This is a genomic window from Isoptericola sp. NPDC055063, assembly GCF_053608125.1.
Genome location: NZ_JBSGUW010000007.1, coordinates 1 through 229,664 on the forward strand (window position 1 = coordinate 1; position 229,664 = coordinate 229,664).

205 protein-coding genes, 4 tRNA genes, 1 pseudogene and 1 riboswitch (1 of these 211 running past the window's edge) are annotated in these 229,664 nt (G+C 73.9%); of the genes and pseudogenes, 60 read left to right on the forward strand and 150 right to left on the reverse strand.

Going from position 1 to position 229,664, the window contains the following annotated elements:
• The 3 genes from ACWF41_RS09815 to ACWF41_RS09825 all read left to right on the forward strand — a co-directional run.
• Window positions 1-766 (forward strand): HNH endonuclease signature motif containing protein (locus ACWF41_RS09815; protein WP_380323735.1); only part of this gene is annotated, 766 nt, incomplete at its 5' end.
• 203 nt (window positions 767-969) lie between these two features.
• Window positions 970-3,882 (forward strand): helix-turn-helix transcriptional regulator, encoded by a 2,913-nt coding sequence (locus ACWF41_RS09820; RefSeq protein WP_380323732.1) that lies wholly within the window; start codon window positions 970-972, stop codon window positions 3,880-3,882.
• Between the two features lie 57 nt (window positions 3,883-3,939).
• Window positions 3,940-4,230, forward strand: coding sequence for a hypothetical protein (locus ACWF41_RS09825; protein ID WP_380323729.1), 291 nt, complete (start codon window positions 3,940-3,942; stop codon window positions 4,228-4,230).
• Between the two features lie 70 nt (window positions 4,231-4,300).
• On the opposite strand, the gene ACWF41_RS09830 is transcribed toward ACWF41_RS09825, so the two are convergent.
• The gene (locus ACWF41_RS09830; protein WP_380323726.1) at window positions 4,301-4,783 is read right to left on the reverse strand and encodes a DUF456 domain-containing protein; all 483 of its coding nucleotides are present in this window, start codon (window positions 4,781-4,783) and stop codon (window positions 4,301-4,303) included.
• Between the two features lie 22 nt (window positions 4,784-4,805).
• Complete coding sequence (locus ACWF41_RS09835) at window positions 4,806-5,177, reverse strand: hypothetical protein (protein ID WP_380323723.1); 372 nt, start codon at window positions 5,175-5,177, stop codon at window positions 4,806-4,808.
• A 237-nt stretch (window positions 5,178-5,414) separates the two neighbouring features.
• Here ACWF41_RS09835 and ACWF41_RS09840 point away from each other — a divergent pair, with 237 nt between their 5' ends.
• Genes ACWF41_RS09840 through ACWF41_RS09860 form a run of 5 tightly spaced genes read left to right on the forward strand, consistent with a single transcriptional unit; the run spans window position 5,415 to window position 10,332 of the window.
• Complete coding sequence (locus ACWF41_RS09840; RefSeq protein ID WP_380346769.1) at window positions 5,415-5,543, forward strand: hypothetical protein; 129 nt, start codon at window positions 5,415-5,417, stop codon at window positions 5,541-5,543.
• Between the two features lie 52 nt (window positions 5,544-5,595).
• Entirely contained in the window at window positions 5,596-7,350 is a 1,755-nt protein-coding gene (locus ACWF41_RS09845) for a nitrite/sulfite reductase (RefSeq protein ID WP_380323720.1), read from the forward strand.
• On the forward strand, window positions 7,347-8,198 hold the full coding sequence (locus ACWF41_RS09850; RefSeq protein ID WP_380323717.1) for a phosphoadenylyl-sulfate reductase: 852 nt from the start codon (window positions 7,347-7,349) through the stop codon (window positions 8,196-8,198). Before ACWF41_RS09845 ends, ACWF41_RS09850 begins: the two co-directional genes overlap by 4 nt.
• Before the next feature lie 17 nt (window positions 8,199-8,215).
• A complete protein-coding gene (gene cobA / locus ACWF41_RS09855; RefSeq protein WP_380323714.1) occupies window positions 8,216-9,529 on the forward strand; it encodes a uroporphyrinogen-III C-methyltransferase in 1,314 nt (437 codons plus the stop codon).
• Between the two features lie 56 nt (window positions 9,530-9,585).
• A complete protein-coding gene (locus ACWF41_RS09860) occupies window positions 9,586-10,332 on the forward strand; it encodes a sirohydrochlorin chelatase (protein ID WP_380323711.1) in 747 nt (248 codons plus the stop codon).
• Here the strand turns inward: ACWF41_RS09860 and ACWF41_RS09865 are convergent.
• Window positions 10,298-10,984, reverse strand: coding sequence for a LuxR C-terminal-related transcriptional regulator (locus tag ACWF41_RS09865; protein WP_380323708.1), 687 nt, complete (start codon window positions 10,982-10,984; stop codon window positions 10,298-10,300). The two genes, ACWF41_RS09860 and ACWF41_RS09865, sit on opposite strands and share 35 nt — an antisense overlap.
• Window positions 10,981-12,264 (reverse strand): PspC domain-containing protein, encoded by a 1,284-nt coding sequence (locus ACWF41_RS09870; RefSeq protein WP_380323705.1) that lies wholly within the window; start codon window positions 12,262-12,264, stop codon window positions 10,981-10,983. The genes ACWF41_RS09865 and ACWF41_RS09870 overlap by 4 nt, the downstream gene beginning before the upstream one ends.
• 137 nt (window positions 12,265-12,401) lie before the next feature.
• On the opposite strand from ACWF41_RS09870, the gene ACWF41_RS09875 reads away from it, so the two are divergent.
• A complete protein-coding gene (locus ACWF41_RS09875; protein ID WP_452182449.1) occupies window positions 12,402-13,907 on the forward strand; it encodes a PspC domain-containing protein in 1,506 nt (501 codons plus the stop codon).
• Window positions 13,904-14,482, forward strand: a complete 579-nt coding sequence (locus ACWF41_RS09880; RefSeq protein WP_380323699.1) for a hypothetical protein — start codon at window positions 13,904-13,906, stop codon at window positions 14,480-14,482. Before ACWF41_RS09875 ends, ACWF41_RS09880 begins: the two co-directional genes overlap by 4 nt.
• Window positions 14,483-14,583: 101 nt before the next feature.
• Here ACWF41_RS09880 and ACWF41_RS09885 read toward each other — a convergent pair whose 3' ends face one another.
• Window positions 14,584-15,369, reverse strand: coding sequence for a hypothetical protein (locus ACWF41_RS09885; protein WP_380317534.1), 786 nt, complete (start codon window positions 15,367-15,369; stop codon window positions 14,584-14,586).
• A gap of 134 nt (window positions 15,370-15,503) precedes the next feature.
• Between ACWF41_RS09885 and ACWF41_RS09890 the strand changes: the two genes are divergently transcribed.
• Window positions 15,504-16,676 (forward strand): glycosyltransferase family 4 protein, encoded by a 1,173-nt coding sequence (locus ACWF41_RS09890; protein ID WP_380317537.1) that lies wholly within the window; start codon window positions 15,504-15,506, stop codon window positions 16,674-16,676.
• 127 nt (window positions 16,677-16,803) lie between these two features.
• On the forward strand, window positions 16,804-17,355 hold the full coding sequence (locus tag ACWF41_RS09895) for a hypothetical protein (protein WP_380317540.1): 552 nt from the start codon (window positions 16,804-16,806) through the stop codon (window positions 17,353-17,355).
• A 72-nt stretch (window positions 17,356-17,427) separates the two neighbouring features.
• Here ACWF41_RS09895 and guaA read toward each other — a convergent pair whose 3' ends face one another.
• From guaA to thiE, 4 genes are all read right to left on the reverse strand, one after another.
• Entirely contained in the window at window positions 17,428-19,008 is a 1,581-nt protein-coding gene (guaA, locus tag ACWF41_RS09900) for a glutamine-hydrolyzing GMP synthase (protein ID WP_380317543.1), read from the reverse strand.
• A gap of 49 nt (window positions 19,009-19,057) precedes the next feature.
• Complete coding sequence (locus ACWF41_RS09905) at window positions 19,058-19,732, reverse strand: OmpA family protein (RefSeq protein ID WP_380317546.1); 675 nt, start codon at window positions 19,730-19,732, stop codon at window positions 19,058-19,060.
• Window positions 19,729-20,397, reverse strand: a complete 669-nt coding sequence (locus ACWF41_RS09910) for a hypothetical protein (RefSeq protein ID WP_380317549.1) — start codon at window positions 20,395-20,397, stop codon at window positions 19,729-19,731. Before ACWF41_RS09910 ends, ACWF41_RS09905 begins: the two co-directional genes overlap by 4 nt.
• A 137-nt stretch (window positions 20,398-20,534) precedes the next feature.
• Window positions 20,535-21,182, reverse strand: coding sequence for a thiamine phosphate synthase (thiE, locus tag ACWF41_RS09915; RefSeq protein WP_380317626.1), 648 nt, complete (start codon window positions 21,180-21,182; stop codon window positions 20,535-20,537).
• 22 nt (window positions 21,183-21,204) lie between these two features.
• Window positions 21,205-21,307, forward strand: a riboswitch (TPP riboswitch).
• Between thiE and thiO the strand changes: the two genes are divergently transcribed.
• The 3 genes from thiO to ACWF41_RS09930 all read left to right on the forward strand — a co-directional run bounded on the left by thiO (window position 21,297) and on the right by ACWF41_RS09930 (window position 23,631).
• On the forward strand, window positions 21,297-22,532 hold the full coding sequence (thiO, locus tag ACWF41_RS09920) for a glycine oxidase ThiO (RefSeq protein WP_380317551.1): 1,236 nt from the start codon (window positions 21,297-21,299) through the stop codon (window positions 22,530-22,532). (Overlaps the previous riboswitch by 11 nt.)
• On the forward strand, window positions 22,529-22,774 hold the full coding sequence (thiS, locus tag ACWF41_RS09925) for a sulfur carrier protein ThiS (protein WP_380317554.1): 246 nt from the start codon (window positions 22,529-22,531) through the stop codon (window positions 22,772-22,774). Before thiO ends, thiS begins: the two co-directional genes overlap by 4 nt.
• 20 nt (window positions 22,775-22,794) lie before the next feature.
• Window positions 22,795-23,631 (forward strand): thiazole synthase, encoded by an 837-nt coding sequence (locus ACWF41_RS09930; RefSeq protein ID WP_380317557.1) that lies wholly within the window; start codon window positions 22,795-22,797, stop codon window positions 23,629-23,631.
• A gap of 124 nt (window positions 23,632-23,755) precedes the next feature.
• On the opposite strand, the gene ACWF41_RS09935 is transcribed toward ACWF41_RS09930, so the two are convergent.
• On the reverse strand, window positions 23,756-24,973 hold the full coding sequence (locus ACWF41_RS09935) for a ThiF family adenylyltransferase (RefSeq protein ID WP_380317560.1): 1,218 nt from the start codon (window positions 24,971-24,973) through the stop codon (window positions 23,756-23,758).
• Window positions 24,970-25,365, reverse strand: coding sequence for a DUF3817 domain-containing protein (locus ACWF41_RS09940; protein WP_380317563.1), 396 nt, complete (start codon window positions 25,363-25,365; stop codon window positions 24,970-24,972). Before ACWF41_RS09940 ends, ACWF41_RS09935 begins: the two co-directional genes overlap by 4 nt.
• Before the next feature lie 58 nt (window positions 25,366-25,423).
• Between ACWF41_RS09940 and ACWF41_RS09945 the strand changes: the two genes are divergently transcribed.
• Together ACWF41_RS09945 and ACWF41_RS09950 are read left to right on the forward strand one after the other, a co-directional pair.
• Entirely contained in the window at window positions 25,424-27,238 is a 1,815-nt protein-coding gene (locus tag ACWF41_RS09945) for an ABC transporter ATP-binding protein (RefSeq protein ID WP_380317629.1), read from the forward strand.
• Window positions 27,235-29,016 (forward strand): ABC transporter ATP-binding protein, encoded by a 1,782-nt coding sequence (locus ACWF41_RS09950; RefSeq protein ID WP_380317566.1) that lies wholly within the window; start codon window positions 27,235-27,237, stop codon window positions 29,014-29,016. Before ACWF41_RS09945 ends, ACWF41_RS09950 begins: the two co-directional genes overlap by 4 nt.
• A gap of 63 nt (window positions 29,017-29,079) precedes the next feature.
• Here ACWF41_RS09950 and ACWF41_RS09955 read toward each other — a convergent pair whose 3' ends face one another.
• A complete protein-coding gene (locus ACWF41_RS09955; protein WP_380317569.1) occupies window positions 29,080-29,691 on the reverse strand; it encodes a GyrI-like domain-containing protein in 612 nt (203 codons plus the stop codon).
• Between the two features lie 23 nt (window positions 29,692-29,714).
• The gene (locus tag ACWF41_RS09960) at window positions 29,715-30,614 is read right to left on the reverse strand and encodes an SURF1 family protein (RefSeq protein WP_380317572.1); all 900 of its coding nucleotides are present in this window, start codon (window positions 30,612-30,614) and stop codon (window positions 29,715-29,717) included.
• 170 nt (window positions 30,615-30,784) lie between these two features.
• Between ACWF41_RS09960 and ACWF41_RS09965 the strand changes: the two genes are divergently transcribed.
• The 3 genes from ACWF41_RS09965 to ACWF41_RS09975 are packed head-to-tail and all read left to right on the forward strand — an operon-like array spanning window position 30,785 to window position 36,686.
• Complete coding sequence (locus ACWF41_RS09965) at window positions 30,785-33,280, forward strand: phosphoketolase family protein (protein ID WP_380317575.1); 2,496 nt, start codon at window positions 30,785-30,787, stop codon at window positions 33,278-33,280.
• Entirely contained in the window at window positions 33,277-35,418 is a 2,142-nt protein-coding gene (gene pta, locus ACWF41_RS09970; protein ID WP_380317578.1) for a phosphate acetyltransferase, read from the forward strand. The genes ACWF41_RS09965 and pta overlap by 4 nt, the downstream gene beginning before the upstream one ends.
• Window positions 35,415-36,686, forward strand: coding sequence for an acetate/propionate family kinase (locus ACWF41_RS09975; protein ID WP_380317581.1), 1,272 nt, complete (start codon window positions 35,415-35,417; stop codon window positions 36,684-36,686). Before pta ends, ACWF41_RS09975 begins: the two co-directional genes overlap by 4 nt.
• 3 nt (window positions 36,687-36,689) lie before the next feature.
• On the opposite strand, the gene ACWF41_RS09980 is transcribed toward ACWF41_RS09975, so the two are convergent.
• Window positions 36,690-37,208 (reverse strand): gluconokinase, encoded by a 519-nt coding sequence (locus tag ACWF41_RS09980; RefSeq protein ID WP_380317584.1) that lies wholly within the window; start codon window positions 37,206-37,208, stop codon window positions 36,690-36,692.
• Between the two features lie 77 nt (window positions 37,209-37,285).
• Here ACWF41_RS09980 and ACWF41_RS09985 point away from each other — a divergent pair, with 77 nt between their 5' ends.
• Genes ACWF41_RS09985 through ACWF41_RS09995 form a run of 3 tightly spaced genes read left to right on the forward strand, consistent with a single transcriptional unit; the run spans window position 37,286 to window position 40,218 of the window.
• The gene (locus ACWF41_RS09985) at window positions 37,286-38,626 is read left to right on the forward strand and encodes a carboxylesterase family protein (RefSeq protein ID WP_380317587.1); all 1,341 of its coding nucleotides are present in this window, start codon (window positions 37,286-37,288) and stop codon (window positions 38,624-38,626) included.
• Window positions 38,623-39,561, forward strand: a complete 939-nt coding sequence (locus ACWF41_RS09990; protein ID WP_380317590.1) for a DUF4031 domain-containing protein — start codon at window positions 38,623-38,625, stop codon at window positions 39,559-39,561. Before ACWF41_RS09985 ends, ACWF41_RS09990 begins: the two co-directional genes overlap by 4 nt.
• 9 nt (window positions 39,562-39,570) lie before the next feature.
• Window positions 39,571-40,218, forward strand: coding sequence for a SanA/YdcF family protein (locus ACWF41_RS09995; RefSeq protein WP_380317593.1), 648 nt, complete (start codon window positions 39,571-39,573; stop codon window positions 40,216-40,218).
• On the opposite strand, the gene ACWF41_RS10000 is transcribed toward ACWF41_RS09995, so the two are convergent.
• The 3 genes from ACWF41_RS10000 to ACWF41_RS10010 all read right to left on the reverse strand — a co-directional run bounded on the left by ACWF41_RS10000 (window position 40,215) and on the right by ACWF41_RS10010 (window position 43,496).
• Window positions 40,215-41,837 carry a succinic semialdehyde dehydrogenase gene (locus tag ACWF41_RS10000; protein WP_380317596.1) on the reverse strand — a complete coding sequence of 541 codons (1,623 nt, stop codon included), beginning with the start codon at window positions 41,835-41,837 and terminating at the stop codon, window positions 40,215-40,217. The two genes, ACWF41_RS09995 and ACWF41_RS10000, sit on opposite strands and share 4 nt — an antisense overlap.
• Window positions 41,838-41,907: 70 nt before the next feature.
• A complete protein-coding gene (locus tag ACWF41_RS10005; protein WP_380317599.1) occupies window positions 41,908-42,375 on the reverse strand; it encodes a GNAT family acetyltransferase in 468 nt (155 codons plus the stop codon).
• Complete coding sequence (locus ACWF41_RS10010; RefSeq protein WP_380317602.1) at window positions 42,372-43,496, reverse strand: GuaB3 family IMP dehydrogenase-related protein; 1,125 nt, start codon at window positions 43,494-43,496, stop codon at window positions 42,372-42,374. Before ACWF41_RS10010 ends, ACWF41_RS10005 begins: the two co-directional genes overlap by 4 nt.
• A 54-nt stretch (window positions 43,497-43,550) precedes the next feature.
• On the opposite strand from ACWF41_RS10010, the gene ACWF41_RS10015 reads away from it, so the two are divergent.
• Window positions 43,551-44,318: an exonuclease domain-containing protein gene (locus tag ACWF41_RS10015; protein ID WP_380317605.1), complete on the forward strand. Its 768-nt coding sequence runs from the start codon at window positions 43,551-43,553 to the stop codon at window positions 44,316-44,318.
• A gap of 110 nt (window positions 44,319-44,428) precedes the next feature.
• Window positions 44,429-45,964, forward strand: a complete 1,536-nt coding sequence (locus ACWF41_RS10020; protein ID WP_380317608.1) for a helix-turn-helix domain-containing protein — start codon at window positions 44,429-44,431, stop codon at window positions 45,962-45,964.
• A gap of 70 nt (window positions 45,965-46,034) precedes the next feature.
• On the opposite strand, the gene ACWF41_RS10025 is transcribed toward ACWF41_RS10020, so the two are convergent.
• The gene (locus ACWF41_RS10025) at window positions 46,035-46,673 is read right to left on the reverse strand and encodes a Rid family hydrolase (RefSeq protein ID WP_380317611.1); all 639 of its coding nucleotides are present in this window, start codon (window positions 46,671-46,673) and stop codon (window positions 46,035-46,037) included.
• Window positions 46,674-46,915: 242 nt separating this feature from the next.
• Between ACWF41_RS10025 and ACWF41_RS10030 the strand changes: the two genes are divergently transcribed.
• Window positions 46,916-48,541, forward strand: coding sequence for a flavin monoamine oxidase family protein (locus tag ACWF41_RS10030; protein ID WP_380317614.1), 1,626 nt, complete (start codon window positions 46,916-46,918; stop codon window positions 48,539-48,541).
• 106 nt (window positions 48,542-48,647) lie between these two features.
• On the opposite strand, the gene guaB is transcribed toward ACWF41_RS10030, so the two are convergent.
• The gene (guaB, locus tag ACWF41_RS10035; protein WP_380317618.1) at window positions 48,648-50,165 is read right to left on the reverse strand and encodes an IMP dehydrogenase; all 1,518 of its coding nucleotides are present in this window, start codon (window positions 50,163-50,165) and stop codon (window positions 48,648-48,650) included.
• 97 nt (window positions 50,166-50,262) lie between these two features.
• A complete protein-coding gene (locus tag ACWF41_RS10040; protein WP_380317621.1) occupies window positions 50,263-51,387 on the reverse strand; it encodes a MerR family transcriptional regulator in 1,125 nt (374 codons plus the stop codon).
• Window positions 51,388-51,590: 203 nt separating this feature from the next.
• Here ACWF41_RS10040 and ACWF41_RS10045 point away from each other — a divergent pair, with 203 nt between their 5' ends.
• Entirely contained in the window at window positions 51,591-51,881 is a 291-nt protein-coding gene (locus ACWF41_RS10045) for a WhiB family transcriptional regulator (protein ID WP_380317624.1), read from the forward strand.
• Between the two features lie 57 nt (window positions 51,882-51,938).
• Here ACWF41_RS10045 and groES read toward each other — a convergent pair whose 3' ends face one another.
• Window positions 51,939-52,235 (reverse strand): co-chaperone GroES, encoded by a 297-nt coding sequence (gene groES / locus ACWF41_RS10050; protein ID WP_079572552.1) that lies wholly within the window; start codon window positions 52,233-52,235, stop codon window positions 51,939-51,941.
• A gap of 220 nt (window positions 52,236-52,455) precedes the next feature.
• Here groES and ACWF41_RS10055 point away from each other — a divergent pair, with 220 nt between their 5' ends.
• On the forward strand, window positions 52,456-53,679 hold the full coding sequence (locus ACWF41_RS10055; RefSeq protein WP_380319418.1) for a class I SAM-dependent methyltransferase: 1,224 nt from the start codon (window positions 52,456-52,458) through the stop codon (window positions 53,677-53,679).
• Window positions 53,680-53,748: 69 nt separating this feature from the next.
• Complete coding sequence (locus tag ACWF41_RS10060) at window positions 53,749-54,900, forward strand: glutamate--cysteine ligase (RefSeq protein WP_380319415.1); 1,152 nt, start codon at window positions 53,749-53,751, stop codon at window positions 54,898-54,900.
• A 63-nt stretch (window positions 54,901-54,963) separates the two neighbouring features.
• Here ACWF41_RS10060 and ACWF41_RS10065 read toward each other — a convergent pair whose 3' ends face one another.
• From ACWF41_RS10065 to tsaD, 3 genes are all read right to left on the reverse strand, one after another.
• The gene (locus tag ACWF41_RS10065) at window positions 54,964-55,623 is read right to left on the reverse strand and encodes a maleylpyruvate isomerase N-terminal domain-containing protein (protein WP_380319412.1); all 660 of its coding nucleotides are present in this window, start codon (window positions 55,621-55,623) and stop codon (window positions 54,964-54,966) included.
• A gap of 92 nt (window positions 55,624-55,715) precedes the next feature.
• Entirely contained in the window at window positions 55,716-56,669 is a 954-nt protein-coding gene (locus tag ACWF41_RS10070) for a class I SAM-dependent methyltransferase (RefSeq protein WP_380319409.1), read from the reverse strand.
• Between the two features lie 85 nt (window positions 56,670-56,754).
• A complete protein-coding gene (gene tsaD / locus ACWF41_RS10075) occupies window positions 56,755-57,816 on the reverse strand; it encodes a tRNA (adenosine(37)-N6)-threonylcarbamoyltransferase complex transferase subunit TsaD (protein ID WP_380319406.1) in 1,062 nt (353 codons plus the stop codon).
• Between the two features lie 99 nt (window positions 57,817-57,915).
• Here tsaD and ACWF41_RS10080 point away from each other — a divergent pair, with 99 nt between their 5' ends.
• Complete coding sequence (locus tag ACWF41_RS10080) at window positions 57,916-58,539, forward strand: malonic semialdehyde reductase (RefSeq protein ID WP_380319403.1); 624 nt, start codon at window positions 57,916-57,918, stop codon at window positions 58,537-58,539.
• Between the two features lie 81 nt (window positions 58,540-58,620).
• Here the strand turns inward: ACWF41_RS10080 and ACWF41_RS10085 are convergent, their stop codons facing one another.
• From ACWF41_RS10085 to ACWF41_RS10110, 6 genes are read right to left on the reverse strand one after another with little or no spacing between them, the layout of a single operon-like run.
• The gene (locus tag ACWF41_RS10085) at window positions 58,621-59,526 is read right to left on the reverse strand and encodes a sulfurtransferase (RefSeq protein ID WP_380319400.1); all 906 of its coding nucleotides are present in this window, start codon (window positions 59,524-59,526) and stop codon (window positions 58,621-58,623) included.
• On the reverse strand, window positions 59,523-60,044 hold the full coding sequence (gene rimI, locus ACWF41_RS10090; RefSeq protein ID WP_380319427.1) for a ribosomal protein S18-alanine N-acetyltransferase: 522 nt from the start codon (window positions 60,042-60,044) through the stop codon (window positions 59,523-59,525). Before rimI ends, ACWF41_RS10085 begins: the two co-directional genes overlap by 4 nt.
• Window positions 60,045-60,100: 56 nt before the next feature.
• Entirely contained in the window at window positions 60,101-60,835 is a 735-nt protein-coding gene (gene tsaB, locus ACWF41_RS10095) for a tRNA (adenosine(37)-N6)-threonylcarbamoyltransferase complex dimerization subunit type 1 TsaB (protein WP_380319397.1), read from the reverse strand.
• A gap of 54 nt (window positions 60,836-60,889) precedes the next feature.
• Window positions 60,890-61,441: a tRNA (adenosine(37)-N6)-threonylcarbamoyltransferase complex ATPase subunit type 1 TsaE gene (tsaE, locus tag ACWF41_RS10100; protein WP_380319394.1), complete on the reverse strand. Its 552-nt coding sequence runs from the start codon at window positions 61,439-61,441 to the stop codon at window positions 60,890-60,892.
• Complete coding sequence (gene alr, locus ACWF41_RS10105; protein ID WP_380319391.1) at window positions 61,438-62,748, reverse strand: alanine racemase; 1,311 nt, start codon at window positions 62,746-62,748, stop codon at window positions 61,438-61,440. The genes tsaE and alr overlap by 4 nt, the downstream gene beginning before the upstream one ends.
• Before the next feature lie 14 nt (window positions 62,749-62,762).
• Window positions 62,763-63,794 carry a pseudouridine synthase gene (locus tag ACWF41_RS10110; protein WP_380319388.1) on the reverse strand — a complete coding sequence of 344 codons (1,032 nt, stop codon included), beginning with the start codon at window positions 63,792-63,794 and terminating at the stop codon, window positions 62,763-62,765.
• Between the two features lie 33 nt (window positions 63,795-63,827).
• Between ACWF41_RS10110 and ACWF41_RS10115 the strand changes: the two genes are divergently transcribed.
• Entirely contained in the window at window positions 63,828-64,310 is a 483-nt protein-coding gene (locus ACWF41_RS10115) for a glutathione peroxidase (RefSeq protein ID WP_380319385.1), read from the forward strand.
• Here the strand turns inward: ACWF41_RS10115 and ACWF41_RS10120 are convergent.
• Window positions 64,307-64,873 (reverse strand): MarR family winged helix-turn-helix transcriptional regulator, encoded by a 567-nt coding sequence (locus tag ACWF41_RS10120; protein ID WP_380319382.1) that lies wholly within the window; start codon window positions 64,871-64,873, stop codon window positions 64,307-64,309. The two genes, ACWF41_RS10115 and ACWF41_RS10120, sit on opposite strands and share 4 nt — an antisense overlap.
• A 50-nt stretch (window positions 64,874-64,923) precedes the next feature.
• Here ACWF41_RS10120 and ACWF41_RS10125 point away from each other — a divergent pair, with 50 nt between their 5' ends.
• Window positions 64,924-65,649: an SDR family NAD(P)-dependent oxidoreductase gene (locus ACWF41_RS10125; RefSeq protein ID WP_380319379.1), complete on the forward strand. Its 726-nt coding sequence runs from the start codon at window positions 64,924-64,926 to the stop codon at window positions 65,647-65,649.
• Here ACWF41_RS10125 and ACWF41_RS10130 read toward each other — a convergent pair.
• A complete protein-coding gene (locus tag ACWF41_RS10130; RefSeq protein WP_380319376.1) occupies window positions 65,636-66,283 on the reverse strand; it encodes an acetyltransferase in 648 nt (215 codons plus the stop codon). The two genes, ACWF41_RS10125 and ACWF41_RS10130, sit on opposite strands and share 14 nt — an antisense overlap.
• Window positions 66,284-66,317: 34 nt before the next feature.
• Window positions 66,318-67,886 carry a bifunctional ADP-dependent NAD(P)H-hydrate dehydratase/NAD(P)H-hydrate epimerase gene (locus ACWF41_RS10135; RefSeq protein WP_380319373.1) on the reverse strand — a complete coding sequence of 523 codons (1,569 nt, stop codon included), beginning with the start codon at window positions 67,884-67,886 and terminating at the stop codon, window positions 66,318-66,320.
• Window positions 67,887-67,955: 69 nt separating this feature from the next.
• Between ACWF41_RS10135 and ACWF41_RS10140 the strand changes: the two genes are divergently transcribed.
• A complete protein-coding gene (locus ACWF41_RS10140; RefSeq protein WP_380319370.1) occupies window positions 67,956-69,011 on the forward strand; it encodes an LLM class F420-dependent oxidoreductase in 1,056 nt (351 codons plus the stop codon).
• Between the two features lie 3 nt (window positions 69,012-69,014).
• Window positions 69,015-69,848, forward strand: coding sequence for an alpha/beta fold hydrolase (locus ACWF41_RS10145; RefSeq protein WP_380319367.1), 834 nt, complete (start codon window positions 69,015-69,017; stop codon window positions 69,846-69,848).
• A 6-nt stretch (window positions 69,849-69,854) separates the two neighbouring features.
• Here the strand turns inward: ACWF41_RS10145 and ACWF41_RS10150 are convergent, their stop codons facing one another.
• Entirely contained in the window at window positions 69,855-70,205 is a 351-nt protein-coding gene (locus ACWF41_RS10150; RefSeq protein WP_380319364.1) for a holo-ACP synthase, read from the reverse strand.
• 40 nt (window positions 70,206-70,245) lie between these two features.
• A complete protein-coding gene (locus ACWF41_RS10155; RefSeq protein WP_380319361.1) occupies window positions 70,246-70,593 on the reverse strand; it encodes a nucleoside triphosphate pyrophosphohydrolase family protein in 348 nt (115 codons plus the stop codon).
• Window positions 70,594-70,742: 149 nt separating this feature from the next.
• On the opposite strand from ACWF41_RS10155, the gene coaA reads away from it, so the two are divergent.
• Window positions 70,743-71,702 (forward strand): type I pantothenate kinase, encoded by a 960-nt coding sequence (gene coaA, locus ACWF41_RS10160; protein ID WP_380319424.1) that lies wholly within the window; start codon window positions 70,743-70,745, stop codon window positions 71,700-71,702.
• A gap of 24 nt (window positions 71,703-71,726) precedes the next feature.
• Here coaA and ACWF41_RS10165 read toward each other — a convergent pair whose 3' ends face one another.
• The 5 genes from ACWF41_RS10165 to rplM all read right to left on the reverse strand — a co-directional run bounded on the left by ACWF41_RS10165 (window position 71,727) and on the right by rplM (window position 75,741).
• Window positions 71,727-72,407, reverse strand: coding sequence for a DedA family protein (locus ACWF41_RS10165; protein WP_380319358.1), 681 nt, complete (start codon window positions 72,405-72,407; stop codon window positions 71,727-71,729).
• Between the two features lie 143 nt (window positions 72,408-72,550).
• Window positions 72,551-73,252: a peptide deformylase gene (locus ACWF41_RS10170; protein ID WP_380319355.1), complete on the reverse strand. Its 702-nt coding sequence runs from the start codon at window positions 73,250-73,252 to the stop codon at window positions 72,551-72,553.
• Window positions 73,249-74,613: a phosphoglucosamine mutase gene (glmM, locus tag ACWF41_RS10175; protein ID WP_380319421.1), complete on the reverse strand. Its 1,365-nt coding sequence runs from the start codon at window positions 74,611-74,613 to the stop codon at window positions 73,249-73,251. Before glmM ends, ACWF41_RS10170 begins: the two co-directional genes overlap by 4 nt.
• A gap of 157 nt (window positions 74,614-74,770) precedes the next feature.
• Complete coding sequence (gene rpsI, locus ACWF41_RS10180) at window positions 74,771-75,259, reverse strand: 30S ribosomal protein S9 (protein WP_380319352.1); 489 nt, start codon at window positions 75,257-75,259, stop codon at window positions 74,771-74,773.
• 32 nt (window positions 75,260-75,291) lie between these two features.
• The gene (gene rplM, locus ACWF41_RS10185) at window positions 75,292-75,741 is read right to left on the reverse strand and encodes a 50S ribosomal protein L13 (RefSeq protein ID WP_380319349.1); all 450 of its coding nucleotides are present in this window, start codon (window positions 75,739-75,741) and stop codon (window positions 75,292-75,294) included.
• Window positions 75,742-75,998: 257 nt separating this feature from the next.
• Between rplM and ACWF41_RS10190 the strand changes: the two genes are divergently transcribed.
• The gene (locus ACWF41_RS10190) at window positions 75,999-76,412 is read left to right on the forward strand and encodes a DUF5709 domain-containing protein (protein WP_380319346.1); all 414 of its coding nucleotides are present in this window, start codon (window positions 75,999-76,001) and stop codon (window positions 76,410-76,412) included.
• Window positions 76,413-76,422: 10 nt separating this feature from the next.
• On the opposite strand, the gene truA is transcribed toward ACWF41_RS10190, so the two are convergent.
• On the reverse strand, window positions 76,423-77,352 hold the full coding sequence (truA, locus tag ACWF41_RS10195) for a tRNA pseudouridine(38-40) synthase TruA (RefSeq protein WP_380319343.1): 930 nt from the start codon (window positions 77,350-77,352) through the stop codon (window positions 76,423-76,425).
• A gap of 30 nt (window positions 77,353-77,382) precedes the next feature.
• Between truA and ACWF41_RS10200 the strand changes: the two genes are divergently transcribed.
• Window positions 77,383-78,195, forward strand: a complete 813-nt coding sequence (locus tag ACWF41_RS10200; protein WP_380319340.1) for an ROK family protein — start codon at window positions 77,383-77,385, stop codon at window positions 78,193-78,195.
• Between the two features lie 96 nt (window positions 78,196-78,291).
• On the opposite strand, the pseudogene ACWF41_RS10205 reads toward ACWF41_RS10200, so the two are convergent.
• From ACWF41_RS10205 to rplJ, 39 genes and pseudogenes are all read right to left on the reverse strand, one after another.
• Window positions 78,292-78,924: pseudogene (locus ACWF41_RS10205) on the reverse strand (alpha/beta fold hydrolase); the annotation flags it as partial.
• 106 nt (window positions 78,925-79,030) lie between these two features.
• Window positions 79,031-79,552 carry a 50S ribosomal protein L17 gene (gene rplQ / locus ACWF41_RS10210; RefSeq protein ID WP_380327141.1) on the reverse strand — a complete coding sequence of 174 codons (522 nt, stop codon included), beginning with the start codon at window positions 79,550-79,552 and terminating at the stop codon, window positions 79,031-79,033.
• Between the two features lie 76 nt (window positions 79,553-79,628).
• Window positions 79,629-80,645 (reverse strand): DNA-directed RNA polymerase subunit alpha, encoded by a 1,017-nt coding sequence (locus ACWF41_RS10215; RefSeq protein ID WP_380243303.1) that lies wholly within the window; start codon window positions 80,643-80,645, stop codon window positions 79,629-79,631.
• 162 nt (window positions 80,646-80,807) lie between these two features.
• The gene (gene rpsK / locus ACWF41_RS10220; protein WP_380321664.1) at window positions 80,808-81,212 is read right to left on the reverse strand and encodes a 30S ribosomal protein S11; all 405 of its coding nucleotides are present in this window, start codon (window positions 81,210-81,212) and stop codon (window positions 80,808-80,810) included.
• A gap of 74 nt (window positions 81,213-81,286) precedes the next feature.
• Window positions 81,287-81,661: a 30S ribosomal protein S13 gene (gene rpsM / locus ACWF41_RS10225; protein ID WP_380321661.1), complete on the reverse strand. Its 375-nt coding sequence runs from the start codon at window positions 81,659-81,661 to the stop codon at window positions 81,287-81,289.
• A gap of 189 nt (window positions 81,662-81,850) precedes the next feature.
• Window positions 81,851-81,964 carry a 50S ribosomal protein L36 gene (gene rpmJ, locus ACWF41_RS10230; protein WP_009740505.1) on the reverse strand — a complete coding sequence of 38 codons (114 nt, stop codon included), beginning with the start codon at window positions 81,962-81,964 and terminating at the stop codon, window positions 81,851-81,853.
• Between the two features lie 71 nt (window positions 81,965-82,035).
• Complete coding sequence (gene infA, locus ACWF41_RS10235; protein ID WP_012867920.1) at window positions 82,036-82,257, reverse strand: translation initiation factor IF-1; 222 nt, start codon at window positions 82,255-82,257, stop codon at window positions 82,036-82,038.
• Window positions 82,258-82,511: 254 nt separating this feature from the next.
• The gene (gene map / locus ACWF41_RS10240) at window positions 82,512-83,396 is read right to left on the reverse strand and encodes a type I methionyl aminopeptidase (RefSeq protein ID WP_380321658.1); all 885 of its coding nucleotides are present in this window, start codon (window positions 83,394-83,396) and stop codon (window positions 82,512-82,514) included.
• A 13-nt stretch (window positions 83,397-83,409) separates the two neighbouring features.
• Complete coding sequence (locus ACWF41_RS10245) at window positions 83,410-83,967, reverse strand: adenylate kinase (RefSeq protein ID WP_380321667.1); 558 nt, start codon at window positions 83,965-83,967, stop codon at window positions 83,410-83,412.
• A 101-nt stretch (window positions 83,968-84,068) separates the two neighbouring features.
• Window positions 84,069-85,367, reverse strand: coding sequence for a preprotein translocase subunit SecY (gene secY / locus ACWF41_RS10250; RefSeq protein WP_380321655.1), 1,299 nt, complete (start codon window positions 85,365-85,367; stop codon window positions 84,069-84,071).
• 303 nt (window positions 85,368-85,670) lie between these two features.
• A complete protein-coding gene (gene rplO / locus ACWF41_RS10255) occupies window positions 85,671-86,135 on the reverse strand; it encodes a 50S ribosomal protein L15 (RefSeq protein WP_380321652.1) in 465 nt (154 codons plus the stop codon).
• A gap of 2 nt (window positions 86,136-86,137) precedes the next feature.
• The gene (gene rpmD, locus ACWF41_RS10260; RefSeq protein WP_079573239.1) at window positions 86,138-86,320 is read right to left on the reverse strand and encodes a 50S ribosomal protein L30; all 183 of its coding nucleotides are present in this window, start codon (window positions 86,318-86,320) and stop codon (window positions 86,138-86,140) included.
• Entirely contained in the window at window positions 86,320-86,991 is a 672-nt protein-coding gene (gene rpsE / locus ACWF41_RS10265; protein WP_380321649.1) for a 30S ribosomal protein S5, read from the reverse strand. The genes rpmD and rpsE overlap by 1 nt, the downstream gene beginning before the upstream one ends.
• 43 nt (window positions 86,992-87,034) lie before the next feature.
• Entirely contained in the window at window positions 87,035-87,406 is a 372-nt protein-coding gene (gene rplR / locus ACWF41_RS10270) for a 50S ribosomal protein L18 (protein ID WP_380321646.1), read from the reverse strand.
• Complete coding sequence (gene rplF / locus ACWF41_RS10275; RefSeq protein WP_380321643.1) at window positions 87,406-87,942, reverse strand: 50S ribosomal protein L6; 537 nt, start codon at window positions 87,940-87,942, stop codon at window positions 87,406-87,408. The genes rplR and rplF overlap by 1 nt, the downstream gene beginning before the upstream one ends.
• A 19-nt stretch (window positions 87,943-87,961) precedes the next feature.
• Window positions 87,962-88,360, reverse strand: coding sequence for a 30S ribosomal protein S8 (gene rpsH, locus ACWF41_RS10280; RefSeq protein ID WP_380244185.1), 399 nt, complete (start codon window positions 88,358-88,360; stop codon window positions 87,962-87,964).
• A 73-nt stretch (window positions 88,361-88,433) separates the two neighbouring features.
• Window positions 88,434-88,619 carry a type Z 30S ribosomal protein S14 gene (locus tag ACWF41_RS10285; RefSeq protein WP_013837851.1) on the reverse strand — a complete coding sequence of 62 codons (186 nt, stop codon included), beginning with the start codon at window positions 88,617-88,619 and terminating at the stop codon, window positions 88,434-88,436.
• Between the two features lies 1 nt (window position 88,620).
• A complete protein-coding gene (gene rplE / locus ACWF41_RS10290) occupies window positions 88,621-89,193 on the reverse strand; it encodes a 50S ribosomal protein L5 (protein ID WP_380321640.1) in 573 nt (190 codons plus the stop codon).
• Window positions 89,193-89,534 (reverse strand): 50S ribosomal protein L24, encoded by a 342-nt coding sequence (gene rplX / locus ACWF41_RS10295; RefSeq protein ID WP_380321637.1) that lies wholly within the window; start codon window positions 89,532-89,534, stop codon window positions 89,193-89,195. The genes rplE and rplX overlap by 1 nt, the downstream gene beginning before the upstream one ends.
• 2 nt (window positions 89,535-89,536) lie before the next feature.
• Window positions 89,537-89,905, reverse strand: a complete 369-nt coding sequence (gene rplN / locus ACWF41_RS10300) for a 50S ribosomal protein L14 (RefSeq protein WP_380321634.1) — start codon at window positions 89,903-89,905, stop codon at window positions 89,537-89,539.
• 147 nt (window positions 89,906-90,052) lie between these two features.
• Complete coding sequence (rpsQ, locus tag ACWF41_RS10305) at window positions 90,053-90,343, reverse strand: 30S ribosomal protein S17 (protein WP_380321631.1); 291 nt, start codon at window positions 90,341-90,343, stop codon at window positions 90,053-90,055.
• A gap of 7 nt (window positions 90,344-90,350) precedes the next feature.
• Window positions 90,351-90,590 carry a 50S ribosomal protein L29 gene (gene rpmC, locus ACWF41_RS10310; RefSeq protein ID WP_380321628.1) on the reverse strand — a complete coding sequence of 80 codons (240 nt, stop codon included), beginning with the start codon at window positions 90,588-90,590 and terminating at the stop codon, window positions 90,351-90,353.
• A complete protein-coding gene (gene rplP / locus ACWF41_RS10315; protein WP_380244191.1) occupies window positions 90,590-91,009 on the reverse strand; it encodes a 50S ribosomal protein L16 in 420 nt (139 codons plus the stop codon). The genes rpmC and rplP overlap by 1 nt, the downstream gene beginning before the upstream one ends.
• 3 nt (window positions 91,010-91,012) lie before the next feature.
• Complete coding sequence (gene rpsC, locus ACWF41_RS10320) at window positions 91,013-91,846, reverse strand: 30S ribosomal protein S3 (RefSeq protein WP_380321625.1); 834 nt, start codon at window positions 91,844-91,846, stop codon at window positions 91,013-91,015.
• Window positions 91,846-92,214, reverse strand: a complete 369-nt coding sequence (gene rplV / locus ACWF41_RS10325) for a 50S ribosomal protein L22 (RefSeq protein ID WP_079572426.1) — start codon at window positions 92,212-92,214, stop codon at window positions 91,846-91,848. Before rplV ends, rpsC begins: the two co-directional genes overlap by 1 nt.
• Window positions 92,215-92,272: 58 nt before the next feature.
• Window positions 92,273-92,554, reverse strand: coding sequence for a 30S ribosomal protein S19 (rpsS, locus tag ACWF41_RS10330; RefSeq protein WP_075829208.1), 282 nt, complete (start codon window positions 92,552-92,554; stop codon window positions 92,273-92,275).
• 14 nt (window positions 92,555-92,568) lie between these two features.
• On the reverse strand, window positions 92,569-93,405 hold the full coding sequence (rplB, locus tag ACWF41_RS10335) for a 50S ribosomal protein L2 (protein WP_380321622.1): 837 nt from the start codon (window positions 93,403-93,405) through the stop codon (window positions 92,569-92,571).
• A 29-nt stretch (window positions 93,406-93,434) separates the two neighbouring features.
• Window positions 93,435-93,737 (reverse strand): 50S ribosomal protein L23, encoded by a 303-nt coding sequence (gene rplW, locus ACWF41_RS10340; RefSeq protein WP_079572420.1) that lies wholly within the window; start codon window positions 93,735-93,737, stop codon window positions 93,435-93,437.
• Entirely contained in the window at window positions 93,734-94,432 is a 699-nt protein-coding gene (rplD, locus tag ACWF41_RS10345) for a 50S ribosomal protein L4 (RefSeq protein ID WP_380321620.1), read from the reverse strand. The genes rplW and rplD overlap by 4 nt, the downstream gene beginning before the upstream one ends.
• A 5-nt stretch (window positions 94,433-94,437) precedes the next feature.
• Window positions 94,438-95,091 (reverse strand): 50S ribosomal protein L3, encoded by a 654-nt coding sequence (gene rplC / locus ACWF41_RS10350; RefSeq protein ID WP_380321618.1) that lies wholly within the window; start codon window positions 95,089-95,091, stop codon window positions 94,438-94,440.
• Between the two features lie 13 nt (window positions 95,092-95,104).
• Window positions 95,105-95,413, reverse strand: coding sequence for a 30S ribosomal protein S10 (gene rpsJ, locus ACWF41_RS10355; protein ID WP_013837837.1), 309 nt, complete (start codon window positions 95,411-95,413; stop codon window positions 95,105-95,107).
• Between the two features lie 502 nt (window positions 95,414-95,915).
• Window positions 95,916-97,112, reverse strand: a complete 1,197-nt coding sequence (gene tuf / locus ACWF41_RS10360) for an elongation factor Tu (protein WP_380321615.1) — start codon at window positions 97,110-97,112, stop codon at window positions 95,916-95,918.
• Between the two features lie 127 nt (window positions 97,113-97,239).
• Window positions 97,240-99,342, reverse strand: coding sequence for an elongation factor G (gene fusA, locus ACWF41_RS10365; protein ID WP_380321612.1), 2,103 nt, complete (start codon window positions 99,340-99,342; stop codon window positions 97,240-97,242).
• Window positions 99,343-99,455: 113 nt separating this feature from the next.
• Window positions 99,456-99,926 (reverse strand): 30S ribosomal protein S7, encoded by a 471-nt coding sequence (rpsG, locus tag ACWF41_RS10370; RefSeq protein ID WP_380321609.1) that lies wholly within the window; start codon window positions 99,924-99,926, stop codon window positions 99,456-99,458.
• Complete coding sequence (rpsL, locus tag ACWF41_RS10375) at window positions 99,926-100,300, reverse strand: 30S ribosomal protein S12 (protein ID WP_380321606.1); 375 nt, start codon at window positions 100,298-100,300, stop codon at window positions 99,926-99,928. Before rpsL ends, rpsG begins: the two co-directional genes overlap by 1 nt.
• Window positions 100,301-100,771: 471 nt before the next feature.
• On the reverse strand, window positions 100,772-104,653 hold the full coding sequence (locus tag ACWF41_RS10380; protein ID WP_380322277.1) for a DNA-directed RNA polymerase subunit beta': 3,882 nt from the start codon (window positions 104,651-104,653) through the stop codon (window positions 100,772-100,774).
• A gap of 57 nt (window positions 104,654-104,710) precedes the next feature.
• Entirely contained in the window at window positions 104,711-108,223 is a 3,513-nt protein-coding gene (gene rpoB, locus ACWF41_RS10385) for a DNA-directed RNA polymerase subunit beta (protein ID WP_380322280.1), read from the reverse strand.
• Window positions 108,224-108,760: 537 nt separating this feature from the next.
• Window positions 108,761-109,153: a 50S ribosomal protein L7/L12 gene (gene rplL / locus ACWF41_RS10390; RefSeq protein ID WP_380322283.1), complete on the reverse strand. Its 393-nt coding sequence runs from the start codon at window positions 109,151-109,153 to the stop codon at window positions 108,761-108,763.
• 122 nt (window positions 109,154-109,275) lie between these two features.
• On the reverse strand, window positions 109,276-109,806 hold the full coding sequence (rplJ, locus tag ACWF41_RS10395) for a 50S ribosomal protein L10 (RefSeq protein WP_380322286.1): 531 nt from the start codon (window positions 109,804-109,806) through the stop codon (window positions 109,276-109,278).
• A 590-nt stretch (window positions 109,807-110,396) separates the two neighbouring features.
• Between rplJ and ACWF41_RS10400 the strand changes: the two genes are divergently transcribed.
• Complete coding sequence (locus tag ACWF41_RS10400; protein WP_380322289.1) at window positions 110,397-111,728, forward strand: MFS transporter; 1,332 nt, start codon at window positions 110,397-110,399, stop codon at window positions 111,726-111,728.
• Here the strand turns inward: ACWF41_RS10400 and ACWF41_RS10405 are convergent.
• From ACWF41_RS10405 to ACWF41_RS10450, 10 genes are all read right to left on the reverse strand, one after another.
• Window positions 111,725-114,268: a CHAT domain-containing protein gene (locus tag ACWF41_RS10405; RefSeq protein WP_380322292.1), complete on the reverse strand. Its 2,544-nt coding sequence runs from the start codon at window positions 114,266-114,268 to the stop codon at window positions 111,725-111,727. The genes ACWF41_RS10400 and ACWF41_RS10405 overlap by 4 nt on opposite strands.
• A 16-nt stretch (window positions 114,269-114,284) precedes the next feature.
• Window positions 114,285-116,120 (reverse strand): S8 family peptidase, encoded by a 1,836-nt coding sequence (locus tag ACWF41_RS10410; protein WP_380322295.1) that lies wholly within the window; start codon window positions 116,118-116,120, stop codon window positions 114,285-114,287.
• A 67-nt stretch (window positions 116,121-116,187) separates the two neighbouring features.
• Window positions 116,188-116,709 carry a hypothetical protein gene (locus ACWF41_RS10415; RefSeq protein WP_380322304.1) on the reverse strand — a complete coding sequence of 174 codons (522 nt, stop codon included), beginning with the start codon at window positions 116,707-116,709 and terminating at the stop codon, window positions 116,188-116,190.
• The gene (locus ACWF41_RS10420; protein WP_380322298.1) at window positions 116,706-117,341 is read right to left on the reverse strand and encodes an RNA polymerase sigma factor; all 636 of its coding nucleotides are present in this window, start codon (window positions 117,339-117,341) and stop codon (window positions 116,706-116,708) included. The genes ACWF41_RS10415 and ACWF41_RS10420 overlap by 4 nt, the downstream gene beginning before the upstream one ends.
• A 223-nt stretch (window positions 117,342-117,564) precedes the next feature.
• Window positions 117,565-118,806 carry a glycosyl hydrolase family 18 protein gene (locus tag ACWF41_RS10425; protein WP_380346773.1) on the reverse strand — a complete coding sequence of 414 codons (1,242 nt, stop codon included), beginning with the start codon at window positions 118,804-118,806 and terminating at the stop codon, window positions 117,565-117,567.
• Between the two features lie 183 nt (window positions 118,807-118,989).
• On the reverse strand, window positions 118,990-119,700 hold the full coding sequence (gene rplA / locus ACWF41_RS10430; RefSeq protein WP_380323554.1) for a 50S ribosomal protein L1: 711 nt from the start codon (window positions 119,698-119,700) through the stop codon (window positions 118,990-118,992).
• A 140-nt stretch (window positions 119,701-119,840) separates the two neighbouring features.
• Window positions 119,841-120,272, reverse strand: coding sequence for a 50S ribosomal protein L11 (gene rplK, locus ACWF41_RS10435; protein ID WP_380323551.1), 432 nt, complete (start codon window positions 120,270-120,272; stop codon window positions 119,841-119,843).
• Between the two features lie 70 nt (window positions 120,273-120,342).
• Window positions 120,343-121,185 carry a transcription termination/antitermination protein NusG gene (nusG, locus tag ACWF41_RS10440; RefSeq protein ID WP_380323548.1) on the reverse strand — a complete coding sequence of 281 codons (843 nt, stop codon included), beginning with the start codon at window positions 121,183-121,185 and terminating at the stop codon, window positions 120,343-120,345.
• Between the two features lie 62 nt (window positions 121,186-121,247).
• Window positions 121,248-121,508 (reverse strand): preprotein translocase subunit SecE, encoded by a 261-nt coding sequence (gene secE / locus ACWF41_RS10445; protein WP_380323545.1) that lies wholly within the window; start codon window positions 121,506-121,508, stop codon window positions 121,248-121,250.
• Window positions 121,509-121,636: 128 nt separating this feature from the next.
• Window positions 121,637-121,712 (reverse strand) — tRNA-Trp (locus ACWF41_RS10450).
• Between the two features lie 255 nt (window positions 121,713-121,967).
• Here ACWF41_RS10450 and ACWF41_RS10455 point away from each other — a divergent pair.
• The 8 genes from ACWF41_RS10455 (at window position 121,968) to ACWF41_RS10490 (ending at window position 129,447) form a co-directional block, all read left to right on the forward strand.
• A complete protein-coding gene (locus tag ACWF41_RS10455) occupies window positions 121,968-122,927 on the forward strand; it encodes an ABC transporter ATP-binding protein (protein WP_380323542.1) in 960 nt (319 codons plus the stop codon).
• A complete protein-coding gene (locus ACWF41_RS10460) occupies window positions 122,924-123,790 on the forward strand; it encodes an ABC transporter permease (RefSeq protein ID WP_380323539.1) in 867 nt (288 codons plus the stop codon). The genes ACWF41_RS10455 and ACWF41_RS10460 overlap by 4 nt, the downstream gene beginning before the upstream one ends.
• Window positions 123,777-125,078 (forward strand): sensor histidine kinase, encoded by a 1,302-nt coding sequence (locus ACWF41_RS10465; protein WP_380323536.1) that lies wholly within the window; start codon window positions 123,777-123,779, stop codon window positions 125,076-125,078. Before ACWF41_RS10460 ends, ACWF41_RS10465 begins: the two co-directional genes overlap by 14 nt.
• Window positions 125,075-125,752 (forward strand): response regulator, encoded by a 678-nt coding sequence (locus ACWF41_RS10470; RefSeq protein WP_380323533.1) that lies wholly within the window; start codon window positions 125,075-125,077, stop codon window positions 125,750-125,752. The genes ACWF41_RS10465 and ACWF41_RS10470 overlap by 4 nt, the downstream gene beginning before the upstream one ends.
• A gap of 63 nt (window positions 125,753-125,815) precedes the next feature.
• On the forward strand, window positions 125,816-126,889 hold the full coding sequence (locus ACWF41_RS10475) for an adenosine deaminase (protein WP_380323530.1): 1,074 nt from the start codon (window positions 125,816-125,818) through the stop codon (window positions 126,887-126,889).
• A gap of 7 nt (window positions 126,890-126,896) precedes the next feature.
• A complete protein-coding gene (locus ACWF41_RS10480) occupies window positions 126,897-127,277 on the forward strand; it encodes a hypothetical protein (RefSeq protein ID WP_380323527.1) in 381 nt (126 codons plus the stop codon).
• On the forward strand, window positions 127,277-128,794 hold the full coding sequence (locus ACWF41_RS10485) for a sensor histidine kinase (RefSeq protein ID WP_380323524.1): 1,518 nt from the start codon (window positions 127,277-127,279) through the stop codon (window positions 128,792-128,794). Before ACWF41_RS10480 ends, ACWF41_RS10485 begins: the two co-directional genes overlap by 1 nt.
• Window positions 128,791-129,447, forward strand: a complete 657-nt coding sequence (locus tag ACWF41_RS10490; protein WP_380323521.1) for a response regulator transcription factor — start codon at window positions 128,791-128,793, stop codon at window positions 129,445-129,447. The genes ACWF41_RS10485 and ACWF41_RS10490 overlap by 4 nt, the downstream gene beginning before the upstream one ends.
• Before the next feature lie 97 nt (window positions 129,448-129,544).
• On the opposite strand, the gene ACWF41_RS10495 is transcribed toward ACWF41_RS10490, so the two are convergent.
• Both ACWF41_RS10495 and ACWF41_RS10500 read right to left on the reverse strand, forming a co-directional pair.
• The gene (locus tag ACWF41_RS10495; protein ID WP_380323518.1) at window positions 129,545-129,979 is read right to left on the reverse strand and encodes a hypothetical protein; all 435 of its coding nucleotides are present in this window, start codon (window positions 129,977-129,979) and stop codon (window positions 129,545-129,547) included.
• Window positions 129,980-130,102: 123 nt separating this feature from the next.
• On the reverse strand, window positions 130,103-131,467 hold the full coding sequence (locus ACWF41_RS10500) for a phosphotransferase family protein (RefSeq protein WP_380323515.1): 1,365 nt from the start codon (window positions 131,465-131,467) through the stop codon (window positions 130,103-130,105).
• Between the two features lie 144 nt (window positions 131,468-131,611).
• On the opposite strand from ACWF41_RS10500, the gene ACWF41_RS10505 reads away from it, so the two are divergent.
• The 4 genes from ACWF41_RS10505 to ACWF41_RS10520 all read left to right on the forward strand — a co-directional run bounded on the left by ACWF41_RS10505 (window position 131,612) and on the right by ACWF41_RS10520 (window position 135,255).
• Window positions 131,612-132,814, forward strand: coding sequence for a sensor histidine kinase (locus tag ACWF41_RS10505; RefSeq protein WP_380323512.1), 1,203 nt, complete (start codon window positions 131,612-131,614; stop codon window positions 132,812-132,814).
• Window positions 132,811-133,476, forward strand: coding sequence for a response regulator (locus ACWF41_RS10510; protein WP_380323509.1), 666 nt, complete (start codon window positions 132,811-132,813; stop codon window positions 133,474-133,476). Before ACWF41_RS10505 ends, ACWF41_RS10510 begins: the two co-directional genes overlap by 4 nt.
• Window positions 133,477-133,691: 215 nt before the next feature.
• A complete protein-coding gene (locus tag ACWF41_RS10515; protein WP_380323506.1) occupies window positions 133,692-133,973 on the forward strand; it encodes an SHOCT domain-containing protein in 282 nt (93 codons plus the stop codon).
• A gap of 244 nt (window positions 133,974-134,217) precedes the next feature.
• Window positions 134,218-135,255, forward strand: a complete 1,038-nt coding sequence (locus ACWF41_RS10520; RefSeq protein ID WP_380327185.1) for a L,D-transpeptidase family protein — start codon at window positions 134,218-134,220, stop codon at window positions 135,253-135,255.
• A gap of 72 nt (window positions 135,256-135,327) precedes the next feature.
• Here the strand turns inward: ACWF41_RS10520 and ACWF41_RS10525 are convergent, their stop codons facing one another.
• The 3 genes from ACWF41_RS10525 to ACWF41_RS10535 form a co-directional block, all read right to left on the reverse strand.
• A complete protein-coding gene (locus ACWF41_RS10525) occupies window positions 135,328-136,557 on the reverse strand; it encodes a UDP-N-acetylmuramate dehydrogenase (RefSeq protein WP_380324921.1) in 1,230 nt (409 codons plus the stop codon).
• A gap of 54 nt (window positions 136,558-136,611) precedes the next feature.
• The gene (locus tag ACWF41_RS10530) at window positions 136,612-138,231 is read right to left on the reverse strand and encodes an Ig-like domain-containing protein (RefSeq protein ID WP_380324924.1); all 1,620 of its coding nucleotides are present in this window, start codon (window positions 138,229-138,231) and stop codon (window positions 136,612-136,614) included.
• A gap of 117 nt (window positions 138,232-138,348) precedes the next feature.
• Entirely contained in the window at window positions 138,349-139,605 is a 1,257-nt protein-coding gene (locus ACWF41_RS10535) for an MFS transporter (RefSeq protein WP_380324927.1), read from the reverse strand.
• 97 nt (window positions 139,606-139,702) lie between these two features.
• Here ACWF41_RS10535 and ACWF41_RS10540 point away from each other — a divergent pair, with 97 nt between their 5' ends.
• Window positions 139,703-140,848 carry a LacI family DNA-binding transcriptional regulator gene (locus ACWF41_RS10540; protein WP_380324930.1) on the forward strand — a complete coding sequence of 382 codons (1,146 nt, stop codon included), beginning with the start codon at window positions 139,703-139,705 and terminating at the stop codon, window positions 140,846-140,848.
• 21 nt (window positions 140,849-140,869) lie between these two features.
• Here ACWF41_RS10540 and ACWF41_RS10545 read toward each other — a convergent pair whose 3' ends face one another.
• Genes ACWF41_RS10545 through ACWF41_RS10565 form a run of 5 tightly spaced genes read right to left on the reverse strand, consistent with a single transcriptional unit; the run spans window position 140,870 to window position 149,262 of the window.
• A complete protein-coding gene (locus tag ACWF41_RS10545) occupies window positions 140,870-141,517 on the reverse strand; it encodes a GNAT family N-acetyltransferase (RefSeq protein ID WP_380324933.1) in 648 nt (215 codons plus the stop codon).
• Window positions 141,514-143,718, reverse strand: a complete 2,205-nt coding sequence (locus ACWF41_RS10550; protein ID WP_380324936.1) for a penicillin acylase family protein — start codon at window positions 143,716-143,718, stop codon at window positions 141,514-141,516. The genes ACWF41_RS10545 and ACWF41_RS10550 overlap by 4 nt, the downstream gene beginning before the upstream one ends.
• On the reverse strand, window positions 143,715-146,267 hold the full coding sequence (locus ACWF41_RS10555; protein WP_452182491.1) for a GNAT family N-acetyltransferase: 2,553 nt from the start codon (window positions 146,265-146,267) through the stop codon (window positions 143,715-143,717). Before ACWF41_RS10555 ends, ACWF41_RS10550 begins: the two co-directional genes overlap by 4 nt.
• Window positions 146,264-147,682 (reverse strand): lysine N(6)-hydroxylase/L-ornithine N(5)-oxygenase family protein, encoded by a 1,419-nt coding sequence (locus ACWF41_RS10560; protein WP_380325830.1) that lies wholly within the window; start codon window positions 147,680-147,682, stop codon window positions 146,264-146,266. Before ACWF41_RS10560 ends, ACWF41_RS10555 begins: the two co-directional genes overlap by 4 nt.
• Window positions 147,679-149,262, reverse strand: a complete 1,584-nt coding sequence (locus ACWF41_RS10565; protein WP_380325828.1) for a pyridoxal phosphate-dependent decarboxylase family protein — start codon at window positions 149,260-149,262, stop codon at window positions 147,679-147,681. The genes ACWF41_RS10560 and ACWF41_RS10565 overlap by 4 nt, the downstream gene beginning before the upstream one ends.
• 196 nt (window positions 149,263-149,458) lie before the next feature.
• Between ACWF41_RS10565 and ACWF41_RS10570 the strand changes: the two genes are divergently transcribed.
• Together ACWF41_RS10570 and ACWF41_RS10575 are read left to right on the forward strand one after the other, a co-directional pair.
• Entirely contained in the window at window positions 149,459-151,537 is a 2,079-nt protein-coding gene (locus tag ACWF41_RS10570; RefSeq protein WP_380325825.1) for a HelD family protein, read from the forward strand.
• Window positions 151,538-151,703: 166 nt separating this feature from the next.
• Entirely contained in the window at window positions 151,704-153,023 is a 1,320-nt protein-coding gene (locus tag ACWF41_RS10575) for a C39 family peptidase (protein ID WP_380325822.1), read from the forward strand.
• A gap of 78 nt (window positions 153,024-153,101) precedes the next feature.
• On the opposite strand, the gene ACWF41_RS10580 is transcribed toward ACWF41_RS10575, so the two are convergent.
• The 7 genes from ACWF41_RS10580 to ACWF41_RS10610 form a co-directional block, all read right to left on the reverse strand.
• On the reverse strand, window positions 153,102-155,312 hold the full coding sequence (locus ACWF41_RS10580; RefSeq protein WP_380326835.1) for an N-acetylmuramoyl-L-alanine amidase: 2,211 nt from the start codon (window positions 155,310-155,312) through the stop codon (window positions 153,102-153,104).
• Window positions 155,313-155,475: 163 nt separating this feature from the next.
• Window positions 155,476-155,901 (reverse strand): MaoC family dehydratase, encoded by a 426-nt coding sequence (locus ACWF41_RS10585; RefSeq protein ID WP_380326838.1) that lies wholly within the window; start codon window positions 155,899-155,901, stop codon window positions 155,476-155,478.
• Complete coding sequence (locus tag ACWF41_RS10590) at window positions 155,901-156,365, reverse strand: FAS1-like dehydratase domain-containing protein (protein WP_380326841.1); 465 nt, start codon at window positions 156,363-156,365, stop codon at window positions 155,901-155,903. Before ACWF41_RS10590 ends, ACWF41_RS10585 begins: the two co-directional genes overlap by 1 nt.
• A gap of 29 nt (window positions 156,366-156,394) precedes the next feature.
• The gene (gene rpmG / locus ACWF41_RS10595) at window positions 156,395-156,565 is read right to left on the reverse strand and encodes a 50S ribosomal protein L33 (RefSeq protein ID WP_079572326.1); all 171 of its coding nucleotides are present in this window, start codon (window positions 156,563-156,565) and stop codon (window positions 156,395-156,397) included.
• A 90-nt stretch (window positions 156,566-156,655) separates the two neighbouring features.
• Window positions 156,656-156,729: transfer RNA gene (locus tag ACWF41_RS10600), tRNA-Met, on the reverse strand.
• 62 nt (window positions 156,730-156,791) lie between these two features.
• Window positions 156,792-156,864, reverse strand: a tRNA-Thr gene (locus ACWF41_RS10605).
• A 143-nt stretch (window positions 156,865-157,007) separates the two neighbouring features.
• Window positions 157,008-157,089 (reverse strand) — tRNA-Tyr (locus ACWF41_RS10610).
• A 114-nt stretch (window positions 157,090-157,203) separates the two neighbouring features.
• Between ACWF41_RS10610 and rarD the strand changes: the two genes are divergently transcribed.
• Window positions 157,204-158,133, forward strand: a complete 930-nt coding sequence (gene rarD, locus ACWF41_RS10615; RefSeq protein ID WP_380326490.1) for an EamA family transporter RarD — start codon at window positions 157,204-157,206, stop codon at window positions 158,131-158,133.
• Window positions 158,134-158,140: 7 nt separating this feature from the next.
• On the opposite strand, the gene ACWF41_RS10620 is transcribed toward rarD, so the two are convergent.
• Window positions 158,141-158,962 (reverse strand): hypothetical protein, encoded by an 822-nt coding sequence (locus tag ACWF41_RS10620; RefSeq protein WP_380326487.1) that lies wholly within the window; start codon window positions 158,960-158,962, stop codon window positions 158,141-158,143.
• 105 nt (window positions 158,963-159,067) lie between these two features.
• Here ACWF41_RS10620 and ACWF41_RS10625 point away from each other — a divergent pair, with 105 nt between their 5' ends.
• Entirely contained in the window at window positions 159,068-159,565 is a 498-nt protein-coding gene (locus ACWF41_RS10625; protein WP_380326484.1) for a YajQ family cyclic di-GMP-binding protein, read from the forward strand.
• A complete protein-coding gene (locus ACWF41_RS10630) occupies window positions 159,562-160,512 on the forward strand; it encodes an HAD family hydrolase (protein WP_380326481.1) in 951 nt (316 codons plus the stop codon). The genes ACWF41_RS10625 and ACWF41_RS10630 overlap by 4 nt, the downstream gene beginning before the upstream one ends.
• On the opposite strand, the gene ACWF41_RS10635 is transcribed toward ACWF41_RS10630, so the two are convergent.
• From ACWF41_RS10635 to ACWF41_RS10665, 7 genes are all read right to left on the reverse strand, one after another.
• A complete protein-coding gene (locus tag ACWF41_RS10635) occupies window positions 160,446-161,324 on the reverse strand; it encodes a potassium channel family protein (RefSeq protein WP_380326478.1) in 879 nt (292 codons plus the stop codon). The two genes, ACWF41_RS10630 and ACWF41_RS10635, sit on opposite strands and share 67 nt — an antisense overlap.
• Before the next feature lie 49 nt (window positions 161,325-161,373).
• Window positions 161,374-162,267: a zinc metalloprotease HtpX gene (gene htpX / locus ACWF41_RS10640; RefSeq protein ID WP_380326475.1), complete on the reverse strand. Its 894-nt coding sequence runs from the start codon at window positions 162,265-162,267 to the stop codon at window positions 161,374-161,376.
• Between the two features lie 144 nt (window positions 162,268-162,411).
• Entirely contained in the window at window positions 162,412-163,824 is a 1,413-nt protein-coding gene (locus ACWF41_RS10645) for an FAD-dependent oxidoreductase (RefSeq protein WP_380315432.1), read from the reverse strand.
• Between the two features lie 195 nt (window positions 163,825-164,019).
• On the reverse strand, window positions 164,020-164,601 hold the full coding sequence (locus ACWF41_RS10650) for a hypothetical protein (RefSeq protein WP_380315429.1): 582 nt from the start codon (window positions 164,599-164,601) through the stop codon (window positions 164,020-164,022).
• Window positions 164,602-164,719: 118 nt separating this feature from the next.
• Window positions 164,720-165,016 carry a WXG100 family type VII secretion target gene (locus tag ACWF41_RS10655; RefSeq protein ID WP_344246257.1) on the reverse strand — a complete coding sequence of 99 codons (297 nt, stop codon included), beginning with the start codon at window positions 165,014-165,016 and terminating at the stop codon, window positions 164,720-164,722.
• A gap of 283 nt (window positions 165,017-165,299) precedes the next feature.
• On the reverse strand, window positions 165,300-165,596 hold the full coding sequence (locus ACWF41_RS10660; protein WP_344246257.1) for a WXG100 family type VII secretion target: 297 nt from the start codon (window positions 165,594-165,596) through the stop codon (window positions 165,300-165,302).
• A gap of 274 nt (window positions 165,597-165,870) precedes the next feature.
• On the reverse strand, window positions 165,871-166,635 hold the full coding sequence (locus ACWF41_RS10665; RefSeq protein WP_380315426.1) for a hypothetical protein: 765 nt from the start codon (window positions 166,633-166,635) through the stop codon (window positions 165,871-165,873).
• Between the two features lie 113 nt (window positions 166,636-166,748).
• Here ACWF41_RS10665 and ACWF41_RS10670 point away from each other — a divergent pair, with 113 nt between their 5' ends.
• Window positions 166,749-167,366: a hypothetical protein gene (locus ACWF41_RS10670; RefSeq protein WP_380315423.1), complete on the forward strand. Its 618-nt coding sequence runs from the start codon at window positions 166,749-166,751 to the stop codon at window positions 167,364-167,366.
• Here ACWF41_RS10670 and ACWF41_RS10675 read toward each other — a convergent pair.
• The 19 genes from ACWF41_RS10675 to ACWF41_RS10765 all read right to left on the reverse strand — a co-directional run bounded on the left by ACWF41_RS10675 (window position 167,363) and on the right by ACWF41_RS10765 (window position 207,405).
• Window positions 167,363-168,019, reverse strand: coding sequence for a hypothetical protein (locus tag ACWF41_RS10675; RefSeq protein WP_380315420.1), 657 nt, complete (start codon window positions 168,017-168,019; stop codon window positions 167,363-167,365). The two genes, ACWF41_RS10670 and ACWF41_RS10675, sit on opposite strands and share 4 nt — an antisense overlap.
• The gene (locus ACWF41_RS10680) at window positions 168,016-168,627 is read right to left on the reverse strand and encodes a hypothetical protein (RefSeq protein ID WP_380315417.1); all 612 of its coding nucleotides are present in this window, start codon (window positions 168,625-168,627) and stop codon (window positions 168,016-168,018) included. The genes ACWF41_RS10675 and ACWF41_RS10680 overlap by 4 nt, the downstream gene beginning before the upstream one ends.
• 14 nt (window positions 168,628-168,641) lie before the next feature.
• Complete coding sequence (locus ACWF41_RS10685) at window positions 168,642-170,069, reverse strand: hypothetical protein (protein WP_380315414.1); 1,428 nt, start codon at window positions 170,067-170,069, stop codon at window positions 168,642-168,644.
• Window positions 170,062-170,391, reverse strand: coding sequence for a hypothetical protein (locus tag ACWF41_RS10690; protein WP_380315411.1), 330 nt, complete (start codon window positions 170,389-170,391; stop codon window positions 170,062-170,064). Before ACWF41_RS10690 ends, ACWF41_RS10685 begins: the two co-directional genes overlap by 8 nt.
• A 112-nt stretch (window positions 170,392-170,503) precedes the next feature.
• Window positions 170,504-174,976: an FtsK/SpoIIIE domain-containing protein gene (locus ACWF41_RS10695; protein ID WP_380315408.1), complete on the reverse strand. Its 4,473-nt coding sequence runs from the start codon at window positions 174,974-174,976 to the stop codon at window positions 170,504-170,506.
• Window positions 174,977-175,035: 59 nt separating this feature from the next.
• Window positions 175,036-175,299 carry a hypothetical protein gene (locus ACWF41_RS10700; protein ID WP_380315405.1) on the reverse strand — a complete coding sequence of 88 codons (264 nt, stop codon included), beginning with the start codon at window positions 175,297-175,299 and terminating at the stop codon, window positions 175,036-175,038.
• Entirely contained in the window at window positions 175,296-176,069 is a 774-nt protein-coding gene (locus ACWF41_RS10705; RefSeq protein ID WP_380315402.1) for a hypothetical protein, read from the reverse strand. Before ACWF41_RS10705 ends, ACWF41_RS10700 begins: the two co-directional genes overlap by 4 nt.
• Window positions 176,066-177,688 carry a serine/threonine-protein kinase gene (locus ACWF41_RS10710; protein WP_380315399.1) on the reverse strand — a complete coding sequence of 541 codons (1,623 nt, stop codon included), beginning with the start codon at window positions 177,686-177,688 and terminating at the stop codon, window positions 176,066-176,068. The genes ACWF41_RS10705 and ACWF41_RS10710 overlap by 4 nt, the downstream gene beginning before the upstream one ends.
• A complete protein-coding gene (locus tag ACWF41_RS10715; RefSeq protein ID WP_380315396.1) occupies window positions 177,689-179,530 on the reverse strand; it encodes an FHA domain-containing protein in 1,842 nt (613 codons plus the stop codon). It abuts the gene before it with no gap.
• Window positions 179,527-180,363, reverse strand: a complete 837-nt coding sequence (locus tag ACWF41_RS10720) for a PP2C family protein-serine/threonine phosphatase (RefSeq protein WP_380315393.1) — start codon at window positions 180,361-180,363, stop codon at window positions 179,527-179,529. Before ACWF41_RS10720 ends, ACWF41_RS10715 begins: the two co-directional genes overlap by 4 nt.
• Entirely contained in the window at window positions 180,360-181,904 is a 1,545-nt protein-coding gene (locus ACWF41_RS10725; protein WP_380315390.1) for an RDD family protein, read from the reverse strand. The genes ACWF41_RS10720 and ACWF41_RS10725 overlap by 4 nt, the downstream gene beginning before the upstream one ends.
• Entirely contained in the window at window positions 181,901-184,474 is a 2,574-nt protein-coding gene (locus tag ACWF41_RS10730) for a transglutaminase-like domain-containing protein (protein WP_380315387.1), read from the reverse strand. The genes ACWF41_RS10725 and ACWF41_RS10730 overlap by 4 nt, the downstream gene beginning before the upstream one ends.
• Window positions 184,467-185,816 carry a DUF58 domain-containing protein gene (locus ACWF41_RS10735; protein ID WP_380315384.1) on the reverse strand — a complete coding sequence of 450 codons (1,350 nt, stop codon included), beginning with the start codon at window positions 185,814-185,816 and terminating at the stop codon, window positions 184,467-184,469. The genes ACWF41_RS10730 and ACWF41_RS10735 overlap by 8 nt, the downstream gene beginning before the upstream one ends.
• 60 nt (window positions 185,817-185,876) lie before the next feature.
• Window positions 185,877-186,851, reverse strand: coding sequence for an AAA family ATPase (locus tag ACWF41_RS10740; protein ID WP_380315380.1), 975 nt, complete (start codon window positions 186,849-186,851; stop codon window positions 185,877-185,879).
• A gap of 72 nt (window positions 186,852-186,923) precedes the next feature.
• Window positions 186,924-193,004 carry an Ig-like domain-containing protein gene (locus ACWF41_RS10745; RefSeq protein WP_380315377.1) on the reverse strand — a complete coding sequence of 2,027 codons (6,081 nt, stop codon included), beginning with the start codon at window positions 193,002-193,004 and terminating at the stop codon, window positions 186,924-186,926.
• A 182-nt stretch (window positions 193,005-193,186) separates the two neighbouring features.
• Window positions 193,187-199,222, reverse strand: coding sequence for an Ig-like domain-containing protein (locus ACWF41_RS10750; protein ID WP_380315374.1), 6,036 nt, complete (start codon window positions 199,220-199,222; stop codon window positions 193,187-193,189).
• A gap of 179 nt (window positions 199,223-199,401) precedes the next feature.
• Window positions 199,402-205,392: an Ig-like domain-containing protein gene (locus ACWF41_RS10755; protein WP_380315371.1), complete on the reverse strand. Its 5,991-nt coding sequence runs from the start codon at window positions 205,390-205,392 to the stop codon at window positions 199,402-199,404.
• 166 nt (window positions 205,393-205,558) lie between these two features.
• The gene (locus ACWF41_RS10760) at window positions 205,559-206,788 is read right to left on the reverse strand and encodes a hypothetical protein (protein ID WP_380315368.1); all 1,230 of its coding nucleotides are present in this window, start codon (window positions 206,786-206,788) and stop codon (window positions 205,559-205,561) included.
• 197 nt (window positions 206,789-206,985) lie between these two features.
• Window positions 206,986-207,405, reverse strand: coding sequence for an HAD-IA family hydrolase (locus ACWF41_RS10765; RefSeq protein ID WP_380315365.1), 420 nt, complete (start codon window positions 207,403-207,405; stop codon window positions 206,986-206,988).
• A gap of 368 nt (window positions 207,406-207,773) precedes the next feature.
• Between ACWF41_RS10765 and ACWF41_RS10770 the strand changes: the two genes are divergently transcribed.
• Window positions 207,774-209,579 carry a serine/threonine-protein kinase gene (locus tag ACWF41_RS10770; RefSeq protein ID WP_380315362.1) on the forward strand — a complete coding sequence of 602 codons (1,806 nt, stop codon included), beginning with the start codon at window positions 207,774-207,776 and terminating at the stop codon, window positions 209,577-209,579.
• A gap of 60 nt (window positions 209,580-209,639) precedes the next feature.
• Here the strand turns inward: ACWF41_RS10770 and ACWF41_RS10775 are convergent, their stop codons facing one another.
• From ACWF41_RS10775 to ACWF41_RS10785, 3 genes are read right to left on the reverse strand one after another with little or no spacing between them, the layout of a single operon-like run.
• Entirely contained in the window at window positions 209,640-210,695 is a 1,056-nt protein-coding gene (locus ACWF41_RS10775) for an NAD(P)/FAD-dependent oxidoreductase (protein WP_380315359.1), read from the reverse strand.
• A gap of 18 nt (window positions 210,696-210,713) precedes the next feature.
• Window positions 210,714-211,250: an isoprenylcysteine carboxyl methyltransferase family protein gene (locus tag ACWF41_RS10780; protein ID WP_380315441.1), complete on the reverse strand. Its 537-nt coding sequence runs from the start codon at window positions 211,248-211,250 to the stop codon at window positions 210,714-210,716.
• Window positions 211,251-211,258: 8 nt separating this feature from the next.
• Window positions 211,259-212,335: a type III polyketide synthase gene (locus tag ACWF41_RS10785; RefSeq protein WP_380315356.1), complete on the reverse strand. Its 1,077-nt coding sequence runs from the start codon at window positions 212,333-212,335 to the stop codon at window positions 211,259-211,261.
• Window positions 212,336-212,422: 87 nt separating this feature from the next.
• Between ACWF41_RS10785 and ACWF41_RS10790 the strand changes: the two genes are divergently transcribed.
• A complete protein-coding gene (locus ACWF41_RS10790) occupies window positions 212,423-213,253 on the forward strand; it encodes a UbiA family prenyltransferase (RefSeq protein ID WP_380315353.1) in 831 nt (276 codons plus the stop codon).
• A 56-nt stretch (window positions 213,254-213,309) separates the two neighbouring features.
• Window positions 213,310-213,882 carry a prepilin peptidase gene (locus ACWF41_RS10795; protein WP_380315350.1) on the forward strand — a complete coding sequence of 191 codons (573 nt, stop codon included), beginning with the start codon at window positions 213,310-213,312 and terminating at the stop codon, window positions 213,880-213,882.
• Between the two features lie 87 nt (window positions 213,883-213,969).
• Here ACWF41_RS10795 and ACWF41_RS10800 read toward each other — a convergent pair whose 3' ends face one another.
• The 13 genes from ACWF41_RS10800 to ACWF41_RS10860 form a co-directional block, all read right to left on the reverse strand.
• A complete protein-coding gene (locus tag ACWF41_RS10800) occupies window positions 213,970-214,914 on the reverse strand; it encodes a polyprenyl synthetase family protein (RefSeq protein ID WP_380315438.1) in 945 nt (314 codons plus the stop codon).
• Window positions 214,915-215,093: 179 nt separating this feature from the next.
• The gene (locus ACWF41_RS10805; protein ID WP_380315347.1) at window positions 215,094-215,402 is read right to left on the reverse strand and encodes a hypothetical protein; all 309 of its coding nucleotides are present in this window, start codon (window positions 215,400-215,402) and stop codon (window positions 215,094-215,096) included.
• Window positions 215,403-215,549: 147 nt separating this feature from the next.
• Complete coding sequence (nuoN, locus tag ACWF41_RS10810) at window positions 215,550-217,310, reverse strand: NADH-quinone oxidoreductase subunit NuoN (protein WP_380315344.1); 1,761 nt, start codon at window positions 217,308-217,310, stop codon at window positions 215,550-215,552.
• The gene (locus ACWF41_RS10815; protein ID WP_380315435.1) at window positions 217,307-218,938 is read right to left on the reverse strand and encodes an NADH-quinone oxidoreductase subunit M; all 1,632 of its coding nucleotides are present in this window, start codon (window positions 218,936-218,938) and stop codon (window positions 217,307-217,309) included. Before ACWF41_RS10815 ends, nuoN begins: the two co-directional genes overlap by 4 nt.
• Window positions 218,939-218,963: 25 nt before the next feature.
• On the reverse strand, window positions 218,964-220,889 hold the full coding sequence (gene nuoL / locus ACWF41_RS10820) for an NADH-quinone oxidoreductase subunit L (protein WP_380315341.1): 1,926 nt from the start codon (window positions 220,887-220,889) through the stop codon (window positions 218,964-218,966).
• Between the two features lie 13 nt (window positions 220,890-220,902).
• Window positions 220,903-221,202 carry an NADH-quinone oxidoreductase subunit NuoK gene (nuoK, locus tag ACWF41_RS10825; RefSeq protein ID WP_380241969.1) on the reverse strand — a complete coding sequence of 100 codons (300 nt, stop codon included), beginning with the start codon at window positions 221,200-221,202 and terminating at the stop codon, window positions 220,903-220,905.
• Window positions 221,202-222,092, reverse strand: coding sequence for an NADH-quinone oxidoreductase subunit J (locus tag ACWF41_RS10830; RefSeq protein ID WP_380315338.1), 891 nt, complete (start codon window positions 222,090-222,092; stop codon window positions 221,202-221,204). The genes nuoK and ACWF41_RS10830 overlap by 1 nt, the downstream gene beginning before the upstream one ends.
• Entirely contained in the window at window positions 222,089-222,868 is a 780-nt protein-coding gene (gene nuoI, locus ACWF41_RS10835; protein ID WP_380315335.1) for an NADH-quinone oxidoreductase subunit NuoI, read from the reverse strand. The genes ACWF41_RS10830 and nuoI overlap by 4 nt, the downstream gene beginning before the upstream one ends.
• Window positions 222,865-224,214 carry an NADH-quinone oxidoreductase subunit NuoH gene (gene nuoH, locus ACWF41_RS10840; protein ID WP_380315332.1) on the reverse strand — a complete coding sequence of 450 codons (1,350 nt, stop codon included), beginning with the start codon at window positions 224,212-224,214 and terminating at the stop codon, window positions 222,865-222,867. The genes nuoI and nuoH overlap by 4 nt, the downstream gene beginning before the upstream one ends.
• A complete protein-coding gene (locus ACWF41_RS10845; protein WP_380315329.1) occupies window positions 224,211-226,868 on the reverse strand; it encodes an NADH-quinone oxidoreductase subunit G in 2,658 nt (885 codons plus the stop codon). The genes nuoH and ACWF41_RS10845 overlap by 4 nt, the downstream gene beginning before the upstream one ends.
• Window positions 226,868-228,202 carry an NADH-quinone oxidoreductase subunit NuoF gene (gene nuoF, locus ACWF41_RS10850; protein ID WP_380315326.1) on the reverse strand — a complete coding sequence of 445 codons (1,335 nt, stop codon included), beginning with the start codon at window positions 228,200-228,202 and terminating at the stop codon, window positions 226,868-226,870. The genes ACWF41_RS10845 and nuoF overlap by 1 nt, the downstream gene beginning before the upstream one ends.
• Window positions 228,195-229,127 (reverse strand): NADH-quinone oxidoreductase subunit NuoE, encoded by a 933-nt coding sequence (nuoE, locus tag ACWF41_RS10855; protein ID WP_380315323.1) that lies wholly within the window; start codon window positions 229,125-229,127, stop codon window positions 228,195-228,197. Before nuoE ends, nuoF begins: the two co-directional genes overlap by 8 nt.
• Window positions 229,124-229,664 carry the final stretch of an NADH-quinone oxidoreductase subunit D gene (locus ACWF41_RS10860; protein ID WP_380315321.1) on the reverse strand. It continues 803 nt past the right edge of the window, so the window shows 541 of its 1,344 coding nt (coding positions 804-1,344); its start codon lies off the right edge, out of view; it ends in the stop codon at window positions 229,124-229,126. Before ACWF41_RS10860 ends, nuoE begins: the two co-directional genes overlap by 4 nt.

Sequence of the window (229,664 nt, forward strand, 5' to 3'; positions counted from 1 at the left end):
CGACACCCTCACCGCGCTCCTGCTGGACGACGGCACCCTCGACCACACCACCGCGCCGGGCGGGACCCATGAGACGACCCATGACACAAGGCCAGGCGACGGCCGTCCGCACGACGACCCGAGCCCCGATCCCCCAGACGAAGCGCCCGACCTGAAAAGCACTCAGTCGGCGATCGCGGCCCTGGCGCGCTCCATCCGCCCCCAGGTCACCGTCACCGTCCCCGTCCTGACCCTCCTCGGCATCACCGACGCCCCGGCCACCATGAACGGGCACATCCCCATCGACCCCGACACCGCCCAACAGCTCACCGCCCTTGCCCCGTCGCTGCGGCGGATCCTCACCCACCCCGAGACCGGCACCGTCCTGTCCGCCGGCCGCGACACCTACACCACCCCCGCCGACCTCAAGAACCTCATCCGCCACCGCGACACCACCTGCCGCTTCCCCGGCTGCACCCACCCCGCCGTCGGCAGCGACCTCGACCACACCGTCCCGTGGGCCGCCGGCGGCACCACCAACGCCAACAACCTCGCCGCGCTCTGCCGCCGACACCACGTCCTGAAACATCAAACGACATGGCAGGTCAGACAGACCGATCCGACCAAGCCCGTCGACGAAAGAACACGCCCAGAACCCACCGATTGGGGCGGCACCCTCGAATGGACCTCCCCCACCGGCCGCCGCCACACCACCCATCCGGAACCCCTCGACACCACCCGACACCGCTCCCTGCCACACGGCCACCAGCTCGAACCACCGTTCTGAGCAACCGTGATGACACGCGCCGCGCGACGGACCACCGCCACAACACGGCGCCGAGCGACCCGTCGCCCGCCCTCCTCGCCATCGACCCGCTGTCACGACGCGGCGGGGGCAGGCACGGCGAGGCAGGCACAGCGACGCAGTACCGCGGGTGAATCGTCGGCCCGTCGCGGGTGGGCTGGCGGCAGCGGTGCGATAGTCGGCTCGTGGCGGACCCCGGGGTCGTGGGGAGGTCGGAGGTGCTCGCCGCCGTCGAGCACCTCCTCGACGCGGCGGACCGGGCACCGGCGGCGCTGGCGCTCAGCGGGCCTCCCGGTATCGGCAAGACGACGGTGTGGCTCGCGGCGCTGGACCGGGCACGCGAGCGGGACGTGCTCGTCCTCGCGGCCCGGCCGACCGCTGCCGAGGTGCAGCTGGAGCACGCCGGGCTCGCCGAGGTCCTGGCGCCCCTTTCGGGGACGGCGAGACGCCTCCCTCGGGCGCAGAGACGCGCGCTCGGGGCCGCGCTCGGGGCAGAGCGCTCCGGGCCCGACGGCGGGGCTCAGCTGGTCGCGGCGGCGACGCGGACCCTCCTTCAGGAGGCAGCGTCGCGCGGCCCGGTGCTGGTCGCGGTGGACGACCTCCAGTGGCTGGACCCGTCGAGCCGCCGGGCGCTCGCGTTCGCCTGCCGGCGGGTGTCCGGAAGGGTTGCGGTCCTGACCTGCGCGCGCACCGAGGACGGCCCCGCGCCGGGCAACCACGACCCCGCGCCCGGCGACAACGGCCCCGCCCCTGGTAGTGCCCCTGATGGTGCCCCCGACGGGCGACCGGAGACCGTCGTCGAGCTGGAGCCGTCCGACCCGCGCCGGTTGGTCCGCCTCCCCCTCGGCCCGCTTCCCGACGCCGACCTGCTGGCGGTCGTCCGCGGCGTCGAGGGAGACGCGTTCGCGCCGCTCGATGCTGCCCGCCTCGTCGCCTCCGCGGGCGGGAGCCCGCTGTTCGCGCTCCAGCTCGCCGAGCACCGGCGCTCGAACGGCGCCCCCGACGGGCTGCCGCCCACCCTTCGTGCGCTCGTCGGCGCACGCCTCGCGGACCTCGCCCCGGCGACCCGCGACGCGCTCCTGACCGCTGCCTGCCTGTCCGACCCGCACCTCGACCTCCTCGGCGAGGTGCACGGGGGCCTGACCGCGGTGTCCGCGGCGCTCGCCCCCGCCGAGGACGCCGGCGTGGTCAGGCTCGACGACGGCCACGCCCGCTTCACGCACCCGCTGTTCGCCGCCGGGGTGCTCGACGGCGCCCCGCCGAGCACCCGCCGCGCGCGGCACCGCAGTCTCGCCGAGGTGGTCGCGGGACCCGAGGCGCGTGCCCGGCACCTGGCGCACGCGTCGACCGGGCCCGACCCCGCCGCCGTCGCCGCCCTCGACGCGGCCGCCGCCGGCGCGCGACGACGAGGTGCGACCACGGTGGCGGTGGAGCTGGAGGAGCTCGCGCTGGCGCTGGGCGACCGGTCGCCCGACCGTCTCGTCCGCGCGGCCGCCGACCATCTGCGGGTCGACAGCTACGGTCGCGCGCTCGGCCTCGCGACCGAAGCACTGACGACCGAAGCACCGACGACCGAAGTCCCCGCGACCGAAGTCCCCGCGACCGCCGCCGCGGACGTCGCGCGAGCCCGCGCCCTCGGCGTCGTGGGCCAGGCTCGCTTCCGCCTCGGCGACCTGGCAGGGTCGATCGCCGCCCTCGAGGAGGCGGTGCCCCTGGCGGCGACGGACCCCGGCCTGCGGGCCTCGCTCGTGGGCGACCTCGCGACAGGCCTCCTCAACGCCGGCCAGGTGGAGCGCGCCCGCGAGCGGATGATCGCGGGCGCCCCGGCAGCCGGCCCCGCCCTGCCACACAGCCCCGGCCCGCCCCGCGGCCCGGCAGACGCGGAGCTGCTCGCGGCGCGCGTCGTCTTCGACCAGCTGTCCGGCCGCGGCCTCGACGAGGAGGCGGCCCGGCTCGCCCTCGACGCCGAGGACCCCGACCGTGCCGTGCCCGCGATCCGCTGGCCCAGCGTGAACGTCGCGTCCGCCCTGTACTTCGCGGGCCGGCCCGGCGCCGCGCTCCCGCTGCTGCTGGCGGCGGAGCGCCGCTGCGTCGAGCGCGGCCAGGAGGCCGACCTCTGGTACGTGCAGTTCTACGCCGCACGCGCCGCGGTGCTGGTGGGCGAGCTCGCGACGGCCGAAGGCGCCGTCCGACGGCTCGAGGACCGCGCCCGCGGCACCGACGGCCCCGTCCTCGCCCTCATGGCGGCGACCGCCCGAGCACACCTCCTCGCGTGGACGGGCGACACCGCGGGAGCGGAGCCGCGGGCGCGGGACGCCGTCGCGCAGTTCACGGCCTACGACGCCCCGCACGTCAGCGCCCTGCCGGCATCCACGCTCGCCTCGGTCCTCCTCGCCTCGGCCGACGCCGCCGCCGTCGTGACACTCCTGCGCCCGCTGGAGCGCACGGTCGTCGCCGCCGGCTACCGCCATCCGGGGTTCGCGGGCTTCGTGCCCGACCTGGTGGACGCGCTCGTCGCGACGGGGGACACCGCCGGGGCGAGCGAGGTGCTCGACGGCTACGAGGCGGCCGGCGCGCTCCCGGGCGGGGTGTGGCTGCAGGGCGTGCTGGCGCGGGGGCGCGCGGCCGTGGCGGCGGCGACCGGCGACGTCACGACGGCCCGGCGCCTCCTGGACGAAGCCCTCGACGACTTCGCCGCCCCGGACCTCGGTTACGAGCGCGGGCGCACCCGGCTCGCTCAGGCCCGGATCGAACGCCGGGCCCGCCGACGGGCGGCCGCGGCCGATGCCGCCCGGCGCGCCGTGACCGAGCTGGATGCGGTCGGTTGTGCGCTCTGGGCCGGCGTGGCCGCGGCGGAGCGCGACCGGCTGACCGGGCCCCGCGCCGGGTCGCCGCTCACGGCGATGGAGACGCGGGTCTGTGAGCTCGCGGCCACCGGCCGCACGAACCGTGAGGTGGCGGCCGCCCTGTCGATGAGCGCGAAGACCGTCGAGGCGCACCTGTCCCGGGCGTACGCGAAGCTCGCCATCCGCTCCCGCGCGGAGCTCGGGGCGCGGATGGCGCGGATGGCGCCGCCGGGAGGCAAGGGAGTCGCCTGATGCGCGCCCGCCGCCGAGGGCTGCACGCTCGGGTGGCGGGGGCGGAGGGAGGCGGCCATGTCCTGGACCATCGAGCTCTCCCCGCCCGACGACGCCCCTCCCTCTTCCCCCGCCCCGGCGAGCGCCCGGCCCCGAGCCCCGGGCGGCGTCACTGCGCTGGTCTGCGGGGCGCTGGTGTGCGGGGCCCTGGCAGGCGCGGCGGCACTCACCGTCGTCGACCATGCGGGGGCCGGAGCGTCGGGCGATGCGGCGACGCTCGAGAGCCACGATCCCGGACGGTCCGCCCCCGTCCCTGCGCAGCGGATCGGGCGTGGCGACTTCGGCACGCCGCCGGCGGCAGGTCGCTGAGCGGCCGGGTCGGGGCGGGTCGGGTCCAGGGCGGGCCAGGTCGGTTCAGACCAGGTTGGGTCAGGTCAGGTCAGGTCAGGACGAGCCCGACCACCCACACGACGGTGGCGACCAGGCCGCCCGCGAGCTGCACGCCGATGGTGATCAGGGTGGCCTTGAGCGCAGCGCGGGTGGCGGTCCAGGCGACGGCGGCGTCGCGCCGGCGGGCCAGCTCGACGAGGAAGACCGCGGCGGCGAAGAAGAGGAAGAGCCCGACCACGGGGACCACGAAGAACCCGACGACCCCCGCGAGCCCGGCGACGGCGAGCGTGCCCCACGGCACCTCCGCGCGGCGCATGTGGCGGCCGGCCAGCAGCCACTGCCCGGTCTCGGCGAGCAGGACCGCCACCGCGGCGACGGCGAAGCACACCCACGCCGTCGTGCCGCCCGTGACCCACGCCCACACGAGGATGCTCCCCAGCACGAGCACGTTGCCGGGGAGCACCTGGACGACGATGCCGACCAGGCCGACGGCGATCGCCAGCCCGACCAGCACCTCCCCCAGGACGCTCATCGCGGGGACACGAGGGCGGAGGTCACCAGAAGACGGCGACCAGGATGTTGACCAGCGTCAGTGCGCCGATCGAGTGCTTCAGCGCCGGGCTGACGGCACCCGTGCCGTTGTCGCCCTTGGCGCCCTGGCGCTTGGCGAGGAAGGCGAGCACGGCGATGATCAGCGCGATCACGAGCTTGACGCCGATCTTGGCCATGCTCGGGCCGCCGTCCGCCCAGAGGTCGCCCATCTCGGCGACACCGACCATGACGACGCCCGCGACGAGGGCCGTCGCGGCGCCGTGGAAGACCCCGCGGTAGAGGCCGGGGCTCTTCATCGACGCGATGTAGCCGCCGAGGACGATCGCCCAGCCCACGAAGTGGAGCGCGACAAAGACGTGGTAGAGAAACTCCATGCCGTCACCCTATCCGCGCGCGGACAGGGATCTGACGCCGGTGTCCGCAACCGGTCACATGTCACACCCGGGCACCGCCCGACGGCGCCTCGCGCGACCGTCCCGGAACGCCGTCCCACAATGTGGTCCCACGATGTGGAACAGCTCTCGCGCTCCCTGTCCCCGACCGGTTACCGTCGTCGCCATGACCACGGCCGCGCACCGCCTCCTCGTGACGACGCGTCACGAGATGCCGGCGTGCGTGCGTCGCAGCATGCGCAGCTGTCTGTGCTGCTGTCGCTGATCGCGCCCTACCTCAGCCCCGCCGCCACCCCGCGGCTCCTGAGCACCGGCGCGCGCCGTCGGTCCTCGGCCCACCCCTGCTGAGTCGCTCGTCGTCGCGCGTCCCCGCCCCCCGAGGACCGAGGAACTCCCCCAGATGACGACGCAGACCACCGCCCCCGCACCCTCCGCCACCAGCGAGAACGCCGCCACGCCCCGAGAGACCGCCGCCCGCGTGCGTCCGCCGCGCGCCACCCGCCCGAACGGGCAGTGGAAGGTGGACGGCACCGAGCCGCTCAACCACAACGAGGTGTTCAAGCAGGAGGCGGCGCCGCTCGGGGTCCGCGAGCGCATCGAGACGATCTACGCGCGCGACGGCTTCGACTCCATCGCCGACGACGACCTGCACGGTCGCTTCCGCTGGTGGGGCCTGTACACGCAGCGCAAGCCCGGGATCGACGGCGGCCGCACCGCCACGCTCGAGCCGCACGAGCTGGAGGACCGCTACTTCATGCTGCGCGTCCGGTCGGACGGGCAGCTGCTCGACCCGGCGGCGCTGCGGGTACTGGGGGGCATCTCCGCGGACTTCGGGCGGGGCTCGGCGGACATCACCGACCGGCAGAACATCCAGTACCACTGGATCGAGATCGAGAGCATGCCGGAGATCTGGCGCCGGTTGGACACGGTGGGCCTGGAGACGACGACGGCGTGCGGCGACTCTCCCCGCGGCTTCCTCGGCAGCCCGGTGGCGGGCGTCGCGGCGGACGAGATCATCGACCCGACCCCGGTGATCCACGAGATCAAGCGGCGCTACATCGGTGACCCGGAGCTGGCGAACCTGCCCCGCAAGTTCAAGACGGCGATCACCGGGCACCCGAGCCTCGACGTCGTGCACGAGATCAACGACATCTCGCTGGTCGGCGTGGTGCACCCCGAGCTCGGCCCGGGCTACGACCTGTGGGTGGGCGGGGCGCTGTCGACGACGCCGCGGCTCGGCGAGCGGCTCGGCGTCTTCGTCACGCAGGAGCAGGCTCCCGACGTCTGGCACGGCGTCATCCGCATCTTCCGCGACTACGGCTACCGGCGGCTGCGCAACAAGGCCCGCCTGAAGTTCCTGCTCGCGGACTGGGGCACCGCGAAGTTCCGCGAGGTGCTGGAGACCGAGTACCTCGGGTACGCGCTGCCCGACGGCCCGGCCCCCGCGCCGGCCACCCGCCCCGGCGACCACGTCGGCGTGCACGCGCAGAAGGACGGCCGGTTCTACGTGGGCGCGGCGCCCGTCGTCGGGCGGGTGGGCGGCAACACGCTCACCGGGCTCGCGGACCTGGTCGAGCGGGTCGGCGCGGACGGGGCGCGGCTCACCGCGCACCAGAAGGTCGTGATCCTCGGCGTCCCGGCCGACCGCGTGGACGAGCTCGTCGCGGGCCTGGAGCCGCTGGGCCTCACCGCCCGCCCGAGCCTCTTCCGCCGCTCGACGATCGCCTGCACGGGCATCGAGTTCTGCAAGCTCGCGATCGTCGACACCAAGGACACCGCGGCCCGCGTGATCGGCGAGCTGGAGGACCGGCTCGGCGACGTCACCGCCCGCCTCGAGCGGCCCATCGAGCTCAACGTCAACGGCTGCCCCAACTCGTGCGCCCGGATCCAGACCGCCGACATCGGGCTCAAGGGCCAGATCATCACCGTCGACGGCGAGCAGATGCCTGGCTTCCAGGTGCACCTGGGCGGCGGCCTCGTGGGCGCCGGCCGCGACGCCGGGGAGCTGGGCCGCACGGTGCGCGGCCTCAAGGTCCCGGCGGCGGAGGTCGGTGACTACGTGGAGCGCGTCGTGCGGCGGTACGACGCCGAGCACACCGGCGACGAGACGTTCGCGCAGTGGGCGCACCGGGCCGACGAGGAGGCCTTGCGGTGACCGCCGTCGAGGAGTCCGCCGCGGTGACGCTGCTCGCCTCGCCGGCGGGCGGCGGCCGCCTCGCCGAGGTCCGGGCCCGGGCCCGGGCGCGCGAGACGTCGCGGGAGGCCCGGCAGCACGCCCGCGCGGCGCGGCACCGCCGCTCCCCCGAGGAGCTGCGGCACGTCGTCGAGCGCGGGCGGGCCCAGCTCCACGCCGACGGCGACCGTCCCGAGGCGACGGCCGCGGAGGTCGTCGCGTGGGCGGTGCGGGAGTTCGGCCCGTACCTCGCCGTCGCCTCCTCGATGCAGGACCTCGTGCTGGCGCACCTGGTGTCCCGGCAGCTGCCGTTCGTCGACGTCCTGTTCGGCGACACCGGCTACCACTTCGCGGAGACGCTCGGCACGCGCGGCGCCGTCGAGATCGAGATGGACGTCGACGTCGTGGACGTGCGCCCCGAGCTCACCGTCGCGCAGCAGGACGCCGCGCACGGCCCTCGCCTGCACGACCGCGACCCCGAGGCCTGCTGCGCGATGCGCAAGGTCGCCCCCATGCGGCAGGCGCTGCAGGGCTACGAGGCATGGGCCACCGGCGTGCGTCGCGGCGAGACCGCGGCCCGCGCGAACGCGCCGCTCGTCGCCTGGGACGAGAAGAACGGCGTCGTGAAGATCAACCCCCTCGCGGCCTGGACCGACGAGGACGTCGAGGAGTACGCGCGGGAGCACGGCGTCGTCGTCAACCCCCTGCTCAGCGACGGCTACCCGTCGGTGGGCTGCGAGCCCTGCACCCAGCGCGTGGAGGCCGGGCAGGACGCCCGTGCCGGGCGCTGGGCCGGCCGCGACAAGACCGAGTGCGGGCTGCACGTATGAAGAGGAAGGTGGCCCCCGTGCACGACACGTACCCCCTGGGCCTGCGCGTCGCCGGCCGGCTCGTCATCGTGGTGGGCGGTGGACCCGTGGCCCTGCGCCGCGTGCGCGGCCTGCTCGCCGCGGGCGCCCGCGTGCGCGTGATCGCGCCCGATGTCGTCCCCGACCTGGCGGCGCTCGTCGCCGCGGGCGCGATCGAGCGGGTCACGCGCGGGTACTGCGACGGCGACCTCGACGGCGCGTGGCTCGTGCACACGGCCACCGGCGACCCCGAGGTCGACGCCCGCGTGGCCGGCGACGCCGAGCTGCTGCGCACCTTCTGCGTCACCGCCGGGGACGCCGGCCTCGGCAGCGCCTGGGTGCCTGCGGTGGCCCGCACTCCCGTCACCGACGCCGCCGGCCGGCCGGCGGGCGACCTCACCGTCGCCGTCACGGCGGCGCGCGACCCGCGGCGCGCCGTGCGGGTGCGCGACGCCGTCGTCGCCGGGCTCGACGACGGCAGCCTGCCCCTGCGCGCGGTGCGGCCCGCCGGCGACCCGGACCCCACCGACCCCGCCGCCGACGGCGCTCCCCCGCGGCGCGGGCGCGTCGCCCTCGTGGGCGGCGGGCCCGGCGCGGCCGGCCTGGTCACGGTACGCGGCCGTCGCCTGCTCGCGACCGCGGACGTCGTCGTCGTGGACCGCCTCGCCCCGCGGTCCCTCCTCGCCGGCCTGGGCGACGACGTCGAGGTGGTCGACGTTGGCAAGACGCCCGGCCACCACCCCGTGCCGCAGGAGGAGATCTCCGCCCTGCTGGTGCGCCACGCCCTGGCCGGACGGGACGTGGTGCGCCTCAAGGGCGGCGACCCGTACGTCTTCGGCCGCGGCGGCGAGGAGCTGGACGAGTGCCTCGCGGCGGGCGTCGAGGTGGAGGTCGTGCCCGGGGTCACCTCCGCGGTGTCCGTCCCCGCCGCCGCCGGCATCCCCGTCACCCACCGCGGCCTGGCGCGCGGGTTCAGCGTGCTCACCGGGCACGACGACGTCGGGCAGGTGCCCGGCGGCACCGACCACACCGTCGTGCTGCTCATGGGCGTCACCCGGCTCGCCGAGACCGCCCGCGCGCTCGTCGCGGCCGGACGGCCCGCGGCCACGCCGGTCGCCGTGGTGGAGGACGGGTTCGGCCCGCGCCAGCGGACCACGGTGGGCACGCTCGCGGACATCGCGGACCGGGCGCGCGCCGTCGGCGTGCAGGCGCCCGCGGTGACCGTCGTCGGCGACGTCGTGCGCCGCAGCCCCGCGTGGGCGGGGCCGACCTCGGCTCACGCCGGGGCCCGGCCCGCGGTGAGGTCGTCGTGACGGCGGTTCACGCGGACGAAACGGCGCCGGTCGGTGCCGGTCGTAGGGTCGCGCGCATGACCGCTCCCGCGCTCCTTGCCGTCTCGCACGGGACGGCGTCCGCCACCGGCGCGGGCGCCGTCGCGACCCTGGTCGACGCGGTCGCCGCGCGCGTGCCCGACGTCCCCGTGCACGCGGGCTTCGTCGACGTGCAGCAGCCGGACGTGCCCACCTGCCTCGCGGGGCTGCGGGAGCACCCGGCCGTCGCGTCCACGGTCGTCGTGCCGCTGCTCCTGTCCGCCGGGTACCACGTGCACGTGGACCTGCGCGAGGACGTCGACGCCGCCGTGGCGGGCGGCGGCGACGTGGCCCTCGGCGGCGCGCTCGGCCCGGACGACCGGCTCGTCGACGTGCTGGTGCGACGCCTGGACGAGGCCGGCCTGCGCCCCGACGACACGGTGGTGCTGGCCGCCGCCGGGTCCAGCGACCCGCGCGCCGTCGCCGACTGCGAGACCACCGCGGGCCGGCTCGCGGCGCGGGTCGGCAGGCCCGTCACCGTCGGGTACATCGCGAACGCGACCCCGCGGGTGCACGAGGTGGTCGCCGCCGCCCGGGCGGAGCGCCCGGGGCGCCGCGTCGTCGTCGCCACCTACCTGCTCGCGCCGGGGTTCTTCGCCGACCTCGCCGCACGGGCGGGCGGCGACGTCACGACCGCGCCGCTGCTGGTCGCGGGCGCCGAGGCGCCCGACGAGCTGGTCGAGGTCGTGGCCGAGCGCTACGGTGCCGTGGTCAGAGCAGGCGGCGCGCCGCGGCCCACCGCGTGAGCTCGTAGCGGCTGGACAGCTGCAGCTTGCGCAGCACGGCGGACACGTGGGTCTCGACCGTCTTGATGGAGATGAACAGCTCGCTCGCCACCTCGCGGTAGGAGTACCCGCGCGCGATGAGGCGCATGACCTCCTGCTCGCGCTTGGACAGCCGGTCCAGCTCGTCGTCGGCCACCGCGACGTCGCCCGCCGCCGTGCCGAACGCGTCGAGCACGAAGCCCGCCAGCCGCGGCGAGAACACCGCGTCGCCGCCCGCGACCCGCACCACCGCGCCGGACAGGTCGGACGCCGAGATGTTCTTCGTGACGTAGCCGCGCGCCCCGGCGCGGATGACGGCCACCACGTCCTCGGCCGCGTCGGACACGGACAGCGCGAGGAACTTCGTCCCGCCCAGCAGGTCGGCGCACCTCCGCACGACCTCGGCCCCGCCCCCGCCGTTGCCTCCCGGCAGGTGCACGTCGAGCAGCACCACCGGGGGCCGCAGCTCGTGCACGACGGCGACCGCCTGGTCGACGTCGGCCGCCTCGCCGACCACGTCCACGCGCCCGTCCAGGCTGGCGCGCACCCCCGTGCGGAACATGTGGTGGTCGTCGACGAGGACCACCGGCACGGGCCGGTTCGGCTGCTCGGGGGCGTCGGGCGTCGTGGTCACGTGCGTGCTCCTTCGTCGATGGGCCTGCTGCTGTCGTTCGTCGGGGACCTCGGCATCCGCAGCCGCACCTCGGTGCCCCAGCCCGGGCGGCTCGTCACGTCGGCGGTGCCGCCGCGCCGGTGCACGCGGCCCAGGATCGACTCGCGCACGCCGAACCGGTCGGGGGCGATGTCGTCCATCTCGAAGCCGTCGCCGCGGTCGCGGACGAACACCTCGACCGCCGCGTCGGTCACCTCGAGGTACACCGTCACGGGCGGGCGGCCGTGCGCGACGGCGTTGACCAGCGCCTCGCGGGACGCCTGCAGCAACGCCGACGTCTCCTCCGTGGGGACGCAGTCGCCCACCATCACGGACTCGATCTCGACGGCGCGGCCGTCCTCGACCTCGGCCACCAGCGCCCGCAGCTCGGCCGCGAGCGACGTGCCGGGGGCCGTGCGGTCGGTGTAGAGCCACTCGCGCAGCTCGCGCTCCTGGGCGCGGGCCATGCGCGCCACGGCCTCCGGGTCGTCCGCGCGCGAACGGATCAGCGCGAGCGTCTGCAGCACCGAGTCGTGCAGGTGGGCGGCGATGTCCGCGCGCTCCGCCTCCCGGGCGCGGGCCGCCCGCTCGTCGCCCAGCTCGCGCACCAGGCGCAGCCACCACGGCGCCAGCATCAGGGCCGCGCCCGCCAGCACCGCCAGCGACGCCGCACCCGCCTGGAGCAGCACCGGCACCGGGGCGTCCTGGCCGATGAGGAGCAGCACGCCGACCATGACGAGGACGACGCCGCCGACCAGGCGCAGCACGAGCGTCGAGCGGCTGGTGGCGCCGCCGTCGCCCGAGCGGCGACCGCGCTGCGCGGCGTCGAGCTGGCTCCACGCGAGCGCGAGGCCGCCGACGGCGACCAGCGCGGGCAGCACCCACGACGCCCCGACGTCCCAGCCCGCGCGGACCGCGACCAGGATGAACGCGCCCGCGATGAGGGCGGCGCCGATGAGGACGTCGCGCACGGGCAGCGCCGCCACCGGGCCCTGCAGCCGCAGCCGCGGCGCCAGGCGCTGCAGCGCCGTGGGGGCGGCCGCCGCGGCCGCCTGCCGCGGGTCGCCCGACGGGACCGTCACCCACCAGAACACGTACGCGACCGCGCCCGCCCCGCCCGCGAAGGCGAGGAGCACGAACGCGAGCCGCACCAGCAGGACCGACAGGCCCAGGTGCGCGGCGAGGCCCGCGGCGACACCACCGAGGATCCGGCCCTGCGGGGGCCGGCGCAGCGGGAGGCGCGGGGGTCGGGGGGTGCTCACGCTCCCGATCCTGGCACGTCGGGGGCGTCCCCGGCCGCGGGATCCCGAGGTTTCAGGGTGGCCGACCCCGGTGTTTCAGGGTCGCGTCAGGGCAGCACCCGATGCCGCGGCGCCGCCGCGCTCGTCAGGATGGAGCCATGAGCACCGACGACCTCCCCCAGCCGCCCGGGTCGCAGCCCGGCACCGGCGGCACCACCGCCGCGGGCGGCCCCGTGCCGCCCCGCCGCACCGGCGACGGCTTCTTCGACTCCATCCGCCGCCTCGGGATCACCCGGTCCGACAACCGGTGGGTCGGCGGCGTCGCGGGCGGGGTCGCCGAGCGGTTCGGGCTCGACCCCCTGCTGGTGCGCGGCCTGCTGATCCTCAGCTTCTTCCTCACCGGCGCCGGCATCGTCGTCTACGCGATCGCGTGGGCGCTGCTGCCGGAGCGCGACGGCCGCATCCACCTGCAGCAGGCGTTCCGCGGCGACTTCGACGTCGCCCTGCTCGGCGCCGTCGTCGCGCTGATCGTCGGGTTCGCGTTGGACGACGGCCTCGGCTGGTGGGGCTTCGGCGTCGAGTGGATCCGCGGCGTCCTGTGGGTGGCCGTCTGGGTCGGGATCGTCTGGCTGATCGTCAAGCTGGTCCGCGACCGCAAGCCGCGGTCCGGCGGCCCCACCGTGGCGCCCACCCCGCCGTACCCCGCCACGCCCTCCCCCGCCACGCCCTCCCCCGCCACGTCCTACCCCGGCACGCCGGGCTCCGCGCCCTCCCCCGGCAGCCCCGCCGGCCCCGCCGCGGACGTGCCCACGGACTCGTTCACGCCGGCGCCGCCCGCGCCGTACCTGGCCGCGCCCGCGGCGCCGCAACCGACCCCGCCGCCCACCGGCACCTGGTCCGCGGCGCCCGCCCCGGCGCCGCTCCCCGCCCCCGCCCCGCTCGCGCCCCCGGCTCCCCCGCGGCCGCCGCGTCCGCCGCGCCGCGGCCCCGGAGCGGGCGCCGTCGGCATCGTCGTCGGGATCGTCCTGCTGGTCGGCGCGCTCCTGCTCGTCGCCGACCGCGTGGGCGACCTCGGCGTCCCCCTGGGCGCCACGTGGCTGGGCACCTCGATCGTGGTCCTCGGTCTCGGCCTCGTCGTGACCGGGCTGCGCGGACGCCGCGGCGGCACGCTGACCTTCCTCGCGATCCTCGCCCTGATCGCCGGCGTCATCACCTGGCCGTTCGCCGGGGGCCGCGACTCCTGGGACTTCTGGGACGCCGGCCCGCAGGACAGCGGCGCCGTCGTCAGCGACGGCACCCTGACCCCCCGCACCGTGGCCGAGGCCGAGGAGGGCATGCACGTGCGCTTCGGCAGCGCGGTCGTCGACCTCACCGCGCTGGACCTCGGCGACGTCACCCCGGGCGACCCCGTCGTCGTACCGATCTCCATGACCGCGGGCAGCGCGCAGGTGCTGATCCCCGACGACCAGGCCGTCGCGGCCGACGTCGAGGTCATCGCCGGCAGCGCCACCTGGCGCGTCGACGGGCAGGACAACTCCGTGAACACGTACACCAACGGCCCGGCGCACTTCAGCAGCGACGAGGTCGCCGGCGCCGACGGCGCCCGCCTCCTGCTCGACGTCGACGTCCGCGCCGGCGACCTGACCATCGAGGAGTCCCGATGAGCGACGACAAGCCCACGACCCCCGTCCCCGAGCCTGAGGACCGCGGCGACGAGACGCAGGCCCTGCCCGCCACGGACGAGACGCAGGCCCTGCCCGCCACGGACGAGACGCAGGCCCTGCCCGCAGCGGACGAGACCCGCGCGCTGCCCGTGGCCGGCGACCAGGACCCGCTGTCGATCTTCGACCAGCCCGACCGGCCGACGTACGAGCAGCCCGCGTACGACCAGCCCGCCTACGGGCAACCTGTCTACGGGCAACCTGGCTACGCACAGCCTGCCCACGACGAGCCCGCCGCAGCTGCGGCCGCCCCGGAGCCTGTCGCGGGCACGGCGGCGTACGGGACGGCCACCTCCTCCGACGACCGCCACGTGCCGGCCCCGGGCCCGCGGGCCAGCACGATCGTGTGGGGGTTCCTCGTGGTGGCGTTCGGCGTCGGCCTGGTCGCCAACGGCGCGGGCATGCACATCGACGTCGAGCTGGCCGCCATCGTGCTGCTCGCCGCGGCGGGAGTGCTGCTCGTCATCGGCTCCGTGGTGAGCGCGGTGCGGCGCCGGCGTCGCACGACGGCCCGCTGACGCACGGTCGCGACACGCCCCGCACGACGACGCGGCGGTGACCCCTCAGGATCACCGCCGCGTCGTCGTGCTGATACCGGCTTGTCGGGTGCCGTCGCGCCTCAGGCGGACGGGGATCCGCTGCCGCTCGACGGCGGCGTGGCGGGCGGGTTCTCCGGCGGCGTCGACGGGGCTGCCGGCGGCGCCGACGGGGGCGTCGTCGACGGAGGCGTCGTCGAGGTCGGCGGCGGCGTCCCGCCGGCGGGCGCCTCGGGGGCGGTGCGCGTGCTCGGTCGCTCGGGCGGCGGCGCCGGGGCCTCGGTGCGCGCAGGTCTGGTGGGCTCGGGCGTGGTGGGTTCAGGCTTGCCGGGCGCCGGCCTCGCGGGCTCGGCGGGCTCCGCGCGGTGCGCGGCGTGCGACAGGTCGCCGCCCGAGCTGAGCGCCGGCGTGTCGACCACCACCTGGGGCCCGCCGGCGAGCTTGCGCAGCGCGCTCCCCAGCAGGATGAACACGATCCCGAGGCCGATGACGAGGGCGCAGACGCCGAACGCCACCACGGACGTGAACAGCGACGCCCGCAGGAAGGACGCGTCCATCACGCTCTCGCGGACGGGGTCGTCCTGGGGCAGCTCCGCGTACGTCTTGCCGCCGGCCATCTCGGTGGCGTGCATGTCGATGACGTCGGCCTGCGCGTACGCGGTCAACGGGCCGGCGACGTGCTGCCCCGCGAACGTGCCGTTCATGAAGGTGGAGTCGTCGGACACGGTGATCTGCTCGTCGGAGAGGGTCTGGGAGACGACCACCCACACCCCCAGGCCGAGCACGATCATGACGATGCCCGCGATGACGGTGATCATCCCGATCCCGCGGACGCCCTTGGTCGGATGAACGGTGACAGTGCTCGACATGTCGCACCTCTCCTCAGGTGTGTGCCGTGATGCATGCGCTGGAGGTACCGCTTCTCGCACGGTAGCGCCCTGGCACGCCATCGGCTCGGCGAACCCGCAGGTGACCGGGCCGTGCCCGATGGCAGGATGACCCGGTGCGCATCGTCCACGTCTCCGACTCCTACCTGCCGCTGCTGGGCGGCATCGAGACCCAGGTCGCCCGGCTGGCCCGCCGGCAGGCGGAGGCGGGGCACCAGGTCGAGGTGATCACGACGACCCCCGCGGCCCCCGGCGCCCACGGCGTCAGCACCGCGCCGGACGAGGACCGCGTCGTCGTCCACCGTGTCGCGGCGCGGGTGCCCGGCGGCTACCCCGTGCACCCGCGCGCCACGCGGCACGTCGTGTCGCGGCTGCGCGCGCTGGAGGCGGACGGCCGGCGGCCCGACGCCGTGCACCTGCACATGGGCGTGCTCGCCCCGACCGTGGAGCTGTCGCTGCGCGCCGTCACCCGCCTCGGCCTGCCCGCGCTGCTCACGGTGCACAGCGTGTGGGACGGCTGGGAGCGCGCGTTCGCCGGGTTCGACAGGCTGACCGGCTGGTCCGCGTGGCCGGTGCAGTGGTCCGCGGTGAGCGAGATGACCGCCGCCCCCCTGCGCCGCGTCGTCGGGCGCAGGCTCGGCCCGGACGCCGCCGCGGCGCGCGTGTCCGTGCTGGGCAACGGCATCGACGTCGACGCGTGGCGTCTGCCCCGCGTCGAGCGCGGCGAGCGGGCGGAGGGGCGCGAGGTGCACGTCGTCTCCGCCACGCGCTTCGCGCCGCGCAAGCGGGTGCTGCCCATGCTCGAGGCGATCGCCGCGGCCCACGACCGCGCTCCCGGACGGCTCGTCGCGACGATCGGCGGGGACGGCCCCCAGCTGGCGGAGGCGCGCCGGTGGGTGCGCGAGCGCGGGCTCGCGGACGTGGTGCGCCTGGTCGGCCGGCTCACGCCCACCGAGCTCAAGCGGCTGTACATCCGCGCCGACGTGTTCGTCGCCCCGGCCGTGCAGGACGCGTTCGGCATCGCCGCCCTGGAGGCGCAGGCCGCGGGCCTGGCCGTCGTGAGCCGGTCGCAGTCGGGCGTCGCGGAGCGCCTCGTCGACGGCCGCGACGCGCTCCTCGTGGACGACGACGCGGCCCTCGCCGACGCGCTCGTGCGCCTGGCCGACGAACCCGCCCTGCTCGACGCGATCATCGCGCACAACCGCACGGCCGAGCTCGCGACGTCGTGGCCGCGCGTGCTCGCCGACGTCGACGCCGCGTACCGTAAGGCCGCCGCGCTCGCGCGCTGACCCGGCTCCGCCGTCGGCCCAGGTCACCGCACGATCGGTGCCCCGGCGTATCACCCGCGGGCGCGGACGCCTCCATCACTCGCAGACCGGCGACAGAGGGGATCGCCGGCTGACGTGAGGAGCGACGATGACCATCACGACCCGCACCCGCACCCGCCGCGCCCGGCTCGCCGCCGTGGCCGGCGGCATCGCGGCGATCGCAGCCCTGGGCCTCACCGGCCCGGCCGCCACGGCGGCGCCCGACGACGGCGCCGCGCCCGTCCAGGTCCAGAAGGTGACCGGCGACAGGCCCGTCACCGTGCAGGACGTCGCCGCCACCGCGGCATCGGGCACGCTCTACTGCGCCGTCCTCGACGGCACGTTCGGCTGCAAGCCCTACGCCTACGGCAAGGGGCTCGTCGTGGCGCGGCTCTGGGACGGGGCGGGATACACCGGCCGCCAGGTCGTGATCTTCAACCCGAAGTACAAGGTGGGCTGTACGGCCAAGACCACGGACAACGAGGGCGGCTCCGTCCTCGGCGCGATGTCGAACAGGGTGACGTCGGTCAAGACCTACAACCACTGCGACATCAAGCTGTTCGACGGGGCGTCGAAGAACGGCGCCCACACCGGCTGGGTCGACCGCAGCAGCAAGCTCGGCTCGCTCAACAACCGGGCGAGCTCGTTCGCGATCTCCTGACCCGCTCCCGCGCCGCGACGCCCGGGACGACCGCGACCCCGCTCCCCTTCCGGGGGGCGGGGCCGCGGGTCGTCACTCCCACTCGATGGTGCCCGGCGGCTTGCTCGTCACGTCGAGCACCACGCGGTTGACCTCGCTCACCTCGTTGGTGATGCGGGTCGAGATGACGGACAGCACGTCGTAGGGCAGGCGCGTCCAGTCGGCCGTCATGGCGTCCTCCGACGACACCGGGCGCAGCACGATCGGGTGGCCGTAGGTGCGGCCGTCGCCCTGCACGCCGACGGAGCGGACGTCCGCCAGCAGCACCACGGGGCACTGCCAGATCTCGTCGTCCAGGCCGGCCCTGGTGAGCTCCTCGCGGGCGATGGCGTCCGCCTTGCGCAGGGTCTCCAGGCGCTCGGCCGTGACCTCGCCGACGATGCGGATGCCCAGGCCGGGGCCCGGGAACGGCTGGCGGGAGACGATCTCCTCCGGCACGCCGAGCTCGCGGCCCACCGCGCGGACCTCGTCCTTGAACAGCGTGCGCAGCGGCTCGACCAGCTCGAACTGCAGGTCGTCCGGCAGGCCGCCCACGTTGTGGTGGCTCTTGATGTTGGCCGCGCCCTCGCCACCGCCCGACTCCACGACGTCCGGGTACAGCGTGCCCTGCACGAGGAACTTGACCTCCTCGCCGTGGGCGCCTGCCTCGGCGACGATGTCGCGCTGCGCGTCCTCGAAGACGCGGATGAACTCGCGGCCGATGATCTTGCGCTTCGTCTCGGGGTCGCTCACGCCCGCGAGGGCGGACAGGAACCGCTCCTTCTCGTCGCGGATGATGAGCTTCACGCCCGTGGACGCGACGAAGTCGCGCTCGATCTGCTCGACCTCGCCCTCGCGCAGCAGGCCGTGGTCCACGTGCACGCAGGTGAGCTGGTCGCCGACGGCGCGCTGGACCAGCGCGGCCGCGACGGCGGAGTCCACGCCGCCCGACAGGGCGCAGATGACGCGCGCGTCGCCGACCTGCGCGCGGATCGCGGCGACCTGGTCGGCGATGACGTTGCCGGGCGTCCAGTCGGGCTTCAGGCCGGCGCCCTCGTAGAGGAACTTCTCCAGCACGGCCTGGCCGTGCGCGGAGTGCTTGACCTCGGGGTGCCACTGCACGCCGTACAGGCGGCGACCGGTGTCCTCGATCGCCGCGACGGGCGAGCCGGAGGAGGTCGCGAGGACGGTGAAGCCCTCGGGCGCCGCGTGCACGGAGTCGCCGTGGCTCATCCACGTGGTCTGGTGGTCGGGCGTGCCGGCCAGCAGCACGCCGGCCTCGCAGACCTCGACCTCGGTGCCGCCGTACTCGCGCTGCCCCGTCTGGGCGACGGTGCCGCCGAGAGCCTGCGCCATCGCCTGGAAGCCGTAGCAGATGCCGAGCACCGGCACGCCGGCCTCGAACAGCGCCGGGTCCACGAACGGCGCGCCGGCGGCGTACACCGACGAGGGTCCGCCCGAGAGGATGATCGCCGCCGGGTTCTTGGCGAGCATCTGCTCCGTGGTGAACGTGTGCGGCACGATCTCGGAGTACACGCTGGCCTCGCGCACGCGGCGCGCGATGAGCTGGGCGTACTGGGCGCCGAAGTCGACGACCAGGACCGGGCGGGGGGAGTCGGTGGCGGGAGACGTCACCGAGCCATCGTAGCCGTCGGACGCACCCCCTCCCGGCCCCTCGCGCCGGTCACGCGGTGGGGTAGGTCACCTCGACCCGGCGGTTCAGCGCGCGGCCGGCGGGGTTGTCGTCACCGCTCACCTCGTTGTCCGCGACCGGGTCCGCCTCGCCGTGGCCCTGCACCTTCAGCGTGAGGTCCGGACGCTCCGCCGCGAGCACGTCGGCGACGGCGTGCGCGCGCTTCGTCGACAGGCGCCGGTTGAACGCGTCCGAGCCCACGGAGTCCGTGTAGCCGTCCACGTGCACCGCCGCGTCCTGCGGGACGTCGTCGGCCAGCGCCGCGACGGCGGCCTCCGCCTCCGGCGTCAGCGTCGCCTTGCCGAAGTCGAACAGCAGGTCGGAGGTCAGCGTGACGACCGTGTCGTCCGCCTTCTCCTGCGTCTTCTCCAGCACGGTCGTGGAGTCGTCGGGCCGGAGGTCGAACGTCGAGTCCGGCGCTCGCAGGTCGAGCGTCGAGTCCGCGCGCATCGCGTCGGTGACCTCGGCAGCCTCGATCGCCGCGTCCTGCTCCGCGAGCGCCTCGTGCGCCGTCGTCATCAGCTCCGGGTCCGCCGACGGCGTGCCGGACGACGACGCCGACGACGATGGGCTCGCCTCCTCGGCGTCGGCCGATGGCGCGAAAGCCGTCACGAGCAGCGCCGCGAGCGCCGCGGCGGCGAGCGTCCGCGGACGGCGGGGTGTCACTGCGCGGCCCCGTCGCCGTAGGTGACCGTCGCGTCCGTGAACAGCGGCAGCCCCTCCGCGGGCAGCACGTCCACGGTCGCGGGCTCGCCGTCGGGAGCAGGCAGCACGGCGGACGCCTCGATCGTGCCGTGGTTGGGGAACTTGAACGTGATGTTCTCGAGCGGCGAGACCAGCATCGACTCCCTGCACCTGAGCTGGGCCAGCGACACCTGCGACGCGTCGTCGCTGTCCAGCTGCCAGGCCCCCTCGGTGCAGTAGGGCTTGTAGGCCTTGAGCGCCGCGCGGTCCGTCACGGTCGTCGCGGGCACGACGCCCATGTCGTAGTAGCTGGCGCCGGCGTCGGCGGGCGACTCGTCGTCGTCCCAGCGCAGCGCCCATCGCACGGTCATGTTCTCGGCGCCGACCTCCACGGAGCGGAGCGTCACCGTGAGCTCTCCGCCGTGGGCGTCACCGCCCCCGTGCGGCGTGGCGATCTTCTGCTCCGCCATCACCTGGTCGGCGACGGTGGCGGTGCCCGGGTCGGCGGCGGCCTGCTCCGCGGGGGCGGCCTCGCCCTTCGTACCGGCCCCGTCGTCGCCGGAGCTGCCGGTGCAGCCGGCGAGCAGGAGCGTGCCGGCGAGGGCGAGGGTCGCGGTGGTGCGGGCGCGTGCGGTCCGTGCGGACATGCGTCCTCCAGGGTCGGGGCGCACGGCCGGTCCCGGCCGTGGTGGGGGGCAGGTGCCCACTGTGGCACGCGTCGGCGGGGCCCGCCCGAGGCATCCATGGGGAGAACTCCCCAGGTCACAGACCTCGGGCGCCCGTGTCAGCCCAGCCGCTCGCGCAGCTCGCGGGCGGCCCGCTCGGGGTCGGGCGCCTGGGTGATCGCGCGCACGACGACGACGCGCGACGCGCCGGCGTCGAGCACGGCGTCCAGCCGCTCGGCGTCGACCCCGCCGATGGCGAACCACGGCGTCGCCGGGCGGGTCGCCGCGACCTCGCGCAGCAGGTCGAGGCCGACGGCCGCACGACCGGGCTTGGTGGGCGTGGCCCACAGCGGGCCCACGCAGAAGTAGTCGACGTCCGGGTCGGCCTCGGCCTCCGCGGCCTGGTCGGCGGAGTGCGTGGAACGGCCCAGGACCGGCTCCGCGCCGAGCAGCTCGCGCACGGCCGGCACGGGCAGGTCCCGCTGCCCCATGTGCACGACGGGAGCGCCGGTGAGCTGCGCGACGTCGGCCCGGTCGTTCACCGCCCAGAGCGCGCCGTGCTCCGCGGCGACGCGGGCCACGACCGCCTGGATCTCCAGCTCGCGCGCCACGTCGAGGGACTTGTCGCGCAGCTGCACGACGTCGACCCCGCCCGCGAGCGCCGCGTGCAGGAAGTCCTCCAGGTCGCCGCGGTCCTCGCGGGCGTCGGTGCACAGGTACAGGCGGGCGTCGGCGAGGCGGGCACGGGTCGTGGTCACGCCAGTCAGGGTAACCACGGCCCGGGTTACAGTGGCCGCGCACGGGAGCCCCGCTCGGGGCTGAGAGGGCGCAGGAGCCGACCGTCGAACCTGATCTGGGTCATGCCAGCGAAGGGAGCGCACATGCTTACGTCCACACCCACGTCCGCACCTGAGTCCGCCCGCGACGTCGTCGACCTCGTCGTGGTCGGAGGTGGCATCGTCGGCCTCGCCGTCGCGTGGCGCGCCGCCACGGCCGGGCTGTCCGTCACGGTCCTCGACCCGTCCCCCGGCGACGGCGCCACCCGCGCGGCCGCGGGGATGCTCGCGGCGGTCAGCGAGGCCGACTTCGGCGAGCGGGACCTCGCCCGCCTCAACCTCGCGTCCGCCGCCCGCTGGCCGTCGTACGCCGCCGACCTCGCCGCCGCGACCGGCCGCGACGTCCCCCTGCTGCGCGCCGGCTCGCTCGCCGTCGCGTACGACGCCGACGACGCCGCCCTGCTGCGCCGCGTGCTGGCGCTGCACCGGGAGTGGGGGCTCGCGTCCGCGGAGGTCCCGGTGGCCGACGCGCGGCGCCGGGAGCCGTACCTCGGGCCGCGGCTGGCCGGGGCCGCCGTCGTCGAGGGCGACCTCGCCGTCGACCCGCGCGGGGTGCACGCGGCGCTCGTCGACGTGCTGGGCGGCGCGGTCGTGCGGCGTGCGGCGGTGCGGCTGGAGCGCGACGGCGCGGGCCGGGTGGTCGCGGCGCACGACGACGCCGGCGCGCGCCACGCCGCGGGCGCCGTCGTGCTCGCGACCGGCGTCGTACCGCCGGTGGGGCTGCTCGACGGGGTGCCGGAGGCCAGGGTGCCGGTGCGGCCCGTCAAGGGGATCACCCTGCGGCTGGACGCCGGCCCCGAGCTCGCGCTGGAGCACGTGGTGCGCGGCACCGTGCAGGGGCGGCCGGTGTATCTCGTGCCGCGGGCGCCGGGCACCCGGTCGGGACCCGGCGGCGGGCCGGGGCACCGGGAGATCGTCGTGGGGGCCACCAGCGACGAGCGCCCGGACGACCGTCGGGCCGAGGCCGGGGGCGTGTTCGCCCTCCTGCGCGACGCGCGCGCCCTCGTGCCCGGCATCGACGAGGCGGCGCTCGTCGACGTCACGCCGCGCGCCCGCCCCGCCACCCCCGACAACCTGCCGCTCGTCGGGAGCACCGCCGCGCCCGGGCTGCTGGCCGCCGTCGGGCACGGGCGCAACGGCGTGCTGCTCGCGCCGCTCACGGCCGACGCGGTCGTGGCAGAGCTGACCGGCGGGGCGCCGCCCGACGACTCGCTCGCCGCGGCCGATCCGCGGCGCTTCGCGCCTGCCGCCCGCCCCGACCCTGAAGGAGCACACCCATGAGCCCGAGCACGAGCACCGCCACCGCCGTCGTGAACGGCGAGCCCTACCCCCTCGACGGGCCGCACGGCGACGGCGTCGAGGCGCTCGTCGCAGCCCTCGTCCCGGCGTTCGTCGCCGACGGTACGGCGCAGGGCATCGCCGTCGCCGTCAACGACGCCGTCGTCCCCCGCGGCCTGTGGGCGGGCACCCGCATCGCGCCCGGCGACCGGGTCGAGATCGTCACCGCCGTCCAGGGCGGCTGACCACGAAGCACGGAGGAACCATGACCAGCACCACGACCCTCACCGACCCGTCGGCCGACCCGCTCGCCGACCCGTTCGAGATCGCCGGCACCACGATCGGCTCGCGCCTCGTCATGGGCACGGGCGGCGCGTCGAACCTCATGACGCTCGAGGACGCGCTGGTCGCGTCGGGCACCGGCCTCACCACCGTGGCGATGCGCCGCGTCGCCGTGCGGCCCGGCGGGGCGGGCGCCGAGGACGGCGGCATCTGGGGACTCCTGGAGCGGCTCGGCATCCGCGCCCTGCCCAACACGGCCGGCTGCTTCTCCGCCCGGGAGGCCGTGCTCACCGCGCAGCTCGCCCGTGAGGCGTGCGGCACCGACTGGGTCAAGCTCGAGGTGATCGCCGACGACGTCACCCTGCTGCCCGACCCGATCGGCCTCGTCGAGGCGGCCGACGCGCTGGTGCGCGACGGGTTCGTCGTGCTGCCGTACACCAACGACGACCCGATCCTGGCGCGGCGGCTGGAGGACGTCGGGTGCGCCGCCGTCATGCCGCTCGGCGCGCCCATCGGCACCGGCCTGGGCGTGCTCAACCCGCGCAACATCGAGGCGATCGCGGCCGCCGCGCGGGTGCCGGTCATCCTCGACGCCGGGGTCGGCACGGCGTCCGACGCCGCGCTGGCGATGGAGCTCGGCTGCGCCGGTGTCCTCCTCGCCACGGCCGTCACGCGGGCCGCCGACCCGGTCCGCATGGCGCACGCCATGCGCCTCGCCGTGCAGGCCGGCCGGCTGGCCGCCGGCGCGGGGCGCATCCCGCGCCGCGAGGGCGCCCTGGCCAGCTCCTCCCCCGACGGGCGCCTCGACCTCGCCCTCTGACGGGGGCACCCGCCCGCTGAGGTAGTCCCAGATCTGCCGAGGTAGTTCCGTTCTTGCCGAGGTAGTGGACCAGACCACTACCTCGGCGGGAACGGGACTCGCGGGGTTTCGGACTACCTCGGCGTCAGACGGCGAGGAGGAGCGCCGGGGCGCCGCCCTCGACGGAGCGGGCGTCGACGCCGGCGGCGCGGGCGACGTCGGCCACGCGGGCCGAGCGCGCGCCGGCCGCGCAGACCAGCAGCACGGGGCGGTCGGCGGGCAGCGCTGCGACCGCCGCCGCGGCGTCGTCCCCTCCGCCCAGGAACGTGCCGCTCGGCGCCACGGTCGCGCCCGCGACCGGCAGCGCCTGGACCTCCCAGTCCTCGCGCACGTCCACGAGCGCGACGGGCGCGTCGCCCGCGAGCAGCGCGGCGGCGTCCTGCGCGCTCACGCTGGCGGGGCCCAGCCCCGCGACCGTGGCGCGGGCGTCGGCCGACCCGCCCGACGGCGCGGGCAGGCCGCAGAACGCGGCGTACGCGGCGTCGTCGGCGAGCAGGGCCGCGACGGGCTCGCGGGTCGGGTCCGGGCGGACGGCGAGCTGGCGCCACGTGAGGTCGAGGGCGTCGTAGACGGCGATGCGGCCGAGCAGCGTGGTGCCCGCGCCGGTGATCAGCTTGACGGCCTCGGTGGCCATGACCGAACCGACGGTGCCGCACAGCGCGCCCAGCACGCCGCCCGTCGCGCAGTCCGGCACGGTGCCGGGCGGCGGGGGGACGGGGAAGACGTCGCGGTAGGTGGCGCCGCGCTCGCGGGTACCGTCCTCGCGCACCGGCGCGCCCCAGAACACGGCCACCTGGCCGTCGAACTGGTGGATCGCGCCCCACACGACCGGCACGCCGAGGATCTCCGCGGCGTCGGACACGAGGTAGCGCGTCGGGAAGTTGTCGGCCCCGTCGAGCACGAGGTCGTACCCGCGCAGGATGTCGAGCACGTTCTCGGGGGTCAGCCGCTCCGCGTGGGCCACGACCTCGACGTCGGGCGCCAGGTCCGCGAGGCGGTCCCGGACCGAGTCCACCTTGGGCCGGCCGACGTAGGCGGTGCCGTGCACCACCTGGCGCTGCAGGTTCGAGACGTCCACGACGTCGTCGTCGACGACGCCGAGCGTGCCCACGCCCGCGGCCGCGAGGTACTGCAGGGCCGGGCTGCCCAGGCCGCCCGCCCCCACGACCAGCACGCGCGCCGCGGCGAGCCGACGCTGCCCCTGGGCGCCGACGCCCGGCAGCGGCAGGTGCCGGGCGTACCGGGCGAGGCGTCCGGCGTCGAGCGGCGGGCCCGGCGCGACGAGCGGGGCGAGCGACGTCATGCCGAGTACCGCTCCGCGAGGGCGCCGAGCTTCGCGTCGGCCCCCGCGTGCACGCGCTTCTCGAGGATGAACGACATCACCGGCACGACGCCGGCGAAGACCATCGTGGCCAGGCGGCCGAAGCCCCAGCGCATCTTGGACCACAGGTCCAGGACGGTCACGAGGTAGACCACGTAGATCCAGCCGTGGGCGAACGGGACCCAGCCCATGTAGTCGACGACGACCTCGACCGGGACCACGTACTTGAAGAACATCTCGACGCACAGCACCAGCAGCATGCAGCCGGTGAGGATCGCCATGAACCGGTAGCGCTTCAGCGACCCACGGGCCTTGCGGATGGCGGTCTCGGCCTGGGCCTGGGTGGCGGCGGGGGTCTGCTGCGGCGTGCTCACCCCAGCATCGTAGGCGCGATAAACCGTCGCCCGGTGTCGGTACGCGTCCGTACGCTTGATCCCCGTGCGACCCCTCCCCCTGCCCGACGTGGGCAACCCTCCTCTGACCTCCCCGGCCAAGCTCCTCGCGTGGCAGGGGTGGCGCCAGCGCGACGTGCTGGCGAAGTCCCTGGTGGCGGGCGTGGTGGCGATGCTCGCGTCGGCCGCGGCCCCGCTGCTGATCGGCCGCGCCATCGACGAGGGCCTGTCGCAGGGCTTCGGCGGCCCGCTGTTCCTGTGGTGCGGCGCGATGCTCGGCGCCGCGCTCGTCATCGTCGTCGCCGGCATCTTCAACCACATCTGGGACGTCGAGAACTGGGTCCGGGCGTCGCTGTCGTTCTCCCAGCTCGTCGGCTACAAGGCGTCGCGCGCGGGGCACGCGATCACGCGCAAGCTGCCCACCGGCGAGGTCGTGTCCGCCGTCGCGAACGACGCGCTGCGCGTCGGCGACATGTTCTCCATGGCCGGCCGGTTCACCGGCGGCGTGCTGGCGTACGTCGTGGTCGTCGCGATCATGCTGTCCCAGCACGTGCAGCTCGGACTGGTCCTGGCGCTCGGCATCCCCGCGGTCGCCGTCGTGCTCGGCCTGCTGGTCAAGCCGCTGCAGTCCCGCCAGACCACGCAGCGCGAGGCCACCGGCCGGCTCACCTCGCTCGGCGCGGACACCGTCTCCGGGCTGCGCATCCTGCGCGGCATCGGCGGCGAGGACGAGTTCGCCGCCCGCTACGCGCGCCAGTCGCAGGAGGTGCGCCACCAGGGCGTGCGCGTCGCCGTGCTGCAGTCGGTGCTCGACGGCCTGCAGGTGCTGCTGCCCGGGCTGCTCGCCGCGCTCGTGCTGTGGCTGGGCGCCCGTGCCGCCGTCCGCGGCGAGATCACCAGCGGTCAGCTCGTGACGTTCTACGGCTACGCCGCGTTCCTCGCCTGGCCGGTGCAGATGGCCACGCAGATGCTGCAGATGGTCATCCGCGCCGTGATCTCGTCACGCAAGATCCTCGACGTGCTGCGCGTCGCCGAGGCGACGCCGTCCTCGGAGACCCCCGCCGACGCGCCCGGCGCCGGCGCCGACCTGGTCGACGAGACCAGCGGCCTGGTGCTGCGCGACGGCCGCGTGGTCGGCCTCGTCAGCGCCGACCCGGACGCCTCGGCGCGCATCGCGACGCGGCTGGGGCGGCTCGACGACGAGGCCGAGGCCGGCACGCCGGTCCGCCTCGGCGGGGTGCTGCTGGCCGACCTCGACAAGGATGCGCTGCGCCACCGCGTCGTGGTCTCCGAGGCGACGCCGCACCTGTTCTCGGGCGTGCTCGGCGAGGCGCTCGACGCCCGCGGCCGCGCCACCGAGGCCGACCTGCTGGCCGCGATGGTCACCGCCGACGCGCACGACGTGCTCGACAGCGTGCCCGGCGGGCTCGCCGGCGAGCTGCCGGAGAAGGGCCGGTCCCTGTCGGGCGGGCAGCGGCAGCGCGTCGCGCTGGCGCGCGCCCTGCTCACCGAGCCGGAGATCCTCGTGCTCGTGGAGCCCACCAGCGCGGTGGACGCCCACACCGAGGCGCGGATCGCCGAGCGCGTGAGCGAGGTCCGCCGCGGCCGCACCACCCTGGTGGTCACCGCGAGCCCGCTCGTGCTCGACCACGTCGACGAGGTCGTCCTGCTGGACGCCGACGCGACCGTGGCCGCCAGCGGCACGCACGCCGAGCTGCTCGCGCGCCGGGACGAGCACGGTGCGGCGTACCGCGCCGTCGTCGGCCGGAGCATGGCCGAGGACGAGGCCGAGGACGAGGCCGAGAACGAGTCCGACGAGATCAGCGACACCGACCTGGAAGGAGCCGCGCGATGAGCGCCCCCGCCGCCGCACCCCCGTCGTCCGGCACCCCCAACCCGAACCTGCTGCCGATCGCCGACCAGGCCGAGGTCAACCGCACCGTCGGCCGCCTGTTCCGGCGCCACCGCGGCCAGCTCGGCGGTGTCGCGGTGCTGCACACGCTCGCCGCGCTCGCCGGCCTCGCGGGCCCGTTCCTGCTGGGCCGGATCATCGACAAGGTCGCCGCCGGCACCACCCTGTCGGCCGTCGACTCCCTGGCGATGATCCTCGTGGGCGCCGTCGTCGCGCAGGCCGTCATCACGCGGTACGCGCAGCGGCTGTCCATGGTGTTCGGGGAGCGGGTCTTCGCGGACCTGCGCGAGGAGTTCATGGACGCCGTGACGCGGCTGCCGCTGTCCACGGTCGAGAAGGCCGGCACCGGCGACCTCGTCGCGCGCACCACCAACGACGTGAACAAGCTGCAGCACGCCGTCCGGTTCGGCGTGCCCCGCGTGCTCGTCTGCATCGTGACGATCGCGCTGACCCTCGTCGCGTCGTTCCTCGCCAGCCCGCTGGTCGCGATCGGCCTGCTGACGGGCGTGCCGCTGATCGTCGTGGCCACCCGCTGGTACCTCAAGCGGGCCACGCCGGGCTACCTGCGGGAGTCGGCCGCGTACGCCACCATCAACGGCTCCATCACGGAGGCCGTGGAGGGCGCCCGCACCACCGACGCGCTGCACCTCGGCGGGCGGGTGCGCCGGCGGATTGACCGCGACCTGCGCGAGGCGTTCGACGCCGAGTCGTACACCCTGGGCCTGCGGCTGCGGCTCATCCCGTCGCTGGACGCCGCGGTCGCGATCGCGCCGATCGTCGTCATCCTGTGGGGCGGCTGGCTCGTCTCGCAGGACGTCACCACGGTGGGCACCGTCGCCACGATCGCGATGTACGGCCACCAGATGGGCGGCCCGGTGTTCGACCTCGTGTTCTGGCTCGACGAGCTGCAGGTCGCGGCCGTCGCGCTGGCGCGCGTCGTCGGCGTCGGCCTCGTCGGCCCGGACCGCACCGCCGGCACCGCCGTCCCGACGTCGGAGGACGTGCGCGCCCGGTCGGTGCGGTACGCGTACCGCGAGGGTCACGACGTGCTGCACGGCATCGACCTCGACCTCGCTCCCGGCGAGCGGCTGGCCGTCGTCGGGCCGTCCGGTGCGGGCAAGTCGACCCTGGGCCGCATGCTCGCGGGCATCCACCCGCCCACGGGCGGGTCGGTCACCGTGGGCGAGGTGCCGCTCGTCGAGCTGCCGCTGGAGGACCTGCGCCACCACGTCGCGCTGGTGACGCAGGAGCACCACGTGTTCGTCGGGTCGCTGGCGGAGAACCTGCGCCTCGCGGACACGTCGGCCACCGACGACGCCCTCTGGGGCGCGCTGGGCGCCGTCGACGCGGCGAGCTGGGCGTCCGCGCTGCCCGAGGGGCTCGAGACGGCCGTCGGGTCGGGCGGGCACACCCTCACCCCGGCGCAGGCGCAGCAGGTCGCGCTCGCGCGGCTGGTGCTGCTCGACCCGCACACGCTCGTCCTCGACGAGGCGACGTCGCTGCTCGACCCGCGCGCCGCCCGCCACCTCGAGCGGTCGCTCAACGCCGTGCTCACCGGCCGCACCGTGGTCGCCATCGCACACCGCCTGCACACGGCGCACGACGCGGACCGCGTCGCCGTCGTCGACGGCGGCCGCATCACCGAGATCGGCCCGCACGACGACCTCGTCGCCGCCGGCGGCGACTACGCCAAGCTCTGGCACAGCTGGCAGCACGAGTGACCGCGAGGTAGTCCGGATCTCGCCGAAGTAGTGGACCAGACCACTACCTCGGCGGGTTCGGAACTACCTCGGCGCGACGGGCTGACGGATCACGGTGCACAGACGCTCGGGGGCGGTGCGACGCAGGTCGGACAGGTAGATCTCGTGGTGCACGCCGCGCAGCGCCCGTCCCTCGGCGGCGACGAACGCGTGCAGCCGCTCGACGGTCTCCGGCTCGGTGGCGAACGGGCCGCGGTGCAGCACCTGCGCGGCCGCGCCCTCGTCGTAGACCTCCAGGCGGACGCGGTCGCCGGCGGGCGGCCGCTTCGCGGCGACGGCGCGGGCCAGCACGTCGGCGGCGTCGACCTGCTCGACGGCGTCCGGCAGGCCGATCATCAGCGTCCAGCGCCACTCGTCCTTGGCGTCCACGCTGAACCGGCTCATGTCCTCGGCCCACCACAGGCCCTCGAGCGGCAGGACCGTGTACGCGTCGCCCGTCGCCTCCTTGATCGCCGCCCGCAGCGCGTACGCGAGCGGGTACAGCGTCGCGACCGCCTCGCGGTACGCGGGGGCCGTGTTCGGGTCGCCCTCGCCGTCGATCATGAGGAACGAGCGGGCGGGCAGCGTCACGAGCGCCGGCGCCGTCGCCGCGCGGTAGTGGAGCCCCGGGTCTCGCTTGAGGTCGATGCTCGCCATGCGTCGATGATGGCGGAGCGGTCTCAGCCCGGCAGGCCGGCGATGCCGGTGCCCACGGGGTCGTCGGTGTCGTCGTGGCCGCGGCCGCGCTTCGTGCCGGCGGCCTCGTCGCGCACCAGGCGCACCCACAACAGCACGGCGAAGAGGCCGAAGACCCACCACTGCAGCGCGTAGAACAGGTTCTGCAGGTTGACGCCGTCGCTGCCCTCGAGCACCGGGCGCGGCAGCAGCGCGGGCCCACCTTCTGCGGCGGTCGCCTGCGCGGGGTCCGACGTCGTGAGCACGACGTACCCGGAGTAGATCGGGCCGCCCCACGTGTTGACCAGCGACCCGGTGGAGATGGAGTCGACGAGGGGCGGCCCGTCCGGGTTGTCGGGCAGCGGCGCGCCGCCCTCCTGGAGCGACTCCGACGCCTGCAGCCACCCGGTGACGCGCACCTCGCCGTCGGGCACCTCGAGCGCGGCCGCGTCGGGGTTAGGCGAGTCCACCCAGCCGCGGACGACGGGCAGCACGGGCGGGCCGGACAGGTCCGCCCACGACGCGCCGCCCGTGCCGTCGTCGGTGACGCGCAGCGGCGTGAGGACGAGGTAGCCGGTGCGGCCGTCGAGCGCGCGCCCGGCGACGAGCACCTGGTCCTCGGGCTCGTACGTGCCGGTGACCCACGCCTCGGTGCCGACCAGCTCGCCGGGGAACGACGTCTGCGGCTCCAGGAGGTCGCCGAGCGCCTCCGGGCCGTGGGCCGCCTGCTCCGCGGCCTCCTGCTGGGCGGCGACCGCGGCGCGCTGGTAGGCGCGGTCGAGCTGCCACACCCCGAGGCGGCCGCAGACGGCGGCCGCGAGCAGGAAGAGGAGCAGGATCCCGATCATGCGGGGCTGGAGGGCCACCGCCCAGAACGACCTGCGGGCGGGCTGGGGGCTGGGCACGGCACCACCGTAATCGGCGCGGGGCGCAGCACAGGAATCGGTCCTGCGACGGCACCTGACGCGCCGGCAGATCGACGTCACGCCGCTGACCTCGCGGGTCGTGCTGCGCGGGCCTCCCCGGTGCGGTGGAATGAAGGCGCCGGTCTTCCCCCGAGCCCCAGGAGCGTGTGATGAGCACCACGACCACCCCGACCGTCAGCCCCACCCCGTGGCGTGCCGGCGGCGGCACAGAGATCTCGGCCGAGGCGATCGACCGGATCGACCGGTGGTGGCGAGCGGCGAACTACCTGTCCATCGGGCAGATCTACCTGCTGGACAACCCGCTGATGCGCGAGCCCCTCACGCGCGACCACGTGAAGCCGCGGCTGCTGGGCCACTGGGGCACGACGCCCGGCCTCAACTTCCTGTACGCGCACCTCAACCGGGCGATCAAGGAGCGCGAGCAGTCCACGATCTACGTCGCCGGCCCCGGCCACGGCGGCCCCGGCCTGGTGGCGAACACCTACCTCGAGGGCACGTACTCCGAGACCTACTCGGACATCACGCAGGACGACGAGGGCCTGCGGCGGCTCTTCCGCCAGTTCTCGTTCCCTGGCGGTATCCCGTCGCACGTGGCGCCGGAGACGCCGGGATCCATCCACGAGGGCGGCGAGCTGGGCTACGCGCTCAGCCACGCGTACGGCGCCGCGTTCGACAACCCGGACCTGCTGGTCGCGGCCGTCGTCGGCGACGGCGAGGCCGAGACGGGGCCGCTCGCCACGAGCTGGCACTCCAACAAGTTCGTCAACGCGCGGACCGACGGCGTCGTGCTGCCGATCCTGCACCTCAACGGCTACAAGATCGCCAACCCGACGGTGCTGGGCCGCATCAGCGACGACGAGCTGCGCGACCTCATGATCGGCTACGGCCACACCCCGTACTTCTTCGTCGGCGGGTTCGACGGCGAGGACCATGCAGCCGCGCACGCCCGCTTCGCGCGCCTCCTCGACGAGGTTCTCGACCACATCGCGCGGATCAAGGCGGAGGCCGCGGCGGGCAACGACGAGCGCCCCGCGTGGCCGATGATCGTCTTCCGCACGCCGAAGGGCTGGACCTGCCCTCCCGTCATCGACGGCAAGAAGACCGAGGACTCGTGGCGCGCCCACCAGGTGCCGCTCGCGAGCGCCAGGGACACCCCGGAGCACCTGGAGGTGCTGCGCGGCTGGCTCGAGTCGTACCGCGCGCACGAGCTGTTCGACACCACGGGCCGGCTGCTCCCGGAGATCGCCGAGCAGGCGCCCGAGGGCGAGCTGCGCATGAGCGCCAACCCGCACACCAACGGCGGCCTGCTGCTCAAGGACCTGCGCCTGCCGGACTTCCGCGACTACGGGGTGGAGGTCGAGGCGCCCGGCGGCTCGGTCGCCGAGGCGACGCGCGTCCTCGGGCAGTGGCTCACCGACGTCGTGCGCCTCAACCCGGACAATTTCCGGATCTTCGGCCCCGACGAGACGGCGTCCAACCGCCTCCAGGCGGTCTACGAGGTCACGGACAAGCAGTGGAACGCGGAGTTCTTCGGGCCCGACGTCGACGAGCACCTCGCCCGCGCCGGCCGCGTCATGGAGATGCTGAGCGAGCACCAGTGCCAGGGCTGGCTGGAGGGCTACCTGCTCACCGGGCGGCACGGCCTGTTCACCAGCTACGAGGCCTTCATCCACATCGTCGACTCGATGTTCAACCAGCACGCCAAGTGGCTCAAGGTCACGAACGACATCCCGTGGCGGCGCCCGGTCGCGAGCCTCAACTACCTGCTCTCCAGCCACGTGTGGCGCCAGGACCACAACGGCTTCAGCCACCAGGACCCGGGCTTCATCGACCACGTCGTGAACAAGAAGGCCGAGATCGTCCGGGTGTACCTGCCGCCGGACGCGAACACCCTGCTCAGCACCTACAGCCACTGCCTGCAGAGCCGCCAGTACGTGAACGTCGTGGTGGCGGGCAAGCAGCCGGCGCCGCAGTTCCTCTCGATGGAGCAGGCCGTCGCGCACTGCACGCGCGGTCTGGGCATCTGGGAGTGGGCGGGCACGGAGGTGGAGGGCACGGAGCCCGACGTCGTGCTGGGCGCGGCGGGCGACGTCCCGACGCTCGAGGTGCTCGCCGCGGCCGACATCCTGCGCCGCCGCATCCCGGACCTCAAGGTCCGCGTGGTCAACGTCGTCGACCTCATGCGGCTCCAGGACGAGAAGGAGCACCCGCACGGCCTGTCGGACAAGGACTTCGACACGCTGTTCACCGCTGACCGGCCGGTGATCTTCAACTACCACGGCTACCCGTGGCTCATCCACCGCCTCACCTACCGCCGCACCAACCACGCCAACATCCACGTGCGCGGCTTCAAGGAGGAGGGCACCACGACGACGCCCTTCGACATGGCGATGCTCAACGACATCGACCGCTACCACCTGGTGGTCGACGTCATCGACCGGGTGCCGTCGCTGCGCTCGAAGTACGCCGGCCTGCGCCAGGAGATGGTGGACGCGCGCCTCGCGGCACGGCAGTACACCCGCGAGCACGGCGAGGACATCCCCGAGGTGCGCGACTGGGTGTGGCCGGACGCCGGCGACACCGCCACCGAGCAGGGCGGCCCGCAGTACGACGCCGCGACGGCGACGGGTGGCGACAACGAGTGACCGGTACGTCTCGCAGCATCTACATCGCCTCCCCCGAGGGCGAGACCGGCAAGTCGACGGTCGCGCTGGGCGTGCTGGACCTGCTGGTCCGGCAGGTCTCCCGCGTCGGGGTGTTCCGCGCCGTCTCCCGCGTCCCGTCGCCGCCGGCGTCGGACGCGGGGGGCGACGCCCCGCGCGACCACGTGCTGGAGATGCTGCTCGCGCACGACGGCGTGGACCTCTCCTACGAGGACGCGGTCGGCGTCACGTACGACGACGTGCACGCCGACCCCGAGGCGGCGCTGGCCAGGATCCTCGACCGCTACCACGCGGTGGCGGAGCGGTGCGACGCGGTGGTCGTGGTCGGGACGGACTACACGGACGTCGCGGGCGCCACCGAGCTGGCGTTCAACGCCCGCGTCGCGGCCAACCTGGGCGCCCCGGTGCTGCTCGTGGCGTCCGGGCGGGGTCGCACGGCGGAGGACGTCCGCGCCCTGGTGCGGCTGAGCGTCGTCGAGCTGCGCGCCAACCACGCCCAGCCCGTCGGCGTGGTCGTGAACCGGAGCACGCCGGCCGTCCTCGCCTCGGGGCCGACGGCGCTCGTCGGCGACCTCGACCTGCCCGTGTGGACGATCCCCGAGGAGCCGTTCCTCCACGCGCCCACGGTGGGCCGGCTCACCGAGGCGGTCGAGGGCACGCTGATGCTCGGCGACCCCGACCTGCTGGGCCGCGAGGCGCTGGAGGTCATCGTCGGGGCGATGTCGTTCGAGCACGTGCTCGACCACCTGTCCGACGGCGCGGTGGTCATCCTGCCGGGCGACCGGTCGGACGTGCTGCTCGGGCTGCTGTCCGCCCACGCCGCCGCGACGTTCCCGTCGCTGGCGGGCATCATGCTCACCGGCGGCTACGTGCCGCGCGGGGTGATCGCGCAGCTCCTCGCGGCGCTCGGCCCGCGCGTGCCGGTGGTCGCGACCCGGCTGGACACGTTCCACGCCGCCCGTCGCGCGGCCGAGACGCACGGCTACGTGACCGTCTCCTCGACGCGCAAGATCGACGTGGCGCGGGCCCTGTTCGAGCAGCACGTGGACGGGGCCGCGCTGCTGGCCCGCCTCGACCTGCCGCGCACGCGCGTCGTGACGCCGCTGATGTTCGAGTACGAGCTCATCGAACGCGCCCGCGGCGACCGCCGCCGGGTGGTGCTGCCCGAGGGCGACGACGACCGCATCCTGCGCGCCGCGTCCACCGTGCTGGCCCGCGGCATCGCGGACCTCGTGATCCTGGGCGACGAGACGTCGATCCGGGCGCGGGCCGCCGAGCTCGGGCTCGACATCGCCGCGGCCACGGTCCTGGCCCCCACCGACCCCGAGCACGTCGAGCTCTTCGCGACCGAGTACGCGAAGCTGCGCGCGCACAAGGGCATGACGGTGGAGCGGGCCCGCGAGATCGTCACCGACGTGTCGTACTTCGGCACGATGATGGTGCACCTCGGCCTCGCCGACGGGATGGTCTCGGGCGCCGCGCACACGACGGCGCACACCATCCGGCCGTCGTTCGAGATCGTCAAGACCCAGCCCGGCGTCTCGGTGGTGTCGTCGGTGTTCCTCATGTGCCTGACGGACCGGGTGCTCGTGTACGGCGACTGCGCCGTCATCCCCGACCCGACGGCGGAGCAGCTCGCGGACATCGCCATCTCCTCGTCGGCCACGGCCGCGCAGTTCGGCGTGGACCCGAAGGTCGCGATGCTGTCGTACTCGACGGGCACGTCCGGCTCGGGTGCCGACGTCGACAAGGTGCGCACGGCCACCGGCCTGGTCCGCGAGCGTCGCCCCGACCTGTCCGTGGAGGGCCCGATCCAGTACGACGCCGCTGTCGACGCGTCGGTCGCGAAGTCCAAGCTGCCGGAGTCGTCGGTGGCCGGGCAGGCGACGGTGTTCGTCTTCCCCGACCTCAACACGGGCAACAACACCTACAAGGCGGTGCAGCGCTCCGCGGGCGCGGTGGCCGTCGGCCCCGTGCTGCAGGGCCTGAACAAGCCGGTGAACGACCTGTCGCGCGGCGCGCTCGTGGCCGACATCGTCAACACCGTCGCCATCACCGCGATCCAGGCCCAGGCACAGGACAAGGACCGGGCCGAGGACCACCAGGAGGCCACCGCATGAGCATCGTCCCCGAGGCCGAGCGCCCCACCCCGTACAGCGCGTACGGGGCGCACGGGTCGGTGCTGGTCCTCAACTCGGGCTCGTCGTCGCTCAAGTACCAGCTCGTCAACCCCGTGGGCGGGGAGGCGATCGCGGCGGGCACGATCGAGCGCATCGGCGAGCCGTCGGGCATCGTCACGCACACGTTCGCGGGCAACCGGACGCGCCGCGAGCTCGAGGTGCCCGACCACGGCGAGGCGCTGCGCCTCGCCCTCGGCATGTTCGACGAGATCGGCCCCCGCCTCGCGGACGCCGGCATCTACGCGGTCGGGCACCGGGTGGTGCACGGGGGCGCGGAGTTCTCGGGGCCGGTCGTGGTGGACGACGACGTCGTGGCGCGCATCGACGCGCTGGTCCCCCTCGCCCCCCTGCACAACCCGGCCAACGTGCAGGGCATCCGGGTGGCGCGGGAGCTGCTGTCCGACGTCCCCCACGTCGCCGTCTTCGACACGGCGTTCTTCCAGGGGCTGCCCGCGGAGGCGTACACCTACGCCATCGACCGGGGGGTCGCGAAGGAGTACGACGTGCGCCGGTACGGGTTCCACGGCACCAGCCACCAGTACGTGGCCGGCAAGGTGGCGCGGGTGCTGGGCCGCCGGGTCCAGGACCTGCACACGATCGTGCTGCACCTGGGCAACGGGGCGTCGGCGTCGGCGGTGGCCGGCGGCGTCCCGATCGACACGTCCATGGGCCTGACGCCGCTGGAGGGGCTGGTGATGGGCACGCGGTCGGGCGACGTCGACCCGGCCGTCGTCTTCCACCTCGCCCGCAACGCCGGGATGAGCATCGACGAGCTGGACACCCTGCTGAACAAGCGCTCGGGGATGCTCGGGCTCTCGGGCGTCAACGACTTCCGCGAGCTGCGCCGGCTCATCGACGGGGGCGACGAGGCCGCGGCGCTCGCGTTCGACGTCTACGTCCACCGGCTGAAGAAGTACGTGGGCGCCTACGCCGCCCTGCTGGGCCGGGTGGACGTCCTCGCGTTCACGGCGGGAGTCGGGGAGAACGACGCGCGCGTGCGGGCCGCGGTCTGCGAGGGGCTGGAGGGCATGGGTATCGCGGTCGACCCGGAGCGCAACGAGCGCCCGGGTGCGGAGCGCATCATCTCCCCGGACTGGACGTCCACGCTGGTCATGGTGATCCCGACGATGGAGGAGCTGGCGATCGCGCGGCAGTGCGTGGAGGCCGTGGAGCACCTGGGCCCCACGTCGTCGGTCACGTCCGGCTGAGCGTCACCCCAGGCCGAGGCGCGCCACGATCTCGTCGACGATCTCCTCGGGCGCCGGCCCGATCCCGACGGTGAAGCCGTCCTCGTCGGGGTCGAGCGGCTCGAGGGTCTCGAGCTGGGAGTCGAGCAGGGACGGCGGCATGAAGTGCCCCTTGCGGGCGGCCAGCCGCTCGGCGAGCAGCTCGCGCGGGCCGTCCAGGTGGACGAACCGGACGGGGCTGTGGGCGGTGCGCAGCACGTCGCGGTAGGCCCGCTTCAGCGCGGAGCAGGTGACGACGGCGTGCCGCCCGCCGCCCGAGTGACCGTCCAGCCAGTCGCGGATCGCCAGGAGCCACGGGGCCCGGTCCTCGTCGGTCAGCGGGTGGCCGGCGTGCATCTTGGCGACGTTCGCGGCCGGGTGGAAGTCGTCGGCCTCCGCGAGCTCCAGGCCGAGACGGTCGGCGAGCAGGGCCGCCACCGTCGTCTTGCCGGACCCCGCGACGCCCATGACGACGAGATGGGCGCCGTCCCCCGTGGCAGTCATGCGCCGAGCATTCCCGGCGGGGCGGGCCCGCCGCAAGCCGGGCCCCGCGTCGCGCCCTCCCGCCGTAGTCTCGACGCGTGACGCTGCACTTCAGTCCTCCCTGCGGCCCGGTCCGCGGCTGGGCGGACGGCGACGTCCGCCGCGCCACCGGCATCCCCTACGCGCACGCCGAGCGCTTCCGGCGCCCGGTGCCCGCCCCCGACCGCGCCGAGGTGCTGGAGGCGACGTCCTGGTCGCCCGCGTGCCCGCAGGGGCCGGTGCCGCTCCTCGACGAGGTGCTGGGCCCGGCCGGGTCGGGCGTGCCCGTCGACGAGGACTGCCAGCGCCTGTCGGTGACGATGCCCGCCGACGCGGGCCCCGACGACCGGCTGCCCGTCATGGTGTGGATCCACGGCGGCTCGTACACCGCCGGCGCCGGGGACGTGCCGGTCATGGACCCGCGCCCGCTGGTCGCGGAGCAGCGGGTGGTCGTGGTGACGGTGACCTACCGCCTGGGCCTGTTCGGCTACCTGGGCGACGGCGGCCCGGACCGCCCCGCCAACCTGGGGCTGCTCGACCAGCTCGAGGCGCTGCGCTGGGTGCGGCGCAACATCGCAGCGTTCGGGGGCGACCCGGCGCGCGTCACCCTCTTCGGGCAGTCCGCGGGCGGGGACGCCGTCGCGCACCTCATGGCGGCGCCGGCCGCGGCGGGCCTGTTCTCCCGTGCGATCGTCCAGAGCGCGCCGCTGGGCATCTCCCGCGGCCGGGCGCGGATGAACGCCGCCATGGCGCGCGCCGCGGCCGGCGTGTCGGCGCGTACGCCGGTCGACGACGTCGTGGCCGCGGAGGCGCGGGTCGGCGACGTCGCGCGCGGCTTCGGGCTGCGCGCCGCGATGCCGTTCGGCACCCAGTACGGCCACGACCCGCTGCCGCCCGAGGACGAGGTTGTCGCGGCGTGGGACGCCGCGGCCCCGCAGGTGGCGCTGCTCGTCGGCAGCACCGCCGAGGAGGCGCGGCTCTTCGTGCGCCGCCTGCCCGCCGTGCGCCGGATCGCCGAGCTGCCCGTCGTCGGGCCGTGGGCGCGGCGCGCGATGGTCGCGGCCGTCACCGCCCGGGTCTACGGGCGTCCCGCGCGCCGGTTCGCCGCCCGGCACGCGGCGGCCGGGGGCACCGCGTACCGGTACGTCGTGACGTGGGCGGCGCAGGGCAACCCGTGGGGCGCCGCCCACACGGTGGACCTGCCGCTGCTCTTCGGCGACGAGAAGGCGTGGGCGACGGCGGCCCTCACGGACGGCGCGTCCTGGGAGGACCTGCAGCGCAGCGCCCGCGGGGTGCGGGCGGTGTGGGGCGCCTTCGCGCGGGGCGAGGACCTCGGCGCGCGCGGCGAGGTGCCGGGCGCGCTCGTCTACTCACGCGTCGACCGGGGGGCGGGCCGATGACGCTCTGGCTCGACCCGCCCGCGTGGCCCGCCCACGGCACGCTGTGGTCCCACCTCGTGTCCGACAGCTCCCTGCACGAGCTGCGGGCCTTCGCCCGCGCGCAGGGGGTGCGCGACCGGGCGTTCGACCTCGACCACTACGACGTCCCCGCCGACCTGCACGACGCCCTCGTCGCCGCGGGCGCCGTGCCCGTCACGGGCGGCGAGCTGTCACGGCGGCTCGCCGGCTCGGTGCTGCGGGTGCCGGGGTGGGAGCGCCGGCGGGCCTCCCGCGACGCGCTGCGCGCGCGGTGGGCGCGGCTGTGGGAGCTTCCCGACGCCGGGGTCGACGCCGTGGGGCAGGACCTCGTGGACCGCTGGCGCGAGCCGCACCGCGTCTACCACTCGCGGCTGCACCTGGCCGACTCCCTCGACTCCCTGGACCTGCTGACGGCCGACGGCGCACCGGGGGACGCCTGGCACGCGGCCGTCGCGCTGTGGTTCCACGACGCCGTGCACGACGGCGAGGCGGGCCGCGACGAGGAGCGCTCGGCGGGGCTGGTCGCAACGCTGCTCGGCCCGCTCGCCGGGACCGCGCGCCCGGCCGGGCGCGCCCGCGGGCTGACGACGGGCGACGTCGCCGAGGTCGAGCGCCTCGTCCTCGTCACGACCGACCACGCGCCGGGACCGGGCGACGCGTCGGGCGCGCTCGTCAGCGACGCCGATCTGGCCGTGCTCGGCGCGGACCCCCGCCGCTACGCCCGGTACGCCGCGCAGGTGCGGGCGGAGTACGGGCACGTGCCGGACGACGCCTTCCGCACCGGCCGCGCCGCCGTCCTCGACCAGCTCGCGGGGATGCCGCACCTGTACCGCTCCGCCGCCGCCGCCAGGCGCTGGGACGACGCCGCGCGGCGCAACCTGCGCGGCGAGCGGGACGGGCTGGCCGCCGGGCGCTAGGTTGCCGTCGTGACCGCGACCCCGCCCGGACGTCCCGCCCACCCGCGCCGGCGCCGCCGGACCCTGGTCGCCACCGCCGCGACGCTCGGCGCGCTCGCCGTCGCCCTGGTGGTCCCGGTCGCCTGGGTGCAGCTCACCGGCCAGTCCCGCGTGCGCCCGTCGGTCGAGGCGGTCGAGCCCGTCGACGCGATCCTCGTGCTGGGCGCCGGCCTGCGTCCCGACGGTACCCCGTCCACCTACCTGCGGCGGCGGGTCGACGCGGCGGCCGAGCTCTACCACGCGGGCGTCGCCGACCGCGTGGTGCTCAGCGGCGACGGCCAGCCGCGCCGGGACGGCACGCCCTACGACGAGCCCGCCTCGATGCGCGAGTGGATCCTCGCCCGGGGCGTGCCCGACGAGGCGCTCACCCTGGACCGCGACGGCCTCGACACCACGGCGTCGTGCCGCCGGACGGTCGACCTCACCGGGGCGCGGACCGCCGTCGTCGTCACGCAGGACTACCACCTGCGCCGCGCTCTGTTCAGCTGCGCCCGCGCGGGCCTGGACGCCCAGGGCCTGGGCGTCTCGTCGGCGAGCGCCACCCCGCGCCACTGGCTGTGGTGGCACGTGCGCGAGGTCCCCGCGTCGTGGCGCGCCGCCGTGCGCGAGCTCGGCTAGGGCAGGCGCAGCCGGCGCATGGCGCCGAGCGCCACGGTGAGCAGCCGGCTGGGTGTCTCCCCGCCGAGCGCGTAGAGCGTGTCCATGGACAGGCCCAGGCGGGCGCCCCGCTGCACGGCCACGGTCTGCGCCTCGGTCAGCGCGTCGACGGCCTCGCGGCCGTGCCGCCGCCCCAGCCCGGAGGCCTTGAACCCGCCCATCGGCGCGCCCGGGGAGCCCCACGCGGAGGTGTAGCCGTCGTTGATGTTCACCGTGCCGGCCTCGACGCGCGCCGCGAGGCGGCGGGCGCGGGCGACGTCGCGGGACCAGATGCTCGCGTTGAGGCCGAGGTCCGTGTCGTTCATGACGCGCACGGCCTCGTCGTCCGAGGCGACGCGCGTCACCGCGACCACGGGCCCGAACGTCTCCTCGCGGGCGCACAGCGCGTCCTCGGGGACGTCGTCGAGCACGGTCGGCGCGTAGAAGAAGGGGCCGACGTCGGAGCGGTGCACGCCGCCGACCAGGGCGCGGGCGCCCTTGGCGAGGGCGTCGTCCACGTGCTCGGTGACGCGGTCGAGCTGCGCCGCGGAGACCAGCGAGCCGACGTCGGACGTGTAGTCGAGACCGGTGCCGAGCGTGAGGTCGCGGACGGCGGCCGTGAACCGCTCCAGGAACTCGTCGGCGATCCGCTCGTGCAGCACGAGGCGCTCGATCGACATGCACAGCTGGCCCGCGTTGGCGAAGCACGCCCGCACGACGCCCGGCACCGTGGAGTCCAGGTCGGCGTCGGCCGTGACGTACAGCGGGTTCTTGCCGCCCAGCTCGAGCGTCGCGCCGATGAGCCGCTCCCCCGCCTGCGCGGCCACCTTGCGGCCCGTCGCGGTGGACCCGGTGAACGCGACGTGGTCCACGTGCTGCACGAGGGCGGCACCGATCTCGCCGCCGCCGGTGACGACGAGGAACAGGTCGTCGGGCAGGCCGGCGTCCTGCAGCACCTCGGCGACCCACAGGGCCGAGAGGGTGGTCTGCGGGTCCGGCTTGACCACCACGGCGTTCCCTGCGAGCAGCGCGGGCACCGCCTCGGACAGCACGAGCGTCAGCGGGTAGTTCCACGGCGCGATGGCTCCGACCACCCCCACGGGGCGGCGGTGCACGCGCACCCCGGTGAGCGCCGGCAGCAGCCCCGGCTCGCGCCGGTCGGCCAGGTACCGCGCGCCGCGCACGGCGTAGTGCCGGCACACCTGCGCGACGTCGGCGACCTCCTCGAACGCGCTGCGGCGCGCCTTGCCCGACTCCATCTGGATCAGGTCGAGGATCTCCGACTGCCGCGCGAGCACGAGCGCGCCGAGGCGGTCGAGCACGGCGGCGCGCTCCCGGACGGGCGTGCGGGCCCACTCGGCCTGCGCCGCCCGGCCGCGCCCGACGGCCGTCGCCACGTCGTCCGGCGACGACAGCGGGAACGCCGCGAGCGGGGCTCCCGTGAAGGGCAGCGTCGAGCGGTGCGTCCCGGCGGAGTGGGAGGTGACGATGCGCCGCGTCAGCGGCTCCACGACGTCGGGCTCCAGGACATAGGTGGCGGCGGGCAGCTCGGGGTCCAGAAGTTCCCCGAGAGCGCCTTCGCCCTCGTGCGCGGTGGACATGGCCGACACCCTACGCGGACAGTCTGACCGGTCCGCAACCCCCGTCCCGGTTCGTCCGGGTCGTTCGCTCTCAGCGCGACCCGTCGAGCCACCTCCCGAGCACGACGGTCTCCTGCTCTGCGTACCCCAGGCGGTCGTAGAAGCCCACGACCCGCGTGTTCGTGGCCCGTACCATGAGCTGCACCTTGCGCACGCCCCGGCCCCGCAGCCAGTCCTCCGCGGCGGCCACGGTGGCGCGACCGAGGCCGCTGCCCTGCACCTGCGGGTCGACGGCCACGTAGTACAGCCAGCCGCGGTGCCCGTCGTGGCCGGCGAGCACGGACGACACGACGCGTTCGCCCGCCAGGCCGACGAGGACCGTCGACGTCGGGGTGCGTCGCGCGTCGGCGACGTCGCGGCGCGGGTCGTTCCACGGCCGGGTCAGCCCGCAGGCCTCCCACAGCGCGACGACCCGATCGACGTCGCCGTCCTCGATCTCCCGGAATGCGACGTCCGGCGCGTCCCGGATCGTGGTCGGGGTGGTGGCGCCGGCCGTCACCGCGGCTGGTACGGCGACACGACGACCTCGACCCGCTGGAACTCCTTGAGGTCGGAGTAGCCGGTCGTGGCCATGGCCCGCCGCAGCGCCCCGACGAGGTTGAGCGTGCCGTCGGCGGTGCCGCTGGGCCCGAAGAGGATCTGCTCGAGGGTGCCCGCCGTGCCGACCTCCACGCGCTCGCCACGGGGCAGCACGGAGTGGTGCGCCTCGGGGCCCCAGTGCCAGCCCTGGCCGGGCGCCTCGGACGCCCGCGCGAGCGCCGCGCCCAGCATGACCGCGTCGGCGCCGCAGGCGACGGCCTTGACGATGTCGCCGGAGCGGCCCACGCCGCCGTCGGCGATGACGTGCACGTACCGGCCGCCCGACTCGTCGAGGTAGTCGCGGCGGGCCGCGGCGACGTCGGACACGGCCGTGGCCATGGGGGCGTGGATGCCGAGGCCCACGCGCGTGGTGTGCGCCGCGCCGCCGCCGAAGCCGACGAGGACGCCGGCCGCGCCGGTCCGCATGAGGTGCAGCGCCGCGGTGTAGGTGGACGCGCCGCCCACGACGACGGGCACGTCGAGCTCGTAGATGAACCGCTTGAGGTTCAGCGGCTCGGCGTTGCCGGAGACGTGCTCGGCGGAGACGGTGGTGCCGCGGATGACGAACAGGTCCACGCCCGCGTCGACCACGGTCTGGTAGTGCTCCTGCGTGCGCTGCGGGGACAGGGCGCCGGCGACGGTGACGCCCGCGGCGCGGATCTCCTTGAGGCGCTGCGTGATCAGCTCGGGCTTGATGGGCTCGGCGTAGATCTCCTGCATGCGCCGCGTCGCAGCCCCCGCCGGGAGGTCGCGGATCTCGGCCAGCAGCAGCTCGGGAGACTCGTACCGGGTCCACAGGCCCTCGAGGTCGAGGACGCCGAGGCCGCCGTGGTTGCCGAGCGCGACGGCGGTGGCCGGGCTCATGACGGAGTCCATCGGCGCCGACATGATCGGCAGGTCGAAGTGGTACGCGTCGATCTGCCACTCCACCGAGACGTCCTTCGGGTCGCGCGTGCGCCGCGAGGGCACGATCGCGATGTCGTCGAAGGAGTATGCGCGGCGGCCGCGCTTTCCGCGCCCGATCTCGATCTCGTTGCTCACCAGGACAGCCTACCGGCGCGGTCCTGTCGGTGGCCGGTGGCACAGTCCGTGGACATGACGACGTACGCGGACCACGAGGCAGCGGGGGCGGCGCACGCCGCGGCCCCGCCCGAGCCCGGCTGGTCCCGCGGCCCGCTGCTGGGCTTCGACACGGAGACCACGGGGCTCGACGTCCGGTCCGACCGCATCGTCACCGCGGCGCTCGTGCTGCGCTCCCCCGGCGGCAGCAGCGTGCGCACCTGGCTGCTCGACCCGGGCGTCGAGATCCCGGCCGAGGCCACCGCCATCCACGGCATCACGACCGCCCACGCCCGGGCGCACGGCCGGGAGCCGATCGGCGCGCTCGAGGAGATCGCCGCGATCCTCGTCGCGCAGGTGCGCGACGGTGTGCCCGTCGTCGCGTACAACGCGTCCTTCGACCTGACGCTGCTGGACGTCGAGCTCGCCCGCCACGGCCTGCCCACCGTCCCCCAGCGGCTCGGCCGCCCGGTCGCCCCGGTCCTCGACCCGCTCGTGCTCGACCGGTGGCTCGACGGCGCCCGCGCGGGCAAGCGCCGCCTCGGCGACCTCTGCGCGCTGTACGGGATCGAGGGCGACGGCGACCTGCACACGGCCGACGTCGACGTCCTGGCCACGCTCGACGTCCTGGACGCCCAGCTCGCCGCGCACCCGCACCTGCGCGGCGTCGCGCTCGACGCCCTGCACGCCGCGCAGTCGGGCGCGCACCGCGCGTGGGCCGAGCGGGTCAACGCCGAGCGCGCCGCACAGGCCGACGGGCGCCCGCCCACGTCCACCGCGTGGCCCGCGGCGGGCGCCCGCTGAACGAGGCGCATCTCACCACACGGATGAATCGCCTGCCCTGGAGGGCATTTTCGCGACCTCGGGCGCTGATCGGGTCCCCAATATCTCATCCATGAGATATCGTCGCCGGCATGACGATGATCGACGATGCACCCCTGAGTCAGGTCGGCGCCCTCATCCGCGGCGCCCGCCAGAACCGCGGCCTCACCCAGACCCAGCTCGCGGAACAGCTCGGCACCAGCCAGAGCGCCGTCCACCGGATCGAGCAGGGCGCCCAGAACGTCAGCCTCGAGATGCTCAACCGGATCGGCCTCGCCCTGGACTCCGAGATCATCAGCCTCGGCGGGTCCAAGCACGCACACCTGCGCGTGCGCGGCGGCCAGACCCTCTCCGGCCGCATCGACGTCAACTCCTCCAAGAACGGCGCGGTCGCGCTGCTGTGCGCCTCGCTGCTCAACCGCGGCAGGACGACGCTGCGCGGCGTCGCCCGCATCGTCGAGGTCGACCGGATCGTCGACGTGCTGCGCTCCGTCGGCGTCCGCGCGACGTGGACCACCGGCGGCCGCGACCTCGAGATCGTGGTGCCCGACCAGCTCGACCTCGCCGCCATCGACGTCGACGCCGCGCGCCGCACCCGCTCGATCATCATGTTCCTGGGCCCGCTGCTCGGGCTGCGCGACACCTTCGAGCTCCCGTACGCGGGGGGCTGCGACCTCGGCACCCGCACCGTCGAGCCGCACATGATCGCGCTGCGCCCGTTCGGCCTGGCCGTCACCGCGACCGGCGGCAACTACCACGCGACGGTCGCGCCCGCCTCGGGCGCCGACCTGTCCGTCGTGCTCACCGAGCGCGGCGACACCGTCACCGAGAACGCGCTCATGGCCGCGGCCCGCCGCGACGGCGTGACGACGATCCGCAACGCCAGCCCCAACTACATGGTCCAGGACCTGTGCTTCTACCTGGAGCTGCTGGGCGTCCGGGTGGAGGGCATCGGGACGACGACGCTGCGCGTCCACGGGCGCACGGACATCGACGTCGACGTGGAGTACGCGGTCTCGGAGGACCCGGTCGAGGCGATGAGCCTGCTCACCGCCGGCATCGTCACCGGGTCGGAGATCACGGTGGCCCGCGTCCCGATCGAGTTCATGGAGATCGAGCTCGCGACCCTTGCCGAGATGGGGCTGCGCTACACGCAGAGCGAGGAGTACGTCGCGCGCAACGGGCGCACGCGCCTCGTCGACGTCACCGTGCACCCGAGCGAGCTGCACGCCCCGATCGACAAGATCCACCCCATGCCGTTCCCCGGCCTGAACATCGACAACCTGCCGTTCTTCGCCGTCATCGCCGCGAACGCGCAGGGCACCACGCTGATCCACGACTGGGTCTACGAGGGCCGCGCCATCCACCTCACGGACCTCACGCGCCTCGGCGCCGACGTGCGGCTCCTCGACTCCCACCGCCTCCAGATCACCGGGCCCACCCGCTGGTCCGGCGCCGAGGTGAGCTGCCCGCCTGCCCTGCGCCCCGCCGTCGTCATCCTGCTGGCGATGCTCGCCGCCAAGGGCACGTCCGTGCTGCGCGGCGTCGACATCATCGCCCGCGGCTACGAGGGCCTCACCGAGCGCCTGCGCGAGCTCGGCGCCAACATCGAGACCTTCAAGGACTGATCCACCCGACCTCCCGGGCGGCGCGCCGGAACGCCCCGCCGCCGCCCGGGAGGCCGCGTCCGTCGGCGGCCTAGCGGTCGTAGACCGCGTCGACCTCCACCTCGACGAGCCAGCCGTCCACGGGCAGGTTCTCGATCTCCAGCGCGAAGCGCGAGGGCCGGGCCGCATTGACCACCATCGGCGCACCGGTCGTCGAGCCCAGCGCGACGTCGAGCGTCGCGCCCGTCGCGAGGTTCGTGTTGGCGAAGAACTGGCGGTAGGCGCGGTTCCAGCCCGCGAAGTCCATCGCCTCCGCACCGTCCGGGTTCTGCAGGAACACGCGCATCGAGACGACGTCGTCGTACGACAGCCCCGCCCGCTCCAGGTTCTCCCCGATGCGCATCAGCGCGTTGATCCCCTGGGCCTCGGTGAGGGTCACGCCGTCGGGCAGCTCGCCGCCCGGGAACACGTCGGTGGGGATGTACCGCTCCTCCGCGGTCGCGCCCGGTGCCTTGTTCAGTGCGGACGGGCCGAGCCCGGACGACTTGTACCAGGCCACGTTCTTGCCGATGGCGACGCCGTCGGCGATCGACGGGGTGGCGCCCGTGACGAACGAGTGCGCCTCGGTGGGCCGGGGCTCGAAGAGGCGCCCGCCCGCGACGGCGGTGGCGGGCACGGCGACGGCGGTCGAGACGACGACCGCGAGGACGACCTTCGTGGTGTTCTTCATGCCGGGGAACGTAGGGGTGCGCCGTTTCGGCGCGATGACGGCCGGTGGTCCATCAGAAGTCTCCGACCTGCGGCGACGCCGGCGAAACGCACTCGTTACCGCGGGCGACGGCCCGGAAACGCCCCCGACCCCGTGCCGTGACCTGCCCCTCCTACCGTCGGCCGCGGTGCTGACGGCGGCGCCCGGCATCGAGGGCCGCCCGCGTCCGTCCGTCAGACCTGTCGACACGAGAGGTAGTGCCCATGGTCACTGACACCGTCACCGACGGCCGCCCGTCCGGCGTCTCCCGCCGCAACTTCCTCCAGGCCGTCGGCGTGGGCTCCAGCGCCGGCGTCATGTTCGCCACGATGGGGGCGATGGGCCTCGCCCCCACGGCAGCCGCCCAGCCCACCGCCGCGGCCTGGACCCCGCCCCGCGGCAGCGACTTCACGCTCACCGGCCGCTCCGCGAAGAAGGTCGTGGTCGTCGGCGCCGGGCCGGCGGGGCTCGCGTCGGCCTACGAGCTGCAGAAGGCGGGGTACCGGGTCACCGTGCTCGAGGCGCGGCACCGGCCCGGCGGCCGCACACTGACGATCCGCGGCGGCGACTCCGAGACCGACGTCGACGGGGTCACGCAGACGGCGCGGTTCGACGACGGCATCTACATGAACGCGGGCGCCGGCCGCATCGCGCAGTGGATGGTGACCATGGACTACCTGCGCGAGCTCGGCGTGCCGTACGAGGTGTTCACCAACGCGAACGCGGACGCCTACCTCTACAACGAGAAGAGCGGCGCGACGCCCGGCAACCCGGTCCGCTACCGCACGGCCAAGGCGGACGTCTTCGGGTACACCTCGGAGCTGCTGACCTACGCCACCGACCAGGGCGCGCTGGACCAGAAGCTCACCGCGGCCGACAAGGAGAACCTGCGCTCCTTCCTGCGCAGCTGGGGCTCGCTGAAGTCGGACGGCACGTACGCGGGCGGCGACAACCGCGGGTTCGCGACGTACCCGTCGGCGTGGAACGAGCACGGCACGCCGCTCGCCGGGCCCGGCACGGTCTCGGAGGTGCTGGCCTCGAAGGTGGGGCAGTACTTCCCGTTCGAGATCAACTGGGAGCAGTCGATGCTCATGTTCCAGCCGAAGGGCGGCATGGACACCACGTACCGGTACTTCGTGAAGGCGATCGGCTCGCAGAACGTGCACTTCAGCTCGCCGGTGACGGGGGTCGAGAACACGCCCGGCGGCGTGCGCGTCACCTACACGCCGGCGCACGGCCCCGCGCGCCAGATCGAGGCGGACTTCGCCGTCGTGGCCGCGCCGGCCGGGCAGATGCGGAAGTGGGACACGAACTGGGGCGCCGGGATCGACGCCGCCCTGGGCGAGTTCGCCGTCGGCTCGCCGGCGGGCAAGATCGGCCTGCAGTACCGGTCCCGGTGGTGGGAGGACGACCACCGCATCTTCGGCGGCATCACGGAGACCGACATGGACCTGGCGCACATCTGGTACCCGTCGTACGGGTACGGGGAGCGCAAGGGCCTCGTGGTCGGCTACTACAACACCGGGACGAACGCCCGCACGTACGCCGACCTCACGCCCCGCGAGCGGGAGCGGCGCGCCGTGGCCCAGGGCGTGAAGATCCACGGCGAGAAGTACCGCAGCGAGCTCGAGTCCTCGTTCTCGATCGCCTGGCACAAGGTGCCGTACATCGAGGGCGCCTGGGCGTACCCGGACACGTCGTCGACGGGTTTCAAGATGCTCCAGCAGGGCGCCGGCCGCGTCTTCTTCGCGGGCGACTGGATGTCCGAGGTGTCCGCCTGGCAGCACGGCGCGTTCTGGTCCGCGCGGTACGCCGTGCAGGCGCTGCACGCGCGCGTGATGGCGTCCTGACCCTCCACGCCCGGGAACGACGACGGCCCGGGTCCTCCGCGAGGGAGGGCACGGGCCGTCGTCGTGGCGTGGTTCGTGGCCGCTCGTGGCCGCCGGGGGCCGCGGCTCAGAAGCCGGCGTAGTTCGGCGCCTCGACGGTCATCTGCACGTCGTGCGGGTGGCTCTCCTTGAGCGACGCCGACGTGATGCGCACGAAGCGGCCCTTGGCCTGCAGCTCGGGGATGGTGCGGGCTCCGACGTAGAACATCGACTGGTGCAGCCCGCCGACCAGCTGGTGGGCGACGGTGTGCAGCGTGCCCTTGTACGGCACCTGCCCCTCGATGCCCTCGGGCACGATCATGTCGTCGCTGGTGACCTCGGCCTGGAAGTAGCGGTCCTTGGAGTAGGACTTCTTGCCGCGCGAGGACATGGCGCCCATCGAGCCCATGCCGCGGTACGCCTTGTACTGCTTGCCGTTCACGAGGATGGTCTCGCCGGGCGCCTCCTCGGTGCCGGCCAGCATCGAGCCGAGCATCACGGCCTCCGCGCCCGCGACGATCGCCTTGCCGATCTCGCCCGAGTGGCGCATGCCGCCGTCGGCGATGACCGGGATACCCGCGGCCCGAGCGGCCAGCGACGCCTCGTACACGGCGGTGATCTGCGGGACGCCGACGCCGGTGACGATGCGCGTGGTGCAGATGGAGCCCGGTCCGACGCCGACCTTGATCGCGTCCGCGCCCGCGTCGACGAACGACTGCGCGCCCTCCTTCGTCGCGACGTTGCCGCCGATCACCTGCACGTGGCGGGTCGCGGGGTCCGTCTTGAGCTTGCGGACCATCTCGATGAGCATCGCGACGTTGCCGTGCGCGGTGTCCGCGACGAGCATGTCGACGCCGGCGTCGACCAGCGTGGTCGCCCGCTGCCACGCGTCGCCGAAGTAGCCGATGGCCGCGCCGACGAGCAGGCGGCCCTGGCCGTCCTTGGAGGCGTTCGGGAACTGCTCGGACTTCACAAAGTCCTTGACGGTGATGAGCCCCGCGAGCCGGCCCTCGTCGTCGACCAGCGGCAGGCGCTCGAGCTTGTGCTTGCGCAGCAGCAGCGTGGCGTCCTCGCGCGAGATCCCGGCCGGGCCCGTGATGAGCGGGGCGGGCGTCATGACCTCGGAGACCTTGGTGGTGCCCCACTCGGCGACGGGCGTGAAGCGCAGGTCGCGGTTGGTGACGATGCCGGTGAGGTGCCCGCCCGCGTCCACGACCGGGAAGCCGGAGATGCGGTACTCCCCCGCGCGCTTGTCGAGCTCCTCGAGGGTGGCGTCCGGGCCGATCGTCACCGGGTTGGAGATGATGCCGGTCTGCGTCCGCTTGACCAGGTCCACCTGGTACGCCTGGTCCTCGATGGAGAGGTTGCGGTGCAGGACGCCGATGCCGCCCTGGCGGGCCATCGCGATCGCCATCCGCGACTCCGTGACGGTGTCCATCGCGGCCGAGACGAGCGGCACCCGCAGGGAGATCTCGCGCGTGAGGCGCGACGTGGTGTCGATGTCCGACGGGGCGAGGTCGGAGTACCCCGGCAGCAGCAGGACGTCGTCGTAGGTGAGGCCGAGGAATCCGAACGGGTCGTGCGCGGGCGAGGTCGAGTCCGTCATGACAGGAGTCTACGTTCTGAGGCCCTCGGTTATTCCGGCCGTCCGCCCCTGCGGGGGCCGCCCGTGGCGGACCTCACGTCGCGGCTCCCGTCGCGGCTCACGCCACGACGGCGAGGGCCTCGTGCAGCATCGCGGTGAACGACCGCACGCGCTGCACGGTCGCGGCCAGGGGCAGCTCGCTCGCGGCGTCGTCGCGGCGCAGGCTGACGATGATCGGCAGCTCCGCGAACCCCTCGTGCACGGCGTGCACGAGGTCGAGGTCCGGGCGCCGCTGCGACGTGGCGAGCACGAGGGCGGCGGGCCGCACCATCGTCACGAGCTCGAGCGAGCGGTGCGTGCTGGCCGGGCCGGTGACGATCCGCGCGGTCGCGCCCTTCGCGGTCAGCGCGGCGGCGAGGGCGTGCGCCGACAACGGCACCACCTCGTCGGGCGCGGCGAAGATGAGGACGATCTTGCGCATCCGGCTCGGGTGGTTGGCCGGCGGCGCGCCCCCGGCGACCATGGCCCGCTCGAACGCCTCGGTGAAGTCGCGCAGCGCACGCAGGGCGGCGGTCGCGAGCACCACCTCCGGCACGGCGCCCGGTCCGGCGAGCACCGTCCGCTGGGCGACCCGCTGCCACGCGGGCTCGGCGATCTCCGTCCACCATGCCGCGGGGTCGCCCTGCGCCGGGATGGCCAGGATCTCGTCGCAGGCCTGCTGGTCGTACGCGAGGGCGGCGTCGACGACGGCGGACACCCGGCCGGAAGCGCTCCCACCCGGGACGTGGCTGCTGGCCGCAGGGCTTCCTTCGCCGCCGCCGGGCAGGGCCCTCAGGTGCGCGCGTCCCGGCCGCGGCGGCTCGTCGCCGGCCGCTGGCGCGGGCCGCTCGCCCGCACCCTCCGAGGAGTCCTGGCCATCCTCGCCGGACGCCGAGGACGCGGCCTGCTCCGTCGCCTCCTCCAGCTCCTGGACGCCGGCCTCGAGCGCGGCCCGCGCGGCGTCGACCGGCGCGACCCCCTCCAGGGTGAGCCGGCGCATGACGAGCAGCCGCGCCACGTCCTCGGGCGTGTAGCGACGGTGCGAGCCTGCGGTGCGGGCGGACGGGCCGAGCCCGTAGCGGCGGTCCCACGTGCGCAGGGTGGCGGGGGCCACCCCGAGGCGCCTGGCGACCGCGGCGACGGCGAGGCCAGGGCTCGACGCGCGAGACCCGCCCCCGTGAGGGGCGGGCCGGGATGAGGTCATGGCGTCGATTCTGCCGAGAGGATCGGAGGGTCGCCACCGCGCCACCGGGCGCGCCGCGGAACATCTCGTCGACGCAGGTCAAAGCAGTTCAGAACCCGGTCGAACCCGTTCAGCGCGCACCGGAAAGTTGAACACTGAATCATCGAACCCGGTCACAAAACCGGACCTTGAACAACTTCTGCACAACTTGTAGGTTGTTCGCCATGACGGAGATCTCGAGGCTTCCCGGTCCGGTGATGGAGCTGTGGGAGTGGCAGTACCAGGGCTCCTGCCGCGACGCGGACGACACGCTGTTCTTCCACCCCGAGGGTGAGCGCGGCTCGACGCGTCGACGCCGCGCCGAGGCGGCCAAGGCGATCTGCCGCTCGTGCCCCGTGATGATGCAGTGCCGCGAGCAGTCGCTCCGGGTCCGCGAGCCCTACGGGGTGTGGGGCGGCCTCAGCGAGGACGAGCGGTCCGCGATCCTCGCCGGCGGAGCACGCAAGACCGGTTGAGCAAAGCACGAAGGCCTCGCACCGACGACGGTGCGAGGCCTTCTGCGTTCGGCGTCGTCAGGCGACGACGACCGCGAGGATGTCACGGGCCGACAGGACGAGGTAGTCCTCGCCGGCGTACTTGACCTCGGTGCCGCCGTACTTGCTGTAGATGACCTTGTCACCGACCTTGACGTCGACGGGGACGCGGTTGCCCTTGTCGTCGAAGCGACCCTCGCCCACGGCCAGGACCTCGCCCTCCTGGGGCTTCTCCTTGGCGGTGTCCGGGATGACCAGGCCGGAAGCGGTCGTGGTCTCGGCCTCGATGGCCTTGACGACGATCCGGTCCTCGAGCGGCTTGATGGGGACCGACACGTCGGACCTCCTTGATTCGCGATGCGTGGATGGACTTGCTGATTGACCAGGTCGCGTCCGAGGGCCGGCCGTCGTCGCGGGTGCCGGCACAGCCTTGCGGTCGCTGACGACAAATCTAGGCAGGCGTTAGCACTCTGACAAGTCGAGTGCCAGCAGTTCGCCGAGGGCGTCACGCCCGGGCCGCGCCCGAGAGCCCCGGCGCGCCTGAGACGATGGCCCGATGGACGCCGCCTCCGTGAGCAAGCTGCTGAGCCCGGACGGGTGGGCGCTGCTCAACTCGCTCCCCCCGTACGACGAGAAGCAGGCCATGACGCTCGCGACGCGGCTGCGGGCCGACGGGGTCGACCCCGACCTCGCCGCCGCCGCGCTCACCCAGTCGCGGCTGCGCGCCAAGGCCCGCGCCAAGCTCGGCGACTTCGCGGACGGGATGCTCTTCACGCCCGACGGCGTCGAGCAGGCGACCCGCCTCGTGGTGGCCGCCCTGCACGCCCGGCGCTACCTCGCGGCCGGCGTCACGAAGGTCGCCGACCTCACCAGCGGGATCGGCGCCGACGCGCTCGCGTTCGCGGGCGTGGGCCTGCGGGTGCTCGCCACGGACGTCGACGAGATGACGGCCGCGCTCGCCACCGTGAACCTGCGCCACTTCCCCGAGGCGGAGGTGCGGCACGCCGACGGGCTCGCGCTCGACCTCGCCGCCGAGGGCGTGGACGGCGTGTACGCCGACCCGGCCCGGCGCACGCGTGGCGGGCGCCGCGTCTTCGACCCCGCCGCCTACGCGCCCCCGCTCGACGCCGTCTGGGCGCTGCGCGACCAGGTCCCCGCCCTCGGGATCAAGGTCGGGCCCGGCATCCCGCACCAGGGGCTCCCGGAGGACGCGGAGACGCAGTGGGTGTCCGTGGACGGGGACGTCGTCGAGGCGGGCCTGTGGTTCGGCCCGCTCGCCCCGGCCGGGCCGGGCCGCTCCGCCCTCGTGCTCACGACGCGCGACGGCGCGACGGCGTCCCGCACCCTGCGCACCGACGGCGACGGCTCGGACCTCGTTCCCGACGTCGGGCCCGCCGGCGCCTACCTGTACGAGCCTGACGGCGCCGTGATCCGGGCCGGGCTCGTGGCGCACGCCGCCGCGGAGCTCGGCGGGCGCCTGCTCGACCGGACCATCGCGTACGTCACGACCGACCAGCCCGCGGCGCCGCAGGCCGCCGGGGTCGCACCCCTCGCCACCGGCTACCGGGTGCTCGACCTCATGCCGTTCAACCTGAAGCGCCTCAAGGCGTACCTGCGCGAGCGCGGCGTCGGGCGCCTCACGATCAAGAAGCGGGGCACCGCCGTGACGCCGGAGCAGCTGCGCGCCCAGCTCTCGCCGAAGGGCGACGCGGAGGCGACGCTCGTGCTCACGCGCGTCGGCGGGGCGCAGCACGTGCTGGTCGTCGAGCCGCTGCGCTGATCCCGCGCGGACCGGGACGCCGCCGGACCGGCGCGCGGCCCGCCGTCCCCCCGTGGAAGCATGGCCCGCATGGTGCTGGACTTCGCCGCCTCCGACCGGTCGAGCGTCGGCCTCGAGTGGGAGCTCGCGCTGGTCGACGCCGACTCCGGCAACCTCCGGCAGGTGGCCCCCGCGGTCATCGAGGCGGTGGCCGACGACGTGCGCCACCGCTACGTCAAGCCCGAGTTCCTGCGGAACACCGTCGAGGTGATCAGCGGTGTGCGGCGCACCGTCCCCGACGCGATCGCGGACCTCGAGCGGGGGATCGCCGCGATCCACGACGCGACCGGCCCGATGCGCGTCGACCTCATGGGCGCGGGCACGCACCCGTTCGCGCACTGGTCGCAGCAGAAGGTCACCGACAAGGAGCGGTACGCCACCGTCGTCGACCGGGCGCAGGTGGTGGGGCGCCAGCAGATCGTCTACGGCGTGCACGCGCACGTGGGCATCGAGGACCGGGCCAAGGTGCTGCCCATCGTGAACTCGCTGCTCGTGTACCTGCCGTACCTTCAGGTGCTGTCGGCGTCGTCGCCGTTCTTCGGGGGCGACGACACCGGGTACGCCTCGATGCGGACGATGATCTTCCAGCAGCTCCCGACAGCGGGGCTGCCGTACCAGTTCGGCGCCTGGGCCGAGCTGGAGCGGTACGTCGCGGACATGCTGCACACCGGCGTCATCGACGACTTCACCGAGGTGCGCTGGGACGTGCGGCCGGCCCCGCACTTCGGCACCGTCGAGGTGCGCATCTGCGACGGCACGTCCAACACCCTCGAGCTGGCCGCGCTCGGCGCGCTGGTGCACTGCCTGGTCGAGCACCTGTCGACGATGCTCGACGAGGGCCGACGCCTGCCCACCCTGCCGCCGTGGTTCGTGCACGAGAACAAGTGGCGCGCCGCCCGCTACGGGACCGACGCGATCATCATCCTCGACGACGCCGGCGAGGAGGAGCTCGTCACGGACGCGCTCCCCCGCCTGCTGGCGACCCTGGAGCCCGTCGCCGAGCGGCTGGGCTGCGCCGCCGAGCTCGACGGCGCGCGCGAGATCGTGCGCGGCGGCGCGTCGTACCAGCGGCAGCGGGCGGTGGCCCGCGCCCACGGCGGCGGGCAGGACGCGCTCGAGGCCGTCGTCGCGTCGCTCGTCGCCGAGCTGCACGCGGGCCGGCCCCTGCCCGCGACGGTGTGACGAGCCGGGAGACCGCGAGCGGACCGGTCCGCCCGTGCTGCAGGTGCGGCCGTCGGGCCTGACTCAGAGCACGCGCAGCGCCCCGACATCGTCTCGCTCACGCCGGGTGAGGGCACGCAGGACGGCGAGCCGGCCGTGCCGCTCGGCGCCAGCGGCGACAAGGAGGTCGATCGCGACCCCCGTCGCAGCGTCGGGCGCGCGCATGTCCGCCCCGACGCTGAGGGCGAGGTCGTCGGTGTGCACGGCCAGCTCGACGCACCGGGTGCGGAGGTACTCGTCGAGGAGCATCTCCTCGCCAGGCCGGTGCAGGATCGCCACGCGGCGGTCGGCAGGCTCCTGCGGGAGCCGGGCGCGCAGCCGGTCGAGCGCCTCCGCGGTGTCGCTCGCCACGGCCCCAGCGCCCGCCAGCGCGGACTCCTGGCTGCGCGCTCGCACGCCACGGTTGAGCGCCGAGCCCGGGTCCGGGGCGTCCACGATGCGGGCGTAGTAGGTCACCGCGGTCGTGGGTTCGATGCCTTGGCCGAGCGGCCCGTCGAGGAACCACTCGACCTGGAGGATGCTGCGCGCCAGGTGGCCGGCGAGCGCGCCGAGCGTCATGCCGTCCAGGATCGATCCTTCGTCCCACGCGCCCGCCACACGTGGGTCGTGCAGCAGGGCAGCGGCCCTGGCGGCCGCCTCGAGGTACGGGGCGCGGACGGCGCCCGGGCTGGTCAGAGGGCTCATCGCGCCGAGTCTGGCACGACACGAACCGAGCATGAGCCTGCGTCCACGGACGGCAGCCTCGTGACAAATCGTGTGTCGCGATCCGAGTGCGGCTACTCCTTCTCGAAGTCCCACACGACAAGCGAGGGCGTGCCGGCGTACGCCGCGCGGGAGGCCGCCTCGACCCACGGCATCATCTCCCAGATGTTCGGCGGCCTCGTCGGGTCCTCGAACGCCGGGTCGGCGGCGGGGTCGAACCCGCCGGTGCCGGCGTCCGGGGCCGCCGTGTACTCGGGGCCGCCGTCGGCATCGTCGGCGCCCCCGCCCGCGTACTCGCGGCAGAACCGGGGCACGAACCCGACCGGCAGCGCCGCCTGCAGGTACTCGCTCGTGGCGTGCCTCCAGTTCGGGATGTACCCGAACTCGCCGTCCGCCCCCTCGACCAGCGGGTAGAGCGGCGAGCCCACGAAGTACCCGCGCGTGTCGGAGACGACCAGGTGCCCGCCGGGCCGCAGCACGCGCGCCAGCTCGGCGAACACCGGCCCCAGGTCCCGCACGTGGCACAGCGCGAGGGTGACGAGGACGAGGTCCGCGGAGGCGTCGGGCACCGGCAGGTGGTGCAGGTCCCCCTCGGCGAACCGAGCCCCGGGGACCTTGGCGCGGGCGATCTCGAGCATGTCGGGCGACGAGTCGACGCCGAGCACGTCGTGCCCCTGCTCGACCAGCCACTCCGCGTGCCGGCCCGTACCGCACGCCGCGTCGATCGCGACACCCCGGGGCAGGCGCTCCATCAGCGGCCGGACGAGCGGCTCCTCCATGCCCCAGAACCCGTTCGGGCCGTCATAGCGGGGCGCCCAGTGCCGGTAGCCGTCCTGGGTGCTGATCGGCGGGACGTCATGACCGTCGAACTTCTCGGCAGCGTCCAGCAGGGCGCGCACGTCCGCGAGCCGGGCCTCGACGAACGCGCGGTCGTGCTCGCCGGCGAACGCCCGCAGCAGCGCCACCCCCTCGAGCCCGACGAGGTAGGCGAGCGGGTGCTGGTAGATGCTCGGGCGCGCGGTGTCCACGCGTCGCGACGCTACCGACGCTCACCGGCCGCGACGAGGCCTTTTCGGGTGGTGCCGGTCGGACGGTGCCGGTCAGACGGTCCCGTCAGACCGTGATGGTGCTCATCGGCATCGACGAGTCGACGGGGAAGTCGAGGGTCGACGGCGCCACGCCGGCGCGGACGACGGCGGAGCCCAGCGCGGCGATCATCGCGCCGTTGTCGGTGCAGTAGCGGATCGGCGGGATGCGCAGGTCGATGCCGGCCTCCGCGCAGCGCGCGGCCGCCATCTCGCGCAGCTGGCTGTTCGCGGAGAAGCCGCCCCCCACGACGAGCGTGTCGACGTCGTGCCGGCGGCACGCGGCGATGGTCTTGGCGGTGAGCACGTCGGCGACGGCGGCGGCGAACGACGCGGCGACGTCGGCCGCCGGCACCTCGCGCCCGGAGTCCACGCAGGCCTCGATCCAGCGCGCCACGGCGGTCTTGAGCCCCGAGAAGGAGAAGTCGTAGGCGTGCTTCTCCTGGTCCTTGGCGGCCGTGAGGCCGCGCGGGAAGCGGATGGCCTCGGGGTCGCCCTCGCGCGCCAGGCGGTCCACGTGCGGGCCGCCCGGGTACGGCAGGCCGAGCAGGCGGCCGACCTTGTCGAACGCCTCCCCCGCCGCGTCGTCGAGGGTGGAGCCGAGCTCGGTCACGCCGGTCGCGACGTCCTCCACGAGCATCAGGGTGCTGTGACCGCCCGAGACGACCAGCGCCATCGTGCGCCCCGTGAACGGCCCGTCCACGAGCTGGTTCACCGCCGCGTGCCCGATGACGTGGTTGACGCCGTAGAGCGGCTTGTCCAGGCCGATCGCGAGCGCCTTCGCGGCCGACGCCCCGATGGTCAGGGGGCCGACGAGCCCGGGCCCCGCGGTGACGGCGATCGCGTCGAGCTCCGACAGGTCGACGTCCGCCTCGCCCAGCGCCCGCGTGATGGTGGGGACCATCGCCTCGAGGTGGGCGCGGCTCGCGACCTCCGGGATGATCCCGCCGTAGCGCGCGTGCTCGTCCATGGAGCTCGCGACGGCGTCGACCAGCAGCTCGTCGCCGCGGACGAGCGCGACGCCCGTCTCGTCGCAGGAGGTCTCGATGCCGAGGACGAGCGGGCCGGAGCCCGCGAGCGATGCAGCCATGCCGACATCTTCCCCCATCACCGCCCCCGGCACGGCCGCGTGACCGGCGTCACGGCGGATCCGGGAATCATGATTCTGCATCGATCGGTTAGGGCAACCATGACCGAGACCCTCACGCACCCGTCCACGTCGCTCGCCGTCGGCGACGACGTGGCGGACCTCCTGTTCCGCGCCGCCCGCACCACCTCGCTCTGGACCGACGAGCCCGTCACCGACGAGCAGCTCACCTCGGCCTGGGACCTCGCCAAGTTCGGCCCGACCGCGATGAACACGCTGCCGCTGCGCGTGCTCGTGCTGCGCTCGGGCGAGGCGCGCGAGCGCCTCGTGACCCACATGGGCGGCAACAACAAGGACCGCGTCGCGAACGCGCCCGTCTCGCTCGTGCTCGCCGCCGACCCGGCGTTCCACCAGCACCTCGACACCCTGTTCCCCGCCTACCCGGGCATGAAGGACCAGCTGGAGCCCGCCGCGGACGTCCGCGAGCAGATGGCCCGCAACAACGCCCTCATCCAGGCCGGCTACCTCATCGTCGGCCTGCGCGCCGCCGGCCTCGCCGCCGGCCCGATGAACGGCATGGACTTCGACGGCGTGGACGCCGAGTTCTTCGCCGAGTCCGGCTGGAAGTCGTTCCTGGTCATCAACGTCGGCCACGCCGAGGGCGAGGGCTCCCCGTACCCGCGCGCCCCGCGTCTGTCCTTCGACGAGGTCGCGCAGGTCCTCTGACCGTCGCGCCCCCGACGCGAACGGCCCGGTCCCCTGGAGGGGGCCGGGCCGTCGTCGTCGGAGCGTGTCGCCGCGGGGTCGCTACGGGCGGTCCCCGACCGCCGCGGGGCGGGTGTCGTCGTTCGACCACTGCGACCACGACCCGGCGTACAGGGCCGCGGGGATGCCGGCGCACGCCAGGGCCGCGATCTCGTGCGCCGCGGTCACGCCGGACCCGCAGTACACGCCCACGGCCAGCACGCCGTCGTCCCCCACGGCGTCCGCCGCGGTCAGGCCGAGGTCGGCGAACCGGGCCTCGAGCGCCTCGTCGTCGAGGAACCTCCCGTCGTCGCCGAGATTGGCCGCGGTCGGCGCGCTGAGCGCGCCGGGGACGTGCCCCGCCCGCGGGTCCACGGGCTCCGTCTCACCGCGGTACCGCTCGGCGGCGCGCGCGTCCAGCAGGGTGCCGGCCTCCGCCAGCTCCGCCGCGTCGTCGGCGTCGAGCACGGGCAGGTGTCCCGGCCGGACCACGAGGTCGCCGGGCGCGCGGGTGACGTCGCCGCTCTCCAGCGCGTAGCCCGCGCGCACCCAGGCCGGCAGGCCGCCGTCCAGGATGCGCACGTCGTGGACGCCGAAGTAGCGCAGCAGCCACCAGGCGCGAGCCGCGGACAGGCCGCCGACGGTGTCGTAGACGACGACGCGCGTCCCCGCCCGCAGGCCCCAGGCCCGTGCGCTGCGCTGGAACGACGACGCAGACGGCAGCGGGTGGCGGCCCTCCTGGGGTGACGCCTCGGCGGCCAGCTCGGACTCCAGGTCCACGTACACGGCGTCGGGCAGGTGGCCCTCGAGGTAGCGCTCGCGGCCGTCGGTCATGCCGAGCGCCCAGCGTACGTCGAGCAGCACGGGCGCCCCGTCCGACGGGTCGGGCCCGGCGCTGAGGCGCAGGTCCGCCGCGAGCTCGGCGACGGACACCAGCACGCGGGCGCGGTGCGTCCCGGCGGCGCTCACGCCGCGCTCCCCAGGTCCAGGCGCATGGTGAAGGCGTCCTTGTCCTCCGGCTGGTAGTACCGCTTGCGCAGCCCGATCCGCTCGAAGCCGAGCCGCTCGTACAGCGCGAGGGCGGGGTCGTTGTCCACGCGCACCTCGAGCAGGACGGCGGTGGCCCGCAGCGTGCGCGCGCGCTCCACGAGCGCCTCGAGGAGCGCCCGCCCGACGCCGTGCCGCTGGTAGCGCGGGTCCACACCGATCGTCATGACCTGCACGACGTCGCCGTCGAACCACAGGCCCGCGTACCCCACCACCGGCTTCGGCCCCGCGCCGTACACGGCCACGGCGTCCGGCCCCGTGGGCTCGGCGACGACGTACCAGCGGCCGAGGCCGGCCAGCTCGTCGGTGAGCATCCCGTAGGTCCACGCCCCGGCGCCGAAGAGCACGCGCTCCAGCTCCAGCACCCGGTCGAAGTCGGTGCTGCGCAGCGGGCGCAGACGGCAGGTCGGCGCGTAGACGTGCTGGACCGTGCGGGGCAGCTCCGGCCGCTCGGGCTGCTCGGCCGTCGGACCACCGACCGTGGGCTGGTCCGTGGTCACGCCGGGCTCCCCGTGGCGGGCACGAGGCGTGCGGGCGCCGGCTCCTGCACGTCGGGGCGGCGCAGGTACAGCGGCTCCGTGGGCAGGTCCTCGCCCGCGGCGCGGCGGGCGAGCGCGAGCCGGGCCAGGACCGCGGCGTCCGGCACGAGCGGTGCGTCCTCGTCGGCCGGCAGGTGCTCCGGGTACAGCGTGGCGCCCTCCCCCACGACGACCAGCCGCCCGCCGTCGGCGGGCGCGTCCGCGAGCCGGGCGGCGACCTCGACGGCCTTGTCCACGCCGGGTCCCGCCAGCGTCTCGACGACGGGGACGCCGTGCGGGCCCTCGTGCGCGACGACGCGGTAGTGCGCCCAGTAGACCTCCTTGCGGCGGGCGTCGGTCGCGACGAGCACCTCGTCGCCCGGCGTGAGGCCGAGGTCGGCGACCGCCTGCACGGCCACCGCGTCGATGCTCGGTACGCCGAGCACCTCGATGCCCAGGCTCAGGGCGAGGGTGCGCGCGGTGACGAGCCCCACGCGCAGGCCGGTGAACGGGGCGGGCCCGGTGCCGGCGACCACGGCGGTGAGCGCCGAGCGGTCGAGGCCGGCGTCGTCGAGCACCTCGGCGACGAGCGGGCCGAGCGACTCGGCGTGCCGGCGACGCTCGTCGGCCGAGCGCGAGGCGAGCCGGGCGCCCGCCTCGTCGACGAGCGCGACGGCGACGGCTGCGGACGTGTCAAGAGCGAGAACTGCCACGGCCCCAGCCTACGGTTCCCCCGACCGGACCGGGGGACGCGTCGAGCGGCAGGGTCAGCGCGCGGCGAGGGCGGCCAGGTCGACGCCGGACCAGCGCGCGCCGACGCCCCGCAGGGTGGCGTGCCGGGTACCGGCGCCCGGGTCGGTGTCGTCGTCCGCCGGGTCCGGAACGTCGCCGGCCTGCCCGCGCGGACGCTCCAGGTCGATCTCCAGGCGGTCCTCGGTGAGCGCCTCGGCCAGACCGCGGCCCCACTCGACGACCGTCACCGACTCCTCGAGCGAGGAGTCGAGGTCGAGGGCGTCCAGCTCGCCGAGGCTGCCGAGGCGGTAGGCGTCCACGTGCACGAGGGCGGGCCCGCGCGAGCCGTCCTCCCGCGGCAGCGGCGGGTGCTCGCGCGCCACGATGAACGTGGGCGACGCCACCTGGCCCCGCACGCCCAGCGCAGCCCCCAGGCCCTGCGTGAGCGTCGTCTTTCCCGCCCCCAGGTCCCCCGTGAGGATCACCAGGTCCCCCGCCCGGAGCACGTCCGCCAGGGCCGCCCCGAGCGCGCGGGTGGCCTCCGCGTCCGGCAGGTCCGTCTCCGTCCGCACGACGACGTCGCTCACCGCTGCACTTCCTTCCTGGTCGGGGTGTCGAGGCCCGTGTACACGCGCGCGGCGCGCGCCCCGATGCCCGTGACGATCTCGTAGCTGATGGTGCCCGCGGCGCGGGCCCAGTCCTCGGCGTTCGGCCGCGTGATACCGCCGACGACGCCGCGCTCGACGCCGTCCGACTCCCCGAACAGCGTCACGACGTCCCCCGCGCGCTCCGGCGCGCCCGGGCCGAGGTCGAGGACGAACTGGTCCATGCAGACCCGGCCCGCTACCCGCAGCACCCGAGCGTCCCCCGTCCCCGCGGGGCCGCCCCCGCCGACGGCCACCGGCCCGCCGACGCCGAGGTCCCCGCCCGACGCGTGCCGCTGGATGCCGTCCGCGTAGCCCAGGGGCACGACGCCGAGGCGGGTGGCCCGCGGCGTCGTGTAGTGATGCCCGTACGACACGCCGTGGCCGGCCGGCACGTCCTTGACCGTGGCGAGTCGTGCCTGCAGCGTCATCGCGCCCCGCAGCCCGTAGTCGCCCGGCGCGCCGAGCTGCGGCACCGGCGAGTGCCCGTAGACGGCGATGCCGGGCCGCACGAGGTCGTGGTGCAGGCGCGGGTCGGTGAGCACGGCCGCCGAGTTCGCCAGGTGCCGCACCTCCAGGCTCAGCCCGGCGCGCTCGACGCGCCGCACGGCGTCGTCGAAGGCCGCGGCCTGCAGCGCGATCGACGGGTGGCCCGGCTCGTCCGCGCACGCCAGGTGGGACATCACCCCGACGACGCGCAGCACGCCCTCGGCCTCCAGCGCGGCCGCGCGCCGCACGACGTCCGGCAGGTCCGCGGGCGTGATCCCGCTGCGCCCGAGGCCCGTGTCGACCTTGAGGTGCACCCGCGCGGTCTCGCCCGCGGCGCGTGCCCCGGCGGCCACCTCGGCGAGCGCCCAGGGCGCCGCGACGCCCACGTCCACGCCCGCGGCGACCAGCCGGTCGAACGGCGCGCCGGGCGTCGCGAGCCAGGTGAGCACCCGGGCGTCGGCGGGGGTGATCCCGCCGGCGCGCAGCGCGAGCGCCTCGGCGGGCACGGCGGTGCCGAGCCACGTGGCCCCGCCCGTGAGCGCGGCCCGCGCCACCGGCAGCATCCCGTGCCCGTAGCCGTCCGCCTTGACCACGGCCATCACCGCGGCGGTCGGCGCGTGCCCGGCCAGCGCGCGGACGTTGTCGCGCACGGCGGACAGGTCGACGACGGCGCGGGCGAGGGAGTCGTCGGGGAAGGGCAGGTCGGCGGCGGCAGCGCCCGTGGGGGCGGTCGGGACCTCGGAGGGGACCTCGGTGCTCACGGTCACCGATTCTCTCACCGCCCGCCCGGGGTCCCGTCGTCGCCGACGTCCCCGGGCAGCTCCGCGGGCCATTCCGCGAGCCGTCGCCGGGAGCGGAACGCGCGCCGCTCGCCGCTGAGGGGGTCGACGAACGCCAGCGAGCGCGAGAGCAGCTGCAGCGGGCGCGCCGGGTCGTCGGGCGCGTCCTCGCGCAGCCGGGGCCAGAACGTGTCGTGCAGCAGCGGCAGCCCCAGGGACGCCATGTGCAGGCGCAGCTGGTGCGTCTTGCCGGTGCGCGGCTCCAGTCGGTACAGCCCGAGGCCGCGCGCGGCGTCGCGCGCGACGAGCGTCACCCGCGACTCCGCGTTCGGCTCCCCCGGCTCCTGACGGGCCCGCACCACGCCGCGATGCTTGACGATGCGCGAGCGGACCGTCGTCGTGCCGTGGACGTCGAGCTCGCTGCCCGGCGCGGGCAGGGCGGCGACCGCCTCGTACACCTTGCGCACGGCGCGGTCCTGGAACGCCGTCTGGTACGGGCCGCGCGCCTCGGGACGCACGGTGAGCACGAGCACGCCGGCGGTGGGCCGGTCGAGCCGGTGCGCGGGCACCAGCTCGGGCAGGTCGAGGGTGGCGCGCAGGTGCACCAGCACGGTGCGCGTCACCCACCGGCCGCGCGGCATCGTCGCGACGAGGTGCGGCTTGTCCACCACCAGCAGGTCGTCGTCGCGGTGCAGCACCTCGAGCTCCGCGAGCGCCGGGACCTCGGGCTCGTCGGCGGGCGGGTCGCGGTAGAGGTAGAGGAAACCGCGCGGGTCGTACGGCGTGGCGTCGTCGACGACGGCGCCTGCGCCCGTCACCACCTCGCCCGCGGCGAGCTTCTCCCGCAGGCGCGCGGCGTCGCCCGCGTCATGGCCGAACCGCTCCAGCAGGTACTGCGCCGCCGTCGCGTACCGGGCGACGCTGGCCGCGTCGTGGGGCAGCACCAGGCGCGTGGGGTTGAGGCCGTCGCGCACGGGCAGGGGCGGGACGTGCTTGCGCGGGCGGTCCTCGCGCGATCCGGGGGGCACCGGACCATTGTCGCGCGCGGCATGATGGGCCGTATGAGCCTCTACGACATCCCGTTCGAGCGCATGGACGGCACGACGACCACGCTCGCGGAGCACCGCGACGACGTCGTGCTGGTGGTCAACGTCGCCTCGCGGTGCGGGCTCACCCCGCAGTACGAGGCGCTGGAGCGGCTGCAGAAGACGTACGCCGACCGCGGGTTCACCGTGATCGGCTTCCCGTCCAACCAGTTCCTGCAGGAGCTGTCCACCGACGAGAAGATCGCCGAGTTCTGCTCCACCACCTACGGGGTCACCTTCCCCGTGCTCTCCAAGATCCGGGTCAACGGGCGGCACGCGCACCCGCTGTACGCCGAGCTGAAGAAGATGCCCGACGCCGGCGGGCACGACGGACGGATCCGCTGGAACTTCGAGAAGTTCCTCGTGCTGCCGGGCGCCGACGTGCACCGCTTCTCCCCGCAGACCGTGCCCGACGCCCCGGAGATCGTCGCCCTCATCGAGAAGGCGCTGCCCCGCTAGTCGCCCGCCGGGCCCTCCGCGGCGGCCCTCGGGAGCGACGCGAGCAGGGTCTCGAGCGCGTCGGCCACGCGGGCCTGGTCCGCGTGGCTCAGCACGTCGAGCAGCCGCTCCTCGTGGTCGAGCAGCTCTCGCACGACCCGCTCCACCGTCGCGTGCCCGGCGCCCGTCAGCGTGACGGCGACCGCGCGCGGCCCGGTGGACGACGACGACCGGGCCACCAGGCCGGCGGCCTCGGCCCGGGCCACCCGCTGGGAGATCGCCCCCGCCGTGACGAGGCAGCGCGCGGCGAGCTCCCTCGTGGTGAGCGTCCAGGGATCGCCGGCACGCCGCAGCGTGCTCAGCAGGTCCAGCGTGGCCGTGTCGACCCCGAGCCGGGCGAGGGTGCGTCGACGCTCGTCGGCGAGCAGCTTCGCGACGCGCCACAGCGGGGTGATGACACCGATCGACGACGTCGGGACCCCGGGCAGCTCCCGCTCCCACGCCTCGGCGATCCGGGCGGACGCGAGCGAGGCGACGTCGTCCAGCGGGCCGGGTTCCGGGGAGCTCCCGTCGGGAACGGCCATGGGTCCTCCTGTAGGGTTGACGTTTAGGTCTAAACATACGGGAGAGAACCATGCACCGCACCATCCTCGTCACCGGAGGCACAGGTGGCATCGGCCGCGCCGTGGCACGGACCTTCGCCGCCGCGGGAGACGACGTCGTCCTGTCCGGCCGTCGGCCGGGCCCGCTGGCGGACGCCGCCGACGACATCGGGGCGCGCGGGGTCCGCTGCGACCCCGCAGACCCCGTGGACGTCGAGCGACTGGTGGCGGAGATCGGCCGGCCCGTCGACGTGCTCGTGGCCCTGTCCGGCGGCAACACCGACTTCGACGCCCCCGCAGGTCGCGACCCGTCGCTCGCGGAGACCGCCGCGGCGTGGCGGGCGAACCTCGACGCCAACCTGCTGTCGACGGTGCTCGTCGTGACCGCGGTGCTCCGCGAGATGCCGTCCGGCGGTGCCGTCGTCACCGTGGGTTCGATCGGCGCGGAGTACGCCGGCACGTCGTACGGCGTCGCCAAGGCCGCCGTCCAGGCGTGGACCGCGGGCCTGTCCGCCGAGGTGGGCCCGCGCGGCATCACGGCGAACTGCGTGGCGCCCGGCTACGTCGAGGACACGGGCTACTTCAAGAGCCGGCTCACGCCCGAGCGGCGGGACTCCCTCGTCGCCGCGGCGCACGACCGACGTCCGGGCCGCCCGGACGACGTCGCCGCGCTCGTGGCCTACCTCGCCTCCCCGGGCGGCCGCCACGTGACGGGACAGACCCTGCACGTGAACGGGGGCGCGTTCACCACGCGGTGAGTGGCCGTCCCCCCGGCGTCGTCCCCGCGGTGGGCACCCGCAGGTGCAACCAGCGCTCGGTGACCACGTAGCCCAGCGCCTCGTTGGCACGGCGCGAGCCCACGTTGTCCCCGGCGCCGCCGGTGCCGAACAGGGTGTGCCCGGCCTCGGCGAGCGCCAGGACGGCGGCGCCCTTGACGGCGGTCGCCAACCCGCGGCGTCGAGCGGCCGCACGCGTCACCGTGAGGTCGATGTCGACCCGGTCGCCCTCCGGGTACAGCACCGTCGCGGCGTCCAGGCGCCCGTCCGCGGCGAACGCCCCGAACGCCCACCGCTCCCCGGCCGCGAGCGCGGCCGCGAGCGCCGCGGCGTCGGGCACGTCGTGGGAGGTCGCCGCCGTCACCGGGTAGTCCGCGGCGGCCGTGGCATCGAGCGCGACGAGCGCCGCGGCCTCCTCCGGCGCGAGGGCGCGGACCACCCAGCCTGCCGACCGGGCGACCTCGACGGCCGTGCAGCAGGTGGCGAGTACCTCCGCGGTGACGGTGAGGCGCGCGCCCCACGACTCGGACACCACGCGTGCGCCGGCGTCGAGCAGGCGGGCGGCCTCGGGGTCGTCGGAGCGCAGCACCCGTACGGCGTTCTGGTTCGTCGTCATCGGGGCGCAGCGTAGCGGCAGGCACGTGGCCGGCTCACCGGGCGGCGAGCAGCGCCGCGATCTCGGCGGGGACGGCGTCGGCGACGTCGAGGGCGGCCACCGGGCCGCCGGGGTTCGCGCGGTGCGCGGCGCGCCCGTGCACGAGCGCCGCGGCGGCGGCCACCTCGGCCGCGAGCGCCGGGCGCTCGACCACCTCGGCGGACCGGGCAGCAAGCATCGCGCCGAGCACGCCCGCGAGGACGTCGCCCGCTCCCGCGGTCGCGAGCCACGCCGGGCCGTCCGCCTGCGCGTAGGCGACGCCGTGCCCGACGACCACCGTCACCCCGCCCTTGAGGAGCACCGTCGCGCCGGTCAGCTCGTGGGCCCGGCGGGCCCAGCGCAGCGGCTCGGCCTCGACGTCGGCGCGCCGCACGTCCTCGCCTCGGGAGCGCAGCAGCGACGTCAGCTCGCCCGCGTGCGGGGTGAGCACGAACCACGGCGGCGCGACGTCGTCCAGCAGGCCCAGGCCCCCGGCGTCGACGACGGCGGGCACCGGCCCGCCCGCGGTCCCGGCGAGGCGGCCGGCGGCCGCCGCGAGCCCCGCCCGTCCGCGCTCGTGCTGCCCGTCGTCCTGGCCGGTGTCCTCGCCCTCGTGGGCTGCCTCCGGCCCGCCCGGCACGCCCGGCCCGACCACCCACGCCTGCACCCTCCCGGGCGCCGTGACGACCTCGGGGCGCGCGGTCAGCACGCGCCCGGACACCGGCCCCGACCCGCGGTAGCGCACCATGCCCGCGCCCGCCCGCACCGCGGCGCTCGTGGCGAGGACGGCGGCCCCGGGGTAGGTGGCGGTCCCCGCCACCACGCCGACGACGCCCCGCGTGTACTTGTGGTCGGCGGGTCCCGGCACCGGCCACGACCGCGCGACGTCCCCCGGCTCGAGGCGGCGGACCGCGGGTTCACCCGGCAGGCTCAGGCCGAGGTCGACCACGCTGACCTCCCCCGCGAGCGCGGCCCCCGGCGGCAGCAGCAGCCCGGGCTTCGCGGCGCCGAACGTCACGGTCCGGTCCGCCGCGAGCACCGGGCCCGTCACCGCACCGTCGCCCACCCCGACGCCCGACGGCACGTCGACCGCCACCACCCACGGCCGTCCGGGCCCGCTGCCGGCCACCGCCACGAGCGCCCCCACGACGTCGGCGGCGAGGCCTCGCAGGGGGCCGCTGGCGCCGATGCCCACCAGGCCGTCGAGGACGACGTCGGCGCGCGCGGCCTCGTCGGCCATGGCGCCCAGGCGCCCGGGGTCGGCGAACAGCTCGACGACGCGGCCGCCGGCCCGCTCCAGCGCCGCATGCCCGCCCGCGTGGAACCGCTCGGCCACCAGCACCGCCGTGACCGCCAGCCCGCGCCGCGCCAGCACCGCCCCCGCGTGCAGCGCGTCCCCGCCGTTGTTCCCGGCGCCCACCAGCAGCACGACCCGCGCGCCGCGCACCGGACCGCGGCGCGCCGCCACGTCCTGCACGACCTGCGTCGCCAGCGCGAACGACGCCCGCTCCATCAGCGGGACCCCCGCCGCCAGCAGCGGCTCCTCGGCGGCACGGACGGCGGCGGCGGGCCAGGCGGAGATCATGAGACGCATCCTGCCGCGCGTCGCCGAGCCCCGCAGCGTTGCCGCAGGTCGAGGCATAGGCTCGGGGCCATGCGATTCGGACTCTTCATCCCGCAGGGCTGGCGCCACTCGCTCACCGACGTCCCCCCGGAGCAGCACTGGGAGACGATGCTGTCTCTCCTCCACTACGCCGACAACGCCGCGGCCGGGGAGCCGATCCCGGGCGGCCCGTGGGCCTGGGACTCGGTCTGGGTGTACGACCATTTTCACACCGTCCCGGTCCCCAGCACCGAGGCGACGCACGAGGCGTGGACGCTCATGGCGGCGTTCGCGGCCGCGTCCCAGCGGGTGAAGCTGGGGCAGATGTGCACGTGCATGTCGTACCGGAACCCCGCGTATCTGGCGAAGGTCGCCTCCACGGTGGACGCGATCTCCGGCGGCCGGGCCCAGCTGGGCATCGGGGCCGGCTGGTACGAGCACGAGTGGCGGGCGTACGGCTACGGCTTCCCCCGCGCGGGCGAGCGGCTGCGCGCCCTGGACGAGGGCCTGCAGATCATCACGCAGATGTGGCGCACCGGGTCGTCCGGAAGGTTCGACGGCGAGACGTACCAGGTGGACGGCGCGCTCTGCTACCCGCAGCCCTTGCAGCGGCTCGCCGTGGGCGAGGGCGGTGCCGAGGTGCCGTCCATCCCGGTGTGGGTCGCGGGCGGCGGCGAGAAGAAGACCCTGCGGATCGCGGCGCGGTTCGCGCAGTACACCAACTTCGACGGCTCGCCCGAGGGCTTCACGCACAAGTCGTCGGTGCTGGAGCAGCACTGCCGCGACCTGGGCCGCGACTTCGGCGAGATCACCCGCTCGGCCGACTACAACGTGGTCATCGGGGAGAACCAGGCCGAGATCGACGACCGGTTCGCCTGGATCGAGTCCCACTTCCGCAAGTACGCCCCCGGGGAGCGCGGCGAGGGCGAGATCGCGAGCTGGCGCAACGGCCCGCTCGTCGGGACGCCCGAGCAGATCGTCGAGAAGCTGACGGACCTCAAGGCCCGCGGTATGACGTACGCGATCACGTACTTCCCGAACGCTGCGGCCGACCGCGACGGGATCGAGCTGTTCCAGCGGCAGGTCATCCCCGAGCTGCAGGACTGAGCGGTGGGCTCACGGCACGAGCTCGACCTCCCGGACGGTCGGCGGCTGGTCGCGTACGACGACGGTCCGTCGTCCGCCGACGCCGTCGTCTGGCACCACGGGTCGCCCCAGTCGGGCGAGCTGCTCGCACCGGTCGTGTCCGCCGCCCGTGCGCGCGGGCTGCGGGTGGTCTCCGTGGCGCGCGCCGGGTACGGAGGGTCCACCCGCCGTCCCGGGCGCACCGTGGCCCTGGCCGCGGCGGACGTGGCGCACGCCCTGGGCGCCCTCGGCGTGACCCGGTGCGTCGCGGTGGGCGCCTCAGGCGGCGGGCCGCACGCCCTGGCCCTCGCCGCGCTCCGGCCGGACCTGGTGTCCGGCGCGATCACCCTCGCGGGGGTCGCGCCGTACCCCGGGCGCGGCGCCGACGAGCGCTGGTTCGCCGGCATCGCCGACGACGGCGGCCTGCGCGCGGCGCTCGAGGGCCCCGCCGCCCGCGAGCGGCACGCCGAGACGGCCGAGTTCGACGAGTCGAGCTTCACCGCCGACGACTACGCGACGCTCGCGGGGACGTGGGCGTCCCTCGGCGCCGACGCGTCGCGGTCCGGGGAGGCCTGGCCCGGCGGGCAGGTCGACGACGACCTCGCGTTCGTGCAGTCGTGGGGCGTGGCGCTGGCCGACGTCGCGGCCCCGACCCTGGTCGTGCAGGGCGGCGCCGACCGCGTGGTGCCCCGCCACCACGCCGACCTGCTCGTCGAGGCGCTGCCCGCGGCGGAGCTGTGGTTGCGCCCCCGCGCCGGCCACGTCAGCGTGCTCACCGCGCTGCCGGTCACCCTCGACTGGTGGCGGTCCGTCGCCTGACCGTCGTCAGCCCTCCGCCACCACCATGGCGGAGGCGATGCCGGCGTCGTGAGAGATGGACAGGTGCCAGGCCTTCACGCCGAGCTCGTCGGCCCGCGCCTGCACGGTGCCGCGCAGCTCGACCTCGGGCGGCCCCCCGATCACGCGGTGCACGGTGGCGTCGTGCCAGTGCAGGTCGCCGGGGGCGCCCAGCGCCTTGGCGATGGCCTCCTTCGCAGCGAACCGCGCCGCCAGGGACGACGCGGGGAGGTCGCGCTCCGCCTCGGTGAAGAGCTTCTCCCGCAGGCGCGGCACCCGCTCGACGGTCGCCATGAACCGGGCGACGTCCACCACGTCGATGCCCACGCCGATGATCATGCGCCCAGCCTAGGTCCGTCGCGGCCGACGTCGGTGCCGCTCAGCCCGGCGCCCGGACGCCCGCCTCGTCCTGCGGCTCCACGAGGTGGCGCCAGCGGAACCACTTGCGCTCCACCTCCGCCTCGAGGTCGACGTCGAACCGGCGGGCGACGAGCAGCAGCTGCGCCAGCACGTCGGCGAGCTCCGCCCGGAACGCCGCGTCGACCTCGCCGTCGCGCTCGCCGCGGTCCCGCGACCGGCCCGAGCGGGCGAGGTAGGCCTGCGTGAGCTCGCCGACCTCCTCGTGCAGCTTCAGCACGAGCCAGTCGTCGGTGCGCGCGATGCCGAACCGGCGCTCGTACACCCGCGAGATGATCTCGACCTCGTCGCCCAGCTCCGTGAGTTCCACGCCCCCACCCTAGGGACGACGGGCGCCGGCGGGCCCGGTCGGCGTACCGGTCGACCGCCCGAGTTGCGGGACGAACCGGTGACTCGGGCAGAATCGTGCAGGTGGCACCGCAGTCCTCCGACACCGCACCCGGCACCGCACCGCAGCCGCTGGGCGAGCACCTGACCCGGCTCGCGCCGGCGTCGCCGTACGTCGACCTCGATCGCGCGGCGTGGAGCCGCCTGTCGGCGTCGACCCCGCTCCCGCTGACCGACGCCGACGTCGAACGGCTGCGCGGCCTCGGCGACCCGATCGACCTCGCCGAGGTGGACGCCGTGTTCCGGCCCCTGTCGCGGCTGCTGAACCTGTACGTCGCCGCGAGCGCCGGGCTGCACCGCGCCACCTCGACGTTCCTGCACGAGGAGCCGCCCCGCACGCCGTACGTCATCGGCGTCGCGGGCTCGGTGGCGGTCGGCAAGTCGACGACGGCGCGCATCCTGCGCGAGATGATGGCGCGCTGGCCGGACACCCCGCACGTCGAGCTGGTGACGACGGACGGCTTCCTGTACCCGAACGCGGAGCTGCAGCGCCGCGGGATCATGGACCGCAAGGGCTTCCCGGAGTCCTACGACCGGCGGGCGCTCATCCGCTTCCTGTCCCGCGTCAAGGCGGGGCAGGCCGAGGTGCGCGCCCCCGTGTACTCGCACGTCGTGTACGACATCGTGCCGGGCGAGGAGGTCGTGGTCCGCAAGCCCGACGTCCTCATCGTGGAGGGGCTGAACGTGCTGCAGCCGGCGCGCCCGTCGGCCGTCGACGAGTCGACGGTCGCGGTGAGCGACTTCTTCGACTTCTCGATCTACGTCGACGCCCGCACCCGCAACATCCGCCAGTGGTACGTGGAGCGCTTCCTGCAGCTGCGCAGGACGGCGTTCAGCAAGCCGGAGTCCTACTTCCGGCGCTACGCGGACCTGTCGGACTCGGAGGCGACGGAGCGGGCCCTGTCCATCTGGGAGTCGATCAACGCGCCGAACCTGGAGCACAACGTGCTGCCGACGCGCGGGCGGGCCACGCTGGTGCTGACGAAGGGGTCGGACCACTCGGTGCAGCGGGTGCGGCTGCGCAAGCTCTGACGCGCCGCCGCCGACGCCGGACCGTCAGGCGGCGCGGCTGGTCGGCTCGGCCTCGGCGTCGTCGTCCTCGTCGGCGGGCACCGGCACGACCTTCGCGGGGCCGGCGACGCGCTGCACCACCTGGTCCACGACGATGCCGAGCACGATGCCGGCGACCACCCCGGCCACCATCGCGAGCAGCGGGTTGTGGCCGAGCCACGACGCGGCGGCCAGCCCGATGAGCATCGAGTAGATGCCCCACGTGACGGCGGCGATCCCGGAGTAGATCATGAACCGACGGCGCGGGTAGCCCACGGCGCCGGCGGTCATGTTGACGGCGACGCGGCCGATGGGCACGTAGCGGGCGGCGAGGATGAACGACGCGCCGCGGTGGTCGAGCGCGTGCCGCGCCCACTCGACGGCCTTGCGGCCGCGCGCGGAGCGCAGGAAGGCGAAGCGCTCGGTGCCGACGGAGCGGCCGATCTGGTAGGCGATCTGGTCGCCCGTCCACGCGCCGGCGATGGCGAGCGCGAGCACGCCGGGGAGCCACGGCACGCCCTCGGTGTGCGCCAGGACCGTGAGGGTGATGACCACCGACTCGCTGGGGATCGGCGGGAAGAACCCGTCGATCGTCGCGAAGACGTACATGGCCGGGTAGATCCACAGCGACGCGCCCAGGTCGAGGACCCAGCCCTCCAGCTGCGCCAGCATCGTCGACAGGTTCACCAGGTCGGTCCTCGGTTCGTCGGCCGGGAGGAAGGCTCCGGCGGTCGCACGACGCCGGGTGGCGTCACAGGTCCCAGCCTAGGCAGAACCAGGGCACCGGCTGCATAGGGAATTCCCCCGGTTCCACCCTGAGCGCGGAATGTTCACCCCTGGTCCACGAACCCCGGGTCCGCGACCGCCCCGTAGCGCACGAGGTTCTCGTTCGACGTCAGCGTGCGCAGCCGCGCGCGGTCCAGGTAGAGCTCGCCCGCCAGGTGGTCGGTCTCGTGCTGCGCGATGCGCGCCGGCCAGCCCGTCAGGACCTCGTCGATCGGTGCGCCGGTCTCGTCGCGGCCGGTGAGGCGCACGCTGCGGTACCGCGCGACGACGGCCTGCCAGCCGTGCACCGACAGGCACCCCTCGTGGAACGCCGCGCGCTCCGGCTCGCCGTCCGGGCCGGGCACGGGCTCGTACCACGGGTCGACGAGCACGCGGAACGGCAGCGGCGTCCGCTCGCGCGGGTCGTCGGCCGCGGCCCCCGCGTCCTCGACGACGGCGATCGCCAGGCCGAGGCCGATCTGCGGGGCGGCGAGCCCGACGCCGGGCGCGGCGTGCATGGTGCGCCGCATCGCCTCGACGAGGCGCGGCAGCACGTCGCCGAGCTGCCCCGTGTACGGGGCGGCGACGGCGCGCAGCACGGGCGCGCCGGCCTGCACGATCGGGAGGATGCCGGTGCCCGGCCCGCCCGCGGCCGCGTCGGCCCGGTCCAGCAGGTCGACGACGGCGGCGCGCAGCGCCTCGTCGACCGACCCGCCGTGGGCGGGACCGGACGGGCCGGTCGCCGGGCCGGTCACCGGGTCCGTCACAGCGCCAGGCGGTCGCGCACGACGGCGGCGAGCGTGTCCGCCACGCCGTCGGCCTGCTTCTGGCTGGCGGCCTCGACCATCACCCGCACGAGCGGCTCGGTGCCCGACGGGCGCAGCAGCACGCGGCCGGTCTCGCCGAGCAGGGTCTCGGCGCTCTCGACCGCGGCACGCACGCCCTCGTCCTCGGCGGCGCGCGCCTTGTCCACGCCCTTGACGTTGACGAGGGTCTGCGGCAGCCGCGGGACGTCCCCGGCGAGGTCGGCCAGGCGACGCCCGGTCGCCTTCACGCGGGCCGCCAGGTGCAGGGCGGTGAGGACGCCGTCGCCGGTCGTGGCGTGGTCGGCCAGGATGATGTGGCCGGACTGCTCGCCGCCGAGGCCGTAGCCGTGCGCGCGCATCTCCTCGAGCACGTACCGGTCGCCCACGCCCGTCTGGACGGTGGCGATGCCGGCGTCGCGCATCGCGAGCAGCAGGCCCAGGTTGCTCATCACCGTGACGACGAGGGTGTCCGAGGGCAGGCGGCCCTCGTCCTTGAGCGCGCGGGCGAGGATGCCGAGGATCTGGTCGCCGTCGACGAGCACGCCGCCGTGGTCGACCGCGAGGCAGCGGTCCGCGTCGCCGTCGAACGCGACACCGAAGTCGGCCTCCGCGGCCACGACCACGGCCTGCAGCTGCTCGGGGTGCGTGGAGCCGGCCTTCTCGTTGATGTTGCGCCCGTCGGGGCTGGCGTTGATGACGACGACGTCCGCGCCGGCCTCGCGCAGCGCCTCGGGGCCTACCTGGCTCGCGGCGCCGTTGGCCGCGTCGACGGCGATGCGCAGACCCTCCAGGGGGCGCACGTCGGGCGTCGTGCCGATGCTCGCGACGAGGTGCTCCACGTACTGCTCCGCCGCGCTGCCGCTGTCGGAGCGCATGCGCCCGACGTCGGCGCCGATCGGGCGGTCCCACTCCTGGCCGAGGCGTGCCTCGATCTCGTCCTCGACATGGTCGGCCAGCTTGTGGCCGCCGCGGGCGAAGAACTTGATGCCGTTGTCGGGCATGGCGTTGTGCGACGCCGAGATCATCACGCCGAGGTCCATGTCCATCGCCCCGACGAGGTGCGCGAGGGCGGGCGTGGGCAGCACGCCGAGGTTGACCACGTCCACGCCGGAGCTGGCGAGGCCGGCACCCACCGCGGCGGACAGGAACTCCCCCGACGCCCGCGGGTCGCGACCCACGACGGCGCGCGGGCGGTGCCCCGCGAAGTCCCCGGACGTGCCGAGGACGTGCGCCGCCGCGCTCCCGAGCCCGAGGGCCAGGTCGGCGGTGACGTCCCTGTTGGCGAGGCCACGGACCCCGTCGGTGCCGAACAGTCGCACGATGTCTCCTCCTCCGGGCGCGGCGGGAGCTCCGCTCTGGCGCCCACGGCGTCCACGTCCGGACGCCGCACCGATCGTAGCCGGACGTGCGGACGGCCCCGCCGGAGAGTTCCGACGGGGCCGTCCTTGCGCTGACGCTCCTGTCGACAGGAGCGCTCGATCAGCGCTTCGAGTACTGCGGCGCCTTGCGGGCCTTCTTGAGACCGGCCTTCTTGGACTCGACCGCACGCGGGTCACGCGTGAGGTAGCCGGCCTTCTTCAGCGCGGGGCGGTTCGCCTCGGAGTCGATCGCGTTGAGCGCGCGGGCGATGCCCAGGCGCACCGCACCGGCCTGGCCCGAGGGGCCACCACCGGAGATGCGGACGATGACGTCGAAGCGGCCCTCGACCTCGACCAGCTTCAGCGGCGAGTTGACGAGCTGCTGGTGCACCTTGTTCGGGAAGTAGTCCTCGAGGGTGCGACCGTTGATCTTCCACGACCCGGTGCCGGGGACGAGGCGCACGCGCGCCACGGCCTCCTTGCGGCGACCGACAGCGGCGCCGGGAGCGGTGATGGACTGGCCGCCGTCCGCGACGGGCGCGGCGGACTCAGAGGTGTAGGTGCTGGGCGTGTTCTCGTCCAGCTCGGTGTCGACGGTGGTCTCGGCCACAGTGAATCCTTCGCTTTGCATCCGGCAGCGGCTCAGGCCTGCTGCGAAACCTGGGTGATCTCGAACGGCTTGGGCTGCTGCGCCGCGTGCGGGTGCTCCGCGCCGCGGTAGACCTTCAGCTTGCCCAGCTGGTCACGACCGAGGGACGTCTTCGGGAGCATGCCGCGCACGGCCTTCTCCACGGCCCGCTCGGGGTTCTTCTCGAGAAGCTCGCCGTAGTTGACCGAGCGGAGCCCGCCCGGGTAGCCGGAGTGGCGGTAGGCCAGCTTGGTCTCCCGCTTGTTGCCGCTCAGGGCGACCTTGTCCGCGTTGATGATGATGACGAAGTCACCACCGTCGACGTGCGGGGCGAAGGTCGGCTTGTGCTTCCCGCGCAGGAGGGTGGCGACCTGGCTCGCCAGGCGGCCGAGGACGACGTCGGTCGCGTCGACGACGTACCAGTCGCGCTGGACGTCGCCGGGCTTGGGGGTGTACGTACGCACGGTTGCGTCACCTTTTCGTGTTCGGTGTCGTCGGGCGAGAAGCAGCGCCCGATGAGTCAGGTTGTTGTGCGCGGGTGCTCCGGTGGCGTCCTGGCCGGGGCATCGTCGGTGCGAGTGGGCGCGCTGACGACGCGGGACGCCGGAGGCATAGCACAACGACGAGCCAGTTTAGCGGCCGCGCGGTGCCAGGGTCAAAGCGACGCCGGTCACGCCCGCCGGGGATGCGGGGCTCCCCGGCCCGGGGCACCGTGGTGCCCATGACCGACGCGACACCGGGCACGGCCCCGGACCCCGAGACGGGGGCCGAGGGCGACGAGGACCAGCTCTCCAACGAGGACACCCTCGAGGACCCCGACCTCGACGACGTCCTCGACGAGGGGTACTCGCCGCTCGAGCGCTCCCGGTCGAACCACTGGGGCGAGACGGCGTGGGAGGAGTCCGCGGGCGAGCCCCTGGACCGGCGCCTGGCCGAGGAGCAGCCGGACTACTGGGAGGCCGACCCCCTCGACCGCCCGGACACCACCCGCGCCGGCCGGCTGACCGAGGACCGCGACGCGGACCCGGGCGAGGACGGCGGCCGGGACAACGACCTCTACGGCGAGGACGCCGGGATCGACGGCGCGGGAGCCAGCGCGGAGGAGGCCGCCGTGCACTGGGTCGAGGAGCCCTGAGCCCGAGGCGTCAGGAAGCCCCGGGTCCTCCGGGCTCGTCGGCCCCGTCGACCTCGCCCGGGTCCCGCCGCGCACGGACCCTCTCGGCACGGGAGGCGAGCTCGTCGTCCTCCGGGTAGGCGACGCGCTCCAGCACGAGCCCGCGCGCCGCGACGACGCCCGCGGCGGCGGACCGCGACCGGCCCGCCAGGACCGCCGCGGGGTCGCCGACGGGCCGTCGCCCCTCCCCCACGGCCAGGGACATGCCGACCAGCGCCCGCACCATCGAGTGGCAGAACGCGTCCGCCTGCACCGTCGCGACCGCCAGGCCCGCGTCCGGGCCGTCGGTCGGCCGGTCCCACGACAGCTCGGTGAGCTCGCGGATCGTCGTCGCGCCCTCGCGGGGCTTGCAGAAGGACGCGAAGTCGTGCAGGCCGACGAGCGGCTGCATGGCCCGGTGCATCGCCTCGACGTCCAGCGGTCGCCGGTGCCACAGCACCCAGTCCCGGCGCAGCGGGTCGCGCAGGGCCGGGCGGTCCGCCACGCGGTAGGCGTAGCGGCGGTGCAGCGCGGAGAAGCGCGCGTCGAAGCCGTCAGGGGCGGGGGCGGCGCGGTGCACGACGACGTCGGGCGGCAGGACGCCCGCGAGGCGGTCCGCGAGGGCGACACCGGGCTCCCGGTCGGAGCGGCCCGGCATCTCCTCCCAGCGCTCCCGCGGGAGGTCGACGTGCGCGACCTGCCCGCGCGCGTGCACGCCCGCGTCCGTCCGGCCCGCGACGGTCAGGCGCGGCCGGGGCAGGCCGAGCGGCTCCGTGCGCAGGATGGTCGCGAGGGCGTCCTCAAGCGTCCCCTGCACGGTCCGCAGGCGCGGCTGGGCGGCCCAGCCGGCGAAGCGGGTGCCGTCGTAGGCGAGGTCGAGGCGCACCCGCAGGGTGTCGTCGGGAGGTGTCGGCGTGCTCACCGACCCATTGTGGCCGGATGATGTCCGGTGATGGTCGACTCAAGCGCCCCGGCGCACACCCCCGGACCCCGTCCCGACGGCACCCCCGCCGACGTGCTCACCCTCGCCGTCGACTGCGGTGGCGGGGGCATCAAGGCCGCCGTGCTCGACTCCGCGGGCACGGGGCACGCCGCCCCGGTGCGCGTGCCCACGCCCTACCCCCTGCCCCCGCAGCTGCTGCTGGAGACCGTCGCGGACATCGCCGGGCGGCTGCCGACGGCGCACCGGCTGACGCTCGGGATGCCCGGCATGATCCGGCACGGCGTCGTCGTGCACACCCCGCACTACATCACCCGGTCCGGGCCCCGGTCGCGGGTGCTGCCCGAGCTCGTGGAGGCCTGGGCCAGCTTCGACGTCCGCGGCGCCCTCGCGCGCCGCCTCGGGATGCCCGCGCTGGTGCTCAACGACGCCGAGGTGCACGGCGCGGGTGTCGTGGCGGGGTCGGGGGTGGAGCTCGTGCTCACGCTCGGCACCGGGCTCGGGTCCGCGCTGTTCGACGGCGGCCGCCTCGCCCCGCACCTCGAGTGGTCGCACGCGCCGTTCCGCCGGGGCGCGACCTACGACCAGTACATCGGCGAGCCGGAGCGCCGGCGCCTCGGCGACGGCCTGTGGTCGCGCCGCGTCGTCACGATGGTCGACGGGCTACGCCCGGTGTTCCGTTGGGACCGGCTCTACCTCGGCGGCGGCAACTCCCGGCGCATCACGCCCACCGCCCTGGACCGCCTGGGCGACGACGTCGTCGTCGTCCCGAACTCCGCGGCCCTCGTCGGGGGCGCCCGCGCCTGGGACCTCCCGCCCGCCTGACGCGCGAGCGGCCTCCCCCGCCGCCTCCAGCACCGCCCGGGAGAACGCCACGGGCGCGTCGAGGCTCACGAGGTGCCGTGCGTGCGGCACGACGACCAGGCGCACGGGGGCCCCGCCCGCCCGCGCTGCCGCGACGAACGCCCGTTCCTGCGTCCGGAAGTGGTCGTAGCGGCCGTTGACGACCCAGACCGGGCTGTCCGTCGCGGCCAACGCGGCCAGGGAGTCCACCGGGGCCAGCTCGCGCAGCACGTCGCTCATGACCTCGAGCGCGAAGCCGCCCGCCGCCATGTCCTGCGCGCTCTCCGCGTCGAGGGCGAGACGGACGAGGGAGCCGTTGAGGCCCGCCCCGCTGTCGGGCCAGCGCTCGATCCACCGGGCCAGCGACAGCCACGCCGGGCGGACCTGCGACGACGTGACGGTGCTGCACGACGCCGCCAGGAGGCCGGCGCTCTGCTCGGGGTGGCGCGCACGGTGCTCGATCGCGACGTACCCGCCGAGGGAGAGCCCGACGACGAGCGCCCGCCCCCCGACGGCGTCGGCGGCGTCCCGCACCGCACCGACCGCGCCGTCGAGCGTGAACCGCTCGCCGCGCCGCGTGCCGTGCCCCGGCAGGTCGATCGCGACGGCCGGGACGCCCGCGGCGGCGAGGGCCTCGAGCTGGCGCCGCCACATCGTGCGCGAGGTCCGCGAGCCGTGGACGAGGACGACAGGCACGCCGGCTGCTCCCATCACCCCACCGTAGCCACGCCGGTCCCCCGGGGACGACGAAGCCCCGCGCCACCCGGAGGTGGCGCGGGGCTGCGTCGTGCGCTCAGCGAGAGCTAGGGCACCTGGATCAGGCGTCCTTCGACTCCTCGGCCGGGGCCTCGGTGGCCTCGGCGGGGGCGTCGGTCGCCTCGACGGCGGCCTCGTCCTCGACCTTGGCGGGCTTCTCGTCGGCCTTGGCGGCCTTCTCGGCGGCCTTCGTGGCCTCCTTGACGACAGCCTGCTTCGGGCTCACGGGCTCGGTGACGAGCTCGATGACCGCCATGGGCGCGTTGTCGCCCTTGCGGTTGCCGATCTTGGTGATGCGCGTGTAGCCACCGTTGCGCTCGGCCATGGCCGGGGCGATCTCGGTGAACAGCGTGTGCACCACGGACTTGTCGCGGACGACGGTCAGCACCCGGCGACGGGCGTGCAGGTCACCGCGCTTGGCGAAGGTGATGAGGCGCTCGGCCAGGGGGCGCAGGCGCTTCGCCTTCGTCTCCGTGGTGGTGATGCGGCCGTGCTCGAAGAGCGACGTCGACAGGTTCGCGAGGATCAGTCGCTCGTGAGCCGGGCTGCCACCGAGCCGCGGACCCTTGGTGGGGGTAGGCATTTCTGGTTCTCCTTGAGGGTGGTTCCGCGCCGCGCGGCCCGGTCAGGTCGAGCGGGCTGCTGCGGGCGCGGAGACGTCAGTACGACTGCTCGTCGGTGTACGTGGCCTCGTCGTCCCCACCGCTGAAGTACGCGGCGCTGGACGGGTCGAAGTCGAGCGGCGAGTCCTTCAGCGAGAGGCCCAGCTCGGCGAGCTTCTCCTTGACCTCGTTGATGGACTTCGCACCGAAGTTGCGGATGTCGAGCAGGTCGGCCTCGCTGCGCGCCACGAGCTCACCCACCTGGTGGATGCCCTCGCGCTTGAGGCAGTTGTACGAGCGGATCGTGAGGTTGAGCTCCTCGATCGGCAGCGCCAGGTCCGCGGCCAGCGCGGAGTCCGTCGGCGACGGGCCGATCTCGATGCCCTCGGCCTCGACGTTCAGCTCGCGGGCGAGACCGAAGAGCTCGACGAGCGTCTTGCCGGCCGAGGCGAGCGCGTCGCGCGGGGCGATCGCGGCCTTCGTCTCGACGTCGACGATCAGCTTGTCGAAGTCCGTGCGCTGCTCGACACGGGTGGCCTCGACCTTGTACGTGACCTTGAGGACCGGCGAGTAGATCGAGTCGACGGGGATCCGACCGATCTCGGCCTCGTCGTTCTTGTTCTGCGCGGCGGACACGTAGCCACGGCCGCGCTCGACGGTGAGCTCGATCTCGAGCTTGCCCTTGTCGTTGAGCGTGGCGACGTGCAGGTCGGGGTTGTGCACCTCGACGCCCGCCGGCGGGACGATGTCCGCGGCGGTGACCACGCCCGCGCCCGTCTTGCGCAGGTACATCACGACGGGCTCGTCGTTCTCCGAGGAGACGACGAGGTTCTTGATGTTGAGGATGATCTCGGTGACGTCCTCCTTCACACCCGGCACGGTGGAGAACTCGTGGAGCACCCCGTCGATGCGGATGGAGGTGACGGCCGCGCCCGGGATGGACGACAGGAGGGTCCGGCGCAGGGAGTTGCCGAGCGTGTAGCCGAAGCCAGGCTCGAGCGGCTCGATGGAGAAGCGCGAACGGTACTCCGAGATGACCTCTTCGGTCAGGGAGGGGCGCTGTGCGATCAGCACGGTCAGGTCCTTTCAGTGTGCGTCCGCCATATGACGCATCACGGATCCGCGAGAGCTCGCGGCCCCGGGGCGGGACTCGGTCCACCCGCCCGGGCAGGCTGCGGCGTCGTACGGGGCCCGGGGCCGATCACTCGGCCCCGGGCCTCGACGACGTCGGGAAAGTCAGACGCGGCGACGCTTCGGGGGGCGGCAGCCGTTGTGCGCCTGGGGCGTCACGTCCTGGATCGAGCCGACCTCGAGGCCGGTCGCCTGCAGGGAGCGGATGGCGGTCTCACGACCGGAACCCGGGCCCTTGACGAAGACGTCGACCTTCTTGACGCCGTGCTCCTGGGCGCGGCGGGCGGCCGACTCGGCGGCGAGCTGCGCGGCGTACGGCGTGGACTTGCGGGAGCCCTTGAAGCCGACGTGGCCGGCGGACGCCCACGAGATCACGGCGCCCGACGGGTCCGTGATCGAGACGATCGTGTTGTTGAAGGTGCTCTTGATGTGCGCCTGGCCGAGCGGGACGTTCTTCTTGTCCTTGCGGCGCGGCTTGCGCGCGGCCGTGGCACGAGTCTTGGGAGGCATGTGTTCTCTGATCTCCTGGTCTGATCGGACCGGGGCGGTTCAGCTCGGGGAGCCGACCGCACCACGGACTGCTATCAGCGGGCCTTCTTCTTGCCCGCCACGGTGCGCTTCGGACCCTTGCGGGTACGCGCGTTGGTCTTGGTGCGCTGACCGCGCACCGGGAGGCCGCGGCGGTGGCGCAGGCCCTGGTAGGTGCCGATCTCGACCTTGCGGCGGATGTCGGCGGCGACCTCGCGGCGCAGGTCGCCCTCGAGCTGGAAGTTGCCCTCCAGGTAGTCGCGCAGGGCGACGAGCTGGTCGTCACCGAGGTCCTTGACCCGCAGGTCCGGGTTGATCCCGGTCGCGGCCAGCGTCTGCTGGGCGCGGGTACGGCCGACGCCGTAGATGTACGTGAGCGCAACCTCGAGCCGCTTCTCGCGGGGGAGGTCGACGCCGATCAGACGTGCCATGTGCCTTCCGGCTCCTGTACTTCGTCCAGAGGTCTGCCGCACCGCCCTCCCGCAGACTGCGGGCCCCGGCCCCTGGACCGAGGGTTCCCCTCGCCCGTGTCCCGGGAGCTTCGCTCCGGGAGAGGGTCGAGGTTCGTGGTGGTGCGCTGTTGCCGACGGCGAGCGCGTGCCGTCAGCGGGTGGCTGCGATCAGCCCTGGCGCTGCTTGTGGCGCAGGTTCTCGCAGATCACCATGACGCGACCGTGCCGGCGGATCACCTTGCACTTGTCGCAGATCTTCTTGACGCTCGGCTTGACCTTCATCTGTGTTCCTCCGCCGCCGCACGCGCGCCGGCAGGTGCCGGCGCCCCAGACGGCGCTCGATGGGGTGGTGGTTACTTGTAGCGGTAGACGATCCGACCGCGGGACAGGTCGTACGGGCTGAGCTCGACCACGACACGGTCCTCCGGGAGGATCCGGATGTAGTGCTGACGCATCTTGCCCGAGATGTGCGCGAGGACCTTGTGGCCGTTCGCGAGCTCCACACGGAACATCGCGTTCGGCAGGGCCTCGACCACGCTGCCCTCGATCTCGATGACGCCGTCCTTCTTTGCCATGTCCTCCGCTAACTCTCGTCTGGCCCCGGGCGCCCGTCAGCAACGTGACGGAGGTCCGGATGTCGTGCGTGCCGCCTGCTCACCCTCGTCCCGACCGACCGACGTTCACGCCGGTGCGATGCTGGTCTGCAGCGCCAGAGTGAGGGGCTGCATCGAGGAACTGCCGAACGGACTACACCCGACAGAACATCGTACCTGATCGCACCAGTGGCTGCGAACGCGGTCCGGGAGGTGGTGGGTCACAGGGTGGTGGGTCACACCTCGAGGCTCACGGGCTCGACCTCGAACGGCGCGAGGCCGGCCCGGCCCCCGTCGACCGCGGTCAGGACGCTGATGCCGTCCTCCAGGAGGGCGACGGTGTGCTCCCAGTGCGCGGCCCGCGAGCCGTCCTCGGTCACGACCGTCCAGTCGTCCTCGAGCACGCGCGTCGCCCCGCTCCCCCGCGTCACCATCGGCTCCACCGCCAGGCACATGCCCGGGCGGAGCCGCGGCCCGCGGTCCGAGGTGCGGAAGTTCACGATGTCCGGCGGCTGGTGCATCGCGGTGCCGATGCCATGCCCGACGTAGTCCTCGACGATGCCGTACTCCACGCCCGAGGCCCCGCCCGCCAGCTCGACGGCGGTCTCGACCGCCGTCCCGACGTCGTTGAGCTTCTTGCCGCCCGCCAGGGCGGCGATCCCGGCCCACATCGCGGTCCGCGTGGCGCGGACCAGGTCGAGGTCGGCGGCGTCGACCCCGGCGGCGTCCGCCGGGGCGTCGACGTCGAGGGCGCCGTCCGGGCCGAGCACCAGGCTCAGCGCGGAGTCGCCGTGCCAGCCGTCCACGATCGCGCCGCAGTCGACCGAGACGACGTCCCCGACCTCCAGGACGCGCGCACCCGGGATGCCGTGGATGACCTCGTCGCCGACGGACACGCAGATCGTCGCCGGGTAGCCCTGGTAGCCGAGGAACGAGGGCGTGGCCCCCGCGTCGGCGATGGCGCGCGCGGCGACCTCGTCGAGGTCGGCCGTCGTCATGCCGGGCCGGGCGGCCGCGCGCACGGCGTCCAGCGCCGACGCGACGACCAGGCCGGCGCGCCGCATGACGCGCACCTGCTCGAGCGTCTTGAGCTCGACGCGCTCGCGCGAACCGAAGATCATGGCGGGTGGGACCTCAGCCGAGCTCGGCGGCCAGCGCCTGGACGATGCGCTCGGTGACCTCGGAGACCTCGCCGATGCCGTCCACCTGGGCCAGCAGCCCGCGCTCCGAGTAGGCCGCCGTGAGGGGCGCCGTCTGCTCGTCGTAGATGTCGAGGCGGCGCGCGATGGCGTCCGGGGTGTCGTCGTCGCGGCCCTCGATCTCGGCGCGCTTGGCGATCCGGGCCAGGAGCTCGTCGCGCGCGGCGGTGAGCTCGATGACGCCGTCCAGCTCCCAGCCCAGGTCGGCGAGGATCGCGTCGAGCGCCTCGACCTGGTGGGCGTTGCGCGGGTAGCCGTCGAGCAGGAACCCGGCCTTCACGTCGTCCTCGCCGAGGCGGGAGCGCACCATCTGGTCGGTGACCTCGTCCGGGACGAGCTCGCCCTTGGCGCTGTACTCCTGCGCGAGCTTGCCCAGGTCCGTGCCGCCCTTGATGTTGGCGCGGAAGATGTCGCCCGTCGAGATGGCGGGGATGCCGAACAGCTCGGCGAGGCGCGCGGCCTGCGTGCCCTTGCCCGCGCCCTGCGGCCCCATGATCACCAGGCGCGTCACCCGCGCCTCGGCGCTGGGGGCGCCGTGGAGCTCGCGGCGGGTGGTCGGCGTGGCACCGGTGGTGCCGCCTTCGTTCGTCTCGGTCAACGGAGGAACCCTTCGTAATGACGCTGCTGGAGCTGGGAGTCGATCTGCTTCACGGTCTCGAGACCCACACCGACGATGATCAGGATCGAGGTACCGCCGAACGGGATGTTCGTGGTGACCCCCAGCACGACGAGCACGATCGTGGGGATCAGCGCCACGATCGCGAGGTAGATGGAGCCCGCGGACGTGATGCGCGTGATCACGTAGTCCAGGTACTCGGCCGTGGGCCGGCCGGCGCGGATGCCCGGGATGAAGCCGCCGTACTTCTTCATGTTGTCCGCGACCTCGTCCGGGTTGAACGTGATCGACGTGTAGAAGAACGCGAAGAAGATGACCATCAGCACGTACAGCACGATGTACAGCGGGTCGGACTGCTGGACCAGGTTGTTGGAGATCCACACCACCCAGCCCGCGCTCTGGTCGCCGAACTGCGCGAGCAGCCCGGGGATCGCGAGGATCGACGCCGCGAAGATGACCGGGATGACGCCGGCCATGTTGATCTTGATCGGGATGTAGGTGCTGGTGCCGCCATACATGCGGCGGCCCACCATGCGCTTCGCGTACTGCACCGGGATGCGGCGCTGCGACTGCTCGACGAAGACGACGAGGCCGACCACGATCACGATCACCGCGATCATCACGATGAAGTTCAGCGGGCCGTTGGAGCCGCCGGCGATCGACCACAGGGCGGACGGGAAGTTCGCCGCGATCGAGGTGAAGATCAGCAGCGACATGCCGTTGCCGACGCCGCGCTCGGTGATCATCTCGCCCAGCCACATGACCAGGCCCGTACCGGCCGTCATCGTGATGACCATCAGCGTGGCCGTCATGAAGCTGTCGTCGGCGATGACGTCGACGCCGCAGCCCGGGAACAGCATCCCCGTGCGGGCGGTCGTGATGATCGTCGTCGACTGCAGGATCGCGAGCGCGATGGTCAGGTAGCGCGTGTACTGCGTGAGCTTCGACTGCCCCGACTGGCCCTCCTTGTGCAGGGCCTCGAAGCGAGGGATGACCACGCGCAGCAGCTGCACGATGATGCTCGCGGTGATGTACGGCATGATGCCGAGCGCGAAGATCGAGAGCTGCAGCAGCGCGCCGCCGCTGAAGACGTTGACGAGCCCGAGCAGCGACGTGCTGCCCTCGAGGGCTGCCACGCACTGCTGCACGTTGCCGTAGTCGACACCGGGTGTGGGCACGAGGGACCCCACCCGGAAGAGCGCCATGATCGCGATCGTGAACAGCAGCTTGCGCCGCAGGTCCGGTGTCCGGAAAGCCCGGCCGAATGCGCTGAGCACCTATCCTCCTGGCCCGCCGCGGCGGGTTGTCGTGTCGCCGGGGACCGGCGAGGTGTGGCGCGAACTCCCGACGCCGCGGCCCGGGGGCCACGTCGCCGTCACGCCGACTCGGTCATGGTCCGGCCGGGGAGCCCCCGACCTCGTCGGCACCCTGAGCGGGTGCGCGGCGCGGACCGTGACGGATTCTACGTGCCCGGGACGAGTGATCCAGACCACACGCCGCCCCGGCGGCCTCGCGGCCGCGCACGCCGAGAGCACACAGGGCCGGCAGCGCGTGTGCGCCGCCGGCCCTGTGAGCGGATGTCAGTCCTCGGAGACCGTGCCGCCGGCCGCCAGGATCTTGTCCTTGGCGGAGCCGGAGACGCGGTCGACCGTGACGTCCAGCTTGACGGTGATCTCGCCCGTGCCGAGCACCTTCACCGGCTGACCCTTGCGGACCGCGCCCTTGGCGACGAGGCCCTCGACGGTGACGGAGCCACCCTCGGGGTACAGCGCGGCGAGCTTGTCCAGGTTGACGACCTGGTACTCGACGCGGAACGGGTTCTTGAACCCGCGCAGCTTCGGGAGGCGCATGTGCAGAGGCATCTGCCCACCCTCGAAGCGTGCGGGAACCTGGTAGCGAGCCTTCGTGCCCTTGGTACCGCGACCCGCCGTCTTGCCCTTCGACGCCTCACCGCGACCCACACGGGTCTTCGCGGTCTTGGCGCCCTCGGCCGGACGCAGGTGGTGGACCTTGAGCGGCTGCACCTTCTCGGTGTTGTCGGCCATGATCACTCGACCTCCTCGACGGTGACGAGGTGCGCCACCGTGGTGACCATGCCACGGATCTCCGGACGGTCCTCCTTCACGGCGGTGTCGCCGATCCGCTTGAGGCCGAGGGTCCGCAGCGTGTCACGCTGGTTCTGCTTGCCGCCGATGGCGGACTTGACCTGGGTGACCTTCAGACGAGGCATCACGCACCCACCTTCTCGTCCGCCTTGGCCGCCTTGGCGGCGAGGCCGGCAGCCTGCGCACGCAGGAGCGCGGCCGGGGCCACGTCCTCGAGCGGCAGGCCACGACGAGCGGCCACGGCCGCCGGCTCCTCGAGGCCCTTGAGGGCCGCGACGGTGGCGTGCACGATGTTGATCGAGTTGGACGAGCCGAGCGACTTGCTCAGCACGTCGTGGATGCCGGCGCACTCCAGCACGGCGCGCACCGGACCACCGGCGATCACACCGGTACCCGGCGAGGCCGGACGCAGGAACACGACGCCGGCGGCCTCCTCACCCTGGACGGGGTGCGGGATGGTGCCCTGGATGCGGGGGACGCGGAAGAAGTTCTTCTTCGCCTCCTCGACACCCTTGGCGATCGCCGCGGGCACCTCCTTGGCCTTGCCGTAGCCGACACCGACGGTGCCGTCGCCGTCGCCCACCACGACCAGCGCGGTGAAGCTGAAGCGACGACCACCCTTGACGACCTTCGAGACGCGGTTGATCGTCACCACGCGCTCGACGAAGGCGTTCTTGTCGGCCGCGTCGCGGCCGCCGCCCCGGCGGTCGTCGCGACGGCCGCCGCCACGGCGCCCGTCGTTCTTGTTGGACTCGTTGGCGCCCTGGGGGGCGCCGGTGCGCTGCCCTGCAGCCATCAGAGGATCCTCATCTTCCGTGCGAAATCGCGGACGTCGGCCATCACAGCTCCAGCCCCGCTTCCCGGGCGCCGTCGGCGACCGCAGCCACCCGGCCGTGGTACTTGTTGCCACCGCGGTCGAAGACCACGGTGTCGACCCCGGCGGCCTTGGCACGCGCGGCGACGAGCTCGCCGACCTTGCGGGCCTTCGCGGTCTTGTCGCCGTCGAGGGCGCGCAGGTCCGCCTCGAGGGTCGAGGCGGAGGCGACGGTCTTGCCGACCGTGTCGTCCACGACCTGCGCCACCATGTGGCGCGAGGAGCGGGTCACGACGAGGCGCGGACGCGTCGCGGTGCCCTTGATCTTCTTGCGCAGGCGCAGGTGACGGCGCTGACGAGCGACGGCCTTGCCCTTGCCCAGAACCTTGAGAGCCATCACTTACCAGCCTTTCCGACCTTGCGGCGGACGACCTCGCCGGCGTAGCGCACGCCCTTGCCCTTGTAGGGCTCGGGCTTGCGGATCTTGCGGATGTTCGCTGCGACCTCGCCGACCTGCTGCTTGTCGATACCCGCGACCGAGAACTTGGTCGGGCTCTCGACCGAGAAGGTGATGCCCTCCGGCGCCGTGACGGTCACCGGGTGCGAGAAGCCGAGGGCGAACTCGAGGCTCTGACCCTTGGCGGCCACGCGGTAACCGGTGCCGACGATCTCGAGCTTCTTCTCGTAGCCCTCGGTGACACCGGTGACGATGTTCGCGAGGAGGGTGCGCGTGAGGCCGTGCAGCGCACGGGACTTGCGCTCGTCGTCCGGGCGCGACACCACGAGGGTGCCGGCGTCCTGAGCGACCGTGATGGGGGTGGGCACCGTGTGCTCCAGGGTCCCCTTCGGGCCCTTGACGGTCACGAGCGCACCGCTGATGGTGACGTCCACGCCGGCCGGGACCGGAACGGGGAGCTTGCCGATTCGAGACATGGCGATTCTCCTTTCCGGATTACCAGACGTAGGCGAGGACTTCGCCGCCGACGCCCTTGGCCTGGGCCTGACGGTCGGTCAGCAGGCCGGAGGACGTGGACAGGATCGCCACGCCGAGGCCGCCGAGGACCTGAGGCAGGTTGGTGGACTTCGCGTAGACGCGGAGACCGGGCTTCGAGACGCGGCGGACGCCGGTGAGGGCGCGCTCGCGGCTCGGGCCGTACTTGAGCGTGAGGGTGAGGGTCTTGCCGACCTTCGCGTCCTCGACGGTCCAGCCGGAGATGTAACCCTGCGCCTGCAGGATCTCCGCGATGTTCGACTTCAGCTTCGAGTGCGGCATGGTGACCGTCTCGTGGTGCGCCGAGTTCGCGTTACGCAGACGCGTGAGCATGTCTGCGATGGGGTCTGTCATGGTCATTGGGCTCCAGCCCTTCCTCGCCGGGGTATCCGGGCGGTACCGCGGTACCGCCCGGACCTACGGCGTAGTGGTTTTACCAGCTGCTCTTGGTGACGCCGGGGAGCTCGCCGCGGTGGGCCATCTCCCGCAGGCAGATCCGGCACAGGCCGAACTTGCGGTAGACCGAGTGCGGACGGCCGCAGCGCTGGCACCGGGTGTAGGCGCGGACGGCGAACTTCGGCTTGGCGTTCGCCTTGTTGATCAGGGCCTTCTTCGCCATGTCAGTTCTCCTTGAAGGGGAAGCCGAGACGGCGCAGCAGGGAGCGGCCCTCGTCATCGGTCGTCGCCGTGGTCACGACCGTGATGTCCATGCCGCGGACGCGGTCGATCTTGTCCTGGTCGATCTCGTGGAACATCGACTGCTCCGTGAGACCGAAGGTGTAGTTGCCGTGCCCGTCGAACTGCTTCGGGCTCAGGCCGCGGAAGTCGCGGATACGCGGCAGCGCGATCGACAGCAGGCGGTCGAGGAACTCCCACATCCGGTCGCCGCGCAGCGTGACGTGCGCGCCGATCGGCATGCCCTCACGCAGCTTGAACTGCGCGATGGACTTCTTCGCCCGCGTCACCTGGGGCTTCTGCCCGGTGATCGCGGTGAGGTCGCGGATCGCGCCCTCGATGAGCTTGGAGTCCTTCGCCGCGTCACCGACACCCATGTTCACGACGATCTTGGTCAGACCGGAGACCTGGTGCAGGTTCTGGTGGCCGAACTCCTCGCGCAGGGCCGCGACGATCTCCTCGCGGTACTTCTGCTTGAGGCGCGGGGTGGCCGGGGCCTCGAGAGTGGTCTCGGTCATCAGATGTCCTTCCCGGAACGCTTGGCGACGCGCACGCGGACGGTGCGGGTACGGCCGTCGCGCTCGACCTGCTCGGTGCGGAACCCGACGCGCGTGCCCTTCTTGGTCTCCGGGTCGACGATCATCACGTTCGAGACGTGGATCGGCGCCTCGACGGTCTCGATGCCACCCGTGCGGGTGCCGCGAGCCGTCTGGCCGGCCTTGACGTGCTTGGTGACGCGCTGCACGCCCTCGACCACGATGCGGTCGGAGTCCTTGAGGACCTCGAGCACACGGCCCGTCTTGCCCTTGTCGCGACCGGCGATGACGATCACCTGGTCGCCCTTCTTGATCTTCGCCATGGTCAGAGCACCTCCGGCGCCAGCGAGACGATCTTCATGAACCGCTTGTCGCGCAGCTCGCGCCCGACCGGGCCGAAGATGCGGGTGCCGCGGGGCTCGCCGTCGTTCTTGAGGATGACGGCGGCGTTCTCGTCGAACTTGATGTAGGAACCGTCCGGACGACGGCGCTCCTTGGCGGTCCGGACGACGACGGCCTTGACCACGTCGCCCTTCTTCACGTTGCCGCCGGGGATCGCGTCCTTGACGGTGGCGACGATCGTGTCGCCGATACCGGCGTAGCGACGGCCGGATCCACCGAGAACACGGATGCAGAGAATCTCCTTGGCACCCGTGTTGTCGGCGACCCGCAGTCGCGACTCCTGCTGGATCATCGATTGATCTCCTGTCGTCGAGCTGGTTCTCGTCCCGAGAGATCCCGGGCGAGCCTTGCCGAACGGATAGTTGCTGTGGTGGTCGGGACGGGCCGCATACGTGTGTCACGGCCCGCCCCGGCCGAAGGTCTCAGAAGACCTTCTGGATCACTTGGCCTTCTCGAGGATCTCCGTCAGGCGCCACCGCTTGGTCGCGGACAGCGGACGGGTCTCCATGATCTCGACCAGGTCGCCGATACCGGCGGAGTTCTGCTCGTCGTGCGCCTTCACCTTGGTGGTGGTGCGCAGGACCTTGCCGTACAGCGGGTGCTTCTTGCGGTCCTCGACCTCGACGACGATGGTCTTGTCCATCTTGTCGCTGACGACGTAGCCGCGACGCACCTTGCGCGTACCGCGCTCGGTCGCCTCAGCGGCCACCGCGTTGGTGTTCTCGCTCATCGATGCCTCACTCACTCACGCTCGGGGCCGTGCGGATACCGAGCTCGCGCTCGTGCAGGACCGTGTAGATCCGCGCGATGTCGCGCTTGACGGCCTTGATCCGACCGTGGGACTCCAGCTGGCCGGTGGCCGACTGGAAGCGGAGGTTGAACAGCTCCTCCTTGGCCTTCTTCAGCTCGGCGACGAGCTTCTCGTCGTCGAAGCCATCGAGGTCAGCGGGGGCCAGGCCCTTGGTTCCGACTGCCATCAGTTAGCACCACCCTCGCGCACCACGAAACGGCACTTCATCGGGAGCTTGTGGATCGCGCGGCGCATGGCCTCACGGGCCAGCTCCTCGTCGACACCCGCCAGCTCGAAGACGATCCGGCCGGGCTTGACGTTGGCGACCCACCACTCGGGCGAACCCTTACCGGAGCCCATGCGGGTCTCGGCGGGCTTCTTGGTCAGGGGACGGTCCGGGTAGATGTTGATCCAGACCTTGCCGCCACGCTTGATGTGGCGGGTCATCGCGATACGAGCAGCCTCGATCTGGCGGTTGGTGACGTAGGCCGGCTCGAGAGCCTGGATGCCGAAGTCGCCGAACGCGATCGTGGTGCCACCCTTGGCCGCGCCGGAGCGCTTGGGGTGGTGCTGCTTGCGGTGCTTGAGCCTGCGGGGGATCAGCATGACTCAGGCCTCCGTTCCGGACTCGGGGGCCGCAGCCTGCTCCGTCGCCGGGGCCGCGTCGGACGCGGGGGCGTTCTCGGCGGCCGGCTGGGCCTGACGCTCGGGGCGACGACCGCCACCGCGGCGCTCCCCACGCTCCGGACCACGGCCACGACCCTGACGGGGCGCGGCGGCGGCCTGCTGCGCGGCGAACTCCTTCTCGGTGATGTCGCCCTTGTAGATCCACACCTTCACGCCGATGCGGCCGAAGGTGGTGCGGGCCTCGTAGAAGCCGTAGTCGATGTTCGCGCGCAGCGTGTGCAGCGGCACACGACCCTCGCGGTAGAACTCCGACCGGCTCATCTCGGCGCCGCCGAGGCGGCCGGAGACCTGCACGCGGATGCCCTTGGCACCGGCCCGCTGGGCGGACTGGATGCCCTTGCGCATGGCGCGGCGGAACGAGACGCGGCTCGCGAGCTGCTCGGCGATGCCCTGCGCGACCAGCTGCGCGTCGATCTCCGCGTTCTTGACCTCGAGGATGTTGAGCTGGACCTGCTTGCCCGTGAGCTTCTCGAGCTCGCCGCGGATGCGGTCGGCCTCGGCACCCCGGCGACCGATGACGATGCCCGGACGCGCCGTGTGGATGTCCACGCGGACGCGGTCGCGGGTGCGCTCGACCTCGACCTTGGAGATGCCGGCCCGCTCGAGACCGGTGCTCATGAGCTTGCGGATCGCCACGTCCTCGCGGACGTAGTCGCGGTACCGCTGACCAGGCTTGGTGCTGTCGGCGAACCAGCGCGACCGGTGGTCGGTGGTGATGCCGAGGCGGTACCCGTGCGGGTGAACCTTCTGCCCCACTATCGGGCCCCTTCCTTCTGCTCACGCGGTGCGACGACCACCGTGATGTGGCTGGTGCGCTTGAGGATCTGGCTCGCACGCCCCTGCGCCCGCGGACGGAACCGCTTGAGCGTCGGCCCCTCGTCGACGAACGCCGCCGAGACGAAGAGCTCCGTCTCGTCGAAGCGCTCGCTGGCGCGGTCGGCCTTCACCCGGGCGTTCGCGACGGCGCTCTCCACAACCTTGCGGATCGGCTCGCTCGCCGCCTGCGGCGCGAACTTCAGCACCGCGACGGCCTCGGCGGCCTGCTTGCCACGGATGAGGTCCACGACGCGCCGGGCCTTCTGGGGCGTGACACGGACGAACCGCGCCTGCGCCTTGGCTTCCATTGCTGTCCTGCTTCCTTTTCTCAGACCGTCGGGGCCTGTCGTCCGGCTGACCCGGGGGTCAGCGGCGACGGCCCTTCTTGTCGTCCTTCACGTGGCCGCGGAAGGTTCGCGTGGGAGCGAACTCGCCGAGCTTGTGGCCGACCATCGCCTCGGTGACGAAGACCGGGGTGTGCTTCCGGCCGTCGTGCACGGCAAAGGTGTGACCGAGGAAGTCGGGCGTGATGACCGACCGACGGGACCAGGTCTTGATGACGTTCTTGGTCCCCTTCTCGTTCTGAGCGTCCACCTTCTTCTGCAGGTGGTCGTCGACGAAGGGGCCCTTCTTCAGGCTACGAGGCATCTGTCAGGCTCCTATCAGCGCTTCTTGCCGGTGCGGCGACGGCGGACGATCAGCTTGTCGCTCGGCTTGTTCGGGCGGCGGGTCCGGCCCTCGGGCTGGCCCCACGGGCTGACCGGGTGGCGACCACCGGAGGTCTTGCCCTCACCACCACCGTGCGGGTGGTCGACCGGGTTCATGACCACACCACGCACGGTCGGGCGGACGCCCTTCCAGCGCTTGCGGCCGGCCTTGCCCCAGTTGATGTTCGACTGCTCGGCGTTGCCCACCTCGCCGACCGTGGCGCGGCAGCGCAGGTCGACGTTGCGGATCTCGCCGGACGGCATGCGCAGCTGGGCGTACGGGCCGTCCTTCGCGACGAGCTGCACGGACGCACCGGCGGAGCGGGCGATCTTCGCGCCGCCACCGGGGCGGAGCTCGACGGCGTGGATGACCGTACCGGTCGGGATGTTGCGCAGCGGCAGGTTGTTGCCGGGCTTGATGTCGGCGCCGGCACCGGCCTCGACGACGTCGCCCTGCGACAGCTTGTTCGGCGCGATGATGTAGCGCTTCGTGCCGTCCGCGTAGTGCAGGAGCGCGATCCGAGCCGTGCGGTTCGGGTCGTACTCGATGTGCGCGACCTTGGCGGGCACGCCGTCCTTGTCGTGGCGACGGAAGTCGATGACGCGGTACGCGCGCTTGTGGCCACCACCCTTGTGACGGGTCGTGATGCGGCCGGTGTTGTTGCGCCCACCGGTCTTGGACAGCGGTCGGACCAGAGACTTCTCCGGCTGCGAGCGCGTGATCTCGACGAAGTCGGCGACGCTGGAGCCGCGGCGGCCGGGCGTCGTCGGCTTGTACTTACGGATTCCCATGGGTTAGTCCTCGATCTGCTCTCTGCGCCTCAGGAAGCCGGACCGCCGAAGATGTCGATCGTGCCCTCACGGAGGGTCACGATCGCGCGCTTCGTGTCCTTGCGCTTGCCCAGGCCGAAGCGCGTGCGACGCGCCTTGCCCTTGCGGTTGATCGTGTTGACCGAGTCGACCTTGACGCCGAAGACCTGCTCGACCGCGATCTTGATCTCGGTCTTGTTGGCCCGCGGGTCCACGACGAAGGTGTACTTGCCCTCGTCGAGGAGGTTGTAGGACTTCTCGGAGACGACCGGCGCGATCAGGATGTCGCGCGGGTCCTTCGTCACGGCGGTCACTTGGTGGCCTCCTCGGTCTCGGCCGCCTCGGACTCCGTGGCGACGGCCTTCACGCTCTTGCCCGTGGCCGGGCCGGCGAGGAACGCGGCGAGCGCACCCTCCGTGAAGACGACGTCGTCGGAGACGAGCACGTCGTAGGTGTTGAGCTGGTCCGCCGTCAGCAGGTGGACCTGCTGGACGTTGCGGAGCGACTTGATCGTCAGCTCGTCCGAGCGCTCGGTGACCACGAGGACGTGCGTGCGCTCGGTGAGCGCGGCGATCGTCTTGACGGCGGTCTTGGTCGACGGCGCGCCGTCGATGCCGAAGCCGGAGACCACGTGGACGCGGCCGGCGCGAGCCCGGTCGGACAGGGCACCGCGCAGGGCGGCGGCCTTCATCTTCTTCGGGGTCCGCTGGTCGTACTTGCGCGGCTGCGGGCCGTGGACGGTGCCACCGCCGGCGAACTGCGGGGCGCGGGTCGAACCCTGGCGGGCGCGGCCGGTGCCCTTCTGCTTGTACGGCTTGCGGCCACCGCCGCGGACCTCGCCGCGGGTCTTGGTGGCGTGCGTGCCCTGGCGGGCGGCAGCGAGCTGCGCGACGACCACCTGGTGGATCAGCGGGACGTTGGTGTCGATGTCGAACACCTCGGCAGGAAGCTCGGCGGAGCCGGCCTTCTTGCCCTGGGCGTCGAGCACGTCGACGGTCTGGTTAGCCATGGGGGTCACGCACCCTTCGCGGCGCTACGCACGACGACGACGCCACCCTTGGGGCCGGGAACCGCGCCCTTGACGAGCAGCAGACCCTTCTCGGCGTCGACCGCGTGGACGGTCAGGTTCTGGACGGTCATGCGCTCGTGGCCCATGCGACCGGCCATCCGCAGGCCCTTGAACACGCGCGACGGCGTCGAGGCGCCACCGATCGAGCCGGCCTTGCGGTGGTTGCGGTGGGCACCGTGCGAGGCGCCGACACCGGAGAAGCCGTGGCGCTTCATGACGCCCGCGGTGCCCTTGCCCTTGGTGGTGCCGACGACGTCGACCACGGCGCCGGCCTCGAAGGCGGCGGCAGTGATCTCCTGGCCGAGCGTGAACTCGGCGGCGTCCTCGGTCCGGACCTCGGCGACGTGGCGGCGCGGCGTGACGCCGGCCTTCTCGAAGTGGCCCTTGAGCGGCTTGGTGACCTTGCGCGGGTCGATCTGGCCGGCGGCGAGCTGGACGGCCGCGTAGCCGTCGGCGTCCGCGGAGCGGACCTGCGTCACGACGTTGGTCGGGACGGCCACGACGGTGACGGGGACAAGACGACCGGCGTCGTCCCACAGCTGCGTCATACCGAGCTTGGTGCCGAGCACCGCGGTCACGTTCTTCTGCTGGTTGGTCATATCTATCCCAGCCTCAGAGCTTGATCTCGATGTTCACGTCGGCAGGCAGGTCGATACGCATGAGCGAGTCGACGGCCTTCGGCGTGGGATCGATGATGTCGATGAGCCGCTTGTGCGTACGCATCTCGAAGTGCTCGCGGCTGTCCTTGTACTTGTGAGGCGACCGGATGACGGTGAAGACGTTCTTCTCCGTCGGCAGCGGCACCGGACCCACGACCGTCGCACCAGCGCGCGTCACCGTGTCGACGATCTTGCGCGCCGAGCTGTCGATGACCTCGTGGTCGTAGGACTTGAGCCGGATGCGGATCTTCTGTCCCGCCATGGCGTCGTCTGACTCTCTCTCTCGAACCGCTACTGTCCGACCCCCGCGCTCGGGCGTGTCGCAGTTGTTGAAACAACAGCGCGACGTACCCGGGCGCACACCGAACCGGCGTGGGGCCGTTGATTGTGGTCCGCGAGGCGGACCACGACGTTTGTCTGGCCTGTCGAGACATGTGTCCCGCGGGGCGCTCTAGCGCGTCGACAGCCGGCAACCCCGCGACCCCTCTCCGGGAGGGGATCCGCTCCAGGCGACGCGGGCCGTTCCGAAGATTCCGGACCGGCGCACGCACCGTGGTGCTACACACTGTTCGACACGAGAAAGAACGCGCCCGTGACAGGCAACCTGAACATCTTGCCACAGGGAAGCCCCTGATTCCAAGCCGGAACGGGGTTCTTCCGCTGTGACGCCGGACGCACCGGTCCTCGAGGACCAGCTGCGCCCGGGCACGCAGGAGGCCCGGACCCTGTGCGGGCCCGGGCCTCCTGCTCAGGCGATCAGCAGATCACTTGATGATCTTGGTGACACGGCCGGAACCGACCGTGCGGCCACCCTCACGGATGGCGAAGCCGAGGCCCTCCTCCATGGCGATCGGCTGGATCAGCGCGACCGTCATCTCGGTGTTGTCGCCGGGCATGACCATCTCGGTGCCCTCGGGCAGCGTGATGACGCCGGTGACGTCCGTGGTGCGGAAGTAGAACTGCGGACGGTAGTTCGAGTAGAACGGGTTGTGGCGCCCACCCTCGTCCTTGCCCAGGATGTAGACCTGAGCCTCGAAGTCGGTGTGCGGGGTGATCGAACCCGGCTTCACGACGACCTGGCCGCGCTCGACGTCCTCGCGCTTGATGCCGCGCAGGAGCAGACCGGTGTTGTCGCCGGCCTGGGCCTGGTCCATCTGCTTGTGGAACGTCTCGATACCGGTGACCGTGGTCTTCTGCGGCTCGCGGATACCGACGATCTCGACCTCGGAGTTGACGTCGAGCGTGCCGCGCTCCACCTTGCCGGTCACGACGGTGCCGCGGCCGGTGATCGTGAAGACGTCCTCGATCGGCATGAGGAACGGCTTGTCGAGCTCGCGCACGGGGTCGGGGACGTTCTCGTCCACGGCCTCCATGAGCTCCAGGATCTTCTTGGTCCACTCGGGGTCACCCTCGAGGGCCTTGAGGCCGGAGACGCGGACGACGGGCGCGTTGTCGCCGTCGAAGTCCTGCGACGACAGCAGCTCGCGGACCTCCATCTCGACGAGCTCGAGGATCTCCTCGTCGTCGACCATGTCGGACTTGTTGAGCGCGACCAGCAGGTAGGGCACGCCCACCTGGCGGGCCAGCAGCACGTGCTCGCGCGTCTGGGCCATCGGACCGTCGGTCGCCGCGACCACCAGGATCGCGCCGTCCATCTGGGCGGCACCGGTGATCATGTTCTTGATGTAGTCGGCGTGACCCGGGGCATCGACGTGCGCGTAGTGACGCTTGGGCGTCTCGTACTCGATGTGCGCGATGTTGATCGTGATGCCGCGCTGCTTCTCCTCCGGCGCGGCGTCGATCTCGTCGAAGTTGCGCTGCGTGTTCGCCGGCAGGTCGGGGTACGTGTCCGCGAGCGTCTTCGAGATCGCGGCGGTGAGCGTGGTCTTGCCGTGGTCCACGTGCCCGATCGTGCCGACGTTGACGTGCGGCTTGGTCCGCTCGAACTTGGCCTTAGCCACTGGGGTCCTCCTGGGACTTGGGTAGATGTTCCGAACGTTGCGGGTGTTGGCCGATCAAGCCTAGACCCGCGGGGCGTTGCGGCTTCCTACAGGTTGATGGTTGTGCTGGTCGTCGACCTGTGGGGGCTCACTCGCCCCGGGTCTTCTTGATGATCTCGTCAGCAACGTTGCGAGGAACCTCGGCGTAGCTGTCGAACTGCATCGAGTACACCGCGCGGCCCTGCGTCTTGGAACGCAGGTCACCGATGTACCCGAACATCTCGCTCAACGGTACCTGGGCGCGCACGACCTTGACACCGGTCGCGTCCTCCATGGACTGGATCATCCCACGACGCGAGTTGATGTCACCGATCACGTCGCCCATGTACTCCTCGGGCGTCCGGACCTCGACGGCCATGACGGGCTCGAGGATGACCGGGTCGGCCCGCTTGATGCCCTCCTTGAAGACCATCGAGCCGGCGATCTTGAACGCCATCTCCGAGGAGTCGACGTCGTGGTAGGCACCGTCGAGCAGCGTGGCCTTGACCCCGACCACGGGGAACCCGGCCAGGACGCCCTGCTGCATCGCCGACTGGATGCCGGCGTCCACGGACGGGATGTACTCGCGCGGGATGCGCCCACCGGTGACCGCGTTGGCGAACTCGTAGAGCTCGCCGTCCGCCGTCTCGAGCGGCTCGAAGGTCACCTGGACCTTCGCGAACTGGCCCGAGCCACCGGTCTGCTTCTTGTGCGTGTAGTCGATCTTCTCCGCGGCGCGGCGGATCGTCTCGCGGTACGCCACCTGCGGCTTGCCGACGTTCGCCTCGACCTTGAACTCGCGACGCATGCGGTCGACGAGGATGTCGAGGTGGAGCTCGCCCATGCCGCCGATGACGGTCTGGCCGGTCTCCTCGTCCAGCTTGACGCGGAAGGTCGGGTCCTCCTGGGCGAGCTTCTGGATCGCCGTGGAGAGCTTCTCCTGGTCGGCCTTCGTCTTCGGCTCGATGGCCACGTCGATGACCGGCTCGGGGAAGGTCATCGACTCGAGGATGACCGGGTTCGCCGGGTCGCACAGGGTGTCACCGGTGGTGACGTCCTTGAGCCCGATGAACGCGTAGATGTGCCCGGCGTGGGCCTCCTCGACCGGGTTCTCCTTGTTGGAGTGCATCTGGAAGAGCTTCCCGATGCGCTCCTTCTTGCCCTTGGTCGAGTTCTGGACCTGCGCGCCCTGCGCGACCTTGCCCGAGTACACGCGCACGTAGGTGAGCTTGCCGAAGAACGGGTGCGTGGCGACCTTGAACGCGAGGGCCGAGAACGGCTCCGCCTCGTCCGGGCGACGCTCGATGATCTTCTCCGCGTCCTTGACGTCGTGGCCCTGGACGGCCGGGACGTCGAGCGGGGTCGGCAGGTAGTCGATGACGGCGTCGAGCATGGGCTGCACGCCCTTGTTCTTGAACGCCGAGCCGCACAGGACCGGGAAGGCCTCCGAGCGGATCACGAGCTTGCGGATGCCGGACTTGATCTCGGCGATCGAGAGCTCCTCGCCACCGAGGAACTTCTCGAGCAGCTCGTCGTCGGCCTCGGCGACGGCCTCGACGAGCTCGGCCCGGTACTGCTGAGCCTTCTCGACGAGGTCGGCCGGGATCTCCTCGACCGCGTACTCCTCGCCCATCTTGGTGTCGCCGCGCCACGTGAGCGCCTTCATCTCGAGCAGGTCGACGACGCCCTCGAAGTCGTTCTCCGCCCCGATCGGGAGCTGGATGACCAGCGGCTTCGCCTTGAGACGGTTGATGATGGTGTCGACCGTGAAGTAGAAGTCGGCGCCCAGCTTGTCCATCTTGTTGACGAAGCAGATGCGCGGGACGTCGTACTTGTCGGCCTGGCGCCACACGGTCTCCGACTGGGGCTCCACGCCCTCCTTGCCGTCGAACACCGCGACGGCACCGTCGAGCACGCGCAGCGAGCGCTCGACCTCGACGGTGAAGTCCACGTGACCGGGGGTGTCGATGATGTTGATCTGGTTGTTCTTCCAGTAGCAGGTCGTCGCGGCGGACGTGATCGTGATGCCGCGCTCCTGCTCCTGCTCCATCCAGTCCATCGTCGACGCACCGTCGTGCGTCTCACCGATCTTGTAGTTCACACCCGTGTAGAACAGGATGCGCTCGGTGGTGGTGGTCTTGCCGGCATCGATGTGGGCCATGATGCCGATGTTGCGGACCTTGTTCAGGTCGGTCAGCACGTCGAGTGCCACGGTGTCTTACCCCTTGTCGGTGGAAGGTCGGAAGCCGGGCCGGAGGTCCGGCCCCCGGCCGGCTCCGGATCCGCGGACGGCCCCGGGGATCACCCGGAGCCGTCCTGAGCGCATCACCAGCGGTAGTGCGCGAACGCCTTGTTCGAGTCGGCCATCTTGTGCATGTCCTCGCGGCGCTTCACCGCGGCACCGAGGCCGTTGGAGGCGTCGAGGATCTCGTTCATCAGACGCTCGGTCATCGTCTTCTCGCGACGGGCGCGCGAGAAGTCCGTGAGCCAGCGGAGCGCGAGCGTCGTGGAACGGGCCGGACGGACGTCGACGGGAACCTGGTAGGTGGCGCCACCGACACGGCGGGAGCGGACCTCGAGAGCCGGGCGGACGTTCTCCAGCGCGCGCTTGAGCACGACGACCGGGTCCTGGTCCGTCTTGGCACGGACACCCTCGAGGGCGCCGTAGACGATCGCCTCGGCGGTGGACTTCTTGCCGTCGAGCAGGACCTTGTTGATCAGCTGCGTGACGACGGGCGACCCGTAGACGGGGTCGACGATGAGCGGCCGCTTGGGGGCCGGACCCTTGCGAGGCATCAGGCCTTCTCCTTCTTCGCGCCGTACTTGCTGCGGGCCTGCTTGCGGTTCTTCACGCCCTGCGTGTCGAGCGCGCCGCGCACGATCTTGTAGCGGACACCCGGGAGGTCCTTCACACGGCCGCCGCGGACGAGCACGATCGAGTGCTCCTGCAGGTTGTGGCCGACGCCCGGGATGTACGCCGTGACCTCGGTACCCGAGGACAGCTTGACGCGCGCGACCTTGCGGAGCGCGGAGTTCGGCTTCTTGGGGGTGGTGGTGTACACACGGGTGCACACGCCGCGCCGCTGGGGGGAGGACTTGAGGGCGGGCGTCTTCGACGCCGTGGCCTTCGTGCTCCGGCCCTTGCGGACGAGCTGCTGGATCGTAGGCACTACGTCTCCGTCGTCTTCTCGAGCTCACGAGGGCCGGCCGGCCCTCGACGGTGGTCTGTCTGGCTGGTGCGTGCCGATCGCATGCGGCACCGGCGGCCCTCACGGACCGCAACGCCACTTACCACCGGCTCGATGGCCCGGGCCCGCTCCCCCGTCCTCGCGGACGGTCCGAGCGATCTTCCCGGGGTACCTGTGCGCTCAGGTCGGCGACGCCTCCGGCAGCCGGCCCGAGCCGAGGCTCCGGACTGACAGCGGGATGCGCGCGCGACGGCACGGGCACGGCTTCCAAGATTACCCGCGGAAGCAAGCGGGGTCAAAGGAACGAGGCATCCGCTCGGTGTGACCTGCGCCCGGCCCCCCGCCGAGGTAGTTCGATTCTCGGCGAGGTGGTACGCAGCACGCCGCGCCCGCTCGGTGAGCGGACGCGGCGTACTCCCTCGCCGAGGATCGAACTACCTCGGCGCTATGGCATCAGCGGAAGTCGCCGAAGTCGAGGTCCTCCAGCGGGATGGCCTCGCCCGTGCCCATGCCGAGCGTCGGGAAGTCGATCTCGTCGTAGCCGAAGCTCGGGTAGAGCTCCGCCTTCGCCTGCTCGGTGGGCTCGACCTCGATGTTCCGGTAGCGGGGCAGGCCCGTGCCGGCGGGGATGAGCTTACCGAGGATGACGTTCTCCTTGAGGCCCAGCAGCGGGTCACGACGACCGCTCATGGCCGCCTCGGTGAGCACGCGGGTCGTCTCCTGGAAGGAGGCGGCCGAGAGCCACGAGTCGGTGGCGAGCGAGGCCTTCGTGATGCCCATGAGCTCCGGACGGCCGGAGGCCGGCTGGCCACCCTCCGCCACGGCACGACGGTTCGCGTCCTCGAAGCGGACGCGCTCCGCGAGCTCACCCGGCAGCAGGTGCGAGTCACCCGAGTCGAGCACGGTCACGCGACGCAGCATCTGCCGCACGATGACCTCGATGTGCTTGTCGTGGATGTCCACGCCCTGCGAGCGGTAGGTCTCCTGGACCTCGTCCACCAGGTGCTTCTGCGTGGCACGCGGGCCGAGGATGCGCAGCACCTTCTTCGGGTCGACGGCGCCCTGGACCAGCTGGGTACCGACCTGGACCTGCTCGCCGTCCGTGATCAGGAGGCGCGCACGCTTGGTCACCGGGTAGCGGATCTCCTCGCCACCGTCGGCCGGCGTGAGGACCAGGTGGCGCGTGCGCTCCGTGTCCTCGATCGCCACGGTGCCCGTGTACTCCGCGATAGGCGCCTCACCCTTGGGGGTGCGGGCCTCGAAGAGCTCGGTGACACGCGGCAGACCCTGCGTGATGTCCTCCGCGGAGGCGACACCACCGGTGTGGAAGGTACGCATCGTCAGCTGCGTGCCCGGCTCACCGATGGACTGCGCCGCGATGATGCCGACGGCCTCGCCGATGTCCACCAGCTTGCCGGTGGCCAGGGAGCGGCCGTAGCACTTGGCGCAGGTGCCGACGCGCGACTCGCAGGTCAGCACGGAGCGGACCTTGACGTTCTCGATGCCGGCGGCGATGACCTTGTCGATCACCACGTCGCCCGCGTCCGAGCCCGCCTCGGCCACGACGTTGCCGTCCGCGTCCACGACGTCCGTCGCGAACGTGCGCGAGTAGATGCTGGTCTCGACGCGCGGGTGCGGCACCAGCACGTCGCCGATGCGCTCGGCGACGGGCAGCGTGAGGCCGCGCTCGGTGCCGCAGTCCTCCTCGCGGATGATGACGTCCTGCGACACGTCGACGAGACGACGGGTCAGGTAGCCGGAGTCCGCGGTACGCAGCGCCGTGTCGGCCAGGCCCTTGCGGGCACCGTGCGAGGCGATGAAGTACTCGAGGACGGACAGGCCCTCGCGGTAGTTGGACTTGATCGGGCGGGGGATGATCTCGCCCTTCGGGTTCGCCACGAGGCCGCGCATACCGGCGATCTGACGGACCTGCATCCAGTTACCACGGGCGCCCGAGGACACCATGCGGTACAGCGTGTTCCGCGAGTTGCTCTCGAGGTTCTCGCGCATGACCGACGCGATCTTGTCGGTGGCCTGCGTCCAGATCTCGATGAGCTCCTGGCGACGCTCGTCGTCGGTGATCAGACCCTTGTCGAACTGGTCCTGCACCTTGAGCGCGCGCTGCTCGTGCTCGTCGAGGATCGTGTCCTTGACCGCCGGCATCGCCACGTCCGAGATCGCGATCGTGACGCCCGAGCGCGTGGCCCACCGGTAGCCGGCGTCCTTCAGCGCGTCGAGCGACGTCGCGACGTCGACCTTGGGGTAGCGCTCCGCGAGGTCGTTGACGATCGTCGAGAGCTCCTTCTTGCCGACGACGCCGTTCTGGAACGGGTAGTCGATCGGGAGCGCCTCGTTGAAGATCGTGCGGCCCAGGGTGGTCTCGAACAGCAGCGTCTGCCCCTGCTCCCAGCCCTCGGGGGCCTCGAAGCCGCTGGTCGGCGGCACGAGGTCGGACATCCGCAGCTTGATCGTGGCGTTGAGGTCCAGCTCGCCGCGGTCGAGGGCCATGATCGCCTCGGCCTGCGAGGAGAACACGCGCCCCTCCCCCGTCGCGCCGGGGCGGTCCGAGGTGAGGTGGTGCAGACCGATGATCATGTCCTGCGAGGGCATGGTCACCGGACGGCCGTCCGACGGCTTGAGGATGTTGTTGCTCGAGAGCATGAGGATGCGGGCCTCGGCCTGCGCCTCCGCGCTCAGGGGCAGGTGGACCGCCATCTGGTCGCCGTCGAAGTCCGCGTTGAACGCGGCGCACACGAGCGGGTGCAGGTGGATGGCCTTGCCCTCGACGAGCTGCGGCTCGAACGCCTGGATGCCGAGGCGGTGCAGGGTGGGGGCACGGTTCAGCAGCACCGGGTGCTCCTGGATGACCTCCTCCAGCACGTCCCAGACCTCGCCGCGGGTGCGCTCGACCATGCGCTTGGCGCTCTTGATGTTCTGCGCATGGTTGAGCTCCACGAGCCGCTTCATGACGAACGGCTTGAACAGCTCGAGCGCCATCTGCTTGGGCAGACCGCACTGGTGCAGCTTGAGCTGCGGGCCGACCACGATGACCGAACGGCCCGAGTAGTCGACGCGCTTGCCGAGCAGGTTCTGACGGAACCGGCCCTGCTTGCCCTTGAGCATGTCGGAGATCGACTTCAGCGGGCGGTTGCCCGGGCCGGTGACCGGACGGCCGCGGCGGCCGTTGTCGAACAGCGAGTCCACGGCCTCCTGGAGCATCCGCTTCTCGTTGTTGACGATGATCTCCGGCGCGCCCAGGTCGAGCAGGCGCTTGAGCCGGTTGTTGCGGTTGATCACGCGGCGGTACAGGTCGTTCAGGTCCGACGTCGCGAACCGGCCACCGTCGAGCTGCACCATCGGGCGCAGGTCCGGCGGGATGACCGGGACGGCGTCCAGCACCATCGCCGTGGGCGAGTTGGTCGTCGTGAGGAACGCGTTGACGACCTTCAGGCGCTTGAGCGCGCGCGTCTTGCGCTGGCCCTTGCCCGTGCGGATGGTCTCGCGCAGCGACTCGGCCTCGGCGTCCAGGTCGAAGCTCTCGAGGCGCTTCTGGATCGCCGCGGCGCCCATCGAGCCCTCGAAGTACGTGCCGTACCGGTCGACGAGCTGGCGGTACAGCATCTCGTCACCCTCGAGGTCGGCGACCTTGAGGTTCTTGAACCGGTCCCAGACCTGCTCGAGGCGGTCCAGCTCCGCGTCGGCACGCTTGCGCAGCTGCGCCATCTCGCGCTCGGCGGAGTCGCGCACCTTGCGGCGCGCGTCGGCCTTGGCGCCCTCGGCCTCGAGCTCGGCCAGGTCGGCCTCGAGCTTCTGGGCGCGGACGTTGATGTCGTTGTCGCGGCGGTCCGAGATCTCCTTCTTCTCCAGGTCGATCTCGTTCTGGAGGTTCGGGAGGTCCTCGTGGCGGGCCTCGTCGTCGACCCACGTGACCATGTAGGCCGCGAAGTAGATGACCTTCTCCAGGTCCTTCGGGGCCAGGTCCAGCAGGTAGCCGAGGCGCGACGGCACACCCTTGAAGAACCAGATGTGCGTGACCGGGGCGGCGAGCTCGATGTGACCCATGCGCTCACGGCGCACCTTCGAGCGCGTCACCTCGACGCCGCAGCGCTCGCAGATGATGCCCTTGAACCGCACGCGCTTGTACTTGCCGCAGTAGCACTCCCAGTCCCGGGTGGGGCCGAAGATCTTCTCGCAGAAGAGCCCGTCCTTCTCCGGCTTCAGGGTGCGGTAGTTGATGGTCTCGGGCTTCTTGACCTCACCGTGCGACCAGGCACGGATGTCGTCGGCCGTTGCCAGGCCGATACGCAGCTCGTCGAAGACGTTGACGTCGAGCAAGATGTCCTACTTCCTCAAAGCTTTTCGAATGTCCGTGGAGTTCAGCTGGTCGCTGGATCAGATCTCGTCGACCGTGGCGGCCGAGTTGGGGCGTCGGGACAGATCGATGCCCAGCTCCTCCGCGGCGCGGTACACCTCGTCGTCGGACTCCTTCATCTCGATGGAGGTCCCGTCGCTCGAGAGCACCTCGACGTTCAGGCACAGCGACTGCATCTCCTTGAGGAGCACCTTGAAGGACTCCGGGATGCCCGAGTCGGGGATGTTCTCGCCCTTGACGATGGCCTCGTACACCTTCACGCGGCCGGGGACGTCGTCGGACTTGATGGTGAGCAGCTCCTGCAGCGTGTAGGCCGCGCCGTACGCCTCGAGGGCCCACACCTCCATCTCACCGAAGCGCTGGCCACCGAACTGCGCCTTACCACCCAGCGGCTGCTGCGTGATCATCGAGTACGGGCCGGTCGAGCGCGCGTGGATCTTGTCGTCGACCAGGTGGTGGAGCTTGAGGATGTACATGTAGCCCACCGACACCGGGTCCGGGAACGGCTCGCCGGAGCGGCCGTCGAAGAGCCGGGCCTTGCCGTCGGTGGCGACCATGCGCTCGCCGTCGCGGTTCGGCAGGGTCGTCGAGAGCAGGCCGCGCAGGCCGGACTCCTCGAGGCCGTCGAACACCGGCGTCGCCACCGGCGTCCCCGGCTCCGACTTCGCCGCGACCGCGGGCAGCGTCTCCTTCCAGGAGAGGTCGTCGCCCTCGGCCAGCTCGATGTCCCAGCCGCGGCTGGCGACCCAGCCCAGGTGGGTCTCGAGGACCTGGCCCACGTTCATACGACCGGGCACGCCCAGCGGGTTGAGGATGACGTCGACCGGGGTCCCGTCGGGGAGGAACGGCATGTCCTCCTGCGGCAGGATCTTCGAGATGACGCCCTTGTTGCCGTGCCGGCCGGCGAGCTTGTCGCCGACGGTGATCTTGCGGCGCTGGGCGATGTAGACGCGCACCAGCTGGTTCACGCCGGCGGGCAGCTCGTCGCCGTCCTCGCGGTTGAACTCGCGCACGCCGATGACCGTGCCCTGCTCGCCGTGGGGCACCTTGAGGGACGTGTCGCGGACCTCGCGGGCCTTCTCGCCGAAGATGGCGCGCAGCAGGCGCTCCTCCGGGGTCAGCTCGGTCTCGCCCTTCGGGGTGACCTTGCCGACCAGCACGTCGCCCGCGCCGACCTCGGCACCGATGCGGATCACGCCGCGCTCGTCGAGGTCCGCCAGGACGTCCTCGGAGACGTTCGGGATGTCCCGCGTGATCTCCTCGGGTCCGAGCTTCGTGTCGCGGGCGTCGACCTCGTGCTCCTCGATGTGGATCGAGGAGAGGACGTCGTCCTCCACGAGGCGCTGCGACAGGATGATCGCGTCCTCGTAGTTGTGGCCCTCCCACGACATGAACGCCACGAGCAGGTTGCGGCCGAGCGCGAGGTCGCCCTCGTCGGTCGCCGGGCCGTCGGCCAGCACGGAGCCGACCTCGACCCGCTGGCCCTCGTCCACGAGCACGCGCTGGTTGTAGCTGGTGCCCTGGTTCGAGCGGCGGAACTTCGCGGCGCGGTACGAGCCGGTGGTGCCGTCGTCGTTCGCGACGAGGACCAGGTCGGCCGAGACCTCGGTGACCACACCGGGCTTGGTCGCCACGATGACGTCGCCGGCGTCGACGGCCGCACGACGCTCCATGCCGGTGCCGACCAGCGGCGCCTCGGAGCGCACCAGCGGCACGGCCTGGCGCTGCATGTTGGCGCCCATCAGCGCGCGGTTCGCGTCGTCGTGCTCGAGGAACGGGATGAGCGCCGTCGCGACGGACACCATCTGACGCGGCGAGACGTCCATGTAGTCGATCTCGGCCGGCGGCAGGTCGTCGGTCTCGCCACCCTTGGTGCGCACCAGCACGCGCTCGCGGAGGAACGTGCCGTCCACGGCGAGCTCGGTGTTCGCCTGGGCGATGATGTGGCGGTCCTCGTCGTCGGCGGTCAGGTAGACGATCTCGTCCGTGACCTTGCCGTCGGTGACCTTGCGGTACGGCGTCTCGATGAAGCCGAACGGGTTGATGCGACCGAACGACGCGAGCGAGCCGATGAGGCCGATGTTCGGGCCCTCAGGGGTCTCGATCGGGCACATGCGGCCGTAGTGCGACGGGTGGACGTCGCGGACCTCCATGCCGGCGCGGTCGCGGGACAGACCACCCGGGCCGAGGGCGTTCAGACGACGCTTGTGCGTCAGGCCCGCGAGCGGGTTGTTCTGGTCCATGAACTGCGACAGCTGCGAGGTGCCGAAGAACTCGCGGATCGACGCCACCACAGGGCGGATGTTGATCAGCGTCTGCGGAGTGATCGCCTCGACGTCCTGCGTCGTCATGCGCTCGCGGACCACGCGCTCCATGCGGGACAGGCCCGTGCGCACCTGGTTCTGGATGAGCTCTCCGACGGCGCGGATGCGGCGGTTGCCGAAGTGGTCGATGTCGTCCGTCTCGACGCGGACCTCGACCGGCTGGCCGTCGCGGGTGCCGGGGATGGTCGCCAGGTCGGCGTGCAGCGCGGCGAGGTACTTGATCGTCGCGACGACGTCCGTCACGGACAGCGTGGAGTCGGCCAGCGGCGCGTCGACACCGAGCTTCTTGCTGATCTTGTACCGGCCGACCTTCGCCAGGTCGTAGCGCTTCGGGTTGAAGTAGAAGTTCTCCAGCAGCGCGCGACCGGCCTCGACCGTGGGCGGCTCGCCCGGACGGATCTTGCGGTAGAGGTCGACGAGGGCCTCGTCCTGCGTGTGGACGTGGTCCTTCTCGAGGGTGTCGAGGATCGACGGGAAGTCCGCGAACTCCTCGCGGATCTCCGCCTCCGTGAGACCGAGGGCCTTGAGGAGGACGGTGACGGGCTGCTTGCGCTTGCGGTCGACGCGCACGCCGACGGCGTCGCGCTTGTCGATCTCGAACTCGAGCCAGGCGCCGCGCGACGGGATGACCTTCGCCGAGAAGACGTCCTTGTCGCTCGTCTTGTCGGGCGTGCGCTCGAAGTAGACGCCCGGGGAGCGGACCAGCTGCGAGACGACGACGCGCTCGGTGCCGTTGATGATGAACGTGCCGCGCGCGGTCATGAGCGGGAAGTCGCCCATGAAGACCGTCTGGCTCTTGATCTCACCGGTCGTGTAGTTCACGAACTCGGCCGTCACGAACAGCGGCGCGGCGAACGTGAAGTCCTTCTCCTTGCACTCGTCCGCCGTGTACTTCGGCGGCTCGAAGCGGTGGTTCGAGAAGGAGAGGGACATCGACTGACCGAAGTCCTCGATCGGCGAGATCTCCTCGAAGATCTCCTCCAGGCCCGACGTCGCGGGGACGTCGTTGCGGCCGGCCGACGTCGCGGCCTCGACCCGGGCCTGCCAGGCGGGGCTGCCGAGCAGCCAGTCGAAGCTCTCGGTCTGCAGCCCGAGGAGGTCGGGGACCTCGAGCGGCTCGTAGATCTTGGCGAAGGAGACGCGGCGGGAAGCGGTGCGGTTCGCGATGGCGTCGGCGGACGGAACAGAAGGGGTGCGCGAGGCAGCCAAGAGGGGTCCTTCCCTGCAGTTCGATGGCACGCTGTACGCTCTGCGAGGGCTGGAGGCGCCGGACCGCGGGAGAGGACCGTCCCAGGGGTCACGAAGACGTGATCACGGAGGGCGGGGCTTCGTCGGCGGGGAGGCGTCGGGGCACAAGCGAGCGCAAAGCGCTAGCGTAGCCAGAACTTCGTCGTTTGTCCACTCGCGCGGGCACACGAGCGGACGCCCTCGGTTCTGGGTCTTTGAGGACGTTGTCTCGGTGGCCGCCATATGCCGCCCAAGAAACGGTTGTCGGACCAGCCTAACCCGTGCTATGGCCGTCCGGCCAGGCGTCGGCGCGCGACGTCGGTCACGGCACGACACCTCCACAAGCGGGCCGCTCCCCCGCCACGTCGTTGCCGCACCGCTCGCTCGCGGCGGCAGCTCGAGCTGCCGCGCCGACGTCGTCGGGCGTGCCGGGCCGTCGTCGATGGTCAGACGCAGCGAGGCCCGCACCCCCGAAGGGATGCGGGCCTCGCGGAGCGATGCGCGGCTAGGCCGCGACGATCACTTGAGGGTGACGGTGGCGCCGGCGCCCTCGAGGGCAGCCTTGGCCTTCTCGGCCGTCTCCTTGTTCGCGGCCTCCAGGACCGGCTTCGGGGCGCCGTCCACGAGGTCCTTGGCCTCCTTCAGGCCGAGGGACGTGAGCGCGCGCACCTCCTTGATGACCTGGATCTTCTTGTCGCCGGCGGCCTCGAGGATGACGTCGAACTCGTCCTTCTCCTCGGCGGCCTCGGCGCCACCGGCACCGCCGGCGGCGGGGGCGGCGGCCACGGCGGCGACCGGGGCCGCGGCGGTGACGTCGAACTTCTCCTCGAAGGCCTTCACGAACTCGTTGAGCTCGATGAGCGTGAGCTCCTCGAAGGCGGCCAGGAGCTCGTCGGTGCTGAGCTTCGCCATGATGGCGTTCCTTTCGATCAATGTCCCGTGGCGCCTGTCGGCCGGCCACGTGATCCGGGTGGTGCGTCCTGGGACCCGGGGGCCCCGCAGAAGCAGAGGGGGTGGTGCTCGCCGCACCGCCGTCAGGCGGCAGCGGCCTCCGATTCCTGCTTCTGACGCAGGGCATCGATGACGCGAGCGGCCTGGGCCGGCTTCGCAGTGAAGGCGTAGGCAGCCTGGTAGAGCTTGGCCTTCATCGCGCCGACCGTCTTGGCCAGCAGGACCTCGCGGGACTCGAGGTCCGCGAGCTTGGTGACCTCTGCAGCGGTCAGCGGCTTCCCGTCAAGGACACCGCCCTTGATGACCAGTGCAGGGTTCGCCTTGGCGAAGTCACGCAGACCCTTGGCGGCCTCGACCGGGTCACCGGTCACGAACGCGATCGCGGACGGACCCTTGAGGTCCGCCTCGAAGGCGTCGATCCCAGCCTCCTTGGCCGCGATGGAGGTCAGCGTGTTCTTCACCACGGCGTAGGTTGCGTTGCCGCTGAGCGACCGACGCAGCTCCTTGAGCTGCGCGACGGTGAGCCCGCGGTACTCGGTCAGCACGGCCGCGTTCGAGTCACGGAACTTGTCCGCGACCTCCGCGACAGCGGCTGCCTTGTCCGGCCTCGCCATGGCAATCCTTCCGGTGGTGGTGCCACCGGTACCCGGAAAAGAAAGGAGCCCCGGCGCAGGTGCGCACGGGGCTCGGAGCTCACAGCGGACTGTGTGATCGTCGTCGTGTCACCTACGCAGGCCCCCGCACTCTTCGCGGGACTTCGGTCTTCGGCTTCCTGGGCGAGCCCGGGCAGCGTCTGACGACCGGCGGTCTTGGGTTACCCGACGATGCTAGCGCACGCAGCCCCTCGGCCCAAGCCGCGGACAGCACATTGTGACCCAGATCATGGTGCTGCTAGCTTCACCCCGCGGCTGCGTGGGGACGTCGAACATGAGCGCCCCCTCCCATGGGCCACCGAGCCCGCGTGCCATGCATCTCGTCCAACGCAACGAGGAAGGAAGCGACGATGAGCGACCCCATCACCATGGGCCACTGAGCCTGCTTGCCCCGCATCTCGTCGAGACGACACAGGGAAGGAAGCGTCGATGAGCGACCCCATCACCGTGGGCCACTGACACACCGTCGTGCCCGCCCCAGACCCCCCCCCCCGCGACCTGGTTCCGTCCCGCCCGAGGGGTGCCGACCACCGAGAACGGACAACCTTTCTGTGACTCCTGGCGACACGGCGCCGACGCTGAGGCAGATCGACCGGCGGTTCACCGCCCTCACGGCACTCCGCTGGCTCCCGTCCGGGCTGTCGGTCCCGACGATGGTCCTGCTGATGCAGGAACGCGGACTGGACGTGCGCACCGTCGGCATCCTGCTCGCGGTCCTGGCGGCGGCGATCATCGTGCTCGAACTCCCGTCGGGCGGGTTCGCCGACGTGGTCGGCCGTCGTAACTCTCTCCTGATCTGCGGATCCTTGAGCGCACTCGCCGCCCTCGGCTTTGCCTTGAGCCCCGGCATCGGCGCTTTCGCCGTGACGATCCTCGTCCACGCGGTCGCCAAGGCGCTCGACTCCGGGCCCCTGAAGGCGTGGTACGTGGACGCCGCACAGTCGCTGGATCCCGACGTGGACCTGACGCCAGGCTTCGCCCGCGCGGCGACGGCCGAGTCGCTCGGTCTGGGAGCCGGCGCGCTGCTCGCAGGCGGTCTCGTCGCCATCGCGCCGTTGCCCGCCGCGGAGGGTCCGATACTTGCCCTGTCCGTGCCGTACCTCGCCGGGAGCTGTCTGACGTTGCTGTCGCTCGGACTCGTCGCGCGCTGGGTCCACGATCCGCCGCGCCAGCGCGCCCTCGTCGTTCGCGAGATCGTGACGCGAGAAGTTCCGGCGACCATGGCGCGAGGCGTCCGCCTCGCGGTGACGCGCGGGCCATTGCGCAGCATCGCGCTCTACATAATCGCCCTCGGCGTCGCGCTGTCGGGCGTCGAGCTGCTCGCACCCACCGCGTTCTCGGGGTTCTTCGGTGGCGGCTCGGCCGCGTCCGGCTTCTACTCGGTCCTGGTGACCGCGGGGTTCGCGGGGTCGGCACTCGGTGCGTCGCTCGCACCTCGCGTCGCGCAGCTGGTCCGCGGTTCGCGCCGTGGCGCAGGTCTCGCGACGGCGGTGGCGGCACTCGGGATCTGCGGGCTCGCGGTGCCACTCGTCGGGTTCGCGGCCGCCGGGTACTTCCTCGTGTTCCTGCTCCTCGGGATCGCCAGCCCGCTCGTGGACGAGGCGACGCAGAGCGCGACGCCGTCGGACCAACGCGCCACCGTCGGCTCCGTGATGTCCCTGGCGATGCAGTCGGGCGGAGTTCTCGCGAACGTCGTCTGCGGCGCTCTCGCGGCATCGGTCGCCCTGCCCATGGGCGTGGGTGTCATCGCCCTCGGCCTGGTGCTCGGCGCCGTCGCCATCGTCACCAGCACGAGCACGAGCGGGGATCGCCGCACCCGGACCTCCCGCGAACACCCTGCAGGCGACCCTTGGACGGCGGGCCAGCCCGCCGGTCGCCCCTAGAGGACCAGCGGCCCGAAGCACACCAGCGGGACAGGCTCCGGCTCGTCCGCCACCGCCCGGGCGAGTGCCTCCCCCGGCCGTAGCCCGTCGCGCAGCCCCACGTGGAGCACCGGCATCACTCGGACGGCGACGTCGTCGCGCAGCGGCGCGACGCTCGCGATGACGGCCCGGGCACCCATGCGTAGCAGCACGCTGGTCAGGCCGAGCGGCTCGCCCCCCTGGCGGATGCTCGCGGACCCCACGTCGCATGCCGAGAGGACCATGACTGCCCGAGTCAGGTCGTGCCCATCCAGCTCGTGCGCGAACAGCGGTCCGTCGGCCAGGAGGAGGCTCGAGAAGACCGGGTTGTCCGGCTCGTGCGAGCCGTGGGTGGCCAGATGGACCACCGATGCCTCCTTGACCGCGCCTGCGACCGCCGCGCAGGTCGCCTCGCCGTCCACCAGGGTCCGCGCCGCACTCCCCCACACCCTGGCCACCTCGGCGGCCTCCGCGCCCGCCAGCCGAAGGCCGGGGCCGGCGACCGCCAGTGCCGAGCCGGCTTCCCACCCGCCATCGCCGCTGGTGACCCAGGAATTCACGACCGTCGACACTCCGCGCCGGGACGGCAGCATGGACCACGGGACCGACACCAACCGGTCCCGGGCCGCGATGTACACGGGCCCGTCGACGTCGGCGCCCCGGAGGAGTGCGTCGTCCAGCCAGGCCAGGCTCCGTGCGAGGGACTGCGAGACGGTGGCACGCAGCGGCGGGGGGAGCAACGGGTTGGACAGCGCCCCAAGGTCTGCGCGCACACGACGCGCCTGCTCGAGCGTCTGCTCCAGCGGGGCCAGGTCGAGCAGGCGCGTGCCACCCCCGTCGACCCGCACCGCGCAGACCCGGCCCTTGATCATCATGAGGTCGAGGACGGTGCGGTCCGAGCCCGCCGCCCGGAGCTCCGCACGCAGCGCGCGGGCCGAGGTGGCCTGCGGCACCCCCGCGTGGCCGTCCGCGTGCCAAGACCGTTCGCGGGCCCGGCTCTGGAGCCGGCGCGCGTCGCGCCGGAGCCGCGCCTGCTCGATCCCGGAGGTCGCGTCCCCCTCGAGCTGCCGGGCGCGCTCGGCTAGCCGGCGCGCGCTCCCCACGAGCGCGGCCATCTCAGGGTCCTCGGGGGGCTGCACCCTCCCGGACCCCGCGAAGGTGGCGCGACCGCGCTCCACCGCGTCGAAGACCGCGTCGGGACGCCCTGAGCGCATGGCCGCGTCCAGGTCCACCGACTGGAGCCGGATCCCGTGGACCGACGCGGCGGTGACCGCCTCGACGGAGCCCAGCCGCTGCCGGTGCTGCGCCAGGAGCTGGTGGCCCCTGCGCACCGCGGCGAGACCGCGGCGCCGGTCCTCGTCCGCGAACGCCGCGAGGGCCCTCACGACCTGGGCGCGCAGCTGCGTGCCCAGCGAGAGCCCCGACGGCGGCGGCAGCCGGCGCAGCCGCTCGGCCGCCACGTCCGGCCGCCCGCCGCGCACGGCCCCCTCAGCGACCACCAGGTCGAGGTCGACGGCCACGCGGTCGGCGCCCGGCAGGGCCCGCGCGCGCTCGGCGAGGCGCGCCGCGTCGTGCGCGAGCCGCAGGAACGCGCGCGGCGGCGCACCCTCGTCAACGAGCACCTCGTGCCGCGCGTCGATGGTGATCAGGCCCGCCCGCAGGTCGAGCAGGTCGTGACCGGCCCGTCGTGCCCGCCCCCGCACACGCCGGGCGACGGCCATCGCCTCGTCGTAGCGCCCCAGCCCCACCAGGCACCGGGCCTGGCCGAGCTGCGCGTCGATGAGGTCGCGCCACGCGCGGGTGTCCGCGAGGACGTCGGCGGCCATCCCGAGCGCCTCGGCCGCCTCGGTCAGCAGGCCGGCCTCGTAGAGCACCGCGGCCTTGTCCATGAGGCCGATGCCCGCGTGCTCGGGTGGCGAGCTCTCCGCCGCAGCGTCCATCGCCCGGAGCGCCGCCGGCAGATCGCCGCCCAGGTAGCGTGCGTAGCCCAGGTTGTGCTCGGCCATGAGCTCGACCGCGGTCTCCCCCACCCGGTGCGCGAGCTCCCGAGCGCGCTCGAGGTCCCTGACAGCCACGTCGAGCTCGCCGGTCTCGAGGCACAGCCAGCCCCGGTTGATGAGGACGGGCACGAGGTCCCGCTCGTCCATGATCCCCACGAGGGCCGCGTCGAGCTCGGCCCGCGCCTGGGCGAGGTCCCCCATGCGCATGAGCTGCAGGCCACGGTGCCCCTGCACCACCGCGACCATCGACTCGTCGCGAGCCCCCGACGCGAGGACCTGCGCGGCGTCGAGGAGGTCCAGGACGACGTCCCGCTCGGCGCCACGCTCGTACTCGCAGGTGGCGATCCCGACGAGGACTCGCGCGCGGGCCCGGACGACGTCCGCGCCGCCCGGGCCCTGCATCCCGTCGAGCCTGCGGAGGGCGGCGCGGTAGGTCCGCAGGGCGAGCCCGAACCGCCGGTGCGACCGGGCGCTCGTCCGTGCCCGTTCGATCTGCTCCAGCACGGCCTCGAGCCCGTCCACGCCTCACCTCATGTCGTCACCCTCGGTGGGCACCCTCCACCGACAGCCCGCCGGTCGCACCGCTGATGGCCGACCAGATCTGCTGCACCCTCGTGGGGACGAGCGTATCGGCGTCGTCCTCCGCACCCAACGCGAGGGCGTCCTGGCGCAGTGCCAGGAGCTCCCGGGCGATCTCGCCCGCCAGCACGGGGGCGGAGAAGGAGGTGCCGCTCCACGTCGCGAACCCGCTCTGGAAGCCCTCAGGGTCGATGGTCGACCGGAACTGGTCCGAGTGCCGCTCCTTGATGCGCAGCGAGGGCGTCACCGGACCGTCGAGCGTGACGGGCACGGTACTCACCACGCCGGCGCCCGGCCGCAGGCAGGTGACCCACGGCCCGTCGTTGCTGAAGAGCGCGGTGGTCCCGTCGGGGTTCAGCGCCCCCACCGTCAGGATTGGGGGCCGCTCGGACGACGTGTCCCCTGCCTCCGTGATGGTCGGGGGCACGGACCGCCGGTCGACCTCGGGGGCGAACGCTGCGGGGAACTCGGGCCGTGTCTCGCCGTCGTTCCCGGCCGCGACGACGACGGCGACGCCGGAGTCGCGGAGCTTGGCGAGCACCGCGCGGAGGGGGTGGTCCCACCGCATGTCCTCCGGGCGCTCGTGGTAGTAGCCCATGGAGAGCACGACCACGTCGACCGGCACGTACCCGTCCTCGCCCGCCAGCCCACGGTCGTGGAAGCGCGCCAGCCGGCGCAGCGAGTCGATGACGTCGGACTCCGCCACGACCCCGGACCCGCCGACGGTCCGCACGGGCAGGAGCAGCGCGTCCGGGCAGACCTGGTGCACGATGCCGGCGATGAAGGTGCCGTGCCCCGCGACGGGGTCCAGCGGCCCGGTCAGCGGCGACGTGCTCGACCCGCCGATCTCGGCGTCCTCCTCCGGGTAGCGCTGCGCGGGGTAGGTCCCTATGGGCTCCCCGTCGAGCAGTGCGTCCCGGATGACGACCCCGTTGCCGTCCGACCCGCCGTCGGCGTCGTAGGTCCCGAACCAGTCGTGCGTCCCGATGCCCGTGTCGAGCACGGCGACGACCGGGCGGGCCGCGCCGTCCGGGGTCCGCCGCATGTCGCCGTCGTCACGCACGTGGCGGGTCGGGGCGGCCCCGAGCCAGCGGACGGGAGCACGGCCGCCCGACCCGGCGACGCCGTACTCCGCGAGCCCCTCGACCGGGTGGGTCGAGAACGGGTGGGTCGAGAACGGGTGCGTCGAGAACGGGTGCGTCGAGAACGGGTGCGTCGAGAACGGGTGCGTCGAGAACGGGTGCGTGGAAAACGGGTGCGTGGAGAACGGGTGCGTCGAGAACGGGTGCGTCGAGAACGGCCGCGTCGACATGACGTGGTCGAGGCTGAGAGACCAGTCCGTCGAACGGTCGTCGCCGTCGGCCTCGAGCGCCTCCCACGCGTCGGGCTGCGCGTCCTGGCTCTCGGGGAGCAGGCGGAGCACGAAGCCGCGCTGGTCGTCCACGTCGCCGAGCAGGTCCGACGACGCGCCGTCCTCGCGGTAGTGCACCTGGAGGCTCACCCTGCACCCCTGGCGTCGTGCCTCCCGCTCCACCCGGGTCGCCTGCGCGGCGTCGTCGGGGAAGTCCACGTCGAGAAGACGAGGGCGTGCGTCGGGGGCCTCAGGTCGCCGCACCCGGTCACGCAGGCCGCGGGGCAGCTCGCCGTGCACGATCACCCGGTCAGCGACGTACCACGTCGGCTCGACCGCGCGACGCCCCGGGCGGGCGCGCAGCGCGTTCGGGTCCAGGTACCGCATCGGCGAGTCGGCCGGTCGCGGCTCGCGACCTCCCGGTCCAGTGGGCGTCTCGGTCACGGGTCCTCCTCGTCACGGGCGCGCCGGATCGGCGCAGGTCAGGTCCGGGCGCAGGTCGCGCCCGGGTTCAGAGCTCGACGACCGGGGTGGCGACGGTGAGGTCGCTGCCGTCGGGCAGTCGCACGAGCAGGCTGGTGGGGCCGCGGTCGACGGCGGTGAACGCGAAGCGGCCGTCGTCGTCGGCGGTGGTGACGCGCTCGCCACCGGGCTGGCGCAGCTCCACGACCAGGGTGTCCGCGGGAGCCACCCAGCCGTCGAGGCGCACGTGCGTGCCGTCGTCGTCGGTGGACAGCGCGATCATCACCGTGAGTCGCTCGTGCGTGAAGGTGATGGTGCGCGCCTCGAGCGGCGGGGCGTCACCGCGCACGGAGCCGACGGGCGCGTCGATCTGCTGCAGGTCCATCACCTCGGCCTCGAGGCGGGCGAGCGTCATCGCGAACAGCGACCGCTCGACGAGGCCCTCGGGCATCGGGTCCACCGCCTGCACGGCACGGCCGAGGCGGTCCAGGACGGCGACGTCACGCTCGTCCAGGGGCTCGTCCTCGCCGGGCACGGGCGCACCCCACGCGTTCTCGTGCTTCGGGTTCATGTCCACGAGGCCTCCCCTTGTTCGGTGAGGACGGCGCGCAGCTTCGCCAGGCACCGTCCCCGTGTGGCGCCGATGCTTCCCACCGGCATGCCGATCGACGCCGAGATCGCCTTGTAGTCCGGGCGGTCGGCGAGCGAGACGAGTCGCAGCAGCTCCTGGCAGCGCTCCGGGAGCTTGCGCAGCGAGGACCACAGGAGGCGGTCGCGCTCGTCGCGCAGCACCTCCGCCTCCGGGCCCGGGCCGGCGTCGGGCAGGGCCGCGGAGCCCTCCGTGACGTCGTCGGGCAGCTCCGTGCGGCGACGCTGGTCGGCGCGCCCCTTGCGGACCGCCTCCCACGCGGCCCGGCGGGCCGTCACGAGGAGCCACTTCAGCACGGCCTTCGGCTCCGCGATCGTGTCCGCGTGCCGCACCAGCGCCGCCCACGTGGACTGCACCACGTCGTCGGCGACGTCCCGGTCGACGCCCTGGGCGCGCACCGTGTGCCACAGCAGCGGGCTGGCCTCCCGGACCAGGTCGGTCAGGGCGTCGGTGCGCCCCTGGCGGAAGTCGAGGATCGCCCGCGCGGCCCGGTCGCCCAGGCTCTCGTCGGCGTCGGGCGCCCCACCGAGCGGTTCCTCAGTGGCTCGTGTCATGGCTGTTCGCACCTCGTGAGGGCTCGTCGAGAAGCCGGGGCGGCCGCGACCCGGAGTCTCTGAGCCTACGGCGTGCGCCGACGACGCGGCAGAGGCGGGTTGCATCCTCATGCAAGGTCCTCCTCCCGCGCGCGTGCGGAGCGGCGTACTCGTCATCGCCCGGAAAGAGGACGACCCGCACCGCGTGATACACGCGGCGCGGGTCGATCTCGACGGGCTCGGGTCAGCAGGCGCCCAGGTCCCGCCACACCCCCCACTGCCCGCTCTGCGCGGGGTTCTCGTTGGTGGTCCACCACTTCGCCTCGTACGTGTGCCCCTGGTAGGACACCCGGTTGCCGCCGGTGTAGACCGACGACGCGGCCCAGGCCGCCGCAGTGCAGTCGCCCGGGTCGACAGGCGGGTCGGTCGGGTCGACCGGCCGGTCGGTCGGGGGCGTGCTCGGCCCGGTCGCGAGGCGCCCGCCGACGACGTCCGCGAACGCGTAGCCGTTCGTGGCGTCCCAGTTGATCGACCAGGTCATGGCGCCGCCGATCGGGCCGTACGCCTTCGCGGGCGTGAACGCGCCGCAGCCCGTGCGCGCCTCGAGGCAGTCGAGGGCCTGCACGACGTTCGACGCGGGCTGGTACCCGCCGCCCGCGGCCCGGGACGTCGCGGGAACGCCGATGCCGACCTGGTCCGGGCGCAGGCCCATCTCGAGCTGGATGCACGACAGCGCGGTGAGGAAGTCGACCGTCCCCTGCGAGTAGACCTTCTGGTCGCACCCGAGCATCGACCCGGAGTTGTAGTACTGCGTGTTGACGATCGTGAGGATGTCCTTGATCGCCAGCGTGAGCTGGTAGTAGCCCATGCTCGTCGCCTGGTAGTCGATCGTCTGCGGCGCCATCGTGAGGATCAGGTCGGGCCCGGCCCTCGCCGAGAGCTGGTGCAGGGCGTCGGCCATCGCGGTGGCGTCGATGCCGTGCTCGAGGTCGATGTCGACGCCGTCGAACCCGTACTCCTGCATGAGCGCGTACGCGCTGTCGGCGAAGCTCTTCGCCTCCGTCGCGTTCGAGATGACGACGTTGCCCTTCTCGCCGCCGACGGACAGCACCACCTTGCGGCCCTGTGCGTGCATCGCGGCGACGTCGGCCTTGAACTGAGCCTCCGTGTAGCCGCCCAGCTCGGCGCTCGCGACCTCGAACGTGATGCCGCCCGGGGTGCCGGCCTGGTTCTCGGCGAAGGCGACCGCGACGAGGTTGTACGCCGCCGGGACCTGCGACAGGCGCAGCACCGTGGCGCCGTTGTCGAAGTTCTGCCAGTAGCCCGTGAGCCACGGGCCGCCGGCCACGGCGGCCGCCGCCGCGGGCTCCTGCGCGGCGGGGGCGGGCCCGGCGGCCGAGGCCAGGGCCCCGCCCGTCAGGGCGAGGGCGGCGGCGCCGAACGCCGCCACCAGGCCGGCCACGGCCCTCCTCGTTGCTGTTCTCACGGCGTGCTCCCTCGTCGTCGAGCGGTGCGGTCGACACGACGGTAGGCCCGCGGCCGCGTCCGACGGCATGAGGGATTCCCCGGCATCTGCGCCGGCGGGATGAGGGAGTTCGCGTACGACGACGGCCCGGCACCCTCGCGAGTGCCGGGCCGTCGTCCGTGGTTCAGCGGGTCCCTGCCGGGATCACGCCTCCTCGAGGAGCTTCGAGGTGCGCGACTGGTCCAGCGGGATGCCGGGGCCCATCGTCGTCGCCATCGTGGCCTTGGTGATGTACCGGCCCTTGGACGACGTCGGCTTGAGACGCAGGACCTCGTCCAGCGCGGCGGCGTAGTTCTCCACCAGCGCCTTCTCGTCGAAGGACGCCTTGCCGATGATGAAGTGCAGGTTCGCGTGCTTGTCGACGCGGAACTCGATCTTGCCGCCCTTGATGTCGGACACGGCCTTGGCCACGTCCATCGTCACGGTGCCGGTCTTCGGGTTCGGCATCAGACCACGGGGGCCGAGCACCTTGCCCAGGCGGCCGACCTTGCCCATGAGGTCCGGCGTCGCCACGGCGGCGTCGAAGTCGGTGTAGCCCGCCGCGACCTTGGCGATGAGCTCGTCGCCACCGACCTCGTCGGCGCCGGCGGCCACGGCCTCCTCGGCCTTGGCGGCGTTCGCGAAGACGATCACGCGGGCCGTCTTGCCGGTGCCGTGGGGCAGGTTGACCGTGCCGCGGACCATCTGGTCGGCCTTGCGGGGGTCGACGCCCAGGCGGAACACGACCTCGACGGTCGCGTCGTACTTGACCGTCGCGGTCTCCTTGGCGAGGCGAACCGCCTCGAGGGGGGCGTACAGGGCGTCGCGGTCGATCTTCTCCGCCGCGGCGCGGTACGCCTTGCTGCGCGTTGCCATCTGCTTCTCCTTCTGCAGTCGTGGTGAGCGGGTCCGCGCGGACCCTGCCACGTGCCCGGCGTCGTTCGCCGGGGCTTGGTCCGAGCCGCCCGGGCCGGACCGGACGGATCCGGTCACGGCACGGGCGGCCCGGGCGCGGATCACTCCGCGACGGTGATGCCCATCGAACGAGCGGTGCCGGCGACGATCTTCATCGCGGCGTCGATGTCGTTCGCGTTGAGGTCCTGGAGCTTCGTCTGCGCGATCTCGCGGACCTGGTCCTGGGTGAGCTGCGCGACCTTGACCGTGTGCGGCGTCGCGGAGCCCTTGGCCACACCAGCGGCCTTCTTGATGAGCTCGGCGGCCGGCGGCGTCTTCGTGATGAAGGTGAACGAGCGGTCCTCGTAGACCGTGATCTCGACCGGCACCACGTTGCCGCGCTGCGACTCGGTGGCCGCGTTGTAGGCCTTGCAGAACTCCATGATGTTCACGCCGTGCTGACCGAGCGCGGGGCCGATCGGCGGGGCGGGGGTGGCCGCACCGGCGTTGATCTGGAGCTTGATGAGGCCGGAGACCTTCTTCTTGGGAGGCATGACTCTTCCCTGTCTTTCTTGTTCGTGGGCCGACGCCGTGGGCGATGACCCGGTTGCAGTACCGCGTCCGTCAGATCTTGGCGACCTGGTTGAACGACAGCTCGACCGGGGTCTCCCGGCCGAAGATGGAGACGAGGACCTGGAGCTTCTGGGCCTCGGCGTTGATCTCGGAGATCGTGGCGGGCAGCGTGTCGAACGGGCCGTCGGTGACGGTGACCGACTCGCCGACCTCGAAGTCGACCTCGACGGGGGTCTTCGCCGCCGCGCCGGACGACGCCGCGGCGCCCTTGCCGGCCTCGGGGGCGGCCTCGACGAACACCGGCGCCAGCATCGAGAAGACCTCGTCGAGCGTCAGCGGCACGGGCTGGTGCGTGTGGCCGACGAAGCCTGTGACGCCCGGCGTGTGCCGCACGGCGCCCCACGACTCGTCCGTGAGGTCCATGCGCACGAGGACGTAACCCGGGATACGGACGCGGCGGACGGTCTTCTTCTGCGCGTTCTTGATCTCGGTCACCTCCTCCATGGGGACCTCGATCTGGAAGATGTAGTCCTCCATGTTCAGGCTCTGGATGCGGTTCTCCAGGTTGGCCTTCACACGGTTCTCGTACCCGGCGTACGAGTGGATGACGTACCAGTCGCCGAACTGTGCGCGCAGCGTGCGGCGGAACTCCTCGGCCGGGTCCTCGACGACGTCGCCGTCGGCGTCCGCGGGGCGCTCGCCCTCGGCGGCCTCGTCGGCGTTCTCGACGTCGGTGTCCTCAGCAGCGCCCTCGGTACCGGACTCCTCAGCAGCGTCCTCGGTGCCCGCCTCGGGCTCCGCGTCCGCGGGCGCGCCGAGGTCCGCCTCGACGCCGTCGGCGTCGGGCTGCGTGGGGTCGACGTTCTCCGTCTGGTCCAGCGGATCCTGGGACACGAACGAACCTGCTTTCTGGAATCTGCTTGCTTCGGTGGCGGGCGACCGGCGGCCTGCCGCGGTCAGTCGCCGAAGAGGGCGAGGACGCCCAGCCCGATGGCCCAGTCGAGCGCCGTCACGAACAGCATGACCACGACCACGAACACCAGGACGACGATCGTGTAGTTGACCAGCTCCGAGCGGGTCGGCGTGACGACCTTGCGGAGCTCCGCGACGACCTGGCGCACGAAGAGCGCGATCCGCGCGAACAGGTGCGGGCGCTTGCCGGTGGCCGACTTGCCGCCGCCGGGCGTCCCCACGGCCTCAGCCGGTGACTCGCTCACTCGCACTACCCCGTTTCGCGTTCCCGCCGCGGCCGCGCCACCTGCCGGTGACGCACCCACGGCACTGACTCTGGCGTTCCGGGGTCATGCGATGGCCCCGCTGCGCGCGGCCCCGCGGGGGATCACGCTGGCAGGGTAGACAGGACTCGAACCTGCAACCTGCGGTTTTGGAGACCGCTGCGCTACCAATTGCGCCACTACCCTTCGTGCTCGACGCCCGTCGTCCAGGCTCGAATCACCCGGAAGGGCGCGTTCGAGCATTGGCGGGCATCAACCACCGAGGGACAACTGTACGCGACGCGCGGGCGTGGGTCGAACCACCCCCGTCCACACCCGCGGCAGCCCCTCGGCACCGCCCCGCACACCCCCGCCGAGCCCGACCCGTCCACCAATCGGTGGACCACGGGTCCCCCCGTCCGGGGCTCCCGCGGGCCCCGGCACGACGGCGAGGCTCGGTGCATGGCCTCGACGACGACCCCCGCACCGGCACCGCCGCCCGCCCCCGAGGGGCGCGCCTCCGCCCGCCCTCCCGCGCAGCGCAGCACCGCGCACCGACCCCCGGACGGGGCGGCCGTCCGCGTCCGAGGGCTGGCCAAGCGCTACGGCACCAAGCAGGCCGTGGACGGGCTCGACCTCGACCTCGCCGCCGGCGAGATCGTCGCCGTGCTCGGACCGAACGGGGCCGGCAAGACCACGACGGTCGAGATCCTCGAGGGCTTCCGTGACCGCGACGGCGGCGAGGTGCGCGTGCTCGGCGAGGACCCGGCCCGCGCCGGCCGCGCCTGGCGGGCCCGGATCGGCGTCGTCGCGCAGGACTCCCGCGACCAGGCCGAGCTGACCGTGGCGGAGTCCGTGCGGTCCACGGCGCGCTACTACCCCGCGCCGCGCGACCCCGACGAGGTCGTCGCCGCGGTCGGCCTCGGCGCCAAGGCGGGGGCCCGGGTGCGGTCGCTCTCCGGCGGCCAACGACGCCGCCTGGACGTCGCGCTCGGCGTCGTCGGCGGCCCCGAGCTGCTCTTCCTCGACGAGCCGACCACCGGCTTCGACCCCCAGGCGCGGCGCACCTTCTGGGACCTCGTCCTGAGACTGCGCGAGACCGGCACCACGATCCTGCTGACCACCCACGACCTCGCCGAGGCCGCGCACCTGGCGGACCGCGTCGCCGTCGTGCGCGCCGGGCGGGTCGTGGCCGAAGGCGCCCCCGAGTCCCTCGGCGGCGCCGAGGCGCGCACTCCCCTCGTGACCTGGACGCAGGACGGCGTGCGTCGCAGCGAGCGCACCGACGCGCCCACCGCCCTCGCCGCCCACCTCATGGCGACCGCCGCGGGGGCCGACGGCGAGGTCGCCGACCTGTGCATCACCCGCCCGAGCCTCGAGGACGTGTACCTGGGGCTCGTCACGAAGGAGGACCACGCATGAGCGCCACCGTCGTCGGCACCCGGGGCGCGCCTGGCCGGGCCCGTCAGAGCGGGCGGCTGCCCGGCGTCGCGCGACTCTCGCTCGTGCGCGCCGGCCTGGAGCTGCGCCAGTTCTGGCGCGAGCGCGACGCCGTGATCTTCGTCTTCGCGTACCCGATCGTCATGCTGGCGATCTTCGCCACGGTGTTCGGCGGGCAGGACCAGGGCACCGACGTCGCCGAGATCGGCTTCGCCCAGTACTTCCTGCCCGGCATGGTCGCCACGGGCGTGGTGCTCACCAGCTTCCAGTCGCTGGCGACCTCCATCGCCGTGGAGCGCGACGACGGCACGCTGCGGCGCCTGCGCGCCACGCCGCTGCCCGCCTCGGGGTACTTCGGCGGCAAGGTGCTGCTGACCCTCGCGACGTCGGTCGTGCAGACGGCCCTGCTGCTGGCGGTCGCCGCGATCGTGTACGACGTGCCGATGCCGTCCGACGCCGGCCGCTGGGCCACGTTCGGCTGGGTCTTCGTGCTCGGCACCGCCACCGGCACCGTCTGCGGCGTGGCGTTCTCCTCGCTGCCCCGCTCCGGCCGGTCCGCGAGCGCCGTCGTGACGCCGGTGGTGCTGGTGCTGCAGTTCGTCTCGGGCGTGTTCTTCGCGTTCTTCGCCCTGCCCGCGTGGATGCAGACCCTGGCCTCCGTGTTCCCCCTGAAGTGGATCGCGCAGGGCATGCGGTCCGTCTTCCTGCCGGAGGAGATGGTGGCGCTGGAGCCCGGGGACTCCTGGCAGCACCTGGCCACCGCTGGTGTACTGGTCGTATGGCTGATCGCGGGGCTCGTCGTCGGCGTGCGCACCTTCCGGTGGCGACGTCGTGACGACGGCTGACGGCGCGGCCGTGGAGCACGCACCCGGCGGTCCGCCGGACCGGTACGCGGCGGTGGTCGACGACGGCTGGGAGCGGCAGGTCGTCTGGTGGGACCGCACGTTCGTCGCGATCGTGCTCCTCACCGCCGTCGCGCTCCCCCTCGCCGGGCAGCGCGGCGCCGCCCTGTGGATCGGCTACGCCGCGATGGCCGCGATCCTCGCCGCCTACGCCGTCTGGGGCGCGCGGGCCGCCCGGACGCGCGACCAGCGCACGGCCACGGCGTACGTCGTCGTCCTGATCTCGGGGACCGCCGTCGCGGTGGCCCAGAACGGCATCGCGACGCTGCTGCTGTTCGGTGCGTTCACCCAGCTGTGGATGCTGTTCGACCCGCCACGCCGGGCGGTGGTGGCGTCGGTGGTGCTGGCGGCTGCGACGACCGTCGGGATCGCCTTCCAGGGCGGGTTCGACGTGGCGACGCTGCTGCAGGCCGCGCCCCAGCTGGCCATCGCGCTGGCGTTCACCATCGCGCTGGGGCTGTGGGTCGCGACCACCATGCGGCTCTCCGAGGAGCGAGCCCGCCTGCTGGCCGAGCTGCGGGCCGCGCAGGCCGAGCTCGCCGAGTCGCACCACGCGGCGGGCGTGACGGCCGAGCGCGAGCGCCTCGCCCGCGAGATCCACGACACCCTGGCGCAGGGCTTCACGAGCGTCGTGACGCAGACGCAGGCCGCGACCGCGGCCCTCGACCGGGGCGAGCAGGACCGCGCGCGCGAGCGCCTGCTGCTGGTGGAGCAGACCGCGCGGGACAACCTCGCCGAGGCGCGCGCCCTGGTGGCGGCGTTCGCTCCGGTGCCCCTGCAGGGCTCGACGCTGGCCGAGGCGCTGCGCCGGCTGGCCGAGCGGTTCACCGCCGAGACGGGCGCGCGCGTGCTGCTCGACGTCGCCGGCACGGCCGCCCCCGGCGGGGCCACCGGCCACGCGGCGGCGGACGTCGTGCTGCTGCGCGCGGCGCAGGAGGCGCTCGCCAACGTGCGGCGGCACGCCGGGGCGCACGCGGTGACGATCCGGCTGACGCGCGACGCGGCGGCGGACCCGTCGACCGACCCCGCCGGCGGCGGGGAGCACGCCCCGGGCGTCCGGCTCGAGGTGACCGACGACGGCCGGGGGCTGCCCGCCGGGCACACCGACGGCCTCGGCCTGGCCGGGATGCGCGAACGGGTCTCGGCCGTGGGCGGCACGCTCGACGTCGGGCCCGGCGAGCGGGGCGGCACGCGCGTCGAGGTGCACGTGCCCGCCGGGGACGCCTCGTGAGCGGGGGCGGCACCGGCGGCATCGCGGGCGGGGCCGGCCCGGCCGCGCCCGCCGTGCGCGTGCTGGTCGCCGACGACCACCCCGTGGTGCGCTCGGGGATCATCGGGATGCTGGACGGCGAGCCCGACGTCGAGGTCGTGGGCGAGGCCCCCGACGGCGAGGCGGCCGTGGCGCTGGCCGCCGAGCTCGCGCCCGACGTCGTGCTCATGGATCTGCGGATGCCCCGGCTCGACGGGGTGGGCGCGACGGAGCGGATCGTCGGGGCGGCGCGCAGGGGCGGGCCGCACGTCGTCGTCCTCACGACGTACGACACCGACGCCGACATCCTGCGCGCCGTGGAGGCCGGGGCCACCGGCTACCTGCTCAAGGACACCCCCCGCGACCAGCTCGTCGCGGGCGTGCGGGCGGCGGCGCGGGGCGAGACCGTGCTGGCACCAGGCGTCGCGACGCGGCTCGTGACCAGCGTCCGCACGGCGGCCGAGCGGCCGACGGCGCGCGAGGCGCAGGTGCTGGGGCTGGTGGCGCGCGGGCTGTCCAACGCGGCGGTGGGCCGGGAGCTCTTCATCGCCGAGGCCACCGTGAAGACGCACCTGCTGCGGGCGTTCGCGAAGCTGGGCGTCGACGACCGCACCGCAGCCGTCACCGTGGCCCGGGAGCGCGGCTGGCTGACCTGACCAGCTCCCGACCACCAGGCCCTGACCGGGCCCGAACCGACCGGGTCGGGGCAGACTGGCGCCGTGCGCGATCTGGCGAAGCTCCCCAAGGCTCATCTGCACCTGCACTTCACGGGGTCGATGCGGGTGCCGACCCTGCGCGACCTGGCCGACGAGCACGGCGTCCGCCTGCCCGGCGCGCTGACCGACGGGGACCCGCTGCGCGTGCCCGCGGACGAGCGCGGCTGGTTCCGGTTCCAGCGCCTGTACGACGCGGCGCGCGCCTGCGTGCGGTCGGAGGCGGACATGCGGCGGCTGGTCGACGAGGCCGCCGCGGACGACGCCGCGGAGGGGTCGCGCCGGCTCGAGATCCAGGTGGACCCCACGTCGTACGCCCCGTTCGTCGGCGGCATCACCCCCGCGGTCGAGATCGTGCTCGACGCCGCGCGGGCCGCGAGCGCGGCGCACGACGTCGAGGTGGCGGTGGTCGTCGCGGCGTCGCGGATGCGGCACCCGCTCGACGCGCGCACCCTCGCCCGCCTGGCGGCCCGGTACGCCGGGGAGGGTGCGGGCGAGGTGGTGGGCTTCGGGCTCAGCAACGACGAGCGGCGCGGCGACACCACCGAGTTCGCGGCCGCGTTCCGGATCGCGCGCCGCGCGGGCCTCGCGTCCGTGCCGCACGGCGGCGAGCTGCTCGGTCCGTCGCACGTGCGCGAGGTCCTCGACGCCCTGCACCCCGACCGGCTCGGCCACGGCGTCCGCGCCGGCGAGGACCCCGCGCTGCTGGCCGAGCTCGTGGAGCGGGAGGTCGCCCTGGAGGTGTGCCCCGCGTCGAACGTCGGCCTCGGCGTGTACGCCGACACGTCCCGGGTGCCGCTGCGACCCCTGGTCGAGGCCGGCGCGCAGGTCGCGCTCGGCGCGGACGACCCGCTGCTGTTCTCCTCGCGGCTGCTCGACCAGTACGTCGCCGCCCGTGAGGTGCACGGCTTCACCGACCCGGAGCTCGCCGACCTCGCCCGGTCGTCCGTGCGCGCCAGCCGCGCGTCGGACGCCACGAAGCGCGCGATGCTGGCCGGCGTCGACGCGTGGCTCGCGGCCCCCGACCCGGCCCCAAGCGACGACGCGCTCTCATCTGCGTCTCATCAGCCCGCGGGATGATCCGGCCATGGCGGACGGCGAGCAGACGGGGCGTGGGTGGCGCGGGGCGCTGCCCTGGGTCCTGGCCGCCGTGCTCGTGGCGCTGATCGTCGCCGTCGTGGCGTCCGCGGCGTCCTCGCGGCCCGAGGACCGCGACGTCGGCGGGGTCGTCGTGGTCTCCCCGGGCCCCACGACCGGCCCGGCGACGCCGTCGCCGACCTCCTCGCCCTCGCCGTCGCCCACCTCGACCGACGACGATGACGACGATGACGACGACGACGTGGTCCCCGCGCCGCCCACGGACGACGACGAGCCCGACGAGGACGAGCCCGACGAGGACGACCCGGACGACGACGGCAGCCCGACCGGCGCCCCCGCGACCGGCGCCGCCGCCGGCGGGGGCCGCTGATGGCGCGCGGCACCGGGCCCCGGCGCGGGGTCACCGTCCGCACGCGCCTGCTGGCCGCGATGCTCGCCCTCACCGCCCTCGCGCTCGGCTTCGCGGGCGCCACCGCCTTCCTGCTCACCCACCGGCAGGTGGACGAGCGCATCGACGCCGACCTCGTGGAGAGCGCGGACGAGCTCCGCACCCTGGCGGCCTCCGGCGTCGACCCGGTGACGGGCCTGCCGTTCTCCTCCCCAGAGGAGGTGGTGGTCGCCGCCATCCGGCTCGAGGTGCCGGCCCGGAACGAGGGCGTCCTCGGGCTGCGCACCGGCAAGCGTCCCCTCGTCACCCAGCAGGAGGTGGAGGTGCGGCTGCAGGACGACCCCGAGCTCGTCGCCGCGGTCACCCCGCTCGTCGACGGCGACCGCGTGGCGCTGCGCACCGTGACCACCTCGACGGCCGACTACCGCGCCCTCGTCGCGCCGGTGCAGGCGCTGCCCGGGGCCGCGGGCGCGTCGCCGGCGCCGCCCGCCGCGCTCGTCCTCGCCTACGACCGCGGCGCCGAGCACGCCGAGACGCAGGCCGTCTTCCGCGGCTACGCCCTGGTGGCCCTCGTCGCGCTGGTCGCCGCCGGCGTGGTCGGGTGGCTCCTCGCCGGCCGGCTGCTGCGCCCCATCCGCACCCTCGCGCACACCGCCCAGCAGATCGGCGAGTCCGACCTGTCGGCGCGCATCCCCGAGACCGGCAACGACGACCTCACCCAGCTGACCCGCGCCGTCAACGCGATGCTCGACCGGCTCGAGGGGTCCTTCGAGTCGCAGCGGCTCCTGCTCGACGACGTCGGGCACGAGCTGCGCACCCCGCTGACGATCGTGCGCGGCCACCTCGAGCTCATGGACCCCGCCGACCCCGCGGACTCCGCCGAGACACGCGACCTCACCCTCGACGAGCTCGACCGCATGCACCGGCTCGTGGACGACCTCGTCACCCTCGCGACCGTCGGGCAGCCCGACTTCGTGCGGCCGTCGCCCGTCGAGCTCGGCCGGCTCACCGACGACGTCCTCGACAAGGCGCGCACCCTCGGCGAGCGCACCTGGCTCGTCGACTCCCGCACCGACGCGCGCACCCTCGCCGACGCGCAGCGCCTCACCCAGGCGTGGCTGCAGCTCGCCGCCAACGCCGTGAAGTTCTCCGCGCCCGGCAGCGTCGTCGCCATCGGGTCGCGCACCACCCCCGACGGCGCGCGGGTGCGCCTGTGGGTGCGCGACGAGGGTGTCGGCATCGCACCCGACGACCTCGGCCGCGTCTTCGAGCGCTTCGCGCGCGGCGAGCACGACGGCGAACGCCGCGACGGCTCCGGGCTCGGCCTCGCCATCGTCGCGGCCATCGCGCACGGTCACGGCGGGGACGTGAGCGTCGAGAGCGCCGTCGGGCGCGGCTCGGTGTTCACCGTCGAGATCCCCGTGCTGCCCGTGCCCGACGCCGACGCCGCGACTCCCCCGCACCTGCCGCCGGCCCCCGACGAGAGGACGACACCGTGAGCCAGATCTTGGTCGCCGAGGACGAGACCCGCATCGCCTCGTTCATCGCCAAGGGGCTGCGCGCCGCCGGGTACGCGAGCACCACCGTCGGCACGGGGCGGGAGGCGTTCGACCTCGCCTCCTCGGGTGACTTCGACCTGCTCGTGCTCGACCTCGGCCTGCCCGACCAGGACGGCTTCACCGTGCTGCGGCGGCTGCGCGAGGCCCGGGTGACGCTGCCCGTCATCATCCTCACCGCCCGCACGTCGGTCACCGACACCGTTGCCGGGCTCGAGGGCGGCGCCGACGACTACATGCCCAAGCCGTTCCGCTTCGAGGAGCTGCTCGCGCGCATCCGCCTGCGCCTGCGCGTCGAGCCCGCGGGGGAGGTCACGGTGCTCAGCCACGGCGACCTCAGCCTCGACCTGCGCACCCGGCGCGCCACCGCCGCCGGCGTCGAGGTGGACCTCTCCGCCCGCGAGTTCGCCCTCGCCGAGGCGTTCCTGCGCAACGCCGGGCAGGTGCTCAGCCGCGAGCAGCTGCTGTCCCGCGTGTGGGGGTACGACTTCGACCCCGGGTCCAACGTCGTGGACGTCTACGTGCGCTACCTGCGCAACAAGCTCGGCGCCGAGCGGTTCGTCACCGTGCGCGGCATGGGGTACCGGCTGGCCTGACCCAGGCCTGCCACCCCGGTGCCGAACAGGCGGTGGTGCACGTTCTGAGCACTCAGAACGGGCACAACCGCCTGTTCGGCGAGGGTGGGTGGGCCGGTCAGCCGGCGGACGGGGCGCTCGGGGCCGACTGCGGCGTCACCGGGCTGACCGGGCTCGCCGGCGTGTTCGGGCTGGCGGGCGTGTTCGGGCTCGCCGGCGTGTTCGGGCTGGCGGGGGTCTGCGGCGACGGGGCGGACTTTGCCGACGGAGCCGTCGGGGCCGTCTTCGCGGACTGCGCGGTCACGGTGGTGACGGTCGACGCGTTCTGCACCGCCGACGGGGACGGGTCCGCCGACTCGGCGGGCGCGGTCGCCGCGTTGGCGGGCGACGTCGGGTCCACCGCCGGGCCCCTGTCGTCGGCCGCCTGGACGGTGGACGCGACGACGTCGTCCGACGGCGCGCGGTCGAGCGTGCCCTGCGCCGCGGCGGCGACCGCGCCCAGGCCGACCGCGCCGAGCGCCCCGGTGACGATCCAAGCGCTGCGTGCCTTCATGGTGTTGCTCCTTCGTGTCGGCGGCGGCGTGGGCCGCCGCGATGGTCCCGGGCCTCCTGCCCGGCTGGTTCCCAGCCTTCGCGGCCCCCGTGAGACGCCGGGGAGCCGCAGGTGAGAGGTCTCTCAGAAAGTCGCCGCGTCCGCCGCGAGCCGCTCGGCGACCGCGAGGAAGGCGTCCGCGAGCGACGCGTCGTCGGCGCCCGCCGCGAGCGACGCCGCCACGGCGGCCGCGCGTGCCCGCAGGAGGGCCGGGTCCGCCGCGCGGCCGAACACGTCGAGGCAGCGCGCGACCAGGCCGTCCGCCCCGTCGTACGTGGCGGGGGCGAGCGCGGGCAGCACGGCCAGGTGCGCGACGGCGCACGCCAGGTCGTCGACGAGGTGGCCCGGGCCGAGCGTGTCGACGTCGAGCAGGCCGCCGATGCGGGGTGCGCGCCGCGGGTCGGAAGCGGACGCGGCGGGGTCGAGCAGGAGGTTCGCGGCGTGCAGGTCGCCGTGCGTCGTGACGACGGGGCCAGGGTCGCGGGTGTCGACGACGGCGCCGATCCGGGCCTCCAGCCGCGCGAGGCGCCCGGGGTCGACGCCGTGCAGCTCAGCGAGCGTGCGGAGGTAGTGGTCGAGCCGGTCCGCCCACGCCGCGCGCCGCGGGAGCCACGTGCCCTCGGCGGGGAGCCCGCGCGCGACCCGCAGGATCTCGGCCGGGTCGAGGCAGGTAGCGCGGTCGGCCGCGGGCGTCCGCGCGAGGAGGTCGGCGACGGACTCGCCCGGCACCTCCGTCAGCAGCACGACGCCGTCGTCCGACGCCCCGGGCGCGCCGAGCACCCGCGGGGCCACGACGTCCTCCGACCGGGCCAGGAGCGCGTGCCGGCGCACCAGGTCGGCGGCGCGGGAGGGCCGGACCACCTTGACGTACACGGTGCCGGCGGTGGTGCGCGCGCGGAGCACCGCGCGGCGCAGCGGCCGGTACGTGACGGTCTCCAGGGCGAGCACCTCGGCGTCCATGCCCGCCGCCCGCAGCCGATCCTGCACCCGCGCGGGCGTGGCGCCCACCGCCAGGCCGGGCAGCGCCGGGTCGTGCGGGTGCCGCCACACGTGCAGGCTCCGGCCGGCGTCGTCCAGCCGCACGACGCCCGGGCCGAGCGAGACCCCGGGGCCGGTGCCGCGCGCCCGGCGGAACGCGGACCCCGGCGCGCTCGACGCGAACAAGTGCTCGGTCGCGCGGACGGTGCCACCGTCGCCGGCCCGGCGGGCCACGACCTCGTAGGACACCGTCACCTCGGCGCCCGGGCGGGCGTGCACCTGCCGCACCGTCCAGGACTCGAGCTCGGCCCCGTCGGCCGCGAGCGCCGCTGCCAGCACGTCGGCCGCCGCGTCGCCGGCGAGCAGGTCGAGCCACGCGCGGTGGTCGTCGGGCGCGACGGCGGTCGCGGACGGCGCCGGCGCGGCCGGGGCGAGCGCGGACGGGGCGGTGAGCGTCGCGGAGGTCGGCACACCGTCATCCGACCCGGCCGGGGCGAGGGCGGCGTGAGACGCCGATGAGAGCCCTCTCATCCGGAAGCCGTGGTCCCCGGGGACCATCCCGCACGGCACCCCGGGCGGACGCGCCGGGCCACGCCGCGGCGTAGCGTGCCCGGCATGGAGCGCGGCCCCCTCGACCGTTGGCGCCCCCGGCTGTTCCTGGCGCTGGCGCTCGCCGTCGTCGTGACCTTCGGGACCCTGGGGGCGTCGCACTGGCAGCCGGGCACCCGCGACCTCGACGTGCTGGGCCTGGCCCTCGCGCTCGTCGGCCCCCTCGTGCTGCTGGCCCTCTCCCGCCGCCCCGTGCTCGCCGTGCTGCTGGCCGTGGGAGCGCTCGGCGCCTACCTCGCGCTCGGGTACGCGTGGGGACCGGTGTTCGCGGGCACGGTCGGTGTGCTCGTCATGGTGCTGCTCACGGGCCCCGCGGGGCGGGCGCGGGTGATCGCCTGGTCGGGGGCGCTGCTCATGTGGGGCGCCGTCGTGGGTGCCACCGCCCTGCGCGACGACGCGCCCCGCTCGGCCGCCCTCCTCGGCGGGGCCGCATGGACCGCCGTCGCGCTGCTGATCGCCACCGGCATCCGCGAGCGGGTCGCGCGCGCCACGGCGCTGCGCGCCGCCCGCGCCGACCGGGAGCGTACGGCCGTGGCGACGGAGCGGCTGCGCATCGCGCGCGAGCTGCACGACGTCCTCGCGCACTCCCTGTCCGCGATCAACGTGCAGGCCGGCGTGGGCCTGCACCTGCTGGACCGCGACACCGAGCAGGCCCGCTCCGCGCTCGCGTCCATCAAGGCCACCAGCCGCGACGCCCTCGACGAGGTGCGCGCCGTGCTCGGCGTCGTGCGCGGCGAGGACGACGCCGCACCCGAAGCCCGCACCCCCACGTGGGACCTCGCCACCCTGCCCCGCCTGGCCGAGCCGCTGCGCGCCCGCGGCGTCGACGTCCGCTTCGACGTCGAGCCGAGTCTCCTGGGCGACGGCGCCGTGCCCGCGCACCTCGCGGGCGTCGCGTACCGGGTGGTGCAGGAGGCCCTCACCAACGTCGGCCGGCACGCCCCGCGCGCGCGGACCGTCGTGGTGCGCGCGGCACGGGGACGCGGCGGCCTGACGGTGACGGTGACGGACGACGGCGGACCGTCGGGCGCCGGCGACGAGGTCCTCGCCGGATACGGTCTGCGGGGCATGCGCGAACGGGTCGAGGGCGCCGGGGGCGCGCTGCACGCCGGGCCACGGTCCCCGGCCGACGGCGCCGGGTTCCTCGTCGACGCCACGATCCCCCTGCCCGACCACCCCGTGCCCGACAACCCCACGGAGGACGCATGATCCGCGTGCTGCTGGCCGACGACCAGGCGCTGGTGCGCGGCGGGTTCCGCGCCCTGCTCGACGCCGAGGACGACATGACGGTGGTGGGCGAGGCCGCCACCGGCGACGAGGCCGTGCGCCTGACGCTGGAGCTGCTGCCCGACGTCGTCCTGATGGACGTGCGGATGCCCGGCGCGGACGGCCTGGAGGCCACGCGCCGCATCGTCGCCGACCCGGGCACGGGCGGCGTGCACGTCGTGGTGGTGACGACGTTCGAGCTGGACGAGTACGTCGCCGAGGCGATCCGCGGCGGGGCCAGCGGCTTCCTCGTCAAGGACACCGAGCCGGCGGACCTCGTGCGGGCCGTGCGCGTCGCCGCTGCGGGCGACGCCCTCCTGTCCCCCGGCGTCACCCGCCGCCTGCTGGCCCGCGTGGCCGACGCGACCCGCCTCGTGCCGCCCCCGCCCGGCCTCGGGGATCTCACGGCCCGCGAGCGCGAGGTGCTCGTCGAGGTGGCCGGTGGGCTGTCCAACGACGAGATCGCGCGCACGCTCTACCTGTCCGAGTCGACCGTGAAGACGCACGTCTCCCGGGTGATGGCGAAGCTCGGCGCCCGCGACCGTGCGCAGCTCGTCGTGGCGGCGTACGAGGGCGGCGTCGTGCGCCCGGGCTGGTCCGGCTGACGGACCCCGCCTGCCGTGCCGAACAGGCACCTGACACCGTGACGGGCCTTCACGGAGTCCCATAACGGTGTCAGGTGCCTGTTCGGCACGGCGGGGTCGGCACCACGGGACGACGCAGGTCGGTACGCCCGGCTGACGACGCGGCCCGTGCCGGCGGGCGACGGTGGTGGTCGAGGGCCCGCACCGGGCGGACCCACCGTCACGAGGAGTCCACGATGCTCACCACTGCCACCGCGATCGCCGTCCCCGCGGCCGTCGCCGCGCACCCGTACGCCGCCGGCGGGGGGCCGGGCTGGTGGATCGTCTTCCCGATCCTGTGGTTCCTGCTGTTCGCCTCCGTGGTGTTCCTCATCGCCCGCCGTGCCCGGCGGTACGGCCCGCCGTGGACCCGTGGTGGCGGCGGGGTCTCCGTCCTGGGCGAGCGGTACGCCCGCGGCGAGATCGACGAGGCCGAGTACCGCCAGCGCCTCGCCGTCCTCAAGGAGGACCGCCGCTGACCCGGCGCGCCACCCACGCGACCGCTCGCGTCGTCCCTCCCGGCGACGCGAGCGGTCGCGTACCCGAGGTGTCCCTCGACACAACCTTTTCGCCGTCCGGAGCGTCGTGGCAGGTGAACGACCTGGCACAGGTCACGATCTCGACACGACCGGAGTGCTGCGGTAGCGGACCGGGCGGGCGCGGGGCACGGTGGTACCCCGCGGCGCACCCGGTACGCCGCCACACCGGCGCGGAAGGGGCACGATGCGTACGGTTCCCAGGACTCGACGACGCCGCGCGGCGTCCTTCCTCGGCGTGCCGGTGGTGCTCGCCCTCGTGCTCGGGGGCTGCGCCCCCTCGTCCGGGGACGGCGGCCAGGCCGAGCCGGGAGCCGCCCCGACGGACACGGTGACGACCTCGGCCCCGTCGGGCACCGCCTCGGACGACGGCGTGCTGGGCTCGGCGTCCGACGACGCGGCGCAGCAGCAGGCGGAGCAGGACGCGGCGGACCAGAAGGCCTCCGACGACGCCGCGAAGAGGGCCGAGGAGAAGAAGAAGGCCGAGGCCGCCGAGAAGGCGAAGAAGGCCGAGGAGAAGGAGGCGGCGGAGAAGAAGGCCGCCGAGGAGGCCGCCGCCCAGGAGGCGGCAGAGCAGAAGGCGGCCGACGAGGCCGCGGCCAAGAAGGCCGCCGAGGCGCGCGACAAGCTGATCTCCTACGGCGACTCCGGCGCGAAGGTCACCGCCCTGCAGGAGCGCCTGCAGGAGCTGGGCTACTTCCTCCAGGACGCGGACGGCACGTACGGCCCGGCCACGCAGCAGGCGGTGTGGGCGCTGCAGAAGGCCGCCGGCCAGTACCGCGACGGCGTCGTCGGGCCGAAGACGCAGGCCGCCCTCGACGACGGCGTCCGGCCCCGCGCGCACTCGTCGTCGGGCAAGGCCGTCGAGATCGACCTGGACCGCCAGCTCCTCATGACCGTGGAGAACGGCAAGGTCACGCGGATCTTCAACGCCTCGTCGGGCAACGGCGACACGTACGAGGCCAAGGGCCGCACGTACCACGCGTCCACACCGCGCGGCTCGTTCGCGGTGTACATGGAGCGCAACGGGATGCACGAGTCCACGCTGGAGCTCGGCTCGATGTACCGGCCCAAGTACTTCTCCGGCGGGTACGCGGTGCACGGCTCGTCGTCGATCCCGCCGTTCGCCGCGTCGCACGGGTGCGTCCGCGTGTCGAACGCCGCCATCAACTGGCTCTGGGACTCGTGGGGCATGCCCAAGGGCACGCCCGTCATCCTCTACTGACCCCGGCTGTTGTGAGCGGGCGTTTGGCCCTGTTCCGGTCCCGGAACAGGGCCAAACGCCCGCTCACAACGACTACAGGGCCGTACCGACCAGGACGGGCTCGGGCTCGAGCTCGATGCCGAACGCGTCCTTCACCCCGTCGCGCACGGTCCGCGCGAGCGCCACGAGGTCGGCCGCCGTCGCGCCGCCGCGATTCGTCAGGGCGAGGGTGTGGCGCGTCGAGAGGCGCGCGGGGCTGTGCTCCCCGGCGAGGCCGAAACCCTTGGTGAACCCGGCGTGCTCGATGAGCCACGCGGCGCTCGTCTTCACGAGCGTGGGGTCGACCGCTCCGAGGCTCGGGCTCACCGTCGACTCGGGTGTCGCGGAGCGCACGGCGAACCGCGGGGCGTCCTCGGGCAGCTCGTCGGCGGCGTCCGCCGGCAGCACCGGGTTGGTGAAGAACGACCCGGCGGACCAGCGGTCGTGGTCGGGACCCTCGCCGGACCCGGGGGCGACGCCCACGCCGTCGAGCAGCATCCCCTTGCCGCCGCGCAGCTCCAGCACGGCCTGCCGCACCTCGGCCGACGGGGCGCGCTCGCCCACCTCGACGCCGAGGCGGCGCGCCAGCTCGCCGTAGCCGACCGGCGCGGAGAGGCTGCCGAGCCGCATCTGCAGGTTCACCTCGAGCACCACGTACCGGGGCGTCGGGTACCAGGGCGCTCCCTCGCCGCCGCCGGCCCGCATCGTGCGCTTCAGGAGCGACGTGCGGTAGCCGAAGCCGAGCGACGCGAGCGGGAAGGTCTTCATGCCGCCGGTGAGGCGGTCCCAGGTCCGCACGGATGCGACGACGCCGGACACCTCCTGCCCGTAGGCGCCGATGTTCTGCACGGGCGCGGCGCCGACGGTGCCGGGGATGCCCGACAGCGCCTCGACGCCCACCCACTCGTTCGCCACGGCCTCGGCGACGAACGCGTCCCAGTCCTGCCCGGCCGGCAGGCGCAGGCTCGCCCCGCCGCACGCGCCGTCGGTGCCGCACGAGTCCGCGAGGTCCGCGTCGAGGCCCTGGCGCACGTCGCGCACGACGACGCCCGCGAACCCCTCGTCCGCGACCAGCAGGTTCGAGCCACCGCCGATCACCAGCAGCGGCTGGTCGGCGTCGTCCGCGGCGCGCACCGCGTCGATCAGCTCCGCCTCCGACTCGGCCTCGACATACGCGTCGACGGGGCCGCCGACGCGCAGCGTGGTGAGGTCCGCGAGGCTGGGGGCCGTGCCCCTGCTCCCTGCGGACGGGGCGGTGGTCGTGCGGGACGTCTCCAGGCTCACCCTCCCAGGGTACGGCGAATCCTCACGGCGCCTCCCGTCCCGCCGGGGGCGCGATCAGCGCACCGTGAAGTAGTTCGCGTTGCGGGAGACGGATGCCTTCGTGGTCGCGGTCGCCTTGTAGTAGACCGTGAAGTAGTGGTGCCCCCGCTCGACCCTGGGCAGCCTGATCGTCCGTCGCCCCTTGTCGCCCTTCGTGAGCCGCACGGTCTTGACGGTCGTGCCGTCCACCTTGACCACGAGCCTGCCGGTCAGCGCCACGCCCGGCCGGGCCTTGACGGTCACGACGGTCTTGGGACGCTGCGACCGGGTGAGGGAACGGTCCACGAGCGTGGCGGACGTCCTCGTGCGCGCCTTCTCGACCCGGACGGTGCGGTACGTCGTCCTGCCGTAGTAGAGGCCGTCACCGCTGTAGACGGCACGCAGCCTGACCTTCCCGACGGGCAGCGCCTTGGCGCCGAGGGTCATCGTCATGAACCCGTCCCCGTCGACCGTGGCCCGACCGACCCTCCGCGAACCGCGGTACACCGTGACGGTGCCGTCCGGCACGGGCGAGTCCCGCCACGACTCCTGGGGCAGCGCGGAGACGCGCAGCTTGTGCGGGGTGCCCCAGGCCCAGGGCTGCCCGGCCCGCTCGAGCGCCAACGACGCCCAGTACTTGCGGACCGTGACGGCCATCGTCGCGCGCATGTCCTCCACGTACGGGGACCCCGTGACCTTCGCGACCAGGGTGTGCTTTCCCGTGCTGAGCTCCCTGGCGGAGAGCTGGAAGGTGTGCGCCGCCGTGTACGTGCTGTCGACGTGCTCCCTGCGGAGCAGGCGCGAGCCGTCGTAGAGCGAGACCTCCCCGTCCAGGCGGCCCAAATCGGGCACGTAGACGGCGACCTCCATCGTGCGGCTGCCGGTGTACCAGAGGCCGCCCTGCACGTCGTTCGACCACACCTTGAGGGTGCGGTGAGCCCGCTCGAGGACGAACGACCCGCTGGCCCGCGAGGGCATGGCGCCCTGCCCGCCGTAGAAGACCACCTCGTACGTGTGCGCTCCCGGCTCGGGCGCGAGCGGGATGACGGCGGAGCCCCCGGAGAGGGGCACCGTGGTGGCCGGCACCGAGCCGCCGTCCCACAGCAGGGCGACCATCCCGTCGGCCGGGGCCCCGCCGGCCTGGACCGTCACGGTCGCCGTCGGGGCCGTCCCGTACTCCGCGGAGCCGGCGCCCGACAGCGTCATGGTGGACGGGACGGTGCCGGCCACGACCTCCAGGGTGCGCGCCCAGACGGACGGCGCGAGCTCCTCGTTCCCGGAGAACTCCAGCCGGACCTCGTGCGGCCCCGGCACCAGCGGGAGCGCCCGGATCTGCGCGTGATCGGCGGACAGGCCGACGAGCGGACGGACGACGCCGTCGACGCTGGCACGGACCCTCCCCCCGCGCTCGACCGGGGTGCCGTCGGCGAGGGTGACCGCCACCTTCAGGTCGAGGTACTCGCCCTCCCCCCAGGTGTCGAGCTGCTCGGCCTCGACGACGGTCGGGACGCGCTCCTCCGCCGAGGCGGCCGACGGCGGGACCACCAGGGCGAGCGCCACGAGAAGGAGCGCCGTCCACGCCGCGACCCATCGCGTCGACGCCGGTCCCTCGCTCGTGGTCCGAGCGGCCGCACACTCCATGAACCCGCTCGCCATCGTCACTCCAGTCACCGTCGTCGGTGACCGAAATCGTAGCGATGAGGCATTCGCCCGTCGAGAGACTTCACCCCCCTCGCCGGCCCGGCGCGGGCACGGCCGGGAACGGCAGGCGGGTCAGGCGGGGTCGCGCACGGCGTCCAACGGCTTCGCCGCCCCCGCCACGAGCAGGCCCAGGGCGATCGGCACCGCCAGGACGAGCAGCGCGTCGCGGTAGCCGACGTGGTGGGCGAGGAAGCCGATGAGGGCCGGGCCGACGAAGAACGCCGAGTAGCCGATGGTCGACACGACCGACACGCGCAGGGCGGCCCGGCGCGGGTCGTCGGACGCGGCCGACATCCCGAGCGGGAAGCCGAGGGACGCGCCCGCGCCCCAGATCGCCACGCCCACCAGGGCGACCCACAGCGACGGGACGAGCGCGAAGGCCACCACGCCGACCAGGGCGGCGGAGCCGCAGATCCGCAGCATGGTGACCCGGCCGTACCGGTCGATGAGCGACGTGCCGGCGAGCCGGGCCAGCGTCATCGCGCACAGGAAGACGGCCAGCCCGATCGCCCCGGTGGACTCCGCGGCCCCGAAGCCGTCGACGACGGCGAGGCTGACCCAGTCGTTCGCCGCCCCCTCGGTGAGCGCCGCGGCGAGGACGACGAGGCCCACGAGCAGGGTGCGCGACTCGCGCCAGGTCGCCAGGGTGTCGCGCAGCGAGTGGCCGCCGCCGGTGTCGACCGCGGTGGCCGGGTCCGCCTGGGTGTCCGCGACCAGGCCCTCGGCGGGGGCGTCCGCGCCCACCGTCGGCTCGAAGAGGCGCACGCACACCACGACCACCAGCAGGTCGACGACCATCACGCTGATGACGTGCACCGGCAGGGACACGCCGCCGTGGGCGGCGAGCGCGCCGACGCCGGCGCCCGCGACCGTGCCGAGCGAGAACCCCGCGTGGAAGCGGGGCATGACGGAGCGCCCGAGCCGCCGCTCGACGATCGCCCCCTCCAGGTTCATCGCGGCGTCCCAGATGCCGACCCCCATCCCGCCGAGGAACAGGCCGACGCCAACCCACAGCGGGCTGCCGCCCTCGACCGCGAGGGTCGCGACGGTGAAGCCGGCGGTCGCGAGCGCCGCGAAGGACACACAGGTGCGGCCGGCGCCGATGCGCGACGCGATCATGCCGGAGAGCGGCAGCGCGATCAGCGAGCCGATGGAGCCGGTGAGCAGGAGCAGGCCCATCTCGTCCGCCTCGAAGCCGAGGCCGTCGCGGACGGCGGGGATCCGGGAGGCCCACGTGGCCATCCCGATGCCGGCGACGACGAAGACGGTGAAGACGGCCCAGGCAGCGCGGACGGCGTGCCGCGGTGCGGCGGGGCGGGCGGAGGTCACGGTCTGACGCTTCCGGATTCCGCCACGCTGGTCAAATCGATTCGAACGCCACGTTCCCCCGATAGGCTGACGCCCCGACCCCGCCGGAAGGAACCCCATGGGACGCAGCCCCGCCGCCCGACCGACGCTCGCCCGGGTGGCCGCGCTCGCCGGCGTCTCGGTCTCCACGGCCTCGCTGGCGTTCTCCGGCGCCGGCCCGATCACCGCCGAGACCCGCGACAAGGTGCTCGCCGCCGCGGCAGAGCTCGGCTACCACGGCCCCAACCCGCTGGGCCGGCAGCTCCGGTCGGGGCGCTCCGGGATCGTGGGCGTGGTGATCGGCGACCAGCCGGGGCGCGCGTTCCGCGACCCCGTGGCGGTCAAGGTCCTCGACGGCCTCGTCGACGTGCTCGGCACCGAGGGGCTCGGCGTGCTGCTCATCCCCGGCGTCCGCGGGGCGACGCCCGGGCCCCCGCGCGCCGACGACGGTTCCACGACCCCCGCGCCCGTCGTCGACCCCCTGATCGAGTCCGCCGCGATGGACGTCGCCGTGCTCGTGTGGGGCGTGCTCACCGACGACGCGACGCTGGCGGCCCTGCAGCGCCGCGACGTGCCCGTCGTCGTCGGTGAGGGGGGCCGCGTCGAGGGCGCGCCGCTCGTCGCGCTCGACGACCGCGCCGGCACTGGGCTGGCGGTGCGCCACCTCAAGGAGCTGGGCCACACCCGCATCGCCGAGATCACCCTCCCCCTCGACGCCGCGGAACGGTCCGGTCCCATCGACGCCGCCCGGCTCGCGCAGGCGGACCGCACCTCCACGCGACACCGCCTCGACGGGGTGCGCGACGAGGTGGAGCCGGTCATCTCGTGGGAGACGCCCGCGTCCCTCGTGGAGCACGGCCGCGACGCCGCCACCGAGATCCTCGGCGCCTGGGTGCCCGAGACGGAGCGGCCCACGGCGATCGTCGCGCACTCCGACCTGCTCGCCGCGGGCGCCGTCATCGCCGCGCGCGAGCTCGGCCTGCGCGTGCCCGACGACGTGTCCATCGCCGGCTTCGACGGGATCGACCTGCCGTGGCTCTCCCCCGACGTGCTCACCAGCGTGCACCAGCCGCTGCAGGCCAAGGGCGCCGCCCTCGGCCGGGCCGTGCTGGGCGTGCTGGCGGGCGACGACCCGACCTGCACCACGCTGCCCGTCGAGCTCGTGCCGGGCACCACCACCGGCCCCGTGCCGGCGGACGTGCGCCCGGCCGACCCGCAGGCGTAGCGCCCCGGACCCGCGCACGGCTCAGCCCGTGGCGCCCGCCGCCGTCGGGAGAGCAGCCGCCAGGATCGCGTCGCCGCGCTCGCGGCCGAGGAACGCCAGCACCGCCTCCTTCGGCCCCTGCGGCGACTCGAACGCCACCGTGCCGGCGGGCTCGAAGCCGAAGGCGACCATGCGGGCGACGGCGCGCTCGTTGCGCACGTCCGGCTCCACCACCAGCCGGCGGGCGCCCGGCAGCGCCAGCGCGAGGCCGAGCACCGCGGGCCCGACGACGTCCCACGGAGCGACGCCGTACCGCGCCGCCGGGCCGTCGCTCCCCTTGAAGAAGTGCACCCCGACGTCGCCGGTCTGCACGTCGTAGGCGGTCGCGACCGGGTCGTCCTCCGGGTGGTAGAGCTGCACGAGCACGACCGGCTCGCCGTCCCACCGCACCAGGTAGGCGTGGTGCGTGGGCAGCGAGTCCACGAAGGCGTACGTGGCGCTCAGGTCGTCGCGGCTCAGGCCCGCGAGGCCCCAGAAGCCCGCGTGCGGGCGGTTCACCCACGCGTGCAGCACGTCGAGGTCCGCGACGGGGTCCAGCACGTGCGCGGTCACGGTGCCGGCGCCCGGCAGGTCCGCGCGCCACACCTCCTCGCCGCGGCGTCCGGTGAGGAGTCGGGTGTCGTCGGTCATCGGGCTCTCCGTGGGTCGGTGGTCAGGGTCGGGTCGGTGGTCGGGTCGGTGGACGGGACTGGCAGGGGCTGAGGGCGCAGCCGCGCCCAGTCGGTCTCGATCACGGTGGTGCGGGCCTCGGCCCACGCCGGGTGCTGGTCGGCGAAGTGCGGGGAGCGCGGGTCGCCGGACGCACCGAACGGCACGCCCCACCGGCTGCGGCGCCGGTCGCCCAGGTCCCACACCCACCGGGCCACGGAGCCGCGCGAGGCGGCCGTCGTGACGCCGGGGACGCCGCCCGTGCAGCGGACGGCGTCGCCGGCCCCGCCCAGCGGCACGCGGGGCACGACGGGCGCCGTCGCGCCGGGCACCAGGTCCAGCGCGTGCAGCGGGGCCAGGCGGTGCAGGTCGCCCCAGGTCACGGCGTCGTCCCCGTCGAGGTCGTCGAGGTCGCCGAGGTCCGTGAGCGCCGCCGCCGCGGCGGCCCGGGGGTCGAGGACGCCGGACGCCAGGATCTCCGCGAGGGCGTCGCCCACGCGCGCGACGACGTCGAGCCACGGCGCGAACACCGCGGGCAGGCCGTGCGGGGCGTGGAGCGGGGCGAGGGCCGGGTCGGCGGCGACGCGGCGCACGAGGGCGTCGCGCCAGCGGGAGAAGAGAGCGGCGTCCGTGTCGTCGGCGTCCGTCCGGGCGCCCGCCGCCACCCAGGCGCGCAGCCGCTCCGCGCGGGCGCGCGCCGCGTCCGACCGTGCGCCGGCCCCGAGCTCCGCACCCGCCAGCCACGCGACCAGGCCGGGCGCGCCGCCGTCGCGGGTGTCGGCGTGCACACGCTCCTGCGACCACGCCGTCTCGCCGCCCGGCGGTGGGTCGGCGAGCAGGGCCCGGACGCGCTCGGCACGGTGCGGGGCGTAGGCGAGGCCGAGGTCGTGCTCCGGCCGGTCGGGGCGCTCGTTCGCGTCCACGGCGACGTCGACGACGGCGGCGGGGGCGGGCAGCTCGAGCCACTCGGGCTCGGCCTGCTGACCCGCGTGCCCGGACCGCGGCGCATCCTCGACGGCCCGCGGGAGGACCCGCCCGGCGGGCGGCACGACCGGCACGCGGCCGGCGGTCAGGCGCAGCACCTCCCCCGACGAGTCGGCGGCGAGCACCCGGTTCACCGGGTCCACCCAGCCGGCGAACGCGGCGGCCACGTCGCGCGCCGTCCGCACACCTTGGAGCGCCCGCCAGGCGGCCACCCCGGCGTCGGCCGTGACGCGGACCGGCCAGCGGAGGCTGTGCCGGTCCGTCACGAGCGGGCCGCGGGGCGTCTCCGCCCACCGCACCTCGACCGGCTCGCCGCCGCGCACGGGGACGCGCTCGGCGCCCGACGCGACGACCGCGGCGTGTGCCGCCGCGCCGTCGTCCCCCTCCACGAACAGGTCGACGTGGTGGGCCATCGCGTTGGTGATGCCCCACGCCACGGACCCGGCGGCCGTCTCGGCCTGCCCCAGGTGCAGCACGCCGGGCACGCCCGGGAACGCCAGGCCGACGACGTCGTGCCCGGGCCGCGCCAGCCTGACCTGCTGGTACACCCCCGGCAGCTCGAGGAAGCGGTGCGGGTCGCCCGCGAGCAGCGGCGCGCCCGACGCGGTGCGCGAGCCGTGCAGGGCCCACGCGTTGGACCCCGACGACGGCCCCCCACTCCCGCCGTCCTCCCCGCCCCACCACGCAACGGCGGACGAGCCCGACGTGGGCCCGAGGGTGCGCGCCACGTGCTCGCGCCACAGCAGGTGCGGGAACCCGCTGAACAGGACGTGGTGCACCAGGAACGTGCCGACCGGCGTCCACGGGTGCCACGGCTCGTCGACGGGCAGCGGCGCGCCGCCGAGCGCCCGGGCCAGCTCCGCCCGCTCCAGAGAGTCCCGGCCGCCGGCGTCGAGCCCCGCCTGCACCCCGTCGGCGTAGGCCGCCAGCCAGTCCCGCTCGGGTGCGTCGAGTGCCTCCCACACCCGCCGGGTGGTGTCGGCGAGGCGCACGCGGACGGCGAACCGGTCCCACTCCAGGCCCGCCGGCCCGACGCGCGCGGCGAGCCGCCCCTCGCCGTACCAGCGGTCCACGTCGAGCTGCCAGCCGCGGTCCAGGGCGGTGACGTACCCCTGCCCGTGCGCGAGGTCCGCCTCGGAGCCCGCGCGCACGTGCGGCACGCCCAGGTCGTCGCGGAAGAGCTCGAAGGGTCGGCTCACGGGGTGCCCGGGCGGGCGACGGGGTTGGCCATCGTCCCTGCGTACAGCAGGGAGGCGGACTGGTCGGTGAGGTCGACCATCTGCAGCGTGTTGCGCAGCTGCAGCCGGTTGAGGCACGAGTGCGCGAAGCGCGGCACGCGCAGGTCGACCCGCCCGGCGAGGCCCGGGTGCTCGGCGTCGTGCCGGTCCACGACGTCCGCCACGACGGCCCAGAACCGGTCCTCGGGCAGCACGCCGTCGACGGCGAGGATGCCGGCGAGGTGGCGCAGCACGCCGTCGAAGACGTCGGTGAAGACCGCGAGCGCCTTCTCGTCGGCGTCGACGGCGGCGCGCACGCGCTCGACGCCGGGCGGGAGGGCGCCGTGCCCGAGGACGGCCACCTCCTCGCCGATGTCCTTCATGAAGACCCGCCGCACCACGCCGTCGCGCAGCACGAGGACAAGGTTCTCGCCGTGCGGCATGAAGGCCAGGTCGTGGGCGCGCAGGCAGTGCACCAGCGGGTACAGGTAGGCGTCGAGGTAGGCGCGCAGCCACGCCTCGGGCGCGATCCCGGACGAGCGCACGAGGGCGGTCGCGAGCGCGCGGCCCGAGGCGTCGCGGTGCAGCAGGCTCGCCATGGTGGCCAGCCGCTCCCCCGGCGCGGTGCGGGGTACGGGCGACTCCCGCCAGAGCGCGGCGAGCATCTTGCGGTGCGCGCTGGGCCGGGTGGTGCGGTGGTAGACGTCGCCCGTGTAGCCGATCGACGCCCGCTCGCGCAGCACGCCGAAGCCGCTCGCCCGGAGGGTCGGGTCCCCCTCGACGACGCCGGCCACCCAGTCGTTGATGTCGGGGGTGGCGCGCATGTACGCCGGGGAGAGCCCGCGCAGGAAGCCCATGTTCTGGATCGCGAGCGCCACCTTCACGTAGTGCCGCTCCGGGCGCGTCCGGTTGAACATCGTGCGGATGGACTGCTGCGGCTGGTACTCGTCGGCGCCCGGGCCCAGCGGTACGAGGTCGCCGCGCGCGACGTCGGCCGCGAACGTGATCGGCACCCGGTGCTGCCACTGCCACGGGTGCACGGGCAGGTACAGGTACTCGGCCGGGTCGAGGCCGCGGGCGGTGAGCCGCCCGGCGAACGCGGCCCGCTCGGCGCCGGACAGCTCGCCGCCGTACAGGCCCGCCTCGGCGAGCCCGTCGCCCAGCGCGAGATGGGTGTGCTCGCGCCGCGCCGCCAGCCAGACCAGCCGCATCCGCTCGCCGCGCTCCGGCGCGTACGCGAGGTAGTCGTCCAGGGAGAACCCGATGCGGCCGTTGTTCGCGAGGAAGCCGGGGTGGCCCTCGGTCATCGCCGCCTCGGTGGCCTGGAACGCGTCAGCGCGGCGCCGGTCGTCGTCGCCGGCCGGGGTGTCGACGCCGGGGTGCCCGTCGGGGGCGAGCGCCGCCAGCAGCTCCGGGACCTGCGGGGACGCGCCGCGCAGCTCGCGGTCACGCTTGGCGCAGGCCGCGGCGAGCGTCGAGGACAGCTCCTCCAGGTACGTCGCCACGAGTTCGTCGGGGATCCCCAGCAGCGGTTGCAGCTCGGCGACCAGCTCCAGCGCGTCCACGGGCAGGTCGACGCCGTCGCCGTCGGACGAGGCAGCGGTCCGGGTGATCGTCGCGGGGTCCACCACCCAGTGCTCCAGCGCGAACGTGCGCGCCGCGAATCGGTAGGTCACGCTGTCGAGCGCGAGCACGTACCGCCCCGCCCCCGGTTCCCCGTTGTGAGCGGGCGTTTGGCCCTGTTGAGGGTCCGAAACAGGGCCAAACGCCCGTTCACAACGCTCGGGGCGGAAGAGGCGCTCGTGCGCGAGCTCGGCGAGCGCCTTGGCGGCGAGGTGCCGGTGCGCGTGCTGCGCCAGGTCCGGCCGCAGGTGCGGCGCGAGGAGCGTGTCGCCGTCCTCGCCGAGGCCGGCGAGGGCCCCGAGCGGGGAGACCGCGAAGTCCGCTCGCGTGCAGACGCTCAGCGCCGCGCGCTTGGTGTGCCCGTCGTCGACGACCTCGACCTCGCGCAGCACGCGGAACCCCGCGGCGGCGTTCTTCGCGGCGATCGCGCGGTGGCGGACGTCCGGCTCGACGACGACGCGCGCGCCGCCGAGGCGGTCGCGCGCCAGGCAGAAGCGCACGACGGCGGCCATCACGGCGTCGGTGAGCCCCGGGACACGCTCGGCCGGGTCGGCCGGGGGCGGCGCCACGAGCAGGTGCATGCCGACGTCGCCGGGCTCGGCGTCGTGCACGCCCACGAGGAGCACGCGGGCCGGGTCGTAGGTCTCGGCGTAGAACGCGGGCACGCCGTCGACGCGGCCGAGCCAGCCGCCCTGGTCCGGGTGGTCGGCGACGTCGGCGAGATAGTCGCGGACGTCCGCGACGGCGAGGTGCCCCATCTGCCAGAACGCGGACGCCGGGTGGCCCAGCCAGGCGTGCACGGTCGCGGCGTCGCGCGCCGGGTCCACGGGCTCCAGCGCGACGGCGTCCGGGGACACGCGCGCGGTCGCGGGGCGCTCGGTCGGGACGGTCGCGGTCGTGGCGGTCATCGCGCCACCCCCTGCGCGGACGTCGGCGCCGCGACGGACGTCGTCGCGGGAGCGGCGTCGCCGCCCTCGTCCCCGGGCAGGCCGAAGGTCTGAAAGGCGATGCGACTCTCGACGGGGTACGGCTCCCGGCCGGTGACCTGCGCCAGGATGACGGAGTTGCGCCAGGCCGCGAAGCCCAGGTCCGGGGCGGTGACGCCGTGGGTGTGCGCCTCGGTGCCGCCCACGTGCAGCCGCCCGCCGGCGCCGGCGGTGTAGTCGCGCGCGACGTCCACGCGACCCAGCTCGTCGAGGTCGAGGAGCCCCGGCGCCACGAATCCCGGCACCCCGGAGCCGTACCCGGTGGCGGCGACGACCGCCCGGGTGCGGTGCTCCGCCGTCGTGCCGAGCTGGCCGTGCCGCAGCGTCAGCACGTACTCCCCTTCCCCGCGGGCACCGTCCGCGCCGTCGCCTGGATCGAAGCGTGCCGCGACGACCTCCGTGTCGGACAGCAGCGTGGTCGGCAGCTCCCGCCCGAGGGCGGACTTGCGGTAGAGGGTGTCGTAGATCTCGTCGACCAGGTCGCCGCTGATGCCCTTGTACAGCGCGCGCTGCTCCCGGCCGAGGATCTCCCGCAGCTCGGTGGGCAGCGCCCGGTAGTGGTCGGTGTACTCCGGCGACGTCATCTCGAGCGTGAGCTTGGTGTACTCCATCGGGAAGAACCGCGGCGAGCGCGTCACCCAGTCCACGCGGTGGGTCTGCGCCGACGCGTCCTCGAGCAGATCGCGGTACACCTCGGCGGCCGACTGCCCCGAGCCCACGACGGTCACCGCGCCGCTCGCCGCGAGGGCGTCGCGGTGCGGCAGGTAGTCGGCGGTGTGCACGACGGGACCGGCGCCCGGGTGCCGTGCCGCCTCCGCGGCCAGGCCCGCGAGCGGCCCGGGCAGCTGCGGCGTCGTGCCCACCCCGAGGACGACGTGGCGCGCCCGGTACGTCTCGGTGCGGGGTGCCTGGCCCGGGCCGGCGGCGAGGCGGGCGGAGACCACCAGGTCGCCGGTCTCGTCGTCGCGCTCCACCGCCACGACCTCGCGCCCCCAGCGCAACGTGGTGAGCCGGTCGGCCACCCACCGGCAGTACTGGTCGTACTCGGCGCGCAGCGGGTAGAACGACTCGCGGATGTAGAAGGGGTAGAGCCGGCCCGTCGCCTTGAGGAACGCGAGGAACGAGTACGGCGACGTCGGGTCGGCCATCGTCACCAGGTCGGCCAGGAACGGCACCTGGATGGTGGCGCCCTCGAGCATCATGCCCGGGTGCCAGCTGAATCCGTCGCGCTGGTCGAGGAAGACGGCGTCGACGTCGTCCAGCGGGTCGGCGAGCGCCGCGAGGCCGAGGTTGAACGGCCCGATGCCGATGCCGAGGAGGTCGTGGGTGCGGGTCATCGGGTGGCTCCCTCGAGGGCGGGGTCGGTCGGGCTGTCGGTCGGGACGGCGGTGCGCTCGAGCCGCGGGTGCACCGCGCGGCAGGGCGGGGAGCCGAGCTCGAGCAGCTCCTGGCCCGCGAGCAGCCCGTGCGCCGTGGAGCGCACCAGGTCGAGCACGCCGCGGACGTCGCCGAGCGTGGCGTCCGGGTTGAGGAGGGTGAGCTTGAGGCAGGGGCGCCCGTCGATCACGGTCTTGGCCACCAGTGCGCGGCCCGAGTCGAAGAGCACGCGGCGCACGCGGGGCACGAGGGCGTCGGCCCGGGCGTCGTCGACGCCGTCCGGCTGGAACCGGAACAGCACGGTCGACAGGTCGGTCGGGGCCAGGAGCCGCAGCTCGGGGTCGGTCGCCAGGTCGGCGTGCACGGCCGCCGCGAGGTCGCACACGGCGTCGACCATCGCCCCCACACCGTCGGCTCCGAGGGCGCGCAGCGTGGCCCACAGCTTGAGGGCGTCGAACCGCCGCGTGGTCTGCAGGGACTTGTCGACGAGGTTGAGGTCGGGGTTGGGCTCGCCCGACTCCTCGGCCGGGTTGAGGTAGTCGGCGTGCCACGTCACGCGGGCCAGGTCGGCAGGGTCGCGCACCAGCAACGCGCTGGAGGACACCGGCTGGAAGAACGTCTTGTGGAAGTCCACGGTGACGCTGCGGGCCCGCTCGACGCCGTCCAGCAGGTGGCGGCGGCGCGGCGACAGCAGCAGCCCGCCGCCGTACGCGGCGTCCACGTGCAGCCAGGCCCCGACGGCGTCGCACAGGTCGGCGACCGGCTCCAGGGGGTCGATGCAGCCACGGTCGGTGGTGCCCGCCGTCACGACGACGGCCATGACGACGTCGCCGGCCCGCCCGACGTCGACCAGCGCGCGGGCGAGCGCCCCCGGGTCCATGCGGCCGCCGGCGTCCGTCGGGACCGCGACAACCGCGTCGTCGTCCAGGCCGAGCAGCTGCGCGGAGCGCGCCACGCTGAAGTGGCCGGACGCCGTCGCGAGCACGCGCAGGCGCCCGAGCCGCTCGCGGCGCGCGGCGCCGCCGAGCCGGGCGCCCGCCGCGTCGGTCAGGGCGCGCTCGCGGGCCAGGTGCAGCGCCTGCAGGTTGGACTGCGTGCCGCCGGACGTGAAGACCCCGTCGCCGGCCGCGAACCCGACGCGCTCCGCCGTCCAGGAGATCAGCCGCTGCTCCATGAGCGTCGCCACGGTCGACTGGTCGTAGGTGTCGACCGACGTGTTGACCGCCGCGAGCATCGCCTCCGCGCCGACGGCGGGGAGCGCCACCGGGCAGTTGAGGTGCGCGGCGTAGCCCGGGTGGTGGAACCAGACGGCGTGGGACGCGTAGAGCTCGGCGGTCTCGCGCAGCGCGTCGGGGGTCCCGACCGGCGGGCCGTCGAGGTCGACCTCGTCGACGAGGGCCTGCAGCTCGCGCCGGCTCGCGCCGCAGAACGGCTGCTCGGCGGCGGCGACGCGGGCGGCCACGTCGTCCACGACGGCGTGCAGCGCGCCGGCGTAGTCGGCCGCGGTCGCGGCTCCCAGCAGGGCGGAGGACTTCGTCACGGGTCTCCTCGAAGGGGTCGAAGTAAGGTCAGCCTGGCCTAACTTAGGGCGTCGAGGCCCGGATGCCCACCGCTGGGACGCAGATCACATCCGCCCCCCCGCCCCGCCCCCCAGGTCGGGATCGCGCGTTGCCCGCCGCCGCCGCGACCGGGTAATGTCCTGCGGCTCCCCCCGCCCGTCGACCTGGAGGTCAGCCGTGCCCGCCGTGTCCCCCGCCGAGCTCGACCGGGAACGGGCCCACCTGGAACGGGCTCGCCAGGAGCTCGCCCGGATGCGCGAGCGCACCGCGGGACTCACTGCCCACGCCGGCGACCGGATCAGCGCCGAGGCGCTGGAGCACACGCTGGCCCGGCGCCTGGCGCAGCTCGCGGACGACCCCCACGTACCCCTCTTCTTCGGCCGGCTGGACCACGACGAGCCGTCCGGCGGCGAGGTCTTCCACGTCGGCCGCCGGCACGTGTCCGACACGGCCGGCGACCCCCTGGTCGTGGACTGGCGCGCCCCGGTGAGCTCGGCGTTCTACCGCGCCACCCGGGAGGACCCGATGGGAGTGACGACCCGGCGCCGGTACGGCTTCGCGCGCGGCGCCCTCACGGGGTTCGAGGACGAGGTCCTGTCCGGCCCGGCCGCGACCGAGGCCGCGCACTCGGAGATCCTCGAACAGGAGATCGAGCGCCCGCGCACCGGCCCGATGCGGGACATCGTGGCGACGATCCAGCCCGAGCAGGACGTCATCGTGCGCAGCGACCTGGGCCGGACGGTCGTCGTGCAGGGCGCGCCCGGCACGGGGAAGACGGCCGTGGGCCTGCACCGCGCGGCCTACCTGCTGTACGCGCACCGGGAGCAGGTCACGCGGCGGGGCATGACCGTCGTCGGGCCCAACTCGAGCTTCCTGCGCTACATCCGGGACGTGCTGCCCGCCCTCGGCGAGGTCGACGCCACGCAGACGACCGTCGAGGAGGTGGTCGCGGCGCACGGCCGCCTGCGCGGCACGGAGCCGGCCGAGGTCGCCCGCCTCAAGGGCGACGCCCGGATGGCGCAGGTGCTGCGCCGCGCCGTCTGGTCGCACCTGGGCGAGCCCACCGAGGCGCTCGTCCTGCCGCGCGGCTCCCGGCGCTGGCGCGTGCCGGCGCACGAGGCCCGCGACGCCGTCGCGCACGTCGTGGGCCGCGACCTGCGCTACGACGCCGGCCGCGAGCAGCTCCGGTACGCGCTGGCGCACCGGATCCTGCAGCAGATCGAGGCGGCCGGCGACGCGCTCGACGAGCGGGCGTGGGACGCCCTCGCGCGGACCAAGCCGGTCAAGGACTACGCCGCGGCGCTGTGGCCGGCGCTCACCCCCGCCCGGCTGCTGCACCGCCTCCTGGCCGACCCGGAGTTCCTCGCCGAGACGTCCGACGGCGTCCTCACCCCGGCCGAGCAGCACACGCTCACCTGGGCCGCGCCGCCGCGGAGCGCGGGGGCCGCCCGGTGGACCCTCGCCGACCTCGTGCTGCTCGACGAGCTCGCCGACCTGCTGGAGCGGGCGCCCTCGGTGGCGCACGTCGTCGTCGACGAGGCCCAGGACCTGTCGCCCATGATGCTGCGCGCCCTCGGCCGCCGGGCACGCACCGGGTCGCTCACGGTGCTGGGCGACCTCGCCCAGGCGACCACGCCGTGGGCCGTGCGCTCCTGGGCCGACGCGCTGGACCACCTGGGCAAGCCCGACGGGCACGTCGAGCAGCTCACCGCGGGCTTCCGCGTGCCCGGCGACGTCATCGAGTACGCGGCGCGCCTGCTGCCGACGATCGCGCCCGAGCTCGCGCCGCCCGTGGCCGTGCGGCGGGCCCGCGGCGAGCTCCTGCTCACCACCGCGCCGGCCGAGGATCTGGTGCGGGCCGCCCTCGCGCGCGACGGCTCGGTCGGGCTGATCGTGCCCGACGCCGGGGTGGCCGCCGCCCGCCGCCGGCTCGTGGCCGCGGGGCTCGAGTTCGCCGTCGTCGGCGAGGAGGACGGGACCGCGCGCGCCCCTGCCGGCGACCCCGACGCGCCGAACGCCGCGGACGCCGTCGACGACCAGGCCACCGAGTTCGACGCGCGCCTCGACCTCGTCCCGGCCTCCCTGGCCAAGGGGCTGGAGTTCGACCACGTCGTGCTCGACGACCCGGCGGGGATCGTCGCCGGGGAGGCCGACCGCGAGTCGGGGCTGCGCCGCCTGTACGTGTGCCTCACCCGGGCCGTCACGTCGCTCGCGGTGCGGCACGACGACGACCTGCCGGCCGAGCTCTCCGCCTGAACCCTCCTCCCCCCGGCCTCGGGCGACGACGCCCGCCCCTCCCGCTCGCAAGGTCGTGACACACGCCACACTTTCTGGGAAAGTCTTTGCCAACGGGCGGTGGGGACCGTTCCACGCCCCCGTCCCTGGGGAGGGACCCGTGACAGGCATGGTGCGGAGGAGCTGGATGAGAGCGACCACGGCGGCACTGGCAGCGGGGGCGGTGATCGCGCCGGCGGCGGGGGCCGCCGGCGCCGCGCCGCCCGACGACCCCGCGACGGCGGGGCACAAGATCACCACCACCCACTGGCAGGGCGTCGCCGACCTGCGGCAGGGCGAGTGGGAGAACCTGCGCCCCGGGGCGCACGGCACGCTCGGCGTGCGGGACGCCGGCGGCCCGACCACGGCGTACACCGACCCGTTCGGCGACGGCAGCGCGGTCGACTACGAGTCGGGGACGTGGACGTCGCCGGTCGTGGAGACGGGGTACGCCGTCGACGAGTCCCTGACCTCGTGGAACGCCACGACCCCGACGGGCACGTGGGTGGAGATCGAGTTCCGGGGCCGCAAGGCCGACGGCGCGTGGACCAAGTGGTTCGTCATGGGGCGCTGGACGTCGGGCGCCGACTTCGCCCCGGCGGACGGCTCGGTGGGCGACATCCACCGCACGTCGCTCGACGGGCAGAACGACGCCGACGCCGCCCTGTACACCGACACGTTCGTCGCGCGCACGGGCCACGAGCCCGAGGCCTTCCAGACCCGCGTCACGCTCTACCGGCCGGCCGGGTCGACGGCGACCCCCCGGCTGTCGGGCGTGACGACGATGACCAACGAGTACCTGCCCGACTCCGCGTACACCGGCACCAGCGACTTCACGCTCGGCCGGGCGGTCGAGCTCGACGTGCCCGGCTACTCGCAGCTGATCCACATCGGCGAGTACCCCGAGTTCGGGGGCGGCGGCCAGGTGTGGTGCTCGCCCACGTCGACCACGATGATCCAGTACTCCTACGGCACGAAGTACCAGGTGCCGGCCGACCGGCTCGAGGGCATCGTCGCCCCGAACGGCGACCCGCAGGTGGCCCACGCCGCCATCAACGCGTGGGACTACACGTACGAGGGCGCCGGCAACTGGCCGTTCAACACCGCGTACGCGCACGAGTACGGCCTGGAGACGTTCGTGACGCGGCTGCGCTCCCTCGCCGAGGCGGAGCGGTTCATCGACGCGGGTATCCCGCTGGTCGTGTCGATCAACTTCGCCAAGGAGGAGATGCCCGAGGCCGGCTACGGCACCGACGGCCACCTGGTGACGATCGTCGGCTTCACCGCCGACGGCGACCCGGTCATCAACGACCCCAACAAGGCGACCGACGCCGACGTGCGGAACGTCTACACCCGCGAGAACTTCGAGCGCGTGTGGCAGACCTCCACCGACGGCATCGCGTACGTCATCCACCCGCACGACGTGAAGCTGCCCGCGAACGTCCCGGGCGCCACCGCCAACTGGTGAGGTAGTCCCGATCCCGCCGAGGTAGTCCGAAAGCTGCCGAGGTAGTCCCGATCGGGACTACCTCGGCAGCTTCGTTCGTCAGTGCGGGCGCACCGGGCCGACGGCGTCGGAGGTGAACGTCGCCGCCGTGTACCCCGGCGCGGAGACGGTCACCCGGACCGCCACGTCCGCGCCCCGGTCGCTGCCGGTGAGGTGGTAGCGCGCACCGGTCGCGCCGGGCACCGCGACGCCGTCGCGCAGCCACTGCACGGCGACCTCGGTGTCCGACCCGGGCAGGTACTCGCCCGCGTCGACGGTGAGCACCTTCCCGATCTCCGGCCTGCCGGAGATCGCCGGGCCCTCGACATCGGTCACCACGGGGTCGTGGAGGACGACGTCGGCGGCGCGGGTGAACACCTGCCGATGGGCGTACCAGAGCTGGTAGTACGCGTCCGCGCCGCGCACGTCGGTGCGGTCGTCGGGCACGGAGCCGTCGAACGACGTGGCGTAGTAGTAGTCCGTCGACACGGAGTCGTCGGACACCACGTAGCTCTGGTCGGTCCCGATCGTGTACTCGATCGGCGTGACGGACTGCAGCCCGATGCCCGGGTAGGGCGCGTACGCGGCCTCCTCGGGGTACGCGCGGCCGTAGATCGCGGCCGCGGTGTCCCCGCTCACCGTCACCGTCTTGCCCGTGCTCGGCACGACGACCGGCCGGTCGGCCGGGTTGTGGAGCCACACCAGCGAGCCGGCCCACCACACGCCGAGCCACTCGCCCTGCACCTGCGCGACGACGAGCTTGTGGCCCGAGGTCACGCGCGCGCTGACGTCGCTGGCGTACGTGGTGCCGGCCGCGCCGTTCGGCTTCCAGCCCGGGTCCTTGGCGTACGCGGCGTCGAGCGAGGGCTGCTGGTACGCGACGGCGAAGTTGGTGCCCGCGCCGGCGACGCAGTCGCCCGAGCCCGGCGACGCCTGCTGGCAGCCGGTGATCGGGTTGGCGTTGTCGTCGTACCCGGCGACCACCTCGACGACGTCGCCGGGCGCGACGTCCGTCGTCGGCGTCAGGCCGCCGCCGATCGGCGCGCCCAGGAGCTCGAAGTAGTGCTCCCAGTCCCAGTAGGGGCCCGGGTCCCAGTGCACGCTCTTGGTGTACCCGGGCAGGATGCCGGGGATCTGGTCGTGCCCGATGACGTGAGCCCGGTCCAGTGGCACGTCGTACCTCTCGCCGAGGTAGCGCACGAGCTCCGCGGACGACTGGTACATCGCCTCGGTGAACCAGCCCGACGTCCCGGCCCAGCCCTCGTGCTCGATGCCGATCGAGTGCATGTTCATGTACCAGTTGCCCGCGTGCCAGCCGACGTCGTCGGGCTGGAGGTGGTTGGCGGTGTGCCCGTCGGACGAACGCACCGTGTAGTTCCACGCGAGGTAGTTGGGGTCCTGGACCATGTTCAGCGTCCCGGCGTACCCGCCCTCGGTGTCGTGGATGACGATGTAGTCGATCGACGGCCCGCCCTCTCCCGTGCGGTCGGCCTGGTCGTGGTTGCCGTAGTTCCCCGTGTCGTCGGGAAGGTCGGCGCTGCCCTTCTCGTACGGCGCGGGGACCCAGTCGCACCCCAGGTCGGCGGGGCAGTCGGCGGCGGGGTCGCCCGCCGCGGCCGTCGTCGCCTCGGGCAGGACGGCGGCCGGCTGGGCCGCGAGGACGACGCGCCCGCCGTCGTCGGTGGTGCGGGCCTCGCCCTGGCGGAGCGTGGCGTACACCCGGTCGGCGAACGTCGCCGCGTCGCCCATCCGCGCGACCGCGGTCTCCCAGGTGGCGAGGGAGCCGCCGGTGCCCTGGCCGGCCGCCGCCTGGTAGGAGGCGAGGAGGGCCGCGGCGCCGCAGGTGTTGGCTCCGGCGTCGGACTTCAGCTCCGCGACCGACAGCCCGGTCAGGGCGGCGGCGCGGTCGAGCTCGCTGACGGCGGTGCGGGGGGTGGCGTCCTTGCCGGCCCCGTCGGGCGCCTCGGCGGCGTGGTCGAGCAGGTTGAACAGGCCGTAGCCGCCGTCCGCGCTGGGCGCGCCGGCGTGCTGGTCCCAGCGGGACTCCATGTAGGAGACGGCCTTGAGCAGGTCGGCAGGGACCCCGGTGGCGTCGCTCGCGGCCGCGAACGCCGACTCCCGGTCCGGCGCCGCGACGACCGCGTCGCAGCTCACGTCGGAGGTCGGGGCGGTGGAGGGTCCGGCCCCCGCGGCGAGCGCGGGGGCGGTGATCAGGGGAACGAGCAGGCCGACGGCGGCCAGCCCGGTGGTGCGTCGTCGTACGGATCTCACGGGGAGTGCTCCTCTCGAGGACGGAGTGCGCTCAGGGCGCACCACGTCATCGAACCGTGAAATCACGTTTCATGAGAAGTGATAGGCGTAAAAAATCTCGTCCTGCGGACGCGCGACGTGCCACGACGCCCGCGACGAACGGTGCGGAGGGAGAGAGTTCCGGTCAGGAGAGGCGGACGGTCGCCTGCGACCGGCCCAGCACCTTGGCGCCCTCGTGGGTCACCGTGAGGTCGACGCGGACCGTGCCGGCCTCGGCGTCGATCGCGCCGACGGTGGCGGAGACCTCGACGACGGCGACGCCGCTCGCGGGTACCGGGACCGGCTTGGTGAAGCGCGTCTGGTAGGCGACGACGGCGCCCGGGTCCCCCGCCCACGCGGTGACGACGCCGACGACGGATCCCATGGTGAGCATCCCGTGGGCGATGACGCCCGGGAGACCGACGCGGGTCGCGAAGGACTCGTCCCAGTGGATGGGGTTGAAGTCGCCGCTGGCGCCGGCGTACCGGACCAGGCGGGCGCGGTCCAGCTCGATCGCGGCGGTGGCGACGACGTCGCCGACAGACAGCTCGGCGAGGGCGGGGCGGGCCATCAGGAGTCCTCCCCGCGGATCACGAGGCTGGAGGTGACCGTGGCGACGTGCTCGCGCGCGGCGGCGTCGGCCCCGGACGTCGCGAAGATCTCGCAGCGGGTGGTGACCATCGCGATGCCGGCCCGCTCCGTCACGGAGTCCACGTGCAGCACGGTGACCAGCTCGTCGCCGGCGACGATCGGCCGGCGGTGCACGAACTTCTCGTCGGCGTGCACCACGCGCGAGAAGTCGATGTCGGCGTCCGGGTCCTGCACGTACTGCGACTCCGCCCGCTGGGCGACGACGACCGCGAACGTAGGAGGCGCGACGAGGTCCGGATAGCCGAGACCCCGCGCCGCCACGATGTCGTGGTGCGCGGGGTCCAGGGCACCGACGGCGGACGCGAACTCACGGAGCTTCTCGCGCCCCACGCTGTAGGGGGCGGTGGCCGGGTACTCGCGGCCAGCGAAGTCGGGGTTCGCCACGTCGGTGCGGGGTCGTGTCGACCGAGGCGTCAGCGGGTCTCGCGGTGCGAGGTGTGCTTGCCGCAGCGCGGGCAGAACTTCGCCAGCTCGAGACGGTCGGGGTCGTTGCGGCGGTTCTTCTTCGTGATGTAGTTCCGCTCCTTGCAGTCCACGCAGGCCAGCGTGATCTTCGGGCGGACGTCCGCGCTCTTAGCAGCCATGGTGTGTCACCTCTCGCGCCCCCGGAAGGCGCAACGTGCGTCAAGGAACAGGCCGGTCCGACGCCGGCCGTCGAACCGTAGGAGTGGCGGTAGCGAGGGCGGGGCTCGAACCCGCGACCTCACGATTATGAGTCGTGCGCTCTGACCAGCTGAGCTACCCCGCCGCACGTGACTGAACGCGAGACCGCCGCCCGTTTCCAGGGGCGGCCCCGCGCCTTTGTCACAGAGCCCCGAAAGGGAATCGAACCCTTGACCTTCTCCTTACCATGGAGACGCTCTGCCGACTGAGCTATCGGGGCAGCGGAGAAGACTCTACACGGCTCGCGGCACCTGGCGAAATCCGCGGGATGCCCGCTCGATCACACCGTGCACCGGGGTCGCGAGGACCTTCTCCGGACGTCGGACGGGGCACCACCCAGGGGTGATGCCCCGTCCGTCGAGGTGGCAGGTGAGGGATTCGAACCCCCGAAGGCTGAGCCGTCTGATTTACAGTCAGATCCCTTTGGCCGCTCGGGCAACCTGCCGTGCGGGCTCGCGGACGAGCTCGCGGGTAGAACCATAACGCCCCGGAGCGCCTGGGCGGAAATCGTCCACCGGTGGCCCGCGTCACCCGGTCGCCGCCCGGCTACGGTGAGCCGGTGACGACCCCCTCCTCCCCCGACCGGTGGGGACTGCCCCTCGGGCTCTCGGCCTTCGTGCTGTGGGGCGCCATGCCCCTCTTCTTCCCGCTCCTGGAGCCGGCCGGCCCGGTGGAGATCATCGCGCACCGTGTGGTGTGGAGCCTCGTGTTCTGCGTCGTGCTGCTGCTGGTGACGCGGACGTTCGGGTCGTTCGTCGCCGTCCTGCGCAGCGGGCGCACCATGGGCGCGCTCGCCGTCGCGTCCCTGCTCATCGTCGTCAACTGGACCACCTACGTGTACGCGGTGCTCACCGACCACGTGCTCGACGCCGCCCTCGGGTACTTCATCAACCCCCTGCTCACCGTGCTGCTCGGCGTCCTCGTGCTGCGCGAGCGGCTGCGCGTCGCGCAGTGGGTGGCCCTGGGGTTCGGCCTGGCGGCCGTGGTCGTGATCTCCACCGGGGTGGGCGGACTGCCCTGGATCGCCCTGGTGCTCGCGGGCGCTTTCGGGCTCTATTCGCTCGTGAAGAACCGGGTGGGTCGCGGCGTCGGGGCCCTGCCCGGCCTCGCCGCCGAGACCGCGGTCGCGACGCCGTTCGCGCTCGCTTACCTCGGCTGGCTGGGCGCCACCGGGGCCGGCACCTTCACCACCGAGGGCGCCGGGCACGCGCTGCTGCTCGCGGCCTGCGGCGTCGTCACCGGCCTGCCGCTGCTGCTCTTCTCGGCCGCCGCGCGCCGGCTGCCGCTGTCGGTGGTGGGGATGCTGCAGTACCTCACGCCCGTGCTGCAGTTCCTGCTCGGCCTGCTCGTCTTCGGCGAGCACATGCCGCCTACCCGCTGGGCCGGGTTCGCGCTCGTGTGGGTGGCGCTGGTGATCCTCACCGTCGACGGCAGCCGGCAGGCCCGGGTCTCCCGCCTCGCGGCGGCGCGCCCCGGGCCGCGCGCCTAGCCTGCGCCTAGCTCTCGAAGGCGCGGGCGCCGAACCAGTCGTGCCGCGGCCGCCAGCCGTGCTGGCGCAGCACGGCGAAGACCGGCCGCTTCGCGTCCCCGGGCGCGATCTGCGTCGAGCCCTCCCACGAGGACCGGGAGCCGCCGCTGCCCGAGACGACCACCGCGCCGTCCGGGCCCTCCACGTACGTCGCCCTCCGCTGCATCGCCGTCTTGCCCCGCCGCCACGTCCAGTCCGCGCGCGCGAACACCCCGGTGGGGCCCACGGCCGCGCGGGTCGACGACGACCCGGAGTACTCGACGAACCGGTAGTGCGAGGTCGCCGGGTCGAGCGTCAGCTCCATGCGCCACGCGTACGCGACCTTCCCGCGCACGAAGAGCGCCGCCCAGCGCAGCTCCTCGGACTTCCAGCGGACCTCGACCTGCACGCCCTCGGGCGACGGCGTCGCCGCGATGAGGTACGGCAGCGCCTCGTCGTTCATCCCGACGAGGTCGGCGACCACCCGGTCGACCGGGGACGCCGTCCCGGGCGCGAGGACGGGCGCATCGGGCACCGCCGCCGGCGCCTGCGCCGCCCGGGCGGCCCTGGCCCCGCGCACGACCGTCCACGCGCCGCGCGCGAGGACGAGCAGCGCCGCGACGACGATCAGCGCGACGCCGACGGGCGCCGCGTCGCCCACGATGAAGAGCACCCCCAGCCCCACCAGGACCCAGCACGCCACCAGGACCACCCACCGGGACACCACGGCGAACCGCCGGGTCCGTGCCTCCGGGTCGACCCCACCCGCCGCCGCGGGCGTCCCGCCGTCGGGCCCCTGCCGTGCATTCATCTCTCTCCCCCTGACGTCGAACCGACCGTGCCGCCGCACTACGGTAGTGGGCAGACCCCGCCCGCCCGATGCGCCGGGCACCCGACCAGCACAGAAGGAGCCGTCGTGGCCGACTCGTCGTTCGACATCGTGAGCAAGGTTGACCGCCAGGAGGTGGACAACGCGCTCCACCAGGCCGTCAAGGAGATCTCGCAGCGGTACGACTTCAAGGGCGTGGGCGCGTCCATCGAGTGGAGCGGCCAGGACACCATCGTCATCGAGGCGAACTCGAGCGAGCGCGTGCTCGCCGCCCTCGACGTCTTCCAGACCAAGCTGATCAAGCGGAACGTCTCGCTCAAGGCCTTCGACACCGGCGACAAGGAGCCGCAGTCGTCCGGCAAGGTGTACCGCCTCGCGGGGTCGCTCAAGGAGGGCCTCGCCGGCGAGAGCGCCAAGAAGATCACCAAGATCATCCGCGACGAGGGCCCGAAGGCCGTCAAGACGCAGGTGACCGGCGACGAGGTGCGCGTGACCAGCAAGTCCCGCGACGACCTGCAGGCCGTCATCGCCCTCCTCAAGGGCGCCGACCTCGACGTCGCGCTCCAGTTCGTCAACTACCGGTGACCAGCGGGGCGGCGGCGGGCGCGCGGGAGGTGCCGCGGGTCGTCGCGACCGACCTCGACGGCACGCTGCTGCGCTCGGACGGCACGGTCTCCGAGCGCACCCGGCGCGCGCTGCTCGCCGCCGAGGCCGCCGGGGCGGAGGTCGTCTTCGTCACGGCGCGGCCGCCGCGCTGGCTGCACGCCCTGGGCGACCTCGTGGGCGGGCACGGGCGCGTGATCTGCCTCGGCGGCGCCGCCGTGTGGGACCTGGCCGGCCGCCGCGCCGTCGACTCGTGCGGGTTCGACGACGGCGTGCTCCTCGACCTCGTCGCCGAGCTGCGCGACGCCGTCCCCGGCGTCGGGCTGGCCGTGGAGACCGTCCGCGGCCCGGCGTTCGACCCGTGGTTCCCCGACGGCGAGCCCGGCCTCGACCGCAGTCTGCGCGCCGCCCCCGTGGAGGAGTCCCTCGGCGCGACCGGCGACCCCGTCGCGAAGCTGCTCGCCGTCCGCCCCGGGACCGCGGCGCAGGGATTCGGCGTCGTCCAGCGCGGCGGCGTCCACGACGCCGCGCAGGAGGCCTTCTTCGAGCGCGTGCGGGGCGTGGTGGGCGACCGGGCCGAGCTGCACTACTCGGGCGCGGCGGGCCTCGCCGAGCTCCTGCCGCCCGGGGTGACCAAGGACGTCGCGCTCGCCCGCTGGTGCGCGCGCCTGGGGGTGGACGCCCGCGACGTGTGGGCCTTCGGCGACATGCCCAACGACCTGCCGATGCTGCGGTGGGCGGGGCGCGGGCACGCCGTCGCCAACGCCCACCCGGACGTGCTCGCGTGCGCGGACGCCGTCGTGCCCGGCAACGACGACGACGGCGTGGCCGCCGCGCTGGAGGCGGTGCTCCCGGGCGCGGCTCAGTCGCCGTCGCCGTCGGCGTCGGCGTCGGCGTCGGCGCGGCCCTCCGGGGTGTCGCGGGGCTGACCCGCCCCGTCGGCCCGGCGCCCGGCCACGATCTCCGCCCGCAGCGACTGGACCTCGGCGACCAGCAGCGCGACCTGCGCCGGGGAGACCATGCCGAGGGGCGCCTCCCTGGGGGTCTCGCCCGGCTCGTCGCCAGGGTCGGCCGTGACCCGCTCGACCAGCCAGGAGGAGAGCGTCGCCGTCACGACGCCCAGCAGCGCGATGCCCCCCACCATCAGGCAGACCGCGATGACCCGGCCCGTCGCGGTCACGGGCGTGAGGTCGCCGTAGCCCACGGTGGTGATGGTGACCATCGCCCACCAGAACCCGTCGCCCAGGTTCACGATGCTGGCGCCCGGCGCGCCCCGCTCGGCCTGCGTCACCGTGAGGGCCCCGACGATCACGAGCAGCGCGGTGCCCGCCGCGGCGAACCGCACCACCCGGCCGCGCAGCCGCACGGCGTTGACCCGGTTGAGCCGCACCACCACGGACACCAGGAGCAGGGGGCGCAGCACCGGGAGCACCACCACGGCCAGCTCGAGCGGGTGCCGGCGGACGTACCGCCACGGGTGCGGCGCGAGCCGGGCCCGCACCAGGTAGTCCGCGACGAAGAGCAGCCAGGTCACCGCCAGCACGAAGGAGCAGGCGGACCGGACCTCCGGGGGCGCGTCCGGGCGTGCGATCGGGATCGCGTACGCGACCAGGAACAGCAGCGAGATCGCCGTGAGCGGCCACTCGGTGGCCGCCTGCCAGCGCCGCAGGCGCGCGTGACCGCCGTCCGCGGCCGACGGGGCCGGCGGACGCTCGGACCCAGCAGCCGCGTCACGGGACATCGCAGGTCAGCCTGGCAGAACCGGCCGGGACCCGCCGCCCGAGCGTGCCTCAGTAGCGGGTGATGCCGCCGGGGCCGAAGCCCGTGCCGCCGGCCATCTTCTCCAGGCGGGAGATGCGGTCCGCCATCGGCGGGTGGGTGGAGAACATCTTCGCCATGCCCGCGCCGCGGAACGGGTTGGCGAGCATGAGGTGGGAGACGTTCTGCAGCTCGCGCGTCTGCGGCAGCGGGGCCTTGGCCGTGCCCGACTCGAGCTTGCGCAGCGCGGAGGCCAGGGCCATCGGGTCGCCGGTGAGCTTGGCGCCGTCCTCGTCCGCGTCGTATTCGCGCGTGCGGGAGATCGCCATCTGGATCATCATCGCCGCGAACGGCGCGAGGATCGCCATCGCGAGCGCGGCGAGCGGGTTGCCGCCCTCCCGGCGGTCGCCCCCGCCGAAGATCAGCAGGAACTGGGCCAGCGAGGTGATGACCCCCGCCATCGCGGACGCGACCGACGACGTGAGGATGTCGCGGTTGTACACGTGCATCAGCTCGTGGCCGAGGACGCCCCGCAGCTCGCGCTCGTCGAGCAGGCGCAGGATGCCCTCGGTGCAGCAGACGGCCGCGTTCTTGGGGTTGCGCCCCGTGGCGAACGCGTTGGGGGCCTGGGTGGGTGAGATGTACAGGCGCGGCATCGGCTGCCGGGCCTCCGTGGAGAGCTCGCGCACGATGCGGTACATCTCCGGCGCCTCGAGCTCCGTCACCGGGTAGGCGTGCATCGCGCGGATCGCGATCTTGTCGGAGTTCCAGTAGCCGACAAACGTCGTGACGAGGCCGATCCCCACGAAGACGACGAGCATGCCGGCGCTGCCGCGGAAGAAGATCGCCCACAGCCCGAGGACCACGGCCCACATGACGCCGAACAGCGCCGCCGTCTTGAGACCGTTGAAGTGCTGGTGGCCCATGTGTCCTGCTGTCTCCTTCCGTGCGCCCTGCCCGGTGCACGCGTACCGGCAGGTTCCCACGGGTTGAACGCGCCGACGGCCCGGGCGGTTCCCGCCCGGGCCGTCGTGCGTCCGGTCGCACTGCCGGTCGTGCTACCGGCCCCGTCAGGAGGAGGGGCGCCCCTTGGCGATGTCGAGCATCTCCTCGCGCGGCACGACCTTGATCCGCTCGCGCCCGTGGGGCTCGCCGAGGGCCTTCTCGTGCTCGTCGAGGAGCACGAAGTCGTCCCACTCGACGACGTCCACGCCGCGGTCGGCGAGGAAGTCGAGCACGGCCTGCGGGTCGCCCTGGGCGGCGGTGCGGCCGCCCTCGGCGTCGCCGGTCGCGACGTCGCCGCCGTCGCCCACGCCCGTCACGTCCTCCACGAGGTGGCGGATCGTCTCGGACGCGTCCGACTTGGTGTGGCCGATGAGGCCGACCGGGCCGCGCTTGATCCAGCCCGTGGCGTAGACGCCGGGCAGGTGCTCGCCGTCGAGGTCGACGACGCGGCCCTCGCGGTTGGCGATGACGCCCTTGAGCTCGTCGAAGGGGATCTCGGGCAGCGGCGAGCCGAAGTAGCCGACGGCGCGGTAGACGGCCTGCACGGGCCAGTCGTGGTGCTCGCCGGTGCCCTTGACGGTGCCGTCGCCCTGCAGGGCGGTGCGCTCGGTGCGCAGCGCGGTGACCTTGCCGTCCTCGCCGAGGATCTCGGCCGGCGCGTGCAGGAAGTGCAGGTGCAGCCGGCGCGACGCCTTCTGCGTGGCCGGGTCGACCAGGGTCCAGTCGGTGAGCGTCTTGACGACCTGCTTGGTCTGGTTGGACGACTCGACGGCCGCCATCGAGCCCTCGTCGAAGTCGTAGTCCTCCGGGTAGACCACGATGTCGACGTCCGGCACGTGGCCGAGCTCGCGCAGCTCCAGCGGCGAGAACTTCACCTGGGCCGGGCCGCGGCGCGCGAAGACGTGCACGTCCGTGACCGGCGAGGCCTTGAGGATCTCGTAGACGTTGGCCGGGATCTCGGTGGGCAGCAGGTCGTCCGCGTGCTTGGCGAGGATGCGGGCGACGTCGAGCGCCACGTTGCCGGCGCCGAGGACGGCCACCTGCTGGGCCTCGAGCGGCCACGTGCGGGGCACGTCGGGGTGCCCGTCGTACCAGGAGACGAAGTCGGCCGCGCCGTAGGAGCCGTCGAGGTCGATGCCGGGCACCGGCAGCTCGTGGTCCTTGATCGCACCCGTCGAGAAGATCACCGCGTCGTAGAACTGGCGCAGGTCGTCGAGCTTGAGGTCGACGCCGTAGTCCACGTTGGCCAGCAGGCGCACGTCGCCGCGGCCGAGCACGCGGTGCAGCGCGGTGATGATCTGCTTGATGCGCGGGTGGTCCGGGGCGACGCCGTAGCGCACGAGGCCGAACGGCGCGGGCAGGCGTTCGAAGAGGTCGATGCTCACGTCGAGGTCGGTCTTCGACAGGATGTCCGCCGCGTAGATGCCGGCGGGGCCTGCGCCGACGATCGCGACGCGCAGAGGTCGGATGCTGCTCACTGCGGGGTACGCCTTCCGGATCGGTGATGCGTGGCGTTCGATTCTAGGAGGATTCTCCTGCGAACTGGTGAGGGTTACCTCACCTTCAGGGTCCAGCGTTACCCAGGGTGCCACAACCGTCTCATCCGGTGAACAGGTTGTCTCGCTCGTCGGGCACTGGTGCCGGGGGCACCTGCCGCGCGACGCGACCGCGGGTCACGGCGCCGTCGTGAGCTCCTGGACCGCCCGGGCCAGGTCCGCGCCGGCCGCGCCGCCCGCCGCGCGCAGCGGCCGGTACGCCGGCACCACGGTGACCGACGTCGCCCGGTCGGACACCCGCACGGCGCCCGACTCGCGCGACCCGTACACGGCGCGGGCCTGCGTCACGCCGTCCGGCACCCGGCGCACCACCCAGCGGGGCGCCTCCTCGCGGCCCACCCAGACCTCGACGGCGCCGTCGCCCACCGCAAGGGCGACCGGGTTGCCGCCCATCCCCGAGATGCCCTTGGTGCGGGCCCCGGCTGCGCGCGCCTCGTCGAGCGTGTCCGCGGTCGTGAACGCCGGGACCACGACCGCACCCGGGCGCAGGCGTGCGACGTGCTCCCGGACCGCGCCGGCCCGGCGCACGACCACCGCCAGCGTCACCCCCACGATGACGACCACCACGAGGAGCGCGATCCAGATCGTGGCGCCCTCGATGCCGTCGCGCGAGACGGTGATCGCGAGGCGCACCACCGAGAGCGCGAGGAACAGCACGAGCGCCGTGACGAACCACCTGCGTCGGGAACGGGAGTCCACCCTGCCTCCAGGGACGTGTCGGTCGGGGCCGCGCACCACGCGGTGCGCCGGCGAGATCGGTACCGCAGACGACGAGGGGCGGCCCGGAACCCGGACCGCCCCTCGACCTCGGCTGGTGTCAGCCGCGGATGCCCTGCGCCAGCTGCGAGTCCGCGTCGGACAGCGTCTGCGCGGCCTGCTCCAGGAACGACGCCATACCCTCGAGGCCCTCGATGGCCTGCGTGGTACCGGTCGTGAACTCCTCGTAGGACGTCTGGAACGCGCCCGACGCCTGGTCGGTCACGAAGCCCGACGACACCAGGTTGTTCACCTGGGTCTGCAGGTTGTGCAGGATGTCGGTCATCTGCTGCTGACCGTTGCGCAGCTGACCCGCCTGCGACCGCAGCTCGTCGTACGTGACGTTCATGTTCGCCATGAGAAAGCTCCTCGTTCTCGTCGGTTCTCGGCCGGCCCCCTAGCGGCCGATCCGGTCGTTCCGTCGACGACCCTAGCGGGCACCCCGAGCGGTCGTCGATGGGGAGGCCTCCCCATCCCGCGCCAGGTCCGCACACGGTGCCGCTCGGTGTCCCCGCTCGGTGTCGTCGCCCGTAGGGAGGGACCAGTGCCCGAACGCGTACACCCCGACTCTTGCGCTCCCGACCGGACGACGAAGGGGCGGCCCGGGAGAACCCGGACCGCCCCTTCCCGCGAGGCTGGTGTCAGCCGCGGATGCCCTGCGCCAGCTGCGAGTCCGCGTCGGACAGCGTCTGCGCGGCCTGCTCCAGGAACGACGCCATACCCTCGAGGCCCTCGATGGCCTGCGTGGTACCGGTCGTGAACTCCTCGTAGGACGTCTGGAACGCGCCTGACGCCTGGTCGGTCACGAAGCCCGACGACACCAGGTTGTTCACCTGGGTCTGCAGGTTGTGCAGGATGTCGGTCATCTGCTGCTGACCGTTGCGCAGCTGACCCGCCTGCGACCGCAGCTCGTCGTACGTGACGTTCATGTTCGCCATGAGAAAGCTCCTCAGCTCGATCGTGGTTCGGCCGGCCCCCGTGCGGCCGATCCGTGGTGCGGTCCCGACGATACTGGGCGCCCCGAGCAGCGGTCCATGGGGAGGCCTCCCCATGGATCGGGTCCTGCCTTCCGCTGCCGGCCTGCCATCACCTCCCTGGTGCTCGCGCTCGTCGTCTCGGGCGCGGGGTCCGTGGCCTTCACGCTCCGCCTGCGCAAGAGCGCCCGCGCGAAGGCCGTGCCGGGCCTCCTCCCCTGACCGACGGCCCGGTCGCTCAGCCGAGCGGGCGCGCGGCCGAGGTCGTCGGGACGGGCTCCGGGTCTCCCTCCGCCCCCCACCGGCGGAAGTCGGCGCGCAGCGCGCGCGCCACCAGCACGACGGACACGAGCACCAGGGCCACCGCGCCGACCAGGCATGCCGTCCGCACCGGCGGCGCGATGTCTCGCGACGCCCACACGAACATCAGGACCCAGCCCACCCCGGCGGGCAGGGCGCCGACGAACGTCGGCATCTGGAGCGACCAGCCCGCCATGTACCACTTCATCAGGACGTCGGTGGCGCGGCTGCGGCGGTTCGGCTTCAGCGAGAGCGCCACCGTGCCGACGGTCGGCGGCCCCAGGGTGGTCCCGCGCGGGGCGGAGGTGGAGTGCGACAGCCTCTCGGCCGCGTACGACGGCCGCAGCGCGCGGAACGCGTACACGAAGCACAGCGCGGCCAGCGGCCACGTCATCGTGGGCAGGTAGAACATCGCCGCCGGACCCATGATCGCCGCGAGGATCGGCACCAGGACCACGACGAGCATCACGAGGCCGACCACCGACGTGTCCGACAGCACCTGACCGAGGATGATCTCGTCGTCGAAGTACACGTACACCACCGCGCCGGGCGCGATCAGCACGGTGACGAGCCAGATCACCACCCACACCCACGCGAGGCAGAAGTACCCCAGCGGGCGGAGCGCCAGGGCCGCCGTCGTCGGGGCCTCGTCGCCCGCGCCGACCTGCGACCCGGCCGGTGCCGCCCTGTAGCCGTCCTGCATCCTCGATGCCCTCCCCCGCCGTCGTCCGGACCGGCGTCACCCTACCGGCAGGTCCCCCGCGTAGGGTGGGGCGCCGACAGGGGCAGCACCGACGACGCCGACGGGGAGAAGTCATGGCACAGCCGAGCTGGTTGATCACCGGCGAACGATCGAAGCGACCGATCGTCGTCGCGCCGGGCGCGGACGACGCCGCCTCGGCCGTGACCCAGGTGGACAACGCGCTCGACCGCTTCTCCGGGCCGATACCGGGCTGGTTCCGGGCCCTCGAGCGGCTCGGCTACTGGTGGTACGGCGTGTGCATCGTCGTCGGGGTCGCCGTCGCGCTCGCGGTCGTCCCGGCGGAGCTGAAGTGGAAGATCGCGTGGGGCATCGCGTTCGGCCTCGTCGCCACGCCGGTCACCAGCGCGCTCGGCTACTACCTGGCGCGGCTCCAGGCCCGCTCGGCGGGCTTCCCGACCGTCGCCAAGGCGCTCTCCGACGTCAAGGGCACCGCGCGCCCGTCGAACGGCGAGATCCTCAAGCAGGTCACGACCGTGCTCGCCGCCGACCCGTCCCTCGAGGCTCGCGTGCACCGGCTCGCCTGGCAGGCCGCGCGCGACGACGGCGCCTCCCGCAAGGAGCTCGAGGGCCTCTGGGAGAAGGCGGACCCCCAGGCCGCCGCGGCTCTCGCCGAGAAGTTCGACGCGATCCGCGCCGAGAACGCGCGCCTCAAGGACGAGGGCAAGATCTAGCTCGCCCGGGCGTCCTGCGCCTCCGTGTCGACCGCCGACCCGTCGGGCGTCGCCTCCGTCTCGGGGGCCGCGAACGAGATCGAGTCGATGATCTCGTTGAACAGCACCGCGAACGGCTCCGCCGTGGGAATGTTCGGCACGTTCACGCGGGCCTGCAGCACCCGCGACCCGTCCGGGTACGGCACGAAGTACTCCAGCCGCAGCGTCAGCATCTCCTGCTCGCCGATCCGCTGCGTGAGCGTCTCGAAGCGCCGCCCCACCGGCCCCGACGACGCGCGCGCGGTCTCCAGCGGCCCGTAGGCGGCATCGAGCGCGCCCTCGAGGTCGCCCTCGGCCACCAGCGGGGTCGCCGCCTCCGGCCAGTCCTGGTCGAGGAACAGCAGCGCCGCGGGGAACGGGACCCCGGGCAGGATCTCCAGCGACATGAAGTACGAGTGCACCCCGATCCGGGACGCGTCCCGGGCCGAGCCCACGAGCTCCCGCACCGTCTCCCGGCGCACCCGCGCGAGACGGTCGGCGTTGCCCGTCTGCCGCTTCACGAAGCGCTTGACGAAGTCCAGCGTGCGCTGCGGCTCGTCCAGCGGGATCCGCGTCCAGGTGCCCGGCAGGATGATCCGCAGGTCGCCCCCGGCCATCCGGACCTGCTTCGTCACGCCGCCACCCCCGTCGACACCTCGAGCTCGTCCAGCAGCCCGACGACGAACGCCGGGAAGTCGTCGAAGATCCCGATCCCGGCCGCGATCGCCGTCACGTCCACCATGTCGGGGCTGTCGGCCGGGAACACCCCGAGGTGCACGCGCTCCTCGAGGTGCACCCCCGCGACGTCCTCGTCCTGAGGCAGGTGCCCGATGAGGAAGTGGGCGCCGTGGACGGTGCCCGCCGGCACGACGGCGTCGATCTCCTGCGTGCCCATGACCTGCGCCGAGCCGACGCCCTCCGCCACCTGGGCGAGCTGTGACTCGTAGGTGCCGCGCCCGACCCGGCGCCCCACCACGAGGGTCAGCATCGCCTGCACGAACGGCTCCGCCGGCGACTCCACGAGCACCGCCGTCCGGGCGCCCCGCACCCCGGTGGCGTCCACCGCGGCGCGCACCTCGGCCAGCTGGGCGGCGAGCGCCGCCGGCACCCCCTCGGGCGCTTCCACGCCCTCGAGGATCGCGCCGGCCAGCTCTCGTTCCCAACCCTCCGACGCGTCGCCGTAGGGCAGCAGGTGCCACCCCTCGGCGAGCCCCAGGCCGTACTCCGTGATCGGTCCGCTCATCGCTGCGTCAGGCCTCAGATCATCTTGTCGAACGTGTCGGACCAGGATGCGACGTTGCCGGGGATCTGCGCCAGCTGCACGTACGGACCGTCCGTGAGAGGTCCGGCGAGGCCGACGGACGAGTTGACCTGGGCCCACCCGTCGTCGCCGCCCACCGCCTCGGCGAAGCTGCGCCCCGCGTTGAAGCTCGCGGCCCCGAAGTTCACGAGGTTCGTGGTGACCGCGGCGCCCGCCAGCCCGTCGAGGTTGTGGTAGAGCGCCGGGTTGCGGAAGAGCTCGCCGGTCCCGCCGAACGGGTCCTTGAACGGCATGACGAAGGCCTCCTTCGCCGCCCCCTTCAGCCCCTCGGCGATGGACAGGTTCCCCGCCTTGCGGAGCTGGAACAGGTTGTCCATGGCGTCGGACCGCTTGAACGGCGACGAGAGGATCGTCTTCATGCTGAGCAGGTTGTCCGCGTTGCTCATCGTGGTCTGGGCCTCGGAGATCATCCGCGCCCCGTCGTCGGCGTTGCCGGCGAGCCGGACGGCGAGCCGCGACTGCGAGTTCGTGAGGCTCGCGGCCTTCGTGACGGCCCGGGCCTTCGCGACCTTGCCGAGCGAGCTCGCGAGCTTGCCGCCGAAGAGACCGACGACGCCGAGCCCGACGCCGAGCAGCAGCCCGCCCCAGCCGATCTCGCCCTTGGCGAAGCTCACGATCGTCTCGAGGATGCTGAGGATCGAGCCGATCGCGGCCAGGACCACCAGGATCTGACCCAGGATCGGCACCCACGACAGGAAGATCGCGAGGATGCCCGCGATGTCGCAGATGACCTTGAAGACCTTGTACAGCGACGCGGCGACGTGCTTGATCTTGTCCCAGGTGCTGTCCTCCAGACCGTTGACCTTGTCGCCGGTGACGACCTCGTCGATCTGGTCCTTGGCCGTGGTGGCCGCGGTGTTCTTGTCGTCGCGCGCCGACGTCCACTGCCCCTGCCAGTAGGTGAGGCTGGTCTCGAGCTCCGTGACCCGGTCGTTCGCGTTCGACAGCTCCGACTTCGCGTCGTCGACGTCGGTGTCGGGCGCGTCGCCCCGCATGCCGTCCATCTCCCACTGCGCGTTGCTCGCCCGCTGCCGCGCCGGCACCAGGTCATCCTCGAGCTCGGCGATCCGACGCGCCGCAGTCTCCGAGGAGGTGATGGCGGCGGACAGGAGGGGCGCGTACGCCACGAGCGCGTCGCCGGTGACCTGGTACCGGTCCGTGGCCTTCTTGATGTCCTCGCGCACGTCGCTCGCCAGCGACTTCGTCGCGTCCATCGACTGCGCCGTCGTGGTCGCGTCGTCGACGATCTGGTCGAGCGTGGTGAGCGCCCGGGTGATCGCCTCGGCGATCTCCTGGTACTTCTCGCCCTTGGTCTTGACGGTGTCCGCGTTGCCGTCGAGCGTGTGCCACTGGGTGTCAGACACTGGTGTACCCCTTGTACTTCGACGCGTCGCTCGCCTTCTCCTCGAGCGCCTTGGCCAGCTCGGTGTCGACCTCGGTGAACGTGTCGACGATCTGCTGGATGATGCCCTGGAGCTTGACGACGTTCTCCGTCATCTCCTCGCGCTTGATCCGCCACTTGTCGGCGAAGTCCTGCACCTTGCCGCGCAGCTCGTCGTGGCCGGTCGCGTCCGCGGCGTCCTCCGAGGTGTCGTCGGCGCCCTCGAACTCCTCCTTGATGGTCTTCAGGTCCTCCGCCAAGGTCTTCAGATCGGCCATGCTGATCGACAGGTCGTACCCGGCCACCGCTCCCCCTCGTCGTCGCGCAGCGTCTCGTCCCGCCGCCGGGCAGCACCGTAGCCGAGGGCGACGGCACGGGTCGATGGGGAGGACTCCCCATCGACCCGTCCGGCGCCGCTCAGTCGTCGAGCACCAGCGGCAGCTGGACCCGGGTCTGCTTGCCCCGCGCGACCCACGCGCCGCGGCCGACGGGGAACTCCCCCTTGCCCGAGCGCGGCAGGGACGTCTTGAGGATGGTGTCGCCGTCGAGGTTCTCGGGCTGCAGGATGAGCCCTCGCCGGCCGTTCTTCACCTCGCCCAGCAGCGGCCACGTCGCGGCCCAGCCCGCCGTCTCCGCCTCGGCGACGAGCAGGTGGTCGCTGCTGCGGATCGCCTTGGTCAGGTCCTGGATCGGCTTGTCCGCCGGAGACTGCAGGTACTCGTTGATGCCCTCGATCAGCACCACAATCCCCGGCTCGACGTCCTCGTCCTGGACGGCGGCGAGCAGGTCGGTGGCGAGCGCCTTGACCTTCTCCACCCCGGTGGCGACCTCGGTCCACGGCAGCTTGTCGGCGATCGCCGACCGGCCCTGGGCGAACAGGTACATCCGCGCGTCCGGGTTGGCACGCAGCACGGCCCGCGCGATCGCGACGAGCGCGTTGCTGCGCCCCGACCCGGGCGGGCCGGCGACGACCATCGTGCCCGTGGGGTCGAACGGCACCGGCCCGAGGGTGATGCCGTCGAGGCCGAGCACCGGCTGCCCGTCCACCTGCGGGGGCAGCTCGCCCGCCCCGTACTCCGTGGGAAGCACCTTGACCTCCGGCGCCGGGCGCACGCCCGCCGACAGCATCGACTGCCCCAGCTTCTCGGTCGCGGCCGCCTGCGCGGACACCGAGGTCGTGCCGCCGATGACGGCGACCTGGACCTCGAGCCCGTCGAGGAGCGCGCGCCCGTTGGGCGAGTCCGACGTGATGACGTCACGGGGCGCGTTGAACGCCAGGTAGCCGTCGTCGGTCATGCGCAGCAGCAGGTTGCGCTGCACCATCGAGCGCACGTACGTGGGCACCGCGCCCGAGCGGTCGGCGGTGAACACGACGTGCATGCCGAGGGCGCGGCCGTCGTTGAGGATGTCGCGGAAGACGTCGAACCACTCCGCGCGGCCGGCGCCCACCTCGAAGTCGTCCCGGAAGCCCGGGAACCCGTCCACCAGCAGCAGGATGCGCGGCACGTCCGCGCGCCCGGACAGCTGCCGGTACTCGGTGACGCTCGACGCCGACACGGCGGCGAACGCCTCGCCGCGGCGCTGCAGCTCGTCGCGCAGCATCCGCATGAGGCCGACGACGCGCTCCACGTCGTCGCCGCGCGCGATCGTCCCGACGTGCGGCAGCGACGACAGCATGCGCAGCGCGCCCGCCGCGAAGTCCAGCCCGTACACGTGCACCGGGCCGCCGCGCGGCGTGATGCCCGCGGCCGCCGCCAGGGTGCGCAGCGCCGTGCTCTTGCCCGCGCCGCCCGTGCCGTACACGCCCAGGTGGCCGTCGACGTCCGGCACGAAGTACACCGGTCGCTGCGCCTGCTGCTCCGGGATGTCGGCCACACCGAGCAGCAGCTCGGTGTCCGTGCGCTGGTGCAGCCGCGTGAGGTCGTACGCGTCCGCCATCGAGTCCAGCCAGGGGCGGCGGGGCGCGGGCAGGCGTCCGGCCTCGAACGCCTCGCCGACCCGCGCGACCAGGCGCTGCTGGTCGTTGGGGCCGAGGTCCATGTCCTCGTCGCCGACGGCCGACGGGTCGACGGGCTCCTCCCACCGCTCCTCGCGGCCGAAGTGCAGGCCGGCGACCTCGATCGCCGCCCGCTCCGGGGCCCGGCTGCTCCACGCGCCCGCGTACCCGGACTGGAAGGCCTGCAGGCGGCCGGGGCCGGTCTTCACCACGCCTCGGCCGGGGATGGCCGGGTCGATGTGCGCGGCGTCCTTGATGTCGACGACGTCGCTGGAGTCGGACTCGTCCGCCATGCGCAGCGCGACCCGCAGGTTCGTGTTGGCGCGCAGGTTGTCCTTGATGACGCCCGCCGGGCGCTGCGTGGCCATGATCAGGTGGATGCCGAGCGAGCGGCCGCGCTGGGCGACGTCGACGACCCCGTCGACGAACTCCGGCACGTCGCCCACCAGGGCCGCGAACTCGTCGATGACGATGACGAGCGCCGGCGGCGTCTCCGGGTCGCCCCGCTTCTCCAGCTCGAGGAGGTCCTTGACCTTCTTGCGGTTGAAGAGGTGCTCGCGGTGGTGCAGCTCCGCGCGCAGGGACGTGAGCGCCCGCAGCACCAGGTGCTGGCTGAGGTCCGTCACGAGGCCGACGCAGTGCGGCAGCTGGACGCAGTCCGCGAACGCCGACCCGCCCTTGTAGTCCACGAACAGGAACGTGACGCGGTCGGGGCTGTACTCCGCCGCCATCGCGAGCACCCACGCCTGCAGGAACTCCGACTTGCCGGCACCCGTCGTGCCGCCCACCAGGGCGTGCGGGCCCTGGGAGCGCAGGTCGAGGTGCTGGGCGTCCAGGCCGGCCGAGCCGACGATGGCGCGCAGCGAGCCGGCCCGCTTGCGCGGCACCGCCTGCGTGCGGTCGTAGACCGACAGGTTCTGCCGCCAGCGCTCCAGCACGGCGTTCGGGTCCTCGAACAGGTCGTGCCCCAGCAGCGCCGGCATCGTCACCGAGCGGGGCAGGTCGGACGAGTCGGCGACGATCGCGCCGGCGTCGAACACGGGCGCGAGCCGGCGGCCGTAGTCGAGCGCCGTCGACGCGTCGATCTCCTCGAGCTCGACGTCGTCCACCCAGCGGCCGAGGCGCACCATGCCGACGCGCGGGCCGTGCTCCCCCAGGTCCACGAACGTGCGGCAGGCCGCGGGGAGGAAGGCTGTGTCCGCGGAGATCCACAGCGGGTAGACGCCCGCGTCCGGGCCCTGCTCCGCGAGCTGCACCAGGCGCGCGCGGTCCACGTCGATGTCGTCGGAGATGACGACGACCACGGCCGGGACCGCCGATCGCGTGCCGGTGTCGGCCTTGCTGCCGCCGACCTCGGCGCCGCGCTCCAGGGCGGCGTCGTCGTCGTCGATCGCACCGCGTCGCTGGGCGCCGCCGCGCTGGGCGCGCAGCCGCGTGGTGACGAGCTCCTCGAGCTCGGCCACCAGGCGCGCCGCGCCGCTCGCGGAGTCGGCGAGGTGGTGGCCCTCGATCGGGCTCTGCGGCGACGACGTGTGCGGGATCCACGTGAGCCACTGCAGGTGCTTGGTCCACACGGGGGTGACCATGCCGGTCACGACCAGCTCCGCCGGCGAGTGCAGGCCGGTGAGCTGGAGCAGCACCGCGTTGAGGCTGCCGGCCACGGACGCGGGAGGGCCGGCGAAGCCGAGCGCGCCGGCGTCGTACAGGTTCTCCACGACGGGCACGCCGGCGATGTCCTCGTGCCGCTCGACGACGGCGTCCAGGCGGTCCTGGTACTCCTTGATCAGCGCGCCGCGCGACACCTCCTTGACGGAGTTGCGCGACGGCATCGTGCCGATGCCGAACCGCACGTTGAGGAAGCTCCAGTGCTCCGGACGGCGGGTCCACAGCATCGGCCCGTGCCGCATCGACTCCGCGAAGACGTGCTGGGTGGCGGGCGCCTCCCGCAGGCGCACCGACCGCTCCTTCTCCTCCTCGCCCGCGAGCGCGTCGCGCAGGGTGTCGAGCCGCTCCTCGAAGCGCGCGACGTCCTTCTCCTTGCGCTTCTTGTCGCGCTTGTTCCGCGTGAAGTAGTTGCCGGCCAGCATGATCGGCGACAGCGCGATGAACACCAGCGACGTCAGCCCGCGCCCCATGGCGAGCATGAACCCGCCCATGAGCAGCGGGGCGAGCATCGCGAGCAGCGGGAACGGCTGCTCCTCGGTCTCGGTCGGCACGTCCGGGGCGTCGAACTCCGAGCCCCGGTAGCGCGCCTCGACGCGCGGCGAGCGGGTGAACGGGACGGGGCCGGCCTTCGGCGCGACCCCCTGGAGCGTCTGCGGCTTGCGCCGCTCGATCGTCATCACTGTGTCGCCCACCGTGACGCGCTGGCTGCCCTCGACGCGCAGGCGCTGCACGTGGGCGCCGTCCACCAGGAGCCCGTTCGCCGAGCCCAGGTCGACGACGTCGACGACGTCCGAGACGTCGAGGCGCAGGTGCTGCTTCGACACGAGCGCGTCGCTCAGGACGACGTCGCACCCCGGCGCACGGCCCAGCACCCAGCTGCCCTCGGGCAGGTCGATCGCGCTGCCGTCCGCGAACCGCAGGGTGGCGCGCACGTCGCGGGAGGTCTGGTAGTCGAAGCCCGGGCGGTCGAGGTCGACGATCGCGACCTCCGCGCCCGAGCCGATCCACGCCTCGCCGAGCGCGGCGTCGGCCGGCAGCCGCACGGGCCGGTCCTGCCCGGGCAGGCGGGCCTCCAGCGTGCGCCGCCGGTGGTCCACCTCCCCCGTGCCGGACGGGTCGACGCGGGCGATCGTCGAGGCGACCTCCCCGATCGTCGCGCCCGCGTCCGCGGTGACGACGACGTCGTCGTGCGTGGTGTCGGGGCGCCGGAGCGTCACCTTGACGCGCATCGCTCTCCTCGGTTCGTTCGGTCAGGTTCTGCCGGAGGGGCCGGCGGGCAGGTCGGGGGTCAGCCGCCCCGGCCACGGCGTGCGACCGCGTAGACGAGCGCCGCGACCACCGCACCGGCGGCCGCCCCGAACAGGACGGCGCGCCAGGTGGCCGGGTCGGTGACCTCGCGGCCCAGCGCCCGGTAGAAGTCGAGCGGCACGCCGGTGCCCACGCCGTCGCGCAGCACGCCCACGGCCACCACGACGACGAACACGATGGCAGCGCCCCCGATCGCCGTCACGACGACCATCTGCCACGGCTCGGGCCGCTTGCCGCCGGTCACGCGGTCTCCTTGGGGGCGGGGTCCTTGGGGGCGGTGTGCTTGGGGGCGGGGTCCTTCAGGTCGGGGTCGCGGGGATCGGCGTCGTCCGGCAGGTCCAGCAGCGGCAGGTCGTCCGCCGTCACCAGCCGGGACGCCACCGCGTACTCGACGAGGCGCGCGCGCCGGTTGGTCGCGAGCCCGCCCGAGCCGCCGCGCAGTCCCTTCACGCCCACCCGGTCGAGCTTCTCGCACACGTTGTCGAGCTTGCGGTTGAACCGCGTCGTGGTCCACCCGAGGCGCGCGGCGGCCTCCGCGGACGACGGGATCTCCGACAGGCCGGTGCCGTCGCGCTTGAGCATCGGCTCGCACAGGGAGACCACGAGCTGGCGCTGGCTGACCGTGAACGGGATCATCCCGATCGTCGTCGCCCCGCCCTCGGGCTCCTCGGAGCGGATCTCCGCGTACGGCGCGGGGTTGAGGGCCGCGAGCAGCTCGTAGGTGGTGGGCCCGGCGGTGAAGACGATCGACGTGTTCGGGAAGACGATCGGCAGCGACGTGCCCGGCGAGAGCCAGGACTGCACGCCGCCCGCCGCGTCGCTCACGGTGGCCGACAGCCGGTTGCCGACGTTGCCCAGCCACCACAACCCCGAGGCGTGGGTGAGCTGCAGGAACCGCCGGTGCAGGTACGGGTTGTCGTCCAGCTCGAGGTCGCCCTCCCGGCCGATCTCGAACACCGCCTCCGGGTCGGGCCGGAACCACTCCCCCGCGAACTCCACCGCCAGGTCGCTCATCCCACGCACACCCCCTGCGGCTGGACCGAGAACGCGCCGTTGCGCACGATGATGACCTCGACGCAGGTCTCGCCGGACTTCGCCTTCGGCACGGTGACGGTCGGCTCCGTCACCTCCTGGTAGTGAGCCTCGCCCAGGGCCTTGGCCTCGCGCCACCCGTAGGCGTCGCCGTCCTTCGGGTCCGGGTTGGTCCAGGTGAAGACGACCTTGTCGCCCTTCACCTTCCCCTTCAGGTCGGTGACCGACGGCACCAGGCCGCCCAGGTTGTCGTCGGGCGGGCCCACGTCGTCACCCTGCCCCGTGACGACGGGCGTGGCGTCGTCGTCGGGGGTCGTGGCGTCCGGCCACAGCACGACGGCGAGCGTCACGACCAGCGCGGTCACCAGGACGGCCAGCCCCACCACCAGACCGACGACGACGCCGCTCCGGCGGGGGGCGGGCGCCTCGGCGGGGGTGCCCGGCGCGTCGACGGTCGCGGGCGCCGCGGGCGCCATCGAACGGTGCACCGTGTCGCCGAGGTCGTCGGCCAGCGTGGGCGCCGTGCCGGTGACCGTCGACGAGGTCGGGGCCGGGACCGAGGCGGCCCAGGCGGGGCGCGGCGGGGCGGAGGTGCCCGTCGTCGCGAGCGCGGCGGCCGCCGCGGCCGGGCCGCGCGGGTCGACCGACACGACCTCGCGCAGCCGCGTGCCGACCTCGTCCTCGTCGGCCGGGGCGTCACCGCCGCCGTCGTCGTCGCGGACCTGGCCCCGGTCGTCCAGGAGGTCGATCGGCGTGACGGCGAAGGACAGCTCGGTCTGCACGGCCTGCAGGGCGCGGGCGAACGCGAGGGCGGTCGGGTACCGCGCCTCGGGGTTCTTCGCCATCGCCGTGCTCAGCACGCGCTCGAGCGACGGGGGCACGTCGTTGCGGCCGGTGGGCTGCAGCGGCGCCGACTCGATGCGCGCCACGAGGTCCGCGCTGGAGTTCGACCCGCCCGGCACCTCGAACGGCGTGCGCGAGGCCAGCAGCGAGTAGGTGGTCGCGGCGAGGCCCCACACGTCCGTGCCCACGCCCGTGCGCGGCGGCTCCGCGAACGACTCCGGCGGCGACCACGGGATCGACATGCCCTCCGCGCGGCCGGCGTCGTCCAGCGTGGACGAGATGCCGAAGTCGGTCAGCGCGGGGTGCCCGTACTCGGTGACGAGGATGTTCGCCGGCTTGATGTCGCGGTGCAGGATGCCGGCGCGGTGCGACGTCTCCACGGCACCCGCGACCTGCACGGCGATGCGCAGCACGTCGGGCACGCTGAGCCGCTCGCTGCGGTAGCGCGCGCCCAGGTTGGGCCGCGAGCAGAACTCCATCGCGAGGAACGGGCGCCCGTCGGAGGCCACGTCGGCCTCGTACATCGTGACGATCGACGGGTGCGTGGACAGCGTGGCCATCAGGTCGGCCTCGGCCTCGAAGGCCTCACGCTGCCCCTCGTTGGTCCACTCGTGCAGCAGGACCTTCACGGCCACCCGGCGCCGCGGTCGGCGCTGCTGGTAGAGGAAGACGTCCGAGAACCCGCCCGACCCGATGAGGGAGACGTACTCGAACCCCTCGATCTCCGGCGGCGGTGACGGTGGACGCTTGCGGCTCACTCAGAGGATCCCTTCGAAGGTCAACGTCACGCCGTCACCCAGGTCGACGACGTCGCGCGAGACGACCATGACCGGCTCGCCCGGGTGCAGCCGCAGCGGCGGCTGCCCGGAGCGCAGCAGCGTGGTGCCGTTCGTCGTGCTCATGTCGCTGACCAGCACGTGCCAGCCCTCGAGGCGCACCTCGACGTGGGAGCGGGAGATGTCCTGCTGCGGGCTCGGGACGGTGACCAGGCGCGGCAGGTCGTCCCCGGAGGACCGCGGCGAGCGCGGCTTGCGCCCGACGACGACCGGTCGGTCGAGCGTGACCCGCGGCCCGCCGGACACGCCCATCGTGCCGAGCGGAGGCCGCGGCACCTGTCGGGCCTCCCCCACGAGCGACTGCCCGCACGTGGCGCAGTCGTCGCGCTGCGGCGGGTTCGGGTGCCCGGCCGTGCAGGCCCGCGCCAGGATCGTGGGGCGCCCCGGCACCGGCGCGGCCGCGAACGACGGCCCCGGGGGCACCGGCCCGCCGGCCACGGGTGCCTCGGGAGTGCTCGGCGCCTCCGGCGCCGGCGCCGCGGCCCGCAGGTCCGCGATGGCGGAGGACAGCACCGTGCTGCCGTCGATCTCGTCGGCACCGGAGCCGGGACCGTCGTCGGCCGCCGGCACCGCCGGCGCGCTGGGCACGGGCGAGCTGGGCACGGGCGAGCTGGGCACCGGGGCCGCCGGCACGGGCGCGGCGGGGACGGGCCCCGACGGGCCGGGCGCCGGGGCGGGTGCCGCCTCGGGCGCCGGAGCCGCGGGGACGGCGGAGACGGGGACGCCGGAGACGATCGCGGACGGCGTCTCGGACGCCGACGCGGCGTCGGGCTCCCCCTCCTCCTCGTCCTCCCCCGGGGGGCGGACAGCGGCGGCCTCGACGGACGAGTGCACCGTCGAGCCCCACAGGTGCCCGTAGCCGGTGGTCTCCTCCAGCGGCGGCCCGTCGTCGGCCGCGGCGCCGGGGGTGTCGTCCGCCCCCGGCGCGGCGTCGTCCGAAGTCGCGCCGTCGGAGCGTCCGTCGTCGGTGGGTCGGTCGTCGGGGGACGCGCCGTCGGCGTCCGCGTCGTCCGCGGCGTCCGGGACGACCGTCAGGCTGGGCACCATCGTGGCCTCCGGCGCGATGGTCGCCTCGGCGACCGGCACGGCGACCGGCACCGCGTCCTGCGCGACGGGGGCCGGCGACGCGGCGGGCCGGGGCGGCACCGGGGCGGCGGCCGGCGACGGCACCGCCGAGCCGTGCACGAGGGGCGACGGCGTGGCGCGGTCGGCAGGCGCGGCGTCGGCGGGCGCGTCCTCGCTCGGCCCGTCGTCCTCCCAGGGCTCGCGCACGCGCTCCGGGTGCCGCACCGGGGCCGTCGGCAGGGCGTCGCCCGTCAGCCGCGCGCCGACCGACGTCACCAGGGTGACGCCCGCGTCGAGCGGGAGGGCGCGGGCGTCCACCAGGTGCGACGGCTCGGCCACGCCCACCTGCACGGACAGGTCCACCACGTCGTCGAACGTGCGCTCGGCCCAGGTGGTCACCCCGTCACCGGACACGTGCTCGCGCCCGCCCTCGCGGTCGATCGTCACGGACGTCGCGCCGCGGCTGGCGACCTGCACCCGCCGCCCGTCGACGACCGCGATCGCGAACGGCGGCAGCGACGCGAGGCTCGCGCCGAACGACCCGGTGAGCACCTCCAGCACCGGGACGACCCCACCGCCGTCGGCGAGCGCGGTCCACAGCTCGTCGACCAGCTCCGGCGTCACCTTCTCCGGCAGCACCACCACGGCACCACCTCGGACCACGGCGTACGCCGGGCCGATCACGTAGCGCACGGTCACGTCATGGCCCCCTTCCACGGCGACCGCCGGGGCACCGTGTCCTCGTCGTCATCGTGGCCGGCGCGCCCGTCCCTCGGCGCCGTGCTCTCCAGGGCCTCCGTCAGCCCTGTGGCGTCCACCACGATGACGGTGATGTTATCCCGGCCGCCCGCGACGAGCGCCTCGCGGACCAGCCGCTCGGCGGCGACCTGCGGGTCGGCCTCGACGAGCAGCACCTCGGCCACCCGCCGGTCGGTCAGCTCCGCGGTCAGCCCGTCGGAGCACACGAGCATCCGGTCCCCCGGGTGCACGGGCAGGAACCAGAAGTCCGGCTCGGGGTCGTCGGGCGCGCCGAGCGCCCGCGTCACGACGTGCCGGCGCGGGTACGTCAGCGCCTGCTCCGGCGTGAGCCGGCCGGCGTCGACGAGCTCCTGGACCTCCGAGTGGTCCACGCTCACCTGCTCCAGCACGCCGTTCGCGCTGCGGTAGGTGCGGGAGTCGCCCATGTTGACCACCAGCCAGTACGGCTCGCCGCCCTGCTCGGTGAGCACCACCCCGGCGAGCGTCGTGCCGGCGCCGCGGCCGGGCGCGGTCTCGATCGCCCGGACGGCGTCGTGCGCGGCGCGCACGCGGCCCCGCACGGCGTCCACCCCGACGACGTCCGCGTCCCCGAGCGGCGTGAGCGCCTCGACGGCCGCGGCGCTCGCCACCTCCCCGGCGTCGTGGCCGCCCATGCCGTCGGCGACGAAGAACACCGAACCGCCGGCGAGGTACGAGTCCTCGTTGAGCTTGCGGCGGGCACCCTGGTGCGTCGCCGCGCCCCAGAGCAGCCCGAGGCTGACGGGAACGGTCATGCGCCGGCGTCCTGCCCGACGACGATCAGGCGCCGCGCGCCCGCCTGCACGACCCAGCCCGCGCCCACCGTGACCGGACGGCCGGCGGCGAGCTCCTGCACCACGCCGGACGGGTCGATCACCGCGCTGCCGTTGGTGCTGCCGAGGTCCGTGACCTGCAGCCCCTGGGCGGACGGCACGAGCTCGAGGTGCGTCTTGGAGACCGAGCGCGTCGGGTCGTCGACGCGCAGCAGCGTCGCTGGGCCGCCGCCGTCCTGCTGCGGCGCGCGGCCCAGGAGCGTGCGGGTCGCGACGTGCACGCGACGGTCCGGGTCCACCTCGACGACGATCCGCGGCGGGGCGCTGCCGTCGCCCGCGCTGCGCCGCGACGACACGCTGAACCGCGTCGCCTCGAGGTCCTCGAGGTCGTCCGCCGCCAGGTCGGGCTGGGCGGCGGGCTGCTGCTGGACGGGCTGGGCGGCCGGCTGCTGGACCGGCTGCGCCGCCGGGACGGGCGTCGCCGCCGTGGGCGCGACCGGGGCGGCCGGCGCGGGTGCCGGCTCGGGTGTCTGGGCGGTGGCCGGCGTCGCGGGCGTGCCCGCCGCGGAGCGGTGCACCGTGTGCGCCTCGATGCCGGACAGGCCGGCGCCGGCCGTGCCCGCCGGCGCGGAGCCCGACCCCGGCACGCCGGTGATCACGCCGCCGGCGGGACCCTGCTCGCGCCCCTCGCCCGCGGGGAAGGCCCACGGGTCGGGAGCGGGCGCGCCGGCCGGCGCCGCGCTCCCCGGGTTCGAGGGCGAGGCCGGAGCGAAGCTGCGCGGCGGCGCGTTGCGCACGTCGCGGACCAGGCTGCGGGCGGCCTTGTCCTGCCAGCCCTGGCGCCGGCCCGACGCGTCGAACGTGGGCGAGACGAGGACCAGGACCGTGCCGACCAGCGGCAGGACGCCGCACAGCGCCAGGACGAGCCAGCGCAGCAGCCCGCGCCCCGCGCCGATCGGGCCGCCGTGGTCGGCGGAGACCGTGCGGATCCCGAGCAGGCTGTTGCCGACCGTGCGGCCGGCGAGGCCGTCCCACAGGGCCAGGCCGACCCAGCCGAGGAGGCTCACGACGCCGACGACGGCGTACACGACGATGGCCGCGCTCAGGACCTCCTGCGCGGCGGCCTTCTGGCCCATCGAGGTGGTCGCCGCGGCAGCGTCCGCAAAACGCGCGGGCAGCCGGACCGCGATCGCGACCCCCGCCGCGACGACGCCCGACAGCACGGACAGCGCCAGCAGGTCGAGCACGTACGCAGCGGCCCGACGGCCCACGCCCGCCAGGGGCGGCTCCGCGGGCCCGCCCGAGGCGGCCGCGGGCGCACTGGCGGCGGCCGCCACCATCCCCGCGGGCGCCCGGCGCGTGCGCTCACGCAGCTCGGGCTCCGTCGTGACCTCCAGGCTGCCCGTCGGGGGCCCCGACGCCGCCGGGGTGCGGTACGCGGTCGCCACCGTGGGCGTCCCGCACACGGAGCAGAACGCACCCCTCTGCTCGCTGGCACCGCACGCGGTGCACGTCGTCGTCATCGATCCTCCTGCCGCCGGGCGCGCTCCTTGCGGCGACGCGCGCGCGCCATCCTGTCATGCACGGGGCGGACGACGGCCCGCCCGGCCCGGGCGAACGCCCTCGGCACCGCGGCGACCCAGCCGCGCAGCACCGCGGACAGCGGCGGCGCGTCGGCGCCGCGCACCGAGCGCAGCGACAGCCGCGCCGCGACGCGGCGGCCCCACGGCACCCCGGCCCGCATCTCGTCGACCGCCCGGTCGACGTCGGCCCAGTACTGCGCCACCTCCTCGTCGGTGGGCGTGCCCGCCCCGAAGACCGAGGCGTCCGCGCGGTGCGCGAGCAGCGTCGTGCCCGACGTCGACTCCGGCAGCTTCTCCGCCAGCAGGCGCGCGCCCTCGCGGCGCGTGGCCGCGCGGGGCACGCCGGCGCCGAGGTCGGTCGCGACGTCGACCACCTCGCGCCAGCCGCCGCTGACCCGGTCCGCGACCACGGGGGCCGTGCGGCGGCCCCGGCGCCGGCGGCGCTTGAAGCCGAGGATCAGCAGCAGCGGCAGCGCGACGATCGCGAGCGGGACGGCCACCGTGACCGCGATCATCATGACCTGGCGCCAGTCGATCGCGGACTGGTCGTCGTCCTTGTCGTCCTCCTCGACGTCGCCGGCCTCGGCCTGCGGCGGCTCCTCCGGCGACTCGGGGGTCTCGAGGACCGGCGGCTTCGGCACCTGCTTGGAGCGCGGCAGCGGCTCGACCTTGTTGTCCTCGTCGGGGATGACGTCGAACGGCACCCAGCCGTACCCCTCGAACGGCACCTCGACCCAGGCGTGCACGTCCTCGCCCGTGACGACGTACGGCTCGCCCGCCTTGAAGGTGTCCTTCTCCGGGTAGAAGCCCATGACGACGCGGGCCGGCACGCCGGCCTGCTGCGCCATCAGGGCGAACGCGACGGCGAACTGCTCGTCGTCGCCCACCATCTCGTCCTGCGCGAGCAGCGCGTCGATGCGCGCGGCCGAGTGGCCCGGGCGCGACGCCGGCTGGTTCTCCAGACCGCTCGAGTACACGCCGGTGGCCTTGAGGGTGTCGCGGATGTTGGTGAGCCGCTCGAACGGGTCCGTCGCGTCGGCCGCGAACTGCGCCGACTTCGCCGGGACCGCGTCCGCGACGTCCTGCGGCTTGGGGAGCGCGACCTGCTCGATCGGGGTGGACGCGAGCGTCTTCTCGTCCGGCGGCGCCGCCACGACGGCGTCGATCTCGTAGCCGTCGCCGGGGCGCAGGCCCGCGGTGGTCAGCGCCGTGCCCGACGTCGCGTTGTAGTAGGTGCCGGCCGCGAGCTCGGCAGCGCGGTCGCCCGTGAACCGGATGCCGCCGAGCTGGCCGACGTCGGGCACCCACACGCCCGTGTAGCCGAGCACGGAGACGTCGACCGGCGTGCGCGTGCCCGCCGCGACCGTGTCCACGACCTCGCCCGCACGGTTGAACACGCCGGTGGTGCGGCCGCTGGACGCGTCGTAGACCGTGCCGGCGTAGGTGTCGAGGGTCGCGAGCCGCACGCGGCCGCCCTCGGGCATGCCGGTGACGCTGAACAGCTCGGTGTCCGCCAGGTCCTTCGTGTAGTGCCGGAAGCCGACCAGCGGGCTCGTGTACTGGTGCAGGTCGAGCGGCGGCGTGATCATCTCGCGCAGCGCCACGCGCTCGCCCTGGGCCACCTGCGGCGCCACGACCACGGCGGCCACGCCGCCGAGCGCGAGCAGCACCGCGCCGCCGCGCACCCGCTGCCCGCGCAGGCGGCGGGTGGCGGAGCGGCTCGCGTCGGACAGGAGGCGGTTGGCGCCCATGCGGGTCTCCGCCGCGCGCCACGACGCCCACAGCAGACCGATCACGGCGACCACGAGGCCCTGCGCCAGCGGGTAGGCCGGCAGGATCGTGCCCAGCAGGCCGACCCCGGCCAGGGCGACCACGACGGGCAGCAGCGCCCAGGCCGCGCGGCGGGAGCGCCACGCGATCGTGCCCGCCAGCACCGCGGCGAGGTACAGCAGCAGGTACGGCACCACCGCGAGGTCGGGGAACGACGCGATCGGCGGCACCGTCGTGACGAACGCCTTCCAGCCGTGCACCGCGCCGACCGCGAGCTCCTGCAGCGTCGCCAGCGACGGCACGACGCCCGCGATCGCCGTGCCGGGCAGCGCGAGCACGCCGCCGAACAGGAAGTACGCGAGCACGGTCGCGCCGCTCGTGAGCAGCACCGACCAGCGCAGCCACGCGCCGAGCCACGCGACGAGCAGGCCGAGCACGGCCCCGCCCACCGCCGGCACCAGGTACCCGGTGGTGCCCCAGGCGGGGGCGAAGCCGACCGCGACCACGCCGAGCAGCGCGAGCAGCACGACGCCGTCCACCGCGCCGGCGGCCGTCACGGCCCGCCGGCGGTCGTCCCGGCCGGCCGCGTTGCGGGTGGTCCCGGCGCGCACCGACGTGCGCGAGGTGCCCCCGGTGCGCGACGTGCCGCCCGTGTGCCCCGTGGTGCCCGTGTGCCCCGTGGGACCGGCGTGCGAGGTCCGGTCGTCCGGATCCTCGGCGGGGGCGTAACCCTCAGTCATTCATCCTCCGCAGCGCGTTCGGCAGGTCGGACAGCTCGCCGAGCGTGAGCACCTGCATGTCGGCCACCCGGCCCCGGCTCACCTTGGCCCCCGGGACGCACTGCATCGCCACGAGGCGGGCGTCGACGGGAAGGCGCACGGCGGCGGCACGCAGGTCGGTCGGGGTCACCTTGCTGCCCACGACCACCGCGACGACCGACGCGTCGGTCACCGTCGCGGACGCGACGCGCGCCACCTCCGCGAGGCTGGTGCGGGCGGGCTGGAGCTCGAGGCGGGTCAGGTCGTCCAGCAGGCGCGTGCGGTGGTCGCCCCGCACCCGGCCCCGCTGGACCAGCACGGTCAGGCCGCCGTCCTCGCGGATGGCCTGCAGGCCCAGGGACCCGCACACCGACACCGCGAGCTCGAACTCCTCCGGGTCGGCGTAGTCCTCCTCCCGCGTGGAGAGGATGACGGCGAGGCGCGAGCGACGGGTCTCCTCGAACTGCCGCACCATGAGCTGGCCCGTGCGGGCCGTGGACTTCCAGTGGATGTGCCGGCGGTCGTCACCCGGCACGTAGTCCCGCAGCGCGTGGAACGACACGTCCGAGTCGGAGATGTCGGGGGTGATCCGGCCCTCCAGGTCGTGCAGCAGGCCCGTCGACGAGCCCGACAGCGGCAGCGTGCGCGGGTGCACGAACAGCTCCTCGGGCTCCGTCCACGTCAGCTCGCGGCGCAGCAGCCCGAGCGGGTCGGCGCGCACGGAGCGCACCGGGCCCAGGGGGATCACCGCGCGGCGGTGCGTCGGGACGGCGAAGATCTCCTCGTGCTCGGCGTCCGCGCGCAGGCGCGGCACCGGGAACGTGGCGATGCCCTGCCCCACCTGCAGCTCCATGACCGCCGGCAGCATGGTGCGCGACGAGCCGTTGCGCACCAGCAGGCGGCCGACGGCCCGGTCCCCCACGACCACGCGGCGCGACGCGACGTCGAGCGTCACGTCGTAGCGCAGGCGCCCGAGGACGAACACGACCGCGCCGATCAGCGCCACCGTCACGGTCACCGCGACGACGGCCCACTCCTCCCAGCTCAGCACGACGCCGGCCCACCACGCCGCCGCGGTGAGCACGAGGACGGCCCACCCGAAGGGCGAGACGACGCCCAGGACGGGGGTCGTGCGCGCCCAGGCGCGGGCCGCGACGGAGCGGATCCCTGCGGCGGCGGTCGCGCTCGCGGCGCGCACCGACGCGGCGACGCGGCGCGAGGCGCGGCGGCGCTCCTTCGGCGCGGCCGGGGCGTCCTGCTCCGGGGTCGAGAGGGCGTCCTGCGCGGCAGGCGCGTCCGTCTCCCGTTCGGTGGTCGTCGTCATGGGGTTCTCCCCTGGTTCCTCACTGTCGGACCGGGCGGGCGGTCAGGCCGAGGCCTGCCGTCAGGCCGAGCGGCGCTCCTGCGGGGCGGGCACGTCGCTGAGCAGGCGGTCGATCGTGCCGGCCGCCGTGGCGCCGCCGAACTCCGCCTCGGAGTCGAGGACCAGGCGGTGCGCCCACACGGGCTGCAGCAGGTCCTTCACGTCGTCGGGCAGCACGTAGTTGCGCCCGTGCGCCGCCGCCCACACCTTCATGCAGCGCACCAGCGCGAGGGCGCCTCGCACGGACACGCCGACGTGCACGTCGGCCGCCGCGCGCGACTCCTCCGCCAGGCGCGAGACGTACTCGAGCACGGCCGGGTCGACGTGCGTGGCCGCGGCGAGGTTCGCCATCTCCACCACGGCCTGGCCGGTGATGACGGGCTGCAGGCCCGCGCTGCGGTCGCGCACCGCCGAGCCGGCGAGGATCTCCACCGTGGAGGTGAGGTCCGGGTAGCCGATCGACGTCTTCATGAGGAAGCGGTCCAGCTGGGCCTCCGGCAGGCGGTAGGTCCCGGCCTGCTCGATGGGGTTCTGCGTCGCGACCACCATGAACGGGCTGCCCGCGGCGTGCGTGACGCCGTCGACGGTGACCTGCCCCTCCTCCATGACCTCCAGCAGCGCCGACTGCGTCTTCGGCGAGGCACGGTTGATCTCGTCCGCGAGGACGATGTTCGCGAAGATCGGGCCCTTGTGGAACTCGAACGTGCCCGTCTTCTGGTCGTAGATCGTCACGCCCGTGACGTCCGACGGCAGCAGGTCCGGCGTGAACTGGATGCGGTGGTTCGTGCCCTGGACGCTCGCCGCCATCGCGCGGGCGAGCATCGTCTTGCCCGTGCCCGGCGCGTCCTCCAGCAGCAGGTGGCCCTCGGCCAGCATGCACGTCAGCGCCAGCCGGATCTGGTCCTCCTTGCCCAGCACCGCCTGCGCGACGTTCCCGACGATGCGGTCGAACGTCTGCGCGAACCACGTCGCCTGCTCGGGGGTCATCGTGCTCATCGGTTCATCTCTCCTGGTCGTCCGTCTGGGTCGTGCGTCGGATGTCGGAACAGTGCTCGGTAGGGAAGGAGGTCACCAGGGCCAGTTCGTGCGGACCGACCAGTTGGTGTTGCCGTTCACGGTGACCCACACCTGCGCGTTGAACGAGCGGCCGAGCGTGCACCACAGGTCGGCGCCACCGTTCGGGCCCAGGGTCACCGTGTAGGTCCGGTCCGAGACGAGCCCGTCGTAGGTGGACCAGCACTGCAGGTTGTACGTGCCCGCCGGGAAGTCCCCGTTGGTGTTGACGTGGAACCGGTGGCACACGGACGTGTTGGTGCAGCCCGGCGTGCTGTAGGCGGGGCCCGCGCTGACAGAGATCTGCGGGTTGGGCGGCGGCGGCGCGGTCGTGCTCCCGCTGGCAGAGGCGGAGGTCGAGCCTGCGCCGTTCGTCGCCGTGACCGTCACGCCGTACGACTTGTTCCCCGACGTGTAGCTCGGCGAGCCGCTCACGTCGATCCGGCCCGTCGATGTGCCCGTCTTCGTGCCGTCGGACCCGGTGAGGGTCCACTTGAGCGTGCCGGTGTCGCCGTGCCACGAGCTGGGGCCGGAGACCGTGAAGTACCCGTCCGTCGCCCCCGACTGGGTCCACGTCACGGTCGGCACCGACGGCTTGGCATACACCTTGACCGAGCCGCTCTTCGCGCTGAGGCCGGACGTGCCGCCCGCGTTGGTCGCCGTGACCTGGAAGGAGTAGGTCTGCCCCTCGGTCAGGCCGGTGACCGACGTGCTCGTGCCCGACACCGAGGTCGCGCGGGCCCCGTTCGCGTACACCGTGTAGCTGGTCACCGGCGAGCCGTTCGCGTCGGCCGCGTTCCAGCTCACGACCGGCACGCCGTTGTTGTCCACGACCTTGACCCCGGTCGGGGCCTCCGGCCGGCCGTACGGCACGACGGCGTTCGACGCCGGGCTGGACGCGCCCTTCCCGGCCTTGTTCTCCGGCACCACCGTGAACGTGTACTTCGACTCGTTGTCGAGGCCCGTCGCCGGGTAGCTGGTCGAGGTGGTGGTCTCGGTCTTCACGGCCGACCCGTTCTTGAGGGTCGTCACGTGGTAGGTGATCGCGGCGTCGCCGTTGGCGTTCGGGGCGCTCCACGACACGTCGATCCGGCCCCCGAGGACGTCGTCGACACGCCTGGCGGACGGCGCCGTCTGGTCCAGCGGCACGCCGGCGGGGATCTCCTCCGCCGAGGGCGCGCCCCAGTCGGACGGGTCGGGTGCCTCGTTCACGGCCTGGACCGTGACCGTGTAGGCGTTGCCGTTGGTCAGCCCCTCCCACGTGTAGCTCTGCCCCGTCACGCAGGCGACGTCCGCGATGCCGCTCGCGGGCGCGGGCGAGATCCGCAGGTTGACGCACTTGATGGGCGAACGGTCGGTGTAGGTCGCGTTGACCCACGTCACGTCGATCTTCTTGTCGCCGAACGCCAGGGTCGGCGCCGCCGGCGGGTCCGGCTTCTCGTCCGGGCGGGCCTCGGCGGAGGCCGGGGACGCCGGGGAGTCGCCCACCTCGTTGGTGGCCACCACCGTGAAGGTGTACTTCACGTTGTTGGTCAGCCCCTCCAACGTGCAGGTGGTCGTGGCGCAGTCGAACGTGTCGCCGTGGTTCGACGTCACCGTGTACCCGGTGATGTCCGCGCCGTTGTTGAGGGGCGGCGTCCACGACAGCACGACCGTCTCCGAGCGCACCTCCTCGACGACCGGCGTCGCCGGTGCCTCGGGCACGCCCAGCACGGTGACGGTGATGCGGCCCTCGACGATGCGGTCGGCGTCCTTCGTCGCGTCCTGGATGCGGTAGGTCGCGACGAGCGTGCCGACGAAGTCGCCGTCCGGCGTCACGACGACCTGGTCGCCGTCCACCACGGCCTCGCCCGCACCCGTCTGCACGCCGCTCCCGATGACCTCCAGGCCCTTCGGGTCGAACGGGTCGATGTCGTTGGCCAGCACGGGGACCGCGACGGCCTTGCCCTGGTGGGCGCCCTCGACCGTGTCGGGGGTCGCCTTCGGGAGCGGGCGCGTGGACGCGACCACCGTGGCGGTGAGCGTGCCCTCGACGGCCGCGTTCTCGCCGTCGTTCACGGTGAACGGGATCGTCAGGCTGGTGCCCTTGGCGACGTCCGCGTCCGCCTGCAGCGTCACCACGGATCCCGTGAGCGAGGCAGAGACGCCAGCGGGCGCGCCACCGAGGGAGAAGCTCAGCTCGTCCTGGTCCGGGTCGGTGGCGAAGCGCGCGAGGTCGACCGTGCTCTCCTCACCGGCCGCGACCTGACCGGTCGGGGAGCCCGGCTCGGGCGGCAGGTTCTCCGGCGGGAGCACCGTGATCGGCACCTGGACCATCGCGGTGTGCGCGTCGTCCTCGGGGCCGTCGCCCAGCCCGTCGGTGACCAGCACGCCCACGGCGGCGGGGCCGACGTAGTCCTCGTCGGAGGTGTAGACGAGCCGCTGCTTGTCCTTGACCACGACGGAGCCGGCCACCGCGCTCGCGCTGCCGGAGTCGGCGATCGCGACCTTGCCGCCCTCGGCGACGACGACGGCGTCCCCGAGGTTCACCGTGAGCGGCTCGCCCGACTTCACCTTGAGGGGCGAGAAGTTCGGCTTGAGCATGGGCGCGGGGCCCTCGGGCTCGTCCTGGTCGTCCGCGCTCGGCTTCTTCGACGCCGGGACCTGGATGAACGCCTTGCCCTGGAGGCCGTCCTGGTCCGTCACCGTGTAGGTGAGGATCTGGGGCTGGGGCAGGAGCCGCACGGCGACGTCGCCGTCGGCACCGACGGTCGCGGTGTCACCGCCGACCTCGACCTTCAGCTCGCTCGCCGCGCCGTCCGGGTCCTCGTCGTTGTCGAGCACCTTGACGGTGACCGACGACTGGTCGGGCTTGACGTCGCCCGGCATCACGATGTCGTCGCGCGCGATCGGCGCGAGCAGCGGGGCGTCCTCGGAGACCTCGAGCGTCACCGCGCCCATCGCCCGGGCGCCCCAGGTGTCCTCGATCGCGTAGTAGAAGCCGTAGGAGCCCTCGTCGTCCGGGGTCCGCACGAGGACGCGGTCGCCCTCGACCTTCGGCGCGAGCGGCTCCTTGGCCTCCAGCGCCCCCGGCACGAGGCCGAACTGGTCCCCGTCGGGGTCGGAGTCGTTGCGCAGCGCGGGCACGACGACGTTGCGGCCCGGCCGCGCGGTGACGACGTCGTCCTCCGCGAGCGGCGGGTGGTTCGTGGTGGGCGGCGGCGCGATGCCGATGCGGACGGTGCCCTCGGCCTTCTCGCCCCGCGCGTCCACCACGGCGTACGTCAGCGCGTCCTGGCCGGTGACGCCGCGGGTGGCCTTGAAGTCGATGTACCGCCCGTCGACGACCTCGGCGATGCCCTTGACCGGCGGCTGCACGAGGTTGACGAGCTGGACGGAGTCGCCGTCCGGGTCGATGCCGTCGAGCGGCACCTGCACGCGCACGGTGCCCCCGGACACGACGCGCGCCTGGGCGTCCGGCGGGACCGGCGGGCGGTTCTCCTTGCCGTCGCGCACGTGGATCGTGACCTGGGCGGAGTCCTCCTGCCCGTTCTCGTCCGTCACGGTGTAGATGACGTACGCCGTGGTGGCCTTCGTGCCGGCGCGGAAGCGCAGCACGCCCTCGGAGACGAACGCCTCGCCCTGCTCGGGCTTCACGGTCTGCACCAGCTCGTCGTCGAGGGTGAGCTCGAGGCCGTCGGGGTGCGTGTCGTTGTCGAGCACGTCGACGTTCGCGTAGTCGTTCACGTGCACCGTGACCTCGTCGGCCGTGGCGCTCGGGGGCTGCAGGCGCGCGGGGGCCGGGACCGGCAGCACCCGGACCTGGCCCTCCGCGGTGCCCGTCCCGTTGGACACCGTGTAGGTCAGGGTGATCGGCTCCGCGATGCGGCGGCTCTCCGTGACGCGGAGCATCTGGTGCCCCAGCACCGCCACGGCGACGCCCGCGTCCTCCGGCACGTCCACCGACTGCACGACGAGCACGCCGCCCGCCGGGTCGCTGTCGTTCGCCAGCACGTCCACCAGCGTGGACCCGCCCGCCGGGAGCAGGGCGGTGTCCGCCACGACCACCGGGTCGCCCGTCGCGTCCTGCGGGTCCACCACGTCGACGCGCACCACGCCCGTGGTCGGCGCCTGGCCGCTGCCGTCGGTGACCTGGTAGAGCACGTCGTACGACTTCGGGTCCTGCGCCAGGAACGTGAAGGTGCCGGCCTCGTAGTTCGGGGTGATCTTGGCCGGGGCGGCCTCGCTGACGTTGGACAGCCGCAGGTCGTCCCCGTTCGGGTCGGAGTCGTTCTTCAGCGGCTCCACCGTGACCGGCTGGCCCGCGGTGACGACGACGTGGTCGCCCACCGCGACGGGCGGCTTCTGCGTCGCGCCGACGACGTCGACCCACAGGGTGCCCTCGGCGCTCTTGCCCTGGCCGTCGTTGACGGTCAGCGCGACCTTCTTGCGGCCCGTCGTCTTGCCGTCGTCACGGAACTCGACGGTGCCGTCCGGGGAGGTGCGCACCTCGTCGCCCTTCACCGCGGACGACGCGGTGCCGAGCAGCAGGTCGTCGCCGTCCGGGTCGCGGAAGTACGACAGCACCCGGATCTCGCCCTTGCCGCCCTGCGGCACGGTGAGCACGGGCTCGCCCCTCTGCTCCGGCGCCTCGTTCTCGCTCCACGGCACCACGCGCAGGCTGACGTCCGCCTCGGCGTGCCCGCCGCGGCCGTCCGTCACCACGTACGGGAAGTGCACCGTGCCGGTGGCACCCTCGGGGACGACCGCCTGCAGCGCCGCGCCACCGAGCACCTCCTGCACCGTCATCCCCTCGGGCTGGTCGCCCGCGAGGCTCGCGGTGATGACGTCGCCGTCGGGGTCGAGGTCGTTGTTCAGGACGTCGAGCACGGTGGCCCGGCCGGGACGGACGCCGAACTTGTCGTCCTTCGCGATCGGCGGGTCCTGCTTCTCCCGGTCGACGATGCTCTGGTCGACCATCTCCGGGGTGTCGTCGTCGGCGTTCGGGTCGTCGCCGTCGCCCTCCTCGGGGAGCTGGACGTCCCAGTCGTCGACCTTCTCGTACTCGTCCATCGCCATCCACAGCGTGCCGGCGCTGAGGTCGTTGAGGACGACGTTGTTCCGGTTCACCCGGTAGGCCAGGCGGGTGTCCTGGTCGATGCCCTCGAGCACCTGGTCGACGTCGCGGTCCGTGCCCTCGCAGTCCCGGGCGATCTGCCCTGTGCCGGACCAGGCGCCGTAGAGGCAGCCGCCGAGCTGCACGGGCTGGGCCGGCGTGCCCGACGCCTTGCGCTGGGTGGCCGCGCCGCCGCCCAGCGGCTGCAGCACCAGGGCGTCGGTGGTGGCGTAGGCGACGGAGGCGGACGGCACCCCCGGCAGCTGGAGCTGCGCGCCCTGCGCGTCGGGGACGTCCACGAGGTCGCCGCCGGGCAGACGGAGCTTCTCGCGGGTGCGGTCCAGCACGACCAGGTCGTCGCCCACGGTCGTGAGGACGACGTCGTCGCCCTCGGAGGTCAGGCCGTCCAGCTTCGTGGTGCGCGGGTCCTTGCCCGGCTCCAGCGTCCACAGGACGTCGCGGGCGGGCACCACCGCGTAGACGATGCCCGTCTCGGACACCACGGCACGCGCGGCGCCGTCGAGGTCCGCGGTCGGCTTCGCCTTGGTGGTGTCGAGGGCGCCGAACTTCTCGACGCTGGTGACCCACAGGGATCCGGACTCGTCGTCGACGACGGCGACGCGGCCGCCGCCCATCGCGGTCCGGGCACCCGCCGGGACGCCGGTGCTGGAGGCGAACTTCAGCCGGGCGGGGTCCACGACGTTGCCCGTGCTCGAGCCGCCGTCGCTCACCAGCACCTGGCTCGCCTGCTGGTCCACGTCGAACGACGAACTGCCGGCGAGCATCGTGCCGTCCAGCGAGCGGGCCTCGGTGTTGAAGCGGCCCACCAGGCCGGAGGACTCGTTGGTGACCCACACCCCGGAGTCGTCCAGGTCCACGTCGGCCGTGGCCTCGCCCTGGTACAGCACGGCGGCGGCGACGACGCCGCCGGTCAGCGCGAGGACCACCGTGGTCGAGATCGACGCACGACGGTCGGCGCGCAGGCGCGAGAGCAGGCTCACAGATCCCCCGGGAGGTGTGGGCGCCGGCCGTCCGACGACCACCGTCGGACACACCCAGCGCCCGCACAGGATAGCGAGAAATCACCCGCCCGAAGCACCCGTCCCGGCCCTCGGGCATGGGGAGAGGTGCCCATGCCCGAGGCGTTCGGGGCATACCGCACGATGCGGTCACCGGCCGCGCATCACCAGATGACGGTGTTGCTGGTCAGCCCGAGGCTGGTCGTGACCTTCACGCTGTCGCCGCCGCCCCCGTAGTAGCACCAGAGGTCACGGGGCCCGGCGTTGCCGTTGCCGTCGGTGCGCGTCGGCTCGGTGGGCGCCTTCTTCCAGTTCGTCCCAGCCGTGTTGAACTGCCGCCCGTCGGCGATGCACCCGTAGGTGAACTGCGTGTTCGGCTTGGCGTTCTTGATCGTGATCCGCAGGTAGGCGCAGGCCGAACCGTCGCACGACCCGTACTCCCGCTCGCCGTCGGCGCTGGAGCCGCGCTGCAGGGTCAGCGTGGGCTTCGGCGCCGCGTCCGACGTGGCGGACGCACACTCCTTGGCGGACTGCCCCTCCGTGTCGGTCGCGACCACGCAGATCTGCTTGGTCACGGAGTCCCCGACGGTCACGGTCTTGCTCCCGCTCTTCGCCGTGCTCGAGAAGGCGCCGCTGACCTTCACCGAGATGGACCGGCCGTTCGTGCTGGTCGACCAGTTGAACGACACCTTCTGCTTGCCGCCGGACGCGGACACCGACGGCGTCGGGACGGGCCCGAAGGGCGTCACGGTGTTCGAGTACGCCGTCCACGCGGAGCACCCTCCCGCGTTGCAGGCCTGCACGCGGAACCGGTAGTCGGTGCCGTTCTTCAGCCCGGAGTACGTCAGCGACGTCCCCGTGGTCTTGGCGCTGCCCCCCTGGTCCGTCGCGACGGTGTACGTGACCGCCGCGCCGTTGTCGTCGGCGGCGCCCCACGACACCTTCGCCTTGCCGCTCATGCCCGTGCTCACGCTCGCCTTGGGGGTACCCGGCGCCTTCGGCTTGCCGAAGGGCGTGACGGCGTTCGACGCGGCGCTCGTCGCGCCGACGCCCGCCTTGTTCTCGGCCGTGACGGTGAACGTGTACGAGCCCTTGGTGTCGAGGCCCTCGAACGTCGTCGACGTGGCGCCGGTGACCGTGCGGGTGTCGACCTTCGAGCCGCCCTTCAGCACGTCCACGGTGTAGCTCTTGACGGCGTCGCCGTTGTCGTTCGGCGCGGTCCAGGACACGTCCACCTGCCCGCCGTCCGGGGCGATGTCCGAGCTGACCCGCGAGGCCGTGGGCGCCGCGGGCGCGTCGGGCTTGCCCGCCGGGATCTCGGACGCCGACCAGGAGCCCCAGTCGGACGGGTCCGGCGCGTCGTTCACGGCCTGGATCCGCACCTTGTAGGCGGTGCCGTTCGTCAGGCCCTCCCACACGATGCGCTGGCCGGTGACGCCCACCTTCTGCGTCTCGCCGTTCGCCGGGGCCGGCGAGATCTCCAGGTTCACCGACGTGATCGGCGACCGGTCGGTGTACGAGGCGTTCTCCCACGTCACGGTGAGCGAACCGTCGCCGAACTCCAGCTGGGGCGCGGCGGGCGGGTCCGGCTTCTGGTCCGGGCGGGCGTCCTCGGACGCCGGGGAGGCCTCCGACGCCCCGACCTCGTTGTTCGCGACCACCGTGAACGTGTACGTGACGTTGTTGGTCAGCGGCGTCAGGGTGCAGGTCGTCGTGGCGCAGTCGAACGTGTCGCCCTGGCTCGAGGTCACCGTGTACCCCGAGATCTCGGAGCCGTTGTTCGTCGGCGGGGTCCACGACAGCACGACCGTCTCGGAGCGCACCTCCTCGACCACCGGCTTCGACGGCGCCTCGGGCACGCCGATGACGTTCACCGTCACTCGGCCCTCGACCTGGCGGTCCGGGTCCTGGGTGGCGTCCTGCACCGTGTACCGCACCACGAGGGTCCCGACGAAGTCGGCCTTCGGCGTGACGACGACCTTGCCGCCGTCGGACGTCGCGTCGCCGCGGCCGGTCTCGACGACCGGCTGCCCGACGAGCTCCAGCGGCCCGCGCTCCGCGAACGGGTTCGAGTCGTTGGCCAGCACGGGCACCGAGACCGGCTTGCCCTGGTGCGCGTCCTGGACGACGTCGTCGACCGCCCGCGCCAGCGGGCGCGTGGAGGCCACGACCTCGACCGTCAGCGTGCCGTCCACGGGCGGGTGCTCGTCGTCGGTCACCGTGAACGGCACGGTGAGCGTGGTGCCCTTCGGGGTCTCGGGCTCTGCCTCGAGCGTCACGCGACCGCCCTTGAGGGTGGCGCCGAGGCCGCCGGGCAGCGCGCCGAGCTGGAAGCGCAGGTCGTCACCGTCCGGGTCCTTCGCGAACCGGCCGAGGTCGACCACGCTCTCCTCCCCCGCCGCGACCTGGCCGGACGGCGAGCCCGGCTCCGGCGGCAGGTTCTCGGGGGGCAGCACCGTGATCGGGAGGGTCAGCACGGCCGAGTGGCCGTCGGGGTCGTCCGGGCCGTCGCCGTCGGTGACCTCGAAGGTCACGCCGGCCGGGCCCGTGTAGTCGTCCCGGGGGGTGTAGGTCATGGTGGTCTTGCCGGTCACCTCGACGCCGCCCTCCAGCGCGGTGACTTCGTCCTCCGTCGTCAGGCGGGGCTTGCGCCCCTCGACCACGAGGACGTGGTCGGCGATGTCGATCTTCAGCGACTCGCCCGCGAGCACCTCCAGCGGGGCCTGGCCCGGCTTGAGGATCGGCTCGGCCGCGGCGAGCCCCGGCACGACGGCGAAGGCCTTCGACGTGAGCCCGTCCATGTCGGTGACGGTGTACGTGATCACCTGGCGCTGCTCGGTGAGGGTGACGTCCAGCTCTCCCTCGGGCGTCACGGTCACCCCCGCGGCGTCCGTCGTGACCTCGAGGTCGTCGGCCGCGCCGTCCGGGTCCTCGTCGTTGTCGAGCACCGGCACCGTCACCGAGGTCCGGCCGAGGATGTCGGCCACGGGCACCGAGTCGTCCCGCGCGATCGGGGCGAGGAGGGGCGCGTCCTTCGCGACCTGCACGCTGACCGACGCGGAGGCCCGTGCCGCGTACGTGTCCTCGATCGCGTAGAAGAACGTGGTGGTGCCGTCCGCGCTCGGCGTCTGCACGACGATCCGGTCCTCGGACACCTTGGCCTCGAGGTCCTTGCCGCCCTCCAGCGCGCCCGGCACGAGGCCGATCTGGTCGCCGTCGGGGTCGGAGTCGTTCTCCAGCGCCGGGATCGCCACGCGCCGGTCCGGGCGCACGGTGACCTCGTCGTCCTGGGCCACGGGCGGCTGGTTCGTGGCCGGCGGCTCGGCGATGCCGACGCGGATGACGCCGGTGGCGACCTCGCCCCGCGCGTCCTGGACCGTGTAGCGGAACGTGTCCAGGCCGCGGGCATCCTCGCTCGCCGCGTAGTCGATGTACCCGTCGACCACCTCGGCGCGGCCCTGCGCGGGCCCCGTCGCGAGGCCCGTGAGCTGCACGGAGTCACCGTCCGGATCGATGCCGTCCAGCGGCACCGGGATGCGGACCTTCCCCCCGGAGAGCGCCCGCGCGTCCACGTCGCGGGGCAGCGGTGCGGCGTTGTCCTTGCCGCCGCGGATGTGGATCGTGACCTGGGCAGAGTCCTCCTGCCCGTTCGGGTCGCGCACCTTGTAGATGGCGTAGGCCGTGCCGGGCTTCGACGCCGCGCGGAAGCGCAGCCGGTCCTCGGAGACGAACAGCTCGCCCTGCGCCGGGTCCACCGACTGCTCCAGCTCGTCGGCCAGCGTCAGCTCCAGGCCGTCGGGGTGCGAGTCGTTGGCCAGCACGTCGATGTTCACGTAGTCGCCGGCCCGGACCGTGACCTCGTCGGGCGCGGCGTTCGGCGGCTGCAGCCGGTCCGGCGGCGGCACCGGCAGCACGCGCACCTGCCCCGTCGAGGTCTCGGTGCCGTTCGACACGGTGTACCGGAGCGTGACCGCCTCGGAGATGCGTCGGGTCTCCGTGATCCGCAGCATCTGGTGCCCCAGCACCGCGACACTCACCCCCGCGTCGTCCGGCACGTCCACCGACTGCACCACGAGCACCCCGCCCGCCGGGTCGGTGTCGTTGGCGAGCGCGTCCACGAGGGTCGAGCCGCCCGACGGCAGCAGCGCGGTGTCCGCGACCACCACCGGCGCCCCCTGCGCCGCGTCCGGGTCCCGCACGTCGACGCGCACGACCCCCGTCGTGGCCTCGGGGCCGTCGCTGACCTGGTAGAGCACGTCGTACGACTTCGGCTCCTGCGCCAGGAAGGTGAACGTGCCCGCGTCGTAGTTCGGCGTGATCTCGGCCGGCGCGGCGTCGGCCACCCGCGCCAACCGCAGCTCGTCGCCGTTCGGGTCCGTGTCGTTCTTCAGCGGCTCCACCGTCACCGGCTGCCCGGCCGTGACCACCACGTGGTCCCCGACCGCGACCGGCGGCTGGTTGCCGTCGCCGAGGACGTCGACGTTGAGCTCGCCCTCGACGACCTCGCCGCGGCCGTCACCGACGGTCAGCTTGACCTTCTTTCGCCCGGTCGACGTGCCGCCGTCACGGAACTCCACCGTGCCGTCCGGGTAGGCGCGCACCTCGTCGCCCTGCACCGTCGAGGCCGCGGTGAGCAGGATGACGTCGTCCCCGTCCGGGTCGCGGAAGTAGGGCAGCACCTTGATCGACGCCGACTTGCTCTGCTGCACCCGCAGCACCGGCGGCCCGGTCTGCTCGGGCGCGGAGTTCTCGTCGTCGGGAACGACCCGCAGCTTCACCGACGCCTGGTCCGTGCCGCCGCGGCCGTCCGCGACCTCGTAGGTGAACGTCGTGGTGCCGGACGCGTCCTCGGGCACCACCGCCTGCAGCGCCTGGCCGCCCATCACACGCTCGATGCGCACGCCGTCGGGCTGGTCGCCGACGAGCGAGGCGGTCATCACGTCGCCGTCCGGGTCGAGGTCGTTGGACAGCACGTCCAGCACCGTCGCGCGGCCCGGGCGGACGCCGAAGTCGTCGTCCTTCGCGACCGGCGGGTCCTCCTTCTTGCGGTCCAGGACGGTGGTGTCGACCAGCTCGGGCTTGGCGTCCTCGGCGTCCTCGTCGGACCCCTCCGCCTGCTCGGGAAGCTTGATGTCCCAGTCGTCGACCTTCTCGTACTCGTCGAGCGCCATCCACAGCGTGCCCGCCGTGAGGTCGTTGAGCACCACGTTGCCGCGGTTCACGCGGTACTCGAGCTCGGTGGACTGGTCGATACCCTCGAGCACCTGGTCGAGGTCCCGGTCCGTGCCCTCGCAGTCACGCACGATCTGGCCCGAGCCCGACCAGGCCCCGTAGAGGCAACCACCCAGCTGCACGGGCGCGGCGGGGGTGCCCGACGCCTGCCGCGACGTGGCCGCGCCGCCCCCGAGCGGCTGCAGCACCAGCGCGTCCGCGGTCGCGTACGCCACCGAGTCCGTGGACTGCCCGGGCTGCTGCAGCCGGGCGTCCTGGGCGCCCGCGACGTCGACGACGTCGCCTCCCGGGAGCCGCAGCTCCCCGGTGGTCCGGTCGAGCAGCACGAGGTCGTCGCCGACCGTGGTCAGCTGGACGTCGTCGCCCTCCGACAGCATCCCGAGCTCGGTGGTCTTCGGGTCCTCGCCCGGCGCCACCGTCCACAGCACGTCCCGCGCCGGCACGGCGGCGTACGTGGTCCCGCCCTCGGACACCACGACGGTCGCCGAGCCGTCGAGCTTCGCCGTCGGGGTCGCCTTCTGCGTGTCGAGACCGGCGAACCGCTCCACCGACGTGACCCACAGGGATCCCGACTCGCCGTCGACGACGGCGACCCGGCCGCCGCCCATGGAGGTCTGCGCGGCACCCGGCAGCTTCGTGGTCGAGCTGAACTTCAGACGAGCGACGTCCACGACGCTCCCCGCGTGGGTGCCCTGGTCGCCGACGAGCACCTGGCCGGCCTGCTGGTCCACGTCGAACGCCGAGCTGCCCGCCAGCATCGTGCCGTCCAGCGCCTTCGCCTCGGTGTTGAACCGGCCCACCAGGCCCGACGCCTGGTTGGTCACCCAGACCCCGGAGTCGTCCAGGTCGACGTCCGCCGTCGCCTGCCCCTCGTAGAGGACCGCTGCGGTCAGCATGCCCGCGGACACCGCCAGCACCACCGCCGTCGAGACGGACGCGCGACGGTTGGTGCGCAGACGCGTGAACACGCTGGAGACTCCCCTGGTTGGACGACGACGCGGGCCGCTTCCCCCGCACGGGCCGACGCCGGCCCGGTGTGATCGCGCCGACAGGATAGCGAAATTTCACCCGCCCGAGGCAAGGATTCCGGCCCCCGGACATGGGGAGAGGTCCCCATGCCCGGGGGCGCGGACGCCCGGCGGGCCCGTCACCAGGTGGTGCGTCGGTACTCCTTGCCGTCGATCTTCACCGCGACCTGCTTGCCGGGGTAGCCGAAGTAGCACAGGAGCTGCTTGGTCCCCGACTCCGGCAGGGTCACGTCGTAGCCCGCGCCGGAGGTGGTGATGTCGCTCCAGCCGTCCCGGTCGTCGCCGTAGCAGTTCACGTGGTGGCTGCCGGGCTTGAAGTTCTTCGTGTTCACCACGAAGTACGCGCACGACGCGTCGTCGCAGCCAGGCTGTCCCTTCGCGCTCGGCCCACGGGTCACCCAGGCGTCGGCCTGGAGGGCGGAGGCGTCCTTGCAGGTCTGGTTCGACTGTCCCGCCGAGTCCTTGGCCGTGACGCAGATCCGCTTGTTCTGGCCCGGGTCCGCCGTGACCGTCTTCGTGCCGGACGCGGCCGAGGAGGTGAACGCCCCCGTGACGCTCACGGTGATGGGCCGCCCGTTCGTGGTCGTGCCCCAGGCGAATTTCACGGCGTTGCTCTGGCCCGTGGCGGTCACGGTCGGCGCGGGCACGGGGCCGAACGGCGTGACGGCGTTCGACCACGCCGTCCAGGCCGAGCAGCCCGCGGCGTTGCACGCCTTCACGTGGAACGCGTAAGAGGTGCCGTTCGACAGCCCGGAGTACCGCAGCGACGTTCCGGTGGTCGTCCGGCTGCCGCCCTTGTTCGTCTCGACCGTGTACGTGACCGCGTTGCCGTTGTCGTTCGCGGCGCCCCACGAGACGTCGGCCTGGCCGCTCATCCCCGTGCCGACCTTCGCGCTCGCCGCGCCCGGCACCCCGGGCCTGCCGTACGGCGTCACGGCGTTCGACGGCTTGCTCGTGCCGCCCTTGCCCGCCTTGTTCTCGGCCGTCACCGCGAAGGTGTAGCTCGCCTTCTTGTCGAGCCCCTCGAGGCTCTGCGACGTGCCGGAGACGGTGCGCGTCTCCACCTTCGAGCCGTTCTTGAAGACGTCGAGGTAGTACTTCTTGACCGCGTCGCCGTTGTCGGCCGGCGCGCCCCAGGTGACCTTCACCTGGCCGCCGAGCGCGTCGTCCACGCGCGAGGCCGACGGCGCGGCGGGGGCGTCCGGCGGGCCCGCCGGGACCATCGTGGCCGACCACGCGCCCCAGTCCGACGGGTCGGGCGCGGAGTTCACGGCCTGGATCCGCACCTTGTACGCCGTGCCGTTGGTCAGGTGGTCCCACACGATGCGCTCGCCCGTGACGCCCACCTTCTGCGCCTGGCCGTTCGCGGGCGCCGGGGAGATCTCCAGGGTCACCGACGAGATCGGCGACCTGTCGGTGTACGTGGCGTTGTCCCACGCGACCGTCAGCGAGCCGTCCCCGAAGTCGAGCTGCGGCGCGGCCGGCGGGTCCGGCTTCTCGTCCGGGCGCGCCTCCGCGGACGGCGGCGACTTCTTCGACGGGCCGACGTCGTTCGTCGCGACCACCGTGAAGGTGTAGGTGACGTCGTTGGTCAGGCCGCCCAGCGTGCACGTGGTCGTGGCGCAGTCGAACGTGTCGCCACGGCTGGAGGTCACGGTGTAGCCGGTGATCTCGGAGCCGTTGTTGCCCGGCGGGGTCCACGACAGCACGACCGTCTCCGAGCGCACCTCCTCCACGACCGGGGTCGCGGGGGCGTCGGGCGCGCCGACGACGTTCACCGTGATGCGACCCTCGACCTGCCGGTCGGGGTCCTTCGTCGCGTCCTGCACCGTGTAGCGCACCACCATCGTGCCCACGAAGTCGGCCTGCGGGGTGACGACCACCCGGTCGCCGTCCACGGTCGTGCCGCCCTGCCCGGTCTCGAGGACGGCGTCGCCGACGAGCTCGAGCGGCCCACGGTCGGCGAACGGGTTGGAGTCGTTGGCCAGCACCGGGACGGAGACCGCCTGGCCCTGGTGGGCGTCGTCGACCGTGTCGTCCACGGCGCGCGCCAGCGGGCGGGTGGAGGCGACCACCTCGACGGTGAGCTCGCCGTCCACCGGCGGGTGCTCGTCGTCGGTCACCGTGAACGGCACGGTGAGCGTGGTGCCCTTCGGCGTCTCGGGCGACGCCTCGAGCGTGACCCGCGACCCCGACGTCGTCGCCCGCAGCCCCTGCGGCAGCGTGCCGAGCTCGAACCGCAGGTCGTCGCCGTCCGGGTCCTTGGCGAACCGGCCGAGGTCGACCGCGTTCTCCTCCCCGGCCGCGACCTGGCCGGTCGGTGAGCCCGGCTCGGGCGGCAGGTTGTCCGGCGGCAGCACGGTGATCGGCAGCGTCAGCACCGCCGTGTGCCCCTCCGGGTCGTCGGGGCCGTCGCCGTCCGTCACCTCGAAGGTCACGCCGGCCGGCCCGGTGAAGTCGTCGCGCGGCGTGTACGTCAGCGTGGTCGTGCCGGTCACCTCGGCCTCGCCCTCGAGGCCGGTCACCTCGTCGGCGGTCGTCAGGCGCGGGCTGCGGCCCTCGACCACGAGCACGTGGTCCGCGACGTCGACGTCCAGCGACTCGCCCGCGAGCACCTCGAGCGGCGCCTGACCCGGCTTGAGGATGGGCTGCACCGACGTGAGGCCCGGGACGACGACGAACGCCTTGGCGCTCTGCCCGTCCACGTCCGTGACGGAGTAGGTGATCACCTGGCGCTGCTCGGCGAGCTCCACCTGCACCTCGCCGTCGGGAGTCACCTGGGCGGTGGGCGAGTCGGTCTCGAGCTCGAGGTCGTCCGTGGAGCCGTCCGGGTCCTCGTCGTTGTCCAGCACCGGGACGGTCACCGTCGTCTTGCCGAGCAGGTCCGCCACCGGCACGGAGTCGTCGCGCGCGACCGGGCGCTGCAGCGGCGCGTCCTTCGCGACGGTCACGCTCACCGCGGCGGAGCCGCGCGCGGCGTAGGTGTCCTCGATCGCGTAGAAGAACGTGGTGGTGCCCTCCTCGCCCGGCGTCTGCACGACGATCCGGTCCTCGGACACCTCGGCCCGGACGTCGTCGCCGCCCTCGAGCGAGCCGGGGACCAGGCCCACCTGGTCGCCGTCGGGGTCGGAGTCGTTCTCCAGCGCCGGGATCGCCACGCGCCGGTCCGGGCGCACGGTGATCTCGTCGTCCTCGGCGACGGGCGGCTGGTTCGTCGCGGGCGGCTGCGCGACGCCGACCCGGATCACGCCCGTCGCCACCTCGCCGCGCGCGTCCTGGACGGTGTAGCGGAAGGAGTCCAGGCCGCGGGCGTCCTCGCTCGCCTCGTAGTCGACGTAGCCGTCGACCACCTCGGCGCGGCCCTGCGCGGGCCCGGTCGCCAGGCCCGTGAGCTGCACCGAGTCGCCGTCAGGATCGATGCCGTCCAGCGGGACGGGGATCCGCACCGTCCCGCCCGCGAGCGTGCGGGCGTCGACGTCGTGCGGCACGGGCGCGGCGTTGTCCTTGCCCCCGCGGATGTGGATGGTGACCTGGGCGGAGTCCTCCTGCCCGTTCGGGTCCCGGACCGTGTAGATGGCGTAGGCGGTGCCCGCCTCCGGCCCGGCGCGGAACCGCAGCCGGTCCTCGGACACGAACAGGTCGCCCTGCTCATGGTCCACCGACTGCTCCAGCTCCTCGCCGAGCGTCAGCTCCAGGCCGTCGGGGTGCGAGTCGTTGTCCAGCACGTCGATGTTCACGTAGTCGCCCACGCGCACGGTGACCTCGTCGGGCGCCGCGTTCGGCGGCTGGAGCCGGTCCGGCGGCGGCACGGGCAGCACCCGCACCTGCCCGGTCGAGGTGTCGTTGCCGTTCGACGCCGTGTACTCCAGGACGACCGGCTCGGAGATGCGCCGCGTCTCGGTGATCCGCAGCATCTGGTGGGACAGGACCGCGACGCTCACGCCGGCGTCGTCCGGCACCCGCACCGACTGCACCACCAGGACGCCGCCCGTCGGATCGGTGTCGTTCGCCAGGACGTCCACGAGGGCGGACCCGCCCGCCGGCAGCATCGCCGCGTCGCTCACGACGATCGGGGCGCCGCTCGCCTCCTTGGGGTCCTGCACGTCCACGCGCACCACCCCGGTGGTCGACGACGGGCCGTCGCTCGCCTGATAGAGCACGTCGTAGGACTTCGGCTCCTGAGCGAGGAACGTGAAGGTGCCGGCGTCGTGGTTGGGGGTGATCTCCGCCGGCGCGGCCGGGCTGACGCGCGACAGGGTCAGCTCGTCGCCGTTCGGGTCCGTGTCGTTCTTCAGCGGCTCGATCGTCACCGGCTGGCCGGCGGTCGCGACAACGTGGTCGCCCACGGCCACGGGGGGCTCGTTGCCCTCGCCGAGCACGTCGACGTCCAGCGTGCCCTCGACGACCTCGCCGCGGCCGTCGCCGACCGTGAGCTTCACCTTCTTGCGCCCCGTGGACGTGCCGCCGTCGCGGAACTCCACCGTGCCGTCGGGGTAGGCGCGCACCTCGTCGCCCTGGACGGTCGAGTGGGCGGTGGCGAGGTACACGTCGTCGCCGTCCGGGTCGCGGAAGTACGGCAGCACCTTGATGGTCGCCGTCCTGCCCTGCTGCACCCGCAGCACCGGGCTGCCCTCCTGCTCGGGCGCCGCGTTCTCGTCGTCGGGCACCACCCGCAGGCGCACCGTGGCCTGGTCGGTGCCGCCGCGGCCGTCGTCGGCCTCGTAGGTGAACGTCACCGAGCCCGAGACCTCGGCCGGCACCACCGCCTGCAGCGCCTGGCCGCCCATGACCCGCTCCACGCGCAGCCCGCCCGGCTGGTCGCCCACGAGCGACGCGGTGATGACGTCGCCGTCCGGGTCGAGGTCGTTCGACAGGACGTCGAGCACGGTGGTGCGCCCCGGCCGGAGCCCGAAGTCGTCGTCCTTCGCGACCGGCGGGTCCTCCTTCTCCCGGTCCACCACCGTGTTGTCGACCAGCTCCGGCTTCGCGTCCTCCGCGTCCTCGTCGGAGCCCTCCGCCTGCTCGGGCAGCTTGACGTCCCAGTCGTCCACCTTCCGGTAGTCCTCGAGCGCCATCCACAGCGTGCCCGCCGTGAGGTCGTTGAGCACCACGTTGTTCCGGTTCACCCGGTACTCGAGCTCCGTGGTCCGGTCGATGCCCTCGAGCACCCGGTCGACATCGCGGTCCGTGCCCGCGCAGTCGCGCACGATCTGACCGGAGCCCGACCAGGCGCCGTACAGGCAGCCGCCGAGCTGCACCGGCGACGCCGGCGTGCCCGACGCCTTGCGGGACGTGGCCGCGCCGCCGCCCAGCGGCTGCAGCGCCAGCTCCGCGGAGGTCGCGTACGCGACGGCGGACGACGGCGGGCCCGGCAGCTGCAGCCGCGCGCCCTGCGCGTCGGCCACGTCCACCACGGCACCGCCGGGCAGGCGCAGCTCACCCGAGGTCCGGTCGAGGAGCACCAGGTCGTCGCCGACCGTGGTGAGCAGGACGTCGTCGCCCTCGGACAGCATCCCGAGCTCTGTGGTCGTCGGCTCCTCGCCCGGCGCCACCGTCCACAGCACGTCGCGACCCGGCACCACGGCGTACGTGACGCCCGACTCCGAGACCACGGACGTCGCCGCGCCGTCGAGCTCCGCCGTCGGGTCCGCCTCCTCGGTGTCCAGGGCGGCCAGGCCCTCGAGCGACGTCACCCACAGGGAGCCCGACTCGTCGTCCACCACGGACACCCGGCCGCCGCCGAGGGAGACCTCCGCGCCCGGCGGCAGCTGCGCCGTCGCGTGGAACTTCAGCCGCGCGACGTCGACGACGTTCGCGGCGCTGCTGCCGTCGTCCGCGACGAGCACCTGGCCCGCCTGCTGGTCCACGTCGAACGCCGAGCTGCCCGCCAGCATCGTGCCGTCCAGCGACTTGGCCTCGGTGTTGAACCGGCCCACCAGACCCGAGGCCTGGTTGGTCACCCAGACGCCCGCGTCGTCGAGGTCGACGTCCGCCGTCGCCTGGCCGTCGTACAGCACGGCGGCCGTCACGACGCCGCCCGCGACGGCGACGACGACAGCGGTGGAGATGGACGCACGACGGTCGGCGCGCAGCCGCGTCAGCAAGCTCAAGATTCCCCCGGATGACGATGACCTGGGCAGATACCCGACACGAGGCGGAGACGCCCCCGTGCGATCGCCGGCTCAGGATAGGCAGGGCCCACCCACGGGCGACAGGGGTTTGTCCCGTCTGTCCACAGGGAGCGTCGCGCCCCGCACCTGATACCCGCCCGGCGCGTCAGCCCGCGTCCGTCACCGGGACGTCGACGAACCGCGCGACGCCGGGGAGGTCGACGGTGACCCGGTCGGCCCCGGTGTCGGGCCAGACCACCACGACCAGCGCCGTCTCGCCGGGCGCGGACCCCGCCCGGCCGACCCGCTCGTCGGCCAGCAGCCGTCGTGGGGTCTCCTGCGCGTCCGCGGTGTCCCCGGCGTCCGCGGTGTCCCCGGCGTCCGCAGGGACCTCGTACTCGAACGGGTAGGTGGAGCCGGACCCGTCGAGCAGGGCGGCCCGGAGCGGGGCCTCGGACGCCGCGGCCGCGTCGAAGCCGCGCTCCCGCGCGCCGCGCGCGTCGGGCGTGCCGAACGCACCGGCGGTGCCGCCGTCGCCGGACACCAGGCCCAGCTCGAAGGTGCCGAGGAGCGCGCCGCCCCGCCGCTCGACCGAGCGCACCGCCAGGCGGTCCGTGGCGCCGTCCTCGCCCGGGGTCCGGACCGCCGGCGTCTCCCCGGCGGCGACGACCGCGCCCGTCGGCTTCGGGAGCGCGCCGCCGTCCCCTGCCGCGCCGTCGAGGGGCTGCCGGTACGCCTGGAGCGGATACCGGGACGCCCCGGCCGCCTCGCCGGGCGACGCCGGCGGGTTGCCGCACCCGTCGCTCGTCCGGACCACGGGGACGTCGGGGACGTACCCCAGCAGCGGCACCAGGACGTCGACCGTCTCCCCCTGCGGGGCGGCGTGCACCGACGTCGTCCTGTGCTGCTCGCTCCCGAGGCCGAGGTCCTCCAGCCCGCTCGCGCGCCGCGTGCCGTCCGGCCCGACGAGGACGGGGAGCACCTCCAGCGCGTCGAGGTCCACCAGGCGCAGGCCCGCCGCCCCCGTCGCACCGTCCGGCTCCGCGCCCGCGAGGACGTCGCCGAGCGGGGGCAGCTCGCCCTCCAGGGGCTCGTAGCCGACCGTGAGCGTCGCCAGGCCGTCCCGCACCTCGACCGGGTCGACGGTGAGCCGGACCGACGAGCCGCCGAACGGCACCTCCCGGGTGACGCCCTCCTGCTCGACGTCCGACGACGCCGCGGCCGCCGGCGGCCTCCCCGCCCCGTCGCCGCAGGGCACCGGGCCCGCGTCCGGGTCCGTCGTGCAGCCGGTCAGGGCCGTCGCCACCACGAGCAGACCCACGCCCGCGGCCCCGAGCCGCCGGGCCGGGGACGCGGGCACGAGGACCGTCGAGGCCCTCCTCGTCACGACTGCCATCGTTCCCCTCCGTCGTCCCTGCGCCGGGTGGCGGATCCGCGGGTGAGGTCGGTGCGCATACCGGCGCCCGTCCGTGCCGGCACGCGGCCCCTGCCCCGAAGCCTCATCGGCGTCATCGTGCCATCGGGGCGGTGACGTGCGCCCTGCGTGTCCACCTGCGTGTCCACCCGGCGCGCCCCCTGCCGCCAGGACCCGCCTCACGTCAGGAGCGACGGCGTGAGGACGGGGGCGAGCGCCTCCTCCAACGCGGCGGCGGAGCGGTACAGCACCGTCGTCATGCCGAGCTCGGCTGCTGCTGCGGTGTTCTCCTCGCGGTCGTCCACGAAGGGGCAACGGTCGGTGGGGACACCGGCCCGTGCGGCGGCGATCTCGTAGATGCGACGGTCCGGCTCGGCGACGCCGACGAGCGAGCTGTTGACGACGTCGTCCGCGAGGTCGGCCAGCCCGAGAAGCTCCAGGTCGTCGTCGAGCCATGTCGTCGCATTGCTCACGAGCACCAGAGGGATGCGGGACCGGACCCGGCGAAGCAGGCCCACGACGGCGCCGTCCGCCCAGGACTCGGCCTCGGTGAACGCCTCGGCCAGCATCTGCGCCTCGGCTCGCGGAACGTCGGGCACGAGGCCCCGGACGATCGAGTCGGCCCACTGCTGCCTGGTGATCCGCCCCCAGCAACAGGTGCAGGTCGTTCTCCGGCGCGAACCCGATGGCCGCCGTGGTGCCCGCCGGCAGACCGGCCCGCTCCTCCAGCCGTGTCACCGCGTCGGTGTCGTAGAAACGGATCACCCCGTCGATGTCGCACAGGACGGCGTCGAAGGGCAGGTCGTGGGCGTCTGCGGCGGACTTCACCCGCCATGGATATCACCGTTGCGCCGGAGCCCGTGCTCGCCGGCCTCGGGCCCGGACGCCCGCGGCGTCGCGTCGGACCCCCGTCGTACGATCGGCGCTCCCGCGACCGACCACGCGACCGCCGACCAGGAGCCGTGCCTTGACCTTCCCCTCCCCGGACGACGGCGCGGTGCCCGCGGGCGTGACGCCCCTGGCCCCGTCCGACCCCGCGGAGCTGGGCGGGCACCGCCTGCTGGGCCGGATCGGCCAGGGCGGCATGGGTGCCGTGTTCCTCGCCGAGATGCGCAGCGGCCGCCGGCTGGCGATCAAGATGATCCGCTCGGAGTACGCGCACGACAGCGAGTTCCGCGCGCGGTTCCGCCGGGAGATGTCGGCGGCCCTCAAGGTGCGCGGGCGGTTCCTCGCCACCCTCATCGACGCGGACCTCGACGCGCCCGCCCCCTGGATCGCCACCGAGTACGTGCCCGGCCCCACGCTGGCGCTGGCGGTGAGCCGCGGGGGCCCGCTGCCCGAGGCGGACGTGCGCGCCCTGGTCGGGCACCTCGCCGAGGCGCTCGACGCCGTGCACCGGGCCGGGCTGGTCCACCGGGACGTCAAGCCCGCCAACGTCATCCTCGGCGACGACGGCCCCTGCCTCATCGACCTCGGCATCGCGCAGGCCGCCGACGCGACGTCGCTCACCGAGACGGGCGCGCAGCTCGGCACCCCCCAGTTCATGGCGCCCGAGCAGGCGCGCGGCGACGCCGTCTCCCCCGCGACCGACGTGTGGGCGCTCGGCGCCGTCGCCCACTTCGCCGCGACCGGGGCGGCGGCGTTCGGCGTCGGGCGGCCCCACGTCATGTACTACCGCGTGGTGCACGAGGAGCCGCGGCTCGACGGCTGCCCCGACTGGCTGCGGCCGTTCGTCGAGGCCTGCCTCGCCAAGGATCCCGCCGCGCGCCCCAGCCTGCGCGCCGTCCTCGACACCCAGCCGGACCTGCCCCGCGCCGCGATCGAACCGGCCGTCGAACCCGCCGCGGACGGCCTCGCCGCCTTCGCCGACGGCGCCACCGCCGATCCGGGCGCGACCGCCGACCCCGACGCCACCAGGATGTCCGGCTCCCCCGGCACGGCCGACCCGGCGGGCAGCACGGGCAGCACGCGCGCGGCCCGGACCGGCGCGCCCGACGCGTCGACGTCCGACGACGCGCCCGCGCTCCCGGACACGGAGCTGCGGGCGCCCGCGGCCGCGGAGGCTGCCGCGGCGCCGCCCCGGCCGCGCCGCCCGTCGCGCACGCTCGCCCTGGTTGCAGCGGGCGCCGTGCTCGCCGCCGGGGCGGGCGCCGCCGTCGCGCTCGCATGGCCCGACGGCGATCCCGGCCCTTCCCGCGGCGCGGCGGGGACGCAGGCCCCCGCGACGCCCGGTGGCGACACGCCCGCCGACACCCCGACCGAGAGCTCCGGGGACGACGCCTCCGAGGGTGACAGCTCCGTGGACGTCGGCGGCGACACCGCGCAGCCGTCCGGCGGGCCGATCGACGAGTGCCTCGTGGGCCGGTGGGAGCAGACGTCCATGACGGACGCGTGGAACCTGCTCGGCCAGCGGGTCGACGTGTCCGGCTGGGACGGCCGGGTCGTCGTCTTCGACGCGTCGGGCCGCGAGACGGTCGAGTACGACGACGCCGACCCCGTCACGGGCACCACCGCCGCCGGCACCCTCGTCGACACGTACCACGGGACGGCGCACTACCGCGTCTCCACGGACGGCGGCACCCTCCGGTTCGAGGACGTCGACAACTCGGGCGTGTCCGTCGACCGGGAGCTCGCGGGCATGACGGAGTCGTACACGCCGCCGTCGGTCGCCGCCTCGGACGTGGCGTACGAGTGCGACGGCGCGACACATGTGCAGCGGTCGGTGGGCGGCACCTACGAGGCGAGGTTCGAGCGCGTCGGCACAGGACGGTGACTCGTTGCGCGTGACCCGGTGTCCACGGAAAGGGCGACGCCGCCCTCCCCGAGCGACCGCTCAGCGCGCGAGCCGCTCCACGACCACGCCGTAGAGCCATGGCAGGCGGGACGCGGCGGGCACGACGGAGCCCCGCAGCGGTGAGCCCGCGGCGGCGACGAGTCCCGCGGTCAGCAGGCGGTAGTCGCGGGTGACGCGCGCCCAGCGGCGCTCGTACGCCGCCGGGTCGTCCAGGTGCTCGACCGCCGCGCGCGCCTGCGCCAGCCCCACCCGCAGCCCCTCCCCCGTGAGCGCGTCGACGTACCCCGAGGCGTCGCCCACCAGGCGGACCCGGCCGGAGGTGCGGGCGGCGGACCGCACGCGCAGCGGTCCGGCCCCGCGCACCGGCCCGGCGTCCGCGCCCTCGAGCCGGGCGGCGAGCCTCGGCAGCGTCGCGAGCTCGGCGTCGAAGTCGACGCCCGCCGGGCCCAGCAGCGCGACCCCGACGAGGTCCGGGGCCACGGGCGTCACGTACGCCTCGACGCGCGGCCCCCAGTGCACCTCGACCAGGTCGGACCACGGCGCCACCCGGAAGTGCCGCCGCAGCCCGAAGCGCCGCCGGTCCGCCGGCGGCCTGCCCCGCCCCCGGGCCGGAACGCCGCGCGACGCGGCGACGTCCAGGCCCGATTCCCGCCGGACGCGGGAGTGCAGCCCGTCGCAGGCGAACAGCCACCGCGCCCGCACGCCGCCCGCGGCGACCAGCCCCCCGGACTGCTCGACGGTCGTGACGCGGCGCGCCAGCACCACCGCCCCCGCGTCGAGGGCGGCCTCGTGCAGCGCCGCGTGCAGCGCCGTCCGGCGCACCCCGCGCCCCGGCCCGGCCGCGAACCGGTGGTCGGCGACCACGCCGCCCTGCCGGTAGGAGATGCCGGCCAGGTCGTGACCGGGTGGGTCGACGCCGAGCCGGCGCACCGCGGCGAGGGTGCCCGGCATCAGCCCCTCGCCGCACGCCTTGTCGACGGGGGCCGGACGAGGCTCGAGGACCACGACGTCCAGCCCCGTGCGGCGGGCCTCGAGGGCCGCCGCCAGCCCGACCGGGCCACCGCCTGCCACCACCACGTCGGCGTCCGGGGTCATAGCGGGGTCACGGCGGGATCACCCGGCATGCCCGGCGACCGCGTCGTCGGCCCGGCGCAACGCGCGCTCCTCGGCGGGGACGCGGAACCCGAGCAGCAGCCAGGCGTTCAGGACGGAGAAGACGACGGCCGTCAGCCAGGCCGTGTGCACCAGCGGGAGGGCGAACCCCTCGACCACCACGGCCACGTAGTTCGGGTGCCGGAACCACCGGTACGGGCCGCCGGTGACCAGCGGCAGCCCCGGGACCACGATGACGCGGGTGTTCCAGCGCTCCCCGAGCGTTGCGATGCACCACCAGCGCAGCCCCTGGCTCGCGAGCACGAGCGCCAGCATCGGCCAGCCCAGCCACGGCAGGAACGGCCGGTCGGCCAGCACCACCTCGGCGACGCACGCGAGCAGCAGCCCGGTGTGCAGGGCGACCATCGCCGGGAAGTGGCCGCGCCCTGACTCCACCCCGCCGCGGGCGAACGACCAGCGGGCGTGCCGGGCCGAGACCACGAGCTCGGCGACCCGCTCGGCCCCCGTCGCGAGGACCAGCGCGACGTACAGCGCCACGGACGCGCTCACGCGACCTCCCGCCCGCGCAGGAGGACCAGCTCCGCGGACACCCCGGGGCCGAACGCCATGAGCACCGCCCAGCCCCCGGGCGGCGGCGCGCCGTCGTCGAGCGTTCCGGCCAGCACGTGCAGCACGGACGACGACGAGAGGTTGCCCTGCGCCGCGAGGGTCGCGCGGGTGCGGGCCAGCGCCGCCTCGTCGAGCCCCAGCGCGTCGCGGACGGCGTCGACGATCTTGGGGCCGCCCGCGTGCACCACCCAGGTCCCGACGTCGGCCACCTGCAGGTCGTGCGCGGCGAGGAGGTCCTTGACGTCGCCGGCGAGGTGCGCACGCAACAGCTGGGGCAGCTCCGCCGACAGCACGATGCCGAAGCCGCTGTCCCGCACGTCCCAGCCGAGCTGGTCCTCGGTGCCGGCGTACAGCCGGCTGCGGGTCGCCACGACCTCGGGCACCGGCCGGCCGGCCGGGACCGCGACGTCCTCGCCCCCGACGACCACCGCGCTCGCGCCGTCGCCGAACAGGCCCGAGGACACGAGGTTGGCGGTCGACGCGTCGTCCCGCTGGAACGTCAGCGAGCACAGCTCCACCGAGACCAGCAGCGCCGTGGCCTCCGGGCGCCCGCGCAGGTACTCGTCCAGCAGGCCGAGGCCCGCCGCGCCGCCCGAGCACCCCAGCCCGAACGACGGCACCCGCCGCACGTCCGCCCGCAGCCCGAGCCGACCCACGAGGGAGGCGTCGATCGACGGCGCACCGATCCCGGTCACCGACGTGAAGAACAGGAGGTCCACGTCCCGCGGGTCGACGTGCGCGGCCGCGAGCGCCGTGCGCGCGGCCCGCTCCGCCAGGTCGGTGCCCTCGCGCACGAAGTGCGCGTTGGCCTGCGCGAAGGACGTCGGCCCGGCGTACGCGGGCAGCGGGAGCGCGAGGTGCCGGGTGCGCACGCCCGACGACGCGTGGAGCCGACGCGCGACGGCGCGGCGCGTCTCGTCCGCCGCGAGCAGGGGCAGCACGACGTCGTCGATCCGCTCCTGCGGGTGCGCCGGGCCGGGCAGGACGGGTGCGACGGCCAGGACTCGCGACATGGGGGCATCGTGGCACCGGCCGGCCTCGCCCGCTCGGGCGCGTGCCCGCCACCTGCCGGGACGGCGGGGCCGCGCTACGTTCCGCACATGACGGTCGGGGGTGCGGCGCGGTGGCGCGGGCTCGTCGTCGCCGCGCACGCGCCCCCCGCGGCCGTGGTGACGCTGCTCGGCCTCGGGCTGGCGCTCGGCGCCGGGGCTGCGCTGCCGCGCGCACTGCTGGTCACCGCGGCGGTCGCCGCGGGGCAGCTCTCCGTCGGGTGGAGCAACGACTGGCTGGACGCCGCGCGGGACGCCCGCGTCGGGCGCCGCGACAAGCCCACGGTGACCGGCGCCGTCTCCCCCGCGACGCTGCGTGCCGCGGCCGTCGGCGCGCTGGCGGCGTGCACGCTGCTCTCCCTGGCGACGGGGCTGCGGCCCGGGCTGCTGCACCTGGCCGCCGTCGCGAGCGCGTGGGCGTACAACGCCGGGCTCAAGTCGACCGTGGTGTCGTGGCTGCCCTACGCGGTCTCGTTCGGCCTGCTGCCCGCCTTCGTCGTGCTCGCGGCCGGACGGCCCGCCGTCCCCGCCTGGCTGGTCGGCGCGGGGGCCCTGCTCGGGGTGGGCGCCCACGTGGCCAACGTGCTGCCCGACCTGGAGGACGACCACGCGACCGGTGTCCGCGGGCTGCCCCACCGCCTGGGCCGGCGCGCCTCCAGCGTGCTGGCGCCGGTGGCGCTCGCCGCGGGCAGCGTCGTCGCGCTCGTCGGGCCCGGCGCGCCCGGCCCGACGGCGGTGGCCCTCACCGGCGCGGCCGCGGTCGTCGCCGTCGCGGCCGGCGTGGTCGGCGTGGTGCGACCGCGCAGCCGGGCGCCGTTCCTCCTGAGCATGGCCGTCGCGGTGGTGTGCCTGGGGCAGCTCGTGCTCGCGGTGTCGCTCTGACGACGGCCTGTGGACGCAGCGCCCGGAGACCGGGGCGCCGCCCCTAGCATGCTCCGATGCCCTCGACCCTGGACCGCGCCCGGCGCGAGCTCGCCCCGGTCCGCCGCGCCGCCGGCGTGGGCGCCGTCCCGGCCGTGGCCTGGGCCGTGTGGGCGAGCGGCCCGGGCTGGGCCACGCCCGCGTTCCTCGTCCTGGCCTGTGCCGGCGTCGCCCTGGCGGTGGTCGACCTGCGCACCCACCGGCTGCCCGACGCCTTCACCCTGCCCGCGACCGCCCTCGTCATGGTGCTGCTCGGGGTCGCCGCCCTCGCCACCGGCGACGGACGGGCCCTGTTCCGTGCCCTCGCGGGCGGGCTCGTGCTCGGCGCGGCGTACCTGCTGCTGCACCTGGTCCACCGGGCCGGGATGGGGCTCGGGGACGTCAAGCTCGCCGTGCTGCTCGGCGTCGCGACCGGCTGGGCCGGCTGGTCCACCTGGGCCGCAGCCGCCCTGCTCCCGTTCCTGCTCGGCGGGCTCGCCGCGCTGGCGCTGCTCGTCACCCGCCGCGCGTCGCGGACGACGCCGATCGCGTTCGGCCCCTTCATGCTGGCCGGCGCGGCGATCGCGCTCACGGCCGCGCGCCTCGCCTGAGCGCGGCCCGGGGCGGGCGGGCCGACCGGGCAGCGGGCGAGGCCGACGACGAAGCGACGAGGGTGCGCCTCGGCGGCGTCGTGACCGTCAGGCGGCGCGGTCTGCGAGGGTCCCCGCGAAGTCGGCGAGCGCCTGCTTGACGGGCCCGTCGGGCAGCGGAGCCAGCTCGGCCGCGGCGTCGTGCGCCCCGCGGACGGCGAGGGCGCGGGTCTCGGCGAGCACGTCGTGGGCGCGCAGGTCGGCGACGACGGCGGCCAGCGCCGCGTCGTCCGACAGGTCCCCGTCCAGCCGCGCGAGAAGGGCGGTGTCAGCCTCGGTGCCCCGGCCGTCCGCGACCCGCTGGCGCAGCAGCAGGACCGGCATGGTGGGCACGTGCTCGCGCAGGTCGGTGCCGGGCGTCTTGCCGGACTCGTCGCCGCTGGAGGCGATGTCGAGCACGTCGTCGGCGAGCTGGAACGCGACGCCGACCTTCTCCCCGTACGCCGCGACGGCGTCCAGCACCTCGGGCGGGCAGCCGCCGAACATGGCGCCCAGCCGGGCCGACGTCGCGAGCAGCGAGGCCGTCTTGTCGCTGAGCACCTGCAGGTAGTGCTCGACCGGGTCCTCGCCGTCGCGCGGGCCCATGGTCTCGTGGAGCTGGCCGAGGCACATGCGCTCGAACGTCGCCGACTGCAGCAGCACGGCCTCGGGGCCCAGGCCGGCGACGAGCGCCGACGCCCGGGCGAAGAGCAGGTCCCCCACGAGGATCGCCACCGAGTTGCCCCACACCGTGTGCACGGCGGGCGCCCCGCGGCGCAAGGGCGCGGAGTCCATGACGTCGTCGTGGTACAGCGACGCCACCTGGGTGAGCTCCACGACCACGGCCGCGTCCACGAGCTCCGGTCGCGTGCCGTCACCCAGCTCGCCGGTGAGCAGCGTCAGCAGCGGGCGGAACCTCTTGCCGCCCGCCGCGACGAGGTGTCGGGACGCGTCGTCGGCCAGGGCGTCGGACGAGGCCACGGCCGCGTCCAGCGCCGCGTCGACCAGCGTCATCCGCGCGGCGAGCCGGTCGGCGAGCGCGGGGTCGGACAGCGGGATCGCCGGCGGCGGCGAGGGCGGCGTGTGCCCCGGCCGGGAGGCCGGTGCGGAAGGTGCGCGAGTCACTGTCCGAACCTATCCGTCCCCGGCCTGGAACACCGCACCGAAACCGCCCGTCGGACGCGTCGCGTCGCTCACCTCCCGGCGGCGGGTCGGTCCGAGGTCTGCTGTTCCAGGAGCCACTGGTCGTACTGCTCCCACGCGGCCTCGCGCTGCTGCCCCTCGAACCACAGCGCGAAGAAGAACAGCCCGGCGGCGACGAACATCGCCGCCACGATCCAGAGGGACGGTACGAGCAGGTCGCGCATCCGGTGGATCTTCTCGTCCGGGATGAAGAGCCGGCGCCCGCCCAGGGACCAGAACGTGAAGAAGAGCGCGATGGCGACCAGGACGATCGCCGTGATCGTGGCGAAGGCGCCCGGGCCGTCCAGCGGCGGCGTCATCCGCGCACCACCGGGTGCAGCGAGAGCACGACGATGTCCATCCCCCTCGTTCACGGCCGTCCCCGTGTCCGGCACCCGGAGGAACGATAGGGCCAGGGCGCGGCGGCGCCGAGGGAAGTCCTCCCCTCGCTCCGCCGGCCCGTCCCGTCACGGCCGGAACTGGGCCGCCTGGCCGACGAGGTCCAGCGCCCCGGCCGGCAGGATGCCGAGCAGCAGCACGCCGACCGCGCAGACCGCGATCGCGAACGCCGCCGGCCCGCGCGAGCCGACCACCGTCACGACCGTGCGCGAGACCAGCGTCCGGGTGGCCGCGCCGGTGAGCGTGGCCGTCCCGCCGCCGGTGGTCCCGGTCGCCGGTCCGCCCTCGGCGTCCGAGGTCGAACCTGCCGTCGACCCTGCCGCCACGTCGGCGTCGCGCCCGGGCGCCGGGGTCAGCACCATGAGCACGATGACCCGCACGTAGAAGAACACGGCCACCGCCGAGGCGAGGACGCCGAGCAGCGCGAGCGGCCAGGCCCCCGCCTCCACCGCGGCGGAGAACACGCCGAACTTGGCCACGAACCCGGCGGTGAGCGGGATCCCCGCCATCGACAGCAGGAACAGCGAGAACGCCGCGGTCAGCCAGGGCGCCTTGTGGCCGAGCCCGGCCCACTGCGCCAGCCGCGTGGCCTCGCCGAGCACGACGCCGTCGTCCGGCACGGGCCCGTCGCCCGGTGTCTCGTCGCCGGTCACCGTCCGCTCGCGCACCAGCGTGACGACGGCGAACGCGCCGATCGTGGCCAGGCCGTACGCGAGCAGGTAGAACAGGACGGCCCGGGAGCCGGCCTCGTCCATCCCGACCAGCCCGACCACGAGGAACCCGGCGTGTGCGATCGACGAGTACGCGAGCATCCGCTTGACGTCCGTCTGCACGGCTCCGGCGACGGTGCCGACCAGCATCGTGAGGATCGCGACCGCCCACAGGGCGACGTCGAGGTCGTGCCGGAACTCGGGCGTGAGGCCGTTCGCGACCGTGAACAGCACCCGCACGAGCGCGCCGATCGCCGCCGCCTTGGTGCACGCCGCCATGAAGCCGGTGATGGGCGTCGGGGCGCCCTGGTACACGTCGGGCGTCCACGCGTGGAAAGGCGCCGCGCCGATCTTGAAGAGCAGGCCGCTGAGGACCAGCAGCAGGCCCACCACCACGAGCGCCGGCATCGTGCCGAGCGGCGACGTCGCCGGGTCGGCGAGCACCGCCACGACCTCCTCCAGGCGCACCGTGCCGGCGAAGCCGTAGACGAGCGCCACGCCGAAGATGAACAGCGCGGAGGCGAACGCGCCGAGCACGAAGTACTTGAACGCCGCCTCCTGGCTGAGCAGGCGACGGCGCCGCGCCGTCGCGCACAGCACGTACAGCGGCAGCGAGAGCACCTCGAGCGCCACGAACATCACGATGAGGTCGTCCGTGGCGGGGAACAGCAGCATGCCGCCCGTCGCGAAGAGGATCAGCGGGAAGATCTCGGTCTGCTGCAGGCCCGCCCGACGGGTCTCGTCCTCGTACGCGGTGCCGGGCACGGCCGCGGCCGACGGGGCGAACGCGTCCTGGCCGGTGGTGGTGCGCTCCGCGACGACCAGCACGCCCAGCACGGCGCAGATCCCGACGACGGCCTGGACGCCGAGGCCGAACGGCGTGAGCAGGTACGACCCACCGACCACCGACACCGCGCCGTCCTGCACCCGGTCCCACAGCAGGCCCACCGCCACCAGCGACCCGACCAGGGCCAGCAGGGTCAGCGTGAGCTGCGTGGCCCGGCGCGCGCGGGCGGGCACGAACGCCTCCAGCAGGACGCCGAGGACGCCGGCCGCCAGCACGATCAGCACCGGGGAGACGGCCGCCCAGTCGATGGGCGGTGCGACGAAGTCGTTCACAGCTGGCTCCCCTCGGTGACGGCCGACGCGCCGGCGGCGTCCTCGGCCGACGACTGGACCACGGGCGGCGGGTCGGTCTCCCCGACCTGCTGGACGGCGACCCCGCCCGGTGCGCGGACGTAGTCGAGCACCGGACCGGGCACGAGCCCGAGCACCAGGAGCGCGCCGACGAGCACGCCGGCCACCGTCTTCTCCCGGCCGTCGAGGTCGCGTGCGGTCTGGAGCTCCGGCGTCGTCGCGCCGGTGAACATGCGCTGGTACGTGAGCAGCACGTACACGGCGGCGAGGACGACGGCGGGCACGGCCACGAGCACCGCGGCGGGCCAGCGCGAGTACGACCCGAGGAACACCATGATCTCGGAGACGAAGGTCGCGAGGCCGGGCAGCGACGCGGCGGACAGGCCCGCCACGAGGAACGTGCCGCCCAGGATCGGCGCCACCTTGCGCAGGCCGCCGTAGTCGCCGATGAGCTGGCTCTGGCGCGGGTGCCGGGCGATCGCGAACCCGGCGATGAGGAACAGCGCGCCGGTGGAGATGCCGTGGTTGAGCATCATGAGGCCGGAGCCCGCGGTGCCCAGCGACGTGAACGTGAAGATGCCCAGGATGATGAAGCCGAAGTGGGACACCGACGTGTAGCCGATGAGGCGCAGCACGTCGCTCTGCCCGATGGCGAGGATCGCGCCGTACAGGATCGAGACCACCGCGAGCACGACGACGAACGGCGCCGCCCACCGGCTGGCCGCGGGGAACAGCGGCAGGCACAGGGTCAGCATCCCGAAGGTGCCCACCTTGTCGAGCACGCAGATGAGCAGCGTGGACGTGCCGGGCGTGGCGTTCTGGGTGACGTCGGGCAGCCACGAGTGCACCGGGAACATGGGCGCCTTGATCGCGAACGCGAGGAAGAAGGCGCAGAACATCAGCTTCTCGGCCGTCGGGTCGAGCGTCAGTCCGGTGAGGTTGTCGGTGAGGAAGGTCGCGGGGCCGCGGTCGGCCGCGGGCACCTGCAGGTAGAGCGCGATGACGCCCACCAGCATGACGAGGCCGCCCGCCAGGGAGAACAGCAGGAACTTCACCGCGGCGTACCGGCGCTGCGGCCCCTGCCCGAACCCGCCGATGAGGAAGTACGCCGGGATCAGCATGGCCTCGAAGACCACGTAGAAGAGGAACACGTCGCGCGCCGCGAAGACCGTCACCATGAACGCCTCGAGGACCAGCACGGTGGCGAGGTAGCGGCGCAGCCGCGCGTGGTCGCCGCCCTGCTCCTTCCACGCGGCGAGGATCACCAGCGGCACGAGGCCCACCGACAGCGCCACGAGCAGCAGGCCCACGCCGTCGACCCCGACCGCGTAGCTGGCCCCGAGCGCCGGGATCCAGGAGTGCGTCTCGGTGAGCTGGTGGGTGCCGGCGTCGCCGGTGTCGAAGGCGGCGAACGCCCCGACCAGCAGCGCCACCTCGACGAGCGCGCCGACCAGCGCGACCGTGCGCGCCGTGCCCGCGCCGAACCTCCCCGCCCCGGTGACCGCGCCCGCGGCCGGGCGTCCGCGCCCCACGCCGGTGAGGGCCGTGGCTGCCGCCGCGACCAGGGGCCACACGATGAGGACCGTGAGCCAGGGGAACCCTGTGGACATCGTCATCCCTTCGTTCACCGTCCGATCAGCTCGCCAGCGCCCACACGACGATCCCCACAACCCCGAGGCCGCCGAGCATCGTCGCCGCGTACGAGCGCACGTAGCCGTTCTGCAGCCGGCGCAGCCGTGCGCCGAACCGCCCGATCCCGCCGGCCAGCCCCAGCCAGCCGCCGTCCACCGCCGCGCGGTCCAGGTACACGAGCGAGCGCGTCAGGTACTGCCCCGGGCGCATGACGACCGACTCGTTGACGTCGTCCTGGTGCAGGTCGACCCGGGCGGCGCGCACCAGCGCGGGCGCCGGCGGCGGCTCCACCGGGACCGCGGCCATCGCGTACTGCCGGAAGGCGAGCAGCGCGCCGACTACCACCAGCAGCAGGGTGAGCGTCATGAGCAGCCATACCGGGAGCACCGGCTCGTGGTGCGCCGCCTCCCCGGTGACGGGCTCCAGCCAGGTGACGAACCGGTCGCCCGCCGCCAGGATGCCGCCGAGGGCCACCGACCCCACGGCCAGCACGATCATCGGCCACGTCATCAGCCGCGGGGACTCGTGCGGGTGCCGCACCGGGGCGCCGTCGTCGCCCGGCCCGCCGTCGCTCCAGCGCCGACGGCCCAGGAACGTCATGAAGAACAGTCGCGACATGTAGTACGCGGTGATCCCCGCGCCGAGCAGCGCCGCGGTCCCGAAGACCCACGGCCGCCAGCCCTCGCCGACGAACGCCGCCTCGATGATCTTGTCCTTGGAGAAGAAGCCGGAGAACGGCGGAACGCCCAGGATGGCGAGCCAGCCCAGGCCCATCGTGATCGCCGTGACCGGCAGCAGCCGGGCCAGCCCGCCGAAACGACGCATGTTCACGTCGTCGTCCATCGCGTGCATCACGGACCCGGCCCCGAGGAACAGGCCGGCCTTGAAGAAGCCGTGGGTCAGCAGGTGGAAGATCGCGAACGCGTAGCCCACCGGTCCCAGCCCCGCGGCGAGCATCATGTACCCGATCTGCGACATCGTCGACGCCGCGAGGGCCTTCTTGATGTCGTCCTTCGCGCAGCCGACGATCGCCCCGAACAGCAGCGTGAGGGCGCCGACGACGGCGATGACGAGCTGCGCGTCGGGCGCCACCTCGAGGATCGGGCCGGAGCGCACCAGCAGGTAGACGCCCGCGGTCACCATCGTGGCCGCGTGGATGAGCGCCGACACGGGCGTCGGGCCGGCCATCGCGTCCCCGAGCCAGGCCTGCAGCGGCAGCTGCGCGGACTTGCCGCACGCCGCCAGCAGGAGCATGAGACCGACGGCCGTCATCATCCCCTGGCCGGCGGCCGTCGCCCCCTCGCCGGCCGCGGGGAGCACGGTGGCGAAGTCGACGGCGCCGAACGTGGCGAGCATGAGCATCATCGCGACGATGAGCCCCATGTCGCCCACGCGGTTCATGACGAACGCCTTCTTCCCCGCGACCGCGTTCTCCCGCTTGCCGTCCCAGAAACCGATGAGCAGGAACGACGCCAGGCCCACGCCCTCCCAGCCCACGAAGAGCAGCAGGTAGGAGTCCGCGAGCACGAGCAGCAGCATCGCCGCGACGAACAGGTTGAGGTACCCGAAGAAGCGGCGCCGGTCGACGTCGTGGTCCATGTAGGCCACCGAGTAGACGTGGATGAGCGTGCCGACGAACGTCACGAGCATCACGAACGTCATCGACAGCGGGTCCACCTGGAACCCGACGTCCACGTGCAGCGGCCCGGTCTCGATCCAGGTGCCCACGGTGTGGGTGCCCACGCGCTGGTCGGCGGGCGTGCCCAGCATGTCGAGCAGCATCACCAGCCCCACGACGAACGTCGCGGCGCTGGCGAGCACGCCCAGCCAGTGGCCCCACCGGTCGCTGCGGCGCCCGGCGAGCAGCAGCACGAGGGCGCCGGCCATCGGGGTCGCGACCAGCCAGGGGGCGAGGGAGAGAGTCTGCATCGTCGGAGGCCTCTCAGCTCTGCAGCAGGTTGACGTCGTCGACCGAGGCCGACCGGCGGGAGCGGAAGATCGTGATGATGATCGCGAGCCCCACCACGACCTCGGCGGCGGCGACCACCATCACGAAGAAGGCGAGCACCTGGCCCGTCACGTCGCCGTGGATGCGCGCGAACGTCACGAACGCGAGGTTGGTGGCGTTGAGCATCAGCTCCACGCCCATGAACACCACGATGGCGTTGCGCCGCAGCAGCACCGTCGTCGCGCCGATCGCGAACAGGATCGCGGCCAGCCCCAGGTAGTTGGTGATCTCCATCAGCGCAACTCCCCGTCCTCGTCGTCCGCCTCGGCCGAACCGTCCCGGTCGGCCGTGCCCGTCGCGACCGGGTCACCGGCCTGCTCGACCGCGGTGCCAGGCTCCGGCCCGACGCCGATGAGGCGCAGGTCGTCGCGCGGCACGAGCGTGTCCTCCTCGGACAGCACCGCCGTCGCCGACCGCTCCTGGCCGCGGATGCGCAGCACCCGGGGCACCGAGTGCGGCAGCGGCGCGCCGTCGGGCCCGAGGGCCGGCGTGTCCATCGCGTTGTTCTGCGCGTAGACGCCCGGCGCGGGGAGCGGCGTGAGCGTGCGCCCCTGCTCGATGCCGGCGACCCGCGCCGCGGCGAGCACCCGCTGGGTGGGCCGCACGCTGAGCCGGCGCCGGTGCGTGAGCACCAGGCCCGCGAGGGCCGCGGTGACCAGCAGGACGCCGACCACCTCCATGGCCAGCACGTAGTCGCCGAGCAGCACCCGGGCGAGCGCCACGGGGTTGGTGACCGCGTTGGCCTCGGCCAGCCCGACCGCGGGCGGGAAGCTCGCCTGCGCGATCACGCCGAGGAGCACCACGGCGAGCCCGAGCCCGAACAGCACCCCGACCCACCGCTGTCCCTTGATCGTCTCGGTCAGGGAGTCGGCGGCGTCGACGCCCACCAGCATCAGCACGAAGAGGAAGAGCATCATGACGGCGCCGGTGTACACGACCACCTGCACGACGCCGAGGAACGGCGCCTCCTGCGCGACGTAGAGGATCGCCAGGCCGACCATCACGAACATCACGCAGACCGCGGCGTGCACCGCCTTGCGGGCGAAGAGCAGCCCGAGCGCGGCGAGCACCATGAGCGGCGCGAGCACCCAGAAGAGCGCGGCCTCCGCGCCCGACGCGGTCACGAGCGGTCCTCGGCGGCGTCGGAGGTCGGCAGCGTCGCGACGTGCCCGCCCTCCGCGGCCTGCCGGGTCGCGACGGCCGCCTTGGTGGCGCTGCCGCGCAGCCGGTGCCGGCGGGGCGTCGGAGGCGGGGCGTCGCCGTGGACGACACGCGCGGCGGCGTCCAGGGTCGGGTCGTCGGGCCGGTGCTCGCGCACCCAGTCCACCTGCTCGGCCGTGGGCGCGGTGACCTCGCCCCGGTAGTACTCCGTGTCCGTGGTGCCCTCGACCATCGGGTGCGGTGCGGCGAGCATGCCCTCGGCGAGCGGGGCGAGGAGGTCCTGCTTCTCGTAGATCATCCCCGCGCGGTCGGGCCCGGCCAGCTCGTAGTCGTTGGTCATCGTCAGCGCCCGGGTGGGGCACGCCTCGATGCACAGCCCGCAGAAGATGCAGCGCAGGTAGTTGATCTGGTAGACGCGGCCGTACCGCTCGCCGGGCGACATGTGCTCGCCGTCGGGCAGGTCGGCGTTGTCCGCGCCCTCCACGTAGATCGCGTCCGCCGGGCAGGCCCACGCGCACAGCTCGCAGCCGATGCACTTCTCCAGCCCGTCGGCGTACCGGTTGAGCTGGTGGCGGCCGTGGTAGCGGCGCTGCGGCGGCGTCTTCGTGCGCGGGTACTGCTCCGTCACGGTGGGCCGGAACATGGAGGAGAACGTCACGCCGAACCCGGCCACCGGGGCGAACAGGTCGCCCAGCGGCCCCTTGCTCGGGCGCAGCGGCTCGTACGGCTTGTCGGTCATCGCGTCTCCTCGGATCGGTCGACGGCGGAGGCGGCGGCCGGGACGTCGGCGGCCTGCGGGACGTGCCGGCGGGCGCGGGGCGACGGCGGCAGGGACTGGCCCGGCATCGGCGGCACGGGGAAGCCGTCGGCGAAGGCGTCGAACTCCCCGGCGGGCCGGCGGGCGCCGCCCGGTGGCCCGCCGGGAGCGGCGGCGCCGGACGGCTTGCGCTCGGGCCACAACCACAGCAGCCCGACGACGACCACGGCCGCGACGGCCACGCCGGTGATGAGCTGCGTGCGCGTGATGCCAGCGAGACCCAGGTACTGGAAGACGGAGAGCACCACGACCCAGCACAGCGCGACCGGGATGAGCACCTTCCAGCCGAACGACATGAACTGGTCGTAGCGCAGCCGCAGCAGGGTGCCGCGGACCCACACGAACACGAACATGACGAGCCAGAGCTTGACCAGGAACCACAGCACCGGCCACCAGCCGGTGTTGAACATCCCGTCGTTGATCGCCGACAGCGGCCACGGCGCGCGCCACCCGCCGAGGAACAGGGTGGTCGCGACGGCGGAGACGTTGAGCATGTTGATGTACTCCGCCAGGAAGAACCAGGCGAACTTCATCGAGCTGTACTCGGTCATGTAGCCGGAGACGAGCTCCCCCTCGGCCTCGGGCAGGTCGAACGGGAGGCGGTTGGTCTCGCCGATCATCGAGATGACGTAGACGACGAACGCGGGCAGCAGCGGCAGGAACCACCAGACGCCCGCCTGCGACGCGACGATCTGCGACGTCGACATCGAGCCGGCCATGATGAACACGCTGACCAGGGAGAGCCCCATCGCCAGCTCGTAGGAGATGACCTGGGCGGTGGAGCGCACGGCGCCCAGCAGCGGGTACGTGGAGCCGGAGGACCAGCCGCCCAGCACGATGCCGTAGACGCCCATCGACGCGCAGGCCAGGACGTAGAGGATCGCGACCGGGAAGTCGGTGAGCTGCGCGGGCGTCGAGTAGTCGGTGAACGGGATCGTCACCTCGGGGCCGAACGGGATGACCGCGAAGACCAGCAGCGCGCAGAACACGGAGATCATCGGCGCCAGCAGGTACACGACCCGGTCGGCGCGGGTGACGTTCACGTCCTCCTTGAGCAGCAGCTTCATCGCGTCCGCGAGCGACTGGAGCAGGCCGAACGGGCCGTGCCAGTTGGGTCCGGGGCGCACCTGCATGCGCGCCACGACCTTCCGCTCGAACCAGATCGCGAAGAGCACGCTCGTCAGCAGGAAGACGACGATGAGCACGGCCTTGATGAGCGAGACCCACAGCCAGTCGTTGCTGAAGTCGGCGGCGACTCCGGGGATCATGCGGCCCCTCCCTGTTCGTCGGTCGAGCCGGCCGGGGCGCCCGCGCCGACCGGCTCGGCGGGCGGCCCGATGCGCACGAGGTCGCCGGGGGCCGCGCCGAGCGTGTCGTGCACGCGGCAGCCGCGCGACGCGAGCGGCAGCCAGACCACGTGGTCGACCATCTCGGTGATCGCGACGGGGACCGTGAGCGAGCCGCGGTCGGTCGCGACGGTCACCCGGTCGCCGTCGTACACGTCGACGGCGGCCGCGGTGGCGGCGGACATCCGCGCCACGGGCCGCTTGGCCGTGCCGGCGAGGAACTGCTCCCCGTCCTGCAGGGCGCCGTCGTCGAGCAGCAGGTGCCAGCTCGCCAGGACGGCGGCGCCGGCGGGGACCTCGGGCGGCTCCACGGGCTCCGGCGCGGGGGCCGGGACCCGGGCGCCGCCCCAGGCGGGCAGCGCCGCGATCGCCCGGTGGGCGTCGTAGGGCGTCGCCGCGCCGAGCGCGACCCCGGCCTGCGCGGCGAGCGCGTCGAGCACCCGGTGGTCGGGCAGCGCGGCGGACTCCAGCGCCTGGCCGAAGGCGCGGACGCGCCCCTCCCAGCTCCAGTACGACCCGGCCCGCTCGGCCGGTGGGGCGACGGGGAGGACGACGTCCGCGAGCTCGGTCACCTCCGAGCGCCGCACCTCCAGCGAGACCACGAAGCCCGCGGAACCGAGGGCGGTCCGCGCGTGCGCGGGGTCGGGCAGGTCGGCGAGCTCGACGCCCCCGACGAGCGCGCCGCCGAGCTGCCCGACGGACAGCGCGTCGAGGATCTCCGAGACGTCGCGACCGGGCGCGGCCGGCAGGGCATCGGCGTCGACGCCCCAGGCCGCGGCCACCTCGGCGCGGGCCGCGGGGTCGGTGACCGGGCGCCCGCCGGGCAGCAGCCCCGGCAGCAGCCCGGCCTCCAGACCGCCGCGCTCCCCCGCGCGGCGAGGGATCCAGGCGAGCCGTGCGCCGGTGGTCTCGGCGAGCCGCAGGGCCGCGCCGTACGCCCCGGGCGACGACGCGAGCCGCTCGCCGACGAGGATCAGCGCGCCGGGGGCGGCGAGACCCTCGGCGACGGCGCCCAGCGTCGCGGCGTCGGAGTCGGCGGGCACGAGTCCGCCGCCGGCGCGGGTGGCGAGGATGCCGAGCCATTCCGCCTCGGTGCCCGGGGCGGCGGGCAGCAGCGTGCCGTCCAGGCGGGCGAGCCCGCGGCTGGCGAACGGCGCCACGGACCAGACCTTGGTCCCGTGGGCGCGCACGGCCTTGCGCAGCCGCAGGAAGGTGATGCCGGCCTCCTCCTCGGCCTCGAGCCCCGCCAGCAGCACCGCCGGGGCGGCCTCCACGTCGCCGAAGGTCACCCCCAGACCGGTGCCGGCCACCGCGTGCCCGAGGAACGCCGTCTCCTCCGCGGAGCCCACACGGGCGCGCTGGTCGACGTCGTCCGTGCCGAGCACCGTGCGGGCGTAGCGCGACCAGGCGAAGGCGTCCTCGACGGTGAGGCGGCCGCCCGGCAGCACCCCCACGCCGCCGGCGGCCCGCGCCGCGGCGAGGCCCTCGGCCGCCAGCTCGAACGCCTCGACCCACGACGCCGGCCGCAGCTCCCCGCGGGAGACGACCGCGCCGTCGGCGTCGAGCTCCCGGTCCCGCACCAGGGGGACCGTGAGGCGGTCGGGCGCGGCCTGCCAGGTGAAGGCGAACCGGTCCTTGTCGGTGATCCACTCCTCGTTGACCGCCGGGTCCTCCCCCGACAGCCGGCGCAGCACGACGCCCCGCCGGTGGTCGACGCGGATCGCGGCGCCGCAGGAGTCGTGCTCGGAGATCCCCGGCGTCGAGACGAGGTCGAACGGCCGGGAGCGGAACCGGTAGGCGGCGCCGGTCAGCGCGCCCACCGGGCAGATCTGCACGGTGTTGCCGGAGAAGTACGACGCGAACGGCTGGCCGCCGGCCGTGGCCGCCGCCGAGCCGAACGTGGCCTCGGCGGGCTCCCCCTGCGGCGGCGCGAAGTCCAGCACCGTCTCGTCGAAGCGGCCGATCTGCTGGTGCGCGCCGCGCTCCTGCAGGGCGATGAAGGCGTCGCCCGCGATCTCGTCGCTGAACCGGGTGCAGCGCTGGCACAGCACGCAGCGCTCGCGGTCGAGCAGGATCTCGGTGGAGACGGCGATCGGCTTGGGGAACGTGCGCTTGACGTCCTCGAACCGGGACTCGGCGCGGCCGTTGCTCATCGCCTGGTTCTGCAGCGGGCACTCGCCGCCCTTGTCGCACACCGGGCAGTCCAGCGGGTGGTTCATGAGCAGCAGCTCCATGACCCCGTGCTGCGCCTTGTCGGCGACGGCGGACGTGCGCTGCGTCTTGACGACCATGCCCGGCGTCACCGTCATCGTGCAGGAGGCCTGCGGCTTCGGCATGGGTCGCACGTTGCCCTCACGGTCGGGCATCGCGACCTCGACCAGGCACTGGCGGCACGCGCCCGCCGGCTCCAGCAGGGGGTGGTCGCAGAACCGGGGAATCTGGATGCCCACCTGCTCGGCCGCGCGGATGATCAGCGTGCCCTTCGGCACGGTGACCTCGACCTCGTCGATGGTGAGAGTCACCGTCTCGACCGGAGGTGCGGCCGGCTTGCCGGTGTTGTCGACGGTCGCCGTCATCAGTGACCTCCCGCCCCGGCGAGCGCCGGCGTCTGCTTGGGGGTGTACGGGAACAGTGCGCTGGCGCTCGGGTCGAAGGGGCAGCCGTGGCCGTCGATGTGCGCCTGGTACTCGTCGCGGAACAGCTGGATGCTCGACGTCACCGGGGACGTCGCGCCGTCGCCGAGGGCGCAGAACGCGCGCCCGAGGATGTTGTCGCACAGGTCGAGCAGCAGGTCGACGTCGCGCTCCTCGCCCTGGCCCGCCTCGATGCGGTGCAGCACCTGCTTGAGCCAGTAGGTGCCCTCGCGGCACGGGGTGCACTTGCCGCACGACTCGTGCGCGTAGAAGTCCGTCCACCGGCTGACCGCCCGCACGACGCACGTCGTCTCGTCGAAGAGCTGCAGTGCGCGGGTGCCGAGCATCGACCCGGCCGCGCCCACCGACTCGTAGTCGAGCGGGGTGTCGAGGTGGTCGGCGGTGAACAGCGGCGTCGACGAGCCTCCGGGCGTCCAGAACTTCAGCTGGTGCCCGGCGCGGATGCCGCCGGCCTGGTCGAGCAGCTCCCGCAGCGTGATGCCCAGCGGCGCCTCGTACTGGCCCGGCCGCGTCACGTGCCCGGACAGCGAGAACAGCCCGTGCCCCTGCGACCGCTCGGTGCCCATGCCGGCGAACCAGTCCGCGCCGCGGGCGACGATGCCCGGCACCGACGCGATCGACTCGACGTTGTTCACCACCGTGGGCCGCGCGTACAGGCCCGCGACGGCGGGGAACGGCGGCTTGAGGCGCGGCTGGCCGCGCTTGCCCTCGAGGGAGTCGAGCAGCGCCGTCTCCTCGCCGCAGATGTACGCGCCGGCCCCGGCGTGCACGGTGACCTCCAGGTCGAAGCCGGAGCCGAGCACGTCCTTGCCGAGGAACCCCGCGTCGTACGCCTCCTGCACCGCGGCCATCAGCCGCCGGTACACGTGCAGCACCTCGCCGCGCACGTAGACGAACGCGTGGTGGCAGCCGATCGCGTAGCTCGTGATCGCGATGCCCTCCACCAGGTGCTGCGGGCTGGCGAGCATCAGCGGGATGTCCTTGCACGTGCCCGGCTCGGACTCGTCCGCGTTGACCACGAGGTAGCGCGGGCCGCCGTCCGGCGGGGGCAGGAAGCCCCACTTCATCCCGGTCGGGAACCCGGCGCCGCCGCGGCCGCGCAGGCCCGAGTCCTTGACCGTCTGCACGAGGTCGCCCGGCTCCATCGTCAGCGCCTTGCGCAGCCCGGCGTACCCGCCGGCCGCCTCGTAGGCGGCGAGCTTCCACGACCGCTCCGCGTCCCACGTGTCCGTGAGCACCGGCATGAGCTCAGTCATCGCTGCCCTCCTTCGGCTCGACGTCCTCGGAGGTCGTCGGCTTGCGCTCCGCGCTCGACTGCTCCCCGCCCGTCTCCGGCGGTACTTCGGCCTGGTCGGGCCTGCCGGCCGACGAGCCGTCCGAGGAGGGGGCGGGGGAATCCTCGTCGCCGGGCTGGTCGGGCCTGGCGGGAGCCGAGGGAGGAACGACCGAGGCGGATGGCGCGCCCGGCGACGAGGAATCCCCCGCCCCCTCCGCCCCAGCACCGTCGACGGCGGCCGCCGCGCGCGCCAGCCGCAGACCGGCGAGCGAAGGCTCCCCCGCCCCGACGCCCTCGTCCGCGCGACCGTCGGTGAACCCCGCCAGCACGCGGCTCATCTGCTTGAAGCCGCACACCGACGACGCGCCGCGCGTCGGCGCGACCTCCTGCCCGGCGCGCAACCGGTCCGTGAGGTCCGTGGCCGACTCCGGCGTCTGGTTGTCGAAGAACTCCCAGTTGACCATCACGACCGGCGCGTAGTCGCAGGCGGCGTTGCACTCGACGCGCTCCAGCGTGATCGCGCCGTCCTCGGTGGTCTCGTCGTGCCCGACGCCGAGGTGCTCGCTCAGCTCGTCGAAGATGGCGTCCCCGCCCATGACCGCGCACAACGTGTTGGTGCACACGCCCACGGTGTAGGTGCCGTTGGGGTGCCGCTTGTACTGCGTGTAGAAGGTGGCCACGGCGCTCACCTCCGCGGGCGTCAGCTCCAGCTGCTCGGAGCAGAACATGATCCCGTCGCGGCTCACGTACCCGTCCACCGACTGCACCAGGTGCAGCATCGGCAGCAGGCCGGAGCGCGGGTCCGGGTAGCGCGCCTTGATCGCGGCGGCGTCGGCGGTGAGCGACGCCAGCGTGTCGGCGTCGTACCGGGCCTGCGAGCGCGCGCTCGTGGGTTCTGCCGTCATCGGTCGACCCCTCCCAGCACCGGGTCCAGGGACGCGACGGCGACGACGACGTCGGCCACCTGGCCGCCCTCGCACATCACCGACACGGCCTGGAGGTTGTTGAACGACGGGTCGCGGAAGTGCGCCCGGTACGGCTTGGTGCCGCCGTCGGACACGGCGTGCACGCCGAGCTCGCCGCGCGGGTGCTCCACGGTCTGCCACGTCTGCCCGGCCGGGACGCCGAAGCCCTCGGTGACGAGCTTGAAGTGGTGGATCAGCGCCTCCATCGAGGTGCCCATGATCTGGCGGATGTGGTCGAGCGAGTTGCCCTGGCCGTCCGCGCCGACCGCGAGCTGCGCCGGCCACGCGATCTTCTTGTCCGCCACCATGACGGGGGCGCCGGCGGTGTCCTCGAGCCGCGTGAGGCACTGCTCCACGATCCGCAGCGACTGGTAGCACTCCTCCAGCCGCAGCACGACGCGGGAGTAGCAGTCGGCGTCGGTCGACGTCGGCACGTCGAAGTCGTACGTCTCGTAGCCCGAGTAGGGGAACGCCTTG

Excerpts from the sequence above, each read along its gene's own strand:
- ACWF41_RS10020 (WP_380317608.1), top strand. The coding sequence starts at position 44,429 with ATGACGATGATCGACGATGCACCCCTGAGTCAGGTCGGCGCCCTCATC.
- tsaD (WP_380319406.1), bottom strand. The coding sequence starts at position 57,816 with ATGGCTGCATCGCTCGCGGGCTCCGGCCCGCTCGTCCTCGGCATCGAG.
- rplR (WP_380321646.1), bottom strand. The coding sequence starts at position 87,406 with ATGGCTCTCAAGGTTCTGGGCAAGGGCAAGGCCGTCGCTCGTCAGCGC.
- ACWF41_RS10845 (WP_380315329.1), bottom strand. The coding sequence starts at position 226,868 with ATGACGGCGACCGTCGACAACACCGGCAAGCCGGCCGCACCTCCGGTC.
- ACWF41_RS10510 (WP_380323509.1), top strand. The coding sequence starts at position 132,811 with ATGATCCGCGTGCTGCTGGCCGACGACCAGGCGCTGGTGCGCGGCGGG.
- ACWF41_RS09885 (WP_380317534.1), bottom strand. The coding sequence starts at position 15,369 with ATGTCGAGCACTGTCACCGTTCATCCGACCAAGGGCGTCCGCGGGATC.
- ACWF41_RS09860 (WP_380323711.1), top strand. The coding sequence starts at position 9,586 with ATGACCGCTCCCGCGCTCCTTGCCGTCTCGCACGGGACGGCGTCCGCC.
- ACWF41_RS09930 (WP_380317557.1), top strand. The coding sequence starts at position 22,795 with ATGACCAGCACCACGACCCTCACCGACCCGTCGGCCGACCCGCTCGCC.
- ACWF41_RS09975 (WP_380317581.1), top strand. The coding sequence starts at position 35,415 with ATGAGCATCGTCCCCGAGGCCGAGCGCCCCACCCCGTACAGCGCGTAC.
- rplJ (WP_380322286.1), bottom strand. The coding sequence starts at position 109,806 with ATGGCGAGGCCGGACAAGGCAGCCGCTGTCGCGGAGGTCGCGGACAAG.
- ACWF41_RS09910 (WP_380317549.1), bottom strand. The coding sequence starts at position 20,397 with ATGTCCGCACGGACCGCACGCGCCCGCACCACCGCGACCCTCGCCCTC.
- ACWF41_RS10815 (WP_380315435.1), bottom strand. The coding sequence starts at position 218,938 with ATGTCCACAGGGTTCCCCTGGCTCACGGTCCTCATCGTGTGGCCCCTG.
- rpsE (WP_380321649.1), bottom strand. The coding sequence starts at position 86,991 with ATGGCTGCAGGGCAGCGCACCGGCGCCCCCCAGGGCGCCAACGAGTCC.
- ACWF41_RS09835 (WP_380323723.1), bottom strand. The coding sequence starts at position 5,177 with ATGGAGTTTCTCTACCACGTCTTTGTCGCGCTCCACTTCGTGGGCTGG.
- ACWF41_RS10560 (WP_380325830.1), bottom strand. The coding sequence starts at position 147,682 with ATGACCCGCACCCACGACCTCCTCGGCATCGGCATCGGGCCGTTCAAC.
- ACWF41_RS10135 (WP_380319373.1), bottom strand. The coding sequence starts at position 67,886 with ATGATCTCCGCCTGGCCCGCCGCCGCCGTCCGTGCCGCCGAGGAGCCG.
- ACWF41_RS10730 (WP_380315387.1), bottom strand. The coding sequence starts at position 184,474 with ATGACTGAGGGTTACGCCCCCGCCGAGGATCCGGACGACCGGACCTCG.
- rplN (WP_380321634.1), bottom strand. The coding sequence starts at position 89,905 with ATGATCCAGCAGGAGTCGCGACTGCGGGTCGCCGACAACACGGGTGCC.
- rpmD (WP_079573239.1), bottom strand. The coding sequence starts at position 86,320 with ATGCCTCGTCTGAAGGTCACCCAGGTCAAGTCCGCCATCGGCGGCAAG.
- thiS (WP_380317554.1), top strand. The coding sequence starts at position 22,529 with ATGAGCCCGAGCACGAGCACCGCCACCGCCGTCGTGAACGGCGAGCCC.
- ACWF41_RS10045 (WP_380317624.1), top strand. The coding sequence starts at position 51,591 with ATGACGGAGATCTCGAGGCTTCCCGGTCCGGTGATGGAGCTGTGGGAG.
- ACWF41_RS10455 (WP_380323542.1), top strand. The coding sequence starts at position 121,968 with ATGGCCTCGACGACGACCCCCGCACCGGCACCGCCGCCCGCCCCCGAG.
- ACWF41_RS10545 (WP_380324933.1), bottom strand. The coding sequence starts at position 141,517 with ATGACCGACGACACCCGACTCCTCACCGGACGCCGCGGCGAGGAGGTG.
- ACWF41_RS09880 (WP_380323699.1), top strand. The coding sequence starts at position 13,904 with ATGAGCGACGACAAGCCCACGACCCCCGTCCCCGAGCCTGAGGACCGC.
- ACWF41_RS09845 (WP_380323720.1), top strand. The coding sequence starts at position 5,596 with ATGACGACGCAGACCACCGCCCCCGCACCCTCCGCCACCAGCGAGAAC.
- rplQ (WP_380327141.1), bottom strand. The coding sequence starts at position 79,552 with ATGCCTACCCCCACCAAGGGTCCGCGGCTCGGTGGCAGCCCGGCTCAC.
- ACWF41_RS09950 (WP_380317566.1), top strand. The coding sequence starts at position 27,235 with ATGAGCGCCCCCGCCGCCGCACCCCCGTCGTCCGGCACCCCCAACCCG.
- ACWF41_RS10585 (WP_380326838.1), bottom strand. The coding sequence starts at position 155,901 with ATGGCCCGCCCCGCCCTCGCCGAGCTGTCTGTCGGCGACGTCGTCGCC.
- ACWF41_RS10540 (WP_380324930.1), top strand. The coding sequence starts at position 139,703 with ATGGGACGCAGCCCCGCCGCCCGACCGACGCTCGCCCGGGTGGCCGCG.
- ACWF41_RS10740 (WP_380315380.1), bottom strand. The coding sequence starts at position 186,851 with ATGAGCACGATGACCCCCGAGCAGGCGACGTGGTTCGCGCAGACGTTC.
- ACWF41_RS10805 (WP_380315347.1), bottom strand. The coding sequence starts at position 215,402 with ATGACGCCGCCGCTGGACGGCCCGGGCGCCTTCGCCACGATCACGGCG.
- rpsH (WP_380244185.1), bottom strand. The coding sequence starts at position 88,360 with ATGACCATGACAGACCCCATCGCAGACATGCTCACGCGTCTGCGTAAC.
- ACWF41_RS10060 (WP_380319415.1), top strand. The coding sequence starts at position 53,749 with ATGGTGCTGGACTTCGCCGCCTCCGACCGGTCGAGCGTCGGCCTCGAG.
- nuoL (WP_380315341.1), bottom strand. The coding sequence starts at position 220,889 with ATGCAGACTCTCTCCCTCGCCCCCTGGCTGGTCGCGACCCCGATGGCC.
- ACWF41_RS10705 (WP_380315402.1), bottom strand. The coding sequence starts at position 176,069 with ATGAGCGACCTGGCGGTGGAGTTCGCGGGGGAGTGGTTCCGGCCCGAC.
- ACWF41_RS09955 (WP_380317569.1), bottom strand. The coding sequence starts at position 29,691 with ATGGCGAGCATCGACCTCAAGCGAGACCCGGGGCTCCACTACCGCGCG.
- guaB (WP_380317618.1), bottom strand. The coding sequence starts at position 50,165 with ATGACGGACTCGACCTCGCCCGCGCACGACCCGTTCGGATTCCTCGGC.
- ACWF41_RS10795 (WP_380315350.1), top strand. The coding sequence starts at position 213,310 with ATGCCCTCGACCCTGGACCGCGCCCGGCGCGAGCTCGCCCCGGTCCGC.
- ACWF41_RS09825 (WP_380323729.1), top strand. The coding sequence starts at position 3,940 with ATGTCCTGGACCATCGAGCTCTCCCCGCCCGACGACGCCCCTCCCTCT.
- ACWF41_RS10040 (WP_380317621.1), bottom strand. The coding sequence starts at position 51,387 with ATGACCTCATCCCGGCCCGCCCCTCACGGGGGCGGGTCTCGCGCGTCG.
- ACWF41_RS10800 (WP_380315438.1), bottom strand. The coding sequence starts at position 214,914 with ATGACGCTGGTCGACGCGGCGCTGGACGCGGCCGTGGCCTCGTCCGAC.
- ACWF41_RS09830 (WP_380323726.1), bottom strand. The coding sequence starts at position 4,783 with ATGAGCGTCCTGGGGGAGGTGCTGGTCGGGCTGGCGATCGCCGTCGGC.
- ACWF41_RS10635 (WP_380326478.1), bottom strand. The coding sequence starts at position 161,324 with ATGTCCCGTGACGCGGCTGCTGGGTCCGAGCGTCCGCCGGCCCCGTCG.
- ACWF41_RS10520 (WP_380327185.1), top strand. The coding sequence starts at position 134,218 with ATGCGTACGGTTCCCAGGACTCGACGACGCCGCGCGGCGTCCTTCCTC.
- rplF (WP_380321643.1), bottom strand. The coding sequence starts at position 87,942 with ATGTCTCGAATCGGCAAGCTCCCCGTTCCGGTCCCGGCCGGCGTGGAC.
- ACWF41_RS10720 (WP_380315393.1), bottom strand. The coding sequence starts at position 180,363 with ATGACCGTTCCCGTCAGCCTCGGGCTGCTCTGGGGCGCGGCGACGCAC.
- ACWF41_RS10655 (WP_344246257.1), bottom strand. The coding sequence starts at position 165,016 with ATGGCGAACATGAACGTCACGTACGACGAGCTGCGGTCGCAGGCGGGT.
- rpmC (WP_380321628.1), bottom strand. The coding sequence starts at position 90,590 with ATGGCAGTCGGAACCAAGGGCCTGGCCCCCGCTGACCTCGATGGCTTC.
- ACWF41_RS10695 (WP_380315408.1), bottom strand. The coding sequence starts at position 174,976 with ATGCGCGTCAAGGTGACGCTCCGGCGCCCCGACACCACGCACGACGAC.
- ACWF41_RS10420 (WP_380322298.1), bottom strand. The coding sequence starts at position 117,341 with ATGACACGAGCCACTGAGGAACCGCTCGGTGGGGCGCCCGACGCCGAC.
- ACWF41_RS10555 (WP_452182491.1), bottom strand. The coding sequence starts at position 146,267 with ATGACCGCCACGACCGCGACCGTCCCGACCGAGCGCCCCGCGACCGCG.
- ACWF41_RS09990 (WP_380317590.1), top strand. The coding sequence starts at position 38,623 with ATGACGCTCTGGCTCGACCCGCCCGCGTGGCCCGCCCACGGCACGCTG.
- rplP (WP_380244191.1), bottom strand. The coding sequence starts at position 91,009 with ATGCTGATCCCCCGCAGGCTCAAGCACCGCAAGCAGCACCACCCCAAG.
- nuoK (WP_380241969.1), bottom strand. The coding sequence starts at position 221,202 with ATGGAGATCACCAACTACCTGGGGCTGGCCGCGATCCTGTTCGCGATC.
- ACWF41_RS10670 (WP_380315423.1), top strand. The coding sequence starts at position 166,749 with ATGGCACAGCCGAGCTGGTTGATCACCGGCGAACGATCGAAGCGACCG.
- ACWF41_RS10620 (WP_380326487.1), bottom strand. The coding sequence starts at position 158,962 with ATGAATGCACGGCAGGGGCCCGACGGCGGGACGCCCGCGGCGGCGGGT.
- nuoH (WP_380315332.1), bottom strand. The coding sequence starts at position 224,214 with ATGATCCCCGGAGTCGCCGCCGACTTCAGCAACGACTGGCTGTGGGTC.
- rpsJ (WP_013837837.1), bottom strand. The coding sequence starts at position 95,413 with ATGGCGGGACAGAAGATCCGCATCCGGCTCAAGTCCTACGACCACGAG.
- rpsK (WP_380321664.1), bottom strand. The coding sequence starts at position 81,212 with ATGCCTCCCAAGACTCGTGCCACGGCCGCGCGCAAGCCGCGCCGCAAG.
- rplC (WP_380321618.1), bottom strand. The coding sequence starts at position 95,091 with ATGACCAACCAGCAGAAGAACGTGACCGCGGTGCTCGGCACCAAGCTC.
- ACWF41_RS10200 (WP_380319340.1), top strand. The coding sequence starts at position 77,383 with ATGGTCGACTCAAGCGCCCCGGCGCACACCCCCGGACCCCGTCCCGAC.
- ACWF41_RS10120 (WP_380319382.1), bottom strand. The coding sequence starts at position 64,873 with ATGGCCGTTCCCGACGGGAGCTCCCCGGAACCCGGCCCGCTGGACGAC.
- ACWF41_RS10055 (WP_380319418.1), top strand. The coding sequence starts at position 52,456 with ATGGACGCCGCCTCCGTGAGCAAGCTGCTGAGCCCGGACGGGTGGGCG.
- rpsS (WP_075829208.1), bottom strand. The coding sequence starts at position 92,554 with ATGCCTCGTAGCCTGAAGAAGGGCCCCTTCGTCGACGACCACCTGCAG.
- ACWF41_RS10495 (WP_380323518.1), bottom strand. The coding sequence starts at position 129,979 with ATGAAGGCACGCAGCGCTTGGATCGTCACCGGGGCGCTCGGCGCGGTC.
- ACWF41_RS09965 (WP_380317575.1), top strand. The coding sequence starts at position 30,785 with ATGAGCACCACGACCACCCCGACCGTCAGCCCCACCCCGTGGCGTGCC.
- rpsQ (WP_380321631.1), bottom strand. The coding sequence starts at position 90,343 with ATGAGCGAGAACACCAACGCGGTGGCCGCTGAGGCGACCGAGCGCGGT.
- rplA (WP_380323554.1), bottom strand. The coding sequence starts at position 119,700 with ATGGCAACGCGCAGCAAGGCGTACCGCGCCGCGGCGGAGAAGATCGAC.
- rplL (WP_380322283.1), bottom strand. The coding sequence starts at position 109,153 with ATGGCGAAGCTCAGCACCGACGAGCTCCTGGCCGCCTTCGAGGAGCTC.
- ACWF41_RS10190 (WP_380319346.1), top strand. The coding sequence starts at position 75,999 with ATGACCGACGCGACACCGGGCACGGCCCCGGACCCCGAGACGGGGGCC.
- rplO (WP_380321652.1), bottom strand. The coding sequence starts at position 86,135 with ATGGCCGACAACACCGAGAAGGTGCAGCCGCTCAAGGTCCACCACCTG.
- ACWF41_RS09895 (WP_380317540.1), top strand. The coding sequence starts at position 16,804 with ATGACCATCACGACCCGCACCCGCACCCGCCGCGCCCGGCTCGCCGCC.
- ACWF41_RS10285 (WP_013837851.1), bottom strand. The coding sequence starts at position 88,619 with ATGGCGAAGAAGGCCCTGATCAACAAGGCGAACGCCAAGCCGAAGTTC.
- ACWF41_RS10575 (WP_380325822.1), top strand. The coding sequence starts at position 151,704 with ATGAGAGCGACCACGGCGGCACTGGCAGCGGGGGCGGTGATCGCGCCG.
- map (WP_380321658.1), bottom strand. The coding sequence starts at position 83,396 with ATGATCTTCGGTTCGCGCGAGCGCGTCGAGCTCAAGACGCTCGAGCAG.
- rplB (WP_380321622.1), bottom strand. The coding sequence starts at position 93,405 with ATGGGAATCCGTAAGTACAAGCCGACGACGCCCGGCCGCCGCGGCTCC.
- rpsM (WP_380321661.1), bottom strand. The coding sequence starts at position 81,661 with ATGGCACGTCTGATCGGCGTCGACCTCCCCCGCGAGAAGCGGCTCGAG.
- ACWF41_RS10790 (WP_380315353.1), top strand. The coding sequence starts at position 212,423 with ATGACGGTCGGGGGTGCGGCGCGGTGGCGCGGGCTCGTCGTCGCCGCG.
- ACWF41_RS10140 (WP_380319370.1), top strand. The coding sequence starts at position 67,956 with ATGCGATTCGGACTCTTCATCCCGCAGGGCTGGCGCCACTCGCTCACC.
- ACWF41_RS10480 (WP_380323527.1), top strand. The coding sequence starts at position 126,897 with ATGGCGGACGGCGAGCAGACGGGGCGTGGGTGGCGCGGGGCGCTGCCC.
- ACWF41_RS10530 (WP_380324924.1), bottom strand. The coding sequence starts at position 138,231 with ATGGCGAGCGGGTTCATGGAGTGTGCGGCCGCTCGGACCACGAGCGAG.
- rpsG (WP_380321609.1), bottom strand. The coding sequence starts at position 99,926 with ATGCCTCGCAAGGGTCCGGCCCCCAAGCGGCCGCTCATCGTCGACCCC.
- ACWF41_RS10725 (WP_380315390.1), bottom strand. The coding sequence starts at position 181,904 with ATGACGACGACGTGCACCGCGTGCGGTGCCAGCGAGCAGAGGGGTGCG.
- ACWF41_RS10130 (WP_380319376.1), bottom strand. The coding sequence starts at position 66,283 with ATGACGACGAACCAGAACGCCGTACGGGTGCTGCGCTCCGACGACCCC.
- ACWF41_RS10515 (WP_380323506.1), top strand. The coding sequence starts at position 133,692 with ATGCTCACCACTGCCACCGCGATCGCCGTCCCCGCGGCCGTCGCCGCG.
- ACWF41_RS10680 (WP_380315417.1), bottom strand. The coding sequence starts at position 168,627 with ATGAGCGGACCGATCACGGAGTACGGCCTGGGGCTCGCCGAGGGGTGG.
- ACWF41_RS10150 (WP_380319364.1), bottom strand. The coding sequence starts at position 70,205 with ATGATCATCGGCGTGGGCATCGACGTGGTGGACGTCGCCCGGTTCATG.
- rpmJ (WP_009740505.1), bottom strand. The coding sequence starts at position 81,964 with ATGAAGGTCAAGCCGAGCGTCAAGAAGATCTGCGACAAGTGCAAGGTG.
- rplE (WP_380321640.1), bottom strand. The coding sequence starts at position 89,193 with ATGACCGAGACCACTCTCGAGGCCCCGGCCACCCCGCGCCTCAAGCAG.
- ACWF41_RS10015 (WP_380317605.1), top strand. The coding sequence starts at position 43,551 with ATGACGACGTACGCGGACCACGAGGCAGCGGGGGCGGCGCACGCCGCG.
- ACWF41_RS10115 (WP_380319385.1), top strand. The coding sequence starts at position 63,828 with ATGAGCCTCTACGACATCCCGTTCGAGCGCATGGACGGCACGACGACC.
- nuoI (WP_380315335.1), bottom strand. The coding sequence starts at position 222,868 with ATGACCGACAAGCCGTACGAGCCGCTGCGCCCGAGCAAGGGGCCGCTG.
- htpX (WP_380326475.1), bottom strand. The coding sequence starts at position 162,267 with ATGGGCCACCAGCACTTCAACGGTCTCAAGACGGCGGCGCTGTTCGGC.
- nuoF (WP_380315326.1), bottom strand. The coding sequence starts at position 228,202 with ATGACTGAGCTCATGCCGGTGCTCACGGACACGTGGGACGCGGAGCGG.
- rplK (WP_380323551.1), bottom strand. The coding sequence starts at position 120,272 with ATGCCTCCCAAGAAGAAGGTCTCCGGCCTCATCAAGCTCCAGATCAAC.
- rplX (WP_380321637.1), bottom strand. The coding sequence starts at position 89,534 with ATGGCGAAGATCAAGAAGGGCGACCAGGTGATCGTCATCGCCGGTCGC.
- ACWF41_RS10760 (WP_380315368.1), bottom strand. The coding sequence starts at position 206,788 with ATGGCAGTCGTGACGAGGAGGGCCTCGACGGTCCTCGTGCCCGCGTCC.
- rplD (WP_380321620.1), bottom strand. The coding sequence starts at position 94,432 with ATGGCTAACCAGACCGTCGACGTGCTCGACGCCCAGGGCAAGAAGGCC.
- ACWF41_RS10125 (WP_380319379.1), top strand. The coding sequence starts at position 64,924 with ATGCACCGCACCATCCTCGTCACCGGAGGCACAGGTGGCATCGGCCGC.
- ACWF41_RS10245 (WP_380321667.1), bottom strand. The coding sequence starts at position 83,967 with ATGGGGCCGCAGGGCGCGGGCAAGGGCACGCAGGCCGCGCGCCTCGCC.
- ACWF41_RS10000 (WP_380317596.1), bottom strand. The coding sequence starts at position 41,837 with ATGTCCACCGCGCACGAGGGCGAAGGCGCTCTCGGGGAACTTCTGGAC.
- ACWF41_RS10025 (WP_380317611.1), bottom strand. The coding sequence starts at position 46,673 with ATGAAGAACACCACGAAGGTCGTCCTCGCGGTCGTCGTCTCGACCGCC.
- ACWF41_RS10030 (WP_380317614.1), top strand. The coding sequence starts at position 46,916 with ATGGTCACTGACACCGTCACCGACGGCCGCCCGTCCGGCGTCTCCCGC.
- ACWF41_RS09935 (WP_380317560.1), bottom strand. The coding sequence starts at position 24,973 with ATGACGTCGCTCGCCCCGCTCGTCGCGCCGGGCCCGCCGCTCGACGCC.
- ACWF41_RS10415 (WP_380322304.1), bottom strand. The coding sequence starts at position 116,709 with ATGAACCCGAAGCACGAGAACGCGTGGGGTGCGCCCGTGCCCGGCGAG.
- ACWF41_RS10485 (WP_380323524.1), top strand. The coding sequence starts at position 127,277 with ATGGCGCGCGGCACCGGGCCCCGGCGCGGGGTCACCGTCCGCACGCGC.
- ACWF41_RS10505 (WP_380323512.1), top strand. The coding sequence starts at position 131,612 with ATGGAGCGCGGCCCCCTCGACCGTTGGCGCCCCCGGCTGTTCCTGGCG.
- nuoE (WP_380315323.1), bottom strand. The coding sequence starts at position 229,127 with ATGACGGCAGAACCCACGAGCGCGCGCTCGCAGGCCCGGTACGACGCC.
- ACWF41_RS10785 (WP_380315356.1), bottom strand. The coding sequence starts at position 212,335 with ATGTCGCGAGTCCTGGCCGTCGCACCCGTCCTGCCCGGCCCGGCGCAC.
- infA (WP_012867920.1), bottom strand. The coding sequence starts at position 82,257 with ATGGCAAAGAAGGACGGCGTCATCGAGATCGAGGGCAGCGTGGTCGAG.
- ACWF41_RS10065 (WP_380319412.1), bottom strand. The coding sequence starts at position 55,623 with ATGAGCCCTCTGACCAGCCCGGGCGCCGTCCGCGCCCCGTACCTCGAG.
- ACWF41_RS10735 (WP_380315384.1), bottom strand. The coding sequence starts at position 185,816 with ATGACGACGACCACCGAACGGGAGACGGACGCGCCTGCCGCGCAGGAC.
- thiO (WP_380317551.1), top strand. The coding sequence starts at position 21,297 with ATGCTTACGTCCACACCCACGTCCGCACCTGAGTCCGCCCGCGACGTC.
- ACWF41_RS10775 (WP_380315359.1), bottom strand. The coding sequence starts at position 210,695 with ATGACCCCGGACGCCGACGTGGTGGTGGCAGGCGGTGGCCCGGTCGGG.
- ACWF41_RS10665 (WP_380315426.1), bottom strand. The coding sequence starts at position 166,635 with ATGCAGGACGGCTACAGGGCGGCACCGGCCGGGTCGCAGGTCGGCGCG.
- rpmG (WP_079572326.1), bottom strand. The coding sequence starts at position 156,565 with ATGGCTGCTAAGAGCGCGGACGTCCGCCCGAAGATCACGCTGGCCTGC.
- ACWF41_RS09875 (WP_452182449.1), top strand. The coding sequence starts at position 12,402 with ATGAGCACCGACGACCTCCCCCAGCCGCCCGGGTCGCAGCCCGGCACC.
- ACWF41_RS10660 (WP_344246257.1), bottom strand. The coding sequence starts at position 165,596 with ATGGCGAACATGAACGTCACGTACGACGAGCTGCGGTCGCAGGCGGGT.
- ACWF41_RS09980 (WP_380317584.1), bottom strand. The coding sequence starts at position 37,208 with ATGACTGCCACGGGGGACGGCGCCCATCTCGTCGTCATGGGCGTCGCG.
- rplV (WP_079572426.1), bottom strand. The coding sequence starts at position 92,214 with ATGGAAGCCAAGGCGCAGGCGCGGTTCGTCCGTGTCACGCCCCAGAAG.
- ACWF41_RS10460 (WP_380323539.1), top strand. The coding sequence starts at position 122,924 with ATGAGCGCCACCGTCGTCGGCACCCGGGGCGCGCCTGGCCGGGCCCGT.
- ACWF41_RS10080 (WP_380319403.1), top strand. The coding sequence starts at position 57,916 with ATGACCGAGACCCTCACGCACCCGTCCACGTCGCTCGCCGTCGGCGAC.